Here is a 229,312-nt window from a genome sequence, read left to right on the forward strand (position 1 = left end):
GATCATTCTTCCCGCCTGCTCGATGGCAAAGCGGTAAGCCGTGCCGTCGACCCATTCTTGGCCGTGGCTGGAAAACCAGCTTTCGATATCTTGCCGGCCTGGTGGATAGGTGGCGTTGCTCAGCATGCGCGTCACATTCCAGTCGCTCTGGATTTCGAACGCGCGTTCGGCGTCAGGCGCCGATGTGGGACGAAGCAGGAGGCGGGCAGTTTGAATGAATGCGTGGGGGATTGATCTTGCGGTCATCATATATGCCTTGCTGGTCAGAAGCCCTCAATGGCAGGTCCTGATGGTCGCCTGGGATCACTATCGATGCACCATATATCGCGCGATTCGATCTAGCTGCATATTCTTTAGCGGACGCCCATATATTGCCGCAATGCGTGCGCAAAAGCGCCGCCTCTTGCAGGCACGGCCTGCAGGACTGCGGGACCGGCCGTGAAAGCGTTCCGTTTACGAGGGGCGAACCCCCTTTTGCGGTCCGGTCCTATCTTCCAGGCGATCGTCAGCTACTGCATCTAAAAACTCGGAGGCGTGCAGGCGCTGATGACCTCGCAAGGAACCGGGCCGACACAGCGGAAGCGATGCGGCCGGCGGCTTTCGAAGTAATAGGCGTCGCCCGGACCCAGAATGCGTCGTTCATCGTCAACGGTTACCTCCAGGCGGCCGGACAGGACGATGCCGCCTTCCTCTCCTTCATGCACCAGCGGCACCTTGCCGGTATCGGCGCCCGGCTGATAGCACTCCTTCAGGATCTGAAGGCTGCGCCCGAAGAGGTTTTCGCCGATCTGGCGATAGGAAATCGGGCCTTTGCCGATCTCGACCAATTCCTCGGCTGCATAGAAGGCCTTCTTCGGCGCTTCCGGCTCGAAGGCGAAGAATTCGGCAAGGCCGATCGGGATGCCATCGAGAATGCGCTTCAGCGCGCCGACGGATGGATTGGCCGAATTGGATTCGATCAAGGAGATTGTCGAATTGGTCACGCCGGCGCGCTTGGCAAGCTCGCGCTGCGAAAGATTGCGCGCCAGACGCAGATGACGCAGACGATTGCCGATATCGACGGACATCACGGCCTCGGGTTTCAGATGTTCGAAATATCGAAAACATTTCATGCCGATGAAACAAAATCAATAACTTAAATGTAGATAGAAAAGGACTTGTTCGGAACAGGAAAATCGCTGATGTCAAAGACAGCGCAATGGAGGCGACAATGGATAAGATCACCCATCCCAATACCCCTGTTCTCGACAATTTCTGGATGCCGTTCACGGCAAACCGGCAGTTCAAGGCAGCACCCCGGCTGCTCGCAGCCGCCGACGGCATGTATTACACCGATGTCGATGGCAATAAGGTGCTTGATGGGACGGCGGGCCTCTGGTGCGTCAATGCCGGCCACGGCCGCAAGAAGATAGCGCAGGCCGTCGAGCGCCAGCTTTCCACCATGGATTTTGCCCCGACTTTCCAGATGGGTCATCCGATCGCCTTCGATTTTGCCGCAAAGCTCGCTGCACACGCGCCGGGCGGCCCGGAAGCCGGGCTCGACCGCGTGTTCTTCACCGGCTCGGGCTCTGAATCCGTCGACACCGCGCTGAAGATCGCCATCGCCTATCAGCGCGCGATCGGGCAGGGCACACGCACCCGCATTATCGGCCGGGAAAAGGGTTATCACGGCGTCGGCTTCGGCGGCATCTCTGTCGGCGGTCTCGTCAACAACCGTCGCGTTTTCCCGCAAATCCCCGCCGACCACATGCGCCATACGCTCGACATCGAGCGCAACGCCTTCAGCAAGGGTCTTCCGGCTCATGGAGTGGAGCTTGCCGAAGATCTGGAACGGCTGGTCGCGCTGCATGGCGCTGAGACGATCGCCGCTGTCATCGTCGAGCCGATGTCCGGCTCCGCCGGCGTCATCCTGCCGCCGAAGGGCTATCTGGAGCGACTACGGGCGATTGCCGACAAATACGGCATCCTATTGATTTTCGATGAAGTGATCACCGGCTTTGGTCGTCTCGGTACGCCGTTTGCGACGGAGTATTTCGGTGTCGTTCCCGATCTCGTCACGACTGCGAAAGGCATCACCAACGGCACGATTCCGATGGGCGCCGTCTTTGCCAGCCGCAAGGCCTATGATGGCCTCATGACCGGCCCGGAAAACCAGATCGAGCTATTCCACGGCTATACCTATTCGGGGCATCCGGTTGCCTGTGCCGCCGGTCTCGCGACCATGGAAATCTACGAAGAGGAAGGCCTGCTGACGCGCGCAAGCGAGCTCGCGGACGAATGGCAGAATGCGCTGCATTCGCTGAAGGGCCTGCCGCACGTGATCGATATCCGCAATCTTGGCCTCGTCGGTGCCATCGAGCTCGCGCCGCGCGATGGTGCTCCCGGCACGCGCGCCTATGACGTCTTCGTCGATTGCTTCCAGAAGGGCCTGCTGATCCGCGTGACGGGCGACATCATCGCGCTCTCTCCGCCACTGATCATCGAGCGCGCTGAGATCGAGACGATCGTCTCCATGCTTGGTGACGCGCTGAAGCGGGTGGCCTGATAATCCATGATCCCTGGCCGGTGCGGATAGTGCCGGCTAGGGATCATGATGCTGTTCGTGCAGGCGTCGGCGTGATGCAGGGGATGCGCATAACAAGCTGCCGATTGATGGCGTCGTCAACGCCGCGACCGTCTTGTTCGGAGATGTGGGCACAAGGCTATGAAAACCTCGATCACGGCGGTGCAATGACGTTCCATCCTCGATCCCAACGATCAGATGCTGAGGGCGGTACAAAGAGGAATAGACGCGCGCAGCATGATGCGCTGGGGCTGGGAGGAACATGGGGGGAGCAAGCTTGCCTACCTGCGCTCACGGTGCCATTTTGGCGAAGCGATATCAGTTTGCCGGACAGCAAAGCAGCAATGAAAGCCAAAAGCCGGCATCACTTGACCTCCAGATATTCCCGCTGATTTCCGGCAACGCCATAGAGTATTTCCAACGGGCATGCGATCGCAGCACCGACTTGTCGAGCTCAAAATCATGATCGCGATAACATGGATCACGCTGCTCAATCGATGATGCGGCCACTCTCACAATAGGGAAAACCGCACGATTCGTGCTTCCTGGCTTTCAAAGAGCGGCAAATAGCGCAGCCGCGGGGGTCCAATTATCGATAATAATAACGGATGATGTTGCCATTATACATCTATCCTTTACATTTGTGCGGGCATCCATGTGGAGGAGCTCCGTCATCGCCTCATGAGCAACGGCGGCTTGGCAAGGAACGCTAACCTGAAGAGAGCAGACTAATGGCAAACTTTCTCGATAAATGGTCTTCGAAGAAGGCTGATAAGCCGAAGGCTGGCGCACGGAATGTCGTTGATACGTTTCGTGCACGAGTAGCGGAACAGAAGGCATATCTGGAGGAGTACGAGCGCGATAGCTCCGGCTTCAAGAAGTGGCGCTCCACGTGGTTCCAGCGCGTGCCCGGCGGTTTTGGCGTGACGGTCGGTCGTGACTCCATCAATGCTGGCCATGGACTGAGCTATGTCGTCGTCGATGCGGTCAAGGACGTCGCGGAGTTCCTCGACGATCTTGCTTATCATGCGGAAAATGATGTCGGCTTCCAGCAGGCGCTCGAACAGAACCGCAAGCGTCGCGTCGCACTTCTCAATGCGGCAAAGACGGACGGCAAGGCAGCTGCTTCGAAGGGCAAGGCAAAGGCCAAGCCTGCAGCGGCAAAGCCGGCTGCCAAGCCTGCCGTAAGCAAGTCCGCACCAAGGGCCACTCGGGCAAAGACTGCTCCCGCAGCTGCCGCGCCGGTCGCGGTAGAAGCGGTAAAGCCGAAGCGCGCTCGCAAGACAAAGGCTGCAAGCGCCGCTGAGTAGATGATAAGGCCCGCTTCGAGCGGGCTTTGATCTTGCAATCATCGATTGGCTTTAAAGCTTCCTGTTCGGTCCGTGATCAAACAGGAAGTCTCCGAAGTGTTGAGACTACCGCAGAGCCATCGCATCATTTCTTATGCAGGGAAATGGATGGCGAAACGGTGGCACGGCGTGCAAGGTCATTCCAAGCAGTCAATGTAAACACTGCAATATGTCTTGGTGTTTGAAGCCTACTCACATCGTCGGACAACGGTGGCGCCGCCTTTGAACGTGTGATTGCGGCGCATTGCTTTTGGCAGGTCCTGTCGCTCCATAAGAGCTTCCTCTTGTTTACGCACCCGGTGCTGGCCGGTTTCGCTGCGGAAGACGCGGTTGAACTGGCAAGGACTGAGGCTTGCCGCCTGTGCCAGTTCCTCGGCGGACGCAATCTTGCGCGGGTTTCGCGCCGCAAGGTCGAGCGTGCGCTGAGCACGATCCGATTTTGGTTCCAGTTCCAGAAGGGTCGAAAATCGTGACTGTCCGCCGACAGGCCGTAATGTCCGCGGAACGATGATCGAGGTATCCGTGGCGGGGCTTGCAGGCGAACGGGCGACGGTCCCGGCGCTGAAAAATGCTGAATTGCAAAAGGCTTATGAGGATGCGCCGCAAGCTCTTCGGCCACCCAACGCTGCGAGGCAAATTGAAACGACGGCGTAGCGGATGGAACGACCGGCATTCAAATCAGGAGTGCCGGTCATTCAAAAGCCATAAAACTGAAGAGGCTCGGGAATGCAGGGCGGATCGATACGATCCTGACAGCCGCTGCTTGAGATATTCGTTGACGCCACTCGTGCGCCATACCCATCCCGCTGTCAGCGGGTTCAATCACAGGACCTGATGAGAAGGTTCGCCGCGGCCAAAGCAGATCTGCGAGGTTCAATGCGATGTATCCCATCCAAGACCGCATTCCCGTTTCCATCGTTATCGCCAACTATAATTACGCCCATTTTTTGAGGCGCGCCATCGATAGCGCATTGGAACAGGACTACGACAATGCCGAAGTGATCGTCGTCGATGATGCATCGACGGATGCGACAGCCGATGTCATTGCCGCTTATGACTCACGAATTAAGACCTGTCTCAGAGAGGTGAATGGCGGACATGCCGCGGCATTCAATACAGGCTTCGCATCCAGTCGCGGCAAGATCGTGCTGTTTCTCGATGCGGATGATTATCTCTATCCGAATGCGGTGTCGGAGGTCGTCGAAGCCTGGGAAGAGAAGACTGCCCAGATGCAGTTCAGGCTGCATATCGTCGATGAATACATGCAGGTGAAGGACGTGTTTCCACCTGCGGAATTACCTTTCGATTCCGGCGACGTCACCCCGGAGCTATTGCGAAAGGGGCGCTATCAGACGACCGTCACGAGCGGCCTGGCATTCAACCGCTCGGTTCTCGATAGGGTGATGCCCGTTCCGGAAAAGAAGTTTCGACAGGGCGCCGACGGATATCTGGCGACGGTTGCGCCCCTGCATGGCGAGGTGACATCCATCGATGATTGCCTGGGTGCCTATCGTATTCACGGCGCCAATCATTCCGTCTTTGCGGAAAGGCTCGGCCGGCGCGCGCGCTGGCGCATACAGCATGATTTTCGCCGGCTGGAGGCCCTGTCGGATCAGGCGGCGGAGATCGGCCTGGAAGTACCTCAGGATGCCGGTCTGCGCGATCCGGTGCATTTGGAGGAACGTCTCGCATCGCTTTGCATCGACAGGGAACAACATCCTGTTGCTGAGGATTCCCGGCTCTCTCTCGGCGCCGCCGGAGCGGTCGCCAGCCTGAAGATGAATGCATCCAGAAGGCGCCGTGCGATGCTGGCTGCCTGGTTTCTTTCCGTCGGCATCCTTCCTCGCCATATGGCAAAAGCAATTCTTTCATGGAAGCTCGTTGCCTCGTCGAGGCCTCGATTCCTCTTGCGCCTGTCGAAAACGATCCGGCACGCGGTGGGGTAGGGCGAATTCAGCTGCGCGAATGACCAAACGACCCTAATCGGGCATGCCTGGTCTGCGCGAGGCCCCCATCAATGCGTCGATCACGCCCTGATGACGGATGTTCCGGTCGAAACGGCTGTCGTTTGCCAGCTGCATCAATCCCGCGAAGGCGTGTTCGGCCGAAGGTTTCTTGCCCTCTCCGCGGAGATAGGCAATCAAACGGCGGTAGTTTGCATTCGCCTTGATTTCGAGCGGGTTGCCCGCGCCGATTTTCTTCAGAGGCCACCACGACCAGCCGATGCCGTTCTTCTCCTGCAGTGCCACGGCGCGGGCATACCAGTCATTGTTGTTCTCGCCGGATTCGCCGTTCCAGAGCGGCATATCATATTGCTCGCGCAGCTTCAGGAACGGTTCGATCGATTCCTGCGTCGTCGGCGTCCAGTATTTGTGAAAGCTGAGCGCCGTGTTGCGATCATCGATCGGCAGCACGCCGGCATAATTGTTGCCCCAGCAATTGCCTTCGATGATCAGCATGTGGTTAGTGTCGATCGCGCGAATGGCGTGGATAGTGAGCTGATAGATGTCGCGCAATGGCCGGTTTTCAGCCTCGCGGCAGCCGCCCTTGTCGCTCTTGTCCTGGAAGCCCCAATTCGGTTCGTTGAGCAGATCGTATCCCGCAATCGTCGGTTCGTTCCTGTAGCGGCGCGCGATCTCGCTCCAGAGGGCGATCATCGTCGCCTGGTTTTCGCTGCTGTCCCATAGCGATGGCTTGTTTGGATCACGGTCCGAGATGGCGATATCATGTCCCTGGCCACCGGGCGCTGCGTGCAAATCGAGGATCAGATACATATCGTTGGCCTTCAGCCAGCCGATCAGCGCATCGATCCGCCGAAAACCTTCTTCGTTCCAAACGATATCTTTTGATGCACCCTTGCTGCCTCTATTCTTGATAAACAATTTCCAGTGCATCGGCAGGCGCACGCTGTTGAACCCCCATCCGCCCATTGCATCGATATCGGCTTTCGTTACGCCATTGTCGCGCCAGGATTGATAGAACTGCTCGGTCCTTTTCTCGCCGATGAGCTTGGAAATGCGGTGGCGAATGATGTGTTGCGCCTTCAGATTGGAAAGGCCCATCATGTAGCCTTCCTGCACCATCCATCCTCCAAGGCCGAGACCGCGCAGGATGAGCTGATCGCCCTCGCCATCGACGATTTGCTGATGATCGGCGCGGACGAATCCCTCCGCATGCGCCGGCGGCGCAAATGAGCCCAGACAGGTGATGGACAGGCTGGCGAGCAACAGCAAAAAACGCCTCATGAACCTCAACTCGCCTGAAACTTTGGCACCATGTGGGCATGATATCGCCCGTGTGATTAAAATCTTACGACGAAAGCTACGCCGGCCGATCCAGCGGTGCACCGAAGATGATCTGCTGATAGGCTGCAAGCAGGGCAGGTTCCTCGATGGAGCCGTGATGATGAAGCTGCCGCCAGAGGCCGTCGATCTTGGTGAACCAGCGCGTGGTGCGAATGCGAAGTTCAATGCTCCCCTCAGCTGTGACGCAGCTTCCTTTTTCCCGTCCGACGAACAGATGCCAATCATCGCCGCCCTGGCTGGTAAAATCGTGGAATGCGACCCGGACGTTCGCCTTTCCCGCAAACAGTTTTGAATAACCATCGCGGATCGATGGCCATCCGCGCCTAATGCCTCCGATAGGATTGTCCATGCTTGCCTTGTCGCCATCGGCCCAGTTGGCGGCCAAGGCATTCAGGTCGCCGGCATTGAAAGCGCGGTAGAAGCCGATAAGTGCATCGAGGGCACCGCCATCGCCCACCATGTTTTCGCGGCCGGTAATTTCAGTCAAAAGCTTTGTCATGTCTTGTTCTCCTATTGTTATACGTCATGACCCTGGGTGCGCTCCCGTGGGCCGCGAACCAACACCGCGACGGCGAGGTCGATCGTCAAGGCGAGGACCATGGCACCGGTTCCGATGAAGAAGAGCACGTAATAATTTCCGCCGGTTCGGGCGAAGACGAAGGAAAGTCCGTAAGCCGCGGCAGCCTGGAACAGTGCAAAAAATACGGTTGCCAGGCTCCAGGCGACCTTCTGCTGCGCTGGATGGTGCGGCAATAATTCCGCGATCCTGCCGAGCATCAAGGGAACCGTGCCGGTCACGAATGCGCCGACGATCAGGCTCGAAGCGATAAGCCAAGCCTGTCCGAGACCCAGGGCCGGGATGGCGACTGCGAAGGCTTCAAGCAGAAAGGCAAATCGCAGCGCCGCGGCAAAACCGGTGCGATCGGCGAGATGGCCGGCAAGAATGGGGCCGATGGTCGCGCCGAGGCCGAACAGCACCCAGTATTCCGCGCCGACCTGCAGGCCATGTCCCAAGCCGCGGGCAACGAAATCCACGAGGAAGATCATATGCGGAACCCAGCCGGCGGCATTCAGCGCATATTCGATATAAAGCGCGCGCAGTGTCCAGCGCTTCGACACATGCGTGGCATGGCGGGGCTGTGCGGAATGGTCGGCGATTTCGCGGGGCCACCCGGCCCAGGCAATGCTCGTGAGCAGCAGCGACAGGACGCCGAGGCCGAGCCACGTCTCACGTAACCCTTGTTGTAGCAGTAGGGGAACCAGCGTGCCCGACAGGGCAACGCCAGCGCCGATGCCCATGAAAATCACGCCGCTTGCAAGCCCTCGGCGCGACGGCGCGATCAGTGGCAAGACGGTCGGCGCTGCGAGGACCATCAAGGCGCCACCGGCAAGGCCGGCCGCGAAACGCCAGGCGAAGAACCACAGGAAGCTTAACGGGAACGCGCAGGCGAAGAATGCAGCGGTTGCGCCAAACATCATGATCCTGAGCGTCAAGACGGTGGAAATACGCGCAGCGACCGGTCGTCCGAGCAAGGCGCCGACCAGATAGCCGGAGAGATTTGCCGCACCAAGATAGGCCGCCGCCGGTGCCTCGAACCAATGCTCATCGACGATGACAGGCAGAAGCGGCGTATAGGCAAAGCGGGCAAGCCCGATGCCGATCAGGCAGGCGCAGAATGCCGAAAGTATGGCGCGCCGTGCCTTCTGGGCATCCTGATGGTTCCGTTCGCTGTCAGGTATCGTCGCATCAGTCATGGAAATTCTCTCAAGCTTTTGGTGCTTGAGAGAATACGCCTTCGCTTATATCATAAAAATTGAATAATTATGAGAAGAGTTATCTCTAAAGGAGATAGGTAAGATGGATGTGTCCGATCTCAGGGTTTTCGAAGCCGTATCGCGGCACGGTAGCATGAACCGGGCGGCACGGGAGCTGCACACGGTCCAGTCGAACGTAACGGCGCGCATCCGGGCGCTGGAAGAGGAGCTGGGTGTCAGCCTGTTTCAGCGGCATGCCAGGGGCGTTTCGACTACACCGGCGGGACAACGCATATTGCCGTTCGTCGGCCGTATCACCAAGCTTCTGGCCGAAGCGCGCACCGCGGCTCAGGACGACGGCTCGCCGGGCGGAACGCTCGCAATCGGCAGCCTGGAGACAACCACGGCATTGCGATTGTCGCCGCTCTTGGGCCAATTTGCCAAGACCTATCCGCAGGTGCGCCTTGTTGTTGCCACCGGCACAACCCGCAAGCTCATCGACGATGTCGTTGCCTGCAAGGTCGAGGGGGCATTCGTGGCGGGGCCTGTCAGCCATCCCGATCTCGATCACGAAATGGTCTTTCGCGAAGAGCTCGTTCTTGTCACCTCACCTGCCATTCGTGCGATGGAAGATTTGGCCGATATCGCCGATCTGAAGACCATCGTCTTCCAGATCGGATGTTCCTATCGGCAGCGGCTGGAGTCGCTTCTGGCCGATATGGGCTTCGTCACATCGAAGCCGCTGGAATTTGGCTCCCTCGACACGATCATCAGCTGCGTGTCGGCGGGCGTCGGTGTCACGCTGCTGCCAAAGGGTGTTGTCGCCGCCGCCTGCAGGGAGGACCGGATCGCGATCCATGAACTTCCGCCGGAGCGATCGCTGGTGGATACGCTTTTCGTGCGCCGCTCGGACGCCTATACATCCAGTGCCATGACCGCGTTTCTGGACATGGTGCGCTCAACTTATTCTGGTTAGCTCGAAGCCATGATCTCCTGCCAGGCACTGTAGGCCGAAAGCACGGTTTCCATCTGCGCGGTATGACCGGCAATAAAGGCCTCGCCGTAGATGGTCTCGTCGGGATATTCCGTGATCAGCGTCATCGGCACCGTATGGCGGTCGTCGATATTGGCAAGGCACGGGAAACCGTTGATGATGCGGAAGCCGGTTTCGCCAGCATGGATTTCGTAGAGCGCGATCTGACGATCATTGTAGTCCAGTAGGCCGGGGATGGCGCCAAGGTGCCTGGTGACCTTGTCCAGAAGTTGCTCCGCCTGAGCCGCCCAACCGGCATGATAGCGGGCGATCAGAAAAAAGCCTTTCGGCAGCGTCCACATGGCGAAATTGCGGGGGACGTAACCTGAAAGCGGACGCGTCCATTCATGTGCGGGGTAGCCGTGCAGGTTGACGTGAAGCTGCGCACCGCTCAGCGCCTCCGCCTGGAAGCGGATTTTCTTCTCGTAGAGATATGGGCCGGCGTTTTCCTCGGTGCGGTATTCGAGATCGTCGCCGAGTGCGGTATAGCGGGCGGCATGATACATGTGGCGCGGGCTATCCTTGCGCAGGCGTTGGTGCAGCGCGTAACCGTCCGGATTTTCCAGCGGCGAGATGGTGAAATGCGCGCCTTCGATCCCGGCGAGCCGTTGTGTGGCACGCAACGCACCCGCGCCGCCCGTAGTCTCATTGGCGTGCTGCCCGCCACTGATCATCACGGCCGCATCGCGGCCCTTGATATAGCGTGCCCTGACGGCACGGCCGGAGCGGGTAACCGCCTCGAATGCTTCACCGCCGATCCCGCCAAGCTCGGCTTCGATCTGTTGCACGGCCAGAGGTTCTATTGCCGTCTCGAGCTGCTGCTCTGCTCCGTCCCAGAAGCGGGAGGTCAGCGGCTGCGTTTCCACTTTCACGGAGATTTCGCATGACGATGGCAGGATCTGCGGAACGATCTGTCCCGGCTTCAGTCCACGGTCGCCCAGCGGCCGGCCGGATTTCTTCTGGAAGAATTCGAGCAGAGAGAAGTAGAAATCCTCGTGCAGCGCTTCCCTGAGGCTCATGACTTCGTCGCCGACGGGCAAAGCCTCATCCGATGCCGGCAAGGCGACGCGGATATTGAGCTCTTCGAAGTAGGGCTCGGTCGCACCCCAATCGAAGCGCGAAAGTGCGGCGATGGTCTCCTCGAAAAGCTCTTCGTAGTCCGTAGCCAGCCGTTCGTCCGTCGCATTGCCGTCGCGCACCAGCCAGCCAGTCGGGGAAACGCTCGTTTCACCCACCGCATCGATATGGACACGATTGGGCACCAGCACCTTCAATTGGCGCTCTTCGCCGGCTTTGCTTTTCAGCAGAACGTCATAGTGAAAGTCGCTATCGGCTCTTGCGACGAAGGCGATCTTGCGATCCCCGACCATCGCCGCAAGCGGATAGGCTTCCAGCCGGAAGCGATTGTCGGGCGCATTGGGATGCACCGGGTAGCGGATCTCGATCGCATCCACACCCTGCAGATCGATGGCTTCGATAAAGGCGTTCACCAGAGGCTTGTAGGCGCTGCGGATGCGCGCTTTGACGCCCTTTTCCTTGAGCATGCGCTCCGCCTGTTGACGGCTCTGCCTGTCATCGAAGGTCCAGGCCTCGAAATTCTGGCCGGCTTTGGCATTCACGACGAGCTGCGAAAGCGTCCGCTCGAAGCTTCTTTCGAAAATCAGGGTCATGACGTCTTACCTTGTCGTTCTGCCAGTCGGGTCGAGGCTGTCGCGCAGCCAGTCGCCGAGGAGATTGAGGCCGAGCACGGTCAAAAGGATTGCGAGACCGGGAAAGAGGCTGACCCACCACGCCGTCTGCAGATAGGTGCGGCCATCGGCGAGCATGCCGCCCCAGCTCGGAATGGTGGGGTCGACGCCCAGTCCGAGGAAGGTGAGACTGCTTTCCAGCAGGATATTGTTGGCGATGTTCAGTGTCATCAGCACGATCACCGGCCCGATGAGGTTCGGCAGCAGATGCTGGAAGATGATGCGCCGGTCTTTGACGCCGATCGCACGCGCCGACAGAATGAATTCACGCTCGCGCAGGCTCAGCACCGAACCGCGCACCAGACGGGCATATTGCACCCATTGCGACACGATCAGCAGGATGATGGTATTGGTGAGGCTGCCGCCGACGATGGCGATGAAAGTGATCGCCAGCAGAATGAAGGGCATGGCGAGCTGAATATCGGCGAAGCGCATCAGCAGCATATCCCATATGCCGCGATAGTAACCGGCGGCAAGGCCGATCAGCACGCCGAGAGCCACGCCGCCGATCACTGAGGTAAGGCCGACGGTCAGCGATATCTTGCCGCCAGCAACGACACGGGCCAGCACATCGCGCCCGAGCGGATCGGTGCCGAAGGGATGGGCGAGGCTGGCAAAGGGCTTGGCAAGCCTCGCCATCAGGTCGATCTTTTCAGCGCCACCGGGAAAAAGAACGTCGGAGAGAAGAACGGCAACGCAGATAACGACAGTGAGCAATGCGCCGAATATGAATTCGAAATTGAGAAAGCGCGAACGGCGTGAGATCGTGGCAGCCATCGGCGTTACTCCGTGCGGATACGGGGATCGACAAGGCCGTAGGCGATGTCGACGAGAAGGTTGACGCCGACGATGAAGAGCGCCAGCACAGTGATCACGCCCTGCAATACCGGGTAATCGCGGGCACCCACGGCATCGAACGCCAGCGTTCCAAGGCCGGGCCAGTTGAAGACGCGCTCGATGACGACGATGCCGCCGAGCAACCCGCCGAACTGGATGCCGAAATAGGTGATGAGTGGTATCGCGCAATTGCGCAATGCATGCTTGTAGAGAACTTTGCTTTCGCTGAGGCCCTTGGCGCGCGCGACCATGATATATTGCGATTGCAGCGTCTCCAGCATGGCTGTGCGCACCAGACGCACATTCGTCGCCGTCAGGATGACGCCCATCGTCACGGCTGGCATGACGTAGCTCGAAATCCCGACCATGCCGCTTGGCGGCAGCCAGCCGAGCGTAACCGAAAACAAGAGGACCAGCATGAGGGCCAGCCAGAAATTCGGGAAGGAAAGACCAAGCAGCGAGAGAACGCGGATGATCTGGTCCGCCGTCTTGCCGCGCGCCGTGGCCGCCTTGATCCCGAGCGGGATGGACAGCGCAATCGACACCACCATGGAAATGAAGGCAAGCAGCAGCGTTGCGGGCAGGGCGTTGGCAATCAGCTGGGAGACCGGCGTGCCGCCGGTGAAGCTGCGCCCGAAATTGAGCGTCAGCAGCCCCTTCAGGAAGGTCAGATACTGGACGAGGAAGGGCTGATCCGTGCCGAGGGCGGCGCGAATGCGCGCAAGATCCTCTTCCGTCATGCTGCCGCCACCCTGAAACATCATCAGAGCAGGGTCGCCCGTCAGGCGGATGGCGAATGAGACGAGAAGGGTGATGGCGATCACGACGAAAATCGCTTGCAGCAATCGCTTGATGAGAAAACCGGCCACGTTCTTACCCCGAGAGCTTTCGGATGACGCCGCCGACCAAGCCGGCGGCGTCCTTTTTATGATTATTCGACAGTGACTTCGTTCAGCTTGATGCGGGTATCGGGTGCGGGCACGAAGCCCTTGACCCGCTTGCTGACGCCATAGATCGCATTGCTGTTGTAGAGCGGCAGTTCGAGTGCCTTGTCGGCGACGTACTTGCCGATGTCTTTCAGCACCTTCTCGCGCTCGGCGCGCTCGGTGAGCGGACGCTGCGATTCCAAGAGTTTGTCGAGAGCGGCATCCTTTTCATATGGATTCCACTTTTCGCCGGAGTGATACATCGAATAGGCGGTGTTGTCGTAGTCGAAGGTCCAGCCGCCCCATTTCTGCTGGAACATAGCGCCGGTCTTGCCCTGCGGGATAATGTCGTTCAGCAGAACGTTGGTCTCGTAAGGCTTGATGGTCGCCGTCAGGCCGACCATCTGCAGATAGCTTGCCACGACCTGCGCCACCTCGTTCATGGTCGCGTCATTGCCGCGAATGTCGATCTGCAGTGCAGCGCCGGTCTTCACGCCGGCCTCGGCGAGCAGCTTCTTTGCGCCTGCCGGATCATAGGGAAGCGGCTTCAGGTCGGGATCGTAGCCGAAGGAGAGTGAATTCTGGAAGCTGACGATCTCGGTTCCCTGGCCTGCGAGGATGGACTTGACGATCGTGTCGCGGTCGACGGCCATGATGATCGCCTTGCGCACGCGCGGATCGGCGGTGATGCCGTCGCGAGTGTTGAAGCGCAGCGCATCGACCGTCGGGCCGGGAACGCTGGCGATTTCGAGCTTGGAGTCGCCCTGGATGACCGGGAGCATGCCGATCGGAATGGTCGGCGGGATGACGATATCGACGCGGCCAGCCTGAAGCTCGGCAACGGCTGTCGCCGGTTCGCTGATGAAGCGATATTCGAGCTCGGAGAGTTTCGGCGCGCCGCCCCAGTAATCCGGATTGGCTTCAAGCTTGATGTTCACCTTCGGCGTATAGGAAACGAATTTGAATGCGCCGGTGCCGACCGGGTTGAGGTTGAAATAATCCTCGCCCTTTTCCTTGATGTATTTCGGCGGCACGATCATCGCGCCATAGCCGGCAAGCTTGGTCAGCAACACAGGATCGGGCGTCTTCAGCTTCATGTCGACCGTGTAATCGTCGATGATGTCGACGCTCTCGATCGCGGTATAGTTCGAGCGCTGCGGCCCCTTGGCGCCCTGTTCGCCGAGCAGGCGGTCGAAGGTGAACTTCACCGCTTCGGCATTGAAGGGCTCGCCGTCATGGAATTTGACGTTGTGGCGCAGCTTGAAGCGGATACGCTTGCCTTGATCCAGTTCTTCCCAGGATTCGGCAAGGCCCGGCACCAACTTGAGGTCGGGGCCGCGGTAGGTCAGCCCATCGAAAATATTGGTCGAGACGGCCGCCCATGCCACAAGGAATGTATCGATCGGATCCCAGCTGCCGGGATCCTGCGACGACGATACGGTAAGCTTGCCCGCCGCAAAGGCAGGTTCGGCAGTGATGGCGACGCTCGACAGGGCAAGCGCTGTCAAAGCGGTCTTCAATCCCCATTTCATTTTTCTCATTGACCCTGTTTCCTCTTCAGATCGATGCGATGGTTGGTGGTCGGTCAGGCGCTCCTGGCGATGAAGTGGCCCGAATTGATTTCCTCGTGAGCCAGGATCGGCGGCTCGTCGCCGACGCGGCGGACGGGATTAGGGATCTCGCCTTCGATCAGCGCGGTTCTGCGTTCCTGCGTCGGATCGGCGATCGGCACGGCTGAGAGCAGGCGCTGCGTGTAGGCGTGCATCGGCGTCTCAAAGACCTGCCGGCGGCTGCCGATTTCCATGATCTGGCCGAGATAGAGCACGGCAACGCGGTGGCTGATCTTTTCCACCACGGCCATATCGTGGCTGATGAACAGATAGGCAAGGCCGCGCTCGGCCTGCAGGTCCATCAGTAGATTGATGATCTGGGCCTGGATCGACACGTCGAGGGCGGAAAGCGCTTCGTCGGCAATGATGAGCTTCGGATCAGAAGCAAGGGCGCGGGCGATGCAGACGCGCTGGCGCTGGCCGCCGGAAAACTCGTGCGGATAACGATCGGCATGAGCCGGCGTCAGGCCGACGCGCTCCAGAAGCTCGTCCACCCTGTGGCGAACCTCTTTCGATCCGGAGATGATGCCATGGGTGTTGATCGGTTCTGCAATCGAGAAGCCGACCGTCTTGCGCGGATCGAGCGAAGCGAAGGGATCCTGGAAAATATACTGCACGTCGCGCCGCAGGCGGAAACGCTCGAGCTGCGACATGGCGGCGAAACTCTTGCCGTTGAAGGTGATTTCGCCGGAGCGCGCCTTCTGCAGTTGCTGGATGGTGCGGCCGATCGTCGATTTGCCGGAGCCGGATTCGCCGACGAGAGCCAGCGTCTCGCCCGGATGAATGTCGAAAGCGACTTTCTGGACGGCGCTGCAGCGATGCGTGACCTGGCCGAACAAGTTCTTTCTTATGTCGAAACGCACGAAGAGGTCGCGCACCGACAGCAGCGGCGGCTGGTCGTAGCGGGCGGTATTCTGTACCCGCTCCTCGCCGACGACTTTCGGTTCGCCGCCGTCGAGCACGGTCAAAGGCGTGCGCCTCGGAAAATCCTGGCCGGTCATGCTGCCAAGCTTCGGCACCGCAGCCAAGAGTGCTTTCGTATAGGGGTGCTTCGGATTGGCGAATATCTCGCGAACCGGGCCTTCTTCGACCTTCTTGCCTTTCCACATGACCACGACGTCGTCGGCCATTTCGGCAACCACGCCCATGTCGTGGGTGATGAAGATCATGCCCATGCCGAGATCCTTCTGCAGGTCCCGCATGATGTTGAGGATCTGCGCCTGGATAGTCACGTCGAGTGCCGTCGTCGGCTCGTCGGCAATCAGAAGCTTGGGACGGCAGGCGAGGGCGATGGCGATCATCACGCGCTGGCGCATGCCGCCGGAGAGTTGATGCGGATAGCGTTTCAAGAGCGCCTCCGCATCCGGCAGGCGCACCATTTCGAGCAGGCGCTGGGCTTCCTTCATGGCGGCGGATTTGCCGATTTTCTCGTGAAGGAGAAGGACCTCGCAGATCTGGTCGCCGATGGTGAAGACGGGATTAAGGGAGGTCATCGGCTCCTGGAAGATCATGGCGATCTCCTTGCCGCGAACGGAGCGCATATCCTTCTGCGAAAGCTTCAGCAGGTCCTTGCCGTTGAAGAGGATTCTGCCCGTCTCGAAGCGTGCGCCCATCATATCGGCAAGGCGCATGATCGAAAGCGAGGTCACGGATTTGCCGGAGCCGGATTCTCCGACGACCGCAAGCGTTCTGCCTGGCTCGACCGAGAAGGAAAGCCCCTCGACCACGCGGTTTTCGCCGAACCGCACGGTCAGATCCGCTACAGACAGAAGCGGTTTGTTTTCGCCTGTAGCGGTCGTCATGCGCTTACCTCGGTATTGGGCAGGCTGTTCATGGCATCCGGGACGATAGCCGCGTCATACTTTGCATCGATCATGCAGACACGCTCGCCGAGGCCGCTGTCGGAACGGGTTACTAGCATGTTCATGCCGATACCCGTTGCGGCCTGTCGAAAGCAGGCGATGTTTTTCTACAAAACAAGCGTCTCATGAACATCTGTATCCGCGTTCCCATTATATTTGTTAGGGCTGAGATAGCATCAAACAACAATCTGGTCTATATTGTTCAACAATTTTCGTATTGCCAAGCAAAAATGGGGCAAATCTGCGCAAAATCGTCTACCCGACCTTGCCGTGGGGCAGTTCGGCAGCCGTAGACAAGCATGGGGTCGCCGCTTTCCGGCGAATGCTTGATATAGGCAGGCGTCGGGGACGATTGAGCGCATGCGCTGGGAGAGCAAATGAAGCAGACAAATCTTGCAAGCATCGAGCCGACGGCCGTCGCGGAGACAGGGCAGACGACGCTTGCGGAACTGACGGCTGCCCGCATCCGCGAGCGCGTGATCAGCGGCACGCTGTCGCCGGGCAGCCATCTGTCCGAGGCGGCTCTTTGCGAGGAGCTGCAGGTCTCGCGCAACACGCTGCGCGAAGTCTTCCGGCTGCTGACGAAAGAGGGCGTGCTGCGTCACGAGGCCAACCGCGGCGTCTTCGTTTCCACCCCGAGCATCTCAACGATCATGGACATCTTCCATATTCGCCGCCTGATCGAATGCTCGGCGCTCGCCAATGCACATCATCGTCACCCGAGCGTCGACAAGATGCGTGCTGCCATCGATGCCGCTGTCCAGCATCGCGATCGTGGCGAGTGGCTGGAGGTCGGCAGCGCTGATATCGCCTTTCATGCCGCCATCGTCGAGCTTGCCGACAGTCCCAGGCTTTCGGCCTTCTATGCCCAGATTTCCCTGGAACTGCGCCTCGTCTTCGGCCTTATCCGCGATCCCGAATATCTGCATGCTCCCTATGTCGGCCAGAATGCGGCCATCCTTGCGCATCTGGAGCAAGGTGCGCCCGCGAGCGCCGCCGACGCGCTGGAGAAATATCTGTTCCAGTCAGAGCGCTTCATCCTGGCTGCCTATTCGCGCGCGATGCCCGGCTGAGGTCCTCACGATGCGATTGATATGATGAATGATGTGGACAAGCCACGCCCGAGGGGGCGAAGCGCGATGCAACAGTTTGCATCTCGAGCAGCTTTGACGGAAGGATATCCGACGCCTCGGATGAAGGCGTGATTTTCCAAATCCTCGACCCGCCGATGACCCGCCTTCTTCCTGATGTTTTCCGCGATCCGACCATTCGGGTGAGCATGCTCGCCATCTTTGCCTTCGGTTTTGCCGGAGCCGCAACATCGCCTTATCAGTCGGTGGTGGGAATCCGCGAGCTAGGGCTCAGCAACGGGCTGTATTCGACGTTGATCTTCTGCGCGGCAGCCGTGAATGTTGTCGTCAGTATTCTGCTTGGAAATCTGGCGGATCGGCTCGGTGAATATCGCGTGATGATGCTGATGGTCGCCATTTTCGGCGTGCTGGGGTACGGCGCCGTCTATGCCGTTCCGGCGCAGGCGACCTTCGTCCTTAGTGCCTTGTTTTTCCTGCCGATCTACGGCTCTCTCAACTCGCTTCTCTTCGCCAATGTCCGCATTGCGACCAGGGGAATGGAGCGCAACGATGTTGCTACGGTCAATTCCGGCGTTCGGGCGATGATCTCGCTCTCCTGGGTTCTGGTGCCCGGAATAACCGGCGCCTTGCTCGCACATTCGGCGAGCATGTTGCCGGCCTATCTGTTTGCGGGTCTCGCCTGCGCGGTCTGCTTCGGATTGATCGCCGTCTTCCTTCCGCGCCAGGACGGTATCGACAAGGCAGCGGGGCACCATCTTTCCTATCTCGCGGCATTGGGCGAAGTCATTTCGCCGCCGGTCTTCGTGCGCCTGATCGCGGTGGCGCTGATCACCAGTACGCTGCATGTCAACGGCGCCATTCTGCCGCTCATCGTTACCGGCGCGGCGCACGGAACCGTGGCCGATATTGGCATCCTCGTCGGGATCGTCGCCCTTCTCGAAGTCGTCTTCATCATCGCGTGGGGGCGCGCGCAGCGGATCATGACCCATGTCACGGCGTTGGCGATCGGCACGATCATCTATGTCGTCTATCTGGTCCTGCTTGGATTGGCTTACGAGCCCTGGCACGTCTATGCGCTGACCCTCGTCAGCGGGATCGGAGCGGCAGCGCTCATCAGCATTCCCATTACCTATCTGCAGGATTTGATTGCCGAGCGCCCTGGTCTCGGCAGCGCGCTCATATCGGTCAATATCTTCCTGAGTGCAGGCTTGAGTGCTCTTCTCTTCGCCATCGGCACAGCGATCAGCAGCTATTCCGGAACGGCTCTTATCGGTGCTGCCGCCGGTCTGCTTGGCCTTGCCTTGCTGCTTTTCTTCGAAAAGGCTAGGCGACACAACTAGCAATCCTGCCTCTTTCGGCAGCCGGCATTGACGGGAAGCCATCTGTCCGCTAAGTCATCAAGTCATCTGATGACTTGATGATGTTCGATCATGCGCGCCCTAACCAAAACCACTCTTGCGGACAATGCCGTCGAAGCCATTCGCAGCGAAATCACCGCCCGACGTTGGGTCGTCGGCGAAAAGCTGCCGAATGAAGCCTCCCTCTCATCGATGCTGTCGGTCAGCCGCGGCACGATCCGCGAGGCGGTGAGGGTGCTGGTCTCCCAAGGCTATCTCGAGACGCGGCAGGGGTCGGGCACCTATGTGCGCTCGGTGACGGATGTCAGCCGTCCCCTCGACATGGCGCGGCGCGCCGGCTTGCGCGATCAGTTCGAGGCGCGGCTTGCGCTGGAGGTCGAGGCTGCAAGGCTCGCTGCCTTGCGCCATACGCCGGAAACTGTTTCGCAGCTGCGCGCCTTGCTGGTTGCGCGTGGAAACTATGCCGGCGGTGACAGGGTTGCATTTATCGAGCGTGACCTTGCCTTTCACAAGGCGGTCGTCGCGGTTTCACAGAACCGGGCGATGATCGAGATCTATGAATTCTTCTCCCTCTCCATTGCCGAGACCATCGAGGCGACGCTCGGCGAGGATATTCCCGAGCCGGATATGCAGGCGCATATCGCGATCGTCGACGCTATCGAAACCGGCAATCCTGAAGCGGCCGATGCCGCCGTACGCCGCTTCATGGCGCCAGTCGTCGGTACTCTTGATCGGTTGCTGATGTCATGACCATGTCTTCGAAAAATGCTGCCTCGCTCGAATTGATCGATGCCGAGGCCGATGAAATTCCTGCACCGCAGCCACATGGAGGCAAGTCGCCGATTGGCAGGTTTCTGCTGGGTGCAAGTCTCGTGCTCATCGCGTTCAATCTCAGGCCAGTCTTTTCGAGCGCATCGGCGCTCCTGCCGGAAATCAGGTCCGAGCTTGGCATTTCGGCTTTCGGCACCAGCATCCTCACGACCTTGCCCGTGGCCTGCATGGGGCTGTTTTCGCCGTTTGCGCCAAGGCTCGCGCAGCGTATGGGAACCGAGCGCGTCCTGCTTGCTGTCATCTTCCTGCTTGCGCTCGGCACGGCGCTGCGCGGATTTTCCTCCATTTCCCTGCTTTTCCTCGGAACGGCATTGACCGGCGCATGCATTGCCATCGGCAACGTCCTGCTGCCTGGGCTCGTCAAGCGCGATTTCCCGGACAAGGCCGCCCTGATGACGGGCTGCTATACGATGGCGCTATGCGCCGGCGCGGCAAGTGCCGCCGGGTTCACGCTTCCGATCGAGCATGCTCTCGGTGGATCGCTCGGTGGTGCGCTTGCTGCATGGGCGCTGCCCGCACTCGTGGTCGGATTTCTCTGGCTGCCGCAGGTGATTGGGACGCGCAGCCAGGTGCGCCGCAGCGGCTTTCGTGTCATCGGCCTCTGGTCGGATCGCATCGCATGGCAGGTGACATTCTTCATGGGGCTGCAATCGGCACTTGCCTACTGCATCTTCGGCTGGCTCGTGCCTATCCTGCGCGAACGCGGTCTCGACGGCGTGACGGCCGGCGCCATTGTTTCTGCCTCGGTCATGGTGCAGGCTGCCGCGTGCCTCGTCGCACCCCATATCGCTGTCAAGGGAAGGGATCAGCGCGCCATCAATGTCATTCTCTGCCTCATCGCGGTCGTAGCACTGCTGGGCCTGCTCTTTGCGCCGCTTTGGACTGTTTGGTTCTGGGCCGTGCTGCAAGGCGTCGGGCAGGGCGGATTGATCGCGGTGGCACTGACTGTCATCGTGTTGCGGTCGCCCGACGCGCATGTGGCGGCCCATCTCTCCGGGATGGCGCAGTTCGTCGGCTATCTGCTTGCCGCGATCGGCCCGCTGGTTGTCGGCATGATCCACGGCTGGACCGGAAGCTTCGCCTGGAGCTCCGTATTGTTCGTACTGCTCGGCCTCGGCGCCGGCATTAACGGCTGGTTTGCCGGTCGTGCAATCACCGTCAATGCCAAGACGATCGAAACTTCCTGATCCTGCGGCGTTTTGATCGCACAACGCAGCGCAATTATCGCCGAGGTGCGGTCGGGACGGGCCACGCGAAGGCGGAGCGAAACGTTCTTAGAGCATTTCCAGGAGCGCACGCAGTAATTTTCGGTCCGGAATGCGCTGGGAAATAAGAGGATAGGGCGTTGCCGCGATTCGAAGAAAAGCGGAACTGCTCCAAGTCAGCCGGCTTTCCGCTGCCGTCGAACCGGTTCAGCATCTGGCGTAATATCGGTCGCGTTCTTGGTATGGCCCAGGAGAGCTTTCTTCGCCAGCGTCGATCGTGTGGCTGCATAGGTCGCCGAGACCATCGGATAGTCCGCCGGCAAGCCCCATTTCTTTCGATATTCTTCGGGCGTCAGGCCGTATTTGGTGTTGAGATGCCGTTTCAGCGATTTGTACTTCCCGCCGTCTTCCAGGCAGATCAGATATTCATCGGTAATGGATTTCTTGATCGGCACCGCCGGCTTCAGCGATTTTTCCAATGCTGACGGCTCAGATTGCCGAGAACCCGTAAGCGCGGCATAGGTGTCTATGATGAGCTTCGGCAAATCCTCCGGCGCGGTCGCGTTGCTGAGAACGTAGGCCGAGACGATCTTGCTTGTCAGCTCAATAAACCTCTCGTGGCTGGCAGTATTTTCTCTTTTCATTTTCGGCCTCACGTCGTGTTTTTTACTCATGTATCTAAAGTTGTTTTTACTTTCAATTAAAATAACGAGGGCCTTATGTATTCTGCGCATATTATCATATTCGTAGTAAATATGCTCACCGCTAAAGTTGAAATCTTTTAATTTTTCATTTTGTTACAATATTTAAATTTCACTTTCGGTCCATGTACAGCGGCGTACAATTGGCGGCTGATCCGCCCGCGAGCAAAGCGTCTGCCGCGCATCGGTGAACGGGCGGGTGAAGCCGCATCATCGGCTCGCGGACATGGTCTGCTGGCGATAATGGGGAAGGATATGATGCTCGGTCAGGGGAGCCATAGCTATATGTCCCGGATTGTGGGGCGATACCCAGCGGATCTCCTCGATCTCTGCCGCTGCCGTGATTGCCAAATCGCCCATATGCAGCCGGAATATATCGGCAACGACGATGTGGTCCGGTTCGTTGGCAGCTGGCGCCTCGAAACGGCCGAGGAAAGTCAGATCCTTCGTCTCTGCCGCAAGGCCCAGCTCTTCGAAGAGTTCCCTGACGAGCGCAGATTCCGCCGTCTCCTGTGGTTCCACCTTACCGCCGGGTTGCATGAAGGCAATAGTGCCGCGCTTGCGCACGAGCAATGTCTTCCCATCCGGGCGCAGCACCAGGGCCGCCGCTATGTGTATCGCTTTTGCCATGATTTGATCTGATCGGATTCGCGGGCGAGTTTCAACGCACATAATGTCTGCGTATGGTTCCACGCCACATGCCTCTTCGCGCTCCGATATGTTTACCGTTACTGCTGCGTCAGATGCTGGCGGAAAAATGCAACGACTGCGGCGTTGAATTGCTTATGAAACGCGGCGCGATCGAAGCCTGGCGCATCGGTGCAGGCATCAGACGATGGCCTTATTTCCGGGCAAGGCGTCAGAAACGACAAATGTACGGCATTGGGGACGACACGAAAGTCAGGCTTTTCCGGCAGTAGGCGGGCAAGCGTTGCGACATTTTCGGGAGATGCTCCACCACCCCCTCCCAGTTCTGAGCCCCAAAGCTGAAGCGGAACTCTGACATCTTTCACACTGTCGGCGGTCGGGAATACGATGCTCAATGGGTCGGCTACAACGATTGCTTTGATGCAGGGATCGTGGGTTAGCAACTGCGGTGGCGGTTCTCGCCTGGGAGTCTGAGCTTGACCAGTTGGCGGACAGCCGGCTGCTTTCGGATCTGCGCAGCGTGGCGGCAGCTTGGTGAAATCCGGATTGGCTCCCGCGACGACGAGGCCCGTATACCCACCCTGGGAAAATCCGTAGAAGCCGACCCGCTGTGGATCGATCCTTGCGGCATCGGGGGAGGCATCAAGCATGAAATCGACAGTCCGCTTGATATCGGCGGGACGCTCGATCAATACGCCAAGGCCGTTTGCCCGGCTCATGTCGTCATGATTGGCGTGCGGGTGATTGATGGCAACGACAATAAAGCCAGCGTCGGCAAGCGCTTCTGCGGTGTCGTGATGGCCTAGGTACCAGCCGCCATAGCCGTGCGAGATGATGATAAGCGGTAACGCCTCACCCACAATCGGGCAATCCGGCGTTGCTGGCATTGCCCGCCCTCCGATCGTTATTCTTGTGGGAGGGGTTGCGCAGGGAGACCACATGGCGGCGTCGATCGCCGGGTTTTCCGCATCACCTGGTATGTGAATGAATTTCAAACCTGCCGCATATCCCGATGACGCGACAAGAGAGAGTGCGGCCGCGAGGGCAAGGCAAAAGCGGATCATTACAACTGCTCCATTTAACCAGAGATATACGCTGCGCTATGGGCTGCGGTAGCAAGGCGAGCCGGTCTGTAAACCCCATGACGCGAAGGCGGCATTCTACCGCCTGTGAAAGCCATCGAGCTATCTTGCATAAACAGGTAGCTTGTTATATTCGTCTTGTAAACAGAGGCGTTCATGACCGACTCGATTCAAGTTCAATTGCGAAAGGGCGTTCTCGATCTATGCGTCCTGGCCGTGCTGTCGCGGGGCGAAAGCTACGGCTATGAGATCGCCAGCACGCTGGTCACAGCCGTTGGGATGGGGGAGGGAACCATCTACCCGCTGATGCGCAGAATGCAGAATGACGGCCTGGTCGCCACCCGCATCGTCGAATCGAGCAATGGTCCGCCGCGCAAGTATTATCGGCTCACGCCGCTTGGCCGATCGATTTTCGAAGCACACCGCCGCGACTGGCGCTCGCTAGCCGGTGCCGTCGATAAACTTCTTGAGGATTTGCCATGACCAGGGACGCTTTCTTGCGCACGTTGAGGCTGGGGCTTGCAGGCCTGCCGCCGCATGAGGTCGACGATATTATGGCCGATTACGCAGCCCATTTTGCTGAATCCGAGGCTTCCGGCCGAAGCGAGGAGGAGGTTGCCGCAGCGCTTGGCGATCCGGGCAGGATCGCTCGGGAGTTGCGGGCGGATGTCGGGTTGCGCCGCTTGGAGGCGCATTGGAGCGTGCCGAATCTTTTGGCTGCCATGATGGCGCTGGCCGGCCTCGCCATCGTCGACATCTTCTTCCTGCTGCCCCTGCTGTTTGCGGCGACGTTCGTGACACTCGGCCTTGCGATCGCATTGGTGGCCGTCGGCGCGGTCGGTCTGAAAATCATCGTTACGACCGTGCTGTTCCATATCGGCTTGCCTTCCGTCGGCATGCTAGCCCGCCTGCTTATCGGTGCCGGGCTGGTGAGCTGCTTCGTCGGCGGCGGCGCATTGCTGCTGATGGGGCTGAGTTTGGGCATCCGTATGCTTGGGCAATATGCCCGCCTGCATTTCCGCTTGGCGCAGGTAGACGAGGGTCGAGCTTGAGCGGCGGACTGCACACCATTGGAGGAAATGGACAATGAACGGGAAATTGGCGACTGTCGCGACGACCGGACTGATTTGTGCATTCGTCTTTCTTGCGCTCGGCATCGGGCTTTCCGGGCCGGATTGGGCCAATGCAGGGCATTGGTGGGGTGGTATGCAATCCGGTTGCGGATCTGTTGCATCCGGCAGCCGGCAGGTTATCCTGCCTTTCAGCTCCAACGGCAGCCTGGCGATCGAGATTCCGGCCTCCGTTCAGTATCAGCCGGGCGGAAAGGCGGAGGCCGTCATCAACGGTGATCCAGCACTTCTCGATCATGTGCGGCTGCAAGGCGGCAGGCTGAGCCTGGATTGCGATCCGGGTTGGTCCAGCTCCAAATTCGAAGTCAGCCTGTCGGGGCCGCTCGTCACCGATTGGAAGGTGCGCGGCAGCGGCGATCTCGCCTTGTCGCAGCTCGATCAATCCAATCTGCGTTTGAGCATATCCGGAAGTGGCAGCGTCTCCGCCACGGGCAGCGCGCACACGGTCGACCTTGAGATTTCCGGCTCGGGTGCTGCCCGATTGAAAGATCTGGCCGCCCAATCGGTAAAGATCAGGGTTCGGGGCAGCGGCGACGCTGAGGTTGCCGCTGCTGCCGATGCGGATATATCGATCAGCGGAAGCGGCAACATCGAGTTATACGGGCATCCGGTCCTGCGACGCTCAGAGATCAGAGGCAGCGGCCGCCTCGTGCAGGTGCCATAAACCTGCTCCCGGCAATCGTCTTTGAACTCAGGCGACACCGCCGAGGCAGACATATTTGATTTCGGTGAATTCCTCGATGCCGTAGCGCGAACCCTCGCGGCCGAGGCCGGAAAGCTTGACGCCGCCAAACGGCGCTTCGGCTGTCGAGATCAGGCCGGTGTTGACGCCGACCATGCCGTATTCCAGCGCTTCGGCGACCCTGAAGACGCGGGCGAGATCCTTGGCATAGAAATAGGAGGCAAGGCCGAATTCGGTGTCGTTAGCCTGAGCGATGACATCGGCCTCGTCCTTGAAGCGGAAGAGGGGAGCCACTGGTCCGAACGTCTCTTCCTTAGCAACGGCCATCGCCGGCGTGACATTGGCCAGCACCGTCGCCTCGTAGAAACGCCCGCCGAGCTGGTGGCGATGGCCGCCGGCAACGATGCGGCCACCTTTGGAGAGCGCATCGGCGACATGCTCCTCGACCTTTGCAAGGGCTGCCTCGTCGATCAGCGGGCCGAGATTGATGCCTTCGTCGAAGCCGTTGCCGGTCTTAAGCCCGCCGACGGCTTTTGCGAGCTTGTCGGCAAAGGCATCATAGACGCCGTCCTGCACATAGAGACGATTGGCGCAGACGCAGGTCTGACCGTTGTTGCGGAACTTGGCGATCAGCGCGCCTTCGATGGCAGCATCGAGATCGGCATCGTCAAACACGATGAAAGGTGCGTTGCCGCCGAGCTCCAGCCCTAGTTTCTTGATGGTCGGCGCACTCTGCTTGTAAAGCTCGGCACCAACTTCGGTCGAACCGGTGAAGGTGAGTTTGCGCACGATGGGGCTTGCGGTCATCTCGGCGCCGATGGCACGGGCGGAGCCGGTCAGCACGCTGAAAAGGCCCTTGGGCAGGCCGGCGCGTTCGGCGAGGATCGCAATGGCGATCGCCGAAAACGGCGTCTGCGAGGCCGGCTTCAGCACCATGGCGCAGCCGGCGGCAAAGGCGGGACCGGCCTTGCGGGTGATCATGGCGTTCGGGAAATTCCAAGGGGTGATGGCCGCGACAACGCCGATCGGCTGCTTCATGACCAGAATGCGCTTGTCCTTCTGGTGGCCGGGGATGATGTCGCCATAGACGCGGCGAGCTTCTTCGGCAAACCATTCTATGAAGCTTGCGCCATAAGCGATCTCACCCTTGGCCTCGGGCAGCGGCTTGCCCTGTTCGGCCGTCAGGATGCGTCCGAGATCATCCTGGTTTTCCATCATCAGCTCGAACCAGCGTCTAAGGATGCCGGAGCGTTCCTTGGCGGTGCGGGCGGCCCATTCCTTCTGCGCGACTTCGGCCGCCGCAATCGCCTTCTTGGTCTCGGCGGCGCCCAGATTGGGAGCAAGGCCGATGATCTCGCCTGTCGCCGGATTGTCGACCTTGATCGCATTGGATGGATCGGCCTCGATCCAGTCGCCGCCGACCAATGCGGCTTGCCGGAACAATGTTGCGTCTTTCAAATTCATGACGGACTCCTCGCGCTTTCGAACGTTGATGAGGAGCGGGCGTTCTTGTCCGCTCTCAAAGGGTAACGCTTAAGGAACGATAATCGGCTGTGCCTTCAGATCAGGCTCAGCGACATCAGCACCGGCAAACAGGCTACCATGTTCGAACCAGGATTTGGGAGTGGATACTCCGGCTGCCAAATCTGAAACGGAATTCCATCCGGCGGCGCGGCCGCGCGGTGAACCGTTTGTCGCGACGAGGCGGGCGGAGTCTCGACCGTTCAGCTCCTCCTGAACCGCGAGCGAAATTCGCGCGGCGTGCAGTTTTCCCGCTCGTGGAACAGCCGAGAAAAGTAGAACGCATCGTCAATGCCGACTTTGGCGGCGATGATCTCGATCTTGTCGTCTGTCGTTGCCAGGAGTTCCTTGGCATGATCCATGCGCACCCTAAGCTGAAAGCCTTTCGGCGGCAGTCCGACTTCCCTTGCGATCCTTCTGCGGAATGTCGCGGGCGACATTCCATATTCGGCGGCGAAGGCCGCGATATCGAGGGGTTGCGTCGCCCTGCGCCGAAGCGCCTCGATGATTTCGCCCATATCCGCTCCTTCCTGAAGGGAAGACGTGGTCTTGCCGGCCTGCTGCGCCGCCACGATGACGATCTGGTGGAGCGAAGCGGCCGCCGAGGCTCTCGCAAGGTTCGAATCTTCGAGTAGATCGGCGTGAATGCCGCCGAAAAAGCGCTGGATGCGATCGAGATTGCGCAGGTCGACGAGCGGGTCCTGTTCGCTGATGAGGCGCAGCCTCAGAAAGTCCCGCACCAGAGAGCCCTCGAAAAGCGCCCATCGCTCGTTCCAGCCATCTGCATCCGGGCCGTATGAATGCTGGCGGTTTGGAAAGAGCCAGAAGAGGGCCGGGCCTTTCACGCTCCTGCGACCGCAAGCCTCGGTCTCGAGAAAGCCCTGGCCATTCTCGACGAGAACCACCGCGTAGCTCGGCAGCTTCCGCGCCTTGACGGCGTGCATTGCATGCTGCCTTCCACTGCCGGTGATGGTTAATCCGCCGGCGGCCGCGAGTGGTGATCGGTAGACGGCTTCTGTCGGTCTCATGATGAGCGAAAAGTCCAGTATGATTTTCGTCCATGTAATGAACCATCGCTGACTGCTAGATTCAATGGGCAATCACATCGAGCCATAGGCGAGTGAAATGTCGATTTCCATGCAGGCTATGCAATCTGGTGAGCGCGAGCTCAATCTTGTCGCCAACGGGAAGGTTCTTTCCACCGCGCCCGATCGGCTCGGTTATCTGACGCCGACCGATCCGGGCATCGGCGTTCAGGCAATCCGCCGCCTTTATGAAGAGAATGGCTATGTGTGGCTCAAGGGCTTCCTGCCGCGCAAAGACGTCATCGACTTTCGTGGCTGGGTTTTCGGCCATATGGCGGCGACGGGGCTGATCGAGAAGGGAACGGATCCGAGGGATGGCATCGCGTCTGTTGCGGCACCCGAAGGCAGGGACGTCGATCGTTGCCTGATGTCGCTCGTCCGTTCGGTCGCCTATGAGGGCTTCTGCGCGCAGCCTCGCATGTCGCGTTTCATGGACGAATTCCTGTCGGGCATTTCCTATCTGCATAAGCGCAAGATCATGCGCCATGTCCGGCCGGGAACGACGACGGCGACGCCGGCCCATTACGATCTTGTCTATCTGCGCGGCGGAACGAGCCGGATCGTGACGGCATGGATACCGATCGGCGATATCCCCGTCGAAATGGGCGGCCTTGCCTATCTGGAGGGATCGCATGCCATCGGCGTCAAGATGGAGCGCGAGTTCAGCGAACAGAACAAGGATCTCGGTCCCGAGGAGCGCGTGAGTGCCTATAACCGCAACATGACGGAAGGCGGCTGGGTTTCCAAGGATCTGCCCGATATGGCGGAACGCTTCGATACGCGCTGGCTGGTCGCCGATTATGAGGCGGGCGACGTCATGCTCCATTCGCCCTTCATGATTCACGCATCGACCACCAACCAGGACAGGCGGCAACGACTGCGTCTTTCCACCGACATCCGGTATCAGAATGTCGAGGACGAGATTGATATCAGATGGAACAACCATTGGACGCTCGGCGACATGCTGTGATCATGCCGCCGGCAGCTTGCCGTTGATTGCAGAAGTCAAAGCGCCAACTGGCTAGTGTGCCTCAATCGTGACTGCCGAGGATGCGCTCGATTTCCTCGACCCGGTCGCGGCGACGCTTCAGGCGTTTGCCGATGCGGCCGAACCAGCGTTTGCGCTTGGTCGCCTCGCGGCTTGCCTGCAGCTGCTCGATGAAGATTTCGCTGGCAGGCTCATTTTCGAGCCGATCGAATATCCAGCAGAAGGACACAGGCAATTTAACCACCTGGAACTGCGGTTTGGCGCTTGCGGCATCTTCGGTGATGATCTGCTCGAGAACGAGCTGGTCCCACACGTCAGGCTTGGCAAGGCATCCTTCCCGCCAGCGCTCGATGAGCCGTGCCGCCCCAGGCGTATCGTTAATGAGAATCGTCGCGCTGATCAGGCGTGCATTGCCTTCGTAATAGACCGCAAGGTCGCATTCGAGCTTACGAAGTTCCGGCCAGGGATTGCGATGGAAGACCGCATCGACGTCGACGTAAAGCATAGGCCCGCGCAGCCTCGCCCTTTCCCGCAGCAGGAAGCCGGGTTTCAGCCCGGCATTCAACACCCAACTACCCGCGCTGGGTACGGGCATCGCCTGAACGCTCAGTCCGATCCGCTCGGCGGAACGGACCATGCGATCCTTTTCATGTTCGTAAAAACTGCCTTCGGTGAAGAAGGCGACGATCGGACCATCGGCGGTGGTTGACGTGGATTTGCGTTCGGCCAGATCCTGTTCTGCCGGAAACGGAACAATCAATGCACGCTGCTGCGCCGTCCAGGGGCGAATTTTATTGAGGATATTCAAGAGGCACCTTCAGAAGTTGGTGGATTTCAATCGGATATCCGCCACCACAGCCCCCGCGGCGTTGCAGACAAGATTGAATGTTGGGATGAATTGAGCGCTTTGTCCGGCCGTTTTTGGAAACGTCACCCCTGACGTCCATACCGGATTGGCAAACTGTTTGATCTTCGCTAATCGATTGTCATGTCCGATAATGTCATCAAGTTTGAACGTCGTCCTAAGCCAAAACCGCCGAGGCAAACGCCTCCTTGGCTCAGGCGTCTGCTGGCGATCCTGGCCGTCATTGCATTTTTCGTAGCAGCCTTTGCTTATTTCACGCTGAAGGGCGGCGCGGCTGGCCCGACTTTCTGATCAGCAGGCGATTTATGCGATCTTGGACCGATTTCTTGATCGTCTGAGAAGCCGTCGCTTAATTGCGGAACAAACGCTGCGCGACGACTGGATAAGATTTTCCGTTGCCGACGACCGGGTATTTACTCATCTATTTCAGTTCGTTGGCGAGAATATCTCGTGTGTTCATAGCCTGATCGTGGGTGGAAGTTTATCCTCGAGTTTCTATATTTTAAGGATGTTCATGGTCTGGCAAACAGGAAGAGGAGCAGGACATGACATTGACCTCGCAAGACGTCACCTCCGTACTCGGCCCTGTGGACGAGACCCTTATCGCCGAAATTGTTGCAACAGGCGCAACGCCGACGGAATTGTCCGAGGCCTGGGCCTGGGTAAACAGCGATGAGGCTTTGATCGGCGAAGGCCGCCACCTGCCCGCCGGCAACGTGGCAGCTTTGGTGGATCTGCTTTCGGCCGATGAAGAGGAATGGGAAGAATAGGAGTTCATGCCCGCCGGTTCGGGCTCTGCGCGAGCGAACCATGCCGGCCCTGGTTGGCGCGGCATGGCTCGCGGGTGATCTATCGCTTCTAAAGCTCGACTTTCACATTCTCGCCCATGTCGGGCTTCGAATTCGAAACGGCGGCAGCGGCCATCTTGATGTAGCTGATGATGGTTCCGGGACTGTCCCAGTATTCGGCGAAAGAAGGAGTCACCTTCAAGACGCGGATAGAGGGATCGTCGGCGCTGTGCCACCGGGCTTTCGCACCTGTCGTCCAGAGGTCTTCCACCCGTTCGCGGTCGTTGCTGACTTCCGCCGTGCCGGATATCGAGACATATTTCTGGCCTTTCGTGTCAGCGAAGGCCAGGCAGACATTCGGCCAGCGGGCGACCTCCTCATCCTTGTGGCCGGCGACATCGGTCAGGAAATAGATTGCATTCTCTATCGGTTCGGGATGTGCGGCCATCGGTCGGGCGCGCAGGCTGCCGGACGTTTGAGTGGTCAGCATGCAGAAACCGATCTTCTCGACCAGTTCCCAAACGCGGGCGTTCTCATCGGTATCCATAATGGCGATCTCCTCGAGTTTACTTTTAGCATGGTGTGGAGACAGGCGGCCCGGCGCAATTTCACGGTTGTTCGCGGGGGGCCGGTGAAGCCTCGCGCTCGTCGGCGTCTTCAAGATCGCTTTTCACGATGAAGGCATCGTCGTGCTGACGCACCGCTTCCTTCGCTGCCTCGATGTTGGGCAGATCGTCGGGACCGCGCTCTTTGGCGTGCTCCGACGCAGCGTCGAGTTCACCTTTGGTCTGATTGGCTGCCACCGGCCGATGGCTGGGAGAGCCCGTATTGCGCTCAGCCGTCGTCTTGCGGTTTTCTCGTCGCGGATCCGTCATGTCGATTACCCTGTTCGTCTGGTTTGCAAGAGCTCGCGTCATTTCGAATGCAGCGTGGGCCGAATGCAGCGCGGACGAAAACCTTTCCGAATGGAGAGGTGTCCGGCCACATCAATCGAACCGTGCGACGGCCACAATGTTCCGCATTGGCAAGGGTGATATCTTTCTTTGCGTGTGGCGAAGGTCCATCTCCTATCGACGAGATCACGATTTCGCCGATACCGGGTCGATCTAGGGAACCTTGAACCCGAATTTGCGTCTTCCTACGTGAGGAATAACCGAGGCTTCATGAGCTCGGTTGCCATCACGTCTATGAAGAGTGAGTAACCAAAATGGAAGATAAAGCCAAAACCATCGAAGATCTCAGCATCGAAGAGCGCGAGGAAATTCTCATCGATGTCGCCCGGACGCTGGAAGGCACGGCGCTTGAGGCCCTTGTCGAGGGCAACAAGCAGTTTGCCGCACTTTCCACCAACATGGCAGAAGCAATCCGCGTCAATGCCGACGAACTGGCCCGCGACGATCCCGAACAAGCTGAAGAATTGCTGCAGCAGGCTGTCGCAATGATCTCGCAGTTCAATGCTACTCATCCTTACCGGTTGATCAGCACAGCTGTTCACTAACCGGCTTGAGGGCCTAGTTCCTGTCCCGACACCACGACCCGGAGGATTTCGATGTCAGAACTTATAGTGCTTGGTTTCGATGATGCCGACAAAGCGGACGCCGTTCTCAACCGTCTCGTCCAGCTCGAGAAGGAATATCTGATCGACCTCGAAGATGCGGTCATTGCCGTCCGTGACGAGTCCGGCAAGGTTCGTCTCAAGCAGAGCGTCAATCTGACCGCGGCAGGCGCCGCAAGCGGCGGTCTTTCGGGTGCCCTTTGGGGATCGCTCGTTGGCCTGCTGTTTCTCAATCCTCTTGCCGGACTTGTGGTCGGCGGCGCAATCGGCGCCGGTTCTGGTGCTCTCGCCGGATCGATGGCCGATTACGGCATCGACGACGATCTCATGAAACGCCTGGCTGAGACCATTCCGGCGCAAAGTTCCGCCCTCTTCTTGCTGATCCGCAAGGTTCAGCCGGAGAAGGTGCTTGCCGAGTTCAAGGGCGAGCATGCAAGGCTGCTGCGCACCTCGCTTTCGCCCGATCAGGAAGCACGGCTGCGGCAGGTTCTCGTTGATGAGACGACGCCGACATCTGCGGCATCCGCCACGGTTTGAGCTCAAAATCTGATCCGTGACCATCGGCCAAGGACCGTGCTTCCGGGCGGGAGCGTGGCAGGAGACGTGTAATCTGCTGATGGTTGCCGTTCGTCAGGGATCTTCCATATTATGTCGAACGCTGCCATCTTGAGCGCCGGGTTCACCCGGCGATCGGCGGCATTGCAGCAAGGGGAGGGGCAAGACCCAAACGGCCATTGTCAGCATACGTTTCCAGACGAAAAGTTGCGCGATGACCGAGCCTATATCTCGCCAAAGCCAACCTCCGTCAAAACCCAAAACATCCCTCATTCAAACCCAGCGTGCAGCGGTGCAGGCGCTGCGGGTGATGATCGCCTGCACGATCACCTATGCCATTTCCCAGTTTCTCCATCTTCAGCAAGGTTATTGGGCCGTCTTCACTGTGCTGATCGTCATGCAAGCTTCGGTTGGCGCGACGGCCGGCATGGCTGCCGATCGCTTGGTGGCGACGGTCGCCGGGGCGCTACTTGGAGGTGTGGCGGTGTTCGTGACACCGCAAGAGCCGCTCGCTATCGGGATCGCGCTGATCTGCGTCGTCGGCTTTTCGAGCTTCGTGGCGGCACGCGTGCCTCGCCTGCGCAATGCAGGGCTGACGGCAGCGATCGTCATGCTGACCCATTCCGCCGCCGTTCCAGTCGAGATCTTCGTGATCGACCGCATTGCCGAGATTACCCTGGGCGGTGTCGTCGGTGTGCTCGCCAGCCTCTTCATCCTGCCGACGCGCTCCCGGACCATGGTGCTCGAGCGCTTCGGATCGGCTCTCGACGTCATGGCGCAGATATTGCGCACTCTTGCTTCAGCGGTCGAAAAGGGTGAACCGGTCTCCGCCTCGCAAGCCAATATCGCGCTGCGCCAGTCCTTGATGGCGACGGAAGCGCTTCTGACCGACGCGCAGCGCGAACGCGCCTTCTGGCTGACGAAAGAGGGAATTTCGGAAGCCATCCCACGTTCGCTCTGGCGAATTCGCAACGACATGACCTATGTCAGCCACATCGTTGAAACGCCTTTCCCGCCGGCAATCGTCGAAGCGATCGGACCGCAGGCAGGGGGAGTGCTCGAGGCTCAGGCCCGCTTCGCGGAAGCGTGCGGCCGGGCGCTGCGTGCCGGCGGCGAGATCGATCCAGAGGTGCTTTCGGCTGGCGACGGGGCTTTCGAGGCCGCGTTCAGCACTCTTCAGCGCTCCGAGGCGGCTCAATCGATGGATTTTAGCGAAACGGGCCGCCTGTTCGGTCTCGATTTCACCTTGCGCCGCATGCGTCAGAATTTCCTGGATCTTGCCGATCGCATTCGCGAAAGCAAGGTCAGTTGAAGCCACAAGCCGTGCGGATCGCTGGGAGTGGCGCTCGCCTGCTCCAAGGGAAAACTACGCGGGAAAAAGCCAAAACTCTCCGAGCAGCGGCAAATGAAACTGCACCGGATGTAGATACCGGCGACCACTCGGTCAGCGATCTTGCCGAGGTGTTTTCGATCTGGCGTCCCTTGGGAAATAGCTCTGCTGGGCTGAAAGGCGACCCGTTCAACGAGCCAGCCTTTCAGCCGCTTGAGCTCAAACGATTGAGTTTGCGATTACTTGTTGAGCGCATCCTTCAGCGCCTTCGCCGGCGTGAAGGCAAGCTTCTTCGATGCGGCAACCTTGATCGTTGCGCCCGTTCCCGGATTGCGTGCTTCGCGCTCCGGCGTGTCCTTGACCTTGAACTTGCCGAAGCCCGGAATCGAGGTTTCGGCGCCGGAAGTGGCGGCTCCGGTGATAGCTGCAAAGACGGCTTCTACGATTGCCTTGCTCTGAACTTTGGTGAGCTTATGCTCTGCGGCAATCTGATCTGCGATTTCATTGGTAGTGGTCATGAGGCTTCCCCCGCATTGATGACGCCGGAATCATTTCCATTGCCGGTGCCCATTGTCACCTGGGGTCCTGCCCGGAAAGGCCGAGAATGCCTGCATTTCCACAATTTCCGACGTATTGAAGCCATTTCGGATGCTTTCCGCGGGTGATTTTCCAGTTGAAGAACAAGCGGGCAGCCAGCGGGAGAGCGGTTGGCTGCATCCGGAGACGCATGCGAATCTGCTGAAAAGGCCGGAATCGGGAACTCCAGCGCGCCTTTTCGCCACGCGGATCCGGGCTGTGGCGGCGTAATCGAGGCTGGTCTTTCGCAAGGAGGGGCTATAGAGGCTTGCTCATGATGAGTGAATGGGACAGGCAATGGAACACGAGATCAAGGTAGACAATCGTGGCGATTTCGGGCTTTGGGCCATCGAGGTTGCGAAGCAGATCATCAGCAATGAGGGCTTTGAGCTGGCAAGAGCCGCGCGGGACGGCACGGACGATGATGTCCGCGCGGCCGGCAATGCGCTCGGGCAGGCAATCACCAATGCGCTGATGGAAGTCTATGACGGTCTGACCGAAGGTGCTGATGAAGACTAGCGTCGTCTCCGGAGGTTGCGGCCAATCATCCGCACGCTCGCGCAATCGGCATGCTCAGGATTGAGATTTTCAAGCTGCGTCAACTTAAAATCGCACCTTACAATCGTGAACCGGCATCCCCATATTCGGGCCAATTAGTCTTTCTGCCCTATGACAGGAGAGCCAATGTTCAGTGCAGTACCGCGTTTTGCCAAGATCGCAGCAATCGTCGTCCTTGCCGCCGCTTCGTCGGTAGCGACCTTTGACGCCGCCGACGCGCGTCGGGCTGGATCCAGCGGATTTGGAAGCCGTGGGACGCGTACCTTCGATACGCCGGCCATTACGAGGACAGCGCCCACGCAGGCGGCACCCATTGACCGGACGATGACGCAGCGGCCGCAGCAGCAGACGACGACCCAGCCGCCGCTTGGCGCGCCCCAACGTCCGGGCCTTTTCGGCGGCTTCGGTGGGTCGATGATCGGCGGCCTGATCGCCGGCGGTCTTCTCGGCATGCTGCTCGGCCATGGTTTCGGCGGCGGATTCGGCTTCCTCGGCATGCTGCTGCAGATCGGCTTGATCGTGCTGCTCATCAGCTTTGCCATGCGGTTCTTCGCAAACCGCCAGCGCACACAATATGCAGCACCGGGATCGGGCACATCCTACAATGTGAATCCGATGAACAATGCGAGCCCTTCGCAGCGTCCTTCCTTCTCCATCCCGTCCATCGGCGGCGGAGCGGCGGCCGCGCAGAAAGCACGCCAAGCCAATGACGAGATCGGGCTGCAGCAGGCCGATCTCGATCGCTTCGAGCATCTCCTGACCGAAGTCCAATCGGCCTATGGCAAGGAAGACTATGCCACGCTGCGCCGCCTGACCACGCCGGAGGCGATGTCCTACCTGGCCGAAGAGCTTGGGGAAAACGCGACGAATGGTGTGCGCAACAGCGTTTCCGATGTCCGCCTGCTGCAGGGCGATATTGCCGAGGCCTGGCGCGAGGACAATGCCGAATATGCAACGCTCGCGATGCACTATTCGAGCATCGATGCCGTGGTCGACCGCACGACGGGAAAACTCGTCGATGGCGACGATCGCAATCCTTCGGAAACGACCGAACTGTGGACCTTCGTGCGCAAGCCGGGTTCGGACTGGGTGCTTTCCGCGATCCAGGGGACGGAGCTGCACTAAGCGACGCGGCCTCCGCAGAGAGCCGCCCCGTGAGGGATCGCGGGCGGCTGGTCCTATCCAGGAACTGATGGTTCCCATCCTTTAAACCTGAAGAAGTCGTGCGGGTGTCGAATGCGACGCGGCGCTCGCCTTGACTCGCCAAATCTGTCCTCTAATGTGCCTATGTGGAAACGTTACCACATTGGGAGGAACTAATGAAATCGGCGCGGCTCAACCGCCTGTTCGGCGTATCCGGAAATTGCTTCGACGTCGCCATCGATCATGGCATGTTCAATGAACGGACCTTTCTCGCCGGCATCGAGGATATGCGAACAGCGATCAAGGTTATTGCCGATGCCGCGCCCGATGCCATCCAGCTTCCGCCGGGTACCGCGCCCATTCTGCAGGCAATCCCCGGCAAACATCGCCCGGCTCTGGTGCTGCGGACCGATATCGCCAATATCTACGGCAATCCGCTGCCCTCCGCACTGTTTTCCGAGATGATCGACCGGGGTGTGGAGCAGGCTGTTGCACTCGATGCAGCCTGCGTCGTCGTCAATCTTCTGATGCTACCGGATCAGCCGGAGGTTTACCGCGCCTGCGTGCGCAACGTGAACAGCCTGAAACGCGAATGCGAGATCTACGGCATGCCGTTGATGGTCGAACCGTTGGTCATGCAGGACAATTCCAAAGGCGCCTATATGGTCGATGGTGCGATCGACAAGATCCTGCCGCTGGTGCGCCAGGCCGCCGAACTCGGCGCCGACATCATCAAGGCCGACCCCTGTGACAATGTGCGGGAATACCACCGCGTCATCGAGATTGCCCAAGGCTTGCCCGTATTGGTGCGTGGTGGCGGCCGCGTCTCGGATCAGGAAATCCTTTCCCGCACGAAACAGTTGATGGAGCAAGGCGCCAACGGCATCGTCTATGGTCGCAACGTCATCCAGCACAACAATCCCGCTGGCATGACGCGCGCCCTGATGGCAATCGTCCATGAGGGCGCTTCACCCGAAGACGCCTCCAGGCATCTCGCCTGATATATCCTGGGGAGGAGGAGACATGAAAAGAGCATTCCGCTTCGGCGTCATCGGCTGCGGCCTGATGGGACGCGAATTCGCAAGTGCCGCCGCGCGCTGGCTGCACCTTGCCGATACCAGGGCGCGGCCCGAAATCGTTGCCGTCTGCGACACCAATGCGGCACTGCTCGACTGGTTCAAGGATAACGTGCCGTCGGTCCGGCAATTCACCAACGATTATAAGGAGCTGCTTGCCAATCCGGATGTCGACGCGGTTTATTGCGCCGTGCCGCATGTGCTTCACCAGCAATTCTATATCGATGTCCTAAAAGCCGGAAAGCATCTGCTCGGCGAAAAGCCGTTCGGCATGGATGCGGCCCAGAACCGGGAGATCATGGCGGTGCGGGCAGAAAACCCGAAGCTTCTCGTTCGCTGCTCGTCGGAAATGCCGTTCTTTCCGGGAGCGCAAAAGGTCATTGCGCTCGCCGAAAGCGGCGAGATGGGCGATATTCTTGAAGTCGAGGCAGGGTTCCTGCATTCGTCCGACATAGACAGGCAGAAGCCGATCAATTGGAAGCGCATGGCCGATATCAACGGCGACTATGGCTGCATGGGCGATCTCGGCATGCATGTGCTGCATGTGCCCTTGCGGCTCGGCTGGCGGCCACAGACACTACATGCGCAGCTGGTCAAGAAGATCACGGAGCGCCCGGACGGCAAGGGCGGCATGGTGCCGTGCACGACCTGGGACAATGCGACGATCAGCGCTCGCGTCAACACGGGCGACCAGGATTTTCCGATGGTGTTGAAGACGTGGCGCATCGCGCCAGGCGAGGCCAATACCTGGTACATTCGAATCCTCGGCATGAAGAAGAGCGCCTTCTTCACCACGAAAGCGCCGCGGCAATGGCAGTGGATGGATTATAATGGCGGCGCTCAGGCCTGGAGCACCGAAGACCTTGGATACGGCTCGCTCTTCCCGGCGATAACAGGCAAGATCTTCGAGTTCGGCTTTGCCGATGCCATCCAGCAAATGTGGGCCGCTTTCGTCGATGAATTGGCTGGCGGAAACGCCAATGGCTTTACTTGTGCCACGCCGGAAGAAGCGCAGGCGCATCACGCGGTGCTGACGGCGGCGCTGAAATCCGGCCATGAGAATATCGTCGTGCCGGTCGATTATGAAGGAGCGTCCACACGATGAAGCGCTCCGAGATCAACGAGGCGCTGCGGCGCGCAGGCAAAACCCTAGAGTATTGGCGATGGTCCCTGCCGGAATGGGGCTACTGGACCGAGGCGGATTTCGCCGCCAATCCGGAGGCGGCGGGCTATCTGCGTGCCCATCAATTGGGGTGGGACGTCACGGATTTCGGCTCCGGCCGATTTGCCGAGTGTGGCCTTGTGCTCTTTTGCCTGCGCAACGGCATCGTCGGCGTCGAAGGCGAGCGTACCTATGCCGAGAAGCTGCTTTTCGTCGAGGAAGGGCAGGTGACGCCGACCCATCGTCATCAAGCCAAGATGGAAGACATCATCAACAGGGCCGGCGGCGATCTGGTGATCGAATTTGCCGCGACCGACGCCGAAGGCAATGTGCTGAAGGATCATGTGACCGTTCCGGTCGATGGTCTGCCAAGGAAACTTGCCGCGTGGGAGCCGCTGGTTCTCTCACCCGGCCAGAGCGTCACGATCCGAACTGGGCTCTATCATCGCTTTTACGGCCGAAAGGGCGGCGGGCCTGTGTTCGTCGGCGAGGTCAGCCAAGTCAACGACGATAACAGCGATAACTATTTTCTGGAGCCGATCGGCCGTTTCGCCGCGATCGAGGAGGATGAACCGCCTCTCAGACCCCTGTGGAATGAGGCAGGTGGCTGATGCGGACCGGGGAGGAGGTTCGGGGCGGCGAGAAGCAGGACAAGGGAGGGATTGTCTGCGCGGGAAACTTCATCGTCGATCGTGTCCATACGCTGTCCTATTGGCCCGAGCAGGGTAATCTCGCCCACATCGTCAATCAGGACGTGGGCGTGGGGGGAGGGGCAGCCAATGTCGTTACCGACCTCGCCTCGCTCGGCTTTCCCGGAAAGCTCGCCGCCGCCGGCTGCATCGGCGTGGATATCGACGGAGAGATCGTCAAGACGCGGCTTCAGAGCGCCGGCATTGATGTAATCGGTCTGCGGGAGCTTGCCGACCGTGCGACGGCGCATACGCATGTCATGAATGTGCCGGGGCAGAACCGTACCTTCTTCTATCATGGCGGCGCCAATGATGCAGTGACGGATGCGCTCGTCTCGCCTGCCGTCTTTGCGGACGCCGGCTATCGGCTGTTCTACCTCGGCTATCTCATGCTACTGCCCGGTCTCGACGGCATCGATGCGGATGGCCGATCCGGGGCATCACGCCTGCTGGAGGCCGCGCGCAATGCCGGCCTGACCACCTGCGTTGATTTCGTCTCCAGCGAAGATCCGGAGTTTGCGGCGAAGGTTGGTGCAGCTCTGCCCTATTGCGATTTCCTTGTCATCAATGAAGTCGAGGCGGGGCGGGCAACCGGCGTGACCGTACGCGACGGGAGGGGGGAGTTGATCGAATCCGCGCTGCTGACGACCGGTGAGCGGCTGCTGGCGGCGGGCGTCGCCAGGGGCGCGATCATTCACGCCCCGGAAATCTGCTTCTGGTTCGCGCCGGGGCGCTCGCCTATTGTTTCCAGGTCGCGGCCGATTGATCCGGCTGAAATCGTCAGTACGGTCGGCGCCGGCGATGCCTTCTGTGCCGCCGTACTTTACGGCCTGCATGAAGATTGGCCCGTCGAGCGCATCTGCGCTGCCGCCCATGCCGCCGCCGCCCGTTGCCTGGGAGGTGCGACCGCGACGGACGGCATCCCTGACATGCCAACGCTTCTCAAGGATGTGAAGGCGATGCAGCATGCATGTGCCTGATGTGTCGGCTGCTAGGCGGTAACGCATATCATTGGATGCTATGGTGTCGCCGAGAGCTGCGCGATAGGATCAGGAAATCGAACCTTATGCTCGGAGGAGGAGAATGAGGGCAGTCCGTTTGGAATCGATCGGATCCATGGCCATGCGCAATGTGGAAAAGCCGAGCGCCGGACCAGGAGATATCATCGTCCGGGTTCTGGCCGCCGGCATCTGCGGATCCGACCGGCATATGTTCAAGGGCGAATATCCGACGGCCATGCCGGTGGCCTTGGGCCATGAATTCTGTGGTCTCGTGGAGGAGGTAGGCGAGGGCGTTTCGTCCTTCGTGGGTGGAGAGCTCGTGACGGTGGACCCGAATATTGCTTGCGGCACCTGCCCTGCCTGCCGGCGCGGGCGACCGAACCTATGCGCCAATCTGAAGGCTATTGGGGTGACGCGGGACGGCGGCTTTGCCGACCATGTCGCGGTTCCCTGCGGCCAGGCGTTCACGCTGCCTCCCGATCTCGATCCGGTCCATGGCGCCTTTTGCGAGCCGCTGGCCTGCTGCATCCATGCCATCGACAAGGCGAAGATCCGCCCGGGCGACAGCGTCGCTATATTGGGCGGCGGCGTGATCGGCCTGCTCATGGTGCAGCTGGCCCGTCTTGCCGGTGCGGACCAGATCATCCTGATCACGAGGCAGCTATCGCGGCGCGAGGCGGCGTTGCGGCTGGGGGCGAGGCTGACCCTCGATCCGACGGCGGTGGACGCGGTTGCCGCCGTCAAGGATGCGACCCATGGTGGCGTGGATGTCGTCATGGAATGCGCCGGAGTTCCCGAAACGCTGCAGACCGGCGTGCGGATGGCTCGACGTGGCGGTGTCTTCGTCCTCTTCGGCGTCACGCCGGCAGGCCTCGAAGTGCCCGTTCTGCCATTCGATCTGCTTGCCAACGAAGTCGAGATCAGGCCGGCCTATCTCAATCCCTTCACCCATTCCCGGGCTGCTGCCATGGTGGCGAGCGGCATTCTGGAACTGGATTCGCTTGTCACGAAGACCATAGGTCTCGAAGAGGTGGCGAGCGTGGTCGGCAGCGCGCCATTGACCGGCGAGATCAAGGTCATCGTCCGGCCCTGAATGCCGCCTGAAGGCGGCATATATTCATTTGCGGACGGGGCCGGTGGAATCGCGCTCGATCAAAGTCACAGGCAATTTGACGATGGCGTCCTTTCGCGGCTCGCCATTCGCCCGCTCTTCTTCGATCAGGGCCTCCAATCGCAGGGCTGCCTGTTCGCCGACGCTGCGGATCGGCTGCGCGACGGTCGTCAGGCGTGGAAAGACATAGGCCGCCTCCGGCAGATCGTCGAAGCCGATGACCGAATAGTCGCGTGGTACGGAAAGGCCGTGGTCCTGAATGGCATGAATTGCGGCGATCGCCGAAATATCTGTTGTGCCGATAATGGCCGTCACCTCGGGCCGGGAGGCCACCAATTCCCTTGCGAGAGGATAGGTCGCCGCAAAGCTATGTTCCTCGGCCATGGTCACGACCGCTGGTGCTATGCCGTTTTCGGCCATTTCCGCCGTGATGCCGCGAAGGCGAAGCTGGACCGGCTGGCTATGCGCCGGCGCACCGACAATGCCGATCAGACGATGGCCAAGGCCGATCAGATGGCGGGCCATCAAGCGCCCGCCCTCCTCATGATCGGCCATGACGGCATCGTCGGCAATTCCGGTGAGCTCGCGGTCGATGGCGACGATCGGGATCTGCGCGTCGCGCAGCGCTTCGAAATGGTCGGTACTGCCGAAGGCGCTTGCCACGATGACGCCGTCGACGCGCTGGGATAGCAGCATGGAGATGTAGCGTGCCTCGTGATCCATATTTTCGGCCGTGCTGCAGATCAGCGTCTGATAGCCGCGCCGGAACAGGTCCTGTTCGATGGCATGCGCGAGGATGCCGAAGAAAGGCACGTCGATCGACGGCAGCATCAGCCCGATCATCCGGCTCGGTGCGCCGCGAAGCATGCGTGCTCCCTTGCTTGGCGTGTAGTTGAGAGTGCGAATGGCAGCCTCCACACGCTCCCGCAGCTCCGGAGAGGCATAGCCGCTATTATTCAGCACGCGCGAGACCGACGAGACTGATGTTCCAGCGAGCTTCGCGATATGTCTGATGCTGGTGGTCACTGGTTCGCATTTCTTTGTCTGGGGGTCGAATAGTCATGAATCGTGTTGCAAAAACTCTATCGCTAGGTCGTTGACTAAATCACTGGTCGGAAACTGCATCAAGCGTGACGCGGGCCCGCTTTATGTCTCGCCATACCCTTGTCGACTGTCTTGGGCGTGCGGTCCAGGCGCGGGATAGAGACATCTCCGCTCGTCTCGACAATCCCGTGGGCATTTATAAGATTTTTATATCTTCTCCTATCCGCCCGTCTCGAACCTTAATGCGGTTCGGTCGCATATTGTGTGGCGAAGATACACGCGAAGTGCTCTTCCCCTCGGCAGATTGAAAATAGGCGCCTTCATGTGGAGCGCTCCGGATCTTTTCTGTCATCAACAATAACAATCAAGGATTCGCGATCGATGATGGACATTATTCTTGTCGGGATCGGCGTTTTATTCTTCCTCCTTTGCGTCGCTTATACCAAGGCCTGCGACAGCCTCTAGTCGGAGAGACGGCAATGCTTCTCGATTACATTCTCGGCGGCGGCGTGACGATCTTTCTCACCGTCTACCTGGTCTATGCTCTCATTCGCCCCGAGCGCTTCTAACAGCGCTTCATAGGGAAAGTTACTTCCATGACCTTCAACGGATGGCTTCAGATCCTCATTTATATCGGGATCCTTCTCCTGCTCATCAAACCGCTCGGCGGTTACATGACGCGTGTCTTTACCGGCGAGCGCACCTTCCTCTCCTTCGTCCTCCGTCCTGTGGAACGGGGGCTTTATCGTTTGGCCGGCACGAACGAGCGTGAAGAGCAGCACTGGACGACCTATTCGGTCTCGATGCTGCTGTTCAGCCTTGCCGGCTTCCTCGTCCTCTATGCGCTGCAGCGACTGCAGGGCGGCCTGCCGTACAATCCGGCCGGCATGACCGCGGTCGGGCCGGAATTGTCCTTCAATACGGCGACCAGCTTCGTCACCAATACCAATTGGCAGAACTACGGCGGCGAAAGCACGATGTCCTATCTTGTGCAGATGGCTGGCCTCACCGTGCAGAACTTCGTTTCCGCGGCAACCGGCATTGCCATCGCCATTGCGCTGATCCGCGCATTCGCGCGCGCCTCCGGCAAGGCGATCGGCAATTTCTGGGTCGATCTCACACGCGCGACGCTCTATGTCCTCCTGCCGATCTGCATCGTTCTGACGCTGGCTTTCGTCTATCTCGGCGTGCCGCAGACGCTTGGTCCCTATGTCAACGCAACGACGCTGGAAGGCGCGCAGCAGACGATTGCCGTCGGTCCCGTAGCCTCGCAGCTTGCCGTCAAGATGCTCGGCACGAATGGCGGCGGCTTCTTCAATGCCAACTCGGCGCATCCGTTCGAAAACCCGGACGCGATCTCCAACCTCCTGCAGATGCTGGCGATCTTCGCCATCGGTACATCGCTTACCAACGTCTTCGGCCGTATGGTCGGCAGCCAGCGGCAGGGCTGGGCGATCCTGGCTGCGATGGGCACACTGTTCATCGCCGGCGTGATCGTTACCTATTGGGCTGAAGCGGCAGGCAATCCGCTTGTTCATGCGCTCGGCATCCAGGGCGGCAATATGGAAGGCAAGGAAGTCCGCTTCGGGATCGCTGCCTCTTCGCTCTTCGCGGTCATCACCACCGCCGCATCCTGCGGCGCGGTCAACGGCATGCTCGACAGCTTCACCGCGATCGGCGGCCTGATCCCCCTCATCAACCTGCAGCTTGGCGAAGTCATCGTCGGCGGCGTCGGCGCCGGTTTCTACGGCATCCTGATGTTCGTCGTCATCGCCATCTTCGTTGCGGGCCTGATGGTCGGGCGTACGCCGGAATATCTCGGAAAGAAGATCGAGGCCAAGGAAGTGAAGATGGCAATGCTTGCCGTGCTTTGCCTGCCTGCCGGCATGCTGATCTTCACGGCGATTTCCGCCGTGCTGCCCTTTGCCGTCGCGTCGGTCAGCAACGCCGGTCCGCACGGCTTCTCCGAGATCCTCTACGCCTATAGTTCGGCGGCGGCCAACAACGGCTCTGCCTTCGGCGGCCTATCCGGCAATACGCCCTGGTACAATATCACGCTCGGCATCGTCATGCTGATCGGCCGCTTCCTCGTCATCGTTCCGGCCCTTGCGATCGCCGGCTCCCTGATCAGCAAGAAGACGGTTCCCGCTTCGGCCGGCACCTTCCCGACGGATGGTCCGCTCTTCGTCGGTCTGCTGGTCGGCACGATCCTTATCGTCGGCGGCCTGACCTTCTTCCCGGCGCTGGCGCTTGGACCGATCGTCGAACATCTGGCGATGATCGCGGGCCAGACCTTTTAAGGAATGACGGCGATGAGCCAACCGCTTCTAGGCAAGCTTAGAAAAGTCATCGATCCACGCCCCTTCGACAGGGGGCGTGGCCCGGCCGGAATGACCTGCGCGTCCGACGCCATCTTGCTGGCGATGGTTGCCCTGTTTCTCGGCCTTGTCGTCTTCGGATTTTTAATCGGCTGATCGGCTGCGTTCCGATCTGACGTTTTCCTCTTCACGCTGGAGCCTCTTATGAGCCAGTTAAAATCAGCGAGTATTCTGGATTCTCGCATTCTCGTTCCGGCGATCGGCGCTTCGTTCAAGAAGTTGAACCCGCGCACGCTTGCCAAGAACCCCGTCATGTTCGTGGTCGCCGTCGTTTCGATGCTGACGACTGTTCTTTTCCTGCGCGACCTCATCACCGGCGGCGGCAATCTCGGCTTCTCGCTGCAGATCAATATCTGGCTGTGGTTCACGGTGTTGTTTGCCAATTTCGCCGAGGCTGTTGCCGAAGGTCGCGGTAAGGCCCAGGCGGATTCGCTGCGCAAGTCGCGCACCGAAACCCAGGCAAAGCTTCTGGTCGGCAGCAGCCGCACCGATTACAAGATGGTGCCCGGCACAAGCCTCAAGGTCGGTGATGTCGTTCTGGTCGAAGCCGGCGATATCATTCCGTCTGATGGCGAAGTCATTGAAGGCGTCGCTTCCGTCAATGAAGCCGCGATTACCGGTGAGTCGGCGCCTGTCATCCGTGAATCGGGCGGCGACCGCTCGGCGGTCACCGGCGGTACGCAGGTTCTGTCGGATGAAATCCGCGTCCGCATCACGGCTGCTGCCGGTTCGACCTTCATAGATCGCATGATCGCGCTGGTCGAAGGTGCCGAGCGGCAGAAGACGCCGAATGAAATCGCGCTCAACATCCTGCTGGCCGGCATGACGCTGATCTTCGTGCTGGCGACCGTCACCATCCCGAGCTTCGCCGCCTATGCCGGCGGTTCGATCCAGACGGTCGTGCTCGTTGCGCTGTTCGTGACACTGATCCCGACGACCATCGGCGCATTGCTATCGGCGATTGGTATCGCCGGCATGGACCGCCTGGTGCGCTTCAACGTGCTGGCCATGTCGGGCCGCGCTGTCGAGGCCGCCGGCGACGTCGATACGCTGCTCCTCGACAAGACCGGCACGATCACGCTTGGCAACCGTCAGGCGACCGCCTTCCGCCCCGTCCGTGGTATCAGCGAGCAGGACCTCGCCGATGCCGCACAGCTTGCCTCGCTTGCCGACGAAACACCTGAGGGACGCTCGATCGTCGTGCTTGCCAAGGAGAAATATGCGATCCGCGGCCGCGACATGACGAGCTTGAAGGCGACCTTCGTTCCCTTCACCGCCCAGACCCGCATGAGCGGCGTCGACCTTGAAGGCTCGTCGATCCGCAAGGGTGCGGTCGATGCCGTCGTCGCCTATGTCGAGGGCGCAGCTAATGGTGCAACCGAAGGCACGGCCGTCATGTCGCGCACATCGAGCGAGATGCTGCGGGAATTGCAGGCGATCGCCGACGAGATTGCCAAGGCCGGCGGCACGCCGCTTGCCGTTGCCCGCGACGGTCGCCTGCTGGGCGTTATCCATCTCAAGGACATCGTCAAGGGCGGTATCCGCGAACGCTTTGCGGAACTGCGCCGCATGGGTATCCGCACAGTGATGATCACGGGCGACAACCCGCTGACGGCGGCCGCGATTGCCGCCGAAGCCGGCGTCGACGACTTCCTCGCCCAGGCAACGCCTGAGATGAAGCTGGCGCTGATGCGTCAGGAGCAGGCGCAGGGCAAGCTGGTCGCCATGTGCGGCGACGGCACGAACGATGCGCCCGCACTCGCCCAGGCCGACGTCGGCGTTGCCATGAACACCGGCACGGTTGCCGCCCGCGAAGCCGGCAACATGGTCGATCTCGACAGCGACCCGACGAAGCTGATCGAGATCGTCGAGATCGGCAAGCAGTTGCTGATGACCCGCGGCGCGCTGACGACCTTCTCCATCGCCAACGATATCGCGAAGTATTTCGCCATCATCCCGGCAATGTTTATCGCCTTCTATCCGCAGCTGAAGATGCTGAACGTGATGGGACTGGCGACGCCGCAAAGCGCCATCCTCTCGGCCATCATCTTCAATGCGCTCATCATCGTCGCACTGATCCCGCTGTCGCTGAAGGGTGTCCGCTACCGGCCGATTGGCGCCGGCGCGCTGCTCAGCCGCAACCTGCTGATCTACGGCCTCGGCGGCATCATCGTTCCCTTCATCGGCATCAAGGCCATCGACATGGCGATTACCGCCATCGGCCTCGCCTAAGGAGTTTCTCTCATGTTGAAACAAATCAGACCCGCGATCGTCATGATCGTCGCTGCGACCGTTCTGACCGGCCTTGCCTATCCGCTTGCCATGACCGGTGTCGCCCAGACGCTCTTTCCCCACCAGGCCAATGGCAGTCTGGTGGAAAAGGACGGCAAGGTGATCGGCTCCAGCCTCATCGGTCAGAATTTCACGACCGACCGCTATTTCCATGGCCGCCCCTCGGCCACGACCGGTGCCGACCCGAACGATCCGACCAAATCGGTTTCCGCACCCTACAATGCCGCCAATTCCGGGGGCTCCAATCTCGGTCCGACCAATTCGAGCCTGATCGCCCGTATCAAGGGGGATGCGGCGACATTGCAGGCGCAGAATCCGAATACGCCTGTTCCGATCGATCTGCTCACCACGTCGGGTAGCGGCCTCGACCCGGACATCTCGCCTGAAGATGCCTATTTCCAAATCCCGCGCGTGGCCAAGGCCCGCAACACGGACGAGGCCAAGGTCAAGTCGCTCGTCGATGCTGCCATCGAGCCGCGCGAGCTCGGCGTTTTCGGCGAGCCTGTGGTCAATGTGCTGGCATTGAACCAGTCGCTCGATGCTTCTATGACTCAATAAGTTGAAGAGGTTGAGACGGTTAGTGCCGTCTCAACCTTATCAGGAAAGACGACCCGCGAATGGCAGATGAAAGCCGCGACATGTTGAGCAGGCCTTCCCCCGATGCGCTTCTCGAAAAAGCGCGGGCCGAGACACGCGGACGCTTGAAGGTTTTTCTGGGTGCGGCCCCTGGTGTCGGCAAGACCTATGAGATGCTGATGTCCGGCCGGGCGAAGATCGCCGACGGCGTCGATGTCCTGGTCGGCGTCGTCGAGACCCACGGCCGTCGCGAGACGCAGGCCTTGCTCGACGGGTTCGAGATCGTTCCGCGCGTTAATGTCGACTATAAGGGCAGGTCGCTCGAGGAGATGGATCTCGACGCGATCCTGAAACGCCGTCCCGAACTGGTATTGGTCGATGAACTCGCCCACACCAACGCGCAGGGCAGCCGGCATCCGAAACGCTATCTCGATGTCAAGGAGCTCCTGGATCGCGGTATCGACGTCTATACGACGCTGAACATCCAGCATGTCGAAAGCCTGAACGATGTCGTCTCGCAGATTACCCGCATCCGCGTGCGCGAGACCGTACCGGATTCGATCATCGACATGGCCGACGATGTCGAGATCATCGACTTGACGCCGGATGATCTCATCAAGCGGCTGCATGACGGCAAGGTTTATGTCTCGAAGACGGCCGAGCGCGCACTGACCAACTATTTCACGCCCGGCAACCTGACGGCATTGCGCGAGCTGGCGCTACGGCGGACTGCGCAGCGCGTCGACGACCAGCTCCTGACCCATATGCAGGCGCATGCGATCCCTGGCCCCTGGGCTGCCGGCGAGCGCGTACTCGTCTCCATCGATCATCACCCACGCTCGGCATCGTTGGTCCGCTATGCCGCCCGCATGGCGTCGCGTCTGCGAGCACCCTGGGCTGCCGTCTATGTCGAAACCAACCGCTCGATCGGTCTGACGGAGGTGCAGCGAGACACGATTGCCGCAACGCTCAGGCTCGCCGAACAGCTCGGCGGTGAAGCAATTACCCTTCCGGGCCGCGAGGTGGCGGAGGAACTGCTTCGCCATTCGGCCAGCAACAATGTCACCCACATCGTCATCGGTTCGCCGAAAATCGGCTCCTGGCGCGATTGGTCCCGCCGGTCGGTGTCCTATGATCTCATCCGCAGGGCCGGGGATATCAGCGTCCACGTCATTTCCGGCAGCGAAGTGGATGGTCAGGTCGCAAGCCGCGGCGTCAAGGTCGCGCCTTCGCCGCCCCCCTTCCAGCTGCGTGGCTATATTCTGGCAACGCTCTATGTCGCCATAGCGCTCGGTTTCTGCGTCATCCTCGACCAGGTGCTGGATGTGCGAAATCTGGCGCTGGTCTTCCTGATGGCGGTTTTGGCCAGCGCAGTCACGCAAGGCCTGCGGCCGGCGCTTTATTCTTGTTTTCTCGGGGCTCTCGCCTTCAATTTCTTCTTCCTGCCGCCGCGCTATACGCTGACGATCAGCGATCCGGAAAGCGTGCTCGCCTTCTTCTTCTTCCTCGGCGTCGCGGTGATCGCTAGCAATCTGACGGCGACGGTGCAACGGCAGGCGGCGGCAGCGCGGCAACGCGCTCGGACGACCGAGGACCTTTATCTCTTCTCCAAGAAGCTCGCCGGCACCGGCACGCTCGATGATGTTCTCTGGGCCACCGCCTTTCAGCTGGCCTCGATGCTGAAGCTGCGGGTCGTGCTGCTTTTACCGGAGCATGGCACGATCGCCGTCAAGGCCGGCTATCCGCCTGACGATACGCTCGACGACGCCGATATCGCCGCGGCGCGTTGGGCCTGGGAGCACAATCATGCGGCAGGCCGCGGCGCCGATACCTTGCCTGGCGCCAAGCGCCTTTACGTTCCGCTCCGCACAGGCCGAACAGCCGTCGGCGTCATCGGCCTCGACAGCGATCGTCGCGACGGACCGCTTCTGACGCCGGAACAGCAGCGGCTGCTCGATGCTCTCGCCGATCAGGCGGCTCTGGCCATCGAGCGCGTGCAGCTGGTGGCCGATGTCGACCGGGCCAAACTCGCCGTCGAGGCGGACCGGCTGCGCTCGGCGCTGTTGACCTCGATTTCGCATGATTTGAAGACGCCGCTCGCCGCTATCCTTGGAGCAGCAGGCACCTTGCGTGATTATCTGGAAACCCTGCCGAACGAGGACCGGGTTGATCTCCTTTCGACCGTCATCGATGAATCGGAACGGCTCAACCGTTTCATCGCCAATCTGCTCGATATGACCAAGATCGAGTCCGGCGCAATGGAGCCGAATTATGCGCTGCATTATGCCGGCGATATCGTCGGCAGTGCGTTGCGGCGGGCGGAAAAAATCCTGGCTCATCATCGCGTCGACGTGCAGATGCCCGTCGATCTGCCGATGGTCAAGGTCGATCCGGTACTGTTCGAACAGGTGCTGTTTAATCTGCTCGACAATGCTGCCAAATACGCGCCGGAGGGATCGGCCATCCGCCTCGAAGCCTGGGCCGATATCGACAATATCGTCTTCAGGGTCATGGATGAAGGGCAGGGCATTCCACCTGCTGATCTCGAACGCGTCTTCGATACGTTCTATCGCGTGCGCAAGGGAGATCAGGTGCGCGCCGGCACCGGCCTTGGCCTTTCCATCTGCCGCGGTTTCATCGAGGCGATGGGCGGCACGATCGCCGCCGGTAACAGAACGGATCGGCAGGGGGCCGTCTTCACCATCCGCCTGCCGAAACCAACAGATGTCCCGAAGCTGGATGAACTGAAATGAACACCACTGCCGTCAAGATTCTCGTCGTCGATGACGAGCCGCCGATCCGCAAATTGCTGCGCGTTGGTCTCGGTGCCCAGGGCTACGTCGTCAACGAGGCGCAGAGCGCCGCATCCGCCCAAGCATCGGTGGACGAGGACCAGCCCGATCTGATCGTGCTCGATCTCGGCCTTCCCGACAAATCGGGCCAGGATCTGCTCTTGGAATGGCGCGAGGATGGGGTGCAAATCCCGGTCGTCATTCTGTCGAGTCGCACGGACGAGGCGGGTATCGTCAAGGCGCTCGAAAGCGGCGCCGACGACTACGTGACCAAGCCTTTCGGTGTCAACGAGCTTGCGGCCCGCATTCGCGTGGCACTGCGCCATCGCCTGCAGCAGCAGGGCGAGAAGGCGATCTTTCAGACCGGCGGCCTTTCCATCGATCTCGTCAAGCGCATCGTCAAGGTCGATGGCAAGGAGATCAAGCTCTCGCCGAAGGAGTACGACATCCTGCGCGTGCTTGCCCAGCATGCCGGCAAGGTGCTGACGCATCAGTTCCTGCTGAAGCAGATTTGGGGACCGGCGGCCGATGTGCAGTATCTGCGCGTTTATGTCCGCCAGCTCCGGCAGAAGATCGAGGAGATTCCTGATCAGCCACACTATATCACCACCGAGACGGGCGTCGGCTACCGCCTGCGCGAGCCGGATTGAGGCCATCAAGACTTCGGATCCGTTATCGAGGTGGCCTAGCCTCGATCTTGCGGCAATGAAAATCATTTCAGAACGACCGATTGCTTGACCCTGAGTGCGACCATGGACCTTTCCACGATCATTCTTCCCGAACACGTCTTTGTCGGATTGGCAGCTCCGACCAAATGGCGGGCGCTGCAGATGCTGTCATCGAAGGCGGCCAGCTGCTTCGGCTTGGATGAGGCAATGGTTCTGCGCGTGCTGGAGGCTCGCGAGAAGCTGGGTACGACCGGGATTGGCAATGGCGTTGCCGTTCCGCATGCCGCCATTGCCGGTATGACCAGACCGCGCGGATTGATGGTGCGTTTTGCCCATGCCGTCGATTTCGAGGCTATAGACGATATTCCGACGGAATGGGCATTCGTGCTGCTTTTCGGGGAAGGCGGCCGGAGCGACTATCTGAATGTGCTTGCCGCGATCGCCAGGCGGCTGCGGACGGAGGGCGTTCTGACGGCGATGCGGCAGGCCAGGAGCGCCGACGAGCTCTATTCGGTCTTCATGTCCGACTCCATCGCCTGAGAGGGCGGGCGCTTGGATCGCGTCCTGTCCGCTGTTCGGGAATGTGATTTCACTTTTTGAGATTCTATGGGATGCTGTTCTCCGGAGTTGCTTAAAACGGGAACGGTCTTCGTTACTTTATACGACCAAGTTGGTAGGGTTTAAGGACAAACGAAGGGGGTGCATCCATGCAGACGATAAAGCTTTCCCGGCTTCTCGCCACCGCAGTTCTGATCGGCAGTTTTTCGGTCGCGGCCGTCGCGCCGACTTGGGCGGCGGACAAGACGTTTCTCAATGTTTCCTACGATCCGACGCGTGAATTGTATAAGGATTTCAACGCGGCTTTTGCTGCCAAGTGGAAGAAGGATACGGGCGAAACCATCAATATCAAGGCTTCGCATGGTGGTTCCGGCGCACAGGCCCGCTCGGTCATCGATGGTCTCGACGCCGATGTTGTGACGCTGGCGCTTGAAGGCGATATCGACGCGATAGCCAAGGCGACGCACAAGATTCCCGCCGACTGGAAGACCAAGTTCCCGAACAATTCCGTTCCCTATACCTCGACCATCGTCTTCCTGGTTCGCAAGGGCAATCCCAAGGGCATCAAGGACTGGGCGGATCTGGTCAAGGATGGCGTCGAAGTCATCACGCCGAACCCGAAGACGTCGGGCGGTGCCCGCTGGAATATTCTGGCGGCCTGGGCCTGGGCCAAGCAGGCCAATGGCGGCGACGATGCCAAGGCGCAGGAATATGTCGCGCAGCTCCTGAAGCATGTCCCGGTTCTCGATACCGGCGCGCGCGGCGCGACGACGACCTTCGTGCAGCGTGGCCTCGGCGATGTCCTACTTGCCTGGGAAAACGAAGCCTATCTCTCGCTCGATGAGCTCGGCCCCGACAAATTCGAGATCGTGACCCCGTCCGTCTCGATCCGCGCCGATCCGCCGGTTGCCGTTGTTGATGGCAATGTCGACACCAAGGGCACGCGCAAGGTCGCGGAAGCCTATCTCAACTATCTGTACTCGGATGAAGGTCAGAAGATCGCCGCCAAGCACTATTACCGGCCGATCAAGCCGGAAGCGGCAGACCCCAAGGATGTTGCCCGTTTCCCGGCCTTGAAGCTGGCAACCATTGACGATTTCGGCGGATGGTCTCAAGCTCAGCCGAAATTCTTCGCTGACGGGGGCGTCTTCGATCAGATCTACAAGCCGGGACAATAAGACTGAATGCATTCTATAACCCGCAAACGGTGGCGGTTACGGCAGCCGAGTGTCATTCCGGGCTTCGGATTGGCGCTCGGCGTTACCTTGGCTTGGCTCATCTTCATCGTTCTTATTCCGCTGTCGGGCTTGCTTTGGAAGAGCAGCGCTCTCGGCTGGGAAAAATTCTGGGCTTTGGCTCTTGATGTGCGCACGCTCTATGCGTTGCGTATGAGCTTCGGCGGCGCCTTCATCGCCGCACTCGTCAATGCCGTGCTTGGGCTTATCCTTGCCTGGGTGCTGGTGCGTTATCGCTTTCCGGGCAAACGTATCCTCGATGCCATGGTCGATCTGCCGTTCGCCTTGCCGACGGCGGTTGCCGGCATTGCCTTGACGACGCTCTATGCACCGAATGGCTGGATCGGTCAGTTCCTGACGCCGCTCGGCATCAAGATCGCCTTCACCCCGGTCGGCATCATCATCGCGCTTATTTTCGTCGGCCTGCCCTTCGTGGTGCGCACGGCGCAGCCCGTGATGGAGGAGATCGACCGCGAAGTCGAAGAGGCGGCGGCAACCCTCGGCGCGTCGCGTTTCCAGACGATAACCCGCGTGCTGCTGCCGGGCCTTGCGCCGGCGGCGCTGACGGGCTTTGCATTGGCATTCGCGCGCGCGGCCGGCGAATATGGATCAGTCATCTTCATCGCCGGCAATAAGCCCTATGTTTCGGAAATTGCGCCGCTGCTCATCGTCATTCGCCTGGAGGAATATAATTATTCAGCAGCGACGGCGATCGCGACGTTGATGCTGTTTATTTCCTTCACCATGCTTTTGATCATCAACCTCATCCAGTCCTGGAGCAGAAAGAGGTATGGCTATGGCGCATGATCTTTCTGCCACCGTCGAAACGGGCCATTCCGTCATCACCGAAAGCCGCGTCGCGCGCATTGTTTTCGTGCTGATTTCGTTGACCTTCCTGACATTGATGGTCCTTCTGCCGCTGGCTGCCGTTTTCGTCGAGGCTTTCCGCAAGGGGGTGGAGACCTTCTTCGAAGCCCTGGTCGACGAGGAGACTTTCGCGGCGATCCGGCTGACCCTGATCGTTGCCGGCATCAGCGTGCCTTTGAACCTTGTCTGCGGTGTTGCAGCCGCCTGGGCGATAGCTAAGTTCGAATTCAAGGGTAAAGCCTTTCTGACAACCCTGATAGATCTGCCTTTCTCGATATCGCCGGTCATATCAGGCCTGGTCTTTGTGCTGTTGTTCAATTCCAACAGTACGCTTGGCCCCTGGCTGCAGAGCCACGGCATACAGATATTGTTTGCGGTTCCGGGCCTGGTATTGGCGACGATGTTCGTCACGTTTCCCTTCGTCGCGCGCGAGCTGATCCCGCTGATGCAGGAGCAAGGCAGCGCGGACGAGGAGGCGGCGCTTTCTCTAGGGGCGAACGGCTGGCAGACATTCTGGTATGTCACGCTGCCGAATATCAAATGGGGCTTGCTTTACGGCGTGCTGCTCTGCAACGCCCGCGCCATGGGCGAGTTCGGAGCGGTTTCGGTCGTTTCGGGTCATATCCGTGGCGAAACCAACACGATGCCTTTGCAGGTCGAAATTCTTTATAACGAATATAATTTCTCGGGGGCATTCGCCGTTGCCACGCTCCTGGCCCTGCTTGCCCTTGTCACACTTATACTGAAGACGCTGCTGGAAATGCGCTATAGCGAAGAGATCGCAGCCAGCCGGCGTCACTAAAGGAATTCTTGATGGAAGTTCGCGTTCAAAACCTGCGCAAGGAATTCGGTCGCTTTCCCGCATTGCATGATGTGTCCCTGGATATTCGCTCGAGCGAATTGATTGCGCTTCTTGGTCCATCGGGTTCCGGCAAGACGACGCTGCTGCGTCTGATTGCCGGATTGGAGACGCCGACCGAGGGGCAGATTTTCTTCGGCGAAGAGGATGCGTCGCGAAAGACGGTGCAGCAGCGCAATATCGGCTTCGTGTTTCAGCACTACGCGCTGTTTCGGCACATGACCGTGCTGGAGAATATCTCTTTCGGCCTGAAAGTCCGCTCGGCATCGCGTCGTCCGCCGCGTGAAGAAATTCGCCGGCGTGCCCTGGAGCTGTTGGAGCTGGTGCAGCTGAACGGCTTGGAGAAGCGCTATCCGGCCCAGCTGTCCGGCGGCCAGCGCCAGCGCGTGGCACTGGCGCGTGCCATGGCGGTCGAGCCGAACGTATTGCTTCTGGACGAGCCATTCGGCGCCCTCGACGCTCAGGTCCGCAAGGACCTGCGCAAGTGGTTGCGGGAAATCCATGACCGGACCGGCCATACCACCGTCTTCGTGACCCATGACCAGGAAGAGGCGCTGGAACTCGCAGACCGCGTCGTCGTGCTCAACAAGGGTGCTATCGAGCAGGTCGGAACGCCGGACGAGATCTACGACACGCCGAATTCTCCTTTCGTCTACGGCTTCATCGGGCAGTCCAACCGTCTCAAGGTGCGCATCACCAGCGGGGAGATCTGGTTCGACGACAAGCCGCTCGGGCTCAGCACGCCGCATGAGCCCGATGGCGAAGCCTCTCTCTATTTCCGCCCTCACGATATCGAGCTTCCTGACGGCGATGGCGGTGCGATCGCGGGTCTGCTCGTAGCCAGCAGGCGCGTGGCAGGCACCCGCCATCTTGAGATCAACATCGGTGCCGAGCACGATCCTATCGAGATCGAGCTGCCGCCGAACAAGGCGGATGCTTTGGATCGCAACCGCATCGCCTTCAGGCCGACCCGTTGGAAGCTGTTCCGCAACGGCGGCTGAGGCGGTTTTCACCGAATCTCTGAGCCGCCCCATCTCGTTGTTTTCTAGCGATTCCAGGAAAGCCGCAGCGTAGTTTTCCTGGAATTGCCCGAGGGTCAGTCCTCCGGATGGCCGGACGAAGCGAAGCCGCCGCCCTGGTAGATGACGGTCGGATCGTTGGGATCCTCCGGCGGCGCTTTTGACAGGATTTCGGCGCGCCACGGCGCAGCGCTATCGCGCGGCTTCCAGCCGAGGAAGGCAGCGTTGCTGTTGTCCCACCATTGTTCGTCATTGTCGGAGGCGCCGTAGACGATCGTGTGCCCGAGCCTTGGGGCGTCGAAAGCGCAGCCGCAAAGGGAGAGAAAATCCCGGACGCTGAACCAAGTGGCCAGCATGCGCGTATTGCGCGGCTCGGGAAAGCAGGAGCCAATACGTACCGAAAGCGTCTCCTGGCCGAACTTGTCGAAGTAGAGGCTCGCGACTGCTTCGCCGAACACCTTCGAAACGCCATAGAGCGAATCCGGCCGCGTCGGCACCTTGTTGTCGATCCGCTCGTCCCGGCGATAGAAGCCGATCGTGTGGTTGGAGCTTGCAAAGACGATGCGCGGCTTGCCGGCGGCGCGCGCCGCCTCGTAGAGATTGTAGAGACCGACGATATTGCCCTGCAGGATCAGGTCGAAAGGCTTCTCCACCGAAATGCCGCCAAGATGGATGATGCCGTCGATGCCCTTGACCATGGCGTCGACGCCGCCCCGATCGGAAAGGTCGCAGGCAACGAAACGCTCGTTCGGACGCAGATCGCTTATCGGCGTCAGATCGGACAATACGACGCTCTCGGCGATTTGCGACAGAAGCGGCCTGATTGCCTGGCCGACGCCGCCGGCGGCGCCAGTCAGCAATAGAGTTTTCAGCATGATTGTCTCCGGGATCGGTCTTTTCGGCGAGCAGGTTATAAGATCATTTTCCGGCAGTCATCCCCTATATATGCGAAGTCAACACGAAGCATATCGATGATGCCTGAGGCGCATCGCCATCGTTCAGGTTCGCTTCTCGCGCTTTAGGTCTTTGATTTTGCGCATGTCGTTGTCGCAAAACCGCTGCACACTTTTGCGCGGCCTGCTTTATGCGGTCTGCGATCGTGCTTCGGCTTCACTCTCCAGTGTTTCCAGGCTGACGACGGCTTTGATGGGCAGGTGGTCGGAAGCAACCCGCGCCAGCGGCGAGTCATGCACCTCGACCGCCGAGATCATGCCGCGGCGGTTTGCCATGATGCGATCGAGCGCCAGAAGCGGCAGCGTCGAGGGAAAGCTTGCAACAGCGGGAGGGAGCGGGCCGAAGGCGGCCTGGAAGGTATTGAGCGATGAGCGGTCGCCCAGCCGCCACTCGTTGAGGTCGCCGAGCAGGATGGTCGGGATCTCGCCGCCGTCGCTCATCAGGTCGACGATCAAGCGGGTCTGCTGCGCCCGCGATCGGTGCAGCAGGCCGAGATGCGCGGCGATGATCCTGAGACTTCCGCCGCGCGCCAGTTCCAGTTCGGCGATCAGGGCGCCGCGCGGCTCCAGCCCCGGCAGGCTTATCTGATGCACGTCGCGCACCGTGCCCTGTTTGAAAAGAACGACATTGCCATGCCAGCCGTGTGCCTTGGTAACGCCGGCGACAGGCACCGGGATCAGCCCGGTCTCACGTTCGAGCCGGCGCAGATCGAGGATGCCCGTGCGTTCGCCGAAACGCGTATCGGCCTCCTGCAGGCCGATGATGTCGGCATCGATTTCATGAATGACCCGGCTGGTTCTTTCCGGATCGAAGCGCCTGTCGGCGCCGACGCATTTATGGACATTGTAGGAGGCGATCAGCGTGCCCTCAGGGCGATCAGGCTTGCCGGCCGGCTTGGAGCGCGATTTGTTTCGGCTCTTCAGGCTTTCCAGAATGCTCGCACGGAGACTTTCTTTCTTCTTTTTCATCTATCCGTCGACCGTTCTTTGATCAGATCATGTCGGGCACATGCAAGGGAGTATAAGAAGCGACAATTGGTCTTGTCATGTAAAAAGGCTGCGACAGGGGCAGATTGTCCATGAGGCTCGACCGTCAGAGATAGGGCGAACCGAGCCAGAGAACCTTCTCGATCAGCCTGACGACAAAGGGACGTGCCCGCAGTTTTTCGAGATCGATCGGACGCGCCGTTTCCAGGATTGCGCCGATATGGGCATCGATCGTGCCGGCAAAGCCGCGGTCGAGCACCTCCAGATCCACCTCGAAATTGAGCCGAAGGGAGCGGGGATCGAGATTGGAAGAGCCGACATAGGCCCAGATTCCATCAATCGCCAGCAGCTTCGAATGATTGAACGGGCCTTCGGCGCGCCAGATGCGGCAATAGTTCTTCAGCATCTGGTCGAACTGCGCCGTCATGGCGCGGTCGACAAGCACGAGATTGTTGGCGGTCGGCACGACGATGTCGACCTCAACGCCGCGACGGGCTGCCGTGACCAAGGCGCTGATCAGCTCCCGATCCGGCAGGAAATAGGGCGACATGATGCGGATCGATTTACGCGCCACCGACAAGGCGCCGATGAGCATCTTGTGGTTGGTCTCGACGCTGCGGTCGGGACCAGAGGCGACCACCCGCATGAAGACCGGCGCTCCCGGCTCATTGGAGGGCGCCGCAATACGCCATTCGTTTCCGCTGAGGACCTCGCCGGTGGTAAAGCGCCAGTCCTCGGCGGCGGTGTTGAAGAGATCGGCAACCGCCGGGCCTGTCACGCAGAAATGCATGTCGCGGGCGCAATGGTCATGGGCAAATTCTCGAGTGAATCCCTGGCGGATATTCATGCCGCCCGTAAAGGCGATCCGCCCGTCGATGCTCAGAATCTTGCGGTGGGTGCGAAGATTGGCGTAGGGCAGTCTGAGGCCCATGATGACATTGCCGTTGAAGACGTCGACATCGACGCCGCCCTCGCTGAGATAGCCCATGATGCTCGGCACCGAATAGCGGGCGCCGACGGCATCGATCAGCACGCGCACGCTGACGCCGCGTTTGGCGGCGGCGATCAGGGCGTCTGCGATGCGCAGGCCGATCGGGTCGCGATCGAAAATATAGGTTTCCATCAGGATGCTGCGTTCGGCGCCATCTATCGCGGCTTTCATCGCGCCATAGGCGGCATCGCCGCTGGTCAGCATTTCGATCGTGTTGCCGGTGCTCATCGTATAGCGGACGACGCGATCGCCGAGCGTTTTCATCGAGCCGAAACGCTCGCCGAAAAGCCGCCGCACCTGGTGGTCCTCGGCATCGAAGCTGGAGAGTTCTCCATTCGCATCCTTGCGAAAAAGTGCGTCCCGCTGTGAACTGAGCGAGGCCCGCCGGATGCGATTGATGCCCGCGAAAGCATAGAGCGCGGCGCCAATGATGGGCGACAGGATAACGACACCGACCCAGCCGATCGCCGCGCGAACATCCTCTTTGGTCATTGCCGCATGGATTGCGGCTGCTGCCCCCAACGTAATGGACAGGACAGCGAGAATTTGGCCCCAATGGGCATCCACCAGGTCGATCATGGCGCGAGTATATCTTTGCCCGCAAAAGCTGCAATGAGCGGGTTTGCGATCGCAGATCCTTGGGCGATTATGGTGCTTAAACTCATCCTATTAGATATTTTTAATTGAAGACAGTTGTTGGCACCTTCATACTTAGGGTGCTTCGGCTGCTTCGCTACTGTCCCCCACGGTAACCTTGTTTCTTGTTTGAAGCGCCACTGCGGTTCGAGAGCCGAGACCGAAGAAAACGAGCTTGGCATTTTATAAAGTCATGGCGTCTCGGTGCTCGGGGGAGGCGTGAAAGCCCGCGTTTCAAGAACGGGCATTGTTCATCAAAACCATGTTCAATGATGCGAACGGAGAACAGCAGATGTTGGAATCTCGGGATGAATGGATCAAGAAGCGCGCATATGCCATCTGGGAGGAGGAGGGTCATCCCTTCGGCCGAGATGTCGAACATTGGGAACGGGCGAGTGGTGAGCGCGTCGCGCTCGACGAAAGTGTCGCCATCGCTGTTGGAGGCGAGGCTAAACTCAAGCCCAAGCGCAAGCATGCGGCCGCCGCCGGCAAGGTGATCGCCAAGCCGACGGCAAAGAAGGCATCGAAGAAAGCCGCAGTTGTAAAGGCGTGAGCGCGCGCCGGTTTTAGAAGTGCGGTGAAGACGAGGGCGGTTCGATGGCAGACATCGAGCCGCCTTTCTTCTTGTGCTGCCGCAGGCACAATATTCGCAGTAATTTCGGTATTTTGGGTCCCGATCGCGAAATAGTTGTCACACAGCGATGCTACCAAGTGAAAAGGGAGCCACGCGATGAGCCGCAGCCATATCGATGATCTGGAAATGACTGTTGCGACGATCGTCGCGGTATGCCGTCACTTGTGTTTTGTTGGCAGCGCGGAGGTGGTGATGTGACGTCCCTTCTCGTGCTTGCGGCGATCTATCTTCTGGCGGCACTGATCCTCATCCTGATCATCGACCGCTCCGTCGGCATGTTTTTCCCGGCATCAGCCAAACGCCGGGTGACGCCACGGCATGAGTGGCGCTTATGGCCGTTATCGGCCAACCGCAATTCTCCCGGCCACGTATCGGAACCTTTTCCGTGACGGCGTGTTGGTCTTTCTTCCATAGTGAGGAGAAAGACCATGCCACGAGGAGATAAATCCGCCTATAGCGACAAGCAGAAGCGGAAAGCCGAGCATATCGAGGAAGGCTATGAGGACCGCGGCGTTTCTCATGGAGAGGCGGAACGTCGCGCCTGGGCGACCGTAAACAAGGAAAGCGGCGGCGGCAAAAAGTCCGGCTCGGGCCGGGGCCATCCGGAAAGTCATGAATCTTCCGAGAAGGGCGGCAAGATCGGCGGACGCGCCGCCGCAAAACGGCCAGCATCCGAGCGCTCGGCTTCCGCAAAGAAGGCGGCCGCGACACGTAAACGTCATGAACACCGGGCGCATTCATAGGCGGCGTGTGAAGGCCGAATTCTGAGGTTGGCGTGCATTGGCCGGTGATGTGACGTCATTTCGCCGGGTTGCGATCGTCGACGCCTTTCCGTTCCGAAATGCCGGCGCTAGATTTCTGCGCGAGGCCAGCCAGTGCTTCACGCCGATCGTTGCTGGTGGCCGTTTTCAATTCTCGGGAGGGAAAGCCGAATGCCTTATGAACTCTACTATTGGGACGGCATCCAGGGACGTGGCGAATTCGTCCGACTGGCATTTGAGCAGGCCGGTGCCGACTATGTCGATATCTGCCGTGGCGAGGCTATCGAAGGGCAGGGAATGCCGGCCATGTTGGCGGTCATGAAAAATGGCGAAGGGTCCAATATCCCGTTTGCTCCGCCGTTTCTAAAGGACGGCGACGTCATCATTCCGCATGTGGCGAATATTCTGATGTATCTCGGCCCGAAATTCGGTCTTGCACCAAAGGACGAAGGGCAGCGCCATGTGTTGAATGGCCTGCAACTGACCATCACCGATCTCGTCGCCGAGGTACACGATACGCATCATCCCATCGCCACTTCGAAATATTACGAGGATCAGAAGCAAGAGGCCAACGCCCGTGCCGCCGAATTCATCGACAATCGTATTCCGAAGTTCCTCGGATATTTCGAGCGTGTGCTGCAGCAAAACCCGGATGGACCGAACCATATTTTCGGCAAGAGCCTGACCTATGTCGATCTCTCACTGTTCCAGATCCACGAGGGATTGCGCTATGCTTTTCCACGCGCGACCGCCCGTCTCGGCCAGCACTATCCGCATTTGACGGCGTTGCACGCCGCTGTCATGAAGCTGCCCAATATTGCTCGCTATCTTCAATCCGATCGCCGCATCCCCTTCAATGAGGACGGTATTTTCCGGCACTATCCGGAGCTGGATAAAGATATGGCGTGAGCGATGCTCTTTTATCAATTCATTCCCGCGTGCTGGGTCATCTGGCTGCTGATCTGGCTCTTTGCGTCCGTCGGCGTCAAGAAAACCGTACGCCAGGAAGACCCTTTATCGCGGCTTGGCAATACTGCGCCGATCTGGATCGGCGCTTTCCTTCTGGTAGCCAATCCTTCATGGCTAGGGCCTTTGCGGTTTCGTCTAATCCCGCAGGATCTGACATTTTATACGATCGGCGCGGCGTTGACGGTCGCCGGACTGCTCTTCGCCGTGTGGGCCCGTTACCACATCGGCCGCAATTGGAGCGGCGTGATTACGCTCAAGGAGGATCACGCGCTGATCCGTTCCGGCCCCTATGCTCTTGTCCGCCATCCGATCTATTCCGGTCTGATGCTCGCCATCGTCGGTTCGGCAATTGCACGCGGCGATATCGCCGCCGTCCTTGCGATCGTCGCGGTGCTCTATGCCGTGTTGCGACGCGTATCCATCGAGGAAAGCTGGATGAGTGAGACTTTCGGTCCGGCTTATGCCGATTACAAGGCCAGCACGCCAGCGCTGGTCCCGTTTCTTCTATAGCGTCAGACCTTGAGCGGCGATGCTGCCGCAAAAAACTCGGCCCAGGGATCGGCGGTCGATTGGCTCAAACGTGAGGCTGCGTTGCCAACGGTGAAAGAAGCCGGACCGATCTTGCCGTCCAACTCCTCCCATCTGATCGGCATCGAAACCGCGGCGCCCTTTCTTGCGCGTGTCGAATAAGGGGCAACGGCGGTATTGCCGCGGCCGTTGCGCAGGTAGTCTACGAAGATGTGGCCGGTCCGCTTTGCCTTGTTGGCGACCGACAAATATGTCTGCGGGCTATCGGCGCTCATCGCATGCGCCATTGTCTCGGCCGCCTCCTTGACCTGCTGCCAGTTTGCCTGCGGTTTAAGGGACGCGACGACATGCAGGCCTTTGCCGCCCGAGGTCTTTAGGAATGACGTCAATCCCTGGGCGGAAAAGCGTTCCCTTATTTCCTTCGCCGCGGCGGTGACCTTGCCCCAGGCGATGTCTGCGCCCGGATCGAGATCCATGATGATCATGTCGGGCTTTTCCCAATGACGGGTGGTCGTGCCCCAGGGATGTATTTCCAGTGCCGCCGACTGAACGAGGGCGGCCAGTCCGTCGAAGTCTTCGATCTTCAGAAGCTTTGCAGCATCCTTGTCTTCGGGATCGGCAATCTCCTCGATATGCGGATTGATGCCTTTCCAGGCATGTTTCTGGAAGAATCGTGGCCCGCCGATGCCATCAGGGCAGCGGAGCAGCGCGAGAGGGCGATCAACGACAAAAGGAGCCATGCGCCGCCAGGCCAGAGCGTAGTAATCGAGAAGATCCTGCTTGCTAACCCCGTCGTCGGGCCAATAGACCCGCTCCGGATGCGTCAGTTCGATCGAGGTTTTGATGTCGTCCTGAATGGGCGTCTTTGCCATCTCGCATGCGCTCCATCTTCTGCGACGGGAATGCCGCCGCGCCGGGCAAGACTAGCATTGTCCGGCGCATGAAGTCGATCGGCCGCTGTCATGGCATAAGCTGGCCGCCATTGACCTCAACGACTTGGCCGGTGATGTAGCCGGACAGCGTTGCGGAGGCGAGGAACAGATAGGCGCCGACGCAATCCTCCGGCGTGCCGACGAAGCCCATGGGGATCGTCTTGCGTTGAATTTCCATCTGTTCGTCGTTGGTATAGCGTTCGTGGAAGGGCGTAGCGATCACGCCAGGTGCTACCGCATTGACGCGGATCTTGTCGTTGACGAATTCCTTGGCGTGACCATGGGTGATCGTTGAGACGAACCCCTTGGAGGCTGCATAGAGGATCGCGCCGTTGCCGCCGCCATTGCGCGCGGCAATCGAAGTCGTGTTGATCACGAAGCCACCCTGTCGCTTGAGATAGGTGTGGGCCGCGCGGGATGCCGCGAGCACGGAGCGGGCGTTGAGGTTCATCACCCGGTCGTAATGCTCATCCGTCATATCAGCCGTGGGAAGCCGTCCCAGCATGCCGCCGGCATTGTTGACCAGTCCATCGAGGCCACCCAGCGCTTCGGCCGCATCCTTGACGACGCGTTCGGTCTCGCCACCTTGCGAGACGTCACCCTGGATCAGATGGACTACGCCGCCGCTGACCTTGATTTCAGCCGCCAGCTTTTCCGCCGGTTCGCGGCTCGCGTTGAAATGAAGGCCGACCTTCATCCCCTGCGCGGCAAAGGCCCGTGCGACGGCAGCGCCGATGCCGGTCGAAGCACCTGTGATCAACACCCGTTTTCCCACCAGATCCGGGATGCGGATGGACGCAAGCAATTGCGCGAGTTCTGCCATGACAACTCCTCCTGAACGTCAATCAATCATATGACGAAATATGCTCCTGTCTTATCAGGCGCAGAGGAGAAAAGGCAATCGGGGCAGGGACTGACAAAAGGACGCGATATGCTCTTTGGATCGCATCTCCAGTGTGCCGACTTCATCGTTCGATCCGACGACATAGTAACTTTCTACCGTAACATTTTGAAATAACTTTAATTTCTAATGGCGGTGAACTTCATGTTTTAGTTGAGCCAGGTTTGGAATGCCTGCGAATGCTCATAAAACGACACGAAACGATCTAGCGTGGCAGCGCCGCGACGGATAATGAAGATGCCAAAGGAGCTGGCCGCTCCTCACAATGATGAGGCAATAGCGGCCGCGGCTTCGACAATAGAGAGAGACCGAATATATTATGAGCAAGAACAAGCTGATCCGTTTCGATGTTGCCGACAATCAGGCTGGCGGCCAGCGGCGCCCCTTCGCCAAGGCAGTTCGCGCCGGCGACTTTGTTTATGTCTCGGGCCAGGTGCCGACCATCAATGGTGAAATCGTCGCCGGCACTATCGTGACCCAGACCGAGCAAGTTATCGCCAATATCAAGGATGTTCTTGCGCTTGCCGATTGCACGCTCGAGCATGTCGTGAAGGTCAATGTCTGGCTGGACGATGCCCGTGATTTCTCGAGCTTTAATGCGGTATTCGAGAAACATTTCATCGATCACCCGCCAGCGCGCTCGACCGTTCAGTCGCCGATGATGGTCGACGTCAAGGTCGAGATGGACGTCGTGGCTTACAAGCCGCTCGACTGAGCGGAGATTGTATTGCGATTTCGATCGCAATGGTGCTGCGACTGCATCGTCATATCCGTGAATGCCGCGGTGGCGGCCGTTCGATGATAGATTTCCCCCGCGCCTAACTCCCGCGCTTTCGATGCCGCCTCTCAATGTGTCGGCATCGGGGTGGCGTTCCATATCATCGGCATGTGGCATCAATGCCCTGTTCGCCTTTCCGCTGCAGACGGCCAGCGGCGAACCGCAACGATTTTACCAAACCCCAATTGCTCGAGGTCACCGCCTCATCGGCGGCTGCGTCCCATCACGTCCAATCGATCCCTGTTGATTTCCAATCAGCGATTGACGAGTCTCAAAACTCACGATTAAATCAATTTGATTGACTACTCGAAAACAACGAGAGGGAACGACAAATGGGAATGAGGAAAAGGACACTGCGCAATCTCTTCTACCGGACGTCTTGGACAGCGGCGGCACTGGGCGCCTCGCTGGCGTTCGGTTCCGGCATCGCCACGGCGGCCGAATCCGTGCTGACGATGCATATCGAGGAACAGACCAGCTGGGTTAGCAACTTCAATCCGTTCGATCTGGCCGGGCGCCGCCAGAGCACGGTGGATTTCATCTATGAGCCGCTGGTCATCTTCAACGCCAATGATGGCGGTAAGCCGGTCTGGCGTCTCGCGACCAGCTACAAGTTCTCAGATGATCTGATGTCGATCACCTATGATCTCCGTCCCGGCGTGAAGTGGTCGGACGGCCAGCCGCTGACCTCGGCCGACGTGAAATACACGATTGATCTGATGCTGAAGAACCCCGCCGTCGATACCGTCGGCGTTGGCCAAACGATTGCTTCCGTCGAGGCGCCTTCGCCGACGCAGGTGAAGATCAACCTCAAGGCCGTAAATTCTCAATTCCCCGAATCCCTGGCCGATCTCGCCGTCGTGCCGGAGCATGTCTGGAAGGACGTTGCCGATCCGGTCGCCTTCAAGAACGAGAAGCCCGTCGGATCCGGTCCGATGACCGAGGTTCGCCGCTTTACGCCGCAGGTCTACGAGCAGTGCCGCAATCCGAATTATTGGGATGCGGCGGCGCTGCACGTCGATTGCCTGCGTCTGCCGCAGATCTCGGGCAACGACCAGATGCTGGCGCTGCTGCCGGAAGGCACCGTCGATTGGATCGGCTCGTTCCTGCCGCAGATCGACAAGACCTTCGTCGCGCTCGATCCGCAGCACAACGGCTACTGGCAGCCGCCAGCGGAAACCGTTGCCTTCGAGATGAACTTCAAATCCACGAATGCCGGTAATCTCGAGGCTTTCAAGGACCTCAACTTCCGTCATGCCTTCAGCCTGGCGATGGACCGCAAGTCGATGGTCGATATTGCCGGCTTCGGCTATCCGGTCGTCAACCTGCACGCCAGCGGCTTGCCGCCGCGCTTCGAATCCTGGCGCGATAAGGCCGCCGAAGGCGAGAAGGACGCCTTCATGGGCTTCGATACCGACAAGGCGAACAAGGTTCTCGACGATGCCGGCTATAAGAAGGGTGCCGACGGCTTCCGCACGACGCCGAGCGGCAAGCCGATCACCTTCCCGATCATCGTGCCGAACGGCTGGACCGACTGGATCGACGCGGTGCAGATCGCCGTCGAAGGGCTGCGCGCCGCGGGCATCAATGCCTCCATTGCCACGCCCGAATACGAGCAGTGGCGCAAGCAGCTCCTCGATGGCAGCTTCGATGTCGTCATGAACTCGCGCGCCGACAGTGCCACCCCGTTCCAGGGTTATTATCAGAGCCTGTCAACGGCCTATGCCGGCAAGCTCACCGTCGCCGCGCCACGCTACTCCAACCCGAAGCTCGATGCGCTCTTCGATCAGTATCTGAAGTCGTCTTCCGATGATGATCACAAGAAGATCTTCAACGACATTCAGGTTGTCATCGCCGACGATTTCCCGGTCGTTCCCGTCTTCAATGGCCCGACATGGTACCAGTATTCCAGCAAGCGTTTCACCGGCTGGGTCACGGACAAGGATCCGGTGATGAACCCGGAAAACCACGACAACAACCGCATGCGTCTCATGCATCTTCTGCGTCTGAAGCCGGTCCAATAAGGCCAAAGCGAAGGAAGCAGAGATGCGTGTTTCAAGCCGGCGCCTCGGCGTCTACGCGGTGGCGTTGGCCTTCGCGATCGTCGTGAACTTCATTCTTCCCCGGCTTATGCCAGGGAGTCCCGTCGACGCCATGGTCGCCCAGCTCGGGCCGCGGGCCACCCCCGCGGCCGTGGAGGCGATCAAGGCCCGTTTCGGCGAGATCGATCAGCCGATCATGATGCAGTTCCTCGACTATCTTAAAGGCCTCGCTACCTTCGATCTTGGCGTTTCGGTCAAATACTATCCGCAGACGGTGGTGCAGGTGTTGAGTCGGGCCACGCTGTGGACCCTGTTCCTTGTGGTAACGGCGATCATCTTTTCGCTGTGCGTCGGCGTCGTGCTCGGCGCCATCGCCGCTTGGAGGCGCGGCGGGCGGTTCGATACGATCGTATCGCCCCTTGCCGTCATCCTGTTCTCGATACCGCCCGTCATTGTTGCGCTCACCACCCTGTTCATCTTTGCGGTGTCGCTGCGCTGGTTTCCCGTGGGATATGCCTATGATCCCAACCTGGATCCGGGCTTCAATTTCACCTTCTTCGGCAGCGTGTTCATGCATGCGATCCTGCCGGTGCTGACCCTATCTCCGTTCCTGATCGGCGAGTTCCAGACGACGATGCGCTCGTCGATGATCGTCGTGCTTGGGGAGGATTACGTGACGATGGGGCGGGCTAAGGGGCTGAGCACTCTCGCCGTCATGTTCGGCTATGGCGCGCGAAATGCGCTGTTGCCGGTCCTCACCAATCTGGCGCTGATGCTTGGCGCCGTTTTCGGCGGGTCGATCGTCACCGAGATCGTCTTCAATTATCCAGGCCTTGGCCTGACGCTGTTTACCGCCAGCGTGGCGCGCGACTATCCCGTCATCCAGGGGCAGTTGCTGCTGATGACGCTTGCAACGCTCGGCGCCAATTTCCTTGTCGACATCATCTACGGTCTCGTCGATCCGCGATTGAAGGAGGCAGGCCGATGAGCTTTTCGCTGCGATCCATTTTCAGCCAGAAGAAGGCGCTTGTCGGTTTCGTCATCGTTGCAGCGCTGTGCCTGATGGCGATCTTCGCTCCGGTCATCGCTCCGGGCGAACCCGGCGCTCGCGTCGGCCGCTCGCATCAGCCGCCATCCGTCGAACATGTCTTTGGCACCACAAAGATGGGCCGTGACGTCTATCGCCAGTTCGTCTGGGGGGCGAGAAGCTCGCTTTCCGTCGGCTTTGCGACAGGCATCGCCATTACCATTCTCGGCACGGCCATCGGGCTTATCGCCGGCTATACCGGCGGCAAGACCGACGCCGTGCTCGATCTTGCCACCAATGCCGTGCTGGTCATACCCAACATGCCGCTCCTCATCCTGCTTGCCTCCTTCGCGGGTACGGTCGGACCGGTGACGATCATGACCATCATCGCATTGACGTCATGGCCATGGGGTGCGCGCATGACGCGGTCGCAGACGATGGCGCTGCGCAACCGCGATTTCGTCACCGCCGCCAAGATGATCGGGGAGCCTGCCTGGCGCATCATCTTCGTCGAGATCCTGCCGAACCTGACACCGCTCATCGGCATCAACCTCGTCGGCAGCATCATCTACGCGATCGTTGCCCAGACGACACTCGAATATCTCGGCTTCGGCGATCCGCTGAAGGTCGCTTGGGGCACCATGCTCTACAATGCCCAGAATGCATCGGCCATCATGGTCGGTGCCTGGTGGGATATCGGCGTGCCGGCCATCGGCATCGCGCTAACCGGGCTCGGTCTGGCGCTGATCAACTTCACCTTCGACGAAATCGCCAATCCGCAATTGCGTTCCGGCCCGGCCTTGACCCGCTGGTTCCGCCTGACGCGTGCCCGCAACCGTATGATGAGGTCTGGCCAATGAGCGATAATCTGCTTGAGATCGAACACCTCAACATCGACTATCTGCTCGACAAGGGCGACTTCCGCGCCGTGAAGGACGTGTCCTTCAATATCGGCCGCGGCGAGATTTTCGGCCTTGCCGGCGAATCCGGCTGCGGCAAGAGCACGATCGCTTATGCGATCACGCGGCTTTCCAAGGCGCCAGCCTGGATCAGCGGTGGTAGCATCCGCCTTGACGGGCGGGATCTGCTCAAGATGCCGGAGGGCGATCTGCAGAGAATCCGCTGGAAGCGCATCGGCATGGTATTCCAGAGCGCCATGAATTCGCTCAATCCACTGATGCGGGTGGAGGCGCAGTTCCACGACGTGCTGCATCGCCATGCCGGATGCTCGCGTCAGGAATCGCGTGCACGCGCCGAAGAGATGTTCAAGCTGGTCGGCATCCCTCCGCATCGCATCAGCGATTACCCGCATCAGTTCTCCGGCGGCATGCGCCAGCGCATCGTCATCGCCATCTGCCTGGCGCTGCGTCCCGAACTCATCATCATGGACGAACCGACGACGGCGCTCGATGTCGTCGTGCAGCGAGAGATCCTGGAACAGGTTCTCGATCTGCAGCAGACCTACGGCTTTTCGGTGCTTTTCATCACCCATGACCTGCATCTGATGGCGCAGCTTTGCCATCGTATCGGCGTCATGCTGAGGGGCGAGCTGGTCGAGGTCGGCGACGTCGCTCAGGTCAGCCAGTCGCCCGTCCATGACTATACGCGCAAGCTTTGGAACGCCATTCCGCAGCTTCCGGCCAGTGCCCACTCTTCCGGAGTTCTCGCATGAAACCGCAGATACAGCCCGTAACTGCAGAACCCGTCATCCGGCTCGATGATATCCAACGCCATTTCGGCTCCGTGCATGCGTTAAAGAGCGTCTCCTTCTCGCTATTCGCGGGAAAGGCGCTGGCTCTGGTCGGCGAATCCGGCTGCGGCAAGACGACATGTGCCCGCATCATTGCCCGGCTCGACGAGCCGACGGCCGGAAGGCTCCTCTTCCGAGGACAGGATCGCACGGCACGGGGGTCGGGCAGGGAAGAGCGGATGTACCGCAAGGATGTCCAGATGGTCTTTCAGGATCCATTCTCATCGCTCAATCCGGCTTTCACGATCAATCATCACATTGCGAGGCCACTGGAGTTGCATGGCGAGGACAAGCCGAAGGCCGAGCGCGATGAGGATATAGCGAAGCTGCTTGAGAGCGTAGGACTCGATCCTTCGGTGACGCGGCAGAAGTTTCCGCACGAACTTTCCGGCGGTCAGCGCCAACGCGTCAATATCGCCCGGGCATTGGCGGTCGCGCCGAGCGTCTTGGTAGCCGACGAGCCGACGTCGATGCTCGACGTCTCGATCCGCAAAGACATTCTTGATCTGCTGGCGCGGGTAAAGCGGGAAAACGATCTCGCCATGCTCTACATCACCCATGATATCGCGACGGCTGCCCATGTTGCCGAAGAGATCGTGGTGATGTTTGCCGGCCAGATGGTCGAGTGGGGTAAGACCAACATAGTCCTTGCCGATCCGAAGCACCCCTATACGCAGCTTCTGCTTTCGGCGGTGCCGGATGGTGGCCGCAGGTTCGTGACCGGCGGCAGCGCTCGCTTCCTCGAACAGGCTGAGAAGATCCGCGCGCTCAGCCGGCCGGTCTCGACCGAGGTCGAGCAGATCGGCGACAACCATTTCATGCGTGCGCTTGTCACATCGAATTAGGAGGAATTCCCCTTGGACTACCTGGTCAATCTATCGACCCTGCCGGTCGACACGCAATCGCCGGAGCGCATGGCGAAGGCGGGCGTTACCATCCGCCGCGCGCTGCCGCCGGAACTGCGGCTGATCACCGGCTGGGTGGCCGAACATTTCAGCGAGGGATGGGCAAGCGAGACGACGGTGGCGATGACCCGCCAGCCGCCGACCTGCTTCATCGCCACTCGCAATCGGGAGCTTGTTGGCTTTGCCTGCCACGAGGCGACTGCTCGCGGCTTCTTCGGCCCGACCGGCGTCGACGAAAGCGTTCGCGGCCTCGGCATCGGCCGTGCGCTGCTGTTTGCCTGCCTCAACGACCAGAAGGCCATGGGCTACGCCTATACGGTCATCGGTGATGTCGGCCCGTCGGAATTCTACGAGAAGACGGTCGGCGCGATACAGATCCCCAATTCCGCACCCGGCATTTATGTCGGCATGCTCAAGCTTTGAACGATACCTTCAGGAAGAGAGAATGCCCATGTCCACACCGCGATCCCTGGCTCTGCGGCTTGAAACAACCTGGAACCCGCCGACAGACGACAAGGAATTTTCCTATGTCCTGCGGCTGAAGAACCTGTCATCGCAGCCGCTTTCGGGCTTCTCGCTCTGCGTCAGCGGCCCCGGCCGCGTCGACCCGGCCGGCATCGTCGAAGGCGCGACGGTGACCAAGCGGCTTTCCAACTTTACCGAGTTCCAGCCGCCCGAAGGCTTCGTGCTGGCTGGTGGCGAGACATGGACGATCATAGTTCGCGCCTTAAGCTGGCAGTTCCGTCACTGGAATGATGGCGCCAATAGCGCCTATCTCGCATTTCCCGATGGCACCACGGTTTCACTTGGCACGGAGCCGACGCGCGCATCGTCAAGCAATGCGCCGTTGAAGCGCGGCGCGGAAATCTATCCGGTGCCGTCCAATCCGCCAGTGCCGTTGTCGATCATTCCCTGGCCGAACCGCGTTGCCGTATCCTCCCGCCGCCCGCTGCCGGCAGGCTTTGTATTGAAGGCTACGGTGCCGGAAGCGCAGGCTGCCGCTGAAAGCTTCACGACTCTTGTCGAGCACCTCTTTTCGGCCGAAGGACTGATCCGTTCCGAGGCGGAAGGTGCCGTGCCGGTGGAATTGCGCCATGTCGAGGGTCTGGGCGCCGAGGCCTATAGACTCGCTTTTTCGCCCGAAACCATAGCGGTCGAAGCGAGCGCGCAGACCGGCTTCGTCTATGGTCTCGTTACCATCGGCCAAATCTGGCGCGGCGCGCGTCTGCATCCGCAGGCATTCCATTTCCCTGCGGCTGGTGAGATCGTCGACGAGCCAGCGATGAGCTGGCGCGGCTTACACCTCGATGTCGCTAGGCAATTCTATGGTTCGGCTGAAATCAAGAAGCTGATGGCAGTGCTTGCTTGGAACAAGCTCAACCGCTTCCATTGGCATCTGTCGGATGATGAAGCCTGGCGTGTCGAGATCGATGCCTATCCGGCTCTGACCGAGATCGGTGCGTGGCGTGGCCATGGCCTGCCGATGCCGCCTCTTCTCGGCTCGAGCCCGGCTCGCACCGGTGGCTATTATACCAAGGCCGTTGTGCGCGAAATCGTGAGCTACGCCAAGGGCTTCGGTATCGAGATCCTGCCCGAGATCGACATGCCCGGCCATTGTTATGCCATGCAGCAGGCAATCCCCGAGCTTCGCGATCCGAACGAGGCTGGCAGCTATTACTCGGTCCAGGGTTTCCCTGACAATTGCATCAACCCCGCGCGCGAGAAGACCTATGAGGTGGTCGAAACCATTCTCTCCGAATTGATCGAGCTCTTCCCGTTCAAGACGATCCATATCGGTGCCGACGAGGTTCCCCTCGGCGCCTGGTCCGGTTCGCCGGAGGCGCTGGCGAGGCTGCGAGAACTCGCTGGCGATGACGTTGCGGAAGCACATGCCAAGCGATTGAACGTCATCACCAATACGCATGGAGCCGACGATATTCACGGCTCGGGCGCGGCCTTTCTGCAGGCGGAATTCCTGGAGCGCATCCAGGCATTTCTTGCCTCAAAGGGTTGCGTGACGGGCGGTTGGGAAGAAGCTGCCCATGGCGATAGGATCGACAAGGACAAGAGCTATCTCTGCAGCTGGCGTAACGTCGAAGTCGCGGCCGAGCTTGCCGGTCGCGGATACGAGATCGTGGTTTGCCCGGGGCAGGTCTATTATCTCGATATGGCGATGCGCCCCGATTGGGACGAGCCTGGCGCAAGCTGGGCAGGTCATTCGGATCCGGAGAAACTCTACACCTTCGATCCCATCGGTGGCTGGACGGACGCACAGAAAGAAAAGCTTCGCGGTATTCAGGCTTGCATCTGGTCGGAGTCGATGACCGACCGGGCCATCTTCGACCGGCTGGTCTTTCCGCGCCTCTCAGCACTTGCCGAAACAGGCTGGACGAAGCCCTCGGCCAAATCCTGGGAGCGGTTCAAGGCATTGGCCGGCACCATGCCGCTGCTGTATGGCCTGCATCAATTCTGACAGCTTGATGCGTGGCCCTCAGGCGCGACCCATGTTGGTCGCGCCTGAGTTAAATTAATGAAATGCAAGGAGGGCGGTATGCCCAGCCGTTCAAGGCTGAGTAACGGTGCGATGCGTCAACGGCTTCTGCAGGACATCGAACTGCGGATTTGTTTCGGAAAAGACGGGCAGGGCCGCCGCGCCTAAAATGGCGGTATCTTTACCGCTGGCGCCGATCATCAACCGCGGAATGCTGCGCTCTTCCGTTGGGTTGACTGGGATGTGGAGCGGTTCGACGCTTTCAGCCAGCCCTGTCATCAAGGATGTCGGTGCACTGCCGCCAAGCACGATCGTCTGCGGATCGAAGGCAAGCTCGAGAAAGTCGATCGTCTGGCGCAGCGGCTGTACCGCCTGTTCCAGCCATACCTTCAGGCCATGGCCGTTTGCTGCGATCAGTGCATCCAGATCGTCGGGGTCCAGCTCCTGCGCATTCTCGATGCCCAGACATTCATAAGCGACGGATGGCGAGACATAGCGATCGAGGCAGCCGCGCTTGCCGCAGGTGCAGAGCCTGCCATGCGGCTCGACGATGATGTGGCCGATTTCGCCGGCATTGGCGCGACTGCCCTTATAAAGATGACCGTCGAGGAACATACCGGCGCCGATGCCGCCGTCGCTCGCAAGAAAGAGATAGACGAAACTTCCAAGGCCGCGCGCGACGCCATAAAGTCGCTCGCCGATCGCTGCCGCCATCGCATCGTTTTCGACGAGTACGGGCAGATCGATGAGCCATTCCAGCTCGCGGGCAACCGGAAAATCCTGCCAGCCGGGCAGATTGAGCGGGCTGAGCGATGTCACGCCGCCATTTGCATAGCGTCCGGGCAGTGCGATGCCGACGCCAAGCAGCCGGCCTCGATCAAAGGAGAAGGCTTGTTGCAGATCCTGGACGATGGCGGCGAAGACCGGCATTGCCTCCTGCGGCGCGGGCCTGTCGACATGGCGCTCGATGCGGGCGCAGACCGTGCCCGACAGATTCGTCAGCACGCCGGCTGCGCGCTGGCGGCCGAGCTCGAGGCCGATGGAATAAGCGCCGGTCGGATTGATGGTATAGGGAATGATCGGCTGGCCGCGCGCGATCCTCTGTGCCTCCAGCGGGATCACCAGGTGCGAGCGCGCCAGTTCCTCCACGATGTTCGAAACCGTCTGGGTGGTCAGTGCCGTCATGCGGGCGATTGCCGCGCGTGACATCGGCCCGTTGGTGCGGATGGCCTCGATCACGACACGCCGGTTATGCGATTTGGCCTGTTCGAGATTCGTGCCTGAAATTGTCTTCATGAGTGGGTGGGGATTTTCTATATCGGCGTTCGGTTGGCGTTGTTGCTTGTCACGAGCTGCCGTTGGCGTGACGGGGAAATTGCCGCTTTTGTTGGTGTTTACCCCTTCGGGTATTTTCCATCCTTTTGTCGAGCTCTTCAAGTGGCCGCGCGTTTCTGCCTGGCGACTGCACCTCCTGCCGGATGAAGCGTGCGGGTGCCTTCGTGAGCGGAGAACCGTTAAAGGCACCTTTTGGGGCCCTCGTGACGCCGTATATTACGGCAGGCAGGGATTACAATGCTTGCTTGCGAACTAGATCATCTCATTGTTTGCGGTAGGTTCCCTGCAAGGTCACGCCGTCGGCAAGGTTGCAGATACCCGTTTGTGACGCACGCCAGGTTTTTGCATTGAGGCGATCAAGATCGACCTTGCACCCGTCTCTGGAAAGCTGGGTGTGTTCTTTCTCCAACGGAACAACACCATCCATGCCATCGGCATTGACATCGCCCGCTGCGCCGCCGCCCGGGCCGACATAGGTCGAGGTGAGAAAAACTGCGACGAGACCATCGACGGGTCCGAAGATCGCAAGGTCGCCCTGGTTGCCGCCTGGGCCTTTTGACGTGAAATCCGCTGACACGCTTCGCCCGCCCTGTGTCGCCTGGAGAAAGCTGATCTGGTCGTCATAGGCCTGCCGGATGCAAGCCACATCGCCGCAGGACTGCACCTTCGTAATCCAGCGTCGTTGCCGTTCCCGGATCTTACCCGCATCGTCATGCTTCAGGGCGGAAGCATACAGCGTGCCCATTATCTTATCCCGCGCGAGGAGCGATTTGTCCTGGCAAATCATATGGTCGCTTGTCGAGGCAGGCTTGGCGCAATCGATGCCGGCAGCTTCGACGGGCACAGCAAACAGAGTGACGATGACCATCGCAGATGCGGATATCGAAATCCTCATGGGATACCTCCATTCTTCGATATTGCAGCTAACTATGCCTGGGAGCGGCTTCGTAAAGGTCCTGCCGACGGCTGCGGCAAGTTCAACAAATATTGCGCCGGCGTTTGACGATCGCAGGCATTCTTCTAGTTTCGACGGTCTGAGCGCATGGGATCGACGGGGAGGTCATATGGCGGGCGAAACGCAACTATCCGGCAGGATCACATTCCTGATCGTCGGCTCCTTGTTTCTTGCTGTCGCTATCGGGATGGGAGCCTTGGCAGTCCACCTCTACCGGACCTATGCGAACGCGACCGCCATGGCGGCATGCACGGTTTTTTCCTGGGCATTCGGCAGCATGGTCATGTCGATGATGCTCGTGCTTCTGACGTCGGGGAGGAAAACCAGAGGCAGGATCGGCGCGAGGAGAGGGCAGGTCACCGTCAGACTCGGCAGCAGATCGCCCGCCTCCAGCGGCCACATCACCGGTAGCGGCATTGAGGCCGAAGGCGAGGCGGGAACGCGCATCATAAGCGTGATCCCATCTCTTTTCCTCATCGCATCCTCGCTCGGACTGGCTCTTCTCGGCCTGTTCCTCTTCGGCCACCACCGGCTCGACTTGATCGGATCCGGAATGTTCATCGCCGTGGTGTTCTACATCGCGAATTGGAGCAGGCTGGCCTGGCCGCGAAAATAAGTTCGGCAGGCTTCAGGCGGCGTTCTTTCGATCTATGGAATGATTTACACGCAGTGGGGCGAGATCGGCTCGATACGCAAACAATTTGCGGCTAGCCCTGATGCTGATCGGGATGAAGAGGGGAAGAAGCAGGTCCCTCAGAAACAGGCTAAACCGACTGCTTTTTCGTTTCCGCGAGGCATTTTGCCGAGTAAGTTTCACCACGCGGGCAATGCGCGGGCGCCGCAGGTCTTCATAGCGGGCGAAGGCCGCACCGTAGTCGAGCGTATCGGCGAGGCAGGCGGACAGGACCAGGGCATCTTCTATAGCCATCGATGCGCCTTGGCCGGCGTGCGGGCCGATCGCATGGGCGGCATCGCCGAGCAGCGCCATCCGCCCCTTGGACCAGATCGGAAGCTGTGGCATGTCGAAAATGGGATAGCTGCGCTCGATCCTGCCGATCGCGCGCAGGATCGACATGGTGGGTTCCGGATCGTCCGCATGCATCTGGCGAAGGTGGGCAGCCAGCGCCTCAGGCTCCATAGTGCGTAGCGCATCCGGCGCGTCGGCGGGGAAGGAATCGAACCAGTAAACCGGATGGGATGCCGTCTTGATATAACCGAAGAAGGCCTTCTCTCCGAAGGTCATGCGCATTATGCCATCCGTATCCGGTATGTCTGCGTCGATGATCCCTCCCGCGCCGATCAGGCCCGTAAACTGCGGCAAGGGGTAATCCGGAAATATTTGCGCGCGGACGGAGGATCGCAATCCATCGGCGGCAACGAGCACGTCGACCGCAAGGCTGGGACCTTCGGAGAAGGCGAGCGTTACGGCATGCGCGTGATTGTCGACCCTGGTCACGCGACGACCAAACTGCACGATAACGCCATCCGCCAGGCACTTCTCGATCAGAATACTGGCCAGAGCGCCGCGTTTGATCGTCACGGCGGGCGTGCCGAAGGTTGCAAGGTGATCGCTTTGATCCACGAGCGCGAGCCGTTTCCCTCGCGCATTGCAGAGCTCGATGGCGCGGGTCTCCAATCCCTGGCGCAATACCTCCTCGTAGCAGTCCACTGCCCGAAGCCCGTTCAGGCCGTTGGGGGCGAGCGTCAGAAATTCTCCTTCCGAAAAGGCGGCTTCCTTTGAGCGGGCTTCGAACAATATCGGACGAAAGCCGAGCTTTGCCAGTCGGAGTGCAAGCACCAGCCCGCCAACGCCTGCGCCGCATATGCCGATCATCGTTTCCGGATGCATTGCTCGATTGCCAGTTGCGGCATGCTCGGCGATGGGGCACATTGGTTCTTCCTTCTAATAGTTTGATGAATGAATTATTTGATGAACGAACAAAAGTCAAATGAAGACAAGCAATATCTCGCGGAAGCCATCGAATTCGCCTGCATGCGCTGGCAGGAGGCGACTGAAAGCTTCGACGAGGCCTTCGGCAAGCTGCATGGGCTCAACAGCGCCGAGCGACGCTGTCTCAGCGCGATCATGCGCGCGCCGCAACCCGCAAACGCCGTCGCCAAGGCCATCGGCCTTGCGCCGCCATCGGTCACGGCCTTGATCGATCGCCTTTCGGCCCGCGACCTTGTCCATCGCATTCCCGATCCGAACGATCGGCGTCGTGTGCTGGTCGCCCCTTCCGAGAAAGCGATCAGGCTGGGAAAGGAGGGCTATGGCCCGATCCAGGAAGCCGGCTTGCGGATGCTGAAGCAGTTTTCCGCAGCGGAAAAGCAAGTGGTCCTGCGGTTCATCACGCAGGCCATCGAGATGCAGGAGCGTGAACTTGTTCGGCTGTTGAAGGAAGACAAGGACTGATTTCGATCGTCGGCGGATGACGCGCCGATTTTAGAGGCGCGGTACGTCTTGCCATGATCTACGGCATTCCTTTACCATCCGGTGTTATAATCGGGCCTGGGGATAAATTTGAAGGCCCGCTTGGAGAAGATGCTGGACGCGGAAATCGTCGCATTCCTGGAAGCGTGTCCGATGGCGGCACTTGTGCTCGACGCCGTCGGCTCGATCATCTTCGCCAATGCGCAAGCTCGAGAGCTCTTTGTCCTTTCGGATGCGCCCCGCGACCTATCCGTCTCGGATTTGATACCGGACTGGCCACTGCCTGCTGCTGCCTCGCAGCCATTGCTCGTGACGGGCGCTGGTCATCGACGGGACTGCCGGGTCAGCGTCCTGGCTTGGCCCTCGGCGTCAGGAAAGCTGACGGCGGTTCTTATCGAACCGGAGAGCGAAGACCGCCATGCCGCGGTGGCGGCGAGAGAGGCCAATCTGCGCCTTCGATATGTGATCGAGATGCTGCCGGAAGCTGTCTGCGTCTTCGATGCGAGTGATCGCTACGTTCTATGGAACGAAAAATATGCGGAGCTTTATCCGGACGTCGCCGATCACCTCAAACCCGGCATCGCTTTTGAAGATATTCTGAAGATCAGCCTTGCCAGCGGCCGCATGCCCGAGGTCGTCGAAGACAAGGATATGTGGCTGAAGCAGCGCATGCGAAAGTTTCGCCAGCCGGTTTCACAGGAGGAGCAGCAGCTCAAGGATGGGCGATGGCTTCGGCACGATGATCGGCGCACGCCCGACGGCGGAGCCATCGGCATGCGGATAGACATCAGCGAGTTGAAACAGCGCGAAGAGCGGTTGCGCCAGCTTTTCGATGCCAATCCGATGCCGATGCTCCTGTGCGATGGCAGTAGTCTGCAGATCCTTCAGGTCAACCGGGCGGCGATCGACTTCTATGGCTTTGCGAAAGCGACGCTGCTCTCATGGAGGGCGTGCGACATGCATGTCGAGAGCGAGGCGGATCGCTTTGCAGATGGGCTTCTCGAACTCGAAGGCGATTGTGAGGCGAGAACCGTCTGGCGACAGAGAGTGGCCGATGGGACGGAACGCCACGTGCTCGTTTACGTTCGGCTGCTCCATGAAGGTCTGGAACGCCGCCTCCTGCTGACCATCGCCGATGTCAGCGATCGCATTCTCGCGGAGGCCGAAGCCAATCGCCTGGCACGGCACGACATGCTGACCGGATTGCCGAACCGGATGTGCTTCTACAAAGCCCTCGATGAAGCCTTGAAGATGAACAATGGAAAGGGCGTCGCTGTTTTCTGCCTTGATCTCGATGGGTTCAAGCCGGTCAATGACACGTTCGGGCATGCCGCAGGCGACGAAGTTCTCAAGATGGTGGCCGAGCGGCTGCGCGGTGCAGCCAGAGGCCATATGGTTGCGCGCCTGGGCGGCGATGAGTTTGCCATCCTGATGACCGGGGAAGTGGGCGATATCGCCGATGTGGCTAAGGGCTGCATTGCCGCCTTCAAATCCTCTTTTCGCATCGAGGGTGCCACCGTCGATATCGGTATCAGCATCGGCGTTTCGGCGGCGCCGGAGAATGGCGAGAACGGAGAGGTTTTGATCCAGGAAGCGGACCGTGCCCTCTACCGAGCCAAAGCCAACGGCCGGAATACATGGCGGACGGCGAGCAGCGGCAACCGTCAACAGACTGTTTCAGGGCGCATGAGATAAGAGCCGGCTCAGAAACGCACCGCCATGTGTGGCTCTTGAACTTGGCCTGATCTCTCCTCATTTCAGTAGTCACTGTTTCAATCTGTCGAACCGACAGCCTCCTGCTTTCTAACAGTTGCTGCCGTTCCTCTATGCGACGCGTCCGCGTCGAGGGAGTTTTCATGGGCTTTATTGATCGCGACATCCAGCCGTCATCCGATGCCGGGCTGCTGGATGCCTATTCCCAATCGGTATCGAGTGCAGTCGATCTCGTCGGGCCGGCCGTCAGCCGGATCGAGCGATTGGGTGGTCGTGCCGGGCATGGTTCCGGCTTCGCCATTTCGCCTGACGGCCTCGTCGTGACAAATAATCATGTCGTCGACGACGCGAAAGCCGTGCGCATCAAGACCCCGGAAGGGGCAACCGTCGAGGGAAGGGTGCTCGGGCGCGATCCGGATACAGACCTCGCGCTCATCCGCGCTAACGATTGGCCGGGCAATTGGGCGAGACTTGGCGATTCCAAATCGCTGAAGCGCGGCCACATTGCGATTGCCATCGGCAATCCGCTCGGCTTCGAATGGACGGTTACAGCAGGCATTGTGTCGGCACTCGGCCGGTCGATGCGCGCGGCCAGCGGTCGCCTAATGGAAGATATTATCCAGACGGATGCCGCGCTCAATCCCGGCAATTCCGGCGGCCCGCTGGTCTCATCGGCTGGCGAAGTGATCGGCGTCAATACCGCCGTCATCCAAGGTGCGCAGAGCATCGCGTTTTCGGTCGCCTCCAACACGGCCAAGCATGTGGTGTCCGAGATCCTGCGCTTTGGCCATGTCCGGCGCGCCTATATCGGCATTGCCGCCGATACGGTCGAACTGCATCGGCGCGTCGCACTGGAGGCCGGCGTCACGCATTCGACCGCCGTGCGCCTGCGCCGTGTCGAGAAGGATAGTCCGGCCGAAAAGGGCGGCTTGCAGGAGGGTGACTACCTGCTTGCCATCGACGGCCAAGCCGTATCAGGGATAGACGACGTCGTACGGCTGCTTGATGGCGACAAGATCGACACGGAAATCGAGGTATTGATCTTCAGCGTCGGTGGCCTGATCGAGCGAAGGCAGGTCAAGCCTTCGGCGCGACCGGCAATCTAGCCCACACGCCAATTCGTAATATCGGCAGCGTCGTGTTCACGACGCTGCCGATTGTCTATTTAACCTCTGCCAACAAGCGGCATTTTCGTCGCCATGACGGTCATCGAGAGAACGTTGGCGTCGAGCGGCAGCGTGGCCATGTAGACGACGGCGCGCGCGATGTGCTCTGCCGAAATCGTCGGTTCGGCTGCGATCTCGCCATTCGCCTGCAATACGCCGCCGCTCATCCGCGCCGTCATATCGGTGGCCGCATTGCCGATATCGATCTGGCCGCAGGCGATATCGAAAGGGCGGCCATCGAGCGCCGTCGATTTCGTCAGGCCGGTGATCGCGTGCTTGGTGGCCGTATAGGGTGCGGAATGCGGCCGCGGTGTCGTCGCAGAGATCGAGCCATTGTTGACGATGCGGCCGCCTTGCGGCACCTGGGCTTTCATCAATCGGAAGGCCTGCTGTGTGCACAGGAACGCGCCGGTCAGGTTCGCGCCGAGGATGGCGTTCCACTGCTCGAAACTCAGCTCCTCCATCGGCACGGCCGGAAGGCCCATGCCGGCATTGTTGATCAGAAGGTCGAGGCGGCCATAGCGGCTGGCAATGGCATCGAAGAGGCCGCGGACCGAATTGGGGTCGCTGACATCGGCTGCGATCGCAAGAAACTCCGCCCCCGTTTCCTTGGCGAGTTCGCGAGCCGCCTTTTCGAGAACGTCGGCACGACGTCCGGAGATGACGACCTTGAAGCCGGTCGAGCCGAGTGCCTTGGCAATGGCATGGCCGATGCCCGTGCCGCCGCCTGTCACCAAAGCGATTGCGTTCTTTGTGCCCGATGACACCTCCGTCATGCGACCCTCCCGTCAAGTTCGTCTTCGATATGCGCTTGCAGGATTTCGTCAAAGCTCTGTTCGGCCTTGAAGCCGAGATCGGTCGCACGCTTGGCGTCGAACTGCGTCGCCCATCCGGAAACGATGCGTTCGATCACCGGATCGGGCTCGCGGCGGATGAGCGCAACCGCCTTGTCGCCGCCGACACGACGCAGGGCATCGATCTCATCGGAAACGAGCGCCGAAAGCCCGGGCATGGTGAGATTGCGTCGCGGCCCGACCTTCGCTGTGTCGAGCGTTGCGGCATGCACGAAGAAACCGACGGCTGCGCGTGGGCTTGCAAACCAGTGCCGTACCGTATCGCTGACAGGCAGGATGGCTTGCCTGCCGACAAGCGGTTCGCGTAGGATGTTGGAGAAGAAGCCCGACGCCGCCTTGTTTGGGGCACCGGGCCGCACGCAGATGGTCGGCAGCCGGATCCCGATACCATCGAAAATGCCGCGGCGCGAGTAATCGGCGAGCAGGAGCTCCGCAATCGCCTTCTGAGTGCCGTAGCTCGTCAGCGGTGCGGTCAGGAATTCGTCGCCAATAATCTCGGGGAAAGGGGTGCCGAACACGGCGATGGAAGAGGCGAAGACGACGCGAGGGGTATAGGCGGATTTCAGTCCCTGCTGGCGGATGGCTTCGAAGAGCGCCCGAGTCCCATCGAGATTGACCATATAGCCCTTGTCGAAATCGGCCTCGGCCTCGCCGGAGACGATGGCGGCGAGATGGAAGATCATGTCCGGACGGTCTTCGATGAGCTTTTCCGCAACACCCGGTGTTGCAAGGTCGATCGTCAAAGCCTTGGATACGGATGCAAGCGCCTCCGGCATCGGCGGCTGGAAAGCATCGACCAGCGTCAGGCGATCGATGGTCCGTCCAAGAGCGGTTGGCTCGGCGGCAATGCGGTTGACAAGCTTGCGGCCTACCATGCCCGCAGCGCCCAGGATCAAAACATGCATATCGGCTTTTCCTCCCAATAGAGCAATTCCAGGAAAAGTGCGTAGCGGTTTTCCGTCCGGAATTGCGAGAAAACAAACAGACGGAGCGGTTCACGGATTCAATGAAAAGCTAAACCGCTCCAGGCTGATATCAGTCTTCGGGATCATTCCCGAGTGAATTTCCTTAAAGGCCGTCGAGCATCCGGGATGCTGGCCGTTCTTTCATCTGTATGCTTGCAGCCAGGCAAGCCCTGCGTCCGTCGTGGTGGCCGGCCGATATTCCGCGCCGATCGGTGCGTCATAGCCAAGCGTTTCCAGGAACTGCAGAATGTGGCGGTAATCGATCTCCCCGTGGTCCGGCTCGCGCCGGTCCGGAACGGCGGCGATCTGGATGTGGCCGATTGCGGCCATATGCGCTTGCAGCCTATGCTCTAGGTCGCCCTGCATGATCTGGATGTGATAGCAGTCGAACATCAGCTTGAGATTATCGGCGCCCACTTCAGCGATGATGCCGAGCGCCTGATCCGCCGTCTGCAGGAAGTAACCCGGCGCGTCGCGGTGGTTGAGCGGCTCGATCAGCACGGTCGCCCCCACCTTACCGGCGCGCTCGCAGGCATAGCGCAGATTGCCGATGAAGGTGGCTCGCGCCTCGTCGCCGCCAGCCTTGCCGGCCATCACATGCACGTTTCGTGCCCCGATCGCAGCTGCATAATCGATCGCCTGATCGATGAGACGACGGGCTTCATCCTCGCGGCCCGGAATGGCGGCAAGTCCATTGTCGCCAGCCGCGACATTGCCGCGGGCGGTGTTGAGGCCGAGCATGGGAAGGCCGGTTTTCTCCAATGCCTGGCGCACGGCCTCGGTGGGAGTGTCATAGGGATAGTGGCATTCCACGGCATCGAAGCCGGCGGCCTTGGCGGCGCGGATCGCATCCGGAAGGGAAAGCTCCTGCCACAGGAATCCCAGATTGGCCGAAAAGCGCGTCATGTTCAGTCCCATTCCACATCATAAGCGCGGACGAGATCGGCGATCTGCGCATCCGTCAGTAGCGAAGGATTGGCTCCGCGCGTCAGCATGGCAAGTTTTGCCGTCTCTTCCAGTTCCTCTATCGCATAAACCGCCGCTTCCAGATCTTTCGCCGAAACGACAGGTCCATGTGCCGCCAGCATCACGGCGCTGCGTTTGCCGGCAAGGCCGCGGATGGCATCGCCCATGGCCGGATCGCCAGGCATGAAATAGGGCAGGAGTTTTACTTTGCCGAGCTTCATGATCGAATAGGCCGTCAACGGCGGCAGCATGTTGTCGGCATCGACGCCGGGCAGGATCGAGAGCGCAACCGAATGGCTGGAATGAAGATGGACGACGGCGCCGGTCTTTTTCGGCCGCGTCTCGTAGAAGGCGGCATGCAGCGGCATCTCCTTCGTCGGCTTGTCGCCGCCGATCAGGCGTCCTTCGCCATCGAAGAGCGAGAGGCGGGCGGGATCGAGGCGCCCGAAGGAGCTGCCCGTTGGTGTCACCAGCAGTCGCCCGTCGCTGAGCCGGGCCGAAATATTGCCAGAGGAGCCGGCGGTCAGGCCGCGATCGTAAAGCGATTTGGCCATCATGCATATCTGTTCGCGCAATGAGGCTTCTTCGCTCATGTGGCCCCCAGTCTGCCGAAAGCGTCCGTAAAGAAGGTTTCCTCGCCAAAGTTGCCCGATTTCAAGGCGAGGGCGACGGTTTCTTCACCGATGGCTGCGAAGGTCCAGGGGACGCCTGGCGCTATTTCCGGGCCGATCGCCAGATGCGTGACGCCTAGCGCCTGCGTGATAGCACCGGAGGTCTCGCCGCCGGCAACGACGAAGCGGCGCGTGCCGCAATCGAAGGCTGTGCGGGCGATCTCGGAAAGAGCGTCCTCGACGATCCGGCCCGCCTTGTCCCGCCCCAACCGCTCTTGAGCTTGCCGCACCTCGTGGGGTTCGGCGGTGGCGTAAATGAGTTTCGGCGCATCGGGGGATTGCTGACGTAGCCATTCCAGCGCTGTACCGGCGCCTTCCTCTGCAAGCGCGATCGGATCGAGCCGCAGGCTGGCGACCTTGCCGGCATAATTGGCAACCTGCCTCCGCGTCATCGCGGAGCAGCTGCCGGATAGGACGATCGAACCGCCGGCGACCTTTGGCACTGCCTGTCGATGTTGCGAGAGACCTGCGAGCTCATGCTCCATGTAAGAACGTGGAAGCTGGCCGGCGATCGCGCTGCCGCCTGTCAGCAACGGCATATCGAAGGATGCCGCCGCGATCGTGCGGAGATCGTCGTCGCAAACGGCATCGACGATTACATGTTGAATGCCGTCGCCTTTGAGTTGATCCAGTCTTGTTTTCAGCGCTGCCGGACCTCTTGAGACGACGTCGCGGTTGGCAAGGCCGACAGCGCCAGCTACTTGCGGCGTTAGAAGCCGCACAAGGCTTGAATCGCGCATTGGCGTCAGCGGATGGTCCTTCATCGGGCTTTCCGACAGAGGCTGCTCGCCGACGAAAAGATGGCCCATGAAGACCCTGCGCCCATTCTCAGGAAAGGCCGGGCAGTAGATCGTCTGGGCCGCACCCGTCTCAGCCATCAGCATTTCAGCGACCGGACCGATATTGCCTTCGGCCGTGCTGTCGAATGTCGAGCAGTATTTCCAGAAGAAGCGGTTCGCTCCCGCTTCCTTCAGCCAATCCAAAGCTTGCCGGGCCTGCTTCACGGCAATGTCGACCGGCGATGTCCGGCATTTCAAGGCGATGACCTCAAAGGCGGCCGTCTCGTTCCGGTCGCGTTTCTCCGGCGGTGTGCCGATCCGCAGCGAAACGGGCAATCCGCTGCGCGCGAGCAGCGCGGCAAGGTCGGTCGCCCCGGTAAAGTCATCCGCGATGCAGCCGAGCAGGAGCGCCATGGTTTAACCTTTCACGCCCGGCAGGCTGGCGCCGCTCTTGGCGGCCAGGATTTTTGCAACGGCTGCGTCGTCTTCAAGACCTAAGCCTGCTTGCGATGCTTCGACGAACAGCTCAAGCGCTGTTGCCGCGAGCGGGGTGACGGCTCCAGCCCTGCCGGCCTCCGATGTCACGATGCCGAGGTCCTTGACGAAGATGTCGACCGCCGAGCGTGGCGTGTAATCGCCTGAAACGATGTGCTCGCCGCGGTTCTCGAACATCCAGGACGAGCCAGCGGAAACGCGGATCACCTCATAGAGCGTCTTGAGATCGATGCCGGCCTTGGCGGCAAGGGTCATGGCTTCGGCTGTCGCGGCGATGTGCACGCCTGCCAGCAGCTGGTTGATCATCTTGACTTGCGAGCCGGCGCCAGGGCGATCGCCCAGCCGGAAGACTTTAGCCGAAATGGCATCGAGCACCGCTGATGCCTGATCGAAGGCTTCCGGCGTGCCGGATGCCATGACGGTAATCTCGCCCGCAAGAGCGCGAACGTGACCGCCGGATACGGGCGCATCGATGACGAGCATGCCTGCTGCTTCCAGCCTTTCCGCGATGGTAGTCGTGGCGCTCGGGGCCATGGTGGCGCAGAGCAGGAATACCGTCGAAGGTCGCGCGGTTTCCAGCGCGCCGTTCTGCCCGAAAAGCACGTCCTCGGTCTGCTTGCTGTTGACGACATAGATGAGGATTACGTCGGCGTCTTCTGCCGCTGACGACGGCGTCGTGCAGGGCGTACCGCCGTTCTCGGCAAAACGGGCGAGAACCTCGCTGCGAACATCGCAGCCGCGCACGCTAAAGCCCGCTTTCAGAAGCGACAGGGCAGCGCCCCACCCCATGGACCCCAGGCCGATGACGGCGGCCTTCTTCGTGTTCTGCACGGTGTTACCTCTGCGATTTTCAGCTCATGTTACCGATACCGGTATCGGTAACATACCACAAATTTCGCTATAATTGTCAATAGGAGGCTGTTTGCCTTTTCGTAGAAACATTCTATGAAGAAGAGCGGCGTCATGCCAGCCGCTATGGTTCATCGAGGGTTGCTTGGGGATGCGCAAACCCACTCTGGAAGAAGTCGCGACCGAAGCGGGCGTCAGCAAGATGACGGCGTCGCGCGCCCTGCGTGGCGTTGCCGACGTCTCCAGCGAGACGCGCGACAGGGTGATCGAGGCGGCAACGCGGATGAACTATGTGGGCAACAGACTAGCGCTTTCGCTATCCTCGCAGCGCACCAATCTGGTCGCCGTCGTCGTTCCCAGCATGTCGAACATTGTTTTCCCGGAGATCCTTGCCGGTATTTCCGCCGGGCTCGATGGTTCCGGCATGCAGGCCGTGTTCGGCATATCCGACTATGACATGGCAAAGGAGCGCGACATCATCCGCGATATGCTCTCCTGGCAGCCCTGCGCCATCATCGTCACCGGTCTGGACCAGCCGGAAGAAACGGTGGACGTGCTCCGCCGCGCCAATATTCCGGTCATCCAGCTCATGGATCTCGATGGCGCGCCGATCGATTTCAATGTCGGGCTGTCACATAGCGCGGCGGGCGAAGACATGGCCGAAGCGCTCATTGCCGCCGGTCGCCGGCGGTTCGGCTATGTCGGCAGCGCGCTAGAAAAAGATCTGCGTGCCGGCAAGCGCAAGGCCGGTTTCGAACGTGTATTGCGCACGCACGGCCTGGGTTTCATCGAGCAGCGGATCGACGATGCCTTTTCTTCGATCGCGCTCGGAAAGCAGCTCACGACGGCAATGCTCGCGGCGGTGCCCGATATCGATTGCATCTATTATTCCAACGACGACATGGCGAGCGGCGGATTGTTCGCCTGCATGGAGCTGGGTATTGCGGTTCCCGGCCAGGTGCTGATTGCCGGATTCAATGGGCTGGATCTGGTCGGCTCTCTGCCGGCGCCGATCGCCACGTCCCGTTCGCCAAGGCGCGCCATGGGCGAGATGGCCGCGCAGTTGGTTCGCCGAGCTGTCGCCGACGAAGGAGATATCGGCGAGAAAACCATCATATTCAAACCGACGATCACCGGCATCGAGCGTTAGGGATATTGCCGTCTGGATAGCGGAGCCGCGATGTCAGGCCGGTATTGAAGGCGGCGCGGCCTCTTACGTTCAGCAATAAGATTTCCCATAAATTCCACCTGGCGGAAACATTCGGACATGGGCGAGGCGAACGCGTCGGCTAGACCGGTATCGGGTTTGCTGCGTTGCGGAGGTTCGACTGTCGATGCGGTCCATAATCCGTGGCGATGCGCCGAAAGTCCGAATAGTGGTGACGGCATCAGCTTGTGAGCAAGTTGTCATTTCGTATGCGTGCTACTAATCTGGGTAGCATCAGGGGATTGGGAATTCATGTACGACGATTCGATCCTGCCGCCAGAGATTGCCGTCTTGCTTGGCTTGATCTGCAACATCGGCGCGCTGCTTTTGGCTTTCTGGGCGGCGGGAAAGTTACCTCGACTGCGCCTCTGGTTTCATGCCGCCGCCTTCGTCGCGATCCTGGCCTCGCCGCTGGTGGCCATGATTCTTGGCCTGCCGGATCTTTTTCCTGAGGAGGAAGACAGCCCGGGCGCCCGTTTTGCTTTCTTGCCGCTGATCATAGAAACGGCCATTATCGTGCTGCTCTATTGTCTCGCCGGCGCAATGCTTCTGTCCCAGTCGGTCCATTCGGCCATTACCGATTGGCGGGATGGAGATCGTACCCCCTGACGCAGATCGCGCAAAAATGTGCGGTGGTTTTGCGATAATGCCGGCTGAATGGCGTGAAATCTCGAAGACTTGAATTCTGCCGGCTGTCGAGGAAATTGCGAGCGCAGCTGCGCGGCCGCCAACGATTATTCCGTCGATAGTCCCCTTGACGTCCGACGGTGTGCCATGATCAGGCTCCGGAGGCGTTCAGGCAGAGTTCAGGCGAGTTGGTGTATCTCTGCCTCGTCCATAAGAGAAAATGGGGTAAGGGAAATGTTGGAACGTTTCGTACGAGTATCGCGTGTCGCCCTGGTCGGGCTGGCCGCGCTGCAACTGATGACCTCTGTCGCCTCGGCACAGTACTATGGCGGCGATGACGGCTATGCCCCGCCGCCCTGGCAGCGTGACCAGGGCCGTGATTGGAACCGCCCGCCGCGCGGCTGGGACCGCGACCGGGATCGCGATTGGGACCGTGATCGCGGCTGCAGCCGGCGCGAGCTCATGCGAGCCGCCCGTGCCGAAGGCTTCCGGCGCATCGATTCAATTGACAGCAATGGGCGGCGTATCGTCGTTCGTGGCTGGAATGATGGCGGGCCGGACCGCATGGTCTTCGCCAATCGGAGCGGCTGCCCGGCTCTCAACTGATAGCCGAAATAGCGTAAGCGGAAGCCGAGTGTGGATCGACTTCCGCTTACCTTAGCGGCCGCGCATCCTTTCGACTGGCTAAAAGGATGCGCCGTTGCTGCTCTTGAGCTTTGCCGCCCAACCTCAGGCGGCGGCGAACTTCTTTTTCGCAGGAACAGCGCCGTTGGTCTTGTCGGATATGACTGACGCCTCGACGTCATCGCTTTGCGACGTCACGATGAATTGCCAGGACACGCCCCAGGGATCTACCACCGGGCTGCGTCTGTCCGGCGAACTGTCCCTTTCCAGAGCATCGCGCAAACGATCCGCTTCGGCCTGCGTTGCGCATTCGAAGATGATGGAAGAGCAATGCTCGGAGCGATCGAATGGCCCGGCCTCGAAGCCCATGAAGGAACGGTTGCCGAGTGTGAAGCCTGCGAACTTCACGCTGCCGGCCGGACCGTTCGGATTATCGGTTAAGATGTTCGAGATCCACCCGGTTGCCGAATTCGGAATAAGCGTCGCGTAGAATTCGATCGCTGATTCCATATCACGCCGAAACCAGAGATGTTGCCTGACTTTCATCACTATTCGCTTTCTTCAAGTCCCGCCCGGATAGGGCGCCGCATGAAGGAGGCATGCCTGCCGTGTTGGTGGGTAGAACTCGTGCCGCCGGCGAGCCGCCTTCTTGGTGAGCGGTGGCGCCGGCGGCATGCTGAAGAGTTGCTGCTGGCCGTTCGTGCCCACCCCTGCGGGGCACGGACGGGTACGCAACACTATTTTTCGGCAACTCTACCAGCGAGAGCCATGACATAGTCGTCGGCGATGTCGGCGAGGGTCAAAGCGACTTCCGGCTCATTCCAGCCGGCAGCAAGCACCATTTGTACGAAATCGCGAAACGCTACTTCAAGAACTTCTTCGCGTTCGACGGCGCGATAGGCGTCGGTGGAAGGATGTTGAGGTTTGCTGATGTTCATTGTCTGGCGAGTCGATACCATTGCTATGTTCCCTAAAGCTTTGCCTTGGCGGACGGAGGGTACATTCGCCACCCACCAAGGCTTTGGTGTCCAAACGATTATTATGCTTCTTTTCTAATAGGTTACGCGCAACATGTCGTTAGCCGTGCATCCTGAAACTTGCAGCAGCGTCCATTTTCGCAATTGCTGAAGTGCGATCCGGCGGCTCAGGTCCGAGATGGCGGAGGCGAATGTATCGCCCAGCGCGCGAAGCAATCCGCTTTGCGCGCGTTTATGGGATGTCAAAATCCATCGTCTCTAGTGATAGTAGCCGAGGGTCCTCAGCCATTCTTCGAAGGAATGGGTGCTGTCTGGCGATCCCGGCGAGGCGACTTGTCCAAGATAGCGTGGAATGGTGAGATTTCTTGCTTCGCGAGGACTGTAGCCAAATTCCTTGCTGAATGCCCGGCTGAAGTGTGCTGCCGACGAAAACCCGACACCAAAGGCTATATCGAGGATCTGCTCCCGGTTCGCCGGATCGCTGAGCGCGGCATGGGCCGACAGGAGACGGCGTCGCTGGATATAATGATGCACGCCGCCATATTGCTCGAAGATTTGGTAAAGCCTGGTGCGGGATATGCCGAGCTGCCGGCATATCTGCTCCACCGTCAGATCGCCTGCGGCAAGATTGCTTTCGACGAACCGCCGGACACGCTCCGTTACCGCAAGAGTGCTATGCTGTTCGACGCCCGTCGATTGGGCGGCCGATGTCGAAACGGATGCCACGATCATGTTGCGCACCGTCTGGACGACATGCGGCAGGTCCGTCGCCGCAAAGCGAGGAAGATTATCCGCGATGCTGTCGAGATATTCGATCAGCATGCCCGTGAAGATCCCAGAAAGGGCGATGTTGTTTTCGATCTCGACGGGGGCGGGAACCTCGAACAGCAATGCTCGTGGCAGAAAGAGCGAGAGGGTTTTCGCCTCGGTCGATCGTCCGCGAAAAGGATGCCCGAGAGAGCGCAATTCTATCTTGCCCGGCTCGCCTTCCAGCACACGCCCGTCGACCTCCGTCCACGTCCGGCCATCGCTCAGGACGGAAATATGCCAGTGATCGATGAGGTTGGCTTTTACCTTCGCCTGTGAGCGCATGTAGCTGTGAGGAGGCGTATCCTGCTGAACGATGAGCATGCCACCGAGATTCCAGGCCACATGGTCCGCGGGAAAGCCGGTTTCCGGCGAGATATTGTCCGGCGGGCGGATGTCGACCAGCGGTGCGACATAGGTCTGCCAGGCAGCAAATTGTGCCGCCGGTTCGAGCTCGCGCGTTGAAAACCGCAGCGGCTGCAAAGCCGGTGGCGGCAACGTTTCATCGGTAGCCGGCTTTTCCGGTCGCGGAAAGCGTCGCCGATCAGACGGCTGGGGCCTTCTGTCCTCGCGCCACGACCGATCCTTCGCCTCGATGGACGCAGATGCGGATTGTTCTTCGCGCCGCAAATCAGACAATCCGGTCTCCTCGAATACCGTCGGGATAAAACATGAGCACCACCTTCAAACGGCCACTCATGATGTCGACAGATAGATGGCCGCTTGTTTCAACAGGAATAAGGTCCAAAGCCTGCTTCGGGCTATCTTTTCTCCAGCGAAACGACATATTGCACCTCGCCGTATCCTTAGCTACCTGATGATGCCAAACCTCTTCATTTGCAGCGCGATTTCGAAAAGGCAAGTCCTGCGGGTTATCAACCTCATATTCGCGTGGCAATTGCTCTAAACTACGGCACAGGCGGTGTGGATTCGTATCGTATCGGCACATATCGAGCGACTTCGGGATGGCGGGCCGATCGAGAGTTGCGCAAGCGCCGACTGCCTTCGGGCGGCGCTGCAGACCAATGTCGTACCGGTATTCGATTGAAGGCGTTGCTGTCTTTCGGCGATAGCTCTATGCCGCACATAACGAGGCTTGGCATGGTCCGGTCTCCATCATATCCTCGCGGAGCTCCTCACCGGCGCGCTTTGCGAGCAACCATTCCGTTTTTCGTGCGTAGTTTGCATTTGCCCGTCCCGCCAAATTTGTCTACGCGGCTATCAACCACAGTTTTGGAATGAGACATGACCGACTCCTCGATAATCCCCGTCTTTGATGGCCACAACGACGTGCTGCTCCGGCTGCGGCGCGGCGGCTTGAATTCCGTCGATGCCTTCCTGAATGGCGAAGCTCCCGGGCATATCGATCTGCCCCGTGCTCGCCGCGGCGGCCTCGCAGGCGGGCTATGTGCCATATTCATTCCGTCGCCATTCATTCCGTCGCCGGATCAGCCGAAGCCCGAAAACGCCGATTTTGCCACGCCTACCCAGCCCGACGCGTTGAACGAAACTCTGGCCATGGCGCGGCTTCTGCTTGCGATCGAGGGTCGGTCCGAGGGAGCCGTAAAGATTTGCCGTTCGGCCGCCGATATCAAGCGGTCGATTGCCGAAGGCCAATTCGCTGCCATTTTCCATATCGAGGGCGCGGAGGCTGTCGCCGCCGATCTCGATGCCCTTTACGTCCTGTATCAGGTCGGCCTGCGCACGCTTGGACCCGTCTGGAGCCGCTCGAACGTCTTTGCTCATGGCGTGCCTTTCCGCTTTCCCTCGACGCCGGATATCGGCCCCGGCCTCACCGATGCCGGCAAGGATCTGATCCGCGCCTGCAACGAGCTTAAGATCATGATCGACCTCTCGCATATGAACGAGCAGGGCTTCTGGGATATCGCGAAATTGTCGGATGCGCCGCTGGTTGCCTCGCACTCCAATGCGCATACGCTTTCCCCACACAGCCGCAACCTGACCGACAAGCAGCTCGACGCGATCCGCGATACCGGCGGTCTGGTCGGCATCAATTTCGGCGTGCTGTTCCTGCGTGACGACGGCGTGAGAAACACGGATACGCCGCTCGACATCCTCGTTCGCCACGCCGCTTACATTGCCGAGCGCATTGGCATAGAGCACGTCGCGCTCGGTTCCGATTTCGACGGTACGACCATTCCCGCAGCGCTCGGCGATGCGAGCGGCCTGCCGAAGCTGATCGACGTCTTGCGCGCGCATGGCTTTGACGACCAGGCGCTCGCAAAGATCGCCCATCAGAACTGGGTTCGCGTGCTCGAGCAGACCTGGGGCGGCTGAGACGAAGCATCTTCTCGTCTCTGTCCAAGGCGAGCAACCGCGGAAGCTCGCAGAGTCCCTTGCCTAAAGCCTATCCGGCACGTCTGGATAGGGTCGTAGCTTTCCCAAGATTACGATAGCCGGTCGCCGGATGCGGTGCTGCGAGTCTTGGGCCGCTGCCGCCGAGCTTCTCTCGCAGGGTGCCCGCGCGATACTCGGTCTTGTAGACGCCGCGCTTCTGCAACTCCGGTACCAGAAGATCGACGGCATCCTCGAAGCTTTCGGGGGTGACGGCATAGGCGAGATTGAAGCCGTCGACGTCGGTATCCTCGATCCATTCCTGCATGAGGTCGGCGACAGTCTGTGGCGAACCGACAAAGACCGGACCGAAGCCGCCGATGCCGACCCAATCGGCCATCTCCCGCACCGTCCATTCCTTGTCCGGATCGATGGTGGTGAAGGTCTCGACGGCGGATTGCACCGCATTGGTATGGCGATGGCGCAGCACCTCGTCAGGAGAGAACTGACCGAAATCGATACCGGTCCAGCCGGAGATCAGAGCCTGCGCGCCTTCCAGCGAAACGTATTGACGGTATTCGTTGAACTTGCGCTGCGCCTCGGCATCCGTCTCGCCAAGGATGACGGTCTGGAGGTTGAAGGAAAGGATTTCGCGGGGATTGCGTCCGACACGCTCGGCGGCCTCGCGAACATTGGCGACATAGCGCTTCAGGACTGCTTTTGAAGGTGCCGCCACGAAAATGCACTCGGCATGCGCGCCGGCGAAATCCTTGCCGCGGCTGGAGGCGCCCGCCTGATAGAGCACGGGGGTGCGCTGCGGCGACGGCTCGCTGAGATGAATGCCGGGAACGCTGAAATGCTTGCCGGAATGGCGGATCGGGTGCACCTTTTCCGGCCGCGTGAAGATACCGGCTTCGCGATCGCGGATGACGGCGTCGTCTTCCCAGCTGCCTTCCCAGAGCTTGTAGCAGACTTCGAGATATTCCTCGGCCAGCGCATAACGATCATCATGCTGCGTCTGGGCCGACTGGCCGATATTGAGCGCGCCGCTGTTGAGATAGGAGGTGACGATGTTCCAGCCGACGCGCCCCTTCGTCAGATGATCGAGCGTGGAGATGCGCCGGGCGAAGGTATAGGGATGCTCGAAGGAGAGCGAAGCCGTCAGGCCGAAACCGAGATGCTCGGTCTCATAGGCCATGGTCGGGATGAGCTGAAGCGGATCGTTGACCGGCACCTGTGCCGAATGGCGCAAGGCCGCCTCCACATTGCCGTTCAGCACGTCATAGACCCCGAGCACGTCGGCGATGAACAAGCCGTCGAATTTGCCGCGCTCCAGCGTCTTTGCCAGATGGACCCAATAATCGAGGTCCTTGTAGGTCCAGGATTTGTCGCGCGGATGGCGCCAGAGGCCTGGTGACTGGTGTCCGACGCAATTCATGTCGAAGGCATTGAGCCTGATTTGGCGTGTCATTTTGCTATTCCTGCGATTGTATCGTTCGGCCGGCGCTCAGGCGCCGACGGCTCTCTTGTTGACGAAGCTGAAGGCGAGCACGGCGAAGATCAGCAAGCCGGTGCCGACCTGCTGCCAGTAAAAGTTCAGGCCCGTCAGCAGCAGGCCATTGGCAACGATGCTTAGGAGCAGAACCCCAAGCACCGTGCCGGCGACGTTCGGCCGGCCCAGCGGCGAAAACGTCGTGCCGATGAAGGTGGCGCCGATGGCGTTCAGCATGAAGCCGTTGCCGGAGGAGGGGATATAGACGGTGACCGTCGCCGTCAGGATTAACCCGGCAAAGGCAGCAATCGTGCTTGCAAGAATGAAGGTCACGGCAACATGCTTTGCCAGTCCGATCCCCGAATAGCGCACCGTGCGCGGCTGGATGCCGATGGCAAGCACGACTCGGCCGAAGCGCATGCGTGCAAACAGAAGGGCCGCGCCCGCGATAATGATCATGGCAATCAGAAGCGGCACAGGAAGGCCGGCAATCGTTCCATGGCCGATAAAGCGGAAAGCCGCGGGGACACCCGAGGGCGGCAGATAGACCGGATTGCCGCCATCCGTCAGCAGCTGCTGGATGCTGCGGCCGATGAACAGCGTTCCGAGCGTTGCCAGGAATGGCGACACGCCGATCGCCGAAATCAGGACTGCATTGACGGCGCCGACCAGGGCTCCGGCGCCAAGGCCCGCCAGAGCGGCCAGCGGCACGGGCAGGCCCGCAAGAATACCGGAAACGAAGGCGAAGCTTGCGAAATCGACTGCCGTCCCGACCGAAAGATCGATGCCGCCAGCGGCAACGGCGAAGGTCATGGCGATCGACACGATGGCGAGCAGCGTGAAGTTGTTGAAGAGAATGCTCTGCAGATTGCCGACGCTGAGAAACGTCGGCGCCACGGTCGAAAACAACGAGAAGACGACGACAAGGGCGATAATGAGCCCATAACGGGCGAGCCCGGCGAATGATCGTGTCGGAGCGATGGCAGCGGTCATGGCTCAGATCTCTCGCTTGCGCAACAGGGTGGTGGCCGAAACCACGATGAGGATCAGCAAGCCCTGAACGCCGCTGACCAGCGTGCTTGGCAGGTTCAGCAGCTGAAAGCCGTTGATGAGAAAGCCGACAAACAGCGTCGAGATCAGCGTGCCGCCGATGGTCGGTACGAGCCGGCGCGAGAAGACCGAGCCGAGCAATGCGGTGACGACGACGGGAAGCAGCATCTCGCCCGATCCGGTGGTGCTGCCGCTGAGATAGGCGACCGACAGGATGCCGGCGATGCCGCCACACAGGCCACTGGCGATGAAAGCCCCGGCGATGAGGCTTTTCAAGGGTAATCCGGCGGCGCGTGCGGCCTCCGGAAACTCGCCGACGGCATAGAGCCTGAGGCCGAGCGGAGTGAATTGCACGATCGCCGTGACGATGATGGTAAAGCCGATCAGCACATAGGCAAGGATCGGAATACCGAAGCCGTCCGAAGATGAAAGAACGGTCAGGAGGTCAGTCGAGGCCGGAAGTACCGTGTTCTGCGTGAGAACAAGCTCCAGTCCGGCAACGATATTCATCACCGCGAGCGTCGCCAGCAACGGCACGATGCCGGCAAAAACGATCGCCAGCGCATTGACAATGCCGATCGCCAACCCGGTGGCCAGCGCACCCGCTGCGGCGATCAGGTCGCTGAAGCCGAGTTGGATGAGGGTTGCGTAGATTGCGGCGCTCAGCCCCATATTGGCGGCAAGCGAGAGGTCTATGCCGCCCGTGACCACATTGGAGCCGCCTGCTATCAGCACGATCGTCAGGCCGATGGCGAGAACACCCGAAATGGCCGATTGTCCGAGCACGTTGCCGATATTGCCGACCGTGAGGAAATAAGGCGCGGTCAGCGCGAAAATCGCGAGGATGGCTGCGAAGGCAAGCAGCGAACCGAACCGCAAGGCCGCAGCCGCAAGCCTGCCGCCGGTCGGCAGCGCCTTCGCCGTCACAGGCTCGGGGAGGGAGGCATATTGTATATCAGCCGACATGGCGCAATCCTTCCAGGGCGCCGGTCGATGCCGACAGTACTTCATCTGTTGTGGTCTGAGAGGAGATCAGTTCGCGCGTGACCCGACCGCGAAACAGCACGAGGATCCTGTCGGTAATGCCCACAAGCTCCTGGAGATCCGAGGACAGCACGATCACACCGGCACCTCGCGCAGCAAGCTCGCCGATCAGCGAATAGATTTCGATTTTCGAGCCGATATCGACGCCGACGGTCGGCTCGTCCAGCAGATAGATCTCCGACCGACGGCTCAGCCATTTGGCAATCGCCACCTTCTGCTGGTTGCCGCCCGAAAGGGTGCGCACCAGCGCCTCACGGCCGGCCGTCTTGATCTGCAGCCGCTTGATCAGCTCGTCGGTATCGTCGCTTTCCCGCTTGCGGTTGAGAAAACCGAAGCGCGTATAGCGGCCAAGGCTCGACAGCGTGATGTTTTCCCGCACGCTGAGCTCCAGACCCACGCCATGGCCGCGCCGGTCCTCCGGCACCAGGGCTAACTGGTGATCGACGGCTTCGACCGGATTGCGTAGCTTCAGGCCGCGCGCATCGACATCGATCGTCCCGCTTGTTGCCGTCTGCAATCCGAATAGGGTCCGCACGAGATCCTTTGCTCCCGAGCCGAGCAACCCCGTAATGCCGAGGATCTCGCCGCGATGCAGCGAGAGGTTGACGTCATGAAACCGGCCCGTTGCCGAGAGGTTTTTGACCTTGAGGATTTCCTCGCCCAGTTCGACCTTCCGTTTGGGAAACATGTCGGCAATGTCGCGCTCGACCATCAGACTGGCGATCCGGCCGGCCGAGATCTCGCCCCTTGTCAGAGAAGCGACGTCGACACCGTTGCGCAGAACGGTAACATCGTCGCACAGGGCCTCGATTTCGTTGAGATAATGCGAGACGTAGATGATGGTTACGCCTTCGCTGCGCAGACGTCGGATCAGGCGAAACAGGATTTCGGCCTCCTGCCGCACCAGCGCCGCGGTCGGCTCGTCGAAGACAAGGACCTTCGGCTTGTGTAGCAGCGCGCGGGTGATCTGAACGATCTGCCGCTCCGCGGTCGAGAGCTCGCCGATCAATGCATTCCTCGGCAGATCGACGCCGAAATAATTGGCGAGGAGTTCGCCAGCGCGGCGTTGCATGGCGCGGCGATCCAGGAAGGGCGTCTTGCCCAGGCGAATTTCCCGCCCGAGAAAAAGCGATTCTCCGACGGTAAAGGTCGGAACCAGCAGCCGATCCTGGTGGATGAAATGAATGCCGAGCTCTTCACAGAGATGCGGCGTCAGGCGATCATAGACCCGGCCGTCAATCTCGATGCGGCCCTCATCCGGGGTGTGTAGGCCGGCCAGGAGCTTGATCAGCGTGGATTTGCCGGCGCCGTTCTGCCCGACAAGTCCGTGCACGGTGCCGCTCGTGATGGCGAGCGACGCTCCTGCCAACGCTTGCGCGCCGCCGAAGCGTTTGACGATGCCATCGAAGCGCAGAATATCCGACGCGCTGTCTGCCTTAGTCGCCCGTTCGATTGCGGTCATGAAAGGAAGCCCCTCGTATTGAAGGGCGATGCGGTGCGATCCGCATCGCCGTTTGCAGATCAACCGATACCGAGCGTCTTGATCACGTCGGCGACATTGCTCTTGTTGGCCAAGAGCGCGGGGACGTAGGTCTCGCGCGGCAGTGTCTGGCCAGACAGCAGCTTGGCGACATTGCGGATGGCGGTGCGGCCGATTTCCGCCGGCTGCTGGGCAGCATCGGCGCCCGCCGGCGAATTGGGATCGGCGACGAGCTGCAGTACTTCCGGGCTGCCGTCGACGCCGTAAGTGCGGATCTCGTTGCGGCCGGCGGCCGCGAGAGCCTGCGTGGCGCCCAGCTGCGGAATGTCCCAGGCCGACCAGATCGCCTTGATCGAGCCCTTCTCCGGATATTTGTTGAGGATCGCGGTAATCTGGGTGAAAGCGTCCTGAACCGTATTCGGAATGACGTCGCGTAGCTCCGGCTGGATAATTTTCACCTTCGGGAAGTATTTCACCACGTTGACGAGCTGGTCATAGCGGATCGCGCAGGGCGTCACGCCGTAGAAGCCGTTGAAGACGACGATATTGCCTTCGCCGCCGATGTCGGAGACGAGCTGCAGCGCCAGGTCCTTGCCGATGCCCCAATTGTCCGACGTGGTGTTATTCAGCGAATTGGTCGAGCCGACATCGACGGTCAAAACGGGAATACCGGCGTCGCGGGCCTTTTTAAGCCAGGGATCGATGACGCTCAGCGTGCCGAGGATCTGGACGATGGCGTCCGGCTTCTGCGCAATCAGCGTCTGCAGCTGCGACACCAGCTTGCCGTCATTGCGGCCGGCATCGACGGCGATCGGCGTGCCGCCCAGCCGCTTCACTTCGTCGATTTGCGCGTTGTAAGCCTGCAGGTCGAAATAATGGTCGGTTCCGGTCGCGCTGATGGCGATGCGCTTGCCTTTCAACGACAATGCGTCGTCGGCAGCGGCAGCGGTTTTCGACAGGATGCTCGAAGCCGCAAGCGCGGTCCCGGCTACGGCCGTCAACTTCAAAATATCCCGGCGTCCGAGGCCGGTCGCTTGTCCTTTGGTCATGAAAGCACCTCTCCAGCAATCCAAAATGCCAATAGATTACAAAATAGATAGATTTAACGATTTACGGAGGAACGTTTTTCCAAAACGGTGACACATATGGAAATTTCCATGATGTCGTCTTTCGCTCGCTGCATCGGGTTTTGCGATGATGTGGGCTGGCGGCACCAAACCGTATGCATTTCCGATGTCGGGATTGTGCTCCAAGTGCCGGCCCATTCGCGAGGCACGTCCTTGCCGCGATCTATTCGGCTGGCGAACAAAGAATCTCCGAAGGCAGGCAAAATCGGACGATTTAATCTACTAAAAACATAGAGATTATATCTAATAATTGCATGCGTCGCAGGGCGATCTGTCCGTCAGACGACGCTTTCGGTTGATCGTGAGGATCGCGACGATGAAATTTATCACACGGCTCGCATTGTCGGCCGTTGCCCCTCTTCTTTTGATGCAGGCAGCATTGGCAGCCGGGGTCAACGGCGCGCCTGCGCCCTTCGACAAGGGGGGCGTGAAGGTTGCTCTGGTCAGCTATATCTCCGCTGGCGACTTCTTCCAGGCCTATCAGGCCGGTGCGGAAGCACAGGCAAAGGCGCTCGATATCGACCTGCGCGTCTTCCCCGGCCGTCAGGATGCCGCCGCCCAGCGCGAGCAGATCCTCCAGGCAATCAATCTCGGCGTCTCCGCTATCGTCATCGATCACGGCCTGCCGGAATCGCTTGGCGATGTCGTCCAGCAGGCGCTCGACAAGGGCATCAAGGTCGTCGCTTTCGATGTCAATCTCAACAATCCGAAGATCCCGCAGGTCGAGCAGAGCGATCGCGAGCTTGCCGATCTCGCTTTGAAGCAGGTGGTCAAGGATAACGGCGACAGCTTCAAAGCAGGCTATGTCTATGTTGCCGGCTTCGCGCCGCTCGATCGCCGCAACGAGGTCTGGGACACGTTCAAGAAACAGAACGCGGGGGTCATCGAGAAGGCCCGCTTCGGCAATGTCAGCGATACGACGGCGACGTCGACCGCCGACCAGGCAAAGGCGGTGCTGACGGCCAATCCCGATATATCAGTCGTCTTCGCTCCCTATGACGAATTCGCGCGGGGTGTGAAGCTCGCCGCTACGGATCTCGGCATCACGGGCAAGCTGAAGATCTATTCGGCTGATGTGTCGACCGCGGACATCCAGGAGATCACCGAGCCGGGCAGCCCCTGGGTCGCGACGGTTGCGACCAATCCGGCCGTGGTCGGCGCCGTCTCCATCCGTGCCGCGGCTTTACAGGTGGCGGGCCAAGAGGTTCCGCATCAGATCACCGTCAAGCCGACGCTGCTGACGCAGGAAGGTCTGCGGGCGGCCGGCGTCAAGACGATCGAGGAGCTGGCACAGAAAGTTCCCGCCTTCAGCGCGAGCGATGCGGTGACCGCAAGCTGGATACCGGACAGGCTTTTTTAAGCTGCCGACTTCGATCTTTCGGCGGAGTCCTCTGATCCCGCCGGATTACGTTACTAAACCGGAGTTCACATCATGAGCCAGTCCAACGTCGTCTTTGCGAGCAATCGAAACACCACGCGAGAGGACCTCTTTGCCAGAGCCGAAGAGATTGCCGCGGATCTTTCGAAGCGAGCTGCAGAACTTGACCGCGAGGGACGGCCCCCGCTCGGCGAAATCGTCAAACTGAAGAATGCGGGGCTGCTGAACGCCCTGCACGCACAGCAGATCGGCGGTGGCGGTCTCGACTGGGTGGATGGATTGCAGCTGGTGCGCATCCTTGCGCGCGGCGAAAGCTCCATCGGACAGCTTCTCGGCTATCACTACGTCAACAGCCAATATGTCTATTGGGCCTTCGACGAGGCACGAGCGCAGGAGTTCGGCAGCAAGACGGTTGGCAACAGCCTCTATTGGGGCGCCGCCGTCAATCCGCGCGATCCGGGCCTCGTGCTGACGCGCCGCGGCAACGGTTATGTCCTGAATGGCCGCAAATCCTTCTCGACGGCCGCTCGCGTATCCGACTATATCAATGCCAATGCCGCCCTTGATGACAAGATTGTCGGCTTTGCCGTTCCGACCAATCGGGCCGGTTACAAGGCCAATGACGATTGGGACAATTTCGGCCAGAGACTGTCGGACAGCGGCAGTGTCGAATTCCACGATTTTCCCGTCTATGAAGAGGATCTGGACAGGGCAGCAACCGTCGGCGGCGAAGCGCCGGTGCTCGCAACCTTCAACACGCCCCTCATTCAGCTCGTTTTCGTGAACTTCTATCTCGGCACGGCTGAAGGCGCATTGCGAGAGGCGGTCGACTATGTCCGAACGACGACGCGGCCGTGGATCACATCCGGCGTCGAACGTGCATCGGACGACCCCTATATTCTCGAACGTGTCGGCGAGTTCACCGCTGCCCTGAAGGCTTCCGTCGCGCTGGCCGACAGCGCCGCGGCGGCGGTTCAGAAGGCGCTCGCAAGAGGAAACAAGGCGACGGCGCGGGAGCGCGGCGAGGCGGCAGCAGAAGCCTATGCGGCGAAGGTGCATGCGACCCACGTCGCGCTCGATATCACCTCGCGCGTCTTCGAGCTCACCGGTGCGCGTTCGACCGCGGAGAAATATCGCTTCGATCGCTTCTGGCGCAACGTGCGGACCCATACGTTGCACGATCCGGTCTTCTACAAGGCCAAGGAAGTCGGTGAATTCGTGCTGAATGATCGGATTCCCGAGGTCAGCCTCTACAGCTGAATACCTGGGCAAAGACACGGTGCAGCCTAAAAAGTGGGGAGCTCGCAATCTGCGCCGGTGATGACGTCACCGGCACTCAAAATCGGTTAACGCTGTTGGTTCTGGTGTGGTGCTGGCCAGGGTTGGAACACTCCGCAGCTCTAGCTGCGCGCCTCCAGCCGTGGTTTTCACGCAATGCCGGACAATTCATGCTTTGATGTCCGGCTCATAAATCCTGTGCTCGACTCATTATTCTGGGGAGGGCGGTCCGCACATGCCGCAATGCGCACACGTTCCTCGCTAGGATCTCTTCTCTCGCGAATCGCTGCAACGCCCTTTTCCACAAGGGCAGGCGATCGCGATTGAGAATGAAATTGATCCAATGGAGTCCTTCATGGCTGACATCCGCACACCACTTTCCGGGGTGATACCGAAGATTTCCGTCGTCGGTGTCGGCGGTGGCGGCGGCAACGCCATTAACAATATGATCGCGCAACAACTTCAGGGCGTTGAATTTATCGCGGCAAATACGGATGCACAGGCGCTTGCGACGTCGAAAGCGACAAGACGCATACAACTTGGGGCACAGGTGACGGAAGGTCTCGGCGCAGGCTCCCTGCCGGAAATCGGGCGAGCCGCCGCTGAGGAATCCATTGATGAGATCATGGATCATCTCCAGGGCACGCACATGTGCTTCGTCACGGCCGGAATGGGTGGTGGCACTGGCACGGGCGCTGCCCCAATCATCGCTCAGGTCGCGCGGCAGGCGGGCATCCTCACGGTCGGTGTCGTCACCAAGCCCTTTACGTTCGAAGGCAACCGGCGCATGCGCACAGCCGACGAGGGCATCGAGCAACTCCGCAAAAGTGCCGATACTGTCATCGTCATTCCCAATCAGAACCTATTTCGCATTGCGGATGCCACGACCACCTTCGAAAATGCCTTTGTGACTGCGGACCGGGTCCTGTATGCGGGCGTCAGCTGCATCACGGATCTGATTATCAAGGAAGGTCTCATCAACCTCGACTTCGCCGACGTCAAATCCGTAATGCGGGGAATGGGGCGTGCGATGATGGGAACGGGCGAAGCGTCGGGGCCGGGCCGCGCATTGAAAGCGGCCGACGCCGCCGTTTCCAACCCGCTTCTGGACGATATGAGCATGAAAGGCGCGCGGGGCGTGCTGATTTCCATTTCCGGCGGGACGGACATGACGCTATTCGAGGTCGATGAGGCCGCCAGCCGCATCCGCGACGAAGTCTTTGCCGATGCCGATATCGTTGTCGGTGCGATCTTTGACAAGAATCTCGACGGCGTGTTCAGGGTATCGGTCGTTGCAACCGGTCTGGAAAGTCTTGCGGCGTCCGCCGGTCAGCCCATGGAAATCAATATGGATCGGCACTAACTGGCTTCAGAGTGGCGCTCCCGATTTATGCCTTTGATTGTATGAAAGCCCCGGCGCCTGCGACGGGGCTTTCGTCTATCCGTCAAAGCGCGCCGTTCTTCGGCGGGATGACGTCGTTCAGGTGATAGTTGCCGACGACGTGATATTTCCAGCGAACGGGGTCGTGAAGCGTATGCGTGCGGGCATTGCGCCAGTGACGGTCGAGATTGAGGTCGAGCTTCACGGACGCTGTTCCGGCAAGTTCAAACAGCGTGTTCGTCGCTTCGATCGCGATTTCCGTCGTCAGCACCTTCGCTGCCGCAACGGCGAGTGTCGCTTCGACCACTCTCTTTTCGGTCGTCTCGACCTGCGCGGCGTCGACCTTGCGGCCGGCGCGCTCGATGGTTGCGGTTGCGGCTTCCAGTCGGATGGCGATCTGGCCGACCTTGGCGATCGTCAGCGGATCGTCGCTCGCGCGCTCCACGCCGCTATCCATCCAGGGGCGCGATCGGGTTTTTACGAAGTCAAGCGTTTCGGCAAAGGCGGCTCGGGCAATACCGAGATCGACGCCGGCATGGATGATCTGGCCGACCGAGCCGATCGTCGTCGGTCGCTCGAAACCCTTGTGATGAAGGACGACATGGTCGGCATTCACATAGACATTGTTGAGGACCGTGGTGCCGCTGCCGGTCGTGCGCTGCCCGAAGCCATCCCAATCGTCGATGATTTCGATGCCTTCCGTGCCCTTGGGAACGAAAGCCATGACCAGCTTGTCGGCTTCATCAAGCGCGAAGACGGTGACCCAATCGGCAAAGAGAACACCAGTCGAATAGAACTTGCGGCCGTTGATGCGATAGCCGGGACCGTCGCGGGTGATGCGGGTATCATAGTGCCCGACCGTTTTCGTGCCGCGCTCGGAGAGGGCGTTGCCGAAGCGATCGCCGGCCAATGCGCGGCCGAAGAAATAGCGCTTCTGATCTTCAGAGCCGTCGATGCGCAGGGCTTCGAGGATGTAGAAATGATTCTGCGGGATCTGCCCGATCGAGCCGTCGGCCTCAGCCAGGATCGCGGTGATCTCCGCCAGCGTGGCATTGGAGACATCCAGGCCGCCATATTCCTCGGGAACGGTAATCGCCAGCAGTCCGGATAGAGCCAGTGCGTCCATTTCGGTGAAGGGTAGCAACCTTTCGCTATCGCGCTCCGAAGCGGTGGCGGCAAAGCGCGCTGCAAGCTCCTGCGCGACGGCCAGCGCCTGTTGCTCGGTCTCCAACAAGGTCGCCTCGGGATGCTTGGCGTTGATATGGTGCAATTGCGCGTTCATGGGCAGGCTCCGATTTCATTCGGCGCCACGATGCCGTATTCAAAGCGGGGGTTCGAGAAAAGCCATTTCGTTTTTACGGATGCGGTCGCGTCTTCATTCCTTTCTCTATAGAATTGATGGTCAATTGCTGCCTGAAGCTGTGTCGGCATTGATAATCATCGCCGTTCTCAGCCACTACCGACGCCCGGCGCGCCAGTCTTCAAAGCATCCGGCCGTCGTCGATCAGTCGTCGCGTCGCAACAAAAACGGTCGCCGGACGAGGGCGGTGCTGCGTCTTAGCAGCAGGCCTTGCCGATTGGATCGGTATTCGATGCTGTGTGGGGTTTTGTATTCTGCCGAGGCGGATAAAGGACGTACCGGCCGTGGACGACCGGTACGCAGTTCATTCTAGGAAGCCAGACGACGCACAGGCTGAACGGAAATAGGCTTGGCGGGAACCCGCAGAGGGCGCTTCGAGGCGACGGGCAACTTACGTGCCGTGCTGGTTTTCGCGGCTCCGAGCCAGCGAAGAATTGCGTCGAAGCCGGGCTGGGCCGCGCGCTTCAGTTCCGGGCTCATCTCCTCGTCCATGCCGCAGAGAGAGGCGATTTCCAGCCAGTCGACGCGGCCTGCCCGAAGAGGAGGGCGCGACTGGAAAACGATCAGGCCGATCATGAAGCCTTTGATATTCTCGAAGCTACGCGGCTGAAGCAGCGGCTTGAGCCGCATATCGCAGAAATCCGAAATCTTGCGCTGGAAAACGTCAGAGGCAGAGCTTTTCTTTATGGGCATTATTCATTCCTTGCAGGCGACATCATCCAAAGGTCGGGGTGTGGCCCGCTAAAGCACGGAAGTTAAGGAAGCGCAAACAACCGACCGATTGGCCGCTTTCAATTCTACGATACGTCGGCATTTGGCAAGTGGCAGATCGGTCACGCTTCGGTCAAACCCGCCGCCGGCTAGAGAGCGGGAGCCGGGGAGCGGTAAATGGGCGGCAGGCGCTTTACCGGGTAGCCGCTAAGATCATGAAAAAACTGTAACTTGCCTCCCGCGCCATTGAGAGCGACATTTTCCCTGCGCCGGAATTATGAGGTGAAAGACATGTCAGTCTTGGAAATATTGGTCAGACGCCGGATGCAGGAAGAATACGCCAAGGGTACATCGCCAGAGCGCATTACCCGCCTCCTGCAGGAATTCTTCAACGGAACAGAGGCCTCCCAGGCGGATGCTGTTTCGCGACGGTCGTCTGGCAATCCATAAAATACGAGGCCGGCCTCGATATCTTTCCGAAGGCCGGCCGTTTGTCGAAGCTGACTAATCCTTAAGCCACTCTCTACTGTGCCGCGTTCGATCCGGGCAGGCTCTCGACTGCCGCCAGGATCTTGTAGGCCGCGGAGACGCGGGCGGGGATCGGAAAGTTCCTGTTTGCCAAGAGGACGATGCCGACCTGGCGGACGGGAATGAAGGCCGCGTAGGCCCCAAAGCCGTTCGTCGAGCCTGTCTTGTTGATCAGCACATCCTTGCGCGGCGGCTGCGGCGGGTCGAGCCGTGTGACCTTGTGCGGCTCGCGCGCCATGTCGGATGAGTTGCCGGCGAGCAACCGCGCAAGCGTCGTCGGATAGGCATAGATTTCCCAGCCAAGCCCCTGCGTCATGTTGCCGACGGTGTAGTAGCTGACATGCGTCGCTTCGACTGCCCGCTGAAACGTTCCGTCGAGCTTCGAGCCATCCATATTGGCTTCGAGAACGGCAAGCATATCGGATGCCGTGGTCTTGATGCCATAGGCGGGCGTGTCCAGAACGCCGGGTCCGACGCGGATTGGCGTGCCCTTTTTCGAATAGCCATACGCATAGTTGCCCATCTCGGCGGCTGGAACGTGGACATAGGTGTGCTTGAGCCCGAAGCCGGTGATGACCTTGTCCTGCATCAGCATATCGAGCGGCTGGCCCATGACCCGCGCGGCCAGATAGCCGAACAGGCCGATGCTGGGGTTGGAATATTGCCGGTACGTACCGGGCACAAAGGACGGATGCCAGTTGCGATAATAGGCGGTCATTCCCTCATTGCTGACGCTGTCCGGGAATTGCAGGGGCAGGCCGCCGGCCGTGTATGTGCCGAGATCAAGAAGGCTGATCTTGTCGAAGGCCGTACCTGCCAGCTCCGGCATGTATTTCGTCGCCTTGTCGGAGAAAGACAGCTTCCCGCTGACTTCGGCGTAGGAGGCAAGCGTTGCCGCGAACGTCTTGCTGATGGAACCGAGCTCGAAGATCGTATCGTTCGTTACCTTCTGGCCGCTCTCCTTCGAGGCGACGCCGTAGTTGAAGACGTAGCGCTTGCCCTTGACCGTGACAGCAATTGCCATGCCCGGCACATCGTTTTCCTTCATGAGCGGACGAATGGTCTCGTTGACGGCCCGCTCCAGGCGGCTCTGATCGATGCCTTCGGCGTGGACGCCGGCGCCATAGAAGAGGCAGGAGGTGATTATTCCGAGTTTCGGCAGCGAAATGGCATGTATATTCAAGATGATATCCTCATGCTGACGGATGATGGGTAGTCTCAGATCGCTGCAGCGATACGACCGATTTCGGCAATGACGGCGTTGCGTTCGTCGGCTGAAATCGACGGTACCTCGCAATAAGCCGTCACGATGATCGGCGCGCGGTTCGACGGCCACAGCACCGCAATGTCGTTGGCATTGCCGGCTTTGTCGCCATTCGTCCCCGTCTTGTCGCCCACCAGCCAATCCCTAGGGACACCGGCGCGCAGGCGGGCGTCACCCGTCTTGTTGGTGATCAACCATGCGGCCAGTTGCGATCGCGAGGCCGCCGAAAGCACGTCGGTAAACAGAAGCCGCCGCAGGTTCTCCAGCATCGCGGCCGCCGTCGTCGTGTCGCGTTGGTCGTCCGGCGCGTCGTGGTAATTCAACGCGGGCTCTATGCGGTCGAGGCGGGTTATCTCGTCGCCGAGGCTTCGGCAGAAGGCGGTTAGCGCCTTGGGGCCGCCAAAGCTTGCAAGCAGGAGGTTCGCAGCAGCATTGTCGCTGAGCGTGACGGCTGCGGCACAGAGTTCTGCCACCGTCATGCCGTCGCCTACGTGCAACTTGGTTGCTGGCGAGCCGCCGATGATGTCGCCTTCCGAGTAACGAATGCGCCGATCGAGCTTTTCTTCGCCTTTGTCGACGCGTGCAAGCACCAGGGCTGCCGCCAGCGCCTTGAAGGTGCTGCACATCAGGATGCGTTCGCCGGCGCGGTGCTCGATGTGCTTGCCGCTCGCCATATCGAGAATGCTGACACAAATGCGGCCCGGATGCTTGCTCTCGATCGCTGCAAGCCGCGCTTCGCCGGAATGATCCTCCGCGGTGCGTCCAACCCCGCTTATCCCTGCCAGAACAGGCAGCGCGAGCAAGCCGCCGGCAAGGCTTTGCCGGCGTGACAGTAAGATCGTCATCTTGTTTCCACTTCGATTGATGTTGAGCAAAAGAGGCGCGTCTCAGGCTCCGTGGACGTCATTAGGATCCTGCAAATCACCTTGCGAGCCAGACTATGGCGTTGCTACATACCCTAGACAAACGATCAATTCTGGGCTTAGACATGAGAAAAACTTGGTCTTAGGACACAAATGGACATCTCACAGCTGCCGTTGAATGCGCTGCGCGTTTTCGAGGCCTCGGCGCGGCATTGCAGCTTCACGCGGGCGGGCCTCGAACTCCGGGTGACGCAGACGGCCATCAGCCATCAGGTCAAGGCGCTGGAGGACGTGCTGGGGGTGACCCTGTTCAAGCGCCTGCCGCGCGGCCTTGCCCTGACCGATGAAGGCCATGCGCTGCTACCCGTGCTGACCGATGCCTTTCGGCGCATGAGCGCCACGCTCAGCCAGCTGGAGGAGGGGAATTTTGCCGAGATCCTGACGATCGGCGTCGTCGGCACTTTCGCGATCGGCTGGCTGTTGCCGCGCCTCGGCAGCTTCAAGGCACAGCATCCGCATGTCGATCTGCGTCTGAAGACCAACAACAATCGCGCCGACATGGTGCTCGATGGGCTCGATTTCTTCCTGCGCTTCGGCGACGGCGCGTGGCATGGAACGGAAGCGATCCATCTCTTGGATGCGCCGCTGTCCCCGGTCTGCAGACCCGATATCGGCGAGCGGTTGCGCAGCCCGGCCGATCTTGCCGAGGTCGAGCTTTTGCGCTCCTACCGGATCGATGAATGGTCACTCTGGTTCAGGGTCGCCGGCCTGCAGCCTCCTCATCTTCGCGGTTGGATGTTCGATTCGTCGCTGACGCTGGTGGAGGCCGCCGCGCGTGGCGTCGGCGTCGCGCTCGTGCCCGTCGCGATGTTCTCTCATGACATCGAGGCCGGGCGCATCATGCAGCCGTTCCAGATTACGGCGACGACCGGCAGCTATTGGCTGACGCGATTGAAATCGCGGGCGGAAACGGCATCGATGAAGGTGTTTCGCCAGTGGCTGATTGGCGAAATCGAGGAGATGCCGGGATAGGCCGCGCAATTAAATCGGCCCCAGGCAGACGCTAGGGGCCGGTTGAGGTATTGACTTCGAGCAGTGGTCGACGTGTTAGCTTGCGAGCTTCCTTATATCGGCAGGTTGCAGACCATACGCATGTTGCAACATCATTGTCCGTTTTGATGGCGTCTGCTAAAGGCTGATCCATCACTACCTATCGCGCCACGGAGCTATTGGCATGGGGACCCTAAAGTCAGCAGATAGATAAGCCGCAACAGCTTCTTGTTGTTGCGGCGTGCTGTCGAACTCATTCCAACTGGACCCCAGTGGCAGACGCCGCCCGATTTCTCTTTCGAGCGGAATTTTCTCATGTCTGACATACGCCCGTCATGGGCCTACTCGCTGCCGGCGGCACTGCTGCTGATGGCGCCTTTCGACATTCTCGCCTCGCTGGCGATGGACATCTACCTTCCCGTCGTTCCATCGATGCCCGGCATCCTGAACACGACGCCTTCGGTCATTCAGCTGACGCTGAGCCTCTATATGATCATGCTTGGCCTCGGGCAGGTCCTGTTCGGTCCGCTTTCGGATCGCATCGGCCGTCGTCCTGTGCTGCTTGCCGGGGCGATCCTCTTCGCTGGAGCCTCTCTCGGAGCGGCTGGCTCATCGACGGCGGCTGCCTTCGTCTTTTGCCGGCTGCTGCAGGCCATCGGAGCCTCGGCGACACTGGTTGCAACCTTTGCAACTGTCCGGGATGTCTATGGCAATCGGCCGGAGCAGGCGATCATCTATGCCGCGTTTGGCGCGATATTGTCCTTCGTGCCTGCACTTGGCCCCATAGCAGGCGCGATGATCGCCGATCGGTTCGGATGGCGTGCCATTTTCATGCTGCTGGCACTTCTGGCCTTGGCCGCGACGATCAACGCCATGGCAAGGTGGCGTGAAACGCGGCCTGCAGGTTCGAGAGGGCCACGCCGCTCCATTTGGCCGATCTTCACAAGCTTCCCGTTCTGGACCTACACGCTGGCCTTCAGCGCGGGCATGGGCACATTCTTCGTGTTCTTCTCGACGGCACCACGCGTGCTGATCGGCCGGGCCGGCTATTCGGAACTCGGCTTCAGCATCGCATTCGCAACGGTCGCAGTCGTTATGATCGCGGCAGCGCGCTTCGCTGGATCATTTGTCGAGCGGTGGGGTGTTGCAGGCTGTGTCGCGCGGGGCATGGCACTGCTTCTTATTGGCGCGGCTGGTCTGGTATTTGGTCAGGTCTACGGCTCGCCGTCCTTTACAAGCTTCGTACTGCCAATGTGGATCATGGCCCTTGGGATCGTCTTTGCGGCATCGGTGACAGCGAACGGAGCGCTTGCGGAATTCGGTGATATCGCCGGATCGGCCGTGGCGTTCTACTTCTGCATCCAGAGCCTGATCGTCAGCATCGTCGGTACGCTGGCGGTGACAGCGCTGGGTGGCGAAAGTGCATGGCCACTGGTGGGCTTCTCCACGCTCATGGCATTGCTGGTGCTGGCAGCACTGCATGTCTTGCGACGCCAGAATGCCATAGCCTGATCTGCAAAGCGCCTGCTTTCCGGCGGGCGCGTTTGGAGGCCTGCCCGCGAAAGTCGAATTTCGCGGGCAGCCGAGGCCGGTTTATGCAATCCGAACGCCGCGCCAGGAATTGCCTTATCGCCATCCCAACGCCGGAGCGACATGGGTCAGAATGGATTCGATAACATGGGCGTTGTATTCGACGCCAAGCTGGTTCGGCACGGTCAGGAGCAGGGTATCGGCTGCGGCGATCGCCTCATCTTTCGCCAATTCCTCGATGAGCACGTCGGGCTCGGCCGCATAGCTGCGTCCGAAGATGGCGCGCGTCTTCTCGTCGATGAAGCCGATCTTGTCGGCGTCCTTGCCGCTGCTGCCGAAATAGGCACGGTCGAGATCGTTCACCAAAGCGAAGATGCTGCGGCTCACCGAAACGCGTGGTTCGCGCTTGTGTCCTGCCTCTTTCCAGGCCTCGCGGTAGAGCTTGATCTGGTCGGCCTGTTGAACGTGGAAGGGCAAGCCGCTTTCGTCGTCCTTGAGCGTCGAGCTCTGCAGGTTCATGCCGAGCTTTGCCGCCCATACTGCCGTGGCATTGGAGCCTGCGCCCCACCAGATCCGCTCGCGCAGGCCTTCCGAATAGGGCTCGAGGCGCAAGAGGCCGGGAGGATTAGGGAACATCGGGCGGGGATTGGGTTGCGCAAATCCTTCACCGCGCAGGAGATCGAGCAGCACTTCCGTGTGCCTGCGTCCCATATCGGCGTCGCTCTCGCCATCCATCGGCGTATAGCCGAAGTGGCGCCATCCATCGATCACCTGTTCCGGCGAGCCGCGGCTGATGCCGAGCTGCAGCCGCCCGCCGGCAATGAGATCGGCGGCACCCGCATCCTCCGCCATATAGAACGGGTTTTCGTAGCGCATGTCGATAACAGCCGTGCCGATTTCGATGCGGCTGGTCCTGGCACCGACTGCTGCCAGCAGGGGGAATGGCGAGGCAAGCTGGCGCGCGAAGTGATGCACGCGGAAATAGGCGCCGTCTGCCCCCAATTGCTCGGCCGCGACAGCGAGATCGATCGATTGCAGGAGCGTGTCGCCTGCCGATCTCGTCTGCGATTGGGGTGATGGCGTCCAATGGCCGAATGAAAGGAAACCGATCTTCTTCATGATATCATCCTGCTATATCCGGTTTGCCGGCTCGATGTTGCATCATACATGTCCATGCAGACACATATGACGCCCGTCCGAGGGCCTGCTTGCCTGGGTCTTCATGTCATAGCTTACAAAGGCCGTAGGTTCAGGCGGCTATATGTGCATGGATGCAGTGGATGGAACAGCACAATCTGTGAACTGATCGTCAATGCCGATAGAGCTTGCGTTCTTCTCCATCATGGTTTCCTGCGTGTCGCCGAACATGAACAAATTTTAACGAAGACATTAACAATCGGATAACGCACCACACCGAAACTGCCGCGCGTGTGAGTGCTTCTCTCGCTTTCAACGTCCTTGAAACAAGAAATGGCAGGAAACTATGTTTACTAGAAAATTCGCCCCCGCTCTGGTCTTCGTCGCATTCGGCGCCGGTATTGCGCATGCGGAAGTGCCCGTCCGTATCGATCAATTCGATCATTGGGGCGCATATTCTTATAAATCCGGCGATAGTGTCAGTTGCTATGTGCTGTCGAGGCCGGTCGCGCAGCAACCCGCCAGTGTCGACCATGGCGACAATTTTTTCATCGTCTCGCGCCTGTCTCCCAGCGACAAATTGGTTCCCGAAGCCGCGATGGGCTACGATCTGAAAGACGGCACGCAAATGACGGCTGCGGTTGGCGACAAGACCTTTCCGATGTTCACGAAAGACCGCCACGGCTGGGTGAGGGATGAAACCCAGGAACCTTCCATGATCAGGGCCATGAAGGGCGGCGCGCAATTGGAACTGCAGGCAACGTCCAGACGCGGCACCGCCACAAGCTATTCCTACTCGCTATCAGGCATTACGGCGGCGTTGAAACGCATAGAAACATGCAAATGATCCCGTAGGCACCCGAGGTGCGGGTGGCGCTCCCATCGCCAGGAGTTATATGGCAGGAATGACCTGATGGCGTCTTTCTATTCGCATGGAAGACGCCAAAGGCCGATATCTCTTGTGAAATCAAAAATCCTGATATAAATGATATCCATTGATTGGGGTATTCGGGATTCTATGCAGCGCGGCTTTCTGACAATTTATGCGGGCGAGAACGCCGCAGTCTTCAGGGCACTTTCAGCGCCGGCCCGCGTCGAGATGCTGAAACTGCTCTGCGCCAAAGGTTCGATGAACGTCAACGAGATTGCTCGGGAACTCGATCTGCCGCAATCTACCGTCGCAACGGCTATCATGATCCTGGAGGAAGCCGGTCTTGTCGAGACCAAGGCTGCGAAAGCGCGCAAGGGCTACCAGAAGATCTGTACCGCGCTTTATGATGAAATCCTGCTGAGCTTCGAGGACCAGGCCTTCAAGCACGACGAGGACGTAATCGAGGTCGCCATGCCGATCGGCCTTTATACGAGCTGCGAGACGCATGCGCCTTGCGGCCTTTGTTCGACCGAAGGCGTGATCGGCCTCCTCGACGTTCCCGATTATTTCCTTGATCCGCAACGCATGCAGGCCGGTCTTCTCTGGTTCGGCCGCGGCCATGTCGAGTATAAATTCCCGAACAATGCCAAGATCTTGAACCGGAATGTCAATGCCATCGAATTCTCGATGGAGCTGTCGTCCGAGGTGCCGGGCACCAATCCGGACTGGCCGTCCGACATTACTGTCTGGATCAACGGCGTCGCCGCCGGTACATGGACGTCCCCCGGTGACTACGGCGACAAGCGCGGCGCTTTCACACCGGGCTGGTGGAAGCTGGAAGGTTCTCAGTACGGAAAGCTCAAGACCTGGCGAATCTCGAAGAAGGGCACGTTCATCGACGGCGTTGCCGTATCTGATGTGACCATCGACGATCTCGCCATCAGCCAGCATTCCTCGATCCGGCTGCGCATCGGCATTGCCGACGACGCCCGCAACACAGGGGGCGTCAATATTTTCGGTCGTGGCTTCGGCAATTATGGCCGCGATATTCTGATGCGCGTCGATCTGGCATAAGTATATATCATAAATTATGATATATAGCATATGATCGAGATAAATTTCCGATAAGTCGTATTTTTAATAACTATTTGTTTTTGCAAGCTGTTTCTCTATCAGGAAATTAACGCCATTACGACTTTCAAGTTGTTTTCCACTTTAAAAGCGTTGACGGCCTTCCAAAAGTATATCAAGATCAAGGTATAAGAACGAAATATATGATATATATGGGAGGAAGGCCGTGAAGGCGCATGTGATCGTCCATCGTGATTTTCGAATTGCCGACATCGACGACCGGCTTTACAGCGCTTTTCTGGAGCATCTGGGCAGAGCGATCTACGGGGGCATCTACGAGCCCGGTCATCCGACCGCCGATGAGAACGGCTTCCGCAAGGACGTGATCGAGCTGGTGCGCGAGCTCAACGCACCCTATTGCCGCTATCCCGGAGGCAATTTCGTTTCCGCCTATAATTGGGAAGACGGGGTGGGCCCCAGTTCCGAACGGCCGGTGCGTCTCGATCTCGCCTGGCGGACGCGTGAGAGCAACCAGATCGGCGTCAATGAATTCGTCGATTGGTGCAAGAAGGCCAATACCAAGCCGATGCTCGCGGTCAATCTCGGCTCGCGCGGCCTGGATGCGGCGAGAAACTTCCTCGAATATTGCAATCATCCGGGCGGCACCTACTGGTCGGATCTGCGGCGCAAGCACGGTTGGTCCGATCCGCATGGCGTGAAGCTCTGGTGCCTCGGCAATGAAATGGATGGTCCCTGGCAGGTCGGTCACAAGTCTGCCTATGAATATGGCCGCCTGGCCGACGAAACCGCAAAGGCCATGCGCGGCTTCGACAAATCTCTCGAACTGGTGGTTTGCGGCTCGTCTAATTCCGACATGAAGACCTATCCCGATTGGGAAGCGCAGGTTCTGGACCAGTGCTATGACAGCGCCGATCATATCTCGCTGCACATGTATTTCGCCAATCGCGAAAAGAACACGCTCAACTATCTGGCCAAGGCCGAAAAGCTCGACCGCTACATCGTCACCATCGGCGGCGTCATCGACTATATCAAGGCAAAGAAGCGGTCGAAGAAGACGATCGGCATTTCCTTCGATGAGTGGAACGTCTGGTACCATTCCAACCAGCAGGACAAGGAGATCCTTGCTCGTGACGAATGGCCGGATGCGCCGCATCTGCTCGAGGATGTCTATAATTTCGAAGACGTGCTGCAGGTCGGCGGCATCCTCAATACGTTCATTCGCCGCTCCGACCGCGTGCGGATTGCCTGTATAGCCCAGCTCGTCAACGTCATCGCGCCGATCATGACGGAAGACGGCGGACCGGCGTGGCGGCAGACCATTTACTACCCGCTCTATTTCGCCTCGAAATATGGTCGCGGTTATGCGCTGCGTCTCATCACCGATGGCCCGACCTATGACAGCGACGAGGCCGACGACGTACCTTATCTCGACGTATCAGCCGTGCATGACGACCTTGGCAAAATGGTCACCCTGTTTGTCGTCAACCGTCATCCGGACAGCGCGCTCGATCTCGACACCCGTCTCGAAGGATTTCCCGGAGCCCGCGTCGTCGAGCAGCATGAGATGGTGCACAGCGATCTGCAGGCGGTCAACACGGCGAGGCAGCCAAACGCTGTCGTACCGACAAGTACGAGTGACGCGAAAGTGGAAGACGGTCGCCTTCGCGCTACGTTGAAACCATTGTCATACACGGTAATCCGGCTGTCGGTATGACGGCCGGTGGGCGCTGATCGCGAGGAGGCGGTCCAGCTGGCCTTGAAAGCATAAGGGGAAGAAAGAGCGACGCGCCCGACACCTGTTCGGACGCGCTGGCAATCGACAACAAAGGGAGGAGATCATGCAGCAGTGGAAGAAGCTTGCTTTCGGCGTCGCATTGGCCACGTTCGGCTTTATCGCGACAGTCCAGGCTCAAGACTATACCGCCTTGCCACGCAAGGAGACCTTGATCGTCGAAAACCCTGAGGGGACGATCAAGAATCCGGGCTGGTTCAATATCTGGGTCAATGGCGGCGGCGGCGTTTCGACCGGCTTGCAGCAGCTGACCATGGATACGCTCTGGTACATCGATCCGGAAAAAGGCCTGGGCGGCTCTGCCTGGGACAATTCGCTCGCTGCGGACAAGCCGCAATATAATGACGACTTCACCCAGATGACGGTGAAGCTGCGCAAGGGCATCTACTGGAGCGACGGCGTCGAATTTACCGCCGACGATGTGGTCTACACCGTCAAGACGCAGATGGATCATCCGGGCATGAACTGGAGCGCCGCTTTCTCGGTGCAGGTCGCCAGTGTCGAAGCGCCGGATCCCTATACCGTCGTCTTCAAGCTGAAAAAGCCGAATTCGCGCTTTCACGCCATCTTCACCGTTCGCTGGAACGGCGCGTGGATCATGCCGAAGCATGTCTTCGAGAAGGTTGCCGATCCCGTTCGTTATGATAACGCCAATCCCGTCTCGCTCGGCGCCTACAAGCTGAAGGCCTACGATCCGCAGGGCAAGTGGTATACCTGGGAGAAGCGTGACGACTGGCAGCGCACCTCGCTTGCCCGCTTTGGCGAGCCGGCTCCGAAATATGTGAGCTATGTCGACCCCGGCCCGCCGGACAAGCGGACCATCGCGCAGATCGAGCACAATCTGGATATCATTCACGACAACACGCCGGAAGGCATGTTCACGCTGAAGGAAAAGTCGAAGACCGTCGATAGCTGGTTCCCCGGCTTCCCCTTCGCTCATCCCGATCCGACGCTGCCCGCGGTGATCTTCAACAATCAGGATCCGCTGTTCCAGAATGCCGATGTGCGCTGGGCCCTGGCATTGCTCATCGATATCAAGGCCGTCGACATGGCGAGCTACCGCGGCGCAGCTACGCTTTCCGCCCTCGGCGTTCCGCCGACGGCAATCGCCATGACGGACTATCAGGCGCCGATGCAGGATTGGCTGAAGAATTTCGAGGTCGATACCGGCAAGCGCAAGATAAAGCCCTATGATCCGACGATCGGCCAGCAGATCGCCGATATCCTGCGCAAGCAGCCGAAATTCAAGGATCAGATCCCGACCGATCCGGCAGCGATCAGTGCTGCCTTCGGCTATGGCTGGTGGAAGCCCGATCCGCAGGCCGCCGCCGAGCTTCTGGAAAAGGCAGGCTTCAAGAAGGTGGGCGGCAAGTGGATGACGCCTGATGGCCAGCCATTCAAGATCCGCTTGACGGTTGAGGGTGATACCCGCTCGGTCTTCACCCGCGCCGGCACGCTGATTGCCCAGCAATGGGCAGCCTTTGGGATCGACTCCAAGGCCGCGCCGACCACCAATCTCTGGCAGGTGGGATTACAGCCCGGCAGCTACCAGGTTGCCATCGCCTGGAGCGTCGAGACCTGGGGCGGCGATCCCGACCTGTCCTTCTTCCTCGACAGCTGGCATTCCGAATTCGTCGCCAAGAAGGGTGAGAACCAGGCGCCGCGCAACTGGCAGCGCTGGTCCAATCCCGAACTGGACAAGATCATCGAGAACATTCGCCATGTCAGCGCCGATGATCCGAAGGGCATCGAACTCGGCAAGGACTATCTGAAGCTGGTCGCCCGTGAAATGCCGACCATTCCCCTGATGTCCTACAACGTCTTCACGTCGATGGACACGACTTACTGGAAGGGCTATCCGACGATAGCAGATCCCTACACCGACCCCGTTCCCAATTGGGCGAACTCGCGGTTGATGATGGTGAAGCTCAAGCCGGCGCAGCCTTAATTCTCCCAACCCTGACGCGGCAGATGCGCCGCGTCGGGCACCTGTCGCCGGGCGCGAAACGGGTCCGGCGATCTTTTCGATAAGAGATGAAGTGCGAGCAGTAAGGAAAACGACGGAATGACGTCTTATCCAGTTTTCGTATTGAAACGATTTGGTCAGTTTCTGCTCGTCGTCTTCCTCGGCATATCAGCGACTTTCTTCATCACGCATCTGACACCGATCGATCCGGTCGAGGAAAGCATCGGGGCCATTCAGCAGATGGGGCAATCGGATCCCCGCGCCGTCGAACTGATGCGCGAGTCCCTGCGGGAACTCTACGGTGTCGGAGGCTCGATCTGGCAGCAATATCTGCATTTCTGGGGACGCCTTGCGACAGGCGATCTCGGGCCGTCGCTCTCGGCATTTCCCACGCCGGTTTCCGCCATCATCGCAAGGGCGCTACCCTGGACGATCGGTTTGATGACGGTTTCCACGATCATCACATTCCTGATCGGCAATATGATCGGCGCGCTGGCTGGCTATTATCGCAAGAATACGGTGCTGAAGGCGGTTAGTCTCGTTTTCATCGCCATGCAGCCGATACCCTATTATATCCTGGCCTTCGTGCTGATCATCCTCTTCGGCTACATCTGGCCGATCCTGCCAATCAACGGCGGTTATGAGATGAACACCAATCTGCAGCTGTCGTTTGTGCTGGTGCTCGATATTCTGCGCCACTCCCTCCTGCCGGCGCTATCCCTAATCCTTGTCGGGACGGGCGGCTGGCTCATCGGCATGCGGGCGCTGGTTTCCAATATCATCACCGAGGACTATGTCGTCTTCGCCGAGCTCGGCGGCGTGCCGAAGCGTAGGATTTTGCGCTCCTACATCGCCCGCAATGCCATGGTGCCGCAGTTCACCGGCCTTGCCATGTCGCTCGGCGCCGTCTTCAACGGCACCGTCATCACCGAGATCGTCTTCGGTTATCCCGGTATCGGCAATCTTCTGATTTCGGCCGTCCATGCCGGCGATTACAGCCTTGTTCTGGGGCTCAGCGCTTTGTCGATTGTCGGGGTCGCCGCGGCCGTGTTCATCATCGACATATTGGGTCCGCTGATCGACCCGCGCATCAAGGTGGAGTAGGCCATGCTGACGATCGTTCGGGACCTTGCTCGCCAGAATATGGAATTCCTCTGCGGTCTGCTGCTGTTTGCCGTGATCGTCGGAATGGTGATCCTGTCCTATTTCTCGCCTTACGGCCCTTCCGATCTCTATCTGCTGCCGCCCGACATGTCGCCGGATGGACAATATTGGCTGGGCACGACATCGCGCGGCCAGGATGTCTTCTGGCAATTGGCCGTCGCGCTTCGCAACACGCTTTATTTCGGCATCGGCGTTGCCTTTCTGTCGCGCATCATCTCGCTGGTCGTAGGGCTGGTGGCCGGCTATGCCGGCGGCACCGTCGATCGCGTGCTGATGGCGATCAATGACAGCATCATGGTCGTTCCGCAGTTTCCGCTGCTGATCCTGTTCTATTTCGTGCTCAAGGACGAAATGACCTGGACGGTGCTGATCGTGGTCATGGCCTCACTCGGCTGGTCCTATGATGCCCGCTTGATCCGCTCGGTGGCGATCAGCCTCAAAACGCGGCCGTTTACCACGCAGAGCGTCTATTCCGGTATGAGCATGTCCAAGATCCTCGTTCAGGAGCATCTGCCCTATGTGCTGCCGATCGTCTTTGCCACGACGATGAACAACATGATTTGGTCGATCGGCATGGAGATCACGCTTTCGGTACTCGGTTTCACCGATATCGAAACGCCGACCATGGGCATGATGATCTATTGGGCCAATGCGCATTCGGCATTGATCGCCGGCACCTGGTGGTGGGTCGCGGCACCGGTGGCCGCTATCGTGGTGCTGTTCATGGCGCTCTTCCTGCTGTCGATGTCGATGAATGAATACAATGATCCGCGCAGTCGTTTGAACCGGATGGGAGGCTAGGCATGGAGGCTGTTGTCGAGGTCAACAACCTCAAAGCCTATTATCGGGCCTTCCTTTATGGCGTCGATCGCGAAGTGCGTGCAGTGGATGATATCAGCCTGTCGATCGGTCGCGGCGAGATCTACGGGGTTGCGGGTGAATCGAGCAGCGGCAAGACGACGCTGATCAAGACGATTGCCGGCGCAATCCGGCCGCCGCTTCGCGTCGTCTCCGGTGCGGTCAAATTTCACTTCAATGGCGGAACGCAGGATATCTATGCGATGACGCCAGAGCAGCGGGCATCGCTTCGCTGGCGTCATCTATCCTATATCATGCAGGGCTCGATGAACGTGCTCAATCCGGTGCGGCGCATCCGGCACTCATTCATCGACTTTGCCTTCCGTCATATGAAGGCCGATCGCGCCACCTTCTTCGACCGGGTTGGCGCCCACCTCCAGCGGCTGAAATTGGATGCCCATCTCCTCGATGCCTATCCGCATGAATTGTCCGGAGGCATGCGCCAGCGCATGACGATCGCGCTCGCGACCATTCTGACGCCTGAATTCATCATTGCCGACGAGCCGACGACGGCGCTCGATGTCATCGTCCAGCGCGATGTCCTGCAGATGATCCGCGAGATTCAGCGCGAAATGGGTTCGTCCTTCCTGTTTGTCACCCATGACATGGGCGTTCACGCCGCTGTCTCCGATCGTATCGGCATCGTCTATGCCGGCCGGCTGGTCGAGGAGGCGCCGACGCGCAAGCTTTTCCAGCTGCCCTTGCATCCCTATACGCAGCATCTGGTCGCAAGCCTGCCGCGGATCGGCGATGCCTCGACGCGCCCCTCGCTTGAGGGCCGGCCGCCCAATCTCGCCATGCCGCCGGAAGGATGCCGTTTTCATCCCCGCTGTCCGAAGCGCATGGACATCTGCAGCCGCGAAGTACCGCCGATGGTGGCGGTAGAGCCGGATCGGCGCGTTGCCTGCTTCGCGGTGACGGGAGGAGGGCGATGAGCGATCTTCTTTCACTTGCGCATGTCAGCAAGATCTACCGTCAGGGCGGCATGCTCAGCCGACGCCAGATCATAGCGGTGAACGATGTCAGCCTGAGCCTGGGAGAGGAACCTGAGATCCTCTCCATCGTCGGCGAGTCCGGCTCCGGCAAATCCACCATCGCCTCGATGATCCTCGGCCAGACGGCACCGACATCGGGTGATCTCACTTTTCGCGGCAAACCAGTCGCGATTCATGGAAGAGCCGAACGCCGCGCCTTCATGCGAGAGGTGCAGCCGATCCTTCAGAACCCATTCGAGGCGTTCAATCCGCTGAAGAGGGTCGATCGGTATCTCTTCGAAACGGCAAGAAACTTCGCGCCGACCGGCGTGAGGCCAAGCCGAGCCGATGTCGAGCGCATGGCCGACGAGGCGCTTACCCATATCGGCTTGACGCTTGCCGAGGTGAAGGGACGATTTCCGCATGAGCTGTCGGGCGGCCAATTGCAGCGAACGGCAATCGCCAGGGCGCTCATTCCGCAGCCGCGGTTGCTGGTGGCCGACGAGCCCGTCTCGATGGTCGACGCTTCGCTTCGAATGGCGATCGTCAATCTGTTCGGCCAGCTGAAAAAAGAACTCGGGCTCTCGATCATCTACATCACCCATGATCTGGCGACCGCCTACTACATCAGCGATCGCATCATCATTATGAAAAAGGGTGAGATCGTCGAGCAGGGCGGGGCGCGCACCGTCCTCGACAATCCGCAGCACCCCTATTCGCGGGCTTTGAAGGAGGCAGTGTTGTCTACCACGCCCGAGATGGAGCCGGCAGCGCTCGGCTGACCCTTATTTTTAGCGCGAGATCCGCGTCGAAAGGATGATGGACGACAAGGTGCGCTCGACGCCATCGATCGTGCCGATCTCGTCGATCAGCTGATCCAGCTCGGAGATCGATGGCGCCGCGACGATGGCGATCAGATCGAATGTGCCGCTGACGGAATGAAGCGTCGTAACCTCCGGGATTGCACCCAGTGACGCCGTCACCGCCGACAGCGCCTTCGGTGCGATTGTGATCAGCACATGTGCCCGAATGAGGCCTGACAGATAGGTCTCCGACAGCCGCACGCCATAGCCTGAAATCACGCCTTCTCGCTCCAGCCGTTCGAGCCTCGCCTGAACGGTGGTGCGCGACAGCGACAGCCTTTTGGCGAGCGTTGCCACCGGCATGCGGGCATTCTGGCCGAGCAAGGCGATCAATTCGCGGTCCTTATCGGTGACCTGCATGGCACTTCCTACATTCTGTAAAATTGCTTCGTCGTTTTGTATGGATTCATACAACGAAATGCATTTTTCGTCGCTATGAATCGTTCAGCGCCTGCCTACACTTATAAAAATCTTATCAATGAAACGCAGGGGAGTCATATGAAAGACATAGTGGTCATCGGCGCAGGCAAGATCGGTGGGGCGATCGCTCTGATGCTGGCCGAAACGGGCGATTACAAGGTCGTTGTCGCCGACCGCAGCCAGGAGCAGCTTGATAAAATCGACCGCCATCCTGCAATTTCCACCGCCGCCGTCGATATCGCCGACCGCGCCGGGCTCGTCGGCGTGCTGAAGGGCAAATTCGCAGTCTTGTCGGCGGCACCGTTCCATCTAACGGGTTTCGTCGCGGAAGCCGCACTCGAGGCCTGCGTTCATTATCTTGACCTCACCGAAGACGTCGCCACGACGAAAAAGGTGGAAGAGCTGGCCCAGGGAGCAAACACCGCCTTCATCCCGCAATGCGGCCTGGCACCGGGCTTCATCTCGATCGTCGCCAATGATCTTACCAAGCATTTCGACAGCCTCGACAGCGTGCGCATGCGCGTCGGCGCTCTTCCACAATATCCGTCCAATGCCCTGAACTACAATCTGACTTGGAGCACCGACGGCCTCATCAACGAATATATCGAGCCCTGCGAAGCCATCGTCGAAGGCAAGCTCGTGACCGTGCCGGCCATGGAAGAGCGCGAAGAATTCTCGCTCGACGGCGTCACCTATGAGGCCTTCAACACGTCAGGCGGTCTCGGCACGCTCGCCAAGACGCTGGCCGGCCGCGTGCGCACGATGAACTACCGCACCATCCGCTACCCCGGTCATCAGGCCATCATCAAGGCGCTGCTCAACGACCTGAACCTCAAGAACCGCCGCGACATACTGAAGGATCTGTTCGAAAACGCACTGCCCGCCACCATGCAGGATGTGGTCGTTGTCTTCGTCACCGTCTGCGGTTGGCGCGAGGGCCGCTATATGCAGGAAACCTATGCCAACAAGGTCTATGCGGGCATTGTTGCCGGCAAAAAGATGAGCGCCATCCAGATCACCACGGCAGCCGGCATCACCACCGTGCTGGATCTGCTGGCACAGGGCAAGCTGCCCGCCAAGGGCTTCGTCTGCCAGGAGGAAATCGATCTCGGCGATTTCCTCGCCAATCGCTTCGGGCAGGTTTACAGCCTGGAGAAGATCAGGATGAGAGAAGCCGTCTAAGCGGCTATTCTTCATATTGTTTTTATATGTGGCGCCTTCGGGCGCCACATGTGTTTTAGCCTTTGAAGATTGCTTTACAGAGACTAGTCACTCAGTCGATCGAGGATCTCGACCGGATGTGGAATGGTTTGGCGATCAATCTTAGCAACCTGGGAACGACAGGAAAAGCCGGTCGCCATGACAACGATTTGATCACCGTTTTCGGCAATCCTGTCCTGCCAGCTCATCGCGTAGAGCTTTTCCGAGATGGCGCGATTGCGAACCTCGTGGCCGAAGGTGCCTGCCATGCCGCAGCAGCCGGTATCGGGCATATCGAGCTTGATACCCAATCTTCCGAAGAGCACAGACCATTGCTTGAGGGCGGCCGGAGCGTTTGTTTTTTCCGTGCAATGGGCAAGCAGCGTGAAGCGCTCTTGCGGTAAAGCCCGTGGCGGCGGCAATCGGTCGAGATTGGCCGCGAGCCATTCCTGAAGCAGCAGCACCGGCGCCTGCAGCCGGGCGGAAGGCAGAGCGGCGTATTCGCTGCGATAGGTCAGTGTCATCGACGGATCGATGCCGACAAGCGGGATGCCCATTTGCGAGATGCGATCGAGATAATCACGCGATTTCGCCGCCGCTTTCTCAAAGCGGCCGAGATAGCCATGCACGTGCAGGGCTTTGCCGTTGTGCTGCGATATAGCGAGCCACGGTTTGAAGCCCATCTTCACGGCGAGCTTGAGTGCTGCGATGACGACGGCTGGATCGAAATAGGTTGAGAAGACATCGGCAACAATGACGACCGCTTGGGCGCGCTCCTCTAAGGAGAGTTTCTCCAGACGTTCCGGCGTGGCGATCCGCACGCCGAGCCGAACGCCTTCCCTTTCCAGCGATATCGCAGGCATGGCGGGAAGGGCGGTGAGACCGGCGAACCGCATCAAGGCCTTGCCGGCGGTCGACCCGGTGAGCAGATTGTAGCCGGGTTTGAAACGCGCCATCAGCGGCAGGGTCGTCTCGATGGCAGCCACGATCGGGTCCTTCAACGGCCTGACATAGCGGCCATAATAGAGCTCGAGGAATTTCGATCGGAAAGCCGGGACGCTGACCTTGACGGGGCATTGGCCGGCGCAGGCCTTGCAGGCGAGGCAGGTGTCCATCGCCGCCCGCACCTCATGGGAAAAGTCGCCGCGATTGGCCGGATTGAGCGAGTTGACCACTCGCCGCAAGAGATTGCCGAAACGGTTGGTGCGGCGTTGAGCGTCGGCCTCGCGTCGCGGGTCGACCTGTCGTTCCGCCAGCAGGCGCAGCCATTCGCGCATGAGCGCCGCGCGGCCCTTCGGCGAATAGCGCCGATCGCCCGTGGCCTTGAAGGAGGGGCACATCGGGCTCGTGGCTTCGAAATCGAAGCAGGCGCCATTGCCGTTGCAATAGGCTGCGTTATCGAATGCGGCGCGGATATCGTTGCCGATGATGCGATCGAAGTCACCGCGCAGTGATACTTCGTCGATCTTCAGCAGCGAGCGAGACGAGGCCGAGGCGATCTTGCCGGGATTGAGGCGATCGTTGGGGTCGAAGAGGCGCTTGATCTGCTGCAGGCTCGGATAGAGATCGCCGAAGTAGGCAGGCACATATTCCGAGCGAATGCCCTTGCCATGTTCGCCCCAGAGCACCCCGCCATATTTGCGGGTAAGGGCAACGACGCCGTCGCTGATCTTGCGGACGAGCGGCTGGTGGTCGGCCCGAGTAAGATCAAGCGCCGGACGGACATGCAGCACGCCGGCATCGACATGGCCAAACATGCCGTAATCTAGCCCTTCGGCATCGAGAAGGGCTCGGAATTCACGGATATAGGCAGCGAGATGCTCGGGCGGAACGGCGGTGTCCTCGACGAAGGGCACTGGACGCACCGGCCCGTCCACACTGCCGAGCAGGCCGACGGCGCGTTTGCGCATCGACCAGATTGCTTCGATCTCAGCCTTTTCGCGTGCGATTGTATAGCCCTTGTGGCGCGCTGAAGAGCGGTCATCAAGGGCGGCGGCGACATCCACCAGCTTGCGCTCCAGCTCATCGCGATCGTCGGCCAGCACCTCGACGATATTGATGCCGCTGGCCGAGCCGGAGGCATCCTCCGGAAAGAAGCGGGCGATGCCGGTCCAGACGATATCGGCCTTTGCGAGACTCAGCACTTTTTCGTCGACCGTCTCGACCGAAGCAACCTTCAGCGCCACCAGCCGTCGCGCATCCTCGAGCGCCGTGTTGAAATCATCGTAGCGGATGTTGATGAGCGCTGATTGCGCCGGGAGCGGCAGCACGTTGAGTTCGGCTTCGGCGATCATCACAAGCGTGCCTTCCGAGCCGCACAGCACCGCATTGAGATCGAAGCGGCCGTCCTCGCGCCGGATATGGGCGAGATCGTAGCCGGTCATGTAACGATTGAGCTTTGGGAATGTCGCCGCGATCAGCTCGCTTTTATCTGTGGCGATGCCATCGACGACCCTGTGAATCTCTCCGATCCGGTCGTCTCGCGCCTTGATCTCGTCCAGCTCGGTCTCAACGAGCGGGCGTGACCACCAATCGCTGCCATCCGAGAGTATGACACGAAGACCGAGAACGTGGTTGCTGGTCTTGCCGTAAAGACACGAGCCCTGACCGCAGGCATCGGTGGAGATCATGCCGCCGATGGTGGCGCGGTTGGAGGTGGAAAGCTCAGGCGCAAAGAACAACCCGTATGGTTTGAGCGCCTTGTTCAGCTGATCCTTGACGACACCGGCTTCGACGCGGGCAATCCTTCGCACCGGGTCGATCTCCAGGATTCGGTTCATATGCCTGGAGCAATCGACGATGATGCCTGAGGTCAGCGATTGACCGTTGGTCCCGGTTCCGCCGCCGCGCGGCGCGACGGCAAGGTCGGAAAAAGCCGGCTCGGATATGGCTCTGGCGATGATTTTCAGGTCGCCCGCGCCGTGCGGATAGAGAATGGCGGCGGGCTTGACCTGATAAATGGAATTGTCGGTCGACGCCACCGTCCGTGCCCCGTCATCCGTCTCGACATCACCCTGAAAGTCGAGTGCCGTCAGTCGGCGGGCAAATGCGCCGATCTGATGTTGCAAACTGTCTTTCGCCGAAACGAGGCGTGGTATCATGATGCGAAGGCTTCCGGCGTTTTACGTGATGACGAGGGCATTCCCGTTTTTAAACAGAATTACGGAAATGCTCTATCTCTTTGTTTTCACGTAATTCCGCGCGTACTGCCGTTCGGCACTTCTGCTGGAGCTGCTCTAGCGCCGGAGAGCCGCGCAGGCCCGTTCGATGCGATTGAGGGCTTCGACGAGATCCGCTTCCGACGTCGCATAGGAAATGCGGAAATAAGGCGACAATCCGAAGGCCGAGCCGGGCACGACGGCGACATGCGCGTCATCGAGCAGATAGGCGCAAAAATCCGCATCTGTTGCGATGGATTTTCCGGATGGCGTTGTCGTTCCCAACACGCCAGCGCAGCCCGAGAATGTGTAGAAGGCACCTTCCGGCACCAGGCAATCCAGACCCTCGATAGCGTTCAGCCGACCGACGACGAGATCGCGCCGATGCTGGAAGCTTGCCTTGCGACCCCCAAGAAAATCCTGCGGGCCATTCAGTGCGGCGACGGCCGCGGCTTGGCTGACGGAAGACGGGCAGGATGTCGCCTGGCTCTGGATGACCGCCATGGCCTTGATCAGCGCCTTTGGGCCGCCGGCATAGCCGATGCGCCAGCCGGTCATGGCATAGGCCTTGGAAACGCCGTTGACCGTCAGCGTCCGGCTTTTGAGGCTCTGTTCGATCGCAACGGGCGTGGTGAACTGAAAACCGTCATAGACGATGTGTTCATACATGTCATCAACCATCAGCCAGACATGCGGATGGCGCAACAGCACCTCGATCAGCGGCAGATAATCGGCCTTGGAATAGGCAGCACCCGATGGGTTAGACGGCGAGTTGAGGAGCAGCCAGCGCGTCTTCGCCGTGATCGCTTTTTCGAGCTGATCCGCCTTGAGGCGAAAACCAGCGTTGGCATCGCAGGGGATCAGAACGGGCACGCCGCCGCAGACCTCGACGATATCGGAATAGGAGGTCCAATAGGGCGTCGGGATGATGACCTCGTCGCCCGGATTGATCGATGCCATGAAGGCGTTGAACAGGATCTGCTTAGCACCCGTCGCTACGGTGATTTCGTCGAGTGCGTAGTCGATACCGTTCTCGCGCTTAAATTTTCCGGCGATCGCTTTCTTCAGCTCCGGCGTGCCGTCGAGCGCTGTATATTTCGTTTCGCCGCGATCGATGGCCGCCTTGGCCGCTTCCTTGACGTTGTCAGGCGTATCGAAATCGGGTTCGCCGGCGCCAAGAATGATGACAGGCAGGCCTTCCCGCTTCATCGCATTGGCGCGCGCGCCGATCTGAAGAATGGTGGAAACGCCGATAGAGGCGATGCGTGAAGCGGGCTTAAAGCCCGCCTCCTCGATTTTGGTGGCGACCGTCATGGAGCTTACTCGATGTCGAAGGAGACACCCTGCGCCAGCGGCAGGGCCTTGGAGTAGTTCACGGTGTTGGTCGCCCGGCGCATATAGGCCCTCCAGGCGTCGGAGCCGGATTCGCGGCCGCCGCCGGTTTCCTTCTCGCCGCCGAATGCGCCGCCGATTTCAGCGCCTGACGTGCCGATATTGACGTTGGCGATGCCGCAATCCGATCCGTCGGCGGCGAGGAAGCGCTCGGATTCCTGCATGTCGCGCGTGAAGATCGAAGACGAGAGGCCGGCGGCGACGGCATTGTGCTCGTCGATGACAACGTCGAAATCGTCATAGGGCATGACGTAGAGGATGGGCGCGAAGGTTTCTTCCATAACCGGGCCTGCCTGCTTCGGCATTTCCACCAGCGCCGGCTTCGCGTAATAGCCGTCTGCATGGCCGACATCGATCCGCTCGCCGCCGGTCACCGTGCCGCCATGAGCCTTCGCCTCAGCAATCGCCTTCTGCATGTTGTCGAACGCGGCCTTGTCGATCAGCGGGCCGACGAGAGCGGAGGAGTGCAGGGGATCGCCGACCGAGACGCTCTGATAGGCCTTCTTCAGCCGCGGAACGAACTGATCGTAGACGCTTCTGTGGACGAAGAGACGGCGCAGCGTCGTGCAGCGCTGGCCGGCCGTGCCCATGGCGCCGAAGGCGATGGCGCGCAGCGCCATGTCGAGATCGGCTGAGGGGCAGACGATGCCGGCGTTGTTGCCGCCGAGTTCGAGAATGGCGCGGGCGAAACGCTTGGCAAGCCGCGGTCCGACTTCACGGCCCATGCGGGTCGAGCCGGTTGCCGAAACGAGCGGCACCTTCGGATGGTCGACGAGGATTTCGCCGATAGCACGATCGCCGATCAGCACCTGCGACAAGCCTTCCGGCGCGTCCCCGAAGCGGGCAAGCGCACGATCGAGGATCGCCTGCGAGGCGAGCGCCGTCAGCGGCGTCTTTTCCGAGGGCTTCCAGACGACGGCGTCGCCGCAGATCAGCGCCAGCGCCGCGTTCCACGACCAGACCGCGACCGGGAAATTGAAGGCGGAGATAATGCCGACGACACCGAGCGGGTGCCAGGTTTCCATCATGCGGTGGCCCGGACGTTCGGTGGCGATCGTCAGGCCGTAAAGCTGGCGCGAGAGGCCGACGGCGAAATCGCAGATGTCGATCATTTCCTGCACTTCGCCGAGGCCTTCGGAACGGATCTTGCCGGCTTCGATCGAAACCAGGCGGCCGAGATCGTCCTTGGCGGCACGCAGCTCTTCGCCGAGCAGGCGCACCAGTTCGCCACGCTTCGGGGCCGGCACGAGGCGCCAGGCGCGGAATGCCGCATGGGCCTTCTCGATCTTGCCTGCCGCTTCGTCGGCAGAAACGGTTTTGAGGCTGCCGATCTTCTCGCCGGTGACCGGAGAGTGGGAGGGCATGTTGCCCTCGGTATAAAGCGCCTTGTCGACGCCGAGCTTTTCGAGAATGGCGGCAGCTTCGGCTGCGACGGAAGGGGTCTTTGCTGCGATGTTCATCTCATGAAACTCCACTTGTCTTTGATCCGGATAACGAGCAGCGCCTAGTGCCGCATCGCCTCACTCGGCGGCGTCTTGCTTGGAAAAGGCCCGCAGGCAGGCGTCGATCGATGCCTGTTCGATGCCGGCGTAATGGTCGAATTCGTTCAGCACCTTCATGCCGAGATCGGCTTCGAAGCGCTGCTGGTTCGGGCTGGCGACGAATTCCTGCTGCGCGCCGTCACCAAGATTGGACTGGAAGATGCCGGCGGCACTGACGGGAAGGAAATCCTCGTAGACGATCGGGTCGAACTGGACGAGGCCCTGATTGATCAAGGTTTCGATATCACCGTGCCTCGTTGCGGCGGCCTTGCCCTTGGCCGTCAGCGAATAGGTAAAGTAGCCGAGGCCTTCGGCGCGGATTGCCGCCCAGTCATCCGGGAATTCGGCGAAGCTCTCAGCAAGTGCGGCTTCATAGTCGCGTGCATTCGATCCGTCGGCTGCCGGGCGCACGATCTTGCGCGACTGATCCAGCAGCCTGTCATAGAGCGCGCGGCCCTTTGGTGTCAGCGCAATGCCGCGCTGCTCGATCTCGCCGAAACGGGCCGTGTGCGAGCCGGCTTCCCAGACGCCATCGGCGTTGCGGAAGAAAACTGACTCCTCGAGCGCCTTGAACGAAGTCTGGCGCAGCAGGATCGGGCAGTTGCGCGTCGGCGGGCCTTCGACGACCGCTTTCGGTGCGATGTCATAGTCCGGCATCAGCGCCTGCACCTGGTCGATATCCAGCGTGCGCGGCGTCAGATGATTGATGTGCGGTCCCTTGAACGACACGACATCGGCGATCAGCCGATGGGCGTCGTGAAGCCGATGATACATGCCGGCATCGACATTGGCCTCGTCATGCCAGCGGAAGGTTTCCAGCACCTCGTCGACGAACCTGCTGGCGTCGGCCATGGTCAGCCCGCCATCCCGTTCGGCCTTCTCGGTGAGTGCTACGGCACCGTTCGTGAAGATCCGGCGCCGTGCGAGAATATCAGCGGCCGCCTTGCGAAGATCTTCATCGGCAATCAGATCGAGCCGCAGCAGGGAGGTGAAGACGCGGAAGGGATTGCGCTTCAGCTCTGCATCGCCGATGGGGCGAAATGCGGTCGAATGAACCGGCACGCCAGCGGTCGAAAGATCATAATAGCCGACTGGGTACATGCCCATGACGGCTAAGACGCGTGCCATCATTGCCAGCTCCGCTGCGGTGCCAAGCCGGATCGCGCCATGCCGCTCCTCGGAGATGCGATCGAGATAATCGGTCGCCTCCAGCCGTTCCTTCAGTTTGGGGTTTGCCGCCAGCGTTTCGTCGTTGACGCGGGCGACTAGTTTCATGAGCGTGCCGTAGGCGGGAACTTCTTCGCGATACATCGCCGACATGGCGACGGAAAAAGCGCTGCGAATATCGCTGGTCGAGACGTGATCAAGCTTCATGTGCGATCTATTCCTGAAAGACTATGTCATTCCTATTTGGCAGAATATCTCTTGTTCGGCATCCGCTGTTGTGAGAGAGAATTCTAACTTGATGCGAAAATGGAATGACTATGCGCCGACGCCTCATCCCTGACATCGTCAATCTGCAGGCATTCGAATGCGCGGCGCGGCATCAGAATTTTTCGCGTGCCGCCGAAGAACTCAATCTCACGCAAAGCGCCATCAGCCGGCAGATCAGCGACCTGGAGCGGCAGACGGGCCTGAAGCTGTTCGAGCGCGTCCGTCAGCGCGTCGTACTCTCCGAGGCCGGGCTTCGGCTGCTGCCGGAGGTCAAGGATCTGCTCCTGCGCTCGGAGCGGCTGATGATCGGCGCCGTTGCCGCCGGCCAGATGAAACTATCGCTGAAGGTCGCGACCTTGCCGACCTTCGGAACGCGCTGGCTGGTGCCCCGCCTCGGCCGGTTTCTCGACAAACATCGCGATGTCGCCGTCACCGTGGAATCGCGCTCCAAGCCGTTCAGCTTCGACGAGGATAATTTCGACCTCGCCATTCACTATGGCCTGCCGGCCTGGGCCGGCGCGGTTGCCACCTTTCTTTGCAACGAGACCGTGCTGCCCGTTGCCAGCCGGGAGCTTGCCGGACGGCTGGGTCTTGTCTCGCCAGAGGAACTATCGGGAGCTCCGCTGCTGCATCTGACGACGCGTCCGAAGCTCTGGGCTCAATGGTTCGATCTGCAGGAGCTGCCGACCGAGAACGCCTATCCCGGCGCGCGCTTCGACCAGTTTTCCATGATTATCGCCGCGGCCATTGCTGGGCTCGGCGTAGCGCTTCTGCCGACCTATCTCATCGAGGAAGAGCTGAGGGCTGGCACGCTTCTGCCACTGTTCGATCTGCCGATGCCGACCGAGAACAGTTATTACGTCGTCATGCCGGAAAAGAAGCAGACGAACGAAACTGCGACATTGTTCCAGGACTGGCTGTTGAGCGAGGTCACACCTCAAGCGCAGGTTTGATGCGGATTTGGAAAACGGATGCTTAGTTGGCTGCCGCAGAGGGTTTGAACGGCACTGTGGTTTCATGCCGCCACGGGCCGCCCAGATAGCTGGAGAGATCAACTCCGGTGATCCTGATCGGGCGCTGTTCAAACTCCTCTCGCAGTTGAAAGAAAAGCGCATCCGCCCTCGCTCTCGGCACCTTGTTCTGGATGGTAATGTGCGGTCGCCACCTCTGCAGGTCCTGAGGCCCAGGCCACGATCCGAACAGCCTCATCATTTCAGCGCGCAGATCGAGCAGGCCGGGACTGTCGATTGCAAATGCGACGCCGGCGCCGAGGTGGCGTACCCCGCTCACAATGGCCGCAGGCGCCCTCCGATCCTCGATGAGCTTTGCGACCAGTTCCTGCACGCGTGCGAGATGCTGCCCCGGAAGATGGTGGAAGATCGTCATATGGGCCTCAAGAAAGTTCCCTTCTGAAGGAAAGTTCTCCTGGCGAAGGCGATTGAAGGGAGCGAGATCTTCAGGGTGAATGTGTGCTGTGACGATGATGGGCGGAATGCGCAACGATGTTTCCTTTCGAGAGGAAAGCTATCCGATATCCATCACCTTGTCAGTAAAGGGTACGGCCAGGGAGGTTGCCGTCTCGTCAGCGCTCGATCGCGGCCGGCATCCGATCGCGGGAATGTGATCATCCGTCATTGGAGGCATGGCTGGCCGACGAAGGCAGTTTTTTCAGGCCGTTGCGGGGATGTCGCTTTCATGCCGTCAAGTCGCGGGTGCGACATGTGTGCAACGCAGCAAAAAACATCGGCCGGAGGGGTTTACAAGCGCGGCCTCGGATGGGAGTCTTTTGCACGAAGGGAGCTGCTTGATTTGGAGCGGCGTCATTCCCTTCGAGCGGATGCCGTCATCTTGTGGCTCCGATGCGCTGCGATTTGCTGGCGCTTAAGCGAACAAAATCAATCCGAAGCCGGAATGCGGCCTTGTTCCGTGTCTGGCTGTTGTCTCAGTGCGCCCTGGACATTGTCGCGTCCGGGCAAGGAAAATTCGGGCTTTAGCATGGGCTTCAAGTCAAAACGCGTCCTGCGTGGCGTTCTTGGTCTTTTCGCGAGTGTCAGCCTGCCGCAGGTGTCCAAAGCCAGCGATCTGATGATCTGGTCGCCAGTCAAGGTCGCGCCGCGAATATATAAGACGACGCTTGGTTTTCGGCTGCCGATGGCTTGGGACGTCAGCGCGGGCATGGATCTCGGCTTGGGTAGCACCACGAGCGGCGCGATCCTGCGCAGCAGCAGCCTGGCGACGCTATGGGGCACGGCGATCGACGATCACAGGCGATTTTCAACCGTATGGCGTCGCGAAGTCGCCTTGAGGGTCGATACTCTGAACAGCACGGGAACCCTTTGCCTCGAACGCTCGCGGAGCTGGACGATATCCGAAAACCTGGATATGAGCACATCCCGCTCCCTGAACCTGAATTACGCAGGATCGCGAAACGCTGCGAATTCCATCACGGCGACGCAGGCCGTCACCGTCGCTATTCCATGGACGGGAACCTCGTTTTCCGCAGTCGGCAATCTGAGGGATGTGGGCAGCAGCTTTTCCAGCACGGTCTCGTTTCATCAGCCATTGGCGCCGAACCTCAAGTTTTCGGCATCCTTCGCCGATCTGGAGACTTTGACGCCGGCCGGCAATCTGCGCGTCGATTACCGGGTCAAATGGTAGGGCGAACCGGTAAAGCCTCCGCTTAGCGAACGACTATGCGAGCGTTTGCGAAACAAATGCAGTAACTGATGACCGCTTTTGCGCAATGCGGGCATTGCAAAATGGCCGCTCTGAGGCCCCAAGCAGCCAATACATTCCATTGAGTTATTTCCCGATTAGAGCCAACTGCCGATTGAAATCAGAGGGATCGAAATAGTCGCGCCATACGGTGATCGCTCCCTCCACGACCGTAAGCGTCCCCATGACCGGAAGTATGATTTTTCCACCGCCCCCATGCAGAAAGACGTCAAGCCGTTCGTTGAGGACGACGTTTCCGGCCGCTGCGATCTGTGTCACCGTCCAATCAACCGTAAATGTCGTTCCAATTCCGAAATCCCGGTGAAACTTTCGGACGTTCTCTCGCCCGACAATATTCGGGAACGGTACATTGTCATACAGCACGACTTCGAAAAGCATGGCGATCGCCTCGTCGATGTGGCCGGTGTTCCAGTGGCCGAAAAAGGTCAGGGCTGTCTTCGTTGGGTCAGTCGACATTCAGCGAATTCCTTCTTGAGGGTTCGAAAACCCGAGCGACAAATTTCAGAGAGTTCTGGCTCGCAATGCTGAAAAGCCTTCAGACCAGCCGCGATCCCCCGTCTAGGTTGAGCGTCGCGCCGTTCATCCAGCCATTCGCCATCAAGAACACGACTGCCGCCCCGGCCTCCTCAGCGCTCCCGAGACGATGTAATGGCAATGTTGCCTTAAGGCCCTCGACAAAGGCGTCGCGACCGTCGCCAAGCGCCTTGCCGAGCAGTGGAGTATCGATCGGACCCGGCGAAAGGGTGTTCACACGGCGCGGCGCGAGTTCCAACGCAAGGCCGCGTGCCAATGCTTCCATCGCCGCCGAAGCGGCAGCGAGAACGGCGGTCCCATAGGCATTCGGCCGATCGCCCAGTGCTCCGGAGATGAATGTCACCGAACCGTCGGCGGCGAGGCGGTCTCCAAGTGCCCGAAGAGTATATATCGCCGCCCAGATGCGCTCTTCGAACGCGCGGCGGAGATGGTCGACGTCGACTTCCAGCACCTTGCCGACGACGAAGCTTCCGGCCAGCAAGACGAGGTGATCGATATGCTCGATATCAGCGAGCGCGGATTCGATGGCGGCGCGCTTGGTCACATCGGCCGCCCTCCAGCCACTGAGGCCATGTTGTTGTGCGGCTTCTTTTGCCCGTTCGGCGTCAAATCCGACCACGATGACTTTTGCGCCGAAAGACTTGGCTTGAGTGGCTGCGGCCAGGCCGATCCCCGAGGTGCCGCCGACGATGAGTATGGTCTTGCCTGAAAGGGTATCCGAGATATTTGATCGAGTGCCCATCGCTCTAGCTCCGTTTTGGAGGCGCTCGATTGCGCCGATGGCCAGAAAGTAATTCCAATTGCCTCGATTGATAATTGGGCCGATATTCGCTTTACTCATGCCATCATGGCACAAATCGGTATAGAACGTCTCACGGGCCTGATTGCATTCGCGCGGGCCGCATCCCTTGGAAGCTACACGGCGGCAGCCCGCGCGCTCGCGGTGTCACCGTCGGCTGTCAGCAAAAGCGTCCAGCGGCTCGAGCAGCAGCTCGGCATTGTCCTATTCCTCCGTACCACGCGCTCTCTGACGCTTACACCGGAGGGCCGCGATCTGCACGATCGCGCGTTGCGTCTCTTGCGGGAAGCCGAGGATATCGAGCAGGCCGCAATGGCTGCCCGCGCCGACCCGTCCGGCATTCTCCGGATATCCGCACCACTTCCGGTCGGCGTCCATATACTCGGCCCGGCGCTCCCTCGCTTGCGCGCACGCCATCCGAAACTCGCAATCGATCTGCGCCTGGGAGATCAGTTCGTGGACATGATCGAAGAGGGTATAGACGTCGCCATTCGGGTTGGAGCACTGGTCGACTCCCGTTTGAAGTCCCGACGGCTTGCGCCGCATCGCCTTTGCGCCTTTGCTTCGCCCGAGTATCTGAGACGACGAGGTACGCCTCGACATCCTGACGAACTAGCGGGGCATGACTGCGTCAATTTTCGCTTCCAGAGCTCGGGCCAAACACTTCGCTGGCCCTTTGCATCAGGAAAACAAGTCTTCGAGGCCACGCCAGAGATTGGGATCACGGTGGACACAAGCGATGGTGTCGCCGCTGTCCTCGTCGCCGGCGGCGGCGTCGGCATCTCTGCAACCTACATCGCCGCGCCATATGTGAAACGCGGCGAACTCGTGCCTATCCTCGCCGCCTTCGCCGTCGACCGCTCCAGCATGATCGCGCTCTGGCCAGAGAGCCGCCGCGCCAATCCGAATGTCAAAGCATTCCTGACATTTCTCGATGAGGTTTTCCCGGCGCGCCCACCTTGGGACGAAGTGGTGTTTGCCGGACAGTAGTGTTGCGCGGTCTGGGCGCTATCAGGTCGACAATGTGCGGTGACCGCTTTTGGCGCGAAGCAGCCGTGTCAATGACGGCAATCTTCGAAACGCCTAAAGCATTTTGGTCAAGGTGTGGCCGGGATACCGCTTAAGGAACAAACGCCACTCATGGAAGTTTAAGGCAGGCAAGAGACCGATCTTGCTCGAGGTGCTATAGCCTCGCGAAGCCTGCCGCTGGTTCAGCTCCCTGCCGGCGGCAGGCTCAGCATGAAAAGGTCAATTGACCGGCCCCGCAGATTCGGTGGGTGGTTTGACCGTGATGTCGGGGCCGGCGAGCCGGGCCTTCAGCCTTGATACGACATCATGCCGAACATCGGTCCATGACGCAGTAATCGTCCAATATTCGATGTTCAAGACGGTCTGATCAACGGCCAGATCGTCGAGATAGACCTTCGGCGCGGGGGCGTTCCTGATGCGCTGATCCGCCTTCAAGACGTCGAGAATGGTCTTGCGAGCAATGCCGATGTCGACATTTTCACCCATGGCAACGGACAATTCCTGACGGCGATCCGGTTCGCGGCTGTAGTTGATGATCGGGGTATTCCAGAGCGTGGAGTTCGGCGCCATCAGATAGAGGCCGTCCGCCGTCTTCATTTCCGTCGCAAAGAGCCCGATATCCCTGATGTAGCCTTTGACGTTGGCCGTCTCGATATATTCACCGACCCGGAATGGCCGCAGGATCAGCAGCATGATGCCGGCTGCGATATTTTGCAGCGTGCCTTGCAGCGCCAGGCCGATCGCCAGGCCGGCAGCGCCGAGAGCGGCGATGATGGAGGCGGTCTGAACGCCGAATTGTCCCAGAACGGTGATGAAGACCAGTATCAACAGGCTGTAGTGCAGGACATTCTGGAAGAAACTCGCCAGGGTCTCGTCGATGCCGCGAATGCGGGAAATGACGCGATAGGCCGAGCGGCTGATAATGCCGGCGAGAATCCAGCCGCCGATCAGAAGAATGATGGCGCCGAGGATCGAAAAGCCATAGTGGACGGCGAGTGCCGCGGCCTGATCGAGCGCGGTCCGGGTAGCGACGACGACATTGGTCGTTTGATCTTCCATTTCAGAGCTCCCTCTTTTCCCGAAGGCCAAATGAGACGTCGCGGATTTTGTTCCCGATCATCGGGCGCGTGAAAATCAGCTATTTCAACTGATTGCGGCATCAGCTTCCAGGTCCGGCGCGTCAAGCGCCGTGCTTTGCCTGATGTGCGCCCGTGGCGGCAGCGGCGTAGTGAGCCTTCTTCTGCTCATACATGCCGAGATCCGCGCGCTTGATCATGGATTCCATCGACTCGCCGGGCTGGCTCGTTGCAACGCCGATGGAGATGCTGAGCGGCGCGCTGGAATAGAACTGATTGTTGATCTTCAGCAGTTCGTTGATGGTCTCGACCATCGCGGCAGCCGTGACGTCATCCGCGCCGGGCATGAGAATGGCAAATTCGTCGCCGCCGATGCGGGCGGCGTGGTTCGGCAGGGATACGACGCTGTTCAGCACCTCGCCCATCCGGCGCAGCAATGCGTCGCCGGCATCGTGCCCGCTCTCGTCGTTGGCCTCCTTGAGGCCATTGAGATCGATGATGATGGCCGAAACCGGCCGTAGCGATTTGCGCTCCAGCCTGTTGAGTTCCTCCATATAGAAGGCGCGGTTGAAGAGCCTGGTCAGCACATCATGCTTGCCGAGATATTCGAGATAGGCTTCCGCCTTTTTGCGCGCGGTAATGTCGGTGAGAGCCACCTGCACCAGCGACCAGTCGTCCTCATAACCGGGAAAGACGGAGAACTGCAGGAGAACGTGGCGCTCCGATCCGTCGAGAGCATAGTTCAGCACCTCACGCTGATGGAAAAGGCGACCGTTCCACAGCTCAACTAATTGGCCGCGAAAGTGCTTTTCCATGTCATCGCGGAATACTTCGCCGATCCGGTGGTGCAGGGTCTGACGATCGGCAGCGCAGAAGAGGTCAAGCGTCGCCTGATTGACATCGAGCACGCTGATCTCGCTCATGCATTGCTGTACGAATTCCGGATGCACGTCGAGAAATACCTGAAAGTCGACGATGCCGCGATCGCGGATTTCGTCGAGCAAGATCTTGATACGGCTGAAATCCTCGACCCAAAGAGACACCGGCGAGTGCTCGAACAGGCCTTCCGCATAGCGGCGCTGCCGCTCCTCAAGGCGCCTTGCTTCCTCGCGTGCCGTCACGTCCTCCGTGGTCAGCAGCAATCTGTTCCAGGATGACTCATGCCCCGGCAGGATGACGCCGCGAAGCTGGATATCGAGCCTTCTGCCACCAAGCGAATAATTGACCGCCGTACCGGAAAATTCGGTCCTGCCTTCCCAGAGGGCGACCAGCTCGTTCACATGGCTTTGCAGCATTTCGTCCCGAAACACCCTGGAAACCCCGCCGGCCAGCACCTCGAAGGATGGCGCTTCGAAGAGTTCCAGTGTCTTTGCATTGACGGCAAGGAGCTTGATCCTTTGCGAGCAGGCTGCGACGCGCTGTACGTCGGCATGCAAATATGAGCGCAGATCCGTGACACCTTCCGCGCGCCAGAGTTCGAACTGCTCCTTGACGCCGCTGAAATCCTCCAGCCACATGGCGACGGGGGCAAGGTCGAAAATGGTGCTGCTGAGATCCTGGGCGTTCATCATGATTCCCTGCGCCGGTAATAAATCAGTATGCCAAATAGAAAGGCCGGCGGTTCGCCAAGTTCTGCTTAGCGAGCATTTGTAAAGCTTGCGTTGACATCGGATATTGGGTCAAGCCGGACGATCAATCGCGGCTTATTTTCAATTCATTCTTGCTAAAACTGTGCCCAAAAAGGCTCTCCGGTGCCATGAGCCGCCGAATCTGCGTGATATTTGCAACCGCTAGGTCTTCAAAAAGCGTTCAAACGCTTCGAGGGTCTTTTCGCTGACATGATGCTCGATACCCTCGGCATCATTTCGCGCGGTATCGGGATCGACGCCGAGACGGCAGAGGACGGCTTCCACAACCACGTGCCTTCGCCGCGTCGCAACCGCCAGGCGCTGACCTTCCTCGGTCAGGAAGACGCCACGATAGGGGCGCTGCGTGATCAGGTTTTCCTCGGCCAGACGCTTGAGCATCTTTGCGACCGTCGGCTGCGTTACCCCCAGTCTCAATGCAATATCGGTCTGGCGTGCCTCGCCGGCATGCTCTATCAGGTCGGCGATGAGCTCGACGTAATCTTCCATCAATTCCGTGCGTCGATCGTCGCGGCTTTTCTGAAAGGCCTCGGCATGCGTCTCCACTTCGGTGGAAGAAAGACGGCTTTCCGGGGCTACAGGCGGTTTCGTCAAGATGGCTCACCTTCGCAAGGCTAAGAAAGTGGTGAAGATATTTAGCCTTGCCTATAAATAAATCGCAAGCGCAATAAAACCCTCACGGCGGTATAATCACCGACAAAAGAGGTCAGAGTTCGCTCTCCGGTTCCGCGCGTTAAGCGCTGCTCCTCATCGTGAGCCGCTCAGCGAGAGAGTTGAATGATCCAATAGGATAGCGACGAGATCACGGCCGCAGCCGGAAGCGTGATGACCCAGGCGATCACGATGTTGCCGGCAACGCCCCACCGTACGGCCGAGACTCGACGGGCGGCTCCGACACCGATGATGGCGCCCGTAATCGTATGGGTCGTGGAAACCGGTATTCCGAGCCAGGTCGCGGCAAAGAGCGGCTTGGAAAGGCTGGGAAGATGTTTTCAGGCCTTGCTTATGCTTGTTATGGACGCCGCTCGATCATGCCGAAACGTACTCGCGCAAGAGCGGCAATAATTGGTCGCCCTGTCGCTTGATTTCCGCGAGATAAGGCGTGTCAGAAAGGACGAAATGCGTGATGCCAAGATCGCGATATTTGCGCAGAGAACGGGCGACATCCTCGGCCGAGCCGACCAGCCAGGTGGTGCCTGCTCCTCCGCCGCCGAATTTGCCCGGCGCGGTATAGAGGTTATCATCGAGCACGTCGCCCCGCGCGGCGAGATCGAACAGCCGCTTTTGGCCGACGGCGACTGATTGCCGATGATCGTTCCAGCGAACTCCGTTGCCTTTGGCCATTTCGGCAACCTTCGCCTCAGCGTCCGTCCAGGCCTGCTCCGTCGTGTCGCGAACCAGCGTCGTGATGCGCAGCCCGAACTCCAGTGGCGGGAGGTCTCGATCAAGCTCTTTGCTCAATGTCTTGAGCCGGCTGATCCTTTCACCGATGTCGGCGAATGGCTCGCCCCAGAAAAGCTGGACGTCGGCCTCCGTGGCGGAGACGCGCTCGGCGGCATCCGACGCGCCGCCGAAATAGAGCTTGGGATGCAGGCGATCACCACGAGGCTGGATGCGCGGCGCGGCGGTGGAGTCGTTCACGCGAAAATGCTCGCCCTCGTAGGAGACATTCTCTTCCGTCCAGAGCTTGCGGATAAGCCGCATGAACTCCTTGGTGCGGCCATAGCGATGCGCCTGGTCGCCTTCGCTATCGCCATAGGCGGCGAGATTGTCCTTACCTGAAACGATGTTGACGCGCACGCGGCCGCTGCTCAGGTGATCCAGCGTGGCGGCGGCCGAGGCGAAATGTGCCGGTCTCCAATAGCCGGGGCGGATCGCAATCAGTGGCTCGAAAGTGGTGGTGCGGGCGGCAATGGCAGTTGCGACGGTGAAGGTGTCGGGGCGGCCCCATCCGGTGCCGATCAGTGCGCCCTTCCAGCCATGATCCTCCAGCGCCTTGGCATGACTGGTCAGCGTCTCCAGGCTATTGTGGTTTTCGACGGCGGAATCGCCGCGATGGCCCGGTTTGACGTCGTTGGGGATATACCAGAGAAATTCGCAATTGCTGCTCATGCCCGTGCCTGTCAGTCTTCTGAATCCAACGATGAGACTTGATGATGAGGAAAGCCGTGAGCGACATAGGCTCACGGCTCGTCGTGGTTAAAGCTTGCCCTTCCAGGGAACGAGCATAGCTTCGAGGATGCGGACGGCAGCCGAAAAGGTGAATGCACAGACCGCAATGATGCCGATGCCGACGAAGACGACGTCGGTGGCAAGGAACTGCGATGCCGACATGATCATGAAGCCGATGCCGCGGGTCGAGGCGATGAGTTCTGCCGCCACCAGCGTTCCCCAGCCGATGCCGAAGGCGATACGGACGCCCGTCAGGATTTCCGGCAGGGCCGAGGGCAGCACGACGGCGAAGAAGAGCTGCAGCCGGCTTGCGCCCAGCGACCGGGCGGCATTGACGCGTTCGAGCGGCAGTGAACGCACGCCGGCCTGGGCGGAGAGGCAGATCGGTGCAAACATGGCGAGCACGAGGAGCGTGATCTTCGAGGTCTCGCCGATGCCGAGCCATATGATCATCAGCGGCAGATAGGAAAGCGGAGGCAAAGGCCAGTAGAATTCGATCGGCGTATCCAGAATCCCCTTCGCCCATCGGTTGAGCCCCATCAGCAAGCCAACGGGAATGCCGACGATAATTGCGATGGCCGCGGCGGCGGCGATGCGGAACAGGCTTGCCAAAATGTGCTCGGAAAGCGAGGCGCCGGCATAGCCGTCACGATAGACGACGCCGATCTGCGTCAATACCTCGTCCGGGCGGGGCAGGAAAAGATGCGACACCAGGCCGAGCTTCGCAACCAGCCACCATAGCGCAAGACAGACGATTGCCGTGGCGATGCTGATGGTAACGGTGGGCTTGTCGCCGACGCCGAAACCGGGAATGCGAACCAGCTTCGGTTGTGCCTCTTTCTGAGAGCCTGAAATCGGGCGGGTCTCGATGATATCGCTCATGCCGCGCTCCTGATGCTATCGGCGTTGTGGAGGATGGCGCGAATTTCTTCCCGGAGATTGCCGAACTCGGGCGACGTGACGATCGCCCTCGTGTCGCCGCTCTCGGCAAGGCGATGCACGAAATCGAGCTCGAAGCGGGCAACCACGCGTCCTGGCCGTGGAGACATGACCAATACTTCGGTGCCGAGAAACAGCGCTTCCTCGATCGAATGCGTGATGAAGAAGATGCGCTTGTCGGTTCTGGCCCAGATCGACACCAGCAGCTCCTGCATCTGTTCGCGCGTCAGGCTGTCGAGAGCGCCGAAGGGTTCGTCCATCAGCAGGATGTCCGGATCGGTGGCGAGCGCGCGGGCAATGCCGACACGCTGGCGCATGCCGCCCGACAACTCATAGGGCAGGGCATTGGCAAAATCCGTGAGGCCCACGAGCCGCAGCAGCTCGGATGCGCGATCCCGGCGTTCCCGCTTTCCCAATCCGGCAAATTGCAGGCCAAGAGCGACATTGTCGATCACCGTTTTCCATGGCAGCAACGCATCCTTCTGGAAGACAACGCCACGATCGGCGCCGGGTCCGGAGACGGGTCTGCCGTCGAGCGTGATCTTTCCCTCCGATAGCGGCAGGAAGCCGGCGATCGCATTGAGCAAAGTGGATTTGCCGCAGCCGGAAGCGCCAAGTGCCACGACAATGCCGCGCTCTGGAATGTTGAAGGAGACACGGTCGAGCGCGTGAACGGTTCTGCCGTCACGCGCTGCAAAGAAAACGCTGGCATGGTCGACTTGAAGCATGGGGCCCTCAAAAAAGTGCGGCACCGACGCGACGAGCGCGCCGGCGCCGGGGAGGATCAGTTGCTGGCGCTGGTAAGTGCGTCAGCGGTGACGAATGCGCCATAGCTCGGCAGGACCTCGGAGACTTTTCCCTGACTCTTCAGGAATGTCGCCGTGTCCTTCAGGATCTTGGCCGCGCCCGATTTGTCGCCACCGCCAAGCCAGCCCGCGGATGCCTGAACATCGGGCGTCAACAGCGTGAGATTCTTCAGCGCCGCAGCCTGCTGATCGGCCGTGCCGCCCAGGAGCTTGGCAAGCGCCTTTGCATTCTCGCTGTCCGGCCCCCATGCAGCCTTGTCGGCTGCGAAGGAGGCGTAGTACTTGTTGATCACTGAAGCATAGGCCTTCAGGAACTGCGGGTTGTCGGTCGCGAATTTCGAGGTTGCGACCCAGGCGGAGAATGTGGGAGCGCCCTTGTCGGCGACGTCCTTGGATGTCACCAATACCTTGCCGTTCTTCTTCAGCTCGGTCAGTGCCGGATCCCAGACGAAGCCGCCGTCGATATCGCCGCGATTGAAGCTGGCAACGATTTCCGGCTGCGGAATGGCGAAGACCTGCACATCCTTTTCCGTCAGGCCGAGGGATTTGATGAGGGCGAGCAGCTGATAGTGGTCGGTGGAGACAGGTGCTGCCGCAAGCTTCTTGCCCTTCAGATCGGCAAGTGTGTTGATGCCCGAGCCGTTGCGCACAACGAGAGCTTCGTCGACGCCCGAGATTGACGACAGGTAGAAGGCTTTTACTTCCAGCCCGCGGGAAGCGGCCGCCGCAAACGGGCTTGAGCCGACGTAGCCGATCTGGACATCGCCGGATGCGATGGCAGCGAAGATCTCCGCTCCGGAATTGAATTTGCGGAAGTCGATCTCGTAGCCCGTTTCTTTGGCGAATTCGCCGTTGGCGATCGCGACGGACGACGGCAAGGCGTCCGTCTGATAGGCGACGACGACCTTCTTGTCGGCCGCTGCAGCGACCGTTGCCACGCAGATGCTGGCGAGGCCCATGGCAGCGGCAGCGATCAATGTCTTGAACTTCATGTGTGTCCCCTTGGCCGGATCGGGATTCTCCGGCGGTTCCCTGAGTGCGATGTGTAAAGCCTAGCGAAGAAGGGGAGAGGATCGACAGGAATAACAAACTATTTTTATAGACTATAATGGGAATTGTTTGTCTCAATCCATCATGCGCGCAGCGACGGCATATTTCTGCCGAGGAAAAGCAAGGAGTCGCGCTGGAGCCGGCATCCGAGACGGATGAGGCAGGTATTGAAGGGGCCGCCCTGAATCAGGTGTTTGATCTCGCCAGCGGAGTGCCTGCAAATCTCGGCTTGAGGTAGCCTATTCTTCTATCGATCAACGCAGTGCAGCGGCCCATTGAGCTACGTGATCGGCAACGGTTGCGATATGCTCGGTGGACGTGAGACCGGATACAGCCTTTCGTGGCGTGAAGTCATGGTCTCCATCCTCCAGCCAGAGAATCTCGATCATTTTGGAGAGCTCGTACGTGGAGACTTCTTCCCGCGATCCGAATAGGTCACGAGTTCCCTGACAGATGAGAGTAGGCGTCTTCATGCCTGCGAGATGGGCGGTTCGCAGCTTCTCAGGTTTTCCTATCGGATGGAAAGGATAGCCAAGACAAAGTAGTCCAGAAATCCTTCCTGCATTGCTTAGATCATCCGCGATCATACTCGCCACACGTCCGCCCATCGATTTCCCCGCGATCACGAGTGTCCCTTTTGAACCAACTTCATCTATCACGGCTTTGAATTCCTGGTTTAGAAGCTCTGCCCGGGGCGGCGGAGACCGCTTCCCCGAAGAGCGCTGTGCTGACATGTAGTCGAACTCGAACCGGATAATTCGCAAGCCTTTGCTGGAAAGCGCCGCGGACATAGCTTCCATCCATTTCGTGTCCATTGCGCCGCCCGCGCCATGCGCGAAAACGATGTTGACCTTGGCGTCTTCGGGACCAGTGACGAGGAAATGGTACGGCATTCAGGATTCTCCCGGTTCGTAGCGTCGCCGCGTAAGCGCTGCGCCGCTGGCGCCTTGTTAGCAAAGCTCGGATTCGATGGCGAGGGATCACAGCCTTGAAAGGCATGGCAGGCTGCTGGAGATCCCTAAAGCGGACATAGCAACGTCGACTTGCGGAGCTTGCCAAGCTCGAGTTAATTGACGTTGCTCGCGCCTGCGGTCGATTAAGCGAAGCACCAACTACGCCGCCAAGGGTATCGCCGCCAAGGTATCGCCAATGGGATGGGAAGCACTCGGGCAGTGGGGTGAAGACGCGGTTCGCATCGAACCGCTCACTGGCGGCGTTGCCAACGACGTCTGGAGCGTTCGCGTCCATGGGCAGATTGCGGTCGGTCGCCTTGGCTCCAGGGCCGACGCTGATCTCGCGTGGGAAACCGAGCTGCTCCAACACCTCGAGCGTGCGGGTATGATCGTTCCAGCGCCGATCCCGACGACAGACGGACGCCTGTTCGCGAACGGTCTGGTGGTGATGAAATACATCGAGGGCGGACCGCCAGAGACCATGTCCGACTGGCGTCGCGTCGCCGATACGCTGCGCAAGCTGCATCGGTTGACGAAGGACTGGCCGCAGCGCCCCGGTTGGAAATCTTCCACCGACCTCCTGCATGCCGAAACCGGAACGAGGGTCAACCTTGCTGCGATGCCGCCGGAGGGCGTTGCTCGATGTCGAGCAGCGTGGGCGCGGCTTGTCGGGCGTCAGACATGCGTCGTCCACGGCAACCCAAGTAATCCTGGCAACATCCGCATGACTGCTGATCGCGTCGCGTTGATCGACTGGGATGAGTCCCACGTCGATGTCCCCGACCTTGATCTGGTGCTGCCCGACAATGCTGCCGATCTCGACGACGACGCCTATGATATCGCTGCGCAAGCGTCTGCCGCATGGGAAGCCACCGTTTGCTGGCAGGACGACTACGCACTCAGGCGGCTCGCCGAGGTGCGAGCAGTCTGAGCGGTTTCGGCGGATCGATGCGTCGTATCCATACTGGAGCGTCCGGCGACTATGTAAGCCAAACTGCGGGCTTGGCCGCGCGTTTCCCTGGATTTTGCATCCAGGCAGCTATTTCGCGGCTGTGACCTTTCCAAAGGTAAAAGCTGTCACCTAACGCCCAGCGAGGCGCCATTTGTTACGGTTTCACGCACATCCCCTTGATCAACTGCCGATTTTTTCCGCATCCGGCGAAAGAAAAAGAAAGCTGTTTCTTATATAACTTAAAATCTATGTTTTTTATAGACTATAGCGTTCCTTGGTCGGCATCGGACGCAAACATGGATGAAACGGCATGTCTTATCTCCTTAGCCTTCTCGACAAGAGCCCGATCGAACAGGGACTGAGTGCCACCGATGCGCTTGGCGCTACGACGCGCCTGGCCATAAGGGCCGAAGAACTTGGCTATCACCGCTTCTGGCTCGCCGAGCACCACAACATGGCGAACCTCGCCAGTTCGGCACCCGAAGTTCTGATCGCCTATCTTCTCGCCCGCACCTCGAAGATTCGCATCGGCTCCGGCGGCGTGATGCTGCAGCATTACAGCGCTTACAAGGTCGCGGAGGCCTTCAATCTCCTGGCCTCGCTGGCGCCCGGCCGCATCGATCTCGGCGTCGGCAAGGCGCCGGGCGGGTTTCCGCTTTCGACCCGCGCGCTGCAGCGCGCTTTCGATCCCGAGAAGAAGCCGGAATTCGCAGAGCAGCTGTCCGACATCAACACCTACCTCGCCGCCGATCCCCATTCCGAAGGCGCGCTGGCGACGCCTTTTCCGCCAAGTTCGCCCGAGCGCTTCCTGCTTGGCGCCAGCGTCGAAAGCGCGAAGCTAGCGGCGGAGAAGGGTTGGAGATTGGTGTTTGCCGGGCACCTGAACGGCGATCCGGAAAATCTGCGGAAAACCTTCGAAGCCTATGAGCATGCGAGCGGCGGCAAGGTGCCGATCCTGGCGCTCGCCGCCTTCGCCGCTGAAAGCGAGGCGCATGCCCGCGAGCGCGTTGGCCAGCTGCGCATTGTCAAGCTTTTCCTGCCCAACGGCCAGAGCGTCAATGTCGGCACCCAGGAACAGGCGGCGGAATTCGCGCGCCAGGCCGGCTTCTCCGACTTTCGAACCGAAGAGAAGGTGCCAAGCGTGCTGCACGGCACGGCGGCGCAGATCCGCGACGAACTCGACGCTCTCCATCGCCGCTACGGTGTCGAGGAATTCGTGCTCGACACGCCGGCCCTGACCGCGGCCGAACGGCTGAACTCCATAGAATTGCTCGCCAAAGAACGCCTTTCCCTCGTTGCCTGAGCGGCCTGTCCCAGGAGGATCATCATGGCTCAAAAACACGTCACCTTCGGTATCATGTTGCAAGGCCCGGGCGGCCACATGAATGCCTGGAAGCACCCGAGCGTTCCAGCCGATGCCAGCACCAATCTCAATTTCTTCGTCAAGACCGCCCGCAAGGCGGAAGATGCCGGCATTGCCTTCGCCTTCGTCGCCGATGGGCTCTATATCAACGAGCAATCCATCCCGCATTTCCTCAACCGGTTCGAGCCGCTGACCATCCTGTCCGCGCTCGCCGCCTTTACGACGAAGCTCGGGCTGGTCGGCACGGTTTCGACCTCCTATAGCGATCCCTTCACCATCGCCCGGCAGTTTGCCTCGCTCGATCTCATCAGCGGCGGCCGTGCCGGCTGGAATGCGGTGACATCGCCGCTTGAAGGTTCCGGCCGCAACTATAGCCGCGAACATCCGGAGCACGAGTTGCGCTACGAGATCGCCGACGAATATCTCGATGCGATCAAGGGCCTGTGGGACTCCTGGGACGACGATGCCTTCGTGCGTGATCGCGAGACCGGCGTCTATGCCGACAAATCCAAGCTGCATCGCCTGAACCACAAGGGCCGGTTCTTCCGCATCGAAGGTCCCCTCAATATCGGTCGCTCCAAGCAGGGGCAGCCGGTGGTGTTCCAGGCGGGGGCCTCGGATTCCGGTATCCGGCTCGCCGGCAAGCATGCCGATGCTGTCTTCACCAATGGCGGGCCGTTGGAAGATGCCAAGACCTTCTACAAGCAGGTCAAGCAGAGCGCGATCGCACATGGCCGTAGTGCCTCCGATGTCGGCATCTTTCCCGGTATCGGCCCGATCGTCGGCGCGACGCAGGAGGAGGCGGACGCCAAATACCAGGCAATCCGCAATCTCGTCACCATCGAGGAGGCGCTTGCCTATCTCGGCCGCTTCTTCGATCATCATGATTTCAGCGTCTATCCGCTCGATGAGCCGTTCCCTGATCTCGGCGACATCGGCCGCAACAATTTCCGCGCCACGACCGATCGGATCAAGAAGACGGCGCGGGAAAAGGGGCTCACCCTGCGTGAGGTGGCGCTGGATGCGGCAACGCCGCGAACCTCCTTCATCGGCACCGCCGAGCATATTGCCAGCGAGATCATCCGCTGGGTGGATGAGGAAGGTGCGGACGGTTTCATCCTCGGCTTTCCGGTGATCGGCGAAGGCTTCGATGATTTTTCCAAACATGTCCTGCCGATCCTGACGGAGCGCGGCTACTTCGACCCTACGCTGAAAGGCGAGACGCTGCGCGATCATCTTGGCCTGCCGTTCCGCGAAAGCCGTTACGCGGTAGGGCAAGATGACATCGAACCCGCAAAGGCCGTGGGCGCCTGAGCCCGGACGATCGCCATGAACGCCATCATCACGCCCCCTTTGGACGCCGATCAAATCGAGACAGGGATCGCCGCCTATCTCGATGAGATCATCGCGCTCAGGCACGACTTGCATCAATACCCCGAGCTCGCCTTTCAGGAGCATCGCACCGCCAAGAAGGTTGCGTCGCTGCTTGCGGACTGGGGCTACGATGTTGCCACGGGTATCGCCGGTACGGGCGTGGTCGCGACCCTGAAGCGGGGCGACAGCAAACGTAGCCTCGGCATCCGTGCCGACATGGATGCGCTGCCGATCGAGGAGGCGACCGGGCTCGACTATGCCAGCAGCAACCCCGGCGTCATGCACGCCTGCGGCCACGATGGGCATACGTCGGTTCTCCTGGCGGCGGCCCGCTATCTCGCCGGGAGCGGCAATTTCAGCGGCACGCTGCGGCTGATCTTCCAGCCGGCCGAGGAAATCGGCGCCGGCGCGCGCAAAATGCTGTCGGAGGGTCTCTTCGATCGCTTCCCGGTCGATGCGGTCTTCGGGCTGCATAATTGGCCTGGTGTCCCGACGGGACAGTTCGGTTTCGTTGCCGGCCCGGCGATGGCCTCCGTCGACCAGGCCGTGATCAAGATCGTCGGAAAGGGCGGTCATGGCGCCGAGCCGCATCGTGCGGTCGATCCCGTACTGGCTTCAGCCTCCTTCATCATGGCACTTCAGAGCGTGGTCTCCCGCAATATCGATCCGCAGGATATGGCGGTTGCGACCGTGGGATCCATTCACGCGGGTTCCGCTTCGAACGTCATTCCCGAAAGCGTCGAGATGAAGCTGACCATGCGCGCCTTCAGCGAACAGGTGCGCGCGAGGCTGCAGGAGCGGATTCCCGCTCTGGCGCGGGCGCAGGCGGAAAGCTTCGGTGCGGTGGCCGAGGTCAATTACCGTCTCGGCTTTCCGGCACTGGTCAATCATGCCGATGAAACCGCCTTTGCCCGCACTGTCGCTTTGCAGACGCTCGGGACTGGGGCCGTCCAAGCGGATTTCCGGCCGCGGACGGCAAGCGAGGATTTCGCCTTCATGCTGGAAGCGAAGCCAGGGAGCTATCTCTTTGTCGGCAATGGCGATAGCGCCCCTCTGCACAGCGCCCAATACGATTTCAACGACGCGATCATTGCGCCCGCTGCCCGTTATTGGGGGCGGCTCGCCGAGATTTTCCTCGCGGATGACAACAGGTGACGACCGACATGAGCGATACGTTTCTCTATACGACCCCGCTCGATCCACGTGCCAAGCCGCTGATCGACGAACTGATCCATGAATATGACAGCCGCTACGGCAACTATTTCAATGCCGAAGGGGCGGCTGCCGAACTTAATCGCTATCCGCCGGAGGCTTTCGCGCCACCGGATGGCAATTTCCTGCTTCTGTTGCGCGATGGCGAAACGATCGGAGGCGGAGCCTTCAAGCACTATGACGACCAGACCGCCGAATTCAAACGGATCTGGACCCGGCACGATCTGCGACGGCAGGGATTGGCGCGGAAGCTGCTGGTAGAGCTGGAAGCGCAGGCGGGGCGGCAGGGCTATCGCCGCATCTATCTGACGACAGGTTTCCGCCAGCCCGAGGCGGTTGGCCTCTATTTGACCAATGGCTACACCGCGCTCTTCGACACTTCGGTCGATCCGGAGATCTACAAGAGCCTGCCTTTCGAGAAGGATATCAGCCATCTGGCCTTGTCCTATGTCGCCGAAGCCTCCGGCTCGCCGCAGCGACTGGCCGCTGCCGGCCGATAACGGCGAATAGGATCAATCACAATCATAAGGGGTAAGCATCATGGCGCTGACGACGGATTTTGCAGGTGTCGATCAAGGCACTGGAGCCGCCGAGACGAAGACTGACTATTCGCGTTATCGCATCGTGCCGGCGAGACATCCCGGACGCACGGCCGGCACGATCTTTGCCGCGTTCGTCATCGCGGTCGCCCTCTACTCCACTTTCACCAATCCGCGCTGGGGCTGGGGTGTCTTTGCCCAATGGTTCTTTGCGGAGCCGGTACTGGTTGGCCTTGGCCGGACTTTGCTTCTGACGGCGCTTGCAGCGGTGTCAGGCTCTATCCTCGGCACAGCGCTGGCTCTGGCGCGCGTATCGAAATCGCCGCTGCTCGCGAGCCTCTCTTGGGGTTATATCTGGCTGCTGCGTTCGATCCCAATGATCGTCTTGTTGCTAGTTCTAAACAATCTCGGCTATCTCTATGAAACCATTAGTATCGGCGTTCCCTTCACCGATAAGGTCCTCTTCGATTATCCGACCACGCAGTTGCTGACGCCATTTGCGGCAGCCTTTCTCGGATTGACGCTCAATCAATCCGCCTTTTTCGCCGAAATCGTTCGCGGTGGTATCCTCTCCGTCGATCAGGGCCAGTTGGAGGCGGCCGCCGCCCTCGGCCTGTCACGCCGCCGCCAAGCCTTTCGCATCGTCCTGCCGCAGGCGATGCGCTCCATCCTTCCCACGGGCTTCAACGAGATCATCGGTCTCGCCAAGAGCACGTCGATGGTCTACGTGCTCGCCCTGCCGGAGCTCTTCTACACGGTACAGGTCATCTATCGTCGCAATCTGGAAGTCATTCCGCTGCTGATGGTGGCGACGGTCTGGTATCTCGTCATCATGACGGTGCTGTCGATCGCCCAGCACTATATCGAACGCTATTTCTCGAAGGGCGCGGTGCGTAATCCGACGCCTTTGCCGTTCCAATCCTATTTTCAGCGCCTGCGCCGCGCGCCGGCCGCACCTTTGGCGAAAGCAAGTGGAGTGACCCTCGGGAACCAGAGGAGCGCTGCCGACTGGCGTGCCAAGGGCGGTGCGGTGCGCATCCATGGCATTTCGAAGAGCTTCGGCACTCTGAAAGTCCTCGACGATATCGAGCTCAACCTGCCGGCGGGCAGTGTGACGGCGATCATCGGCCCGTCGGGCTCGGGGAAATCGACGCTGCTGCGCGCCATCAATCATCTTGAGCGCGTCGACAGCGGCTTCATCTCTGTCGATGGCGAGCTCGTCGGCTATACGCAAAAGGGCGACGTGCTCTATGAGCTCAAGGAGAAGGATATTCTGAAGCGCCGGACGGACATCGGTATGGTCTTCCAGAACTTCAACTTGTTCCCGCATCTTACTGTTTTAGAAAACATTATCGAGGCGCCGATCCAGGTGCGTGGATTGAGCCGCGAGGAGGCCATTGCCTTTGCGCAGGAGCTGCTTGCCCGCGTCGGTCTCAGCGACAAGATTGATGCCTATCCTCGACAGCTCTTCGGCGGCCAACAGCAACGCGTTGCTATCGCGCGCGCCCTGGCGCTGCGGCCAAAGGTGCTGTTGTTCGACGAGCCGACCTCGGCGCTCGATCCGGAACTCGTCGGCGAAGTGCTTGACGTGATCAAGGAGCTGGCGCGAACCGGCACGACCCTCGTCATCGTCACCCACGAAATCGGTTTCGCCCGCGAGGTGGCGGATACCGTCGTCTTCATGGAAGGCGGACATATCCTCGAGACGGGCTCACCAACCCAGATCTTCAACGATGCGAGACATCAGCGCACCCGCGCCTTCCTCGCCAAGGTTCTTTAGCAGCAAGCAGGCATTCGACGCTCTGGCGCAGCAGGCGTCCGGGTAACGATAACGACATAAACAACCTATAATTGAAAAGGAGAAGGGAAATGACATTCATTGAGAGAGCGAAATATGTTGCTGCCGGCGTGCTGACGGCGGTAGCGATGAGCTGCACGACAGCAGGTGCGGCCGAAAAGTTCAATCTGAGCCCGGACACATCCAATCGCGTCCGGGCCGAGAAGGATGAAGCGGCGATCAAGGCGATTGCGCCGGGCTTCAAGTTCGTCAATCCCGGCAAGTTCACGGTCGCGATCAACCCGTGGGATCCGCCGATCGCTACCTATGCGACCGACGCGAAGACCGTCGTCGGCACCGATCCCGATATCGCGCAGTTGCTTGCCGACTCCCTCGGTCTGCAGCTCGAGCTGGTGCCGGTTGCCTGGGAAGACTGGCCGCTCGGTGTCTCCTCCGGCAAGTATGATGCCGTCATCTCCAACGTGACGGTCACGGAAGAGCGCAAGCTGAAGTTCGATTTCTCCACCTATCGCAGGGACGTGCTCGGCTTCTACGTGAAGGCCGACAGCAAGATCACCTCGATCAAGGAGCCCAAGGATGTTGCAGGTCTCAAGGTGATCACCGGCGCCGGCACCAATCAGGAGAAGATCATTCTCGAATGGGACCGGCAGAATGTGGCAACCGGCCTGAAGCCGATCGAAGTACAGTATTACGATGATCGCGCCGCCGCCGATCTCGCGCTGCAGTCCGGTCGTGCAGACGTCGAGTTCAATCCGAATGCGACGCAGGCCTATAAGGCCGCCATCAACGGCACGAGGAAGCTTGTCGGCACCGTCTCCGGTGGCTGGCCGCTGACGGCTGAAATCGCCGTCACGACGAAGAAGGGCGCTGGCCTTGCCGATGCCGTCACCCTCGCACTCAACGATCTGATCAAGGACGGCAAGTATGGTGAAGTGCTGAAGCGCTGGAGCCTGACCGCCGAAGCGGTCGATCAATCCAAGACCAACCCTGCGGGCCTGCCGAAGAGCGGCTCGTAATGTTGGTCGGGCGGACCGGCGCCGGTGGGGCCCGCGCCGGTCCGCTCCCATTCATCTCAAATGGAGATACAGGTTCCGTGACTATCCGCACGACTTTCAGAACTACACTAGCCGCCGCAGTGGCTGTTGCCTTGACCGGCCTTGCTCCAGCAACGGCAGCCGAAGACTTCGATCTGAGCCCGGCGCAGCCCGGACGCATCCACGCGGTGAAAGACGAAGCGGCGGTCGCCGCCATCCCAAAGGATTTCAAGTTTGTCACGTCAGGCACATTCACCGTCGCGGTCGCGCCCGGCGGCCCGCCGCTTGCGACCTATGCGACAGACGCGAAGACCGTGGTCGGCGCCGATCCGGATTATGCCTATGTCGTTGCCGATGCTCTCGGCCTCAAACTCGAGCTCGTGCCGGTCGCCTGGATCGATTGGCCGCTGGGACTGACCTCGGGCAAATATGATGCCGTCATCTCCAATGTCGGCGTCACCGAGCAGCGCAAGGAAAAATTCGATTTCTCCACCTACCGACAGGGCCTGCACGGCTTCTTCGTCAAGACGGATAGTAAGATCACTGGGATCAAGGAGCCGAAGGATGCGGCCGGCCTGCGCATCATCGTCGGCGCTGGCACAAACCAAGAGCGCATTTTGCTGAGATGGAGCGACGAGGACGTCAAGGCCGGCCTGAAACCGATCGAGCTGCAATATTACGACGACGAGGCGGCAAGCCTTCTGGCTCTCCGGTCCAATCGCGCCGATGTCATCGTGCAGCCGCACGCCCAGCTCGTCTACATCGCCGCTCGCGACAAGAACATCAAACGCGTCGGCACGCTGAGCGCCGGCTGGCCGGATCGCTCGGATGTCGCGATCACCACGCGCAAGGGCAGCGGTCTTGCGGCGGCGTTGACGCTTGCGACGAACGGACTGATCAAGGACGGCACCTACGCAAAGATCCTCGATCATTGGCATCTTGCGGAAGAAGCCTTGCCGAAATCGGAAACCAATCCGCCGGGCCTGCCGAAATTTTGAGGAGACAGCCGCATGAGCCGCCAAGCCCCATCGATCAGCCATATCGGCTTCCTCACACCAGGCAACTATCCGGATGAAGATCCGCTCGCCGGCCTGGAACAGACCCTGCAACTGCTCGAATACGGGGAAGAGAGGGGATTCAACAGCGCCTGGGTTCGCCAGCGCCATCTTGAACCCGGCATTTCCTCGGCGAGCGCCTTTCTCGCTGCCGCGACGCAGCGAACGCGCCACATCGAGCTCGGTACCGCCGTCATACCCATCGGCTATGAAAGCCCCTACAGGCTTGCCGAAGATCTGGCGACGGTGGATGTGCTGTCGCGGGGCCGGTTGAACATCGGCCTCAGCGCCGGCCGTCCGCTGCATGCGGATCTGATCGGGCCGCTTGCTTTCGATGGCGATTGGGAGAACCACGATTTTTCCCATCAGCGGGTGCTGCGCTTTGCCGACAATCTGAAGGGGACGTATGTCGGCAATCACGATACGCTTATCAAGACGCCGTTCGGTCCGCAGCGTCCGCGCCTCCAGCCCTATGCGAAAGGGTTGATCGATCGCATCTGGTATGGCGGCGGCTCGTTGCGGTCTGCCGAATGGGCCGGTCGCAACGGCTTCAATCTGCTGATCGGCAATGTCACCACGGGTGAGCAGACGGATGATTTTTTCGTCGCGCAGTCCCGTCAACTGGAAACCTATCGCGCCTCCGGCGGCGATACGAGGAGGGTGGCGCTCGGCCGGGTCATCGTGCCGTTCGACAGCGCCGATGCGATCACCCGCAAGCGCTATACGGACTACGCCGCCGGCCGCCACGAGCGCACACTTTCACCGCAGGGCGAGCGGCGCACGCTTTTCGCCCGCGACATCGTCGGCTCGTCGGATGAGATATTGGAGCGTCTGCGCAAAGATCCGATCTTGCCCCATGTCAGCGAATTCCGGCTGGAGCTGCCTTACGAATTCCATGATGAGGAATATCGGCAGATCATCCATGATTTCGTGACATCGATCGCGCCGGAGCTTGGCTGGAAAGAGGCCACACTCCTGCGGCGGTCCGCATCCTGAGGACCGCGTAGCGGCAAGGTCGGATCGGCGGGCTCTGCGTTCGTTCGATCCGGCCCGCTTCTGCCCTGTAGGCGGCCTATGTTATCGCTTCGGCTAACCGGCGAGAGAGGTTGCCGTGTCCGTTCGCTTGAGAATCCGCTCCGCAAGCTGCAGGGCTTCCTCCCGGGAGGCGACGATCTCCATTCTCATCCCGAACGCTTTCGTCGCAAGGCTCATCTGCACCTGCATGGCGGCGCGCTTGATGGCGCTTGCTTCGATGCCGATGACCGCCTTGCAGACTGTCGCAAGGTCTCTCTTGTTTTTATTCAGCCAGATGCCGCGCGCCTTGCGATCATCATGCTCCTCGGCCTGCTCGTCGCCCTCCATGATGACGACGAAAGGCATCGCGATGGCGAGCAGCGCGTCCATTTCCCGCTCCCATTGTTTCGAGTAACCTGGCTGCGCGGAGCCCGCGGATTGGCGCACGATCGGCCAAAGCGAAACATCGTGGACTTCGAAGGTGGTTGCGTCGATTATCATGGCATTTTCCTCAAGCAATTTTGTCGGTGATGGTGGCGAAGAGCATCGCGGCACCTCGTTCTGAGGCGTCGATGGCACGACCCGCCCGTTCACGCATGTCTGCCTCGTAATCCAGCAGTGCGGTGCAGGTCGTCCTTGTCTCCTTGCCGGCGTCGGCAAGAATCTGAGCAAGCATGCGCGCGTCTTCGAGCGCGGTGTTCGCGCCCAGTCCGCCCGCCGGGCTCATGGCATGGATGGCATCTCCCATAAGTGTTACCGCGCCGAACGGCCAAAGAGCGTCGGGGCGCCCTGTTCTGACGGGAAGTGCCGCGACCGCCGCAGGCTTGCTCCGGCTGATGATCTGCCTGAGCTCCGGATGCCAGCCACGCATTGCGGTCCTGAGCAATACCGGTAGGTCTAGCGTGAGATCGTAGGATTCCAGACCCAGTCGCCGGCGTGGCCCGATCAATGCCCAGTAGAGATAGGCGGAAGTCGGCGTCAGCTTGCAATCGGGAGCAAGATTGGCGGAGAGGTTCGAAAAATCGTCATCAAACCGCATAAGATCGAAGATGGCCGTGAAGCCATCGCCAAAGATCACCGTCGTGCCATCCTCAAGCATGTCGGCGGCGCCTGCGAGCGGCAATTCATTTTTGCCGTAAACACACATCGAGCCGGTATCGTTCGGCTCGGCATAGGGCGCCAATTGCCGGCGCACCTGCGAGTTCACGCCATCGGCGCCGACCAGAAGATTGCAGGAAACCGGTGCGGCTTCTTCGAACAATGCCTCGACACGCCCATCGTCCAAAGTACGATACTGCGTGAGCGCGTGCCCGAAATGAACATTGTCCTCGATCCCCGATAGCAGGATTTCGCGAAGGGTGAGGCGATTGACGCTCTGGTCACCATCGTCTTCATCCTCGTCGTCACCGGTATCCCAGCTCATGGGCGTACGGCCCGTGACCGGCAGAAGCTGTGGAGTGAGGAAGCGTCCTGCCCGCGGGCTGATGGACGCAGTTGCGCGAAACAGGTCAAACAGTGCGGGCGGCAAGCAAGCTTCCAGCGCCCGTTGCCCGCTCACATCGATACGAATGCGATAGCCCTGCAAGCGGCTATCGGGTGCGGGATCGCGCTCGTACACGTCAAAACGGATGCCGGCGCGCTTCAATCCCTGGGCGAGGCACAAGCCTCCAAGGCCTGCGCCGATGATGACGACATGAAAGTCCTGCATAGGTTCTCTATTCCATTCACTATTCGACTTTGATTTTGCCAGGGAAGAATAGCGTACCACGACCGAGACGTGGTAACGACATCCGGACTATAAATGTTGCGAAACGGCCAAACAGAACATGGGCATCGAAGATATTGGCGACCGTCTCGACGGGCCACCGCTCATCGCCTTCTGGGGATCGGATGAACCGGGCAGCGCCTTCCGCCTCGGCACTCAGGAATATGATTGGCACGCGCATACGCGCGGGCAACTCTTCTGCATCGAGAGCGGCTTGGTGCGCGTCGATACGCCTGGGGGCTCGTGGCTGCTGCCGCCGCAGCGTGCCGGCTGGATTCCGCCCGGTGTGAGGCACAAGGCAGGGATCAACGGCGTGCTGAGCGGCTGGGGTATCCTGCTGACACCGGAGGCCAGCGCCGGATTGCCGACGACGCCATGCGTTCTGAGCGTCAGCGATGTGTTGCGAGCGCTGGTTCGTCGCGCGACCACATGGCGCTGGGAGGAAAGGCTTACTCCGCAGCAGCGTCGCCTCGCGGCTGTTCTGTTGGATGAGGTGCGAGCAGCCCCGCGCGAAAGTCTGCATCTGCCGATGCCGGCAGATCGCCGCGCGCTCCGCATCGCGGACGCCGTGCTGCAGGATCCGGCCAGCGAGGAAACCTTTCATGCGCTGGCGCAGCAGGCAGGCATATCCGAGCGATCGGCCAGGCGTCTTTTCAACGCCGAAACGGGCATGTCCTTTGCCAATTGGCGTCAACAGGCGCGATTGATGCTCGCGCTTGAACATCTGAGCGCGGGTAACCCGATTGCGGAGGTGGCCGATAGCCTGGGATATGCAAACGCCAGCAGCTTCATCGCCATGTTCAGGAAGGCATTCGGCCTTTCGCCGCGCCGCTACCTCACCGTCCGAAAATTCTGATCCAGCTGCGGTTCAACGGCGGCGGAAAACCGGCGCCGCCGTGCTTATCGACGCCCGCAGATGGTTTAGGCGGCTACCTGGCGGTTTCGGACGGCGAGCAGGCGCAAGGCATTCATGGTCACCAGCACCGTAGCGCCGGTATCGGCGAGGATCGCCGGCCAGAGACCGGTAATGCCGATAATGGTGGTGACCAGGAAAACACCTTTCAGGCCGAGAGCGATGGTGATGTTCTGGCCGATATTGCTCATCGTCCGCTTCGAGAGGTCGATCATCTCGATGACGTCGCCGACGCGGCCGTGCAGCACGGCGGCATCCGCCGTTTCGAGCGCAACGTCCGTTCCTCCACCCATGGCAATCCCGACATCGGCCGCGGCAAGCGCAGGCGCATCGTTGATACCGTCGCCGACCTTGGCGACGCGCAAGCCCTGCCGTTTCAGGTCGCCGACGATCCGCTGCTTGTCTTCGGGCAGCAGTTGCGCGCGAACCTCGATACCGAGCGTCTTGCCGATCGCCTCAGCCGTGCGCTGGTTGTCGCCCGTCAGCATGATCGTCTTGATGCCAGCATCAGCAAGGGCCTTGAGGCCGGCGGCCGTATCGGCACGCGGCTCGTCGCGCATGGCGAGCAGGCCGGCGGCGATACCTTTGGCAATGAGAACGGAGACGGTCTTTCCTTCGTCGTTAAGTGCTCCGATCCGGGTCAATTGCTCCGGGGTCAACGACACTTTTTCACCTGCCGCCTGCGGTGATCCGAGGAATACGTCGATACCATCAACCGTGCCGCTCACACCCTTGCCGCCGATTGCTTTCGCATCGATGACCTGAGGGATATCCGTTCCGGCTGCCGTCGTACGGTCGAGGATTGCGCGGGCAAGCGGATGGCTGGAGCCGGTTTCGACCGCGGCTGCCAGGCGCAACACCTGCGTATCGCTCATCCCGAGGCCGACGATATCCGTGACCTTGGGCTTGCCTTCGGTCAGGGTGCCCGTCTTGTCGAAAGCGACGGCGGTGACCTTGCCGATATTTTCGAGCACCGCTCCGCCCTTCAGCAGCAGGCCGCGCCGGGCGCCGGAGGAGAGCGAGGCGGCAATCGCCGCCGGCGTCGAAATGACGAGGGCGCAGGGGCAGCCGATCAGCAGGATCGCCAGGCCCTTGTATACCCACTCGCCCCAGCTGCCGCCGAGGAACAACGGTGGGATAACGGCAACGAGCGCGCCGACAACGACGACGCCGGGCGTGTAATAGCGGGAGAAGCGATCGATGAAACGCTCGGTCGGAGCCTTCGATTCCTGCGCCTCCTCGACCAGCTTGACGACGCGGGCGATGGTATTGTCGGATGCTGCGGCGGTCACGCGGATACGCAGCGCGGCATCGCCGTTAACCGTGCCGGCGAAGACGGTTGCATCCGCGCCTTTGCGCACCGGCGTGCTTTCGCCGGTCACCGGCGCTTCGTCGACAGCGCTTTCGCCGGAAAGGATCACGCCGTCGGCCGGAATGCGGTCGCCAGGGCGCACTAGGATGAGGGCACCGATGGCGAGGCTTTCGGCCTCGACCTCAAGGGTCTTGCCATTCTCCTCGAGCAGGGCGGTCTTGGGCACCAGATCCGTCAGCGATTGAATGCTGGCGCGCGCCTTGCTGGCCGCTACGCCTTCCAATAGCTCACCGATCAGGAACAGGAAGACGACGGCTGCCGCCTCTTCGCTGGCGCCGATGATAACGGCGCCGATGGCCGCGATCGTCATCAGCATTTCGATCGAGAACGGCGTTCCGACCCTTGCGGCCGTGAAGGCACGCCGGGCAATCGGCAACAGGCCCACAAGCATGGCGGCGGTAAAGATCCAGGCGTCGAGTGCGGGAACGAGCTTGCCAATACCCCAGGCAGCGGCCACGGCGAAGCCGGTCGCGATGGTCAACCGGCCCTTGGCCGATTTCCACCAGGGTCTCGAGGTCGGGCCGTGGTCGTGCCCGTGAAGGCCGGCCATCGCCGCATCCGCCTCTTCCGAGGCGTGGCCATGTCCTGCGTGATCGTGCTTATGGCCAGCTGTACCATGTCTGTGATCACCGTGGTCATGATCGTGAGCATACGGCTTGTGATCATGATGACTGTGGCCGCAGCCGCAGGCATGATCATCCGCCGCCACCTTCGGCGCGGGAACGTTGCTTTGCGCAAGCGGGAAAAGCTTGTAGCCCAGGCCTGAGACGCGCTTTGCAATGCTCGGCAGCAGGTCGGGATCGCCCTGGTGCCTGACTGTCATCGTACCCGCAGTGACCGAGACGGAGACGTCCTCCACGCCCTGCAGGCGTCGAACGGCCGTGTCGATTTTCGCGGCGCAGGAAGCGCAATCCATGCCTTCCACGCGATAGCGGCTCTGTTGTGTTGTCGACGTCATCTTCTGGTTCCGATTTTGCTGTCGGAACCATTGCTACATCCTCTAGCTACTAGAGGAACAAGAGCCAATTTGCAGATTCTTGCGGGAGCGTTATGCCCGCCGGCTCCTGCCTTCGCAGGGCAACGCTCAAGCTTACGCCGCCCGCAAAGCCTGCAGGCGGCGAGCGTTGCCATAGTGAAATTACAGCTTCAGCAGAACCTTGCCTGCCTTGCCGGGTGCCAATGAAGACTTCACCGCCTGTGCGATTTCCGTAATGTCATAGGCGGCTTCCACCGGCAGCTTGACCTCGCCGGACGCGACTCGCGCGATCAGCTCGCTGATGAGCCGCCGGCGCTCGTCGGCCGACATGGCGGCGCTGACCTTGATACCCCAGAAGCCCTTGATCGTCAGCTGCTTGAAGATGACAGCCCTCGAGGCGATCTGCATCGGTTTGCCGGCCGCTGTACCGAAGGACACCAGCAGGCCGTTTTCACCCAAAAGATCGGCGAGGTCGTTACTCGCAACGCCGCCGACGGAGTCCACCGCGGCGCGGATCGGGGCATCGCCGATCATGGCGCGTACTTTCATCTTCCAGTCGGCGGTGGCGGTCGACACGGCGTTCTCGATGCCGAATGCCGACAGTTCGTCAATGCCGCCGTCGCGCCGAACAAGATTGATCATATGGATGCCGCGGCTGCGGGCCAGCATGGCGAGCGTCTTGCCGACCGCACCGTTCGCTGCGTTCTGGATGATCCAGTCGCCGCGTTCGACATTGAGGGATTCCAGAAGCGAGATGGCGCTGAACGGCATGGCGATCAGCTGTGCCGCGGCCTCGTCGGTAATGACGTCGGGCACGGGGACGAGGCTGGCGGCCGGCGCCGTGAACTGCTCGGCCCAGGTGCCATGCACGCCGGCGGCAACGACGCGTTTGCCGATCAGCGTCTTGTCGACATCAGGCCCGACGGCATCGACGAAGCCGACCGCCTCGCTGCCGCCGATCGCCGGCAATATAGGTTTGTAGCCGTAGGCGCCGCGCACCGTCCAAAGGTCATGATTATGGATCGGCGAAAGAATGGTGCGAATGCGCACATCTCCCGCACCCGGCTCCGGCAGCGGCATGTCGGCCAGATAAAGGACGTCTGCCGGGTCGCCGAAGACATCGTGGATGGCACTGCGCATTTTGTATTCCTTGCGTGTTGACATGCTGGTCCTGTCGTGGATCAAAGGCCGCCGGGTGCGGTAAGGGCTTGTTCAGTGGCAAGCATGGCCTGGTCGAGCGGCGTCTTATCCTTGCCGAGCTTCGCCAGGATCGCCGCCCCGAGCCAGAGACTATAGAGTGAACGGGCTGTTTTTTCCGGGATGCAGGATGATGAAATGGAACCGTCCTCACGTCCCTCGGTGATCGTCTTGGTGAGGCGGCGAATGAGATCCTCGACGCCGCCGAGCAAGATCACGCGCATGTTATCAGAGAGGTCGGCGATTTCGGCGGCAAGTTTCACGACCAGGCACCGGTCGGCAAGGCTTGCGCTGCCGCCATCGGAGAGCCAGGCATTCCAATAGTGCATCACACGCTGGCGCCCGTTGCCCTTCCAGCCGAAAAGCGCATCGAGGCGTTCCGTATAGTCAGAGCAATATTGCTTCAACAGCGCGCAGCCGAAGGCTTCCTTCGATGCGAAATAATAATAGAACGACCCTTTCGGTACGGCGCTCTGTTCGAGCAGCTCTTTCAGGCCGACGCCCCCGAAACCTTTGCGCAGAACCAATTCCCGCCCGATCGCGAGAATATGGCTCCGAGTGAGCTCCGATTTCTTCTTTGTCACCATAAGCGGTCCGATAACAAATAATCGACCGGTCGTCTATAAACTCGATGTTGTTTGCCGTCAGATCAGTGCGAGCGTTGCAAGCGAGAGGATCAGCGCCGGAAGCATGACAATGGCACCGATCTTCAAGAAGGCCAGCGCGCCCATGTGGAGCCCCTCCCGGCGAAGGGCGGCGAGCCAGAGGATGGTGGCAAGCGAGCCGGTTACCGAAAGGTTGGGGCCGAGATCGACGCCGATCAATACCGCGCCGGCAATGGAATCGGGAACATGGGCCGCCTGTACCGCGCTGCCGGCGAAAAGGCCGGCGGGCAAATTGTTGACGAGGTTGGAGATGATCGCGACCGAAAAACCGGCGGCTCCGATCGCCTGCGTCTGGGATTGTGCGGCAAGCGATGCAAGTCTTTCGGACAGAAGCGCGGTCAGGCCGGTATGATTGACCGCTTCGACGATCACGAAGAGGCCCGCCACCAGGGGCAATACGCTCCAGCTTATGCCGCTTATCGTCTCCATCGGGCTTTGCCGCGTGAGCGCGAGAACGATGACCGTGGTGATGACGCCTGCGGCAAATGTCGGTATTCCGAGGTCGAAATTCATGGCCGATGCGGCGATCAGCACGAGCGCGGTGACCACAAGTCCCCATCCGGCCAGCCGGGCCGTGTGCGAAAGGGAAGGTTCTTCGACATCGCGTGCGATCGTGTCTTCGGCCAGCGCGCGCCTTTGTGTCCAATAGAGGCAGCCGAAGGTCACGATAATCGAGACGATCGACGGCAGAAGGAAGGTCTGCATCCATCGGGATAGAGGCGGCATTTCGCCGCCGGCAAAGATAACGAGATTGGCTGGGTTGGAGATCGGCAGCACGAAGCTGGCGGCATTGGCGATGAAGGCGCAGACCAGCAAGTAAGGCATGGGATCCTTCACCCGCGCCGCCCGGCATGCGGCATAGACAGCCGGCGTGAGCACCACGGCAGTGGCGTCGTTCGACAAAAAGACCGTGACGACGACGCCGACGCCATAGACGAGTACAAACAGCCTGCGGGGCGATCCCCTGGCATGCGAGGTGGCGATGGCGGCAACCCAGTCGAAAAGCCCTTCGCGCCGCGCCAGCTCCGACAGAAGCATCATGCCGATCAGGAACAGATAGACATCGAAACCTTTGGAAATACCCGCCCAGACGTCGGTCGGGCCGATCAGCCGGAAGGCGAGGAGAACCGCCGCGCCGAGAACCGCCCAGATCGCTTCCGGCCAGCGGAACGGGCGTGTGACGACACCGAGGGCCGTCAGGCCGGCAATGCTCAAGGTGATGGCGGATTCAGTCATTCAGCTCGTCTTGGATATCGAAAGGGAGCGGATATGTAGCACTGCGGCGCTGGGGCGCAAATGGTAATTTCGGCGCGGCCCTCGGGGAAACCCGTGGGCCGGACGACCTCGCGAGAGGCTATGCCTTTTTCGTTCTGACCTCTTTCGCCGCAGTATCATGTAATTTGTCGGCGCGCTCGACGAGGACCGAACATTCCGCATGCCGGATGACATATTCCACAGTCGAGCCGAAGATGCGGTCGAGAATATCGGAAGTATGGGTTGCAAGCACGATGAGATCGGCCTTCTGCTCCTGCGCGACCGTCAGCAGGGTTCTCGATGCGGCGCCGGTGCGGACTTCTATCGACGCGGCAATGCCGAGACGCTTGCACAGCGCATCGAGCTTGTCTTCCGCTTCCTTGATGACGGACACGGCCCAATTGTCCGGGCTTTCGCTGCCGGAGGGAAAACGCTCGATCACATGAACCACGATCAGCTCTCCGCCCGGCGACAGAAGGGCGTGGGAGGTGCGCAATAGACGCTCGGCGCGCTCGCGGGATCCAAGTCCTATTGCGCAGATAATTTTCTCGTACATTCCACTCTCCCCAAGTCTATGCCGAAGCGTTCGGTAAACTCTGTCTGCGATCGCGGCGGCCGTCACGGCAGTATGACGCTTGCTCGTTGATTCGGCGATGATTGTCAGCCGAGTGAGGCCATTTGGCCGCCATCCGTGCTTTCAATGGCCGCGCGCTTTGCCATTTGCACAGATTTAATCTCGTCTCCTCCGAGAACGGAGCACGTCTTCGAATTGCTGCGTTGCAAAAAGGCGGGGCGGCTATTGCCTGGGTGCCGTCGTGGCCAGACCGCAGAAATAACATTGGCTTCTGCGTCAATCTGCCATCGTCGGATAGGTGCCCTGCGACATCCTGCACGCTTTTGCGCACTGCACAATTTGTTTTAGAACCATTTCGCGAACAACTTGCTGCGGGCTCAACCCATCGGCGAGACGGCCATGCTATTCTTGTCGCTGACAAGAGGCGGAAAGCCAGTCATATTGGGGCTCCGATATCGTCGATTGCGGCAAGTGCGTTCTGGGTTCGACGAAGACCAAGGTGTCTGCGATGCAGACCCGTCGGTCATCATACGTCGGCGGACCCTCCTTGATGGCATATATTGGAAAGGACGGGCTCACGTGACAGCTTCCTCCGCCACCGATGGAATGTTGGAAAGACGCCAGGCCGCAAATCCCGCTTCGGCGGGGAGCCCAGTTGCTGCAGGTGCCGCAGCTGATTGGACGACCGAAAAGTGTCGTGGTCTCGGCCTGGCTTCGACATTGCAATGTCTGTCGTCGCTCGGCTGGATCGGGCAGGCTGCCATGCTCGCCATCGGCGTGGGTGCGATCAGCCAAGGCGGCGGCGTTGCTGATGTCGCGATCCCGGCAGCCGTCGTTGCAGGCGTTGGCGTTCTGCGCGCTGGATTGGATGCGGCTGGTGGTCGGCTGGCATTTCGGGCCGCGCGTCGCGAGTTGAGTCTTCGGCGCGCCACTGCGACCACGGCGCTTGCCCTACGCTCGCCCCTCGATAGCGGCAGGCCGGCATCCGGCATGGCGGCAAGCGTTCTGGGCGAGCAGGCGGAGGCGATCGTTCCCTATCTCGCACGGTTTCGCCCGGTCCGCGTGAAGGCGAGCATCGTGCCGCTAGTCATGTTCGCCTGCATTTTGCCAATCTCGTGGCTTGCGGCCCTGATCCTGACGCTTTGCGCGCCACTCATCCCGATTTTCATGGCGCTGATCGGCTGGCGCGCCAAGGCTGCCAGCGAAAAACAGCTCGCCGAAACCGGTGGCATCAACGCCTTCCTGCTCGACCGTCTGCGCGGCCTCGCGACCATCCGCGCGCTCGACGCCGTCGATGTGACGGCACAGCGCCTGCGCGGCGACGCGGAGTCGCTGCGCATCCGGACCATGGCGGTATTGAGGATCGCATTCCTGTCTTCGGCGGTGCTCGAATTCTTCGCCGCGCTCGGCGTTGCCGCAACGGCCGTCTATGTCGGCTTCAGTCTGTTGGGCTCGATCGAGATCGGCACCTGGGAAGGCCGCCTTACTCTGACACAAGGGCTGTTCATTCTCCTGCTTGCGCCGGCCTTTTTCGAGCCGCTGCGCGAACTATCTGCCGTCTGGCATGACCGCGCCAGTGGCGAGGCGGCACTTTCGGCTCTTAAGGAGTTGGCCTCGCCGCAGCAAACGATCGTCGGCGGCAGCGATCGGCAAACACGGGCATCCACCGGCAATGCATCGGTCGAGATCGAAGGTCTGGTCTTCCGGCATGGACCGGAGTGGGACGCGGCGATCGATCATTTTGATCTCATGGTCGCGCCTGGAGAACATGTGGCGCTGTGGGGCGCAAGCGGCTCAGGCAAGACGACGCTCCTGTCGCTGATCGCCGGTCTCGCCCGGCAGGATGTCGGCGTCATCCGGATCGGGGGCATTCCGCTGCGCGACGAGACCGCGGACGCACTGCGTCGTCGCATGGCCTGGATCGGCCAGCAGCCACACGTTTTTGCAGGCAGCGTGAAGCGGAATGTAGCGCTCGGACGCCCGGGCATCGATGCCGCAGCCGTCGCCGAGGCTCTCGAAGGCGTTGCTCTCGATCACGTCTTTACGCCGGAACGGGTGTCGGCGGTCGGCGAGGGAGGGCTTGGCCTTTCCGGCGGTGAGGCGCTGCGACTGGCACTGGCGCGCATGATGGTGGACGAAGGTGCCGACATTATTCTTGCCGACGAACCGACCGCGCATCTCGACGCAGAAACCGCCGCTGCCGTGACGGATGCGCTGCTCGCACTCGCCGAAGGGCGGGTCCTGATCGTAGCGACGCATGATCCGGTGCTTGCCGCGCGGATGCATCGCATCGTCCGGCTCGGCGAGTAGGGACGAAAGGTGGCTGCATGACGCGCTCACTCAAAACGCTGCTTCCGCTCATCGGCCTGTTCTGGCGCGAGCGGGGTGCGAGCCTGGCCCTTGGCGCTGCACTCTCCGTGTTGGCGATGCTCGCCGGCGGCGGGTTGTTGGGATTGTCCGGCTGGTTCATCACCGCTTCGGCTTTTGCCGGCCTGACAGTTGCAACTGCCGCGGTCTTCGATGTCTTCGCGCCTTCGGCCGGCATACGCATGCTTGCGATCGGCCGCACGGCCGCCCGCTATGGCGAACGGCTCGTGACCCATGATGCGACGCTGAGGGTTCTCGCGGCCCTGCGCGAGCGGCTGTTCCTCGGCTGGGCAGAGCCGGGCGCCGCGGCAGCAATGATCCGCCGGCCGGCGAAGCTGCTGTTCCGGTTGACGAATGATGTCGATGCGCTCGACTCCCTGTACCTGCGCGTACTGGTGCCGGCAGCTGTCGCCGTCCTTGCCGCAATCGCCGTAACGATCGCCCTTAGCTTCATCGATCCGTGGCTTGGGCTGATAGCGGGAGTCTGGCTCGTCGCGCTCTGTCTTGGTCTTTCGCTGGTTGCAGGACGTCTGGCTCTAAAGCCGGGCCGTCGTCGCGCCCATGCGATGGAAGCGCTGCGCGCACGCGCCATCGATCTTGTCGCCGGCCAGACCGATCTCGCAATGGTCGGGCAGTTACAGGCGCAGCGCGCCGCCATCGCCGAAGCCGACGCGCGCCTGGCCATGACCGATAATGATCTGAACCGCATCGATAGCGCCGTCGCAGCCGGTTTCTCGCTTGGCTCGACCCTGTTGCTGACATCAACGCTTTTGACCGTCGCCTTTCTTTCCAAGCAGGGGACGATCGGTGCGCCTGCGGCGGCCTTTGCACTGCTGATTGCCTTTGCCGCCACCGAGCCGTTTGCCGCGATGAGGCGAGGAGCTCTCGAGCTCGGGCGAACCTTGCTCGCCGCAAGGCGTATCGCGCCGCGACTGAACCCGGCCGTTAGGCCGCTGCAACCTATCGAACCACAGGCAGGCTATGCATTCCAGCTTGCCGGTGTCACGGCTGGTCATGATGAAGCTCATCCCGTCTTGAAGGACGTCTCTTTGTCACTTTCTGCAGGCGAGCGCATGGCGATCGTCGGGCAGAGCGGTGTTGGGAAGTCGACCTTGCTGGCCCTGCTCGCCGGCGAGATCGCCGCTGCCAGCGGTTCGGCGGCGAGCCTGTCCGCGGCGATGCTGACCCAACGCACAGAGCTGTTTCAGGACACGGTAAGGGACAATCTGAAGCTAGCGGACGCTCGTGCCGACGATAGCCAGTTGCGCGGCGCGCTCGCAGCGGCCGGCCTGCTTGAGGAGATCGAGGCGCTGCCGTACGGCCTTTCGACCCGTCTCGGCGAAGGCGGTGGCGGCTTGTCCGGCGGTCAGCTTCGCCGACTGGCGCTCGCAAGGCTTCTACTGCGAGACGCCGCGCTCTGGCTGCTCGACGAGCCGACGGAAGGCCTCGATGCCACGACGGCCCGCGCTGTGCTTGCGCGGTTGGCCTCGGCTGCCGAAGGGCGGAGCCTCGTCGTCGCCACGCATATTCGTCGCGAGGCCGCCTTGGCAGACCGCATCGTGCTTCTGGACGGCGGGCGTATTGCCACCAGCGCGCGGCGCGACACACCGGAATTCGAAATGCTCCTCGATCGGTTGCGACCGGATTGAGGGGTACCCAACATGCCCGCGGCGCGTCGAATGGCGTCGCATTCCTGTCAGACACACCGTAGGGGGTGGGAGAAAGACTATGGAACTAGATATCGTGGCGCTATCGCGCCTGCAGTTTGCCATGACGGCGCTGTATCACTTCTTATTCGTGCCGCTGACGCTCGGCCTTTCCGTACTGCTTGCCATCATGGAAACGACCTATGTCATGACCGGCCGCCAGATCTGGCGGCAGATGACGAAGTTCTGGGGGACGCTCTTCGGCATCAACTTCGTGCTCGGCGTTGCGACCGGCATCGTGATGGAATTCCAGTTCGGCATGAACTGGAGCTATTACAGCTATTATGTCGGCGACATCTTCGGCGCCCCGCTGGCGATCGAAGGGCTGATGGCCTTCTTCCTCGAGGCGACCTTTGTCGGCCTGTTCTTCTTCGGCTGGGACAAGCTATCCAAGGTCGGCCACCTGGTCGCCACCTGGGCGGTGGCGCTGGGATCGAACTTCTCGGCGCTGTGGATCCTGATCGCCAATGGCTGGATGCAGAATCCGGCAGGCTCGGCGCTCAACCCGCAGACCATGCGCATGGAGATCGTCAGCTTCTTCGATGTCCTATTCAACCCCGTGGCGCAGGCGAAGTTCGTTCATACCGTCTCGGCCGGCTATGTCTGTGCCTCGGTCTTCGTGCTCGGTGTCTCGGCTTGGTATCTCGTGAATGGTCGCAGTATCGAGCTCGCAAAGCGCTCGATGACCGTTGCCGCGTCTTTCGGCCTTGCTTCTGCGCTGTCGGTCGTCGTGCTGGGTGACGAGAGCGGCTATCTGACGACCGAGCACCAGAAAATGAAACTCGCGGCGATCGAAGCCATGTGGAAGACCGAGCCGGCGCCGGCCGCCTTTACCGCCTTCGGTTTTCCGGACCAGGAGGCCCGCGAAACCCATTATGCCATCCACATTCCCTGGGCCATGGGTCTGATCGGCACACGGTCGCTGACGACGGAAATCGCCGGCATCGACAAGCTCGAGGCGCAGGCCAAGGACCATATTCGCCAGGGCATCCAGGCTTATGATGCTCTGATGAAGATCCGTGCGGCCAAGCCGGCAACGCCGGGCGAGGCTTCGCAGGACGTCGCCAGTGCCCGCACTTCCTTCGAGGATATCGGCCATGAACTCGGCTATGCGCTGCTTTTGAAGCGCTATGTCGACGATCCGCGCCAGGCAACGGAAGAGCAGATCGCCCAGGCCGCCCGCGATACCATTCCGCATGTACCGACGCTCTTCTGGTCCTTCCGCATCATGGTCGGCCTCGGCATGTTCTTCATCCTGCTGATGACGGTCTTCTTCTGGCTCTCGGCGCGGCGGAAACTCGATCGATATCCGACCCTGTTGCGGATTGCGGTCCTCGCCATCCCGTTGCCATGGGTCGCGATCGAGCTGGGTTGGGTCGTTGCAGAATTCGGCCGTCAACCCTGGATCATCGAGGGGGTGCTGCCGACGGCGGCTGCCGTCTCCAATCTCGGCGCCGGCACGGTGCTCCTGACCATCCTCGGCTTTGCAGCGCTCTACACGGTCCTCATCGTCATCGAGATGACGCTGATGATCAAAGCGATCCGCAAAGGCCCCGAACCGGATGACGAGCCGGAGGCCAAGCTGATTTCCGAAAACCTCGTTCCGGCTGCGGAGTGACCTGCCATGATCCTGCATGAATTGATCGACTACGAAACCCTGCGCATCATCTGGTGGCTGCTGCTCGGCGTGCTGCTCATCGGCTTTGCTGTTACCGACGGTTTCGACCTCGGCGTCGGCACGTTGCTGCCATTTGTCGCAAAGACCGACACGGAGAGGCGCATAGCCATCAACTCGATCGGCGCGACTTGGGAAGGCAACCAAGTCTGGCTGATTCTCGGCGGCGGCGCCATCTTCGCCGCCTGGCCACCGCTCTACGCCGTGTCCTTCTCCGGCTTCTACCTCGCCATGTTCGCCATCCTGTTTGCACTGATATTGCGGCCGGTTGCCTTCAAATACCGCTCCAAGCGCGACAGCGCCCGTTGGAAGGCGGGCTGGGATTGGGCACTCTTCATCGGCGGTTTCGTTCCGTCGCTGATCTTCGGCGTCGCCGTCGGCAATGTGCTGCAGGGCGTGCCCTTCCGCTTCGATAATGATATGCGCATCTATTATGAAGGGTCGTTCTTCGCTCTTCTGAATCCGTATGCTCTACTTTGTGGCCTTCTGTCGGTCGCAATGCTCGTCATGCATGGCGCGGCCTGGCTGCAGGTGAAGACGGATGGCATCGTTGCCGAACGCGCTCGCCGCTATGGCACTTTGGCGGCCCTGGCGGTCATCGTGCTGTTTGCGCTTGGTGGCCTGTTCCTGTGGATGGGCATCGATGGTTATCATATTGCAAGCGCCGTCGATGCTGGAGGACCGTCAAACCCACTTCTGAAGACGGTCGAGCACAGTGCCGGGGCATGGCTCGTCAATTACAGTGCCCATCCGTGGATGATGATTGCTCCGGTTCTCGGCTTCGTCGGTGCCGCGGCGGCTTTGCTTGCGATGCTTGGCCGGCGCGAGGTCACCGTGCTGCTCTTCAGCAAACTTGCCATCTTCGGCATCATCTCGACCGTGGGTCTATCGATGTTTCCTTTCCTCTTGCCGTCCTCGCTCGATCCTCGCTCGAGCCTGACCGTTTGGGATGCATCGTCCAGCCACCTGACGCTGTTCATCATGCTTGTCGTCACCATCATCTTTCTGCCGATGATCCTGGCTTACACCGCGTGGGTCTATCGCGTGCTGTGGGGCAAGGTCGACGAGGAGACGGTCAACGACAAGAGCGGTCACGCCTACTGATCCTGAAGGAGATTTCTTATGTGGTACTTTGCCTGGCTTCTCGGCTTTCCTCTCGCCGCGGCATTCGCCGTCCTCAACGCCATGTGGTACGAACTCATGGATGATCAAGCGAAGGCGAAAGTGGCTCGCACTCAAGAGAAATGAGTTGCATGGCCTTTGTTTGAAGGCTTTCCGCCAGATGATCGGCATGCCGGCTGGGGCCGGCGTGCCATTTATCGTCCGGATAATTTCGTTCCATCCGGTCACGCCTTGCGCTGGCGGCCTCTCCTGAAACGAAATGTTATCGTCATCCATTCAATTGGAGATGTCGCGGCATATGATGGTGTCGGAGACAAAATCGGGATCAATGGTTCCATTTGACGTGAATTGTATGCAACAATATGCGATCAATATCAGTCAGGTTGCGGTCGGGGGCCGATCCCGTTGCGGAGCATGAAATGAAAAACTGGCATCCCGATCTCAGCCGCTCCTCCAGTCCCCGCTACATCGCCATCGCCGACCTGATCGAAATGGATTTGCGCAGCGGCGTTCTGACCGTGGGCGACAGGCTGCCGCCGCAGCGCGTGCTTGCCGAGCGCCTCAACATCGACTTTACGACCGTGGCGCGAGGCTATGTCGAGGCGCAGAAGCGCGGCCTGGTGGATTCCCATGTCGGACGAGGGACTTTCGTGACCGGAAGACAGGAGCGGGAGCGCCGTGGCTCGATCCGGGCTGCCGCTTCGGATCCGCGCCGTGCTCTGGTGATCGACCTCTCGATGAACCTGCCGCCGGAGCCGAACGATGCGGATCTCATTGACCGCATGCGGGAAGGACTGTCCGTGGTGGCGGCCGATCTCATTCCATTGTTGCGCTATCAAGGCTTCGGCGGTTCGGGCGTGGACAAGGAAGCCGCCGCCGCCTGGCTTGGCCGGCGTGGGCTGACTCCACCGCAGGAACGCATCTTCGTGACGCCGGGTGCCCACCCAGCGATGCTGGCGATCTTCGGCTTGTTGGCCAAGCCCGGCGAAACGGTGCTTTCGGAAAATATCACCTATCCCGGCATGCGCTCGATCGCGGCCCAGCTCCAGCTCAATCTCGCAGGTCTGCCGATGGATGAGGAGGGCATTCTACCGGACGCCTTTGCCGAGGAGTGCCAACGCCGGCAACCGAAGGCGCTCTACCTCAATCCCATCCTGCAAAACCCGACGACGTTGACTATTCCGCTCGAGCGCCGCGAGGCGATTGCCGCCATCGCCCGCAGATATCGCGTACCGATCATCGAGGATGATGCCTATGGTTTCATTCCGCTGGACGCGCCGCCGCCAATGGCCGCAGTCGCACCGGACGTGACCTGGCATATTGGAGGATTGGCGAAGTGTATCGGCGCGGGGCTTCGCCTTGCCTTCGTCGTGGCGCCGGACACCAAGTCGATATGGCCTTTCGTGAGCGCAATGCGGAGCAGCAACGTCATGGCGTCGCCGCTCAATATGGCGCTTGCAACACGCTGGATCGCTGACGGCACCGCCGATGGCATTCTGCGTTTCATTCGCGCGGAGGCAGCCGCCCGCCAAAAGATGGTGGCCGACATATTGCCGTCTCAGAGCTATCGCGCCGATCCCATCAGCTTCAATATCTGGCTGCCGTTGGGCAATGGCTGGACGCGCGCCACCTTCGCCAGCCATATGCGCAATGCGGGCATCGGCGTTGTCGCAAGCGATGCCTTCACGGTGGAGGGCACCGCACCCGAAGCCGTGCGTGTCTGCCTCGGTGGCCCGATAGGCCGTGAGGCTTTGAAGGACGCGCTGGACTTCATGGCGCATGCGCTGGAGGGGCCGCCGGAAATGGCGGCGTCATTCTTCTAGGCCCACATTACAATTCGCTGCCGATCCAGACCGACCATAAGCTTCGGCTCAGTGGTGATGCTTCGTCGCTTGCCGAGTGGCCCCCTGCGTCACTCTGCCAGATGGACTCATTGCAGGCATTCATTGTAGCTATATTGAATGCATGCAATATCGATATTGATTGCATGCCTGAGAATGTTGATTCAGGAGTGATGCCGCCATGGATACCGAATATCCTCCGATGAGCCCGGTTCAGACCGGCCTTCGTTGCCGCTGCCCTCGTTGCGGACAAGGGCGCTTGTTCGATGGGTTTCTGACGCTGCGCAAGCAATGCGAAGCGTGCGGCCTTGACTATTCCTTTGCGGATCCCGCCGATGGGCCGGCTTTCTTCGTCATCTGTTTTGCCTGCATTCCGAGCGTGCTTCTCGGCGTATGGCTGGAGGTTGCCTTCTCGGCACCGATCTGGGTCCAATTCCTGGTGACGGGGCCGTTCATGCTGGCGACCTGCATTCCGCCGCTGCGGCCGCTAAAGGGGTGGCTGGTTGCCAGCCAGTATTTCTACAAGGCCGAGGAGGGCAAGCTCGTCCGTTTGCCGGAACCGGATGTGCCGCACGTGGCGAATTGAGCGCCGGCACTACCTCGGATCGGGCCTGCCGGATATTGTTCATTTACCTGTCCACTTGACGGATATCCTACAAGTTCATAGGATCATTGCCGATCTCTATGGGAGTCCCGTTCTATGGCCGGTAAAGTGATGCAGCCTTTGACGCGCGCGCCATTGCTGCATGTCTCCGTGCAGGAAAGCCTGCGCAGTTACATTGCGGATAACGGTCTTCAGGCCGGTACGATGCTGCCGGCCGAAAGTGAGCTTGCGGTGCAATTGGGCGTCAGCCGCAATTCCCTGCGCGAAGGCATCAAGGCGCTGGAATCGCTCGGTGTGCTGGAGACGCGCCGCGGCATCGGCATCTTCGTCAAGGCCTTCTCCTTTGGGCCGCTGCTGGACAATCTCGCCTATGGCCTCGGCGATGCGCTGCGGCACATGGAGGAGGTGTTGGAAATCCGTCGCACGCTCGAAGTCGGCCTGATCGGCAAGACCCTCGAGATGATCGGGCCGGAGGACCTGGCCGAGCTGCGCGCTACCACCGACCGAATGCGTGCCCATGCCGAGCGTGGCGAGCCCTTCGCCGAGGACGACCAGCTTTTTCACCGGCTGCTGTTTCGCTGCCAGGGCAACGAGACATTCGTTCGCCTGATCGATGTGTTCTGGCTCGCCTTCTACAAGGCCTCCCGTTTTTTCGATCTGGAGAATGTCGATCCCATGGCCACCTGGCGTGACCACGAGGCGATCGTCGATGCGCTGGAATCCAAAAACCTCAAGGAGGTGCGCATGCGCCTCGACCGTCACTACGAGGGAATTTCGCAGGTGATCGCTAACAACAAGAAAGAATAGCGACCACAAACAAGGGAGGAGAATTGCAATGAGGAAAGCTTTTCATCTGCCGGCGATCGCGTTGGGAGCGTTGTTGTCGGCGACCGCAATGCCGGTTTTGAGCGGTATGGCCGCGGCCGCCGCCGCAACCATGTCAGGGGGCTTCGATGTCGGTCCGGGCGGCTTTCAGGGCAACTTCAATCCGCTGGCGGCAACCGCCGGTCTCACCTGGCTTGGCATCTATTTCGAACCGCTGGTCAGCTACGACGAAAAGCTGCAGAAGATTGTCGGCGTGCTTGCCTCATCCTATGAGGTGAGCCCGGATCAATTGACCTATACGTTCAAGCTTGCCGACGCCAAATGGCATGATGGCAAGGCTTTTACCGCCAGGGACGTCAAGTTCACTATCGATCTTGCGGCAAATTCCAAGACCGGTTCGGTCTTTGCCGCCCGATTTAAACTCCTGTCATCCGTCGAGACGCCTGACGATCATACCCTCGTTGTCAAGCTTTCCGCGCCCTCCGCGAGCCTGCTGGATACCCTGGCCAAGATCATGGTGCTACCCGAGCATGCGCTTGCTGCCGTGCCGGCCGATCAGCTCGCGAAGAGCACCTGGTGGTCGACGTCGCCGATCGGGACGGGGCCGTTCAAATTCGTCAAATATGTGCAGGATCAGTATGTCGAACTCACCGCCAATCCCGACTATCGCGGCGGAAAGCCCGTTCTCGATCGGCTGATCAATCGCTATTTCGCCAATCCGGCCGCGGCGATCTCGGCGCTGCGGGCAGGCGAGATCCAGTTCACCTATGTCGATTCCAACGATGTGCCGACCTTCAAGGGCGACAAGTCCTTCCAGGTCATCGAGGGCGATTCCTTCGTCGTCAATTATCTTGGTTTCAACCAGGATTCGCCGCTCTGGAAGGATCTTCGCGTCCGGCAGGCCGTCATGCATGCCATCAATCGCGATGCGATCATCAAGAGTCTCTATGGCGGAGCGGCAAAACCGGCCAACTGCGCTTATGTCGCCAATCAGCTGGTTCCGGATGGTATCGAAGTCTATCCCTACGATCCGGCCAAGGCCAAGCAGTTGCTTGAAGAGGCCGGCTGGGACAAGATCAATGGCGACAAGCCGATCACCTTGCTGACCTATTACAACACGCCGCTTGCAACGAACGTATTGGCGGCGGTGCAGGCAATGCTTGCGCAGGTCGGCATCAATGTCGTGCCGCGCGCCGTCGATGCACCGACCTATAATGGCATCGTACTCAACCCCAATGCCGATATATCGCAATTCCAGCTCGTCTATGCCGGCCTGCAGAACGGACCCGATCCGAGCAATATCAATACCGGGCTCAACGAAAAGCAGATCCCGCCGGCGGGCGCCAATGTGGTGCGCGCACGCATTCCCGATCTGACCAAGGCGCTCGATGCAGCCATTGCCGAAACGGATGCCGGCAAGCGCGATCAGCACTATCAGGATGTCTGCAAGGCCATGAACAAGGACCTGCCCTGGGCGACCATGTGGGTGGCGAACCGCTATGGCGTGGTTTCATCCAAGGTGAAGGATTTCGTCTGGACGCCGGCACCCGGCGGCGGCCCTTACATCGCCCGTCCGGAAGCGTGGAAGCTCGCAAACTAGGTCTTGAACCGGCCGCAGGCTCCGTGGCCGGCGCATCCCCGCGAAACGTAGGTTCGATATGCTTCACTATGGTCTCAGGCGTCTCGTGATCGGCATCGGCATGCTCGTCGCCTTGAGCATGCTGGTCTTTGTGTTGCTGCGGCTGACGCCGGGCGATCCGATCGATGCCTATATCGACCCGAGCACGCCTCTGTCTCCAGCCACCATGGCCGATCTGCGTGAGCGGCTCGGGCTGGATCGGCCTCTGCCGCAGCAGTATGTCGGCTGGCTGCAGCAGGCGTTGCAGGGCAATCTCGGCTATTCCGTCAAGCGGCTGGATCAGCCGGTATTGACGCTCGTGCTGTCGCGCATCGGCCCGACGGTGCTGCTGATGGGCACCGCCCTGACCATGGCGATCATCGCCGGCATTGCCGCAGGTGTTATCGGCGCCGTCAGGCGCAATTCTCTAACGGATATCTCGCTCTCCGTCCTGGCGTTGGCCGGCATATCGAGCCCGGCCTTTCTGAGCGCGCTCCTCGGCCTCTATATCTTCGCCGTACGTCTCGGCTGGCTGCCCTCGGGCGGTATGCTGACGCCCGGCGAAGATTTCTCCATCGGCGATCTGCTTTGGCATCTCATTCTGCCGGCTGCGCTTCTGGCGATCGCCCAGGCCGCGCTCATCATGCGCTATATGCGAGCGTCGCTGCTGGAAGTCCTGAACCAGGATTATGTGCGCACGGCGCGGGCCAAGGGTGTGTTCGAGTTCTGGGTGATCGTCAAGCACGCCCTGCGCAATGCGCTCCTGCCTGTGGTGACGGTCATCGGCTCGACCATTGGGCTCGCCATCGGCGGTGCGATCTTCGTCGAAAGCGTTTTCAACTGGCCGGGCATGGGCCTGCTGCTCGTCGATGCGGTCACATCGCGCGACTATCCGGTCATCATGGGAGCGACGCTTGTCATCGGCGCCTGCGTCATCCTCGTCAATCTACTGACCGATCTCGCCTATGCGGTGATCGATCCGCGCATCAAGGTGGGCTGAGCGATGCTGACGCGAACCGAACGACCAAGCCATGGCCCGCTTGCCCGGGCATTCGACCGCTTCCGGCTGAATGGTGCGGCCCTCTTCGGTGTCTGTATCGCCGTGCCGCTGCTGCTGCTGATCGTTACATATCCACTATGGTGGTGGTTCCAGCCCAACGATATCGATCTTCTGGCCATGAACGCGCCGCCCAATGCGACGCACTGGTTCGGAACGGATGGCGTCGGACGCGATGTCTTTGCCAGAGTGCTCGAAGGCGGCCGCATATCGCTGATGGTCGCGGCAGGTTCCACTGTCATTTCCGTCGTCATCGGCTTTCTGTTCGGCTTCGTTTCGGCTTTTGCCGGCAGTTGGGCGGATGCGCTCAGCATGCGCTTCGTCGACCTGGTCATGACCTTGCCGCCGGTGATCTTCCTGCTGGTGCTGGCCTCCATCACCGGTACCGGCATTCTGCCGACGATAGCAGTTATATCGCTTCTGTCCTGGCCACTGCTTGCCCGTATGGTGCGCTCAAGGCTGCTGGAACTGCGCGAGCGTGATTTCGTCACCGCCGCGCGCGGCATGGGGGCAGGGCTGCCGCATCTCCTGCTGCGCCACGGCATGCCGAACTGCATCGATATTCTGGTGGTCTACGCTACGACGCAGGTAGCGAACGCGATCCTTTTGGAGGCCGGACTTTCCTTTCTCGGGCTTGGCATTGCGCCGCCCGCGGCAAGCTGGGGCAACATGCTGAATGCGGCGCGCTCAGCCGCCGTTCTCGAACAATATCCCTGGCAATGGCTGTTTCCCGGCGCAGCACTGGTTCTGGCCGTCCTTGCCATCAATTTCATCGGCGACGGACTGAGGGATGCCTTCGATCCGCGCGCTGAGCTTCATTGAACCCAAGAAAGAAAGAGACAATGAGCAAATTCAAGGGCGTGGTGCCTCCCGTCGTAACGCCGCTGAACGACGATTTCACCGTGGATTACCCATCCTATACGAGGGTGCTGGAGCATCTGATCGATGGCGGGTGCCACGGCGTCTTCGTGCTGGGCTCCACCAGCGAAGTCGTCTTTCACGACGAAAAGACGCGGCGCGAGATCATCGAGCATTCCGCCAAGGTCGTGAACGGTCGCGTGCCGCTGCTGGTCGGCGTCATCGACCCTACGACCGATCGCGTGATCGCGCATTCGAAAATCGCCAAGGCGGCCGGAGCCGATGCCGTCGTCGTCACCGCTCCCTTCTACACGGTGACCAGCCAGTCCGAGATATTGGATCACTTCCGCTATATAAGAGATGCCGTCGATGTACCGCTCGTCGCCTATGACATCCCGGTCTGCGTGCATGTGAAGCTGCAGCGCCAGACCGTGGTGACGCTTGCAAAGGAAGGAACCATCATCGGGTTGAAGGATTCCAGCGGTGACGACGGCAATTTCCGCTATGCGCTGCTCGATCTTGCCGATCACAAAGATATCTTTTTGATGACTGGCTCCGAAATCGTCGTCGACAATGCGCTTCTGATGGGCGCACATGGCGTGGTGCCCGGCATCGCCAATGTCGACCCGCATGGCTATGTCCGGCTGTGGGATGCAACACAGCGCGGCGACTGGGCGGTGGCCCGGCGCGAGCAGGAAAGGCTTTGCCGCCTGTTCGAGATCGTCTGGGTGGCACAGGGGCGCGTCAGCGGCGGTGCGGCCGGCATCGGCGCCTTCAAGGCAGCGATGAAAAGCCTCGGCATCATCGATACCGCTGTCATGCCCCGCCCGCGCGCGGCTCTGAATGCGGGGGAAACGACCAGGATCGATACGATCCTGAAGAACACCGGGCTGCTCTGAGCATGCTGACACCGGCTGCCCAACACATTCTCGATATAAAGGGACTGAGGACGGTCTTTCGCACCCGCAGCGGTGAATTGACTGCCGTTCGCGATATCGACCTGACCATCGACGCCGGCGAGACGCTGGCGCTGGTGGGCGAATCCGGTTCGGGCAAGTCGGTGACGAGCCTTTCCGTGATACGGCTTCTGACGCGCAATGTCGGGAAGATCGCAGCCGGCAGCATCTGGTTGCGGAACAGGCAGGGCATCGTCAGCGATCTTGCTATGCTAGATGACACGCACATGCGCGAGATCCGCGGCGGCGATATCGGCATGGTGTTTCAGGAACCGATGTCGAGCCTCAATCCGGTGCTGACCATCGGCGATCAGATCGCCGAACCGATCCGCATCCACTGCAAGGCTGATCGCGCAACCGCGATGCGCGGGGCGATCGCGCTGCTGGAGAGCGTCGGAATTCCCGATGCCAAACGTCGCGTCAGGCAATATCCGCATGAACTGTCCGGCGGCATGCGCCAGCGCGCTACCATCGCCATGGCGCTTGCCTGCGATCCGGTACTTTTGATCGCCGACGAGCCGACCACGGCGCTCGACGTCACGATACAGGCGCAGATCCTCGATCTCCTGCAGCGGCTGCAGCGGGAACGTGGCATGGCGATCCTGTTCGTCACGCATAATCTCGGCGTGGTGGCGGAGATCGCCGATCGTGTCGCGGTCATGTATGCCGGCCGGATCGTCGAGGAAGGGTCGACGGAAGCTGTGTTCCGCAATCCGAGGCATCCCTATACGCGCGGCCTTCTGGCCTCCATGCCGCGCCTCGGCGAGGCAACGCGGATGCGGCAGGCAGGCGAGCCGCTATACGCTATTCCCGGGGTTGTGCCGGGGCTGACGCGGATGCCTTCAGGCTGCGCTTTCGCACCACGTTGCGCCCATGCGATCCCGGCTTGCAGCGCAGCGGTGCCGTCCCTCGATGCCGTCGACGCAAGCCATGCGAGCCGCTGCATCCGCTGGCGGGAGATTTAGATGGTCGAAGCGCTCGTCTCCATTCGCGATCTTGCCAAGGACTATGTTTCTCGCGGCACGAAGCTTGCCATACTTCGCGACATCTCCTTCGATATCGGAAAAGGCGAAGTGGTGGGGCTCGTGGGAGAGTCCGGCAGCGGTAAGACGACGATCGGCAGGTCCATCCTGCGGCTGGTCGAGCCATCGGCGGGTAGCGTGCGCTTCGACGGCACGGAAATGACCAGGCTCGGCACGGGTGAACTCAGGCGCATGCGGCCGCGCATGCAGTATATTTTTCAGGATCCCTTCGCGAGCCTGTCGCCGCGCATGACCATCGGCGAGATCCTGACGGAGGGCCTGAAGATCCAGCGTGTGGGCAGCCGCCTCGATCGGCTGGATCGCGCGCGAGCGGCGCTCGAACAGGTGGATCTGCCGGCGGATGCCATCAATCGCTATGCGCACGAGTTTTCCGGCGGCCAGCGCCAGCGGATCGGGATTGCGCGCGCACTTGCGCTCGGACCGGAGTTTCTGGTCGCCGACGAGCCCGTCTCGGCATTGGATGTTTCCATTCAGGCGCAGGTCATCAATCTGCTGCGCAGCCTTCAGCAGCGCCTCGCGCTCACCATGCTGTTCATCTCGCATGATCTCGCCGTGGTCGAATATCTCTGTGATCGGGTCATCGTGCTCTATCTCGGCCGGATCATGGAGGTTGCCGCGAGCACTAACCTCTACGCTAGACCACGGCACCCCTATACGCGCGCGTTGCTGTCAGCCATCCCGTCGCCGGACCCGGATCGCAGGCGCGACCGGCAAATCCTGAAGGGCGATATTCCAAGCCCGGCAAATCCGCCGAGCGGCTGCGTCTTCCGCACGCGCTGTCCTTACGCTTTGGACGCCTGCGCGACGACTGTCCCCCAATTGCGCGAGGTCGCACCCGGACAGTTCAAGGCTTGCATTCGCGACGATCTCGATTGATCCCGCTTGCGGCCGGATAAAGCCGTTCTGGCGATGCGGTTTGTCATGCCGCACTGCACATTTGACCAAAGATGCTGCCCTTCATGTCAAAAAAGTATCGGTCAAGCGTACAAGGCGTAGTAGCGGCAGGCGGCTATGAGAGGTAGGTTTACCACATAGAAGACGCGATGGCCTCTGGGAGGAGGCGCCCGTAACCGTAACGAATGCGGACGGATGAAAGGAGGCTCGCCGATGAATCCCGATTTGGAAGTGGTCGCGATCGGCAGCGGAGAATCCTTCAAGGCCTGGGAGCATGGCTATCCCTACCGCACGGTTCGCTGGCATTTTCATCCCGAATATGAAATCCATCATGTCGTCGCGACGACGGGCCAATATTTCATCGGTGACTTCATCGGTGAGTTCGAGCCGGGCAATCTGGTGCTGACGGGACCGAACCTGCCGCATAATTGGGTCAGCGACGTGCCAGCCGGCGTCACCCTGCCTCTGCGCTGCCGCGTGCTGCAATTTTCCGAATCCTTCTTCGCCGATGCCAGCAGGGTCTTCCCCGAATTGTCGGCTTGCGCCGGCATTCTGGAAACGAGCCGCCGTGGTGCGCTCTTTACGCCCGCGACTGCCGCGATCGTCGGCCCGATCCTCGGCGAACTGGTTGAGGCGTCAGGCATCCGCCGCATCGAGCTCTTCATGAATATTCTTGACGCCATGAGCCGGGCTGAAGGCACGCGCACGCTCGCCAGCGCCGGCTATCAGCCGGACCCATCCGGCTTCATGTCGGCCGGCGTCAACCAGGCTCTTGCTTTCATCAACGCGCATCTGACCGAGCCGTTCAGCGAATGCGATCTGGCCGAATTGACCGGCCAGAGCCCGAGCGCCTTTTCGCGCAGCTTCCGCCGCCATACCGGCATGGCATTGGTGCAATATGTCAATCGGCTGCGCATCAACTTTGCCTGCCATCTGCTGATGAGCAAGGCTGAAATGACGATCACCGACATCTGCTTTGCCGCAGGCTTCAACAACATTTCGAACTTCAATCGGCGTTTTCTGGATCAGAAGGGCATGGCGCCCTCCCGGTTCCGATCGCTCTTGGCACAGCACGCACGCGCGGTGGAGGCCGCCTAACAAAAGGGAGGGCAGGGAGGAGAGACAGAATTCCGGACAAGCGAACGGGCGGGCATCCTTGCCGACCGAAGGGGAAGGCTTGTCCAAAATTTATCGCCGTGCCGGCCGGATGGCCGTTGCCGGCGGACAACCAAACAAGAGCATCGCGTGCAGACAGCCGTGATGATCGAGGGAAACCATTACTATTTGGAACGGAGAAATTCCAATGAACCATTTCGCACTGAAAATCGCCGGCGCAGCCACGCTCGCGGTCGGTCTTCTGGCCGGTACGTCGGCCTTCGCGCAGTCCGCCAAGGTGACGGACGCGACCGTTGCCTTCCTGATGCCCGATCAGAGCTCCACACGCTATGAAGAGCATGATTTCCCTGGCTTCCAGGCGGAGATGAAGAAGCTCTGCGCCGGCTGCAAGGTCATCTATCAGAATGCCAATGGCGACGCCTCGCGCCAGCAGCAGCAGTTCAACTCGGCGATCTCGCAGGGTGCGAAGGCCATCGTGCTCGACCCGGTGGACTCCACAGCCGCCGCTTCGCTGGTGAAGCTCGCGCAGAGCCAGGGCGTGAAGGTCATTGCCTATGACCGTCCTATCCCGTCGGCTGCCGCCGATTACTATGTCTCCTTCAACAATGAAGAGATCGGCAAGATGATCGCCAAGTCGCTGGTCGATCATCTGAAGGCCAAGAATGTGAAGGCAGGGGATGGCGGGCTCCTCGAAATCAACGGTTCGCCCACCGATGCGGCCGCCGGCCTGATCAAGAAGGGCATCCATGCCGGTTTGGCCGAAGGCGGCTATCCGGTGCTGGCGGAATTCGATACGCCGGAATGGGCACCGCCGAAGGCGCAGCAATGGGCGAGCGGCCAGATCACGCGTTTCGGCAAGAAGATCCACGGCGTCGTTGCCGCCAATGATGGCACGGGTGGTGCCGCCGTCGCCGCCTTCAAGGCTGCCGGCTTCGATCCGGTGCCGCCGGTGACGGGCAACGACGCGACCATCGCCGGCCTGCAGCTCATCATTTCCGGCGACCAGTACAATACGATCTCCAAGCCGAGCGAGATCGTCGCCGCTGCTGCCGCGAATGTCGCGATCGAATTGCTGTCGGGCCAGGCGCCGAAGGCCGATACGAAGCTCTTCGACACGCCGACTAAGCTCTTCACACCGGCCCTGGTCACGTCCGAAAACCTGAAGGCAGAGATCATCGACAAGACCGTCAACGGCAAGCCGATCCAGACGCCGGACCAGCTCTGCATCGACCGCTATGCCGATGGCTGCAAGAAGCTCGGCATCGGCAGCTAAGAGCTGCTCCTCCCAGCCTCCGGTCGCTTCGGCGGCCGGAGGCAAAACGCATCCGATAGCATTTCAACCCGAGAAGGTGGCGAGTCATGAGTGACGCTTCCGATCATAGAGCCCCATCGGGCGAGCTTGTGCTCAGCCTCAAAGGGATCTCCAAACACTTCGGCGCCGTCTCGGCACTGACGGATATCAACCTCGATGTGCATGCCGGCGAAGTCGTGGCGCTTGTCGGCGACAATGGCGCCGGCAAATCGACGCTCGTCAAGGTTCTGGCCGGTGTTCACCAGCCGAGCGCTGGCACGATCACGTTCGGGGGCAAGCAGGTGACGCTTAGCGATCCTGCAACCGCGCTCGATCTCGGCATTGCTACGGTCTTCCAGGACCTGGCACTTTGCGAAAATCTCGATGTCGTCGCCAACATTTTTCTCGGCCGGGAACTGAGCCCGATGAAGCTCGACGAAACCGCGATGGAGGTTCGCGCCTGGACCTTGCTCAACGAACTGGCGGCACGCATCCCGAGCGTTCGCATCCCGATCGCATCGCTTTCGGGCGGCCAGCGGCAGACGGTGGCAATCGCCCGCTCGCTGCTGCTCGAGCCGAAGCTCATCATGCTCGACGAGCCGACCGCAGCGCTTGGCGTGGCACAGACCGCCGAGGTGCTGAACCTCATCGAGCGCGTTCGCGACAAGGGGCTCGGTGTCATCATGATCAGCCACAATATGGAGGACGTGCGCGCCGTTGCCGACCGCATCGTCGTCCTGCGTCTCGGCCGCAATAACGGGATCTTCTATCCAGACGCCTCGAACCAGGAACTCGTCAGCGCCATCACTGGGGCCACGGAAAACGCCGTGTCGCGACGTGCCGTGCGCCGCCAGGCGCAACAGGAGCTCAGAGAAGGGGGCCAGCCATGAGCGAGAACGGCAAGCAATCGACCCTGCTGCTCGACCGCAGCGACGTTCGCGTCAACCATGATACCGGGCTTGCGGCCACCATCCGCTCGTCGATCGACAAGGTGCGTTCCGGCGATCTCGGTTCGCTGCCCGTCGTCGTCGGGCTCGTCATCATCTGGACGGTGTTCGGCACGCTCAACCCGACCTTCCTCTCCAGCAATAACCTTGCCAACCTGCTGTTCGACGCCTCGACCGTCGGCATCATCTCGCTCGGCATCGTCTGCGTGCTGATGGTCGGCGAGATCGATCTTTCGGTGGGTTCAATCAGTGGCTTCGCTTCGGCCATGGTCGGTATGCTCTGGGTGAACGAGGGCTGGCCGGTCGCCTTGGCGATCCTGGCGGCTCTCATTGTCGGTGGCATCATCGGCGCCATCTATGCCGTGCTGTTCAACCGGCTGGGAATGCCGAGCTTCGTCGCCACACTGGCGGGGCTACTGGCCGTACTCGGCATGCAGCTCTATCTGCTCGGCGCGACGGGCTCGATCAATCTGCCCTATGGCTCGGCCATTGTGAATTTCGGCCAGCTCCTGGTCATTCCCCATCCGCTTGCCTATGTCTTCGCGCTCATTCCGGGTGCGGTCCTGCTGGTTACCGGCTTAGGCACTGTGCGGCGACGCAAGCAGGCAAATCTTTCCGCACCGTCTACGGGGGGCCTGCTGGCGAAGGCGGCCGTCATCACGGTGGCGCTGGAGTTCGTCGCCTTCTATCTTAATCAGGATCGCGGCATTCCCTGGATGTTCGCCCTGTTCGTGGTGCTCGCCATCGTCATGAATTATGCGCTGACGCGCACGCAATGGGGCCGGTCGATGTCCGCCGTCGGCGGGAATCGCGAAGCGGCGCGCCGCGCCGGTATCAATGTGCGGCGGATCTATACGAGCGCCTTCGTTCTTTGCGCCATGTTCGCAGCCCTTGGCGGCGTACTGGCGGCTGCGCGCCTGGCGTCGGCCAGCCAGCAGGCAGGCACCGGCGACGTCAATCTGAACGCCATCGCGGCGGCCGTCATCGGCGGAACCAGCCTTTTCGGCGGTCGTGGTAGCGCCTATTCGGCACTGCTCGGCATCATCGTCATCCAGTCGATCGCCAGTGGCCTCACCATGCTCGATCTGTCGTCGGCGCTTCGCTACATGATCACAGGCGCAGTTCTTGCCATTGCCGTCATCGTCGACTCGCTGGCCCGTCGTTCCCGCGCCTCGCATGGGCGCGGCTGATTTCTTCAAGAAGGTAAGGATTGCTATGAGACAGGATTTTGCCGGCAAAGTTGCCGCCATCACCGGAGCTGCGTCTGGAATTGGCCTGGAATGCGCCAAATCGCTATTGAACGAGGGCGCCAGCGTCGCCCTCGTCGACCGGGCCGAGGACAGCCTGAAAAGCCTTTGCGCCGAACTGGGTCCGAATGCCCATCCCGTCGTCGTCGATCTTCTGAAGCCTGAGAGCGTGGCGACCATGATGCCGCAGATTCTCGGCAGGTTCGGCAAGCTCGACATTTTCCATGCCAATGCCGGCGCCTATATCGGCGGCGAGGTCGCGGAAGGCGATCCCGATGCCTGGGACCGGATGCTGGATCTGAATATCAATGCGGCCTTCCGTTCGGTCCGGATGGTGTTGCCGCACATGATCGAGCGCAAGACCGGCGACATCATCATGACCAGTTCGATTGCCGGTCTGGTGCCGGTGGTCTGGGAGCCGATCTATACGGCGTCCAAGCATGCCGTGCAGGCATTTACGCACACGGTGCGGCGTCAGGTCGCCAAACATGGCATCCGCGTCGGCGCCGTGGCGCCGGGGCCGGTGGTGACGGCGCTGATCAGCGATTGGCCACAGGCAAAGCTCGACGAGGCGATCGCCGCCGGCGGCCTCATGGAGGCGACGGAAGTGGCGGAAGCGGTGCTCTTCATGCTATCGAGACCGCGCAACATCGTAATCCGGGATCTGGTGATCCTGCCCTTGAGTACGGATCTCTAATGACGGCACCTTATTTCATCGGCATCGATGTCGGCACCGGCAGCGCCCGGGCCGGGATTTTCGACGCGCATGGTCGTCTGCTGGCTGCGGCCAAGCGGCCCATCACCATCTGGCACGAGGCCGGCAGCATCGTCGAACAATCGAGCGAGCAGATATGGCAAGCTGTTTGCGGCAGCGTCAAAGAGGCCGTCGCAACGGCGAAGATCGCGGCTGACGAGGTTGCCGGCATAGGTTTTGATGCGACGTGTTCGCTCGTCGCGGTCAAGGCGGATGGCCGGCCCGTGGCTGTGGGAGCATCTGATGATGTCGATCGCAACATCATCGTCTGGATGGATCATCGCGCGGCCGGCGAGGCGGCGGAGATCAATGCCGGCAATCATGCTGTGCTGCGCTATGTCGGCGGCCGCATCTCGCCCGAGATGGAAACGCCGAAGCTGCTCTGGCTGAAGCGAAACCTGCCGCAGTCCTTTGCGGCAACCGATCATTTCTTCGATCTTGCCGATTATCTGACCTGGCGCGCGACGGGTTCGCTGCTGAGATCGGTGTGCACGGTGACGTGTAAATGGACCTATCTTGCCCATGAGAAGCGCTGGGATGCGCAATATTTCAAGGATATCGACCTTGGTGAGCTGGCCGACGAAGGCTTTGTGCGGATCGGAACCGAGATCGTCGAGCCGGGTACGGCGCTGGGCGACGGCTTGAATGAAACCGCCGCCCGCGATCTCGGCCTCGCCGTTGGCACGCCGGTCGGCGCATCGCTCATCGATGCCCATGCCGGCGGCGTCGGCACGCTGGGCGGACAGGGACCGGACGGCCAAGCTGATGTCCGGAACAGGCTCGCCTATATCTTCGGCACCTCCGCCTGCTCGATGGCGTCGAGTGAAGCGGCGGTGTTCGTCGATGGCGTCTGGGGGCCCTATTATTCGGCGATGGTGCCCGGTCTGTGGCTGACCGAAGGCGGCCAATCTGCCGCTGGTGCCGCGATCGATCATCTCGTTACCATGCATCCGGCATCCGGCGAGGCGCGCAAGAAAGCTGAGGCGGAGCGCTTGTCGCTGGTTGCCTGGCTGGACCGGCAGACCATAAAGACGAGCACCAACGCGTCCGACGCCGTGAAGCTCGCCCAATCCATCCAGGTCGTTCCCGAATTTCTCGGCAACCGGTCCCCCTACGCCGATCCGGACGCTCGCGCCGTTATCTCCGGCCTCGGGCTGGAAACCGGCGTTGACGATCTCATCGCTCTTTATGTCGCCGGCCTTTGCGGCATCGGCTATGGGCTCAAGCAGCTGCTCGAAAAGCTGGCCGAGGATGGCATTGCCTGCGATCTCATTATCGCCAGCGGCGGTGCGGCCCAGAGCGGCCTCGTGCGACAGCTCTTGGCGGATACGACCGGCAGGCCGGTCGCCGTCGCCGATACTGAGGAGCCCGTTCTTCTCGGCGCCGCCATGCTCGGCGCTACGGCTGGCGGACATTGCGGCTCTCTGGTGGAAGCCATGGCTACCATGTCGCGACTGGTGAAACGGTTCGAACCAGCCGAAGGCGTCGTTAAAGCATTGCACGAGCAGCGCTACGAAGCCTTCGAGCTGCTGCAATCGGCAGACCGCAGCATCCGCGCGCTGATGTCGCGATAAACATGGCTGCACGGTCACCCTAGACGCTTGCCACACCTTCCAACTCGAAGGCGATTTATCGTCCCTATTCATAAGTCTATGCGTGAACGGCCCTCTACCGCTCCGTGAATCCTGAGCTAAATTAATTCCCACACGGTCGCGCCATCGCAGCCGATCTCAGAAAGGACGTCATCATGGACATCAAGAAGAACGGCACGCAACCCTCTGGCAAAGGCCCCTCCGACTGGTTCACCGGTACGGTCAGGATCGACCCGCTATTTGCTGCCAATGACGCCCGCCGGGCGGCGGCCGGCAGCGTCACCTTCGAACCTGGCGCGAGGACGGCGTGGCATACCCACCCGCGCGGCCAAACCTTGATCGTCACCGCCGGCCTGGGTCTCGTTCAGCGCGAAGGCGGCCCGGTCGAGGAGATCCGGCCCGGGGATATCGTCTGGTTTGAACCGGACGAGAAGCACTGGCACGGCGCTTCGCCAACGACAGCCATGACCCATATCGCCATCCACGAGCATCTCGACGGCAAGGTGGTGGATTGGCTGGAGCATGTGACGGACGAGCAATATCAGGCAAGGTGAATGTCGTCATCGCGGCGGTACTGGCCGTAGGCAGATAAGCATTCGATCGCAACCGCGCGCTATCCTTGGCCAATGCACGCGAATCGAGGATATCCGATGGCTACCGCTGAGCGTCCCATGCCGAGCGAGGCAGGCATCCTGCAGTTCATGGAGATCTGCGATTCCTTCTATCCGCCGGATGCGGTAACGGCTTCGATCACCCAGCAGCGCCGATGGTATGATGCCTTATGCGCGCGCTTCGATCGCCCCTTGCCCGAGGGCATGGACACCAGGGATGAATTCATCTCCGGAACGATCCCGGTCCGGCGTTACAGGCCCGCTAATCTTCGTACGGCAACGAACCTGCTCTATCTCCATGGCGGCGGTTTCGTCATCGGTTCGCTCGAGAGCCATCATGCCATCTGCGCCGAGATTGCCGATCACGCCGGCGCTGAACTGATCTCGGTCGATTATCGGCTGGCGCCGGAATATCGCTGGCCGGCACAGACGGATGATTGTTTCAGCGTCCTCAAACAGCTGCTGGCCGAGAAGAAGTCGGTCGTGCTGATCGGCGACAGTGCCGGAGGCAATCTGGCGGCGGGATTGGCGGTGCGCGCGAACGCCGAGGGGCTTTCTGGAATTGTCGGCCAGATTTTGATCTATCCAGCACTCGGTGGCGATCTCGTCTCCGGTTCCTACGAGGAAATGGCCGACGCGCCGGGGCTGACGACCGCGGATGTCGCCTACTATCGCAGCATCCTGCAGGCTCCATCAGCCGATCCCGTCTCCGAGCCGCTCGCTTTGTCTTCCGTGGCCGGCCTTCCGCCAACCTTCATCACCGTGGCCCATTATGATCCGCTGCGCGACGACGGTCGCAACTACGCGGCCCGTCTGGCGCAGGCAGGCGTCGAAGTCTGGTTCCGCGAGGAGCCGCAAATGGTGCATGCCTGGCTGCGGGCAAGACACATGAGCGATGGCGCGCGTACCGGCTTTGCCGCCATCTGCGCGGCGGCAAGCCGGTTTGCCTGCCAGCGTTGACCTACATCAGGTCGCGGGCGATACGCTTCTCTTCGAATATCTTCCTGAAGATCTCGGTCGCGCCCTCATAGGCAACGACCGAGGCGCTGATGATCCACTCCGTTGCCGTGCAGGATATGGAGGATGTTGCGACCGTGCGAACAAACCAGTCGGGGCGTCGCATATCGCAAGTCCAGGTCGAGATGCCGGACATCGACAGCGGGTCATCCGGCGCGATTGACCAGGTTTCCTCGCGCAGCTGCCGTGTCGATAGGCCGGTGCCGGGATGTTCGAAAAGACCGGTATCCTCGTGGATTTCATAGCGCGTGAGGCCGGACGAGAGGTCGCGCACCACCTGTCGTTTCGTCGAGGCCGGCGCATATTCGATATATTTCGGCAGCGGATCGGGGTTGTCGGGCTGCTTCACGTCGATGAGTTCATGCGTCCCAAGCAGAGGCAAGCCAAGACCGATCGAGGCAATGTCGATCGTGAGCCCCGGATCTTCCGGCGGCGGCAGAACCATGGGCCAATAGGCTGTCGACAGCGACAGGCGGATGCGGTGCCCCTTGCGGAAACGATAGCCGCAGGCATCGAGCGTTAAGGTCACTCTGACCTGTTGGCCCTTGCTCAGCGGCTCCGGTGCGGCATTGCCGTCACGGTGGGCGAGATTGAGGACGCCAAAGGAGACGCGCGTTGCCGTGCCGTCCGGATGGATGTCGACGAGCCTTGCGCAGAGATTGGCGGTTTCGGCGTCGCATCTGAGCGTCAATGTGACGACGGGGCGGCCGAGATAATCGTAATCCTCGACCAGCGGCGAGGTCTGGAAGGTCAGCGATCCGGCGTCATCGAGGCGCTGATCGATCGCCAGTTCCGCATCCGGCTTCAGGGTGAACCATTCGCCCGAGGCCGTGCCCGTGTCGAGCGGTGAGCGCAGATAGACGGGATGTTCCGGCGCGTGGGGGATCGGCATGCCTTCCATCAAGGTGCCGAACTGCTCGACATAGAAGCACTGCATGTCAGGCGGCTGCCACTCTTTCTTGGCGATCCAGAAACCGGGGTCGAAATCGCGGCGCGTGGCTGGCGTTATCGAATCGAGAATGTAGGCGCGCACCGATGGCGTGGTCTCCGCGCCGTTGGGCTCGCCACGCAGCCAGCGGTTCCACCAGGCAATCGCTTCGCCGTGGAAATCGGCGCGCGGCTTCGGCCATGCGAAATGCGGATATTTATGGACCCATGGTCCAACAAGCGCTTTCGCCGTATCTCCAAGACCCTCGACAGCCAGCAGCGGCGTGTTGCGATAGCCATCCGCCCAACCGGCAATGACGAGGGCGGGAATATCGAAGCCTGCGAAGTCTTCGCAGATCGAACCATGCCGCCAGAAGTCGTCGCGGCGCTGATGCTGGAGCCATTCCTCCATGAAGAAGGGTTCCTGCTCGAGGCGCTGCAGCCACATGTCCCGCCAGTCGTCGCCGACGATGGCTGGATCGGGCGAACGCGATTGGTAGGCAAGCATGGTCGCCGCCCAGGAGAGCTGGGCGGAGAGATGGCAGCCGTTCTTGTAGTGGATGTCGTCATTATAGCGATCGACTGTGGAAGCGATCGAAATCACCGCCTTTAGCGCGGGAGGCTTCAAGGCCGCGACCTGCAGGCAGGTGAAGCCACCCCAGGAAATGCCCATCATGCCGACCGAGCCGTTCGACCAGGGCTGCTCCGCGATCCAGGCGATAAGCTCGCAGGCGTTGGCAAGCTCGAGCTCGGTATATTCGCCGTCGATGATCCCACTGGATTCACCGGAGCCTCTAATATCGACGCGGACGCCGGCGATCCCGGCTGCAGCGAAGACGGGGTACGTGGATTCATCACGCGGGCTTGTCCCGTCGCGCTTGCGGTAGGGCAGGAATTCGAAGACGGCGGGCACGGGATCGCTCTCCGCGCCGTCGGGCATCCAGATGCGCGCGGCAAGCCGCGTGCCGTCCTTCAGGGTGATCCACTGATTTTCGATGATGGTGAAGCTGCGGTCTGACATGGTCATATATCCCGAAGAGATTTAGGCATTAAACCATACGCGGCTGCCGATGTAGCCGTTGGACATATCGTTGCCGATATCGTCGACATATCCCTTCAGCGTTTTCGAAGCGGCCATGATGTAGTCGTTGAAAACGGGCAGGATGAGACCACCATCATCTCGCACCATCAGGGCCAGATGTCGATAAAGTTCCTTGCGCTTGGCTTCATCGAGCTCGGACCTTGCCTGCAGCACCATCTTGTCGAAGTCGGGCCGCTTGAAATGTGTATCGTTCCATTCGGCAGTCGACAGATAGGAGGTGGAATAGCGCGAATCCTGTGTCGGGCGGCCGCCCCAGAAGGAGGCGCAGAAGGGCTGCTTGTTCCAGACGTTGGTCCAGTAGCCATCTTCCGGTTCGCGCTTGACGTCGATCGTGATCCCGGCCTTGCGGGCGCTTTGCTGGAACAGGATCGCCGCATCCACGGCGCCCGGGAAGGCTGCGTCGGACGTACGCAACAGGATTGGACGATCGAGGCCCGATTTCTTGAAGTGGAAGGCGGCCTTATCGGGATCATATGGACGCTGCTCGATATCGGTTGGCGCGAGAGCGTAATTGGAATTGACCGGATAGTCGTTGCCGATCGTTCCGTAGCCGCCTAGGACCTTGTCGAGGATCGACTGGCGATCGACGGCATATTTCAGCGCAAGCCGAAGATCGCTGTTGTCGAAAGGCGCGATGTCGCAATGCATCAGGAAACTATAGAAGCCCTTGCCGGCACTGCGGACGATATCGACATTCGGTGCGCGCTTCAGCATCGCGACTGTCTTTGGGTCGACATTGTTGACGAAATGGACCTGGCCGGACGCCAGAGCGGCGATGCGGGCGGTGTTGTCGTTGATGACGAGTATTTCCACGCTGTCGACAAAGCCGCGATCGGCGCGCCAGTCTTTGGGGTTCTTCTCAAAGGAGGCACGAACGCCCGGTTCAAAGTTCTTCAGAATGTAAGGACCGGTGCCGATGGCCGCCGCAGGTTTTTCCACGCCACCCTTCGGCTGGATGATCAGGTGGTAGTCGGTCAGGAGAAGGGGCAGATCCGCATTGCCTTCCGAAAGCGTCAAGACAAGGTCGCCCGCTTTTTCTTCGATACCGGTAATCGACGCCATCAGCCCCAGAGCACCGGACTGCGAATTCTTGTCAGCGTGCCGCTTCAGCGTCGCGACGATATCTGCGACGGTCATCTTGCTGCCGTCATGAAACTGCACGTCGTTCCTGATCTTGAAAGTCCAGACGGATGCGTCCGCCGATGGCGTCCAGGAAGTTGCCAGCGACGGCAAGGGCGCGCCGGTCTTGGGGTCGGATTCGACAAGCGTGTCACCCCAGAGGCGGCCAATGACGAACAGGACGGAGGCGCTGTATGTTGCGGGATCGAGCGCATCGCTGGTGGCGCCGCCCTTGAGGCCGAGCTTCAAATGGCCGCCATGCTTAGCTTCCTGAGCACGAGCATCACGCGGCATCAAAAATCCCGCGGTGAGGCTCGGCAAAGCGCCCAAGGCAACGGCACCGCCGAGGAAGTGGCGGCGGCCGATTTTCAGCTGCGTAGATTGATCCTTTTGATGCGTCATTGCAGTTCCCTCTTTTCAGTTTTCTAAGGGGGAAACGTAGAGGTCGGGCCGGCTCGCGCAATTTCGCGACTTGACGCTTCTTTATGCGAGTTTACGCTAGCGTCATCAAGACGGAGCTACCGATGACCCACCTGGTCGAGAACCTCAAGATTGCCTGTGCCACGCAGCGTTCCATTTCGCATCTGTGCCGCGCGGTCGATATCAATCGGCAGCAATTCAACCGATATATCAACGGCCAGACGAAACCCTCTGCCCATAATCTGGCGCGCATTGCCAAATATTTCGATCTCGACGCAGCCGACTTTGGTCTCGCTCCCAAGCTCTTTCGGGAACTGCTTCGGCGACCGGCGCTCGGTCTCAACGAAACTTCGGAGCTCTTAAAGGCGTTTCCGGGAAATCTGACTGCCCTGAAACGCCATATTGGCTATTATCAGACCTATCATCGCTCGCCGTCTTGGCCTGGAATGGTCGTATGCTCCTGCAGTCGCCTTATCGAGCAGGGCGGGCTGGTGCACGTCAAATCAATGGAGCGCCTGCGGGACCCTGGAAACGGCATCCAGCAGTTTTCAAAATATGTCGGCCTGGCGGCATTCTATCGCAATCGGGTCTTCATCACCGAGCGTGTCATCGGCCCGAACTCCATGTTGTCGCAAACGATCCTCCTGCCGTTCGACGAACACCAGCGCGTCTATCTGCGCGGCACGACCATGGGTGTGTCCTGGCGAAAGGAAAACCTCCCCTATGCCTCGCGGATGATCTGGCGTCATGTCGGCGCCGAGCCTGATTTGCGTGAACTTCTCTCGCGCTGTGGGCCTCTGCCGCTATCCTCGCGCCAGCTGCCACCCACGGTGCGTTCGTTCCTCGCAGATCCATCCGCCGAAGTGTATGCGGTGCCGGCAGAGTATTGATGGCACCAATTTTCGCAACGACGTCCTCAAATCCAGGTTTGAGGTCGGAGGTGCCAAGCACTTAATTTCCAGCGCTTGCCATCCTCCGCGTCGTCAGCACACGCTCCAGCCAGCCGATCTCCATCTCGGGCACGGATTTCAGCAGCAGGTCAGTGTAATCGTCGAAGGGTGGTGACAACGCCTCTGATTTCGGGCCGAAGCGAACAAGCTTGCCGCGATGCATCACCGCGACGCTGTCGGCGATGGCGCGAACGATAGCGATGTCATGGGTGATGAAGACGTAGGAGAGATGAGCCTCTTCCTGCAGCTTCAAGAGCAGTTTCAGAATGCCTTCGGCAACCAGCGGGTCGAGTGCCGAGGTCGGCTCGTCGCAGAGGATGAGCTCCGGCTTGGCCGCAAGCGCGCGGGCGATGGCAACGCGTTGCTTCTGGCCGCCGGAAAGCTCGGCCGGATAACGGTCGATGAAGCCATTACCCATCTCGATCTGATCCAGCAGCTCCTTCACGCGCGCCGTCTTTGCAGCACCACGGAGGCCGTCATAGAAGGTCAGCGGGCGGCCGATGATATCGCGCACCGTCTGGCGTGGATTCATGGCGGTATCGGCCATCTGGTAGATCAGCTGGATGCGTCGCAATTCCTCCCGCGAGCGGTTTTTCAGGGCCGGCGTCAGCAGCTTGCCGTCGAAAGAAATCCGCCCGTCGCTCGGCGGCAGCAGGCCGGTGATGACACGGGCGAGCGTCGACTTGCCGGAGCCGGATTCGCCGACCACTGCCAGCGTCTGTCCTTTAGGAACGTGTAGAGAAACATCGTGCAATACTCTGAAACCATTGGAATATTGCGCGCTGATATTTTCCACCTTTAGAAGCGCGCTCGATTGGTCGTCGGCTTCCGCCCTTGCCTCTTGGCGGACATTGACGAGAGCGCGGGTATAATCCTGCCGAGGCTCCTCAATGATCTGCTGGACGCTGCCATATTCCACCGTCTTGCCGTGCCTCAGCACCATGATGTCGTCGGAAATCTGCGCGACGACGGCAAGGTCATGGGTGATGTAAAGCGCTGCCGTATGCGTCTCCTCGATGGCGTGCTTGATCGCCGCCAGCACGTCGATCTGCGTGGTGACGTCGAGCGCGGTCGTCGGTTCGTCGAAGACGATCAGCTCCGGGTTGGAGCAGAGCGCCATGGCGGTCATGGCGCGCTGCAGCTGGCCGCCCGAGACCTGGTGCGGATAGCGCTCGCCAAAGGTTTCCGGGTTGGGCAGGCCAAGGACGCGGAAGAGATAGAGCGCCCGTTTCTTGGCTTCCTCCCTGGTCATCAGGCGGTGCTTCACCGTGGCTTCGATCACCTGATCACCCAGCCTATGTGCCGGATTGAAGGCAGCGGCGGCCGACTGCGCGACGTAGCAGACCCGCGCCCCGCGGATCCGGCGAATACCGGATTTGCCGAGCGGCAGGATGTCGGTGCCGTCGAGCAGCACCCGGCCGCCAGTGATTTCGGCACCGCCACGGCCATAGGCGAGGGCGGAAAGGCCGATAGTGGATTTGCCGGCGCCGGACTCGCCGATCAACCCGAGCACCTTGCCCTTCTCAAGATCGAAGGAGACGCCATCGACGATAGTGACGCGTTTCGGCGGCTCGCCGGGCGGATAGCTGGTTGCCTCGATCTTGAGATCGCGAACGGAAAGAAGCTCAGGCATCGCCACGCCCTCCCTTGAGGCTGGAGGTGCGCCTTAATAACCAGTCGACCACCAGATTGACACAGATTGCGAGCGCCGCGATGGCGGAACCCGGCACGAGCGCGGCGGAAATGCCGAAGATGATGCCGTCCTTGTTGTCCTTGACCATGCCGCCCCAATCGGCCGACGGCGGCTGGATGCCAAGGCCGAGGAAGGACAGAGTGGACAGGAACAGGATCGAGAAGGCGAAGCGCAGACCGAATTCCGCCAGCAGCGGCGACAGCGTATTCGGCAGGATCTCGCGGAAGATGATCCAGATCCTGCCTTCGCCGCGCAGCTTGGCTGCTTCCACGAATTCCATGACCGCGACATCGAGCGCCACGGCACGGCCGAGGCGATAGACCCGGGTGGAATCGAGAATGGCCATGACGAGGATCAGCACGATTAGGTTCTGCGGCAGGACGGCCAGAACGACGAGCGCGAAGATCAGCGTCGGGATCGACATCATCAGGTCGTTGAAGCGCGAAAAGACCGTGTCGATCCATCCGCGCGAGACGGCGGCGGTAAAGCTCAGGATGATGCCGAGCGAGAAGGAAATGATTGTTGCCGCGAGCGCGACGAATAGCGTCGTGCGGGTGCCGTAGATCAGACGCGATAGGATATCGCGGCCGAGATTGTCGAGGCCGAAGAAATATTGCGGATCGGCAGGCTGCCAAACGTTGCCGACGACCTCAGTTTCGCCATAGGGGGCGATCCAGGGCGCGAAGATGGCGCAGATGAAGGCGATCAGGATACCGATGATGCCGACCCAGGCGGTGATAGGAATATCTCTCAATCTCATCGCGGATGCCTCAGACGGGGGTTGGCGACGATCGCCAGAATATCGGCCGTCATATTGAGGAAGATGTAGACGGCGGCGAAGATCAGCCCGCATGCCTGGACCACGGGCATGTCGCGCACCGTCACCGCATCGACCATGTACTGGCCCATGCCGGGATAGACGAAGACGACCTCCACCACGACGACGCCGACGATCAGATAGGCAAGGTTCAGCGCGATGACGTTGATGATCGGCGCCAGCGCATTGGGCGCAGCGTGCTTGACGATAGCGCGGAAGGCGGAGAGCCCTTTCAGCTCGGCCGTCTCCATATAGGCCGACGACATCACGGAAAGGATGGCTGCGCGCGTCATGCGCATCATATGCGCAAGCACCACTAGAACAAGGGTCGCCGTCGGCAGGGCGATCGCCTTCAGCCGGTCGATGAGGCTCATGCCGTCGAAGACCGTCGCCGGAAAGGTCGCGACACCGAATTTCACCGAGAAGAACATGATGAGCAGATAGCCGATGAAGAATTCCGGCAGCGAGATCGCCGCCAGCGAAATGACATTGATGATCTTGTCGGGCATGCGGTTACGGAAGTGGACCGCTAGCATGCCCAGGCAAACCGCCAGCGGCACCGAAATCAAGGCGGCAAAGCCGGCGAGAAACAGGGAATTTCCAAGCCGCTTGCCGATCTGCTCGCCGACGGAATTCTTGCTGGCCCAGGAGGTGCCGAAATCGCCCTTAACGGCGTTGCCGAGCCATTGCACATAGCGGGTGACCACGGGCCGGTTGAGGCCAAGCTCCTCGCGGATATTGGCGACGGCCTGCGGTGTTGCCGACTGGCCGAGATAGGTGGTGGCGAAATCGCCTGGCAGGGCTTCGAGCCCGCCGAAGATGAGGACGGAGACTGCAAACAGCAAAATGATGCTGAGCAGGCAACGCTCGAAAATGAGGGACAGCAGCGGAAAACGCTGCTTGAACCTTAGCCCGGGCAGAACGGTTCCGGGGGGCAGATTGGACATGGCCGATGCCTCGCGCTCTTGTTGTTTTACGCAATTCCAGGAAAATCGCTGCGCAGTTTTTTTGGAATTGCCTGAAACGTCGGGAGGACCGCGAAAGGTTTTCGCGGTCCTGGCTGCGTCAGAGATGAGGGCGTTTTCGCCCGGCTTCGGGCATCAGGCGTCCAGCCAGACGCGCGTGGCAACGTAGCCGTTCGACATGTCATTGCCGATATCATGGACATAGCCCTTCACCTGCTTGGTAGAGGCGTTCACGAAATCGTTGAACATCGGCAGGATGACGCCGCCCTCGTCGCGCACCATCATCGCCATGGCGCGATAGAGCTCCTTGCGCTTGGTCTCGTCCAGCTCGGAACGGGCCTGAAGCAGAAGCTTGTCGAAGTCGGGGCGCTTGAAGCGCGTGTCGTTCCAGTCCGCCGTCGAGAGATAGGCGGTGGAATACATCTGGTCCTGCGTCGGCCGTCCGCCCCAATAGGAGGTGGAGAAGGGCTGGACGTTCCAGACGTTCGTCCAGTAGCCGTCGCCTGGCTCGCGCTTGACCTCGATGTTGATGCCGGCCTTCTTGCAGCTTTCCTGATAAAGGACGGCGGCGTCGACAGCGCCTGGGAAGGCGACTTCCGACGTGCGCAGCAGCACCGATCCGCTGTGGCCGGACTTCTTGTAGTGGAAGGATGCCTTGTCGGGATCGTAGGCGCGCTGCTCGATGCCATCGGGGAAGAGGGCATAGGTGCTGTTGATCGGGAAATCATTGCCGACCTTGCCGTAGCCGCCAAGGATCTTCTTGACCATGGTCTCGCGGTCCATGGCGTATTTCAGCGCCAGACGCAGGTCATTGTTGTCGAAGGGCGCCTTATCGCAATGCATGATGAAGACGTAGTGGCCACGGCCGGCGGTGGACAGGATTTCGACGGTCGGCGCACGCTTGAGAAGATCCACGGTCTTCGGGTCGACGCGGTTGATGTAGTGGACCTGACCGGACGAAAGCGCCGCGATACGCGCCGTCGCATCGTTCATGCAGATGATCTCGACCGAATCGACGAAGCCGCGGTCGGTGCGCCAATCGTCCTTGTTGCGCTCGAACGTGGCGCGCACGCCGGGTTCGAAGCTGACCTGCTTGTAAGGGCCGGTGCCGATCGAGGCGAGGGGATCGTCATAACCGCCATTCGGCTGGATGACGAGGTGATAGTCGGTGAGAAGCAACGGCATGTCGGCGTTGCCTTCCGTCAGCGTTAGGACGAGGTTGTCGCCATCGGCCTTAATTTCTTTGATCGACTTCACGACGCCGAGCGCGCCGGATTCCGATTTCGCATCGGTATGACGCTTGAGCGTTGCGACGACGTCGTCGATCGTCAGATCCTTGCCATTGTGGAACTTGACGCCCTTGCGGATCTTGAAGGTCCAGGTGGCGGCATCCTTCGACGGTTCCCAGGATTCTGCGAGCGAGGGAACGGCGGCACCCGTCAGCGGGTGGGATTCCACCAGCATATCGCCCCAGCAGCGGCCGATGCAGAACATGACCTGGGACAGGAATTTCGCCGGATCCTTGGAATCGGTTGCAGCACCGCCTTCGAGGCCAAGCTTCAGATGGCCGCCGCGCTTCGGTTCGGCTGCCATTGCACTTTCGGTAAAGAGTTTGTCGGCGAGCGTCAAAGTGACACCGGCTGCCATTGCGCGTCCCATGAATTCGCGGCGGCTGAGCCCGCCCGCGGTGACGCGGCTTGCCAGATATTTCGTGTAGTCGTTCATTCCCCTGTTCCTTCTTCTTGCCGTGTTGACAAAATTCCCGGGCAAGCCACTTCAGGTCTCGGTTCCTCTTCCGCCTGAAGCCTGTCGCCCGCGATCATGCGGGAAAATGCTGCGGTTGCCGCCGCCTCTACTTTCCTTTCCAGATTGGGGCTCGCTTCTCGGCAAAAGCCCTTGCGCCTTCCAATTGATCCTCGCTCGAATAGAGGGTGTCGACGGTCGCAAACTGCCGTTTGGTGATCTTGTTCATGGCAGTCTGGAATGTCGAGCCCTCCGCCTCGCGAACGATTTCCTTGATCGCCGCGTATACCAGCGATGGCCCGCTTGCGAGCAGGCGGGCAAGTTCCCATGCCCTGTCCATCAGTTTGTCGGCGACGACGATTTCGTTGACCAGACCCCAGCGATGCGCTTCTTCGACATTAAGCCAGCGACCGGTCAGCAGCATATCCATGGCGATGTGATAGGGGATGCGCTTCGGCAGCTTGATCGATGCCGCATCGGCGACCGTGCCAGAGCGAATCTCGGGCAAAGCGAACGTCGCGTGGGCGGCGGCGATGATCAGATCGGCCGACAGCGCGATTTCCAGCCCGCCACCACAGCAGATGCCGTTGACGGCGCAGATAACCGGCTTGTTGAGATCGCGCAGTTCCTGAAGTCCGCCAAAGCCGCCGACGCCATAGTCGCCATCAACCGCGTCGCCATCAGCCGCAGCCTTCAAATCCCAGCCGGCCGAAAAGAATTTTTCGCCGGCGCCGGTGACGATGGCGACGCGCAGATCCGGGTTATCGCGGAAGTCGCGAAAGATCAGCCCCATCTTGCGGCTGGTCGCCAGGTCGATGGAATTCGCCTTGGGCCGGTCGATGGTAACCTCAAGGATGCCGCCTTCGGATCTGGTACGAATGGGGTCTTGCAACTTCTGCTACCTCCTTCGCCGGATGAGAGCATCCGCAGCAATGACACCGCGGGATTCTGGTAGAACCATCAATGGATTAATGTCCAGTTCTTCAACCAGTGCGGCGTTCTTTACGACATATTCTGCCGCTGATAGAACGGCGTTGGCAACGATTTCGAGGCTGCTGCCTGCATTACCCCGATAGCCCTCGATCAATTTGCGGACCTTCAGCCGCGAAATCCGGTCCAGGACCTCGGCCTTCGTCACCGGAAGTGGCAAAACGACGGAATCTTCAAGTAATTCCACGAGGATTCCGCCCGCACCGACCGTGAGGGTCAGGCCGACGACCGGATCTCGGACTGCGCCGACGATCAGTTCCACGAGCGGACGATCGACCATCTTTTCGATGAGGAAGCCACGTGCGACAGAAGCCATGCCTTCGGCCGCATCCCTGACGGCGTTCCTATCCCACAGGTTGAGCTTGACGGCGCCGACATCGGACTTGTGCTCGACGCCAAGCGCCTTGAGCGCGACCGGGAATCCGAGTTGCTCCGCACAGTCGGCCGCCTCGCCCGATGTGGAGGCGGTCTTTCCCGGCGGAACTGCAAGGCCGGCTGCCGCAAGCTCGGCCTTGGCTTGCGCCTCACTCAGCGTCTCGATTTCGCCCGTGGTGGCCGCTGCCCTGAGGAGCGGCGACGGCAGTGGCTTTTGCCAGGCGCAGGCGATCCCGCTGGCGATATCCGCCGCCGCCAGCGCCTCACTGATGCCGCAAAGCGGTACGATCCCGGCTTCGATCAATTGCCCAGCGATCGCCTCGGGCATATTTTCAGGCAAGGTCGCCAGAATGCCGGCGCGGGCGCCAGTCTGCTTTGCTGCGGCGGCAACGGCGGAAACGGTGATCATCCAGTCTGCACCGTCGCAGCGATCCTCGCGCGGGAAATCGAGTACGATGAGATTGAGGGCATAGCCGCCGACGAACATGGCGCTGAAAGCCTCCGTCTGCCGCGCCTGATCGCCCCAGACGAAAGTGTGATAGTCGAGCGGATTGGAGAGCGTCACCATCGGGCCGAGGGTTGCGCGCAGAGCGGGCAGTTGCTCGGGTTTCAGAGCGCGGAATTCGATGTTGCGGCCGACGGCCGCATCGGCCATCAGCGATGCCTCGCCTCCCGAACAGCTCATCGAAGAGATCGCATCGCTGTCGAGCGGACCTGCGACATGGAGAAGCTTCAGCGTTTCGATGAGTTCCGACAGCGTCGCGACGCGGCCGATGCCGAGGCGGGCGAGAACGGCGTCGGCGACCGCATCGCTGCCGGCGAGCGAGGCCGTGTGCGAGACGGTGGCGCGTTGGGCCTGTTCGGACTTGCCGACCTTCAGTGCGACGACCGGCTTCCTTAGCTCTCGGGCGCGTCTGGCGAGCGCTTCCAGAGCCCGGATGTCGCCGAAGCCTTCGATATGCAGGCCGACGGCCGTGACGCGTGGGTCTTCCAGGACGGCCCCCGCAAGATCCGACAAGCCTGTCTGCGCCTGGTTGCCCGCCGTCATCAGATAGCTGATGGGCAGGCCGCGCCTCTGCATGCTGAGATTGATGGCGATGTTGGAGGATTGGGTGAGGATGGCAACACCGCGCTCCGTTCGCACGATGCCATGTTGATCTGGCCAGAGCAGGGCGCCGTCCAGTCCGTTGATCATGCCGTAGCAATTCGGCCCGACGATCGGCATGGTGCCCGCCGCCTTGACAAGAGCACTCTGCAAATCCGCCCCGTCAGCCAGTTCCGCAACTGCCTCGCTGAAGCCGGAGGCGTAGCAGACGGCACCGCCGGCACCTCTGGCAGCGAGGTCTCGAACAATATCGACGGTGAGCGTCCGGTTGACGCCGATAAAGGCAGCGTCCGGCGCTTCAGGCAGCTCCGCGACCGACCGAAAGCAGCGGCGGCCAAGCACGCTTTCCTGCGTCGGATGCACGGGCCAGATTTCGCCGGCAAATCCCATGCGGTCGCATTGCTCGATGACACGCCGTGCCTCTCTGCCGCCGAAGACGGCGATCGTTCTGGGTCGGATCAGGCGGTCGAGCGAGCGCGGCATCATGGGTTCATGCTCCGAACGGCCGCAGCAGGTCGCGGCTGATGATATGCCGCTGGATTTCCGATGTGCCGTCCCAGATGCGCTCGACGCGGGCGTCGCGCCAAAAGCGGGCGAGCGGCAGGTCGTCCATAAGGCCCATGCCGCCAAAGATCTGGATCGCCTCGTCGGTGACACGTGCGAGCATTTCCGAGGCGTAGAGCTTCGCCGAGGCAATCTCGCGATTGGCCGGGATGCCGGCATCGAGCTTCCAGGCGGCCGACAGCGTGAGCAAGTCTGCAGCGTCGATCTCTGTGATCATGTCGGCAAGCTTGAAGGAGACGCCCTGGTTGGCGCCGATCGGCTTGCCGAATTGTTTGCGCTCGGCGGCATAGGGTAGGGCGAGATCGAAGGCGCGGCGAGCCCGGCCGACGCAGGTGGCAGCGACCGTCAAGCGCGTCCCGTAAAGCCACTGATTGGCAAGATCGAAGCCGCGATGCACTTCACCTAGCACCTGCGATTTCGGCAGGCGACAATCGGTGAAGTTCAGAATGGAATTGTGGTAGCCGCGGTGGGAAACCGAGTCATAACCCCTAACGATATCAAAGCCCGGTGTGCCGCGGTCGACCAGGAAGGCCGTGATCTTCTTCTTGACGCCACGGTGGGTGTTTTCCTCACCGGTGGCGGCAAAGACAATGACGAAATCGGCGACATCGGCGTGCGAAATGAAATGCTTGGTGCCGTTCAGCACGAAATCATCGCCATCCTGCCGTGCTGCGCATTTCATGCCACGCATGTCGGAGCCGGCATCCGGCTCGGTGATGGCGAGCGCATCCGCCATTTCGCCGCGCACCGCCGGCAGGAGATAGCGCTCGCGCTGCTCGCCCTCACAGGCCATCAGGATGCCAGATGGGCGGCCGAAGAACACGGTAAGACCCATCGAGCCGCGGCCGAGTTCGCGTTCGACGAGCGTGAAGGTGACATGATCGAGCCCGGCGCCGCCGATTTCCTCGGGAAAATTGCAGGCATAGAAGCCGAGTTCGATGCATTTGCGCCGGATCTCGTCTCCGATTTCAGGCGGCACGAAGCCGGTGCGCTCGACCTCATTTTCGTGCGGATAGATCTCCGTCTCGACGAAGTCCCTGACCGTCTTGACGATCATCTCCTGTTCTTCGCTGAGTCCGAAATTCACGATCGCTTCCTCCTAGCGTTTTTGTCCCACATGACGGCCGGCTCCCTCCGGCATTGTCAAGGCTGCGTGCGCGGCGGCAATCGGCCCCAGCTTCGCCAGCACCTCCTCCGGTGCGGCGACGGCTCTGCCTGCTTTCGCGTCGACATGCAGCAGCATCTGTTCCGCTGTGGCGATCACCTCGCCGCTGGCGCTGTCATGCAGCGCATGGAAGACATGCAGCCGCTTTTCATCGGATGAGAGAATCTGTGCGGTCGAATGGATAGCCTGTCCGAGCTTGGCTTCGCCGAGATGGCGGATATGGGTCTCCACCGTATAATAGCTGTGGCCACGCTCGACATAATCGAGATCGACATCGATCAGGCGCAATAGCGCGTCCGACGTGTCGCCGAACACCTGCAGGTAGCGATGCTCGGTCATATGGCCGTTATAATCGACCCAGGCCGGGCTGACCTTCGTGTCGATCAGGCGCAGCGGCTTTGAGATGTCGAAACCTTGCTTCTCGCCGCCACCCGCGGCCCAAAGCTGCTGTTCGAAATCCTTCAACAGCTTGCCGGCACCCCAGCCCTTGCCGCCATGGCTTGCCTTCAGGCTCTGGAAGATACCGACGAGATTTTCGTCGCGGATGCGCTCGAGTTCGCGGATCGACAGCCCATCCGCCTGGTCGTCCGACTGCTGGCCGATCTTTTCGACAAGCGCATCGTCGAGATCGACGACGTCCATCAGCTTCGTCCAGTTCCACTGCAGGGCGGGACCGAATTGCGCCAGGAAGTGACGCATGCCCGCTTCGCCGCCGGCGATGCGATAGGTCTGGAACAAGCCCATCTGCGCCCAGCGCAGGCCGAAAGAGTAGCGGATGACATCGTCAAGCGTCTCGACGGTGCAGATATCGTCCTTGATCAGCCACAGAGCCTCGCGCCAGAGCGCTTCCAGCAGGCGGTCGCCGACGAAGGCCTCGATTTCCTTGGCGATATGCACACCCTTCATGCCGATGGGCGGCAGTCGTTCCATCGCCGCCTTGATCGTGGCAGCGCTGGTCTTTTCGCCACCGACGATCTCGACGAGCGGCAGGAGATAGACCGGATTATAGGGATGGGCGACGAAGAGACGCTCTGGATGGCGCATGTCGCGTTGCAGGTCAGTCGGCAGAAGACCCGACGTCGATGAGCCGATCAGCGCATCCGGCTTTGCGGCGGCATCGATCTGCGTCAGTACGTTACGCTTGAGATCGAGCCGCTCGGGCACGCTTTCCTGGATCCAGTCGGCGCCGGCGACGGCTGCCTCCAGCGTATCCCGGAATGTAAGCCTGCCGCGCCGCGGAAGAGGAGCGCCGGTGAGCATCGCATAGGCTTTTTCAGCATTATCAAGAACTTCGCCGACGATACGGGTTGCCTCAGGATGCGGGTCGTAGACGTCCACATCGATTCCCGCGAGCAGGAAACGGGCGATCCATCCGCCGCCGATGACGCCGCCGCCAATGCAGGCCGCCTTGTTGATCTTGGTCATCGGGGCCTCAGCGCTTCGTCAGTTTCAGCTTCTTGCGGACATCTTCGGGGCCGATGATGCGCGCACCCATGCCTTCGACCACTTGCACCGCCTTTTCGACGAGCTGCGCATTGGTCGCCAGCATGCCTTTTCCGGCATAGAGATTGTCTTCCAGCCCGACACGGACATTGCCGCCGGCAAGGATCGCGGCCGCCGGATAGGCCATGGCATTGCGGCCGATGGAAAAGGCCGAGAAGGTCCAGCTTGTGGGAACGTTATTGACCATCGCCATAAAGGTGTTCAGGTCATCGGGCGCCCCCCAGGGGATGCCCATGCAGAGCTGGATGAGGACCGGGTCCTCAATCAGACCCTCCTCGGCAAGCTGCTTGGCGAACCAGAGATGACCTGTATCGAAGGCTTCGATCTCGGGGCGGACGCCGAGGTCGGTCATCTTCTTTGCCATGGCCCGCAGCATCGAGGGCGTGTTGGTCATGACATAATCGCCGAGACTGAAGTTCATCGTGCCGCAATCGAGCGTGCAGATTTCCGGCAGGCATTCGGCAACGTGGCTGACGCGCTCGGTGGCACCGGCCATGTCGGTGCCCTTGGAGTTCAATGGCAGCGGGCTCTCGACGTCGCCGAAAATCAGGTCGCCGCCCATGCCGGCGGTCAGGTTCAGCACGACGTCGATATCGGCTGAACGAATCCGGTCGGTAACTTCCCTATAGAGTTCGTTGCGGCGGCTGGCGGCACCCGTTTCCGGATCGCGAACATGGCAGTGAACTACTGCCGCTCCAGCCTTGGCGGCGTCGATCGCGGATTCCGCGATCTGCTTGGGAGTGATCGGAACATGGCTGGATTTGGAAACCGTATCGCCGGCGCCGGTGACGGCACAGGTGATGAAGACATCGCGGTTCATCGCAAGAGGCATTTTTGTTCTCCCTCGTATTGAGGACATTACGAGCCATGAGACGCCTTCATGCTTTGCATTATCGGAGGTATTCGATACAGTTTCGGAACAATCGAAGGATTGCTGAATGCTGACATCGGTCAATGAGACGCTCGACATCGACCTCCTGATCCTTCCGGAGACGAACCTGATTTTGATCGCTTCGGTGATCGAACCGTTGCGCGGAGCCAATCGCATTTCCGGAGCGGAGCTTTATCGCTGGCGCCTCTTTACGCCGGACGGTTCGCCCGCGGAAACGACCAGCCTTATTCCGGTGCCCGCATGTTCCAGCTTCCGGCCGACCTCGGAGACGGCGCCGCTTTTCGTGCTTGGGAGCTACAATTGGCGGCGCAGCGCGACGCAGGCGTTGAAGATGCAGCTGTCGCAGACCGCACGTCACCGGTCAATGGTCGCAGGCGTCGAATCCGGCACCTGGCTGCTTGCCGAAGCGAGCCTGCTGGACAATGTCTCGGCCGCTGTCCACTGGGAGGATTTCGACGATTTTGCGCTCGCCTATCCGCAGGTGCGCGCTGTCAGGGATCGCTACGTGATCGACGGCAAGCGGATCACCACCGCCGGTTCGCTCCCGACGGTCGATCTCATGCTCGACATCATCCGGCGGCGGCAGGGCTATTCGCTGGCGCTTGAAGTTAGCCGCTTGTTCATCTACGAGCCGGCAAGCACGCAAAGTGCTGCGGAACTTTCGCCATCGACGGCCGGCCTGCGCATGCGCGATCCGCGGGTTGCTCAAGCCATTCGCCTGATGGAGGATCATATCGAGCAGCCGCTGGTACTGACACGTCTTGCCCGTCGGGTCGGCGTCAGCGCCCGCCATCTGCAGGCGCTCTTCCAGGAAAGTATTGGAGCGCCGCCGCATGTGCATTACCTGGCGCTGAGGCTGAATGCGGCTCGGCGCAAGGTTATCGAGACGAAGGCCTCGTTTGCAGAGATTGCCGATGCAACCGGCTTCAATTCGGCATCGGCATTTTCGCGCAGCTATCGTGCCAGCTTTTCCGAAAGCCCCTCCGGTACGCGCCGTAGATTGCGCCGACGCATTACGGCTGCAGCAGAGCAGACATAGGCTGAAACGCCTCGCGCACCATTTCCGCCAGTTCGCGGATCGCCTCGCTCGAATGATAGGGGTTGCGGCGAAGTACGACGCGCGAGGAGTCGACCGGCGGGAAGCCGTCATCGGCGGTCAGCTCCCGGCAGCCATGCGGAATATTGCTGCGCGACAGCGTCGTCACGGCAAGTCCGGCCGAGACTGCATTCTTCAAGCCGGAACTCGTGTCGGCAATGAAGGCGATACGATAACGCCGCCCGATCTGCTCCAATGATTTCAGGGCAAAATCGCGGCACCATGTCGAATCCCGATAAACGGCAATGGGCAGCGGTGTCGCCTCATGCACCCGATGGACCAACGATGTCACCCAGACCGTTGGGTCGACACAGAGAACTTCGCCTTTGCTCTGATTGTTCCAGTCAAAGACGACGGCCAGGTCCAGCTCATCTTTTTCCAGCGCGGCCAGGTTATGTGCCGTGTAATCGCAGGAGACGGTGACTTCGACGGCGGGATGCCTGATAGCGAAGGCGGCCAGTGCCGCCGGCAACACAGTCTGGCTGTATTCCTCCGGAATTCCGATCCGGACCGGGCCGTCCAGCGGCTTGGTGCGGATATTCGCCGCTGCCTCGTTCAGGAGTTCGATCACGCGCTGCGCGTAGGGAAGCAATTGAGTGCCGGCGCGGGTAAGAACGGCCCCGCGAGCGCCTCTTTCGAAGAGCGTCTCGCCGATCGTATCCTCGAGCCGCTTAATCTGGGCGCTGACGGCCGATTGGGTGCGGCCGATCCTTTGCGCCGCCGCCGAAAAATTGGATGTCTCGGTAATGACGAGAAACGTCCGCAGCAGGTCGCTTTCGATGGGTTCGTGCATGACACGTCACAAATATTTCTGATACCTACTATCTCTACTATTCGTTTGCCTGATGTCAAATATCGGCGCACACAGGGCAGGTTCCTTCTGCTCATTCTTTGAGTCCATACATGACATTCCAGTTTCCGACCCGCTCCGCTTTTGCCAGCGATTATGAGAGGGGCGTCATACTTGTGGCCACGGCAATGCTCGCGTGGAGCTGCAGCGGCATCTACGCGCGCCTTCTGACCACGGACATATGGACGGCGATCGCCTGGCGATCGCTGTTCGGCGGCCTATTTCTGCTGATTCCCAGCTTTTTCCTCGAAGGCGGGTTTTCGCGGCGGCAATGGGCATCGATCTTTCATCCTGCCGGGCTGGCGATGCTCGCCTGCCAGACGATCAGCCAGGCCTGCTTCATCGGCGCGCTCTATATGACCACTGTCGCCAATGTGACGATGATCTATGCGACGGCGCCATTCATCGCGGCGTTTCTCAGCTGGACTCTACTGAAGGAACGAGTAGCAAAGCGCACCTTGATCGCCGGCGGCATCTGCCTCGTTGGCGTCGCCGTCATCGTTGCCTCGTCAATCGGCGGCGGCACCGGTATTGGTGATCTGCTGGCACTCGGCATGACGGTCACCTTCGCGCTCATCATCGTCATCCCGCGCATGGATCCCAGTATCCCGATCCTGCCGTCAAGCGTTGTCAGCGGACTTCTGACCTTCATCGTCTTCGTGCCCTTTGCCTCGACAAACTCGGTGGCCGTTCAAAACTGGCTTTTGCTCGCCGCCTTCGGAGCGACGAATTTCGCTTTGGCTTTCGTGCTCTTCCTTTTCGGTTCGCGAAAGATGCCGGCTGCCGACGCTGCGCTCATCAGCTCGATGGAGATCGTGCTGACGCCCTTCTGGGTCTGGCTATTCTTCTCGGAGATGCCGCCGGTTGCCACTTTTGTCGGCGGAGCGATCATCTTCGCGACGATCGTCTGGCACACGGCCATCGACCTCAAGCACGGCCGCCGCGCTCGCGCGCCGGTATAGCGGTTCATACTCCTGAAACAAAATGTAACAACTAATAACACCCCGTTACGCCACGAATCATTATATTCCGCTCGTGTTTGAACGAGAGGTCTCTTGATGCTGGCTAACCAGGCGCCGTCCCCTTCACAAACCGATGTGCTGATCTGTCTCGACAATCAGCAGGTCGCGTCCCGCATCGGTACGGTTCTGTCGCAACAGGGATTGACGGTGCTGACTATCCCGACGACTGGGCTTCAGGAATGGTTCGAGCCGAATGGATGCCAGCTTGTGGTGACGCATACTGCGATGATCGGGCAGGTGCGCAGTCGCCTCAACCTGCCCGTCGTCAATATCGAAGCCTTCATATTCGATCGCCCCGAGCATACGACCGAGGGTGCCGCCCGGCAGTTCGATGGCGACGCCTTCGTCAAACGGGTTTTCCTGGTCATGAACGGCGGCCAAAGGCGCGCCAGCTAATTCGTGCCGGCCGGCGTTTCGGTTGTCTTCTACAGTCGCTGTTGGCTGGCTTTATCGAAGAAGTGGAGGTTCGGGGTCTTCAGAAAGATCTGAACCTTCTGGCCGGGGGCCAGTTCGGCGCGCTCCCGCATGACCCAGGTCAGCTCCTTGCCTTCCAGATCGAGTGCGACATGCGTTTCCGAGCCCGTGGGCTCGATGACTGTAACGGTTGCGGTCACGCCGCTTTCCGAGGCAAAGGAAATGTCTTCCGGGCGGATGCCCACAACGACCTCGCGGCCCTCCGACTGAGCCGGAGCACCGGAGAGTTCGATCCGGGTGCCGGTCGGCAGCACCAGTGCCGGCGATGCGCCGCCGGTAATCTTGCCTTCGAGGAAATTCATGGCCGGCGAGCCGAGGAAACCGGCGACGAAGACATTTTTCGGCCGATCGTAAAGCTCCAGCGGCGAGCCGACCTGTTCCACCTTTCCACCCTGCAGTACGACGATCTTGTCGGCCATGGTCATGGCTTCGATCTGATCATGCGTCACGTAGACGATCGTCGTCTTCAAGCGCTGATGCAGAGCCTTGATTTCCGCGCGCATCTTCACGCGCAGCTTGGCATCGAGATTGGAGAGCGGTTCATCGAATAGGAAGACTTTCGGATCGCGCACGATGGCGCGGCCCATGGCAACACGCTGGCGCTGGCCGCCGGAAAGCTGGGCGGGCTTACGCTCCAGCAATGGCTGCAGCCCCAGTATCCTGGCGGCGTCGCCGACCTTCTGGTCGATCTCGGCACGCTTTGCACCGGCAAGCTGCAGCGCAAAGCCCATGTTCTGCGCCACCGTCATCTGCGGATAAAGCGCATAGTTCTGGAACACCATGGCGATATCGCGATCCTTCGGCGGCAGGTCGTTGACGACGCGTCCTGCGATCGAGATCTCGCCGCCGGTAATATCCTCGAGCCCGGCGATCATGCGCAGCAGCGTTGACTTGCCGCAACCCGACGGGCCGACGAGAATGACGAATTCGCCATCCGAGATTTCGACATCGACACCATGGATGATGTTTACCGCGCCGTAGGACTTCCTGACGTTCTTGATGGTCAATCCGGACATGACATTCTTCCCTTCTGGATCGATCAGTGCTTCTTGCGGATGCGGAGCGCCTGGTATGGCTTGCCCGGCAGTTCCACGCCGAAGGCTGCGTCCGCCTTGCCGCCACGCACGATCGCGCCGTGCCGCGTCGGATGCGGGATGGGCGCTTCCACTTTCTGCGCCGGCGTGATCGTCATTTCCCATGTGTCGATGATGTCGACGTCATAGTCCGTGCCGTCCTTTGGCAGGCCCGTCGACCAGATGACGGGCTGATGCTCGCCGAGATAGATGTAGCTGACATCGCCGTCGCGCGCGCCGGAAACACGCGTCCACGGCCATTCACCATAAGAGGACATGGGCTCGAGGCCGTTGACGACATCCTGCTCCAGGAGGTCGCGCAGGAAGCCGATGCGCTTCCAGGCCTCGCCACGCAGTTCGCCGCCCTTGGCCCACCAGATCAGATCTTCCGGATGCGAATAGGTTTCGCCATGGCCGGCATAGCCGCCGCGCGTCATGGTGATCCAGAAACGATGCACCAATTCCTGCGCCGTCAGGTTGCCCCAGGATTGGATGATATTGCCCTCATATTCCGGCTCGTCGTTGACGACGGGCTTGCCATAGGCCTCGCGCCATTCCTGTGTGCGCTTTACATCCCAGTTCTGGATGCAGGTATGCGTCACCCACGGCTTGCGATGATCGAAGTTCATCGTCTGCTCACCATTATGGATCGACTTCAGATGGCCATAGGGATCGTTCTCCTCGAGAATGTGGAAATAGCGGTCCCACTGCTGCAGCGGCTTGGTGTCGAGAAGGAAGTCGTACTCGTTAGCAAGCGCCCACCAGACGTTGCGATAGGCGGCAAGGCGTGCCGCGAGATAGGCGACGTAGCGGAAATCCTGCTCGGCCGACATGTCCGAATAACCCCAGCGATCATAGGGGTGGAACATGATGATATCGGCCTCGATGCCGAGATCGCAAAGGGCTGCGACCTGCTTTTCGAAATGGCGGAAGAGAACGGGGTTTGGACGGTCGAAGTCTTCCTTGCCGTCGGCACCCTTTTCGAAGCAGGCGTGGAGCGGTTCGTTGACGTTATAGGGATAGTCCTTGGGAAAGACGCCCATGCGGATCTTGTTGAAGCGCGCTTTCTTCAGCGTCTCGAGTGTCTGGGCCTGCATGTCGAGGGGCTGGTGCGTCCAGGCATAGCAGGTCGTGCCGAAGGAGAGGAAAGGCTTGCCGTCGGCATAGGCGAAGTGGAACTTGTTGCGGACATGGACTGGGCCATGATTGCCTTCGGATGGCTTGGTCGCGACGAAGGAGCCGGTCTTGCCATCCAGCTCTGATGTCTTCGAGCGTGTACGGAATGACCACTCGCCTTCATTGTCCGGCATGAAGCGAACGCGATAGACGCCGTCGCCATCATAGAAGCCGGGCACGCGGACCTCGCGGCTGTTCTGGCTGAAGACGGCATCGAATGCCACATCGAGATAGGGATTGCCGCTCGAAGGACCGTTGAAGGCCGCTTCGAAGACACCCCATTTTTCGACGGACGCGTTGGACATGATGTTCTCCTCGAAAGATGTATGGATGGTTCGACCGGTCAGCCCTTGACCGCGCCGGAGGTGAGGCCGGAGACGAAATAGCGCTGGAAGATCAGATAAACGATGGTGGCCGGCAGCACGGTCATGGCGATTGCGGCATTCAACTGCCCGTAATCATTGGAAAACTGGCCTTGGAAGGACATGAGCCCGAGCGGCAGCGTCCACATGTGCTGGTCCTGCAGCAGCACGAGTGCCATCGCGAACTCGTTCCACGTCGAGACGAAGTCCAAGATCAGCAGGGCCGCGAGCACCGGGAGGCAGACGGGCAGGAATATCCGTCGAAAGATGGTGAAGTGGCTTGCGCCGTCGATGAGGGCGGCTTCCGACAGCTCCTTCGGAATGCCTTTGAAGAAACCGTGAAGGATGAAGACCTGATAGGGCACGCCGAATGCGATATAGGGCAGGATCACGCCGGGATAAGTGTCGATCAGGCCGAGCGAATTGACCAGCGTGAACAGCGGCGCCAGCATGACCTGGAAGGGGATCATGGTGCCGAAAACGACGAGGAGCAGCAGCAGCTTGCTGAACCGCAGCCGGATCTTGGCGAGCGCGTAGGCAGCCATCGCCGAGAGGATGAGGCCGAGCGGCACTTTGATCACCGTGATGATGGAACTGTTCAGGAAGGCGCTGGCGAAATTGCCGCGGCCCCAGGCGCTCGAATAATTCTCGAAGGCCGGATTGAGCGGCGGCATGAAGGCGCCGGTTGACGTCACATCTGCCTGTGTCTTCAGCGAGGTGAAGACGATGAAGACGAAAGGTGCAAGCCAGATCGCAGCAACGACCAGCAGCGCAATCCACAGACCTATCAGGACGGGATCGCGCTTGCGCCTTGCCGGGATGATGGTCTCGAAGTCGTCCGACATGGATGTGGCCGATGTTGCCGTCATTGTTCGGCCTCCTCATGCTTCTGCGTCCACCGCAGATAGGGAATGACGACGACGATGGTGATGAGCAGCAGTACGACCGAGATCGCAGCGCCGCGGCCGAAATCGAAGATCTGCATGGCCTGCGTGAAGGCCCAGAGCGCCAGCATCTGCGTCGATTGCGCCGGGCCGCCGCCTGTCAGGCCATAGACGATGTCGAAGGCCTTCAGCGACGAGATGACCGACAGCACGAGCACGATGGTCAGCGTCGTTCGCAGCGCAGGCAAAGTGACGTAGCGGAAGATGCTCCAGCGCCCGGCACCATCGATGCGGGCGGCCTCGACTAGCGTCTGCGAGACATTCTGCAGGCCGGCGAGAAACAGCACCATGGAAAAGCCGACTGATTGCCAGAGATAGGCGACGAAGACGGAATAGAGCGCGACGTCCTTGTCGCCGAGCCAGTCCTGGATCCAGTTCTGCAGGCCCATCGAGGTCAGGATTTCGGTGAAGAGGCCGAAGAACGGGTCGTACATCCACTTCCACATGGTCGCGACGGCGATCGGGGCGATGATGACGGGCAGATAGAAGATGGCCCGGAAGGTATTGCGGGCGAAAAGCTTCTGATTGAGGCTCAGCGCAAGCAATAGGCCGACCATGGGCGGAAAGATCACGCACATGATCGTCCAGATCACCGTGTTGCGGAAGGCGACCCAGAAGACCGGATCCTGCGTGAAGATATATTGATAGTTCGCAAGGCCGTCGAAAGGACGCTGCGGGTCAAGGCCGTTCCATTTCTGGAAGCTCAGCACCACCACGTTCAGCATCGGATAAAGCGCGAAAATCGCATAGATCAGCATGGCCGGGGCAAGCAGGATCGCTGCCTGGACGCGGGGATCATGAGTTCGACTGCGGAATGACATTCTGATTGCTCCCGGCGGCAGCTGACGCGTGGGCATGAAGGCGAGGGAAGCCGTCCGCAGCGATTGGCAATCGGAGTGGCGGCTTCCCTCGAGAGATCAGGTGCGACCGGAGATGAAGGTCTGCAGCTGCTTGGCAGCATCGGCCGGCTGGATGTTGCCGGCAGCAACGTCGTTGATCACCCGGAAGTATTCGGTCGTGACGTCAAGCGGGAAGGCCTGGTCGCCATTCATGTAGACCTTGCTGTAGGTCTTGAAGATCTCAAGCCATTTCGCCTCGAGCGGCTTCTGGTCGGTGTACTGGACGTTCTTGTTGACCGAGATCGAGCTGATCTGGCCGACAAGATCCTGCTGCACCTTCGTCGACAGGAAATAGTCGAGGAATTTTGCGGCAAGATCCGGGCTCTTGCTCTTGGTGCTGACGTAGTTGTATTCGGCAAAGCCATAGAGCCGGTTCGTATTCGTCGGGAACGGCACGATGCCGTAATCGTCGAGGTTTACCTTGCTGCCGTTCAGCTGGCTGACCAGCCAGTCGCCTTCGAGCATCATCGCAGCACGGCCGGCGACGAACAGCGTGTAGGACTGCTGGTTGCTGATGCCCATGAACGGCTTCAGCGTGTAATCCTTGGTCCACTTGGCAAATTCGGTGAAGGCGTCGGTCGCGCAGGGCTCCTTGGTCCAGTCGGCCTTCATCGCCATCAGCGCGTCATGCTTGTCGGCGCCGCATTTGGTTTCGAGCAGCACGTCCATCAGGCGCATGACGTGCCAGTTGACCGAGCCGCCGAAGGTAAAGGCCGGGATGCCGGCGGCCTTGAGCTTGTCGGCTGCAGCCAGCAGCTCCTCGTAGGTCTTCGGTTCCCCGGTGATGCCGGCTTTCTGGAAAAGCTTCTTGTTGTAGTAGATCGCTTCACCCTTGAAGGTGAAGGGAACGCCATGCTTGCCGCCGGGGTAGAGATCGGCAAAGGCAGCGGCGGACGGAAGCAGTTCGTCGTTCCATTTGTACTGGGTATAGTACTTGTCGAGCGGCAGCGAGAGGCCGGCCTTCACATATTCGCCGCCGAGGCCGAGTCCGGCCCAGCTGAAATAGATATCCGGGCCTTTGTTGGAGCCCGCCGCCACACGAAGGGCGGTCTTGTGCTCATCGACGCCGCGCTGGACGATTTCGATATGAGTACCGGGGTTGGCGGCTTCGAAATCCTTCGCCACCTTCTTCAGCGCGCCGTTTGCCGCGCCGTTGTCGAAGTTCAGCGTCCACAATGTGAGGTCTTCCGCGGCGACATTGGTCGTCCAAAGAGCCGCAGTTGCAATCGCCGCGGCACCGAACCAACGCGCATATTTGAAGTTGATAGCCATCTCCCGTCCTCCTCTGAACAAGCTGAGGGCGGTTTTGACAAATCGTTATCAACATGTCAACTGGTATGATGAGGTCATCATCATTCTAAAGAGAAGTGAGCTTTGACACAGGATATGATTACCACAGCCGAAGCAGCTCCCGGGTCGATATGCCCCAAGGCCCGCTCGCCAAGGCGAGATGACCTGCCCTTTGCGGCGATCATCTCCTTTGTTGCTTCCGCTCCCGCCTCGCCAGCCTCTAGACCGGCGGCCAGACATGCGGCAAGTGGCAAGCCTTGATCTCGGGCGGCTCGGCAGGCGGCTGCGGCCGGTACCCAGGCATCGACCATCGTCTTTTCACCGACCTCGGCCTTGCCGCGATCCTGGATGCCCTTGGCAAAGGCCGCAAATATCTCGACCATATCGTCGTCGCTCAGCGAGATCTTCCCCTTGGCGACCGCGCCGGCACGCATCAGGGCAGTCGCATAGAGCGGTCCGGACGAGGCGCCGACGGCGTTGAGGAAGGATTTTGCCGCCGTATTGAAGACCAGCGTCGGATCGGCCGTAGTCGGATCCAGCTCCGAAACCGCCTTGGCGGCGGCGGTAAAGCCGAGCTCCATGGCGATGCCATGATCGGCATCGCCGATGACGCCGTCCAGTTCGCAGAGGCGATCCTTTTCGCGTGCCATTGCTTCGGCGATCCGCACGAAAAGCGCCTTCAGGTCCTCCGTTGTAACCGTCGTCATTGCAAAGCCTCGCCGGAACGGAACATGGCGCAATCGCAGGGATGGTCGATCAGCCGCTGTAGCTCGTCGTCCAGATGCATCAGCGTGATCGAGGCGCCGGCCATTTCGAGCGACGTGCAGTAATTGCCGACCAGTGACAGATGGATGACAAGACCTGCATCGTCGAGCATGGCCTTGAGCTTGCGCATCATGATGTAGAGTTCCATGAGCGGCGTCGAGCCCAAGGAGTTGACGAGCACGGCGACGCGATCACCGCGGGCAGGCTTCATCTCTTCGAGAATCTTGCCGACGAGTTCGCTCGTCACCTCATCCGCCGATCGCATCGGCCCGCGTGCGACGCCGGGTTCGCCATGGATGCCCATGCCGATTTCCATCTCGTCGGCGCCGATCTCGAAATTCGGCTTGCGTGTCTGCGGCAGGGAGCAAGGCGAGAGCGCGACGCCCATCGTGTAGGTGCGTTCATTTGCCCAGCGCGCCACCCGTTCGACCTCATCGAACCCATACATCAGATCGCAGGCGGCACCTGCGGCCTTGAAGATGAAGACGTTGCCGGCGACACCGCGGCGGCGCTCCTTCTGCCCGATCGGCGCAGACGCGATGTCATCGGTCGTCAGCACGGTACGCACCTCGATATCGTCCATGGCAAGCATTTCCGCCGCCATGTCGAAATTCATGACGTCGCCGGCATAGTTGCCGTACATGAACAGCACGCCGGCGCCGCCGTCGACCGCCTTGGCGCATTCGATGATCGGGTCGGGCGGTGGCGATGCAAAGACATTGCCGATGGCGGCGGCATCGGCCAATCCTTTGCCGACAAAGCCTAGAAATGTCGGCTCGTGCCCGGATCCCCCTCCGATGACCAGGCCGACCTTGCCGGTTCGCGGGCCATGGTTTGCCACGATCGAGCGTGGCGACCCTTCAACGGCGTGGAGATGACGCGGATGGGCCGCCAATATCCCGGCAAGCATCTCATCCACGGCGGCCGCGCCTTCGTTGATCAGCTTCTTCGTCTTCACGCAGTCCTCCAAATCATTGCGATTGTTGGGACTAACATGCGCGTCTGCGATTGAAGGTCAATCCATCAAGGCCGCCGAAATAGTGCTATAGGCATCCAGCATGAGCCTGCTATTTCCGGTCTGTTCAGCCAGGCGGAATTTTCCCAGCTCGATCTGTTGTGAAGTGGGTGTGATATTGACCAGGTGGAGCGACCGCGATCCGTCGGACTGCGCCGTGATGAAGGCAAGTACAGCGGTCGGAACGGACGACAGGCACTCATGCCATTGTTGGCCGGCAAGGTGAGACAAGGTCGAGACCACATTGAAGAGCGGCCGTTTGGTTCCCGCCGCTGACGGTTCGTTCTCTCCGGCAATCAGTCCAAAAGAACCGGTCAGTGCCGAAAGCGTCAGGCATTCCAATCCGGCATCAAGGACGCGGGCGGCATAGCCAAGCGCAAAGGCTGCAGCGAAACGGGCATTGTGTCGCGGATCGGTATTGGCCATTGCGATGCGGCCGCCGCGGAGATTGTCCATCGTCCGGCTGCCATAGGGATTCTGCCGCATCGGTATGGTGGAAGGGCCGATGCGGTAAGGCTTGTTGCCGTAGATGGCGCGCACGGAGCGGGTGATGAATGGCAATGCTTCCAGCGTCTGCATGACGCTGAGGTCGTCGGCGGCGTGCACGATGGGATTGGTGCAATGGGTAATGAAATCGAGAGTGCCGGCGGGCACTCGTTTGCGATTGAGTTCGGTGAAATAGCTCAGCATACCGCCGCCGAGGCGCATATCGGGAAAGACGGCATGCGCGGCGGCATAGACTTCTTCAAGAGGCGGGCACTCGGGCCATTTGCTGCCCGGCGGCGTCGATTGCCGGTCGACGGAAGGAGAGATCACGATTGCATCAGGCTTGAAACCGGCCGCCCGCATCCAGTCTGCGATTTGCTGGGCTTCAACAAGCGGCGCCTGGCGGCAGGGTAACGCGATTTCCAGCGTCGATTTGCCGGCATGAAGCGCGGCAACCGCGGCGAACCGCTTGAAGGCGTCAGCGCCGTGGCCGGCATTCGGATCGAAATGGAACAGCAGCTCCTGCGGTCCGATTTCAGCCAGCCGGTCGCGCGCAGCCAGCGTCGCATCCACTTCCTCAGGTGTAAGGACAAGGCCGATGGACGGCATGGCGCCGGATTTTGTTCCCGGGCTTAGGGTGATCGCTGCATCCGAAGTGTGGGAAAAAGAGGGGGGCGAACGCCGCATATCCCCTATGGTCAGAATGATACGTTGCCGCATCGGCTCGCCGGCTGGAATTCGATAGGGCCAGGGCAGGGCAAGCGGGCGAACATAGGTCTTGTAGGAGGCATCGGACCAATTGCGCTGGTCTTCCATTTCAAAGGGGTCGCCTTCCATGCGGCACTCGGCCGTCACGTTCGACATCACGCCATGCGTAATCGCCCGCATGTCCTTGAAGGGCTGCCAGGGCTCGATAAGGTCAGGAAAATGCGTGCTCTTTCGGCTGCCATCAACGTGTTCGACCGACACGGGCATGCCGGCGACACCTATGATTGGATGCAGGATGCAGAAGCCGCAGCGGTTGGTTTCGAAGCCGGTCATCGAGAGTGCTATCGCTTCGAAGGTCAGGGCTTCATCGGCCTCAGCCGCTATCCGGACGTCGATTGCAAGTTCGGTATTCTCAGGGCCTACGCAGCGCGCAACATAGCTGATGAAAAAGCCATCCTGATGCTGATTGATCCGCAGATCGTCGATATCGGGCGCATAGGTGCCCCAATCACGATCGCGAACCAGATAGGAGACGGCCCGCAAGACTTCCGCGCCGTCGTAACGGATGGACCTTAGATTACCATCCTTGAAGTCGACCTCAAGCCTGCCCGACGTCAATCGCACCGGCGGCGTTTCGGTCTCGCGCGTGCCGTAGAGCTGGAACGGATCGATCTCTACCGTCATCGCAGCATCGCTCCGATATCGACTGGTCGCCTGCTGGCCGCACTCTCATAGGCGGCCTCGACAAGCGCCAGGGTTTTGAGATTGTCAGCGCCTGACGTGGACGTCTCGCCTCCGTCGGAAAGGCTGTCGGTCCAATGCTGCTGGATCGCGAGAACGCTCTCCTGGATATTATGCCAGGGGCGCGAAGCCCAGGGCAGAAGCCGCGGCGAAGCATCCGTGACGCGGACGCCATCGGAGCCGTTGACCTCGATGCGATAGCCTTGCTGGAGGCGAATGGTGCCTCGCGTGCCGTCGAGCTCGATCAGCGTCTCCGGGAATGGCTCGGTCGCAAGCTTGGAGGCATAGCTCACATCGACGATCGATGTTGCGCCATTTTCATGATCGAGCAGGATGGTGGCGACATCCTCGCCCTTGATCTTCGGATTGACGCGCTTGGTGCGAGCCGTCAACGAAGCGACGTCACCGAGGATGAAGCGGGCGATGTCGAGGGTATGGATGCCGAGATCCTCGATGATGAACCGTTCGCCTTCGGCCAGGTAAGGCTGGCCGGAAAACACGTCGTAGCCAGAGCGGAAGGAGAAACGTCCCCAAAAGGGCTCGCCGATCACGCCCGATTGCAGGGCGGTCTTGACGGCCTGAATGGGTGTCTGCCAGCGAAAGTTCTCATGCACCATCAGCGGCACGCCGGCCCCAGCGCAGGCCGCGACCATCGCCTTGGCATCGCTCAACGTCTTTGCGAAAGGCTTTTGGCAGATCGCCGGAATCTTGCGGGCTGCCGCCATCTCCACCAGGGCGCGATGGCTTGCGACCGTTGTTGCGATGTCGACGAAATCGAACCCGCCGTCGGCAAACATCGCAGCTGCATCGGTGTAGCGGCGCTCGATGCCGAACTGGTCGCCGACGAGTTTCAGCCGCTCCGGATCGCGGTCGCAGATTGCGAAGATATGAGCCCCTTGGACATCTCGCCACGCCTGCATCTGATTGATCGCAAAGAAGCCGCAACCGATCAAAGCGCCCTTGAGTTCTGCCATTTCAGCCTGCCTTTGCCATTTGCATGAGAGTTACGCGCTGCTGGAGGCGCCGCTGCGCCTGATCCACGACGACCGCGATGATGATGACCAGCCCTTTGATGACCATCTGCCAGAAGGACGATACGCCCATCATCACGAGGCCGTCCGAAAGAATGCCGATAACGAAGGCGCCGATGATCGTGCCGCCGATGGTGCCGCGGCCGCCCGACATGGAAGTGCCGCCGAGCACGGCTGCCGCGATCGCGTTCAGCTCGAAGCTTTCGCCGGTTGCCGGATGCGCCGCCATCAGCTCCGACGAGATGACGATGCCGACAATGGCGGCGCAAAGCCCCGAGAACATGTAGACGAAGATCTTGACCACATCGACGCGGATGCCGGACATGCGCGCGGCGCGCTCGTTTCCGCCGACGGCGAAGATGTGCCGGCCGATCGGCGTCGAGCGGGCGACATAGGCGGCGGCAAGCGCGAGCACGATCAGGATCCAGATGGAAACGGGAAGACCGAGCAGGCGGCCGGCGCCGAAGACGTCGAAGCCTGTCGTATCGTATTCCGGCCGTCCGACAAGGTTCGGGAAGGTCTGCCCGTCGGAAGACAGCAGCGCAAGGCCGCGGGCGATATATAGCGTTCCGAGCGTGGCGATGAAGGGTGCGACGTTGAGCTTGGTAATGAGCAGGCCATTGATGAGCCCGATCACCAGCCCGACGGCCAGCGTGATGAGGATGATCTCGTAGATGTTGAAATAGACGGTATAGCCGATCGGCAATTCGATGCCGTTCAGGATGAGGGCGCCCGCCACCATGCCGCAAAGACCGACGATCGAACCGACCGAAAGATCGATCCCGCCGGTGACGATGACGAAGGTCATGCCCATGGCGAGAAACGCATTGAGCGCGACGTGCTTGGACATCAGGATGATATTGGCGGTCGAGGTGAAATTCGGAGCGAAGATCGCAAAGAAGATGATCACTGCAAAGAGCGCGATGAAGGTCCTGAGCTTCATCAGCGTCAGGAGAACGGAACCGTTCGGGCGATTGGCCGCAAGGCCGGAGGACGTATCTGCGGTCATGACGCGAGTTTCCCTGTATGTCCGTGTCCCTTGGCGGATGCCGCGATAATGGCCTCTTCCGTCGCTTCGCTTCGGTCGAGAACGGTCACGAGCTTGCCGTTGCTGAGTACCGCGATGCGGTCCGAAAGTGCCATGACCTCTTCAAGGTCCGATGTTGAAAACATGATTGCCAGGCCCTTGCCGGCGAGTCTGCGCATGGTGCGGAAGACATCGGCCTTGGCGCCGACATCGATGCCGCGGCTCGGTTCGTCCATCAAAAGCACCTTGGGGTCCGTCATCAGCGCCTTGCCGATGACGACTTTCTGCTGGTTGCCGCCGGACATGGAGGTGACCTCGAAATCCGGATTAGGCGCCTTGATCGAAAGATCGCGGATCATGTCGCGAATGGCACTCTTTTCGGCACCCGGATCGATATGGAAAAACAGCCGGGCGAAGCGGCCGAGGCTCGCAAGCGTCAGGTTGCTGGCGATGGACAGGACCTGCACCAGCCCTTCGCGCTGGCGGTCCTCGGGGATCAGTGCAAGGCCGTGCCGGATGCGCCGGGTGGTGTCGCGTGCGTGAACTTCGACCCCATCGATGTAGATCCGCCCGCTCGAATGCATATGCCGGCCCATCACGCATTCGAAGAATTCGCTGCGTCCGGCACCCATCAGGCCGTAGATGCCGAGGATTTCGCCGGCGCGCACCGACAGCGAGACATGATCGACGGCAAGGCCGCCCGTACGTCTCGGCAGGCTGATCTCTTCGGCACGGAAAGCCTCCTTGCCGATCGCATGGCCACCGTCCCTGGCGAAATCCTTGGCATCCGATCCGATCATCGACCGGACGATCCATTTCGTATCGATTTCGCGAACCATGGCCTGGCCGGTGATCTGCCCGTCGCGCAGCACGGTGATGTAATCGCCGATCCGCATCAGCTCTTCCAACCGGTGCGAGATATAGACGATCGCGACACCGTGAGCCTTCAGTTCCGCGATAACCTTGAACAGAATGTCGACTTCCGCCGCGGATAGCGCCGATGTCGGCTCGTCCATGATCAGGATGCGGGCATCGAGCGAGATGGCCTTGGCGATCTCGACAAGCTGCTGCTGCCCGATCGGCAGGTCCTCGACCATGGTCTCGGCGCCTATGCCGGCATCGAGCCGATCCAGAAACTCGTTTGCCTTTACGACTTGCGCCCTGTGATCGATACCGAAGATGCCGCGGGTGATTTCGCGGGTGGCAAAGATATTTTCGGCCACCGTCATGTTGGCGAAGAGATTGAGCTCCTGGAAGATCATGCCGATACCGCGAGCCTGCGCGTCGGCCGGGCTCGCAAAGGAGACGTCCTCGCCATCGAGCAAGATGCGGCCCGAGGTCGGCCGTTCGACGCCGGCGATGATCTTCATCAGGGTAGATTTGCCGGCGCCGTTTTCGCCGACGAGCACGTTGACCGCGCCGCGGTGCAGCTCGAGGTTGGCATGCTTTACGGCGACGATGCCGGAATAGACCTTGGAAACGTCCTCCAGGCGCAGGATGATGTCGTTGCTTGGCGTTTCGCTCATGGTCATTGCCCCAATGTCAGGGCCGAAGGGGTGATTAAAGGAAGCTGGCCGGATGCGGGCAACGGAAACGCGCCGATCACAGTGATCGTCTTTCCGATCAGCCCGTCGTGCGGCAGCGCCGCCAGAAAGGATGAGTTTACCTTCTCATTGAAAGCCTTGCCGAATTGAGCCCATTCGATCTGGTTCCTGAATTCGTTGAAGTCCAGGAAATCCAGCGCGTCGCGCAGCGCCGTGCCGCGGATCGCCGGACCGATCTGTACCTTCGCGTCCGCCTTGCCGTCACCATCCACATCGACATCGAGGGTTCCGGCGCGGGAGGCGGTATCGGCAGCGACGATCTTGCCGCTCAGCTTGACGGCATAGGTCCAGGGCGATGAAGCCTGTTTTCGCGGATTTCCGTATTTCGCCCCGGCCTCGTCCGGATTCGATGCTATGGCCTGCAATACCGTCTTGATGTCGCCTGCGCGCTTCTCGATGCCCGGCACGACTTTGGATTGCCAGATAGCCTCGACCTTTGCTGCGGGATCGAAGGCACTCTTTGCTGCCGCCGCGGCTTTCTCCTCGGGCGTCGGTGTCTTGATAATCTTGCAGCCGGGCAATGCCGCGGCCAATACAAAGGCCACGAGCGCGCCTCTGATCCTCAACATGCAATGCACCTCGATCTCGCAGAAAAACATCCGGAGAGCGCGGTTTTGCCGCGCCCTCCAACCTAGTGGTCCGGCATCAGTTCTTCAGCGCGAAGGTCTCAAGCTTATCGGCATTGTCGGCATTGATGAGGACGCAATCCATCAACTGCTTCTCATCCTTCGGCGCCGTCTTGTTCTTGATGTAGGCGTCGGCCTGTTCGACCGCCTTCTGGGCCTGGGCATAGGCCGGCTGCATGACGGTCGCCTTGATGCCGCCCGCCTTGATCGAGTCACGCACATCATTGGAGCCGTCGAAGCCGACGACGATCACGTCCTTGCGGCCGGCGGCCTGTAGGGCGGCAATCGCCCCCATTGCCATCGTATCATTGCCTGATATCACGCCCTTGATGTCAGGATTTGCCTGAAGGATGGTTTCCATCTTGGCGTAGGCTTCAGTCTGGCTCCAGTTCGCCGACTGCTTGGCGACAAGCTTCAGGTCCGGATAGTCGTCGATGACGTCGTGATAGCCCTGCGAGCGGATACCGGCATTGGTATCGGCTTCGCGGCCGACGAGTTCGGCATAATTGCCTTTCTCGCCCATCAGCTTGACGAATTCCTGCGCGCCGAGCTGTGCGCCCTGATAATTGTTGGAAACGATCTGGGCGACGGCGATGCCGGTGACGTTGATTTCGCGGTCGATGAGGAAGGAAGGAATGCCCGCATCCTTGGCCTTCTTCAGGGCAGCGACCGTTGCGTCCGCACCGGCATTGTCGAGGATGATGGCCTTGGCGCCGCGGCCGATGGCGGTGTCGATAACTTCCGATTGCTTGTTTGCATCGTCGTCATGCGTCATGACCAGCGTCTCGTAACCCAGCTCCTTTGCCTTGGCTTCGGCCCCGACGGCCTCTGCCTTGAAGAAGGGATTGTCGAAAGCCGGCGTGATGATGGCGATCAGATCGGCCGCGAAGGCCGGCATCGCCGTGCCCAGCGCCAGTGCGCCGGTGAAGGCTACAAGTGTCAGTCTGCGTGTTAGTTTCATGGTCTCCTCCCAGTTATGAAACAGGCCCTGTTCCCGGCAGGGCAGTAGGGGAGGGCGACGCCCTCCCCGGGACGTCGATCAGGTGATGCGACGGATGCTGTCTGCGATTTCCTGCGGTTCGAAGACCTTCTTCCAGTCGTCGCGCATCAGGGCAGGAATGCCGAATTCGATCGCCTTGTTGCAGGCATCGGAGAATACGCCGTCGACTTCCTTGAAGATGACGGCGCCGAGCACGTTCATGTGGCCGAGCAGGAAGTCGCGGGCGGCCTCCGCCGGAACGCCGCGGGCGACGCACTCATCCATGGCCTGGCGCATGATGACGAGCAGCGAGGCGCATACGGTTTCGGAAAGACCCGGTTCCAGCATCGCCATCTGCTCGACGGTGACGCGGTGCGAACGCATGACGGGCGCCCAGATGACCTTGGCGATTTCCTCGCCGAGAGCATAGGCGCTCTCCGGTCCCTGCATCAGTGCCGAAACGATGTGCTGCTTGGCGAAGAGGCCACCGAAATGGTCCTTCTTCGCCTGCATGTCGGTCTCGTCGTTGAAGATCGGCGGATGGCAAGGATGGGTGACGAAGTAGGTGAGGTCTTCGCGCTGCGGCAGATGGCCGGCAAACGGGGCGGCAGCGTCAAGAGCGACGACCATGATGCCGGGCTTAAGCTTGTCGACGATGCTGGCGGCGACTTTGCCGATCGCCGTATCCGGTACTGCAAGGATCACGACGTCCGCGCCATCGAGCGCGGCGTCGGCAGGCACGCAATCGACGGAAAGGTCATTCTTCAGGCGCGCCTTGCCGGCATCGCTGACCTCGACATGGCGCACATCGAAGCGCGAGCCTTTCAGGTTCTTGGCGAGCCGGTAGCCCATTTTGCCTCCGGCGCCGAAAAGAGCAATTGCAGTCATGTTGGTACCTCGTTCACTTTCAGAGTGTGGTAGCGCAAGTGGTATGATGAGTCAATGAGTATGCCAACGGCATCGCGGAAAATGGCGAGGCTAGGATCCCCTGCCATCGCGGATCTGCGCGAAGTAATCGTCAGTGCCGACCTGCCCGCCTTTCAGCGCGATCTGCAGGCCATTGGTGGGCGCGTAGCTGCCATGGGCGGTGCAAAGCGGCGATCCCGGTGTTTGCGGTAATGGGAGAAGTGTCGTCAGGGCTTCGACACGCAATTCCTTGAGCGCGTGGCTCGACGTATCACCGCCGGCGATGACGGCGCGACCGAAATTTTCCTGCTCGATCAACCGTCGCAGGATCGTGCCGAGAGCCTGCCCCAGGCGATGCCGGGCGCCGGGAATGCGGTCGATATCGCCGCCGCGGTCGGCGGACGGGCCGAGAGCCGTATGAAGAATGACGCTGCGGCCGGCCTTGAGGCTGGCCACGCCCGCAGCGACCGCTGCGTCGAGAGCACGCTCGGCGCTCTCGCCGACAAGCGACAATGGATCGAGATCGATGCCGTCAAAACCGTCGGCCGCTGCGCGGCGGATTTGCCGCTCGGTTGTCGGCGATACGCTGCCGGAGACGACGGCGAGGCGATCGACCTTGCCCGGAGGGGCGAAATCCGGCTTTTCTTCGATCAGGCCTTCGTTGCGCCAGGCATTCAAAAGGGCATATTCGACACCAGAGGAACCCGCGACGAAGGCGTTGCCCTTGCTCGCAAGACGCCAGAGCTGGTGACCCGCGGCTGCCTGGGTTTCCGGACTGTCGACATCGAGAAGTAGGATGCCCGCCTTTTCGGCCGCCAGCGCATCGATCCGATCGTTGGCATTGGCCGCTTGGATGGTGACGATATCCGCGAGGCTGACGGGGAGGGACGTCTGCCTGCTCAGATGCACGGTCAGATCGGCCTCATCCATCGGCGTGACCGGATGGCGGCTCATGACCGGATGCCTGTCGATGCGGAATACCTGGCCCTGATAAGCCGCGAAAAGGTGGCCGAAAGCGGTGTAGCGTTTCAGCTGCGGCGCTCCGACCACAACAGGGACGACGGATTGCTTGAATAGCGCCTTGCCGATCTCGATCGCCTTGCCGATGTTTCCGACCTTGGGGCTGGAATCGAAGGTCGAGCAGACCTTGTAGTGGCATACGGCGGCATCGAGGCTCTTGAGCCATTCGAATGCAGGCGTCAGATGCTCGTTCATCCATTGCGGCGTTTCGCTGCGGCTGGTGCCGGCAATGCCGATGGCGCGACAATCCTTGATGCGCTCCAGCATCGCCTCGCTCGGGATGCCGAGGAAGAGGGCCGTCGGCACGCCGTTCGAGGCGAGGGCCTCCATGACGTCGGTGGAGCCGGTGAAGTCATCGCCATAATAGCTGAGAAGAAGGTTGGACATTGCTGGAAGACTGGACATCGCTGTTAGGCGTCCTTGCCGTCACTGAATTTTGCGATCGAGGCGGCAAGCTCCGGATGATCCCTCGCATAGTCGGCCAGCGGTATGTCCGAAACCGCCGCCTGCCAGGCCTGTTGGATCGCTCGCACTCCAGCGGCCGGTCCGAAGGGATGGCTGACGATGCCGCCGCCGCAGAGATAGAGAAGGTCCGTGGTCCGGCCGGTGCGTTGGTAGGTTTCGGGCGCCTGTCCTCCCCATTGACCGGAACCCGCAACCGGAAGCGGACAGTCAGACGGATCGAAAAGTGGCGTACTGACCGCCTTGAAGGATTCGACGAAGCTGTCGTCGGGTTCCCAGTATTTGACCCTGATGCCGTTGATCTGGAACTGATCCACGCCGAGCAGGCGCCAGAACTGCTGGTAAACTTTGAAATCCATGCCGGCGCCGGGATGGCGGGTCAGGATATCCCAGCCATTGCGATGCGCATGCAGCACCAGCCCGGAGCGCTTGCGCAGGAAGCTCATGCCGCCGAAGCCGATGGAGTTGATGTTGACGACGGCGCAATTCCCTCCGGCCTTCAATACCAGATCGTGGTTGCGCATCATCTCGTCGGGATCGGCATGCGAAATGCCGAAGGCATACATGACCTTCTTGCCGGTCTTCTGCTCGTGATCAAGGATCAGCGGCATGATGGCTTCGACACGTTCTTTGAGCGGCGAATAGGCCGGGCTCATCAGTTTCTCGTCGTCCTTGATGAAATCGACCCCGGAGCCGATCAGCTCGCCGACGAGGGCGGCCGTTTCCTTCGGCCGCAAACCAAGCGCCGGCTTGACGATCGTGCCGATGATGGGACGGCCGCTGACGCCGGTCAGGCGCATGCTGCCGGCGACCCCGAACTGCGGGCCGGGATGTGCATCACGAAAGGCATCCGGCAGCTTCATGTCGATGATGCGGATGCCGGTCATCCCCTTGAGCGAGAAGACACCGCCGATCGCGATCGTCATGAGTGCCGCAAGATCGGTGCCGATCGCATCCAGCGGAAAGGCGATATCGACGTCGGCGCGGTGGATCGGGCCGTGCCCTTCCGCGGCTTCCGGCCAGGTCGGACGCTCCGTATCGGCAAGCGGGCGAATCGCGGTGACACGGGCAGCGACGCGCGCCTTGAGCTCTTCCGTTTCGCCGGGAACCGCGACGAAAGTGCCGGTCGATTGATCGCTGGCGATTTTACGGGCCATCGCCTCGATGCTGCCTGATGTTTCGATACGATAGGTAACGGTGATGGTCATAAGCGACTGAATGCTCCTCTCGCCGACGATTTTCACGTGGCGTAAACTGGTAATCTGGTATAATGAGTATTCCAACTTCTGCAACGATTTTTTTACCCGGCAGTCGATAACACGTTTCGTATGGGCTTCCGCCGCGGCGGCCAAAAATGCATAAGGGAGAAAAGGCTTTGGGAAAGCGGGGTTCCATGGGCCAGCCTGTCGAACAAATTGTACGTCGAAAGCTGTCCGATGAGGTATTCGACCGGCTGGAGCGGTTGATCACATCGGGAGAACTCAAACCTGGTGACGAGATGCCGTCCGAACGCGTCCTCATGGAGCGTTTCGGGGTGGGACGTCCGGCGATCCGCGAGGCAATGCAGGCCCTTGCCAATATGGGGCTGGTCAACATTTCCCACGGCGAGCGCGCCAAGGTGCTCCAGCTCACGGCGAAATCGATCTTCCGGCAAGTCGACCTGACCGCCAAGATCATGCTCTCCCAATCGTCCGACTCACTCGAACATTTGAAGAGCGCGCGCATCTTCTTCGAGCGCGGCATGGCGCGCGAAGCGGCGCAGCGCGCCACCGAAAAAGATATCGCCGATCTTCACGACATCATCGAACGTCAACGCGCTTCCTTGGGTGATGCCGAGGAATTCATTTCGGCCGATATGCAGTTCCACACGCGCATTGCGCAGATTTCCGGCAATCCGATTTTCGCCGCCGTCAGCGAGGCCATGCTGGCATGGCTGAAGGCCTATCATACCGACATGCTGATCTGGACCGGCAAGGAAAAGTTCACGCTGGTCGAGCATGAGGAAATCCTCGCGCGCTTGGCGAAGAACGATGCCGATGGAGCAGAACAGGCGATGCTCAAGCATCTGGAAAGGTCGCGCGCGCTCTATACGAAGTGACGTTCGCCTTAACGGCTGATGGGCGAGGGTCGTTGTCCTAATTCCTCCCCATTCCTTGTGGAATCTGGCGATATTCAAACGAGGTGTGCGTAATGGGCAATTTCATTCAGCGGAATATGGCGATCTTCCTGGCTCCTGTTCTGACAGTGGCCGCCATAACCCTGTACAATCTGGTTTGCCTCGTATTGAGGCATCATCATGAGATATTGCACGAGCTTCATCGTGCGGCCGGCGCGATGGTCTTGCTCATCGCATTCTACGGCATTATCCGCTACATGCAGTCGCTGCCGGATGACGAAAGCTAGAAATACGTCAAACCCGGAAATCAAAGCCGGCAATTTCAGATAGAGTTCAGCCTTCTCGGCTATATCCTCGGCCTGTCACTATTGCGAACGCGGTGACGCCTTCCGTAGCCGTTGCCATTTTCGTGTTGCAAAACAGTCTCATAGCTAGTTCGTCGCACCGTTTCGGTGCAAAGCCCCGAAAGAACTGAGGATATCAAAACGTGGCTGATGTTTGTACGCAAGGCGTAGACACGGGCTTTGTTGCCCTGGGCTATGCCAAGATCGCGATACTGGGTGTCGTGCAGGGATTGACCGAGCTTCTGCCGGTCTCCTCCACCGCCCATATGCGCCTGGTCCCGGCCTTGCTCGGCTGGCAGGATCCAGGTTCGGCCTTTTCTGCCGCAATGCAGCTTGCGGCCCTTGCCGCCATCGTCTCTTATTTCTGGAGCGATGTTCGTTACGTCACCTTCGGATCGCTCGATGCCATCAGGCAACGGGATTGGCGCTCGCCCGCGATGCGGCTTGCGATCGCCATCGTCATTGCAACGGTGCCGATCGCAATCGCAGGCCTCTTGCTTTCGAAGTCGTTGAATGCCTGCGGCACATCTTTCCGCAGCCTTTGGGTGATCGGCATCGCCTGCCTGGTCATGGGCCTGCTTCTGGCGGTCGCCGAACTCTACAGCCGTCACAGGAAGGGCATCGAGCAGATGACGCTGATGGATGCCCTGTTCGTCGGCATCACCCAGGTCGGTGCGCTGGTTCCCGGCGTCTCGCGCTCGGGTTCTACGCTGACTGGTGCACTTTTCCTCGGCCTGAAGCGTGACGAAGCCGCACGGTTTTCGTTCCTGCTCGGCTTGCCGGCCATCGCGCTTGCCGGCTTGAAGGAGCTCTTTGAGCTATACAAGGCTCATATTCCGATGGAAGCCTGGTCTGTCCTGATCGTCGGGCTGATTGTCGGCAGCATATCCTCCTTCGTCGCCATCTGGGGACTGATGCGCTTTCTGGAGCGTTTCTCGACCTGGCCTTTTGTCATCTACCGCATCGTGCTCGGCGTCGTCATCCTCTTCGGCGTGCTGACCATGGGATGGGCTTGAACGGCCCGAACCAGCCGGCCGCAAAGCTTCAATATCGGCGCTGCCTTGGAGGCAGCGCCTTTTTCATTCCGGGCCGTTACCTGAGGACGAGACCACCATGGCAAAGCGCGCCACGTCCTTTTCCGTTCCGTGCAAGGAACTCGGCATCGAGCGCGTCACCCGCTATCGATATGTCATTCGAAGGGGAACTTAGGGACTATGGAAAGCGGGTTCTTGGATTGGCGTAGAGCCGCTAATCCGGTTGACTTCGATGCCCAATAACCTAGGATTTTTAAATAGCCTTCATTTGGAGATGAAAGCGTGCGCAATCAGGTCCTAAGAGATTATCTTTTCTACCTTTCGCCTGCAGTTCTCATCCCAATGTTTCTTTATCTTCTCGATGACCACATAACGGTGGTGAACCTTTTTAAGATTGGCTTGCTTTTCCCGCTCCTTATGCTGGCTATGAAGGGGCTAACAGTCTTCTTCCCTGCAGAGAATTTGAGGGAAAGATCTTTAGGACGGATGGCCGAATACGCTATTTTGCAATCTTTGGTTTTTGCTGCATTTATGGTGCTGTTTGGCGGGTTCATGCAGCCGGACTTGCAATCAACTCTCTCGTCCGCC

Annotated in this window: 214 protein-coding genes and 2 pseudogenes (2 of these 216 running past the window's edge); 116 read left to right on the top strand and 100 right to left on the bottom strand. The window is 60.3% G+C overall.

From position 1 onward, the window contains the following. Together FP026_RS15280 and FP026_RS15285 are read right to left on the bottom strand one after the other, a co-directional pair. A protein-coding gene (locus tag FP026_RS15280) for a GNAT family N-acetyltransferase (protein ID WP_246665355.1) crosses the window boundary here: on the bottom strand, positions 1-246 show its start. The gene continues 309 nt to the left of window position 1, outside the view; 246 of the gene's 555 nt are visible here — the first part of the coding sequence; its start codon is at positions 244-246; its stop codon lies off the left edge, out of view. A gap of 272 nt (positions 247-518) precedes the next feature. After that, positions 519-1,067 (bottom strand): cupin domain-containing protein, encoded by a 549-nt coding sequence (locus tag FP026_RS15285; RefSeq protein WP_149635462.1) that lies wholly within the window; start codon positions 1,065-1,067, stop codon positions 519-521. A 143-nt stretch (positions 1,068-1,210) separates the two neighbouring features. On the opposite strand from FP026_RS15285, the gene FP026_RS15290 reads away from it, so the two are divergent. The 4 genes from FP026_RS15290 to FP026_RS15305 all read left to right on the top strand — a co-directional run bounded on the left by FP026_RS15290 (position 1,211) and on the right by FP026_RS15305 (position 5,858). Continuing rightward, the gene (locus FP026_RS15290; protein WP_149635463.1) at positions 1,211-2,545 is read left to right on the top strand and encodes an aspartate aminotransferase family protein; all 1,335 of its coding nucleotides are present in this window, start codon (positions 1,211-1,213) and stop codon (positions 2,543-2,545) included. A 749-nt stretch (positions 2,546-3,294) separates the two neighbouring features. Next, a complete protein-coding gene (locus FP026_RS15295; protein ID WP_149635464.1) occupies positions 3,295-3,873 on the top strand; it encodes a hypothetical protein in 579 nt (192 codons plus the stop codon). Between the two features lie 323 nt (positions 3,874-4,196). Beyond that, positions 4,197-4,385: a hypothetical protein gene (locus FP026_RS30950; protein ID WP_188112584.1), complete on the top strand. Its 189-nt coding sequence runs from the start codon at positions 4,197-4,199 to the stop codon at positions 4,383-4,385. Between the two features lie 408 nt (positions 4,386-4,793). Next, a complete protein-coding gene (locus tag FP026_RS15305) occupies positions 4,794-5,858 on the top strand; it encodes a glycosyltransferase (protein ID WP_149635465.1) in 1,065 nt (354 codons plus the stop codon). Between the two features lie 33 nt (positions 5,859-5,891). Here FP026_RS15305 and FP026_RS15310 read toward each other — a convergent pair whose 3' ends face one another. The 3 genes from FP026_RS15310 to FP026_RS15320 all read right to left on the bottom strand — a co-directional run bounded on the left by FP026_RS15310 (position 5,892) and on the right by FP026_RS15320 (position 8,972). Continuing rightward, positions 5,892-7,157, bottom strand: coding sequence for a glycoside hydrolase family 5 protein (locus FP026_RS15310; protein ID WP_149635466.1), 1,266 nt, complete (start codon positions 7,155-7,157; stop codon positions 5,892-5,894). Between the two features lie 76 nt (positions 7,158-7,233). Continuing rightward, positions 7,234-7,716: a YybH family protein gene (locus tag FP026_RS15315; protein WP_149635467.1), complete on the bottom strand. Its 483-nt coding sequence runs from the start codon at positions 7,714-7,716 to the stop codon at positions 7,234-7,236. Positions 7,717-7,733: 17 nt separating this feature from the next. After that, positions 7,734-8,972, bottom strand: coding sequence for a YbfB/YjiJ family MFS transporter (locus FP026_RS15320; RefSeq protein WP_149635468.1), 1,239 nt, complete (start codon positions 8,970-8,972; stop codon positions 7,734-7,736). A gap of 103 nt (positions 8,973-9,075) precedes the next feature. On the opposite strand from FP026_RS15320, the gene FP026_RS15325 reads away from it, so the two are divergent. Next, complete coding sequence (locus FP026_RS15325; RefSeq protein ID WP_149635469.1) at positions 9,076-9,948, top strand: LysR family transcriptional regulator; 873 nt, start codon at positions 9,076-9,078, stop codon at positions 9,946-9,948. Here FP026_RS15325 and FP026_RS15330 read toward each other — a convergent pair. From FP026_RS15330 to FP026_RS30755, 6 genes are all read right to left on the bottom strand, one after another. Beyond that, the gene (locus tag FP026_RS15330) at positions 9,945-11,675 is read right to left on the bottom strand and encodes a M14 family metallopeptidase (RefSeq protein ID WP_149635470.1); all 1,731 of its coding nucleotides are present in this window, start codon (positions 11,673-11,675) and stop codon (positions 9,945-9,947) included. The two genes, FP026_RS15325 and FP026_RS15330, sit on opposite strands and share 4 nt — an antisense overlap. 6 nt (positions 11,676-11,681) lie before the next feature. Continuing rightward, positions 11,682-12,530, bottom strand: coding sequence for an ABC transporter permease (locus FP026_RS15335; protein WP_149635471.1), 849 nt, complete (start codon positions 12,528-12,530; stop codon positions 11,682-11,684). Positions 12,531-12,535: 5 nt separating this feature from the next. Then, complete coding sequence (locus tag FP026_RS15340) at positions 12,536-13,459, bottom strand: ABC transporter permease (RefSeq protein WP_149635472.1); 924 nt, start codon at positions 13,457-13,459, stop codon at positions 12,536-12,538. 62 nt (positions 13,460-13,521) lie between these two features. Then, positions 13,522-15,057 carry an ABC transporter substrate-binding protein gene (locus FP026_RS15345; RefSeq protein ID WP_149635473.1) on the bottom strand — a complete coding sequence of 512 codons (1,536 nt, stop codon included), beginning with the start codon at positions 15,055-15,057 and terminating at the stop codon, positions 13,522-13,524. 44 nt (positions 15,058-15,101) lie between these two features. Continuing rightward, positions 15,102-16,928 (bottom strand): ABC transporter ATP-binding protein, encoded by a 1,827-nt coding sequence (locus FP026_RS15350; protein WP_149635474.1) that lies wholly within the window; start codon positions 16,926-16,928, stop codon positions 15,102-15,104. Then, positions 16,925-17,053 carry a hypothetical protein gene (locus tag FP026_RS30755; protein ID WP_281408589.1) on the bottom strand — a complete coding sequence of 43 codons (129 nt, stop codon included), beginning with the start codon at positions 17,051-17,053 and terminating at the stop codon, positions 16,925-16,927. The genes FP026_RS15350 and FP026_RS30755 overlap by 4 nt, the downstream gene beginning before the upstream one ends. Before the next feature lie 312 nt (positions 17,054-17,365). Between FP026_RS30755 and FP026_RS15355 the strand changes: the two genes are divergently transcribed. From FP026_RS15355 to FP026_RS15370, 4 genes are all read left to right on the top strand, one after another. After that, positions 17,366-18,061 (top strand): GntR family transcriptional regulator, encoded by a 696-nt coding sequence (locus FP026_RS15355; protein ID WP_149635475.1) that lies wholly within the window; start codon positions 17,366-17,368, stop codon positions 18,059-18,061. 155 nt (positions 18,062-18,216) lie between these two features. Beyond that, entirely contained in the window at positions 18,217-19,419 is a 1,203-nt protein-coding gene (locus FP026_RS15360; protein WP_149635774.1) for an MFS transporter, read from the top strand. 90 nt (positions 19,420-19,509) lie between these two features. Beyond that, positions 19,510-20,187 carry a FadR/GntR family transcriptional regulator gene (locus FP026_RS15365; protein WP_149635476.1) on the top strand — a complete coding sequence of 226 codons (678 nt, stop codon included), beginning with the start codon at positions 19,510-19,512 and terminating at the stop codon, positions 20,185-20,187. Then, a complete protein-coding gene (locus tag FP026_RS15370; RefSeq protein ID WP_149635477.1) occupies positions 20,184-21,455 on the top strand; it encodes a CynX/NimT family MFS transporter in 1,272 nt (423 codons plus the stop codon). Before FP026_RS15365 ends, FP026_RS15370 begins: the two co-directional genes overlap by 4 nt. A 194-nt stretch (positions 21,456-21,649) precedes the next feature. Here FP026_RS15370 and FP026_RS15375 read toward each other — a convergent pair whose 3' ends face one another. The 3 genes from FP026_RS15375 to FP026_RS15385 all read right to left on the bottom strand — a co-directional run bounded on the left by FP026_RS15375 (position 21,650) and on the right by FP026_RS15385 (position 23,886). Beyond that, the gene (locus FP026_RS15375; RefSeq protein WP_348642317.1) at positions 21,650-22,207 is read right to left on the bottom strand and encodes a MucR family transcriptional regulator; all 558 of its coding nucleotides are present in this window, start codon (positions 22,205-22,207) and stop codon (positions 21,650-21,652) included. A 177-nt stretch (positions 22,208-22,384) separates the two neighbouring features. Continuing rightward, positions 22,385-22,804 (bottom strand): NUDIX hydrolase, encoded by a 420-nt coding sequence (locus FP026_RS15380; RefSeq protein WP_149635478.1) that lies wholly within the window; start codon positions 22,802-22,804, stop codon positions 22,385-22,387. Between the two features lie 98 nt (positions 22,805-22,902). Then, the gene (locus FP026_RS15385) at positions 22,903-23,886 is read right to left on the bottom strand and encodes an alpha/beta hydrolase family protein (RefSeq protein ID WP_149635479.1); all 984 of its coding nucleotides are present in this window, start codon (positions 23,884-23,886) and stop codon (positions 22,903-22,905) included. Positions 23,887-24,060: 174 nt separating this feature from the next. Between FP026_RS15385 and FP026_RS15390 the strand changes: the two genes are divergently transcribed. The 3 genes from FP026_RS15390 to FP026_RS15400 are packed head-to-tail and all read left to right on the top strand — an operon-like array spanning position 24,061 to position 25,698. Next, the gene (locus FP026_RS15390; RefSeq protein WP_149635480.1) at positions 24,061-24,387 is read left to right on the top strand and encodes a PadR family transcriptional regulator; all 327 of its coding nucleotides are present in this window, start codon (positions 24,061-24,063) and stop codon (positions 24,385-24,387) included. Then, positions 24,384-24,956: a DUF1700 domain-containing protein gene (locus FP026_RS15395; protein ID WP_149635481.1), complete on the top strand. Its 573-nt coding sequence runs from the start codon at positions 24,384-24,386 to the stop codon at positions 24,954-24,956. The genes FP026_RS15390 and FP026_RS15395 overlap by 4 nt, the downstream gene beginning before the upstream one ends. Before the next feature lie 34 nt (positions 24,957-24,990). Continuing rightward, positions 24,991-25,698 carry a GIN domain-containing protein gene (locus FP026_RS15400; RefSeq protein WP_149635482.1) on the top strand — a complete coding sequence of 236 codons (708 nt, stop codon included), beginning with the start codon at positions 24,991-24,993 and terminating at the stop codon, positions 25,696-25,698. 27 nt (positions 25,699-25,725) lie between these two features. Here FP026_RS15400 and gabD read toward each other — a convergent pair whose 3' ends face one another. Further along, the gene (gabD, locus tag FP026_RS15405) at positions 25,726-27,180 is read right to left on the bottom strand and encodes an NADP-dependent succinate-semialdehyde dehydrogenase (protein WP_149635483.1); all 1,455 of its coding nucleotides are present in this window, start codon (positions 27,178-27,180) and stop codon (positions 25,726-25,728) included. A 260-nt stretch (positions 27,181-27,440) separates the two neighbouring features. After that, complete coding sequence (locus tag FP026_RS15410) at positions 27,441-28,265, bottom strand: helix-turn-helix transcriptional regulator (protein ID WP_149635484.1); 825 nt, start codon at positions 28,263-28,265, stop codon at positions 27,441-27,443. A gap of 97 nt (positions 28,266-28,362) precedes the next feature. Between FP026_RS15410 and FP026_RS15415 the strand changes: the two genes are divergently transcribed. Further along, positions 28,363-29,292 carry a phytanoyl-CoA dioxygenase family protein gene (locus FP026_RS15415; RefSeq protein ID WP_149635485.1) on the top strand — a complete coding sequence of 310 codons (930 nt, stop codon included), beginning with the start codon at positions 28,363-28,365 and terminating at the stop codon, positions 29,290-29,292. 61 nt (positions 29,293-29,353) lie between these two features. On the opposite strand, the gene FP026_RS15420 is transcribed toward FP026_RS15415, so the two are convergent. Continuing rightward, positions 29,354-30,118 carry a putative nucleotide-diphospho-sugar transferase gene (locus FP026_RS15420; protein WP_149635486.1) on the bottom strand — a complete coding sequence of 255 codons (765 nt, stop codon included), beginning with the start codon at positions 30,116-30,118 and terminating at the stop codon, positions 29,354-29,356. A 180-nt stretch (positions 30,119-30,298) separates the two neighbouring features. Between FP026_RS15420 and FP026_RS30245 the strand changes: the two genes are divergently transcribed. Both FP026_RS30245 and FP026_RS15425 read left to right on the top strand, forming a co-directional pair. Continuing rightward, complete coding sequence (locus FP026_RS30245) at positions 30,299-30,466, top strand: hypothetical protein (RefSeq protein ID WP_188112585.1); 168 nt, start codon at positions 30,299-30,301, stop codon at positions 30,464-30,466. A gap of 254 nt (positions 30,467-30,720) precedes the next feature. Next, positions 30,721-30,945 (top strand): hypothetical protein, encoded by a 225-nt coding sequence (locus FP026_RS15425; protein WP_149635487.1) that lies wholly within the window; start codon positions 30,721-30,723, stop codon positions 30,943-30,945. 88 nt (positions 30,946-31,033) lie between these two features. Here FP026_RS15425 and FP026_RS15430 read toward each other — a convergent pair whose 3' ends face one another. Continuing rightward, positions 31,034-31,510: a pyridoxamine 5'-phosphate oxidase family protein gene (locus tag FP026_RS15430; RefSeq protein ID WP_432444122.1), complete on the bottom strand. Its 477-nt coding sequence runs from the start codon at positions 31,508-31,510 to the stop codon at positions 31,034-31,036. Between the two features lie 61 nt (positions 31,511-31,571). After that, a complete protein-coding gene (locus FP026_RS15435; RefSeq protein WP_246665357.1) occupies positions 31,572-31,838 on the bottom strand; it encodes a hypothetical protein in 267 nt (88 codons plus the stop codon). A gap of 332 nt (positions 31,839-32,170) precedes the next feature. On the opposite strand from FP026_RS15435, the gene FP026_RS15440 reads away from it, so the two are divergent. The 3 genes from FP026_RS15440 to FP026_RS15450 all read left to right on the top strand — a co-directional run bounded on the left by FP026_RS15440 (position 32,171) and on the right by FP026_RS15450 (position 34,385). Next, positions 32,171-32,461: a hypothetical protein gene (locus FP026_RS15440; RefSeq protein WP_149635488.1), complete on the top strand. Its 291-nt coding sequence runs from the start codon at positions 32,171-32,173 to the stop codon at positions 32,459-32,461. Between the two features lie 51 nt (positions 32,462-32,512). After that, entirely contained in the window at positions 32,513-33,055 is a 543-nt protein-coding gene (locus tag FP026_RS15445) for a DUF1269 domain-containing protein (protein ID WP_149635489.1), read from the top strand. A 232-nt stretch (positions 33,056-33,287) separates the two neighbouring features. Next, a complete protein-coding gene (locus FP026_RS15450; protein WP_149635490.1) occupies positions 33,288-34,385 on the top strand; it encodes an FUSC family protein in 1,098 nt (365 codons plus the stop codon). Positions 34,386-34,642: 257 nt separating this feature from the next. On the opposite strand, the gene FP026_RS15460 is transcribed toward FP026_RS15450, so the two are convergent. After that, positions 34,643-34,921 carry an HU family DNA-binding protein gene (locus tag FP026_RS15460; protein ID WP_149635491.1) on the bottom strand — a complete coding sequence of 93 codons (279 nt, stop codon included), beginning with the start codon at positions 34,919-34,921 and terminating at the stop codon, positions 34,643-34,645. Positions 34,922-35,276: 355 nt separating this feature from the next. Here FP026_RS15460 and FP026_RS15465 point away from each other — a divergent pair, with 355 nt between their 5' ends. The 7 genes from FP026_RS15465 to FP026_RS15495 all read left to right on the top strand — a co-directional run bounded on the left by FP026_RS15465 (position 35,277) and on the right by FP026_RS15495 (position 41,701). Further along, positions 35,277-35,498, top strand: a complete 222-nt coding sequence (locus FP026_RS15465; RefSeq protein WP_149635492.1) for a hypothetical protein — start codon at positions 35,277-35,279, stop codon at positions 35,496-35,498. 165 nt (positions 35,499-35,663) lie between these two features. Beyond that, positions 35,664-36,662: a Tim44 domain-containing protein gene (locus tag FP026_RS15470; protein ID WP_149635493.1), complete on the top strand. Its 999-nt coding sequence runs from the start codon at positions 35,664-35,666 to the stop codon at positions 36,660-36,662. Between the two features lie 194 nt (positions 36,663-36,856). Then, a complete protein-coding gene (locus FP026_RS15475) occupies positions 36,857-37,681 on the top strand; it encodes a class I fructose-bisphosphate aldolase (RefSeq protein ID WP_149635494.1) in 825 nt (274 codons plus the stop codon). 22 nt (positions 37,682-37,703) lie between these two features. Further along, complete coding sequence (locus FP026_RS15480; protein ID WP_149635495.1) at positions 37,704-38,861, top strand: Gfo/Idh/MocA family protein; 1,158 nt, start codon at positions 37,704-37,706, stop codon at positions 38,859-38,861. Further along, positions 38,858-39,529, top strand: a complete 672-nt coding sequence (locus FP026_RS15485; protein ID WP_149635496.1) for a D-lyxose/D-mannose family sugar isomerase — start codon at positions 38,858-38,860, stop codon at positions 39,527-39,529. The genes FP026_RS15480 and FP026_RS15485 overlap by 4 nt, the downstream gene beginning before the upstream one ends. After that, positions 39,529-40,587 (top strand): carbohydrate kinase family protein, encoded by a 1,059-nt coding sequence (locus tag FP026_RS15490; RefSeq protein WP_149635497.1) that lies wholly within the window; start codon positions 39,529-39,531, stop codon positions 40,585-40,587. The genes FP026_RS15485 and FP026_RS15490 overlap by 1 nt, the downstream gene beginning before the upstream one ends. A 103-nt stretch (positions 40,588-40,690) precedes the next feature. After that, entirely contained in the window at positions 40,691-41,701 is a 1,011-nt protein-coding gene (locus tag FP026_RS15495) for a zinc-dependent alcohol dehydrogenase family protein (protein WP_149635498.1), read from the top strand. A gap of 24 nt (positions 41,702-41,725) precedes the next feature. On the opposite strand, the gene FP026_RS15500 is transcribed toward FP026_RS15495, so the two are convergent. Beyond that, on the bottom strand, positions 41,726-42,745 hold the full coding sequence (locus tag FP026_RS15500; protein WP_149635499.1) for a LacI family DNA-binding transcriptional regulator: 1,020 nt from the start codon (positions 42,743-42,745) through the stop codon (positions 41,726-41,728). Between the two features lie 497 nt (positions 42,746-43,242). Between FP026_RS15500 and kdpF the strand changes: the two genes are divergently transcribed. From kdpF to FP026_RS15555, 12 genes are all read left to right on the top strand, one after another. After that, positions 43,243-43,332 (top strand): K(+)-transporting ATPase subunit F, encoded by a 90-nt coding sequence (gene kdpF, locus FP026_RS15505; protein WP_041678183.1) that lies wholly within the window; start codon positions 43,243-43,245, stop codon positions 43,330-43,332. A gap of 27 nt (positions 43,333-43,359) precedes the next feature. After that, entirely contained in the window at positions 43,360-45,063 is a 1,704-nt protein-coding gene (gene kdpA, locus FP026_RS15510; RefSeq protein WP_149635500.1) for a potassium-transporting ATPase subunit KdpA, read from the top strand. Between the two features lie 12 nt (positions 45,064-45,075). Beyond that, complete coding sequence (locus tag FP026_RS30250) at positions 45,076-45,237, top strand: hypothetical protein (RefSeq protein WP_162746286.1); 162 nt, start codon at positions 45,076-45,078, stop codon at positions 45,235-45,237. Between the two features lie 48 nt (positions 45,238-45,285). Beyond that, positions 45,286-47,373, top strand: coding sequence for a potassium-transporting ATPase subunit KdpB (gene kdpB, locus FP026_RS15515; RefSeq protein WP_149635501.1), 2,088 nt, complete (start codon positions 45,286-45,288; stop codon positions 47,371-47,373). Positions 47,374-47,385: 12 nt separating this feature from the next. Further along, positions 47,386-47,991: a K(+)-transporting ATPase subunit C gene (locus FP026_RS15520; RefSeq protein ID WP_149635502.1), complete on the top strand. Its 606-nt coding sequence runs from the start codon at positions 47,386-47,388 to the stop codon at positions 47,989-47,991. A 59-nt stretch (positions 47,992-48,050) separates the two neighbouring features. Continuing rightward, on the top strand, positions 48,051-50,762 hold the full coding sequence (locus tag FP026_RS15525) for a sensor histidine kinase (RefSeq protein ID WP_149635503.1): 2,712 nt from the start codon (positions 48,051-48,053) through the stop codon (positions 50,760-50,762). Then, positions 50,759-51,451: a response regulator gene (locus tag FP026_RS15530; protein WP_149635504.1), complete on the top strand. Its 693-nt coding sequence runs from the start codon at positions 50,759-50,761 to the stop codon at positions 51,449-51,451. Before FP026_RS15525 ends, FP026_RS15530 begins: the two co-directional genes overlap by 4 nt. A 102-nt stretch (positions 51,452-51,553) precedes the next feature. After that, entirely contained in the window at positions 51,554-52,009 is a 456-nt protein-coding gene (locus FP026_RS15535) for a PTS sugar transporter subunit IIA (protein ID WP_149635505.1), read from the top strand. A gap of 167 nt (positions 52,010-52,176) precedes the next feature. Then, positions 52,177-53,205, top strand: coding sequence for a sulfate ABC transporter substrate-binding protein (locus FP026_RS15540; RefSeq protein WP_149635506.1), 1,029 nt, complete (start codon positions 52,177-52,179; stop codon positions 53,203-53,205). A gap of 6 nt (positions 53,206-53,211) precedes the next feature. Continuing rightward, positions 53,212-54,069: a sulfate ABC transporter permease subunit CysT gene (gene cysT, locus FP026_RS15545; protein ID WP_149635507.1), complete on the top strand. Its 858-nt coding sequence runs from the start codon at positions 53,212-53,214 to the stop codon at positions 54,067-54,069. Next, complete coding sequence (cysW, locus tag FP026_RS15550) at positions 54,059-54,931, top strand: sulfate ABC transporter permease subunit CysW (protein ID WP_149635508.1); 873 nt, start codon at positions 54,059-54,061, stop codon at positions 54,929-54,931. Before cysT ends, cysW begins: the two co-directional genes overlap by 11 nt. A gap of 11 nt (positions 54,932-54,942) precedes the next feature. Beyond that, positions 54,943-55,989 (top strand): sulfate/molybdate ABC transporter ATP-binding protein, encoded by a 1,047-nt coding sequence (locus FP026_RS15555; protein WP_149635509.1) that lies wholly within the window; start codon positions 54,943-54,945, stop codon positions 55,987-55,989. A gap of 95 nt (positions 55,990-56,084) precedes the next feature. Here the strand turns inward: FP026_RS15555 and FP026_RS15560 are convergent, their stop codons facing one another. From FP026_RS15560 to FP026_RS15570, 3 genes are all read right to left on the bottom strand, one after another. After that, positions 56,085-56,882: an NAD-dependent epimerase/dehydratase family protein gene (locus tag FP026_RS15560; RefSeq protein ID WP_149635510.1), complete on the bottom strand. Its 798-nt coding sequence runs from the start codon at positions 56,880-56,882 to the stop codon at positions 56,085-56,087. Between the two features lie 207 nt (positions 56,883-57,089). Next, on the bottom strand, positions 57,090-57,929 hold the full coding sequence (locus tag FP026_RS15565; protein WP_149635511.1) for an endonuclease/exonuclease/phosphatase family protein: 840 nt from the start codon (positions 57,927-57,929) through the stop codon (positions 57,090-57,092). 124 nt (positions 57,930-58,053) lie between these two features. Further along, a complete protein-coding gene (locus FP026_RS15570; protein WP_149635512.1) occupies positions 58,054-59,517 on the bottom strand; it encodes a phospholipase D-like domain-containing protein in 1,464 nt (487 codons plus the stop codon). A 349-nt stretch (positions 59,518-59,866) separates the two neighbouring features. Here FP026_RS15570 and FP026_RS15575 point away from each other — a divergent pair, with 349 nt between their 5' ends. From FP026_RS15575 to FP026_RS15595, 5 genes are all read left to right on the top strand, one after another. After that, positions 59,867-60,127 (top strand): DUF2934 domain-containing protein, encoded by a 261-nt coding sequence (locus FP026_RS15575; protein ID WP_149635513.1) that lies wholly within the window; start codon positions 59,867-59,869, stop codon positions 60,125-60,127. Between the two features lie 275 nt (positions 60,128-60,402). Continuing rightward, positions 60,403-60,597, top strand: a complete 195-nt coding sequence (locus FP026_RS15580) for a hypothetical protein (RefSeq protein ID WP_149635514.1) — start codon at positions 60,403-60,405, stop codon at positions 60,595-60,597. Positions 60,598-60,636: 39 nt separating this feature from the next. Continuing rightward, positions 60,637-60,951, top strand: a complete 315-nt coding sequence (locus tag FP026_RS15585) for a plasmid stabilization protein (RefSeq protein WP_149635515.1) — start codon at positions 60,637-60,639, stop codon at positions 60,949-60,951. Between the two features lie 189 nt (positions 60,952-61,140). Then, entirely contained in the window at positions 61,141-61,878 is a 738-nt protein-coding gene (locus FP026_RS15590) for a glutathione S-transferase family protein (RefSeq protein WP_149635516.1), read from the top strand. Positions 61,879-61,881: 3 nt separating this feature from the next. Then, positions 61,882-62,448 (top strand): methyltransferase family protein, encoded by a 567-nt coding sequence (locus tag FP026_RS15595; RefSeq protein ID WP_149635517.1) that lies wholly within the window; start codon positions 61,882-61,884, stop codon positions 62,446-62,448. Between the two features lie 2 nt (positions 62,449-62,450). Here the strand turns inward: FP026_RS15595 and ligD are convergent, their stop codons facing one another. Both ligD and FP026_RS15605 read right to left on the bottom strand, forming a co-directional pair. Continuing rightward, positions 62,451-63,338 (bottom strand): non-homologous end-joining DNA ligase, encoded by an 888-nt coding sequence (ligD, locus tag FP026_RS15600; protein ID WP_149635518.1) that lies wholly within the window; start codon positions 63,336-63,338, stop codon positions 62,451-62,453. 88 nt (positions 63,339-63,426) lie between these two features. Continuing rightward, positions 63,427-64,221 (bottom strand): SDR family NAD(P)-dependent oxidoreductase, encoded by a 795-nt coding sequence (locus tag FP026_RS15605; protein ID WP_149635519.1) that lies wholly within the window; start codon positions 64,219-64,221, stop codon positions 63,427-63,429. A 397-nt stretch (positions 64,222-64,618) separates the two neighbouring features. Between FP026_RS15605 and FP026_RS15610 the strand changes: the two genes are divergently transcribed. The 8 genes from FP026_RS15610 (at position 64,619) to FP026_RS15645 (ending at position 73,274) form a co-directional block, all read left to right on the top strand. Continuing rightward, entirely contained in the window at positions 64,619-65,014 is a 396-nt protein-coding gene (locus FP026_RS15610; protein WP_149635520.1) for a RidA family protein, read from the top strand. Between the two features lie 401 nt (positions 65,015-65,415). Continuing rightward, entirely contained in the window at positions 65,416-67,101 is a 1,686-nt protein-coding gene (locus FP026_RS15615; protein WP_432444123.1) for an ABC transporter substrate-binding protein, read from the top strand. A gap of 22 nt (positions 67,102-67,123) precedes the next feature. After that, a complete protein-coding gene (locus tag FP026_RS15620; RefSeq protein WP_149635522.1) occupies positions 67,124-68,107 on the top strand; it encodes an ABC transporter permease in 984 nt (327 codons plus the stop codon). Beyond that, positions 68,104-69,006 carry an ABC transporter permease gene (locus tag FP026_RS15625; RefSeq protein ID WP_149635523.1) on the top strand — a complete coding sequence of 301 codons (903 nt, stop codon included), beginning with the start codon at positions 68,104-68,106 and terminating at the stop codon, positions 69,004-69,006. The genes FP026_RS15620 and FP026_RS15625 overlap by 4 nt, the downstream gene beginning before the upstream one ends. Further along, positions 69,003-69,818, top strand: coding sequence for an ABC transporter ATP-binding protein (locus FP026_RS15630; protein ID WP_149635524.1), 816 nt, complete (start codon positions 69,003-69,005; stop codon positions 69,816-69,818). Before FP026_RS15625 ends, FP026_RS15630 begins: the two co-directional genes overlap by 4 nt. Beyond that, positions 69,815-70,741, top strand: coding sequence for an ABC transporter ATP-binding protein (locus tag FP026_RS15635; RefSeq protein ID WP_149635525.1), 927 nt, complete (start codon positions 69,815-69,817; stop codon positions 70,739-70,741). Before FP026_RS15630 ends, FP026_RS15635 begins: the two co-directional genes overlap by 4 nt. A gap of 12 nt (positions 70,742-70,753) precedes the next feature. Further along, complete coding sequence (locus FP026_RS15640) at positions 70,754-71,224, top strand: GNAT family N-acetyltransferase (RefSeq protein ID WP_149635526.1); 471 nt, start codon at positions 70,754-70,756, stop codon at positions 71,222-71,224. 22 nt (positions 71,225-71,246) lie between these two features. Next, the gene (locus FP026_RS15645; protein ID WP_188112587.1) at positions 71,247-73,274 is read left to right on the top strand and encodes a beta-N-acetylhexosaminidase; all 2,028 of its coding nucleotides are present in this window, start codon (positions 71,247-71,249) and stop codon (positions 73,272-73,274) included. Between the two features lie 90 nt (positions 73,275-73,364). On the opposite strand, the gene FP026_RS15650 is transcribed toward FP026_RS15645, so the two are convergent. Both FP026_RS15650 and FP026_RS15655 read right to left on the bottom strand, forming a co-directional pair. After that, complete coding sequence (locus FP026_RS15650) at positions 73,365-74,588, bottom strand: ROK family transcriptional regulator (protein ID WP_149635527.1); 1,224 nt, start codon at positions 74,586-74,588, stop codon at positions 73,365-73,367. Positions 74,589-74,889: 301 nt separating this feature from the next. After that, the gene (locus tag FP026_RS15655) at positions 74,890-75,372 is read right to left on the bottom strand and encodes a hypothetical protein (protein WP_246665358.1); all 483 of its coding nucleotides are present in this window, start codon (positions 75,370-75,372) and stop codon (positions 74,890-74,892) included. A gap of 64 nt (positions 75,373-75,436) precedes the next feature. Between FP026_RS15655 and FP026_RS15660 the strand changes: the two genes are divergently transcribed. After that, positions 75,437-76,198 (top strand): hypothetical protein, encoded by a 762-nt coding sequence (locus FP026_RS15660; protein WP_246665359.1) that lies wholly within the window; start codon positions 75,437-75,439, stop codon positions 76,196-76,198. A gap of 12 nt (positions 76,199-76,210) precedes the next feature. Here the strand turns inward: FP026_RS15660 and FP026_RS15665 are convergent, their stop codons facing one another. After that, on the bottom strand, positions 76,211-77,473 hold the full coding sequence (locus FP026_RS15665; RefSeq protein ID WP_149635529.1) for an FAD-dependent monooxygenase: 1,263 nt from the start codon (positions 77,471-77,473) through the stop codon (positions 76,211-76,213). A 39-nt stretch (positions 77,474-77,512) separates the two neighbouring features. On the opposite strand from FP026_RS15665, the gene FP026_RS15670 reads away from it, so the two are divergent. The 3 genes from FP026_RS15670 to FP026_RS15680 all read left to right on the top strand — a co-directional run bounded on the left by FP026_RS15670 (position 77,513) and on the right by FP026_RS15680 (position 80,832). Beyond that, positions 77,513-77,995, top strand: coding sequence for a MarR family winged helix-turn-helix transcriptional regulator (locus tag FP026_RS15670; RefSeq protein WP_246665360.1), 483 nt, complete (start codon positions 77,513-77,515; stop codon positions 77,993-77,995). Positions 77,996-78,124: 129 nt separating this feature from the next. Next, entirely contained in the window at positions 78,125-79,708 is a 1,584-nt protein-coding gene (locus FP026_RS15675) for a diguanylate cyclase domain-containing protein (protein WP_246665361.1), read from the top strand. 161 nt (positions 79,709-79,869) lie between these two features. Continuing rightward, positions 79,870-80,832, top strand: a complete 963-nt coding sequence (locus FP026_RS15680; RefSeq protein ID WP_149635532.1) for a S1C family serine protease — start codon at positions 79,870-79,872, stop codon at positions 80,830-80,832. A gap of 59 nt (positions 80,833-80,891) precedes the next feature. Here the strand turns inward: FP026_RS15680 and FP026_RS15685 are convergent, their stop codons facing one another. From FP026_RS15685 to ltnD, 6 genes are all read right to left on the bottom strand, one after another. Then, positions 80,892-81,668, bottom strand: coding sequence for an SDR family oxidoreductase (locus FP026_RS15685; protein ID WP_149635533.1), 777 nt, complete (start codon positions 81,666-81,668; stop codon positions 80,892-80,894). After that, positions 81,665-82,651, bottom strand: a complete 987-nt coding sequence (gene denD, locus FP026_RS15690; protein ID WP_149635534.1) for a D-erythronate dehydrogenase — start codon at positions 82,649-82,651, stop codon at positions 81,665-81,667. Before denD ends, FP026_RS15685 begins: the two co-directional genes overlap by 4 nt. Positions 82,652-82,852: 201 nt before the next feature. Then, positions 82,853-83,617 carry a hydroxypyruvate isomerase family protein gene (locus tag FP026_RS15695; RefSeq protein ID WP_188112588.1) on the bottom strand — a complete coding sequence of 255 codons (765 nt, stop codon included), beginning with the start codon at positions 83,615-83,617 and terminating at the stop codon, positions 82,853-82,855. A 2-nt stretch (positions 83,618-83,619) separates the two neighbouring features. Continuing rightward, the gene (gene otnC / locus FP026_RS15700; RefSeq protein WP_149635536.1) at positions 83,620-84,270 is read right to left on the bottom strand and encodes a 3-oxo-tetronate 4-phosphate decarboxylase; all 651 of its coding nucleotides are present in this window, start codon (positions 84,268-84,270) and stop codon (positions 83,620-83,622) included. Then, complete coding sequence (gene otnK, locus FP026_RS15705; protein WP_149635537.1) at positions 84,267-85,541, bottom strand: 3-oxo-tetronate kinase; 1,275 nt, start codon at positions 85,539-85,541, stop codon at positions 84,267-84,269. The genes otnC and otnK overlap by 4 nt, the downstream gene beginning before the upstream one ends. A gap of 3 nt (positions 85,542-85,544) precedes the next feature. Next, positions 85,545-86,411: an L-threonate dehydrogenase gene (ltnD, locus tag FP026_RS15710; protein WP_432444127.1), complete on the bottom strand. Its 867-nt coding sequence runs from the start codon at positions 86,409-86,411 to the stop codon at positions 85,545-85,547. Between the two features lie 211 nt (positions 86,412-86,622). On the opposite strand from ltnD, the gene FP026_RS15715 reads away from it, so the two are divergent. The 3 genes from FP026_RS15715 (at position 86,623) to FP026_RS15725 (ending at position 88,911) form a co-directional block, all read left to right on the top strand. Continuing rightward, the gene (locus tag FP026_RS15715) at positions 86,623-87,621 is read left to right on the top strand and encodes a LacI family DNA-binding transcriptional regulator (protein WP_149635539.1); all 999 of its coding nucleotides are present in this window, start codon (positions 86,623-86,625) and stop codon (positions 87,619-87,621) included. Positions 87,622-87,969: 348 nt separating this feature from the next. Next, positions 87,970-88,287 carry a hypothetical protein gene (locus FP026_RS15720; protein ID WP_188112589.1) on the top strand — a complete coding sequence of 106 codons (318 nt, stop codon included), beginning with the start codon at positions 87,970-87,972 and terminating at the stop codon, positions 88,285-88,287. Between the two features lie 252 nt (positions 88,288-88,539). Then, positions 88,540-88,911 (top strand): hypothetical protein, encoded by a 372-nt coding sequence (locus FP026_RS15725; RefSeq protein WP_149635540.1) that lies wholly within the window; start codon positions 88,540-88,542, stop codon positions 88,909-88,911. Positions 88,912-89,034: 123 nt separating this feature from the next. Here FP026_RS15725 and FP026_RS15730 read toward each other — a convergent pair whose 3' ends face one another. The 3 genes from FP026_RS15730 to FP026_RS15740 form a co-directional block, all read right to left on the bottom strand. Beyond that, the gene (locus tag FP026_RS15730; protein ID WP_149635541.1) at positions 89,035-89,475 is read right to left on the bottom strand and encodes a VOC family protein; all 441 of its coding nucleotides are present in this window, start codon (positions 89,473-89,475) and stop codon (positions 89,035-89,037) included. Positions 89,476-89,666: 191 nt separating this feature from the next. After that, on the bottom strand, positions 89,667-89,888 hold the full coding sequence (locus tag FP026_RS15735) for a hypothetical protein (protein WP_149635542.1): 222 nt from the start codon (positions 89,886-89,888) through the stop codon (positions 89,667-89,669). 276 nt (positions 89,889-90,164) lie between these two features. Continuing rightward, entirely contained in the window at positions 90,165-91,310 is a 1,146-nt protein-coding gene (locus tag FP026_RS15740; RefSeq protein WP_149635779.1) for a helix-turn-helix transcriptional regulator, read from the bottom strand. Positions 91,311-91,958: 648 nt separating this feature from the next. Here FP026_RS15740 and FP026_RS15745 point away from each other — a divergent pair. Beyond that, positions 91,959-93,011: a dipeptidase gene (locus tag FP026_RS15745; protein WP_149635543.1), complete on the top strand. Its 1,053-nt coding sequence runs from the start codon at positions 91,959-91,961 to the stop codon at positions 93,009-93,011. Between the two features lie 70 nt (positions 93,012-93,081). Here FP026_RS15745 and FP026_RS15750 read toward each other — a convergent pair whose 3' ends face one another. The 5 genes from FP026_RS15750 to FP026_RS15770 are packed head-to-tail and all read right to left on the bottom strand — an operon-like array spanning position 93,082 to position 99,123. Beyond that, the gene (locus tag FP026_RS15750) at positions 93,082-94,479 is read right to left on the bottom strand and encodes an LLM class flavin-dependent oxidoreductase (protein WP_149635544.1); all 1,398 of its coding nucleotides are present in this window, start codon (positions 94,477-94,479) and stop codon (positions 93,082-93,084) included. A 36-nt stretch (positions 94,480-94,515) separates the two neighbouring features. Further along, positions 94,516-95,493 (bottom strand): ABC transporter permease, encoded by a 978-nt coding sequence (locus FP026_RS15755; RefSeq protein ID WP_149635545.1) that lies wholly within the window; start codon positions 95,491-95,493, stop codon positions 94,516-94,518. Positions 95,494-95,496: 3 nt separating this feature from the next. Next, positions 95,497-96,516: an ABC transporter permease gene (locus tag FP026_RS15760; protein WP_149635546.1), complete on the bottom strand. Its 1,020-nt coding sequence runs from the start codon at positions 96,514-96,516 to the stop codon at positions 95,497-95,499. Beyond that, the gene (locus tag FP026_RS15765; protein ID WP_149635547.1) at positions 96,506-98,056 is read right to left on the bottom strand and encodes a sugar ABC transporter ATP-binding protein; all 1,551 of its coding nucleotides are present in this window, start codon (positions 98,054-98,056) and stop codon (positions 96,506-96,508) included. The genes FP026_RS15760 and FP026_RS15765 overlap by 11 nt, the downstream gene beginning before the upstream one ends. Positions 98,057-98,115: 59 nt before the next feature. Further along, positions 98,116-99,123: a sugar ABC transporter substrate-binding protein gene (locus FP026_RS15770; RefSeq protein ID WP_149635548.1), complete on the bottom strand. Its 1,008-nt coding sequence runs from the start codon at positions 99,121-99,123 to the stop codon at positions 98,116-98,118. Between the two features lie 394 nt (positions 99,124-99,517). Between FP026_RS15770 and FP026_RS15775 the strand changes: the two genes are divergently transcribed. The 3 genes from FP026_RS15775 (at position 99,518) to ftsZ (ending at position 103,220) form a co-directional block, all read left to right on the top strand. Then, positions 99,518-100,561 (top strand): substrate-binding domain-containing protein, encoded by a 1,044-nt coding sequence (locus tag FP026_RS15775; RefSeq protein WP_149635549.1) that lies wholly within the window; start codon positions 99,518-99,520, stop codon positions 100,559-100,561. Between the two features lie 72 nt (positions 100,562-100,633). After that, positions 100,634-101,839, top strand: coding sequence for an acyl-CoA dehydrogenase family protein (locus FP026_RS15780; protein ID WP_149635550.1), 1,206 nt, complete (start codon positions 100,634-100,636; stop codon positions 101,837-101,839). 373 nt (positions 101,840-102,212) lie between these two features. Then, the gene (ftsZ, locus tag FP026_RS15785; protein ID WP_149635551.1) at positions 102,213-103,220 is read left to right on the top strand and encodes a cell division protein FtsZ; all 1,008 of its coding nucleotides are present in this window, start codon (positions 102,213-102,215) and stop codon (positions 103,218-103,220) included. An 82-nt stretch (positions 103,221-103,302) separates the two neighbouring features. On the opposite strand, the gene FP026_RS15790 is transcribed toward ftsZ, so the two are convergent. The 4 genes from FP026_RS15790 to bla form a co-directional block, all read right to left on the bottom strand. Continuing rightward, the gene (locus tag FP026_RS15790) at positions 103,303-104,520 is read right to left on the bottom strand and encodes an SfnB family sulfur acquisition oxidoreductase (protein WP_149635552.1); all 1,218 of its coding nucleotides are present in this window, start codon (positions 104,518-104,520) and stop codon (positions 103,303-103,305) included. A 387-nt stretch (positions 104,521-104,907) separates the two neighbouring features. Further along, a complete protein-coding gene (locus tag FP026_RS15795) occupies positions 104,908-105,291 on the bottom strand; it encodes a hypothetical protein (RefSeq protein ID WP_149635553.1) in 384 nt (127 codons plus the stop codon). 541 nt (positions 105,292-105,832) lie between these two features. Beyond that, positions 105,833-107,005: a class C beta-lactamase gene (ampC, locus tag FP026_RS15800; protein WP_432444128.1), complete on the bottom strand. Its 1,173-nt coding sequence runs from the start codon at positions 107,003-107,005 to the stop codon at positions 105,833-105,835. Positions 107,006-107,055: 50 nt separating this feature from the next. Continuing rightward, positions 107,056-107,946: a class A beta-lactamase gene (gene bla / locus FP026_RS15805; RefSeq protein WP_149635555.1), complete on the bottom strand. Its 891-nt coding sequence runs from the start codon at positions 107,944-107,946 to the stop codon at positions 107,056-107,058. A gap of 171 nt (positions 107,947-108,117) precedes the next feature. Here bla and FP026_RS15810 point away from each other — a divergent pair, with 171 nt between their 5' ends. Continuing rightward, positions 108,118-108,996 (top strand): LysR family transcriptional regulator, encoded by an 879-nt coding sequence (locus FP026_RS15810; protein WP_149635556.1) that lies wholly within the window; start codon positions 108,118-108,120, stop codon positions 108,994-108,996. Positions 108,997-109,329: 333 nt separating this feature from the next. Next, the gene (cml, locus tag FP026_RS15815; protein ID WP_149635557.1) at positions 109,330-110,526 is read left to right on the top strand and encodes a CmlA/FloR family chloramphenicol efflux MFS transporter; all 1,197 of its coding nucleotides are present in this window, start codon (positions 109,330-109,332) and stop codon (positions 110,524-110,526) included. 114 nt (positions 110,527-110,640) lie between these two features. On the opposite strand, the gene FP026_RS15820 is transcribed toward cml, so the two are convergent. After that, a complete protein-coding gene (locus tag FP026_RS15820; RefSeq protein WP_149635558.1) occupies positions 110,641-111,663 on the bottom strand; it encodes an LLM class flavin-dependent oxidoreductase in 1,023 nt (340 codons plus the stop codon). A 364-nt stretch (positions 111,664-112,027) separates the two neighbouring features. Here FP026_RS15820 and FP026_RS15825 point away from each other — a divergent pair, with 364 nt between their 5' ends. From FP026_RS15825 to FP026_RS15860, 8 genes are all read left to right on the top strand, one after another. Then, positions 112,028-112,528: an invasion associated locus B family protein gene (locus FP026_RS15825; protein ID WP_149635559.1), complete on the top strand. Its 501-nt coding sequence runs from the start codon at positions 112,028-112,030 to the stop codon at positions 112,526-112,528. Between the two features lie 171 nt (positions 112,529-112,699). Further along, positions 112,700-113,626, top strand: coding sequence for an ArsR/SmtB family transcription factor (locus FP026_RS15830; RefSeq protein ID WP_149635560.1), 927 nt, complete (start codon positions 112,700-112,702; stop codon positions 113,624-113,626). Between the two features lie 223 nt (positions 113,627-113,849). Then, positions 113,850-115,358: an alpha-N-arabinofuranosidase gene (locus FP026_RS15835; protein ID WP_149635561.1), complete on the top strand. Its 1,509-nt coding sequence runs from the start codon at positions 113,850-113,852 to the stop codon at positions 115,356-115,358. Positions 115,359-115,482: 124 nt separating this feature from the next. Next, positions 115,483-117,384: an ABC transporter substrate-binding protein gene (locus tag FP026_RS15840; protein WP_149635562.1), complete on the top strand. Its 1,902-nt coding sequence runs from the start codon at positions 115,483-115,485 to the stop codon at positions 117,382-117,384. Between the two features lie 117 nt (positions 117,385-117,501). After that, a complete protein-coding gene (locus FP026_RS15845; protein WP_149635563.1) occupies positions 117,502-118,506 on the top strand; it encodes an ABC transporter permease in 1,005 nt (334 codons plus the stop codon). A gap of 3 nt (positions 118,507-118,509) precedes the next feature. Further along, positions 118,510-119,367 (top strand): ABC transporter permease, encoded by an 858-nt coding sequence (locus FP026_RS15850; RefSeq protein ID WP_149635564.1) that lies wholly within the window; start codon positions 118,510-118,512, stop codon positions 119,365-119,367. Between the two features lie 2 nt (positions 119,368-119,369). After that, positions 119,370-120,359: an ABC transporter ATP-binding protein gene (locus FP026_RS15855; protein ID WP_149635565.1), complete on the top strand. Its 990-nt coding sequence runs from the start codon at positions 119,370-119,372 to the stop codon at positions 120,357-120,359. Beyond that, complete coding sequence (locus tag FP026_RS15860) at positions 120,356-121,180, top strand: ABC transporter ATP-binding protein (RefSeq protein WP_149635566.1); 825 nt, start codon at positions 120,356-120,358, stop codon at positions 121,178-121,180. Before FP026_RS15855 ends, FP026_RS15860 begins: the two co-directional genes overlap by 4 nt. Positions 121,181-121,189: 9 nt before the next feature. Here FP026_RS15860 and FP026_RS15865 read toward each other — a convergent pair whose 3' ends face one another. Further along, entirely contained in the window at positions 121,190-121,621 is a 432-nt protein-coding gene (locus FP026_RS15865; protein WP_149635567.1) for an Lrp/AsnC family transcriptional regulator, read from the bottom strand. 138 nt (positions 121,622-121,759) lie between these two features. On the opposite strand from FP026_RS15865, the gene FP026_RS15870 reads away from it, so the two are divergent. Further along, the gene (locus tag FP026_RS15870; RefSeq protein WP_149635568.1) at positions 121,760-122,863 is read left to right on the top strand and encodes a saccharopine dehydrogenase family protein; all 1,104 of its coding nucleotides are present in this window, start codon (positions 121,760-121,762) and stop codon (positions 122,861-122,863) included. A gap of 83 nt (positions 122,864-122,946) precedes the next feature. Here the strand turns inward: FP026_RS15870 and ydiJ are convergent, their stop codons facing one another. From ydiJ to hglS, 4 genes are all read right to left on the bottom strand, one after another. Next, positions 122,947-125,982 (bottom strand): D-2-hydroxyglutarate dehydrogenase YdiJ, encoded by a 3,036-nt coding sequence (gene ydiJ, locus FP026_RS15875; protein ID WP_149635569.1) that lies wholly within the window; start codon positions 125,980-125,982, stop codon positions 122,947-122,949. Between the two features lie 135 nt (positions 125,983-126,117). Continuing rightward, the gene (locus FP026_RS15880) at positions 126,118-127,353 is read right to left on the bottom strand and encodes a pyridoxal phosphate-dependent aminotransferase (RefSeq protein ID WP_149635570.1); all 1,236 of its coding nucleotides are present in this window, start codon (positions 127,351-127,353) and stop codon (positions 126,118-126,120) included. Between the two features lie 5 nt (positions 127,354-127,358). Then, positions 127,359-128,891: an L-piperidine-6-carboxylate dehydrogenase gene (gene amaB, locus FP026_RS15885; protein WP_149635571.1), complete on the bottom strand. Its 1,533-nt coding sequence runs from the start codon at positions 128,889-128,891 to the stop codon at positions 127,359-127,361. Between the two features lie 60 nt (positions 128,892-128,951). Next, positions 128,952-130,346: a 2-oxoadipate dioxygenase/decarboxylase HglS gene (hglS, locus tag FP026_RS15890; protein WP_149635572.1), complete on the bottom strand. Its 1,395-nt coding sequence runs from the start codon at positions 130,344-130,346 to the stop codon at positions 128,952-128,954. 104 nt (positions 130,347-130,450) lie between these two features. Between hglS and FP026_RS15895 the strand changes: the two genes are divergently transcribed. Then, positions 130,451-131,359: a LysR family transcriptional regulator gene (locus tag FP026_RS15895; protein WP_149635573.1), complete on the top strand. Its 909-nt coding sequence runs from the start codon at positions 130,451-130,453 to the stop codon at positions 131,357-131,359. 22 nt (positions 131,360-131,381) lie between these two features. Here the strand turns inward: FP026_RS15895 and FP026_RS15900 are convergent, their stop codons facing one another. Then, a complete protein-coding gene (locus FP026_RS15900) occupies positions 131,382-131,906 on the bottom strand; it encodes a 2'-5' RNA ligase family protein (protein ID WP_149635574.1) in 525 nt (174 codons plus the stop codon). A 495-nt stretch (positions 131,907-132,401) separates the two neighbouring features. Between FP026_RS15900 and FP026_RS15905 the strand changes: the two genes are divergently transcribed. Beyond that, a complete protein-coding gene (locus tag FP026_RS15905; RefSeq protein WP_149635575.1) occupies positions 132,402-133,064 on the top strand; it encodes a hypothetical protein in 663 nt (220 codons plus the stop codon). 144 nt (positions 133,065-133,208) lie between these two features. Here the strand turns inward: FP026_RS15905 and FP026_RS15910 are convergent, their stop codons facing one another. Together FP026_RS15910 and FP026_RS15915 are read right to left on the bottom strand one after the other, a co-directional pair. After that, complete coding sequence (locus FP026_RS15910) at positions 133,209-133,598, bottom strand: limonene-1,2-epoxide hydrolase family protein (RefSeq protein WP_149635576.1); 390 nt, start codon at positions 133,596-133,598, stop codon at positions 133,209-133,211. 79 nt (positions 133,599-133,677) lie between these two features. Next, positions 133,678-134,418 carry an SDR family oxidoreductase gene (locus tag FP026_RS15915; protein WP_149635577.1) on the bottom strand — a complete coding sequence of 247 codons (741 nt, stop codon included), beginning with the start codon at positions 134,416-134,418 and terminating at the stop codon, positions 133,678-133,680. 105 nt (positions 134,419-134,523) lie between these two features. Between FP026_RS15915 and FP026_RS15920 the strand changes: the two genes are divergently transcribed. Further along, entirely contained in the window at positions 134,524-135,465 is a 942-nt protein-coding gene (locus FP026_RS15920; RefSeq protein ID WP_149635578.1) for a LysR family transcriptional regulator, read from the top strand. Positions 135,466-135,723: 258 nt separating this feature from the next. Here the strand turns inward: FP026_RS15920 and FP026_RS15925 are convergent, their stop codons facing one another. From FP026_RS15925 to FP026_RS15965, 9 genes and pseudogenes are all read right to left on the bottom strand, one after another. Then, the gene (locus FP026_RS15925) at positions 135,724-136,563 is read right to left on the bottom strand and encodes a mechanosensitive ion channel family protein (protein ID WP_149635579.1); all 840 of its coding nucleotides are present in this window, start codon (positions 136,561-136,563) and stop codon (positions 135,724-135,726) included. A gap of 121 nt (positions 136,564-136,684) precedes the next feature. Then, a complete protein-coding gene (locus tag FP026_RS15930; RefSeq protein WP_432444124.1) occupies positions 136,685-138,151 on the bottom strand; it encodes a diguanylate cyclase domain-containing protein in 1,467 nt (488 codons plus the stop codon). Between the two features lie 219 nt (positions 138,152-138,370). Next, positions 138,371-138,820, bottom strand: coding sequence for a manganese-binding transcriptional regulator MntR (gene mntR, locus FP026_RS15935; RefSeq protein ID WP_149635580.1), 450 nt, complete (start codon positions 138,818-138,820; stop codon positions 138,371-138,373). A gap of 167 nt (positions 138,821-138,987) precedes the next feature. Then, positions 138,988-139,191, bottom strand: a pseudogene (locus FP026_RS15940) (inorganic phosphate transporter); the annotation flags it as partial. A gap of 64 nt (positions 139,192-139,255) precedes the next feature. Further along, entirely contained in the window at positions 139,256-140,338 is a 1,083-nt protein-coding gene (locus tag FP026_RS15945) for an LLM class flavin-dependent oxidoreductase (protein WP_149635581.1), read from the bottom strand. An 87-nt stretch (positions 140,339-140,425) separates the two neighbouring features. After that, entirely contained in the window at positions 140,426-141,280 is an 855-nt protein-coding gene (locus FP026_RS15950; RefSeq protein WP_149635582.1) for an ABC transporter permease subunit, read from the bottom strand. After that, entirely contained in the window at positions 141,277-142,065 is a 789-nt protein-coding gene (locus FP026_RS15955; protein ID WP_149635583.1) for a taurine ABC transporter ATP-binding protein, read from the bottom strand. Before FP026_RS15955 ends, FP026_RS15950 begins: the two co-directional genes overlap by 4 nt. 56 nt (positions 142,066-142,121) lie before the next feature. After that, the gene (gene tauA / locus FP026_RS15960) at positions 142,122-143,135 is read right to left on the bottom strand and encodes a taurine ABC transporter substrate-binding protein (RefSeq protein WP_149635584.1); all 1,014 of its coding nucleotides are present in this window, start codon (positions 143,133-143,135) and stop codon (positions 142,122-142,124) included. 312 nt (positions 143,136-143,447) lie between these two features. Then, positions 143,448-144,086, bottom strand: a complete 639-nt coding sequence (locus FP026_RS15965; RefSeq protein WP_149635585.1) for an alpha/beta hydrolase family protein — start codon at positions 144,084-144,086, stop codon at positions 143,448-143,450. A 256-nt stretch (positions 144,087-144,342) separates the two neighbouring features. On the opposite strand from FP026_RS15965, the gene FP026_RS15970 reads away from it, so the two are divergent. The 9 genes from FP026_RS15970 to FP026_RS16010 all read left to right on the top strand — a co-directional run bounded on the left by FP026_RS15970 (position 144,343) and on the right by FP026_RS16010 (position 154,469). Beyond that, positions 144,343-145,077 (top strand): phosphotransferase enzyme family protein, encoded by a 735-nt coding sequence (locus FP026_RS15970; protein ID WP_149635586.1) that lies wholly within the window; start codon positions 144,343-144,345, stop codon positions 145,075-145,077. Positions 145,078-145,408: 331 nt separating this feature from the next. Further along, the gene (locus tag FP026_RS15975) at positions 145,409-146,401 is read left to right on the top strand and encodes an LLM class flavin-dependent oxidoreductase (RefSeq protein ID WP_149635587.1); all 993 of its coding nucleotides are present in this window, start codon (positions 145,409-145,411) and stop codon (positions 146,399-146,401) included. A gap of 24 nt (positions 146,402-146,425) precedes the next feature. After that, the gene (locus FP026_RS15980) at positions 146,426-147,775 is read left to right on the top strand and encodes an LLM class flavin-dependent oxidoreductase (protein ID WP_149635588.1); all 1,350 of its coding nucleotides are present in this window, start codon (positions 146,426-146,428) and stop codon (positions 147,773-147,775) included. A 15-nt stretch (positions 147,776-147,790) separates the two neighbouring features. Continuing rightward, complete coding sequence (locus FP026_RS15985; protein WP_149635589.1) at positions 147,791-148,990, top strand: M20 aminoacylase family protein; 1,200 nt, start codon at positions 147,791-147,793, stop codon at positions 148,988-148,990. Next, complete coding sequence (locus FP026_RS15990) at positions 148,987-149,547, top strand: GNAT family N-acetyltransferase (protein WP_149635590.1); 561 nt, start codon at positions 148,987-148,989, stop codon at positions 149,545-149,547. The genes FP026_RS15985 and FP026_RS15990 overlap by 4 nt, the downstream gene beginning before the upstream one ends. Before the next feature lie 40 nt (positions 149,548-149,587). Next, entirely contained in the window at positions 149,588-151,366 is a 1,779-nt protein-coding gene (locus FP026_RS30760) for an amino acid ABC transporter permease/ATP-binding protein (RefSeq protein WP_149635591.1), read from the top strand. Between the two features lie 89 nt (positions 151,367-151,455). Then, positions 151,456-152,400 (top strand): ABC transporter substrate-binding protein, encoded by a 945-nt coding sequence (locus FP026_RS16000; protein WP_149635592.1) that lies wholly within the window; start codon positions 151,456-151,458, stop codon positions 152,398-152,400. A gap of 77 nt (positions 152,401-152,477) precedes the next feature. After that, positions 152,478-153,416 (top strand): ABC transporter substrate-binding protein, encoded by a 939-nt coding sequence (locus tag FP026_RS16005; protein ID WP_149635593.1) that lies wholly within the window; start codon positions 152,478-152,480, stop codon positions 153,414-153,416. A gap of 12 nt (positions 153,417-153,428) precedes the next feature. Continuing rightward, on the top strand, positions 153,429-154,469 hold the full coding sequence (locus FP026_RS16010) for an LLM class flavin-dependent oxidoreductase (RefSeq protein WP_149635594.1): 1,041 nt from the start codon (positions 153,429-153,431) through the stop codon (positions 154,467-154,469). Between the two features lie 93 nt (positions 154,470-154,562). Here FP026_RS16010 and FP026_RS16015 read toward each other — a convergent pair whose 3' ends face one another. Then, entirely contained in the window at positions 154,563-154,988 is a 426-nt protein-coding gene (locus FP026_RS16015) for a hypothetical protein (protein WP_149635595.1), read from the bottom strand. 10 nt (positions 154,989-154,998) lie between these two features. After that, a complete protein-coding gene (locus FP026_RS16020; protein WP_149635596.1) occupies positions 154,999-156,195 on the bottom strand; it encodes an FAD-dependent oxidoreductase in 1,197 nt (398 codons plus the stop codon). Between the two features lie 118 nt (positions 156,196-156,313). Here FP026_RS16020 and FP026_RS16025 point away from each other — a divergent pair, with 118 nt between their 5' ends. After that, positions 156,314-157,108: an AraC family transcriptional regulator gene (locus FP026_RS16025; protein WP_149635597.1), complete on the top strand. Its 795-nt coding sequence runs from the start codon at positions 156,314-156,316 to the stop codon at positions 157,106-157,108. Positions 157,109-157,173: 65 nt separating this feature from the next. Here FP026_RS16025 and FP026_RS16030 read toward each other — a convergent pair whose 3' ends face one another. From FP026_RS16030 to FP026_RS16050, 5 genes are all read right to left on the bottom strand, one after another. Beyond that, the gene (locus FP026_RS16030) at positions 157,174-159,495 is read right to left on the bottom strand and encodes a heavy metal translocating P-type ATPase (RefSeq protein ID WP_149635598.1); all 2,322 of its coding nucleotides are present in this window, start codon (positions 159,493-159,495) and stop codon (positions 157,174-157,176) included. Positions 159,496-159,675: 180 nt separating this feature from the next. Beyond that, on the bottom strand, positions 159,676-160,653 hold the full coding sequence (locus FP026_RS16035) for a zinc-binding dehydrogenase (RefSeq protein ID WP_149635599.1): 978 nt from the start codon (positions 160,651-160,653) through the stop codon (positions 159,676-159,678). 41 nt (positions 160,654-160,694) lie between these two features. Further along, a complete protein-coding gene (locus tag FP026_RS16040) occupies positions 160,695-161,297 on the bottom strand; it encodes a TetR/AcrR family transcriptional regulator (protein WP_149635600.1) in 603 nt (200 codons plus the stop codon). A gap of 57 nt (positions 161,298-161,354) precedes the next feature. Next, entirely contained in the window at positions 161,355-162,611 is a 1,257-nt protein-coding gene (locus FP026_RS16045) for an arsenic transporter (protein ID WP_149635601.1), read from the bottom strand. Between the two features lie 118 nt (positions 162,612-162,729). Continuing rightward, on the bottom strand, positions 162,730-163,185 hold the full coding sequence (locus FP026_RS16050; protein ID WP_149635602.1) for a universal stress protein: 456 nt from the start codon (positions 163,183-163,185) through the stop codon (positions 162,730-162,732). Between the two features lie 624 nt (positions 163,186-163,809). On the opposite strand from FP026_RS16050, the gene cydD reads away from it, so the two are divergent. From cydD to FP026_RS16160, 22 genes are all read left to right on the top strand, one after another. Continuing rightward, positions 163,810-165,513 carry a thiol reductant ABC exporter subunit CydD gene (gene cydD, locus FP026_RS16055; protein WP_149635781.1) on the top strand — a complete coding sequence of 568 codons (1,704 nt, stop codon included), beginning with the start codon at positions 163,810-163,812 and terminating at the stop codon, positions 165,511-165,513. Between the two features lie 17 nt (positions 165,514-165,530). Beyond that, entirely contained in the window at positions 165,531-167,219 is a 1,689-nt protein-coding gene (gene cydC / locus FP026_RS16060; protein ID WP_149635603.1) for a thiol reductant ABC exporter subunit CydC, read from the top strand. A gap of 79 nt (positions 167,220-167,298) precedes the next feature. Beyond that, entirely contained in the window at positions 167,299-168,894 is a 1,596-nt protein-coding gene (locus tag FP026_RS16065) for a cytochrome ubiquinol oxidase subunit I (protein ID WP_149635604.1), read from the top strand. 6 nt (positions 168,895-168,900) lie between these two features. After that, positions 168,901-170,055 (top strand): cytochrome d ubiquinol oxidase subunit II, encoded by a 1,155-nt coding sequence (gene cydB / locus FP026_RS16070; protein WP_149635605.1) that lies wholly within the window; start codon positions 168,901-168,903, stop codon positions 170,053-170,055. A gap of 18 nt (positions 170,056-170,073) precedes the next feature. Further along, positions 170,074-170,199, top strand: a complete 126-nt coding sequence (gene cydX / locus FP026_RS16075; RefSeq protein WP_149635606.1) for a cytochrome bd-I oxidase subunit CydX — start codon at positions 170,074-170,076, stop codon at positions 170,197-170,199. Between the two features lie 293 nt (positions 170,200-170,492). Then, positions 170,493-171,896: a PLP-dependent aminotransferase family protein gene (locus FP026_RS16080; protein ID WP_149635607.1), complete on the top strand. Its 1,404-nt coding sequence runs from the start codon at positions 170,493-170,495 to the stop codon at positions 171,894-171,896. 199 nt (positions 171,897-172,095) lie between these two features. Then, on the top strand, positions 172,096-172,500 hold the full coding sequence (locus FP026_RS16085) for a DUF983 domain-containing protein (protein WP_149635608.1): 405 nt from the start codon (positions 172,096-172,098) through the stop codon (positions 172,498-172,500). Between the two features lie 114 nt (positions 172,501-172,614). Continuing rightward, entirely contained in the window at positions 172,615-173,325 is a 711-nt protein-coding gene (locus FP026_RS16090) for a FadR/GntR family transcriptional regulator (RefSeq protein ID WP_149635609.1), read from the top strand. A 28-nt stretch (positions 173,326-173,353) separates the two neighbouring features. Beyond that, a complete protein-coding gene (locus FP026_RS16095; RefSeq protein ID WP_149635610.1) occupies positions 173,354-174,943 on the top strand; it encodes an ABC transporter substrate-binding protein in 1,590 nt (529 codons plus the stop codon). A gap of 58 nt (positions 174,944-175,001) precedes the next feature. Then, positions 175,002-175,961, top strand: a complete 960-nt coding sequence (locus FP026_RS16100; protein WP_149635611.1) for an ABC transporter permease — start codon at positions 175,002-175,004, stop codon at positions 175,959-175,961. 3 nt (positions 175,962-175,964) lie between these two features. Continuing rightward, positions 175,965-176,840, top strand: coding sequence for an ABC transporter permease (locus tag FP026_RS16105; protein ID WP_149635612.1), 876 nt, complete (start codon positions 175,965-175,967; stop codon positions 176,838-176,840). Positions 176,841-176,860: 20 nt separating this feature from the next. Next, positions 176,861-177,775, top strand: coding sequence for a dihydrodipicolinate synthase family protein (locus FP026_RS16110; protein ID WP_149635613.1), 915 nt, complete (start codon positions 176,861-176,863; stop codon positions 177,773-177,775). A gap of 2 nt (positions 177,776-177,777) precedes the next feature. After that, the gene (locus FP026_RS16115; RefSeq protein WP_432444125.1) at positions 177,778-178,797 is read left to right on the top strand and encodes an ABC transporter ATP-binding protein; all 1,020 of its coding nucleotides are present in this window, start codon (positions 177,778-177,780) and stop codon (positions 178,795-178,797) included. Then, entirely contained in the window at positions 178,798-179,751 is a 954-nt protein-coding gene (locus FP026_RS16120; RefSeq protein ID WP_149635614.1) for an ABC transporter ATP-binding protein, read from the top strand. It abuts the gene before it with no gap. 231 nt (positions 179,752-179,982) lie between these two features. Next, positions 179,983-180,867, top strand: coding sequence for an AraC family transcriptional regulator (locus FP026_RS16125; protein ID WP_149635615.1), 885 nt, complete (start codon positions 179,983-179,985; stop codon positions 180,865-180,867). Between the two features lie 205 nt (positions 180,868-181,072). After that, complete coding sequence (locus tag FP026_RS16130) at positions 181,073-182,158, top strand: ABC transporter substrate-binding protein (RefSeq protein WP_149635616.1); 1,086 nt, start codon at positions 181,073-181,075, stop codon at positions 182,156-182,158. Between the two features lie 86 nt (positions 182,159-182,244). Then, the gene (locus FP026_RS16135) at positions 182,245-183,066 is read left to right on the top strand and encodes an ATP-binding cassette domain-containing protein (protein WP_149635617.1); all 822 of its coding nucleotides are present in this window, start codon (positions 182,245-182,247) and stop codon (positions 183,064-183,066) included. Beyond that, the gene (locus tag FP026_RS16140; protein WP_149635618.1) at positions 183,063-184,313 is read left to right on the top strand and encodes a sugar ABC transporter permease; all 1,251 of its coding nucleotides are present in this window, start codon (positions 183,063-183,065) and stop codon (positions 184,311-184,313) included. The genes FP026_RS16135 and FP026_RS16140 overlap by 4 nt, the downstream gene beginning before the upstream one ends. A gap of 25 nt (positions 184,314-184,338) precedes the next feature. Then, positions 184,339-185,067 carry an SDR family oxidoreductase gene (locus tag FP026_RS16145; RefSeq protein ID WP_149635619.1) on the top strand — a complete coding sequence of 243 codons (729 nt, stop codon included), beginning with the start codon at positions 184,339-184,341 and terminating at the stop codon, positions 185,065-185,067. Then, entirely contained in the window at positions 185,067-186,698 is a 1,632-nt protein-coding gene (locus FP026_RS16150; protein ID WP_149635620.1) for an FGGY-family carbohydrate kinase, read from the top strand. The genes FP026_RS16145 and FP026_RS16150 overlap by 1 nt, the downstream gene beginning before the upstream one ends. 173 nt (positions 186,699-186,871) lie before the next feature. Continuing rightward, positions 186,872-187,270 (top strand): (R)-mandelonitrile lyase, encoded by a 399-nt coding sequence (locus FP026_RS16155; RefSeq protein ID WP_149635621.1) that lies wholly within the window; start codon positions 186,872-186,874, stop codon positions 187,268-187,270. Positions 187,271-187,366: 96 nt separating this feature from the next. Beyond that, on the top strand, positions 187,367-188,287 hold the full coding sequence (locus FP026_RS16160) for an alpha/beta hydrolase (RefSeq protein WP_149635622.1): 921 nt from the start codon (positions 187,367-187,369) through the stop codon (positions 188,285-188,287). 1 nt (position 188,288) lies between these two features. On the opposite strand, the gene FP026_RS16165 is transcribed toward FP026_RS16160, so the two are convergent. Both FP026_RS16165 and FP026_RS16170 read right to left on the bottom strand, forming a co-directional pair. Beyond that, a complete protein-coding gene (locus FP026_RS16165; RefSeq protein WP_149635623.1) occupies positions 188,289-190,292 on the bottom strand; it encodes a CocE/NonD family hydrolase in 2,004 nt (667 codons plus the stop codon). A 21-nt stretch (positions 190,293-190,313) separates the two neighbouring features. Further along, complete coding sequence (locus FP026_RS16170) at positions 190,314-191,894, bottom strand: ABC transporter substrate-binding protein (RefSeq protein WP_149635624.1); 1,581 nt, start codon at positions 191,892-191,894, stop codon at positions 190,314-190,316. Positions 191,895-192,016: 122 nt separating this feature from the next. Between FP026_RS16170 and FP026_RS16175 the strand changes: the two genes are divergently transcribed. After that, a complete protein-coding gene (locus FP026_RS16175; RefSeq protein WP_149635625.1) occupies positions 192,017-192,802 on the top strand; it encodes a helix-turn-helix domain-containing protein in 786 nt (261 codons plus the stop codon). 61 nt (positions 192,803-192,863) lie between these two features. Here the strand turns inward: FP026_RS16175 and FP026_RS16180 are convergent, their stop codons facing one another. From FP026_RS16180 to FP026_RS16220, 9 genes are all read right to left on the bottom strand, one after another. Continuing rightward, positions 192,864-194,495 (bottom strand): ABC transporter ATP-binding protein, encoded by a 1,632-nt coding sequence (locus tag FP026_RS16180; protein ID WP_149635626.1) that lies wholly within the window; start codon positions 194,493-194,495, stop codon positions 192,864-192,866. Beyond that, the gene (locus FP026_RS16185; protein ID WP_149635627.1) at positions 194,488-195,315 is read right to left on the bottom strand and encodes an ABC transporter permease; all 828 of its coding nucleotides are present in this window, start codon (positions 195,313-195,315) and stop codon (positions 194,488-194,490) included. Before FP026_RS16185 ends, FP026_RS16180 begins: the two co-directional genes overlap by 8 nt. Beyond that, a complete protein-coding gene (locus FP026_RS16190; RefSeq protein WP_149635628.1) occupies positions 195,312-196,319 on the bottom strand; it encodes an ABC transporter permease in 1,008 nt (335 codons plus the stop codon). The genes FP026_RS16185 and FP026_RS16190 overlap by 4 nt, the downstream gene beginning before the upstream one ends. A 153-nt stretch (positions 196,320-196,472) precedes the next feature. Then, positions 196,473-198,062: an ABC transporter substrate-binding protein gene (locus FP026_RS16195; protein WP_149635629.1), complete on the bottom strand. Its 1,590-nt coding sequence runs from the start codon at positions 198,060-198,062 to the stop codon at positions 196,473-196,475. A gap of 127 nt (positions 198,063-198,189) precedes the next feature. Continuing rightward, positions 198,190-198,972 (bottom strand): carnitinyl-CoA dehydratase, encoded by a 783-nt coding sequence (locus FP026_RS16200; protein ID WP_149635630.1) that lies wholly within the window; start codon positions 198,970-198,972, stop codon positions 198,190-198,192. Between the two features lie 6 nt (positions 198,973-198,978). Then, a complete protein-coding gene (locus FP026_RS16205) occupies positions 198,979-201,036 on the bottom strand; it encodes an acetate--CoA ligase family protein (protein WP_149635631.1) in 2,058 nt (685 codons plus the stop codon). 4 nt (positions 201,037-201,040) lie between these two features. Continuing rightward, complete coding sequence (locus FP026_RS16210; RefSeq protein WP_149635632.1) at positions 201,041-202,201, bottom strand: acyl-CoA dehydrogenase family protein; 1,161 nt, start codon at positions 202,199-202,201, stop codon at positions 201,041-201,043. A 12-nt stretch (positions 202,202-202,213) separates the two neighbouring features. After that, positions 202,214-203,704 carry a carnitine 3-dehydrogenase gene (locus tag FP026_RS16215; protein ID WP_149635633.1) on the bottom strand — a complete coding sequence of 497 codons (1,491 nt, stop codon included), beginning with the start codon at positions 203,702-203,704 and terminating at the stop codon, positions 202,214-202,216. A gap of 7 nt (positions 203,705-203,711) precedes the next feature. Next, positions 203,712-204,614 (bottom strand): 3-keto-5-aminohexanoate cleavage protein, encoded by a 903-nt coding sequence (locus tag FP026_RS16220; protein ID WP_149635634.1) that lies wholly within the window; start codon positions 204,612-204,614, stop codon positions 203,712-203,714. Positions 204,615-204,720: 106 nt separating this feature from the next. On the opposite strand from FP026_RS16220, the gene FP026_RS16225 reads away from it, so the two are divergent. After that, complete coding sequence (locus tag FP026_RS16225) at positions 204,721-205,713, top strand: GlxA family transcriptional regulator (protein ID WP_149635635.1); 993 nt, start codon at positions 204,721-204,723, stop codon at positions 205,711-205,713. Here the strand turns inward: FP026_RS16225 and FP026_RS16230 are convergent. Further along, positions 205,688-206,563, bottom strand: a complete 876-nt coding sequence (locus tag FP026_RS16230; protein ID WP_149635636.1) for a LysR substrate-binding domain-containing protein — start codon at positions 206,561-206,563, stop codon at positions 205,688-205,690. The genes FP026_RS16225 and FP026_RS16230 overlap by 26 nt on opposite strands. A 110-nt stretch (positions 206,564-206,673) precedes the next feature. On the opposite strand from FP026_RS16230, the gene FP026_RS16235 reads away from it, so the two are divergent. Both FP026_RS16235 and FP026_RS16240 read left to right on the top strand, forming a co-directional pair. Next, the gene (locus FP026_RS16235; RefSeq protein ID WP_149635637.1) at positions 206,674-207,582 is read left to right on the top strand and encodes a DMT family transporter; all 909 of its coding nucleotides are present in this window, start codon (positions 206,674-206,676) and stop codon (positions 207,580-207,582) included. A gap of 96 nt (positions 207,583-207,678) precedes the next feature. Then, positions 207,679-208,038: a hypothetical protein gene (locus FP026_RS16240; RefSeq protein ID WP_149635638.1), complete on the top strand. Its 360-nt coding sequence runs from the start codon at positions 207,679-207,681 to the stop codon at positions 208,036-208,038. Between the two features lie 29 nt (positions 208,039-208,067). Here FP026_RS16240 and FP026_RS16245 read toward each other — a convergent pair whose 3' ends face one another. From FP026_RS16245 to oiaX, 16 genes are all read right to left on the bottom strand, one after another. Then, positions 208,068-209,132, bottom strand: a complete 1,065-nt coding sequence (locus tag FP026_RS16245; RefSeq protein ID WP_149635639.1) for an ABC transporter ATP-binding protein — start codon at positions 209,130-209,132, stop codon at positions 208,068-208,070. 23 nt (positions 209,133-209,155) lie between these two features. Continuing rightward, entirely contained in the window at positions 209,156-210,670 is a 1,515-nt protein-coding gene (locus FP026_RS16250) for a DUF5060 domain-containing protein (RefSeq protein WP_149635640.1), read from the bottom strand. Between the two features lie 38 nt (positions 210,671-210,708). Then, complete coding sequence (locus FP026_RS16255) at positions 210,709-211,596, bottom strand: carbohydrate ABC transporter permease (RefSeq protein WP_149635641.1); 888 nt, start codon at positions 211,594-211,596, stop codon at positions 210,709-210,711. Next, complete coding sequence (locus tag FP026_RS16260) at positions 211,593-212,492, bottom strand: carbohydrate ABC transporter permease (RefSeq protein WP_149635642.1); 900 nt, start codon at positions 212,490-212,492, stop codon at positions 211,593-211,595. Before FP026_RS16260 ends, FP026_RS16255 begins: the two co-directional genes overlap by 4 nt. Positions 212,493-212,588: 96 nt before the next feature. Then, positions 212,589-213,842 (bottom strand): extracellular solute-binding protein, encoded by a 1,254-nt coding sequence (locus tag FP026_RS16265; RefSeq protein ID WP_149635643.1) that lies wholly within the window; start codon positions 213,840-213,842, stop codon positions 212,589-212,591. Between the two features lie 80 nt (positions 213,843-213,922). Beyond that, positions 213,923-214,567 carry a dihydroxyacetone kinase subunit DhaL gene (gene dhaL / locus FP026_RS16270; protein WP_149635644.1) on the bottom strand — a complete coding sequence of 215 codons (645 nt, stop codon included), beginning with the start codon at positions 214,565-214,567 and terminating at the stop codon, positions 213,923-213,925. Next, positions 214,564-215,583, bottom strand: coding sequence for a dihydroxyacetone kinase subunit DhaK (locus FP026_RS16275; protein WP_149635645.1), 1,020 nt, complete (start codon positions 215,581-215,583; stop codon positions 214,564-214,566). The genes dhaL and FP026_RS16275 overlap by 4 nt, the downstream gene beginning before the upstream one ends. 57 nt (positions 215,584-215,640) lie before the next feature. After that, positions 215,641-217,518: a D-apionate lactonase gene (gene apnL / locus FP026_RS16280; protein WP_149635646.1), complete on the bottom strand. Its 1,878-nt coding sequence runs from the start codon at positions 217,516-217,518 to the stop codon at positions 215,641-215,643. Beyond that, complete coding sequence (locus FP026_RS16285; RefSeq protein ID WP_149635647.1) at positions 217,515-218,549, bottom strand: Gfo/Idh/MocA family protein; 1,035 nt, start codon at positions 218,547-218,549, stop codon at positions 217,515-217,517. Before FP026_RS16285 ends, apnL begins: the two co-directional genes overlap by 4 nt. A 1-nt stretch (position 218,550) precedes the next feature. Next, on the bottom strand, positions 218,551-219,615 hold the full coding sequence (locus tag FP026_RS16290) for an ABC transporter permease (RefSeq protein WP_149635648.1): 1,065 nt from the start codon (positions 219,613-219,615) through the stop codon (positions 218,551-218,553). Then, entirely contained in the window at positions 219,612-221,165 is a 1,554-nt protein-coding gene (locus FP026_RS16295) for a sugar ABC transporter ATP-binding protein (RefSeq protein ID WP_149635649.1), read from the bottom strand. Before FP026_RS16295 ends, FP026_RS16290 begins: the two co-directional genes overlap by 4 nt. Further along, positions 221,162-221,806, bottom strand: coding sequence for a DUF2291 family protein (locus FP026_RS16300; RefSeq protein ID WP_149635650.1), 645 nt, complete (start codon positions 221,804-221,806; stop codon positions 221,162-221,164). The genes FP026_RS16295 and FP026_RS16300 overlap by 4 nt, the downstream gene beginning before the upstream one ends. A gap of 76 nt (positions 221,807-221,882) precedes the next feature. Next, entirely contained in the window at positions 221,883-222,824 is a 942-nt protein-coding gene (locus FP026_RS16305; RefSeq protein WP_149635651.1) for a D-ribose ABC transporter substrate-binding protein, read from the bottom strand. A 78-nt stretch (positions 222,825-222,902) separates the two neighbouring features. Beyond that, positions 222,903-223,730 carry a phosphogluconate dehydrogenase C-terminal domain-containing protein gene (locus FP026_RS16310; protein WP_149635652.1) on the bottom strand — a complete coding sequence of 276 codons (828 nt, stop codon included), beginning with the start codon at positions 223,728-223,730 and terminating at the stop codon, positions 222,903-222,905. Between the two features lie 90 nt (positions 223,731-223,820). Then, positions 223,821-225,155: a four-carbon acid sugar kinase family protein gene (locus FP026_RS16315; protein ID WP_149635783.1), complete on the bottom strand. Its 1,335-nt coding sequence runs from the start codon at positions 225,153-225,155 to the stop codon at positions 223,821-223,823. Between the two features lie 23 nt (positions 225,156-225,178). Then, positions 225,179-226,438: a 3-oxo-isoapionate-4-phosphate decarboxylase OiaX gene (oiaX, locus tag FP026_RS16320; RefSeq protein ID WP_149635653.1), complete on the bottom strand. Its 1,260-nt coding sequence runs from the start codon at positions 226,436-226,438 to the stop codon at positions 225,179-225,181. A 185-nt stretch (positions 226,439-226,623) separates the two neighbouring features. On the opposite strand from oiaX, the gene FP026_RS16325 reads away from it, so the two are divergent. From FP026_RS16325 to FP026_RS16345, 5 genes and pseudogenes are all read left to right on the top strand, one after another. After that, complete coding sequence (locus FP026_RS16325; protein WP_149635654.1) at positions 226,624-227,328, top strand: transcriptional regulator NanR; 705 nt, start codon at positions 226,624-226,626, stop codon at positions 227,326-227,328. Positions 227,329-227,420: 92 nt separating this feature from the next. Next, complete coding sequence (locus FP026_RS16330; protein ID WP_149635655.1) at positions 227,421-227,633, top strand: hypothetical protein; 213 nt, start codon at positions 227,421-227,423, stop codon at positions 227,631-227,633. A gap of 200 nt (positions 227,634-227,833) precedes the next feature. Then, the gene (locus FP026_RS16335; RefSeq protein WP_149635656.1) at positions 227,834-228,706 is read left to right on the top strand and encodes an undecaprenyl-diphosphate phosphatase; all 873 of its coding nucleotides are present in this window, start codon (positions 227,834-227,836) and stop codon (positions 228,704-228,706) included. A gap of 88 nt (positions 228,707-228,794) precedes the next feature. Further along, positions 228,795-228,933 (top strand): annotated as a pseudogene (locus tag FP026_RS16340) (recombinase family protein); the annotation flags it as partial. Positions 228,934-229,006: 73 nt separating this feature from the next. Then, positions 229,007-229,312 carry the 5' portion of a hypothetical protein gene (locus FP026_RS16345; protein ID WP_149635657.1) on the top strand. The gene runs 96 nt beyond the window's last position, so only the first 306 of its 402 coding nucleotides appear in the window; it begins with the start codon at positions 229,007-229,009; its stop codon lies beyond the right edge, outside the window.

The sequence above is a fragment of the Martinezella tropici genome, assembly GCF_008370325.1.
Classification (GTDB): domain Bacteria; phylum Pseudomonadota; class Alphaproteobacteria; order Rhizobiales; family Rhizobiaceae; genus Rhizobium; species Rhizobium tropici_B.

Excerpts from the sequence above, each read along its gene's own strand:
- FP026_RS15285 (WP_149635462.1), bottom strand. The coding sequence starts at position 1,067 with ATGTCCGTCGATATCGGCAATCGTCTGCGTCATCTGCGTCTGGCGCGC.
- FP026_RS15290 (WP_149635463.1), top strand. The coding sequence starts at position 1,211 with ATGGATAAGATCACCCATCCCAATACCCCTGTTCTCGACAATTTCTGG.
- FP026_RS15295 (WP_149635464.1), top strand. The coding sequence starts at position 3,295 with ATGGCAAACTTTCTCGATAAATGGTCTTCGAAGAAGGCTGATAAGCCG.
- FP026_RS15305 (WP_149635465.1), top strand. The coding sequence starts at position 4,794 with ATGTATCCCATCCAAGACCGCATTCCCGTTTCCATCGTTATCGCCAAC.
- FP026_RS15310 (WP_149635466.1), bottom strand. The coding sequence starts at position 7,157 with ATGAGGCGTTTTTTGCTGTTGCTCGCCAGCCTGTCCATCACCTGTCTG.
- FP026_RS15315 (WP_149635467.1), bottom strand. The coding sequence starts at position 7,716 with ATGACAAAGCTTTTGACTGAAATTACCGGCCGCGAAAACATGGTGGGC.
- FP026_RS15320 (WP_149635468.1), bottom strand. The coding sequence starts at position 8,972 with ATGACTGATGCGACGATACCTGACAGCGAACGGAACCATCAGGATGCC.
- FP026_RS15325 (WP_149635469.1), top strand. The coding sequence starts at position 9,076 with ATGGATGTGTCCGATCTCAGGGTTTTCGAAGCCGTATCGCGGCACGGT.
- FP026_RS15330 (WP_149635470.1), bottom strand. The coding sequence starts at position 11,675 with ATGACCCTGATTTTCGAAAGAAGCTTCGAGCGGACGCTTTCGCAGCTC.
- FP026_RS15335 (WP_149635471.1), bottom strand. The coding sequence starts at position 12,530 with ATGGCTGCCACGATCTCACGCCGTTCGCGCTTTCTCAATTTCGAATTC.
- FP026_RS15345 (WP_149635473.1), bottom strand. The coding sequence starts at position 15,057 with ATGAGAAAAATGAAATGGGGATTGAAGACCGCTTTGACAGCGCTTGCC.
- FP026_RS15350 (WP_149635474.1), bottom strand. The coding sequence starts at position 16,928 with ATGACGACCGCTACAGGCGAAAACAAACCGCTTCTGTCTGTAGCGGAT.
- FP026_RS30755 (WP_281408589.1), bottom strand. The coding sequence starts at position 17,053 with ATGAACATGCTAGTAACCCGTTCCGACAGCGGCCTCGGCGAGCGTGTC.
- FP026_RS15355 (WP_149635475.1), top strand. The coding sequence starts at position 17,366 with ATGAAGCAGACAAATCTTGCAAGCATCGAGCCGACGGCCGTCGCGGAG.
- FP026_RS15360 (WP_149635774.1), top strand. The coding sequence starts at position 18,217 with ATGACCCGCCTTCTTCCTGATGTTTTCCGCGATCCGACCATTCGGGTG.
- FP026_RS15365 (WP_149635476.1), top strand. The coding sequence starts at position 19,510 with ATGCGCGCCCTAACCAAAACCACTCTTGCGGACAATGCCGTCGAAGCC.
- FP026_RS15370 (WP_149635477.1), top strand. The coding sequence starts at position 20,184 with ATGACCATGTCTTCGAAAAATGCTGCCTCGCTCGAATTGATCGATGCC.
- FP026_RS15375 (WP_348642317.1), bottom strand. The coding sequence starts at position 22,207 with ATGCGCAGAATACATAAGGCCCTCGTTATTTTAATTGAAAGTAAAAAC.
- FP026_RS15380 (WP_149635478.1), bottom strand. The coding sequence starts at position 22,804 with ATGGCAAAAGCGATACACATAGCGGCGGCCCTGGTGCTGCGCCCGGAT.
- FP026_RS15385 (WP_149635479.1), bottom strand. The coding sequence starts at position 23,886 with ATGATCCGCTTTTGCCTTGCCCTCGCGGCCGCACTCTCTCTTGTCGCG.
- FP026_RS15390 (WP_149635480.1), top strand. The coding sequence starts at position 24,061 with ATGACCGACTCGATTCAAGTTCAATTGCGAAAGGGCGTTCTCGATCTA.
- FP026_RS15395 (WP_149635481.1), top strand. The coding sequence starts at position 24,384 with ATGACCAGGGACGCTTTCTTGCGCACGTTGAGGCTGGGGCTTGCAGGC.
- FP026_RS15400 (WP_149635482.1), top strand. The coding sequence starts at position 24,991 with ATGAACGGGAAATTGGCGACTGTCGCGACGACCGGACTGATTTGTGCA.
- gabD (WP_149635483.1), bottom strand. The coding sequence starts at position 27,180 with ATGAATTTGAAAGACGCAACATTGTTCCGGCAAGCCGCATTGGTCGGC.
- FP026_RS15410 (WP_149635484.1), bottom strand. The coding sequence starts at position 28,265 with ATGAGACCGACAGAAGCCGTCTACCGATCACCACTCGCGGCCGCCGGC.
- FP026_RS15415 (WP_149635485.1), top strand. The coding sequence starts at position 28,363 with ATGTCGATTTCCATGCAGGCTATGCAATCTGGTGAGCGCGAGCTCAAT.
- FP026_RS30245 (WP_188112585.1), top strand. The coding sequence starts at position 30,299 with ATGTCCGATAATGTCATCAAGTTTGAACGTCGTCCTAAGCCAAAACCG.
- FP026_RS15425 (WP_149635487.1), top strand. The coding sequence starts at position 30,721 with ATGACATTGACCTCGCAAGACGTCACCTCCGTACTCGGCCCTGTGGAC.
- FP026_RS15430 (WP_432444122.1), bottom strand. The coding sequence starts at position 31,510 with ATGGATACCGATGAGAACGCCCGCGTTTGGGAACTGGTCGAGAAGATC.
- FP026_RS15435 (WP_246665357.1), bottom strand. The coding sequence starts at position 31,838 with ATGACGGATCCGCGACGAGAAAACCGCAAGACGACGGCTGAGCGCAAT.
- FP026_RS15440 (WP_149635488.1), top strand. The coding sequence starts at position 32,171 with ATGGAAGATAAAGCCAAAACCATCGAAGATCTCAGCATCGAAGAGCGC.
- FP026_RS15445 (WP_149635489.1), top strand. The coding sequence starts at position 32,513 with ATGTCAGAACTTATAGTGCTTGGTTTCGATGATGCCGACAAAGCGGAC.
- FP026_RS15450 (WP_149635490.1), top strand. The coding sequence starts at position 33,288 with ATGACCGAGCCTATATCTCGCCAAAGCCAACCTCCGTCAAAACCCAAA.
- FP026_RS15460 (WP_149635491.1), bottom strand. The coding sequence starts at position 34,921 with ATGACCACTACCAATGAAATCGCAGATCAGATTGCCGCAGAGCATAAG.
- FP026_RS15465 (WP_149635492.1), top strand. The coding sequence starts at position 35,277 with ATGGAACACGAGATCAAGGTAGACAATCGTGGCGATTTCGGGCTTTGG.
- FP026_RS15470 (WP_149635493.1), top strand. The coding sequence starts at position 35,664 with ATGTTCAGTGCAGTACCGCGTTTTGCCAAGATCGCAGCAATCGTCGTC.
- FP026_RS15475 (WP_149635494.1), top strand. The coding sequence starts at position 36,857 with ATGAAATCGGCGCGGCTCAACCGCCTGTTCGGCGTATCCGGAAATTGC.
- FP026_RS15480 (WP_149635495.1), top strand. The coding sequence starts at position 37,704 with ATGAAAAGAGCATTCCGCTTCGGCGTCATCGGCTGCGGCCTGATGGGA.
- FP026_RS15485 (WP_149635496.1), top strand. The coding sequence starts at position 38,858 with ATGAAGCGCTCCGAGATCAACGAGGCGCTGCGGCGCGCAGGCAAAACC.
- FP026_RS15490 (WP_149635497.1), top strand. The coding sequence starts at position 39,529 with ATGCGGACCGGGGAGGAGGTTCGGGGCGGCGAGAAGCAGGACAAGGGA.
- FP026_RS15495 (WP_149635498.1), top strand. The coding sequence starts at position 40,691 with ATGAGGGCAGTCCGTTTGGAATCGATCGGATCCATGGCCATGCGCAAT.
- kdpF (WP_041678183.1), top strand. The coding sequence starts at position 43,243 with ATGCTTCTCGATTACATTCTCGGCGGCGGCGTGACGATCTTTCTCACC.
- kdpA (WP_149635500.1), top strand. The coding sequence starts at position 43,360 with ATGACCTTCAACGGATGGCTTCAGATCCTCATTTATATCGGGATCCTT.
- FP026_RS30250 (WP_162746286.1), top strand. The coding sequence starts at position 45,076 with ATGAGCCAACCGCTTCTAGGCAAGCTTAGAAAAGTCATCGATCCACGC.
- kdpB (WP_149635501.1), top strand. The coding sequence starts at position 45,286 with ATGAGCCAGTTAAAATCAGCGAGTATTCTGGATTCTCGCATTCTCGTT.
- FP026_RS15520 (WP_149635502.1), top strand. The coding sequence starts at position 47,386 with ATGTTGAAACAAATCAGACCCGCGATCGTCATGATCGTCGCTGCGACC.
- FP026_RS15525 (WP_149635503.1), top strand. The coding sequence starts at position 48,051 with ATGGCAGATGAAAGCCGCGACATGTTGAGCAGGCCTTCCCCCGATGCG.
- FP026_RS15530 (WP_149635504.1), top strand. The coding sequence starts at position 50,759 with ATGAACACCACTGCCGTCAAGATTCTCGTCGTCGATGACGAGCCGCCG.
- FP026_RS15535 (WP_149635505.1), top strand. The coding sequence starts at position 51,554 with ATGGACCTTTCCACGATCATTCTTCCCGAACACGTCTTTGTCGGATTG.
- FP026_RS15540 (WP_149635506.1), top strand. The coding sequence starts at position 52,177 with ATGCAGACGATAAAGCTTTCCCGGCTTCTCGCCACCGCAGTTCTGATC.
- cysT (WP_149635507.1), top strand. The coding sequence starts at position 53,212 with ATGCATTCTATAACCCGCAAACGGTGGCGGTTACGGCAGCCGAGTGTC.
- cysW (WP_149635508.1), top strand. The coding sequence starts at position 54,059 with ATGGCGCATGATCTTTCTGCCACCGTCGAAACGGGCCATTCCGTCATC.
- FP026_RS15555 (WP_149635509.1), top strand. The coding sequence starts at position 54,943 with ATGGAAGTTCGCGTTCAAAACCTGCGCAAGGAATTCGGTCGCTTTCCC.
- FP026_RS15560 (WP_149635510.1), bottom strand. The coding sequence starts at position 56,882 with ATGCTGAAAACTCTATTGCTGACTGGCGCCGCCGGCGGCGTCGGCCAG.
- FP026_RS15565 (WP_149635511.1), bottom strand. The coding sequence starts at position 57,929 with ATGAAAAAGAAGAAAGAAAGTCTCCGTGCGAGCATTCTGGAAAGCCTG.
- FP026_RS15570 (WP_149635512.1), bottom strand. The coding sequence starts at position 59,517 with ATGATCGACCTGGTGGATGCCCATTGGGGCCAAATTCTCGCTGTCCTG.
- FP026_RS15575 (WP_149635513.1), top strand. The coding sequence starts at position 59,867 with ATGTTGGAATCTCGGGATGAATGGATCAAGAAGCGCGCATATGCCATC.
- FP026_RS15585 (WP_149635515.1), top strand. The coding sequence starts at position 60,637 with ATGCCACGAGGAGATAAATCCGCCTATAGCGACAAGCAGAAGCGGAAA.
- FP026_RS15590 (WP_149635516.1), top strand. The coding sequence starts at position 61,141 with ATGCCTTATGAACTCTACTATTGGGACGGCATCCAGGGACGTGGCGAA.
- FP026_RS15595 (WP_149635517.1), top strand. The coding sequence starts at position 61,882 with ATGCTCTTTTATCAATTCATTCCCGCGTGCTGGGTCATCTGGCTGCTG.
- ligD (WP_149635518.1), bottom strand. The coding sequence starts at position 63,338 with ATGGCAAAGACGCCCATTCAGGACGACATCAAAACCTCGATCGAACTG.
- FP026_RS15605 (WP_149635519.1), bottom strand. The coding sequence starts at position 64,221 with ATGGCAGAACTCGCGCAATTGCTTGCGTCCATCCGCATCCCGGATCTG.
- FP026_RS15610 (WP_149635520.1), top strand. The coding sequence starts at position 64,619 with ATGAGCAAGAACAAGCTGATCCGTTTCGATGTTGCCGACAATCAGGCT.
- FP026_RS15615 (WP_432444123.1), top strand. The coding sequence starts at position 65,416 with ATGAGGAAAAGGACACTGCGCAATCTCTTCTACCGGACGTCTTGGACA.
- FP026_RS15620 (WP_149635522.1), top strand. The coding sequence starts at position 67,124 with ATGCGTGTTTCAAGCCGGCGCCTCGGCGTCTACGCGGTGGCGTTGGCC.
- FP026_RS15625 (WP_149635523.1), top strand. The coding sequence starts at position 68,104 with ATGAGCTTTTCGCTGCGATCCATTTTCAGCCAGAAGAAGGCGCTTGTC.
- FP026_RS15630 (WP_149635524.1), top strand. The coding sequence starts at position 69,003 with ATGAGCGATAATCTGCTTGAGATCGAACACCTCAACATCGACTATCTG.
- FP026_RS15635 (WP_149635525.1), top strand. The coding sequence starts at position 69,815 with ATGAAACCGCAGATACAGCCCGTAACTGCAGAACCCGTCATCCGGCTC.
- FP026_RS15645 (WP_188112587.1), top strand. The coding sequence starts at position 71,247 with ATGCCCATGTCCACACCGCGATCCCTGGCTCTGCGGCTTGAAACAACC.
- FP026_RS15650 (WP_149635527.1), bottom strand. The coding sequence starts at position 74,588 with ATGAAGACAATTTCAGGCACGAATCTCGAACAGGCCAAATCGCATAAC.
- FP026_RS15655 (WP_246665358.1), bottom strand. The coding sequence starts at position 75,372 with ATGGGCACGCTGTATGCTTCCGCCCTGAAGCATGACGATGCGGGTAAG.
- FP026_RS15665 (WP_149635529.1), bottom strand. The coding sequence starts at position 77,473 with ATGTGCCCCATCGCCGAGCATGCCGCAACTGGCAATCGAGCAATGCAT.
- FP026_RS15670 (WP_246665360.1), top strand. The coding sequence starts at position 77,513 with ATGAACGAACAAAAGTCAAATGAAGACAAGCAATATCTCGCGGAAGCC.
- FP026_RS15675 (WP_246665361.1), top strand. The coding sequence starts at position 78,125 with ATGCTGGACGCGGAAATCGTCGCATTCCTGGAAGCGTGTCCGATGGCG.
- FP026_RS15680 (WP_149635532.1), top strand. The coding sequence starts at position 79,870 with ATGGGCTTTATTGATCGCGACATCCAGCCGTCATCCGATGCCGGGCTG.
- FP026_RS15685 (WP_149635533.1), bottom strand. The coding sequence starts at position 81,668 with ATGACGGAGGTGTCATCGGGCACAAAGAACGCAATCGCTTTGGTGACA.
- denD (WP_149635534.1), bottom strand. The coding sequence starts at position 82,651 with ATGCATGTTTTGATCCTGGGCGCTGCGGGCATGGTAGGCCGCAAGCTT.
- FP026_RS15695 (WP_188112588.1), bottom strand. The coding sequence starts at position 83,617 with ATGACGCGCTTTTCGGCCAATCTGGGATTCCTGTGGCAGGAGCTTTCC.
- otnC (WP_149635536.1), bottom strand. The coding sequence starts at position 84,270 with ATGAGCGAAGAAGCCTCATTGCGCGAACAGATATGCATGATGGCCAAA.
- otnK (WP_149635537.1), bottom strand. The coding sequence starts at position 85,541 with ATGGCGCTCCTGCTCGGCTGCATCGCGGATGACTTTACCGGGGCGACC.
- ltnD (WP_432444127.1), bottom strand. The coding sequence starts at position 86,411 with ATGGGGTGGGGCGCTGCCCTGTCGCTTCTGAAAGCGGGCTTTAGCGTG.
- FP026_RS15715 (WP_149635539.1), top strand. The coding sequence starts at position 86,623 with ATGCGCAAACCCACTCTGGAAGAAGTCGCGACCGAAGCGGGCGTCAGC.
- FP026_RS15725 (WP_149635540.1), top strand. The coding sequence starts at position 88,540 with ATGTTGGAACGTTTCGTACGAGTATCGCGTGTCGCCCTGGTCGGGCTG.
- FP026_RS15730 (WP_149635541.1), bottom strand. The coding sequence starts at position 89,475 with ATGAAAGTCAGGCAACATCTCTGGTTTCGGCGTGATATGGAATCAGCG.
- FP026_RS15735 (WP_149635542.1), bottom strand. The coding sequence starts at position 89,888 with ATGGTATCGACTCGCCAGACAATGAACATCAGCAAACCTCAACATCCT.
- FP026_RS15745 (WP_149635543.1), top strand. The coding sequence starts at position 91,959 with ATGACCGACTCCTCGATAATCCCCGTCTTTGATGGCCACAACGACGTG.
- FP026_RS15750 (WP_149635544.1), bottom strand. The coding sequence starts at position 94,479 with ATGACACGCCAAATCAGGCTCAATGCCTTCGACATGAATTGCGTCGGA.
- FP026_RS15755 (WP_149635545.1), bottom strand. The coding sequence starts at position 95,493 with ATGACCGCTGCCATCGCTCCGACACGATCATTCGCCGGGCTCGCCCGT.
- FP026_RS15760 (WP_149635546.1), bottom strand. The coding sequence starts at position 96,516 with ATGTCGGCTGATATACAATATGCCTCCCTCCCCGAGCCTGTGACGGCG.
- FP026_RS15765 (WP_149635547.1), bottom strand. The coding sequence starts at position 98,056 with ATGACCGCAATCGAACGGGCGACTAAGGCAGACAGCGCGTCGGATATT.
- FP026_RS15770 (WP_149635548.1), bottom strand. The coding sequence starts at position 99,123 with ATGACCAAAGGACAAGCGACCGGCCTCGGACGCCGGGATATTTTGAAG.
- FP026_RS15775 (WP_149635549.1), top strand. The coding sequence starts at position 99,518 with ATGAAATTTATCACACGGCTCGCATTGTCGGCCGTTGCCCCTCTTCTT.
- FP026_RS15780 (WP_149635550.1), top strand. The coding sequence starts at position 100,634 with ATGAGCCAGTCCAACGTCGTCTTTGCGAGCAATCGAAACACCACGCGA.
- ftsZ (WP_149635551.1), top strand. The coding sequence starts at position 102,213 with ATGGCTGACATCCGCACACCACTTTCCGGGGTGATACCGAAGATTTCC.
- FP026_RS15790 (WP_149635552.1), bottom strand. The coding sequence starts at position 104,520 with ATGAACGCGCAATTGCACCATATCAACGCCAAGCATCCCGAGGCGACC.
- FP026_RS15795 (WP_149635553.1), bottom strand. The coding sequence starts at position 105,291 with ATGCCCATAAAGAAAAGCTCTGCCTCTGACGTTTTCCAGCGCAAGATT.
- bla (WP_149635555.1), bottom strand. The coding sequence starts at position 107,946 with ATGACGATCTTACTGTCACGCCGGCAAAGCCTTGCCGGCGGCTTGCTC.
- FP026_RS15810 (WP_149635556.1), top strand. The coding sequence starts at position 108,118 with ATGGACATCTCACAGCTGCCGTTGAATGCGCTGCGCGTTTTCGAGGCC.
- cml (WP_149635557.1), top strand. The coding sequence starts at position 109,330 with ATGTCTGACATACGCCCGTCATGGGCCTACTCGCTGCCGGCGGCACTG.
- FP026_RS15820 (WP_149635558.1), bottom strand. The coding sequence starts at position 111,663 with ATGAAGAAGATCGGTTTCCTTTCATTCGGCCATTGGACGCCATCACCC.
- FP026_RS15825 (WP_149635559.1), top strand. The coding sequence starts at position 112,028 with ATGTTTACTAGAAAATTCGCCCCCGCTCTGGTCTTCGTCGCATTCGGC.
- FP026_RS15830 (WP_149635560.1), top strand. The coding sequence starts at position 112,700 with ATGCAGCGCGGCTTTCTGACAATTTATGCGGGCGAGAACGCCGCAGTC.
- FP026_RS15840 (WP_149635562.1), top strand. The coding sequence starts at position 115,483 with ATGCAGCAGTGGAAGAAGCTTGCTTTCGGCGTCGCATTGGCCACGTTC.
- FP026_RS15845 (WP_149635563.1), top strand. The coding sequence starts at position 117,502 with ATGACGTCTTATCCAGTTTTCGTATTGAAACGATTTGGTCAGTTTCTG.
- FP026_RS15850 (WP_149635564.1), top strand. The coding sequence starts at position 118,510 with ATGCTGACGATCGTTCGGGACCTTGCTCGCCAGAATATGGAATTCCTC.
- FP026_RS15855 (WP_149635565.1), top strand. The coding sequence starts at position 119,370 with ATGGAGGCTGTTGTCGAGGTCAACAACCTCAAAGCCTATTATCGGGCC.
- FP026_RS15860 (WP_149635566.1), top strand. The coding sequence starts at position 120,356 with ATGAGCGATCTTCTTTCACTTGCGCATGTCAGCAAGATCTACCGTCAG.
- FP026_RS15865 (WP_149635567.1), bottom strand. The coding sequence starts at position 121,621 with ATGCAGGTCACCGATAAGGACCGCGAATTGATCGCCTTGCTCGGCCAG.
- FP026_RS15870 (WP_149635568.1), top strand. The coding sequence starts at position 121,760 with ATGAAAGACATAGTGGTCATCGGCGCAGGCAAGATCGGTGGGGCGATC.
- ydiJ (WP_149635569.1), bottom strand. The coding sequence starts at position 125,982 with ATGATACCACGCCTCGTTTCGGCGAAAGACAGTTTGCAACATCAGATC.
- FP026_RS15880 (WP_149635570.1), bottom strand. The coding sequence starts at position 127,353 with ATGACGGTCGCCACCAAAATCGAGGAGGCGGGCTTTAAGCCCGCTTCA.
- amaB (WP_149635571.1), bottom strand. The coding sequence starts at position 128,891 with ATGAACATCGCAGCAAAGACCCCTTCCGTCGCAGCCGAAGCTGCCGCC.
- hglS (WP_149635572.1), bottom strand. The coding sequence starts at position 130,346 with ATGAAGCTTGATCACGTCTCGACCAGCGATATTCGCAGCGCTTTTTCC.
- FP026_RS15895 (WP_149635573.1), top strand. The coding sequence starts at position 130,451 with ATGACTATGCGCCGACGCCTCATCCCTGACATCGTCAATCTGCAGGCA.
- FP026_RS15905 (WP_149635575.1), top strand. The coding sequence starts at position 132,402 with ATGGGCTTCAAGTCAAAACGCGTCCTGCGTGGCGTTCTTGGTCTTTTC.
- FP026_RS15910 (WP_149635576.1), bottom strand. The coding sequence starts at position 133,598 with ATGTCGACTGACCCAACGAAGACAGCCCTGACCTTTTTCGGCCACTGG.
- FP026_RS15915 (WP_149635577.1), bottom strand. The coding sequence starts at position 134,418 with ATGGGCACTCGATCAAATATCTCGGATACCCTTTCAGGCAAGACCATA.
- FP026_RS15920 (WP_149635578.1), top strand. The coding sequence starts at position 134,524 with ATGGCACAAATCGGTATAGAACGTCTCACGGGCCTGATTGCATTCGCG.
- FP026_RS15925 (WP_149635579.1), bottom strand. The coding sequence starts at position 136,563 with ATGGAAGATCAAACGACCAATGTCGTCGTCGCTACCCGGACCGCGCTC.
- FP026_RS15930 (WP_432444124.1), bottom strand. The coding sequence starts at position 138,151 with ATGATGAACGCCCAGGATCTCAGCAGCACCATTTTCGACCTTGCCCCC.
- FP026_RS15945 (WP_149635581.1), bottom strand. The coding sequence starts at position 140,338 with ATGAGCAGCAATTGCGAATTTCTCTGGTATATCCCCAACGACGTCAAA.
- FP026_RS15950 (WP_149635582.1), bottom strand. The coding sequence starts at position 141,280 with ATGAGCGATATCATCGAGACCCGCCCGATTTCAGGCTCTCAGAAAGAG.
- FP026_RS15955 (WP_149635583.1), bottom strand. The coding sequence starts at position 142,065 with ATGCTTCAAGTCGACCATGCCAGCGTTTTCTTTGCAGCGCGTGACGGC.
- tauA (WP_149635584.1), bottom strand. The coding sequence starts at position 143,135 with ATGAAGTTCAAGACATTGATCGCTGCCGCTGCCATGGGCCTCGCCAGC.
- FP026_RS15965 (WP_149635585.1), bottom strand. The coding sequence starts at position 144,086 with ATGCCGTACCATTTCCTCGTCACTGGTCCCGAAGACGCCAAGGTCAAC.
- FP026_RS15970 (WP_149635586.1), top strand. The coding sequence starts at position 144,343 with ATGGGATGGGAAGCACTCGGGCAGTGGGGTGAAGACGCGGTTCGCATC.
- FP026_RS15975 (WP_149635587.1), top strand. The coding sequence starts at position 145,409 with ATGTCTTATCTCCTTAGCCTTCTCGACAAGAGCCCGATCGAACAGGGA.
- FP026_RS15980 (WP_149635588.1), top strand. The coding sequence starts at position 146,426 with ATGGCTCAAAAACACGTCACCTTCGGTATCATGTTGCAAGGCCCGGGC.
- FP026_RS15985 (WP_149635589.1), top strand. The coding sequence starts at position 147,791 with ATGAACGCCATCATCACGCCCCCTTTGGACGCCGATCAAATCGAGACA.
- FP026_RS30760 (WP_149635591.1), top strand. The coding sequence starts at position 149,588 with ATGGCGCTGACGACGGATTTTGCAGGTGTCGATCAAGGCACTGGAGCC.
- FP026_RS16000 (WP_149635592.1), top strand. The coding sequence starts at position 151,456 with ATGACATTCATTGAGAGAGCGAAATATGTTGCTGCCGGCGTGCTGACG.
- FP026_RS16010 (WP_149635594.1), top strand. The coding sequence starts at position 153,429 with ATGAGCCGCCAAGCCCCATCGATCAGCCATATCGGCTTCCTCACACCA.
- FP026_RS16015 (WP_149635595.1), bottom strand. The coding sequence starts at position 154,988 with ATGATAATCGACGCAACCACCTTCGAAGTCCACGATGTTTCGCTTTGG.
- FP026_RS16020 (WP_149635596.1), bottom strand. The coding sequence starts at position 156,195 with ATGCAGGACTTTCATGTCGTCATCATCGGCGCAGGCCTTGGAGGCTTG.
- FP026_RS16025 (WP_149635597.1), top strand. The coding sequence starts at position 156,314 with ATGGGCATCGAAGATATTGGCGACCGTCTCGACGGGCCACCGCTCATC.
- FP026_RS16030 (WP_149635598.1), bottom strand. The coding sequence starts at position 159,495 with ATGACGTCGACAACACAACAGAGCCGCTATCGCGTGGAAGGCATGGAT.
- FP026_RS16035 (WP_149635599.1), bottom strand. The coding sequence starts at position 160,653 with ATGCGCAGTGCCATCCACGATGTCTTCGGCGACCCGGCAGACGTCCTT.
- FP026_RS16040 (WP_149635600.1), bottom strand. The coding sequence starts at position 161,297 with ATGGTGACAAAGAAGAAATCGGAGCTCACTCGGAGCCATATTCTCGCG.
- FP026_RS16045 (WP_149635601.1), bottom strand. The coding sequence starts at position 162,611 with ATGACTGAATCCGCCATCACCTTGAGCATTGCCGGCCTGACGGCCCTC.
- FP026_RS16050 (WP_149635602.1), bottom strand. The coding sequence starts at position 163,185 with ATGTACGAGAAAATTATCTGCGCAATAGGACTTGGATCCCGCGAGCGC.
- cydD (WP_149635781.1), top strand. The coding sequence starts at position 163,810 with ATGTTGGAAAGACGCCAGGCCGCAAATCCCGCTTCGGCGGGGAGCCCA.
- cydC (WP_149635603.1), top strand. The coding sequence starts at position 165,531 with ATGACGCGCTCACTCAAAACGCTGCTTCCGCTCATCGGCCTGTTCTGG.
- FP026_RS16065 (WP_149635604.1), top strand. The coding sequence starts at position 167,299 with ATGGAACTAGATATCGTGGCGCTATCGCGCCTGCAGTTTGCCATGACG.
- cydB (WP_149635605.1), top strand. The coding sequence starts at position 168,901 with ATGATCCTGCATGAATTGATCGACTACGAAACCCTGCGCATCATCTGG.
- cydX (WP_149635606.1), top strand. The coding sequence starts at position 170,074 with ATGTGGTACTTTGCCTGGCTTCTCGGCTTTCCTCTCGCCGCGGCATTC.
- FP026_RS16080 (WP_149635607.1), top strand. The coding sequence starts at position 170,493 with ATGAAAAACTGGCATCCCGATCTCAGCCGCTCCTCCAGTCCCCGCTAC.
- FP026_RS16085 (WP_149635608.1), top strand. The coding sequence starts at position 172,096 with ATGGATACCGAATATCCTCCGATGAGCCCGGTTCAGACCGGCCTTCGT.
- FP026_RS16090 (WP_149635609.1), top strand. The coding sequence starts at position 172,615 with ATGGCCGGTAAAGTGATGCAGCCTTTGACGCGCGCGCCATTGCTGCAT.
- FP026_RS16095 (WP_149635610.1), top strand. The coding sequence starts at position 173,354 with ATGAGGAAAGCTTTTCATCTGCCGGCGATCGCGTTGGGAGCGTTGTTG.
- FP026_RS16100 (WP_149635611.1), top strand. The coding sequence starts at position 175,002 with ATGCTTCACTATGGTCTCAGGCGTCTCGTGATCGGCATCGGCATGCTC.
- FP026_RS16105 (WP_149635612.1), top strand. The coding sequence starts at position 175,965 with ATGCTGACGCGAACCGAACGACCAAGCCATGGCCCGCTTGCCCGGGCA.
- FP026_RS16110 (WP_149635613.1), top strand. The coding sequence starts at position 176,861 with ATGAGCAAATTCAAGGGCGTGGTGCCTCCCGTCGTAACGCCGCTGAAC.
- FP026_RS16115 (WP_432444125.1), top strand. The coding sequence starts at position 177,778 with ATGCTGACACCGGCTGCCCAACACATTCTCGATATAAAGGGACTGAGG.
- FP026_RS16120 (WP_149635614.1), top strand. The coding sequence starts at position 178,798 with ATGGTCGAAGCGCTCGTCTCCATTCGCGATCTTGCCAAGGACTATGTT.
- FP026_RS16125 (WP_149635615.1), top strand. The coding sequence starts at position 179,983 with ATGAATCCCGATTTGGAAGTGGTCGCGATCGGCAGCGGAGAATCCTTC.
- FP026_RS16130 (WP_149635616.1), top strand. The coding sequence starts at position 181,073 with ATGAACCATTTCGCACTGAAAATCGCCGGCGCAGCCACGCTCGCGGTC.
- FP026_RS16135 (WP_149635617.1), top strand. The coding sequence starts at position 182,245 with ATGAGTGACGCTTCCGATCATAGAGCCCCATCGGGCGAGCTTGTGCTC.
- FP026_RS16140 (WP_149635618.1), top strand. The coding sequence starts at position 183,063 with ATGAGCGAGAACGGCAAGCAATCGACCCTGCTGCTCGACCGCAGCGAC.
- FP026_RS16145 (WP_149635619.1), top strand. The coding sequence starts at position 184,339 with ATGAGACAGGATTTTGCCGGCAAAGTTGCCGCCATCACCGGAGCTGCG.
- FP026_RS16150 (WP_149635620.1), top strand. The coding sequence starts at position 185,067 with ATGACGGCACCTTATTTCATCGGCATCGATGTCGGCACCGGCAGCGCC.
- FP026_RS16155 (WP_149635621.1), top strand. The coding sequence starts at position 186,872 with ATGGACATCAAGAAGAACGGCACGCAACCCTCTGGCAAAGGCCCCTCC.
- FP026_RS16160 (WP_149635622.1), top strand. The coding sequence starts at position 187,367 with ATGGCTACCGCTGAGCGTCCCATGCCGAGCGAGGCAGGCATCCTGCAG.
- FP026_RS16165 (WP_149635623.1), bottom strand. The coding sequence starts at position 190,292 with ATGTCAGACCGCAGCTTCACCATCATCGAAAATCAGTGGATCACCCTG.
- FP026_RS16170 (WP_149635624.1), bottom strand. The coding sequence starts at position 191,894 with ATGACGCATCAAAAGGATCAATCTACGCAGCTGAAAATCGGCCGCCGC.
- FP026_RS16175 (WP_149635625.1), top strand. The coding sequence starts at position 192,017 with ATGACCCACCTGGTCGAGAACCTCAAGATTGCCTGTGCCACGCAGCGT.
- FP026_RS16180 (WP_149635626.1), bottom strand. The coding sequence starts at position 194,495 with ATGCCTGAGCTTCTTTCCGTTCGCGATCTCAAGATCGAGGCAACCAGC.
- FP026_RS16185 (WP_149635627.1), bottom strand. The coding sequence starts at position 195,315 with ATGAGATTGAGAGATATTCCTATCACCGCCTGGGTCGGCATCATCGGT.
- FP026_RS16190 (WP_149635628.1), bottom strand. The coding sequence starts at position 196,319 with ATGTCCAATCTGCCCCCCGGAACCGTTCTGCCCGGGCTAAGGTTCAAG.
- FP026_RS16195 (WP_149635629.1), bottom strand. The coding sequence starts at position 198,062 with ATGAACGACTACACGAAATATCTGGCAAGCCGCGTCACCGCGGGCGGG.
- FP026_RS16205 (WP_149635631.1), bottom strand. The coding sequence starts at position 201,036 with ATGATGCCGCGCTCGCTCGACCGCCTGATCCGACCCAGAACGATCGCC.
- FP026_RS16215 (WP_149635633.1), bottom strand. The coding sequence starts at position 203,704 with ATGACCAAGATCAACAAGGCGGCCTGCATTGGCGGCGGCGTCATCGGC.
- FP026_RS16220 (WP_149635634.1), bottom strand. The coding sequence starts at position 204,614 with ATGCCTCTTGCGATGAACCGCGATGTCTTCATCACCTGTGCCGTCACC.
- FP026_RS16225 (WP_149635635.1), top strand. The coding sequence starts at position 204,721 with ATGCTGACATCGGTCAATGAGACGCTCGACATCGACCTCCTGATCCTT.
- FP026_RS16230 (WP_149635636.1), bottom strand. The coding sequence starts at position 206,563 with ATGCACGAACCCATCGAAAGCGACCTGCTGCGGACGTTTCTCGTCATT.
- FP026_RS16235 (WP_149635637.1), top strand. The coding sequence starts at position 206,674 with ATGACATTCCAGTTTCCGACCCGCTCCGCTTTTGCCAGCGATTATGAG.
- FP026_RS16240 (WP_149635638.1), top strand. The coding sequence starts at position 207,679 with ATGCTGGCTAACCAGGCGCCGTCCCCTTCACAAACCGATGTGCTGATC.
- FP026_RS16245 (WP_149635639.1), bottom strand. The coding sequence starts at position 209,132 with ATGTCCGGATTGACCATCAAGAACGTCAGGAAGTCCTACGGCGCGGTA.
- FP026_RS16250 (WP_149635640.1), bottom strand. The coding sequence starts at position 210,670 with ATGTCCAACGCGTCCGTCGAAAAATGGGGTGTCTTCGAAGCGGCCTTC.
- FP026_RS16255 (WP_149635641.1), bottom strand. The coding sequence starts at position 211,596 with ATGACGGCAACATCGGCCACATCCATGTCGGACGACTTCGAGACCATC.
- FP026_RS16260 (WP_149635642.1), bottom strand. The coding sequence starts at position 212,492 with ATGTCATTCCGCAGTCGAACTCATGATCCCCGCGTCCAGGCAGCGATC.
- FP026_RS16265 (WP_149635643.1), bottom strand. The coding sequence starts at position 213,842 with ATGGCTATCAACTTCAAATATGCGCGTTGGTTCGGTGCCGCGGCGATT.
- dhaL (WP_149635644.1), bottom strand. The coding sequence starts at position 214,567 with ATGACGACGGTTACAACGGAGGACCTGAAGGCGCTTTTCGTGCGGATC.
- apnL (WP_149635646.1), bottom strand. The coding sequence starts at position 217,518 with ATGACGGTAGAGATCGATCCGTTCCAGCTCTACGGCACGCGCGAGACC.
- FP026_RS16285 (WP_149635647.1), bottom strand. The coding sequence starts at position 218,549 with ATGGCAGAACTCAAGGGCGCTTTGATCGGTTGCGGCTTCTTTGCGATC.
- FP026_RS16290 (WP_149635648.1), bottom strand. The coding sequence starts at position 219,615 with ATGACCGCAGATACGTCCTCCGGCCTTGCGGCCAATCGCCCGAACGGT.
- FP026_RS16295 (WP_149635649.1), bottom strand. The coding sequence starts at position 221,165 with ATGACCATGAGCGAAACGCCAAGCAACGACATCATCCTGCGCCTGGAG.
- FP026_RS16300 (WP_149635650.1), bottom strand. The coding sequence starts at position 221,806 with ATGTTGAGGATCAGAGGCGCGCTCGTGGCCTTTGTATTGGCCGCGGCA.
- FP026_RS16305 (WP_149635651.1), bottom strand. The coding sequence starts at position 222,824 with ATGAAACTAACACGCAGACTGACACTTGTAGCCTTCACCGGCGCACTG.
- FP026_RS16310 (WP_149635652.1), bottom strand. The coding sequence starts at position 223,730 with ATGACTGCAATTGCTCTTTTCGGCGCCGGAGGCAAAATGGGCTACCGG.
- FP026_RS16315 (WP_149635783.1), bottom strand. The coding sequence starts at position 225,155 with ATGTCCAACCTTCTTCTCAGCTATTATGGCGATGACTTCACCGGCTCC.
- oiaX (WP_149635653.1), bottom strand. The coding sequence starts at position 226,438 with ATGACCATCACCGTTACCTATCGTATCGAAACATCAGGCAGCATCGAG.
- FP026_RS16325 (WP_149635654.1), top strand. The coding sequence starts at position 226,624 with ATGGGCCAGCCTGTCGAACAAATTGTACGTCGAAAGCTGTCCGATGAG.
- FP026_RS16330 (WP_149635655.1), top strand. The coding sequence starts at position 227,421 with ATGGGCAATTTCATTCAGCGGAATATGGCGATCTTCCTGGCTCCTGTT.